Genomic DNA, 225,156 nt, shown 5'->3' on the forward strand with positions numbered 1-225,156 from the left:
GGACACGGAGGCGTTCGTGGCCGCCGACGCCACCCTGCACCTGGCCGTGGTCGCGGCCTCCCACAACGACGTGCTCACCGAGCTGTACGCCGACCTGAACGATCTGCTCCGCGACTACCTGCGGGGGGACGTGGGCCCTCGGCTGCGGCCGGAGGACTACATGGACCACGGCCGGCTCGTCGAGGCGATCCGGGCGGGCGACGCGGAGACGGCCTCGTCGGAGGCCGCCGGCCACGCGCTGAAGTGCCTGCGGGACCGGATCCGGGCGTCGGGGCACGGGGCCACGGCCTGAGGATCGGGGCATCGCCGCAACGGGACGACGGCCTGAGGATCCGGACCCATCTGACCGCTCGGGACGGTGTCCGCCGCCGCACGGGACGCGACGGGACGGGACGCGACGGGACCCCTCACGGCACCCGGTGGCTGACCCAGGCCCGGCCGACCTCTTTCCAGCACCGGTCCTCCAGCCGGACCGTCCGGCCCGGCTGCACCGCGACCGCCTCGGCGTCGGCGTCCACGTCCCACCAGCGGGCGCATTCGGTGTGCAGCTGGACGAGGTCCGTCGTGGGGTACGGGTTGTGGCAGTAGGCGACGACCCGGGAGCCTTCGACCGACGTACGGCACTCGGCGCCCGAGGGCTCCGGGGACGGCGCCGCGGGTGCGGCCGCCCCGCTCCCGGCCACCCGGCTCGCCGCGCTGACGGCGACCGGGGCGAGGAGACCGGCGACGGCCGTCGCCGTGGCCACCAGGGCCCAGGTCCGGCGACGTGTGGAGCGCACAGCGGTCTCCTCCCCACAGCCTGACCGAAAGTCCGGTTCCTCCATATTCTGCGGTGGGCCGGTCATCTTTTCGACCCGAGACACCGGGAGCCCCCTGACCAGCACTCCCTGTCCGGGCCCGGCCCCCGCTCCCGGACGCGCGACGGCCGCGTACCAGGACTCCTCGCGAGGAGCGGTACGCGGCCGTCGGCGGCGGGCCAAAGCGGCCCGCCGGGGCTCAGGCGCCCATCATGTGCACGCCACCGTCGACGTGGATGATCTCGCCGGTGGTCTTCGGGAAGAAGTCCGAGAGCAGCGCGACGATGCCGCGGCCGGCCGGCTCGGGGTCGGCCATGTCCCACGCCAGCGGCGAACGGTGGTTCCAGACGTCCGCGAGCTCGTCGAAGCCCGGGATGGACTTGGCGGCCATCGAGCGGAGCGGCCCGGCGGAGACCAGGTTGCAGCGCAGACCGTCCTTGCCCAGGTCGCGGGCGAGGTAGCGGGAGGTGGCCTCCAGCGCGGCCTTGGCGGGGCCCATCCAGTCGTACTGGGGCCAGGCGTACTGCGCGTCGAAGGTGAGGCCGACGATGGAACCGCCGTCGCTCATCAGCGGCTTGCAGGCCATGGCGAGCGACTTCAGCGAGAACGCCGAGACGTGCATGGCCGTGGCGACCGACTCGAACGGCGTGTTCAGGAAGTTGCCGCCGAGCGCGTCCTGCGGCGCGAAGCCGATGGAGTGGACGACGCCGTCCAGCGAGCCGAGCTCCTCGCGGACCAGCCCGGCGAGCCGGTCCAGGTGCTCGTCGTTGGTGACGTCCAGCTCGATGACCTTGGCGGGCTTGGGCAGCTTCTTCGCGATGCGCTCGGTGAGCGTCGGCCGGGGGAAGGCGGTGAGGATGACCTCGGCGCCCTGCTCCTGGGCCACCTTCGCGGCGTGGAAGGCGATGGACGACTCCATCAGCACACCTGTGACGAGGATGCGCTTGCCGTCGAGAATTCCGCTCATGGTGATCAGTGACCCATGCCCAATCCGCCGTCAACGGGAATGACGGCTCCAGTGATGTACGACGCGTCGTCGGACGCCAGGAAGCGCACCGCGGCGGCGATCTCGGCGGGCTGCGCGTAGCGGCCGAGCGGGACCTGCGACACGATGCCCTTGCGCTGCTCGTCGGTGAGCACCTGGGTCATGTCGGTGTCGACGAACCCGGGCGCGACGACGTTGAACGTGATGTTCCGCGAGCCGAGCTCACGGGCCAGCGACCGGGCGAAGCCGACCAGGCCCGCCTTGGACGCCGCGTAGTTGGCCTGTCCGGCCGACCCCAGCAGGCCGACGACGGAGGAGATCAGGACGACACGGCCCTTCTTGGCGCGCAGCATCGCGCGGTTGGCGCGCTTGACCACGCGGAAGGTGCCGGTGAGGTTGGTCTCCACGACGGACGTGAAGTCCTCCTCGGACATCCGCATCAGCAACTGGTCCTTGGTGATACCGGCGTTGGCCACCAGCACCTCGACGGGACCGTGCTTCTCCTCGATCTCCTTGTAGGCCTGCTCCACCTGTTCGGTGTCGGTGATGTCGCACCGGACCGCCAGGCAGCCCGCGTCGGTGAGCGCCTGGGGCGGCTCACCGGAGCGGTAGGTGATCGCGACCTTGTCGCCGTTGTCGGCGAAGGCGCGGGCGATGGCGAGGCCGATGCCCCGGTTTCCTCCGGTGACGAGAACCGAGCGGCTCAACGGATCACCCTTTCCTTGTCGGTCTGGTACCTCGAAAACCTATCGGTACCGCGCCGGGTGAGGGGACTCGGCCCCTGACAGCGCCTTCGGCACGGCACTGTCGGGTTCCTACAGCGATGCCCCCGGCGCGCCGCGGCGGGCGCGCGTCGTGTCCCCGGCCCGCGAACCGGTAGCCGCCCGGTGGGGCTTCCGCGCGTGATTCACTGCCAGGACCATCTCAGAAGGGGAGGCCCGCGTGGCCCACGAGGTAGATCAGTCGTTCCTGGCCCTGCCACTGCGCGCCCTCGCCGACGCGGCCCTGGCCCGCGCCCGCGCGCTCGGGGCGGCGCACGCCGACTTCCGGTTCGAGCGGGTGCGCGGCGCCACCTGGCGGTTGCGCGACGCCCGGCCCTCCGGGACGTCGGACACCACCGACCTGGGGTACGCGGTCCGCGTGGTGCACGGCGGGGCGTGGGGGTTCGCGTCCGGCGTGGACCTGACGATGGACGCGGCGGCGAAGGTCGCGTCGCAGGCCGTCGCCATGGCGAAGCTCTCGGCGAAGGTGATCGCCGCGGCCGGTTCCGACGAGTTCGTCGAGCTGGCGGACGAGCCGGTGCACGGGGAGCGGACCTGGGTGTCCGCGTACGAGGTCGATCCGTTCTCCGTACCCGACGAGGAGAAGGCCGGGCTGCTCGCCGAGTGGAGCGCGCGGCTGCTGGCGGCCGACGGGGTGGCTCACGTGGACGCCTCGCTCATGGCCGTCCACGAGAACAAGTTCTACGCGGACACGGCCGGCACCGTCACGACGCAGCAGCGGGTGCGGGTGCATCCGCAGCTGACGGCCGTGGCCGTGGACTCCGCGACCGGTGAGTTCGACTCGATGCGCACCATCGCGCCGCCGGCCGGGCGGGGCTGGGAGTACCTCACGGGCACCGGCTGGGACTGGGACGCCGAGCTGGAGGGCATGCCGGGACTGCTGGCCGAGAAGATGCGGGCGCCGAGCGTCGAGGCGGGCCGTTACGACCTGGTCGTCGACCCGTCCAACCTCTGGCTGACCATCCACGAGTCGATCGGCCACGCCACCGAGCTGGACCGGGCGCTGGGCTACGAGGCGGCGTACGCGGGAACCTCCTTCGCCACCTTCGACCAGCTGGGCACGCTGACGTACGGCTCCCCCGTGATGCACGTGACGGGGGACCGCACCGCCGAGCACGGCCTCGCGACCGTGGGGTACGACGACGAGGGCGTCGAGGCGCAGTCCTGGGACCTGGTCAAGGACGGCAAGCTGGTCGGCTACCAGACCGACCGCCGGATCGCGAAGCTGACGGGCCTGGGCCGGTCCAACGGGTGCGCGTACGCGGACTCCCCCGGCCATGTCCCCGTCCAGCGCATGGCGAACGTCTCCCTGCGGCCGGATCCGGGCGGGCTGTCCACCCAGGACCTGATCGGCGGGGTGGAGCGCGGGATCTACGTGGTCGGCGACCGCTCCTGGTCCATCGACATGCAGCGGTACAACTTCCAGTTCACCGGGCAGCGGTTCTTCCGCATCGAGAACGGCAGGCTGGCCGGCCAGCTGCGGGACGTGGCCTACCAGGCGACGACCACGGACTTCTGGGGCTCGATGGAGAAGGTCGGCGGCCCGCAGACCTACGTCCTGGGCGGCGCGTTCAACTGCGGCAAGGCCCAGCCGGGCCAGGTCGCCGCCGTCTCCCACGGCTGCCCCTCCGCCCTCTTCCGGGGTGTCAACATCCTCAACACCACGCAGGAGGCCGGGCGATGAAGCGGTGCGCGCTGTCCGGCCGGGGGTCCGGGGGTCGCCCCCCGGGCAAGCACAGTCTCAACACCACGCAGGAGGCCGGGCGATGAAGCGGTACACGCTGTCCGGCCGGGGGTCCGGGGGTCGCCCCCCGGGCAAACACAGTCTCGACACGACGCAGGAGGGCGGGCGATGAGCCGCGTCAGCAAGCCGCACGAGATCGTCGAGCGGACGCTCGACCTGTCCACCGCCGACGGCTGTGTGGTCATCGCGGAGGAGAACTCCTCCGCCAACCTGCGCTGGGCGGGCAACGCGCTGACCACGAACGGGGTGACGCGCGGCCGGACGCTGACCGTGATCGCCACCGTCGACGGCGCCCGGGGGACGGCGTCCGGTGTGGTGTCGCGTTCGGCGGTCACCCCGGACGACCTGGAACCCCTCGTACGGGCGGCCGAGGCCGCGGCCCGTGGCGCCGGACCCGCCGAGGACGCCCAGCCGCTCGTCTCCGGGGTACCCGCGTCCCCGGGATTCACGGACGCCCCGGCCGAGACCGGCTCCGAGGTCTTCGGGGACTTCGCCCCGGCCCTGGGCGACTCCTTCGCCCGTGCCCGCTCCGGCGGCCGCGAGTTGTACGGCTTCGCCCACCACGAGATGACCTCCACCTACCTGGGGACCTCGACGGGGCTGCGGCTGCGGCACGACCAGCCCAACGGCACGCTGGAGCTGAACGCCAAGTCCCCCGACCGCACCCGGTCCGCCTGGGCCGGGCGGGCCACCCGGGACTTCACGGACGTGGACCCCGCGGAGCTCGACGCGGAGCTCGCGCGACGGCTGCGCTGGGCCGAGCGCCGCGTCGAGCTCCCGGCCGGGCGGTACGAGACGCTGCTGCCGCCGACCGCGGTGGCCGACCTGCTGATCTACCAGTACTGGTCGGCCTCCGCCCGGGACGCCGCCGAGGGCCGTACGGTCTTCTCCCGGCCCGGGGGCGGGACCCGGATCGGCGAGAAGCTGTCCGAGCTGCCGCTGACCCTGCGCGGTGACCCGCACGAGCCGGGTCTGGAGTCCGCGCCCTTCGTGATCGCCCACTCCTCCGGCGACGACTCCTCCGTCTTCGACAACGGGCTGCCGCTGGAGCCGGTCCGGTGGATCGAGGACGGCCGGCTGGAGCGGCTCACCACGACCCGCCACTCGGCCGGGCTGACGGGCCTGCCGGTGGCCCCCACGGTGGACAACCTCGTCCTGGACGGCGGCGGTGAGCGGTCGCTGGAGGAGATGGTGGCCGCGACGACCGGGCGGGCCCTGCTGCTGACCTGCCTCTGGTACATCCGCGAGGTGGACCCGGCGTCGCTGCTGCTGACCGGGCTGACCCGGGACGGGGTGTACCTGGTGGAGGACGGCGAGGTCGTCGGCGAGGTGAACAACTTCCGGTTCAACGAGTCGCCGGTCGGCCTGCTGTCCCGGGCCTCGGAGGCGGGCCGTACGGAGCGGACGCTGCCGCGCGAGTGGGGCGACTACTTCACCCGGGCCGCCATGCCCGCGCTGCGCGTGCCCGACTTCCACATGAGCTCGGTCAGCCGGGGCGTGTGACCGACTTAGACTGACCGGGCACCCACTCACACCTTCGAGGAGAGAAAAGACCGTGACGGACATCGTCGACGAGCTGAAGTGGCGCGGGCTGTTCGCCCAGTCCACTGACGAGGACGCCCTGCGCAAGGCTCTCGCGGACGGCCCGGTCACGTTCTATTGCGGCTTCGACCCGACCGCGGCGAGCCTGCACGTCGGGCACCTGGTCCAGGTGCTCACCATGCGCCGGCTCCAGCTCGCGGGCCTCAGGCCGCTCGCCCTGGTCGGCGGGGCCACCGGCCAGATCGGTGACCCCCGGCCGACCGCCGAGCGCACGCTGAACGACCCGGCGACCATCGCCGCCTGGGTGGACCGGCTGCGCGGGCAGATCGAGCCCTTCCTCACCTTCGAGGGCCCGAACGCCGCGACGATGGTGAACAACCTGGACTGGACGGCGGGCCTGTCCGCGATCGAGTTCCTCCGGGACATCGGCAAGCACTTCCGGGTCAACAAGATGCTCACCAAGGACTCGGTGGCCCGCCGGCTGGAGTCCCAGGAGGGCATCAGCTACACCGAGTTCAGCTACCAGCTGCTCCAGGGCATGGACTTCCTGGAGCTGTACCGGCGGCACGGCTGCACCCTCCAGCAGGGCGGCAGCGACCAGTGGGGCAACCTCACGGCGGGCATCGACCTGATCCACCGCCTGGAGCCCGGTGCCGAGGTGCACGCGCTGGCGACGCCGCTGATGGTGAAGGCGGACGGCACCAAGTTCGGCAAGTCCGAGAGCGGGGCCGTCTGGCTGGACCCGGAGATGACCACCCCGTACGCGTTCTACCAGTTCTGGCTGAACGTGGACGACCGGGACATCTCGACGTACATGCGCATCCTCAGCTTCAAGAACCGCGAGGAACTGGAGGAGCTGGAGCAGCTCACCCAGGAGCGTCCGCAGGCCCGGTCCGCGCAGCGCGCGCTGGCCGAGGAGCTGACGACGCTGGTGCACGGCGGCGCCCAGTGCGCGGCGGTCATCGCGGCGTCCAAGGCGCTCTTCGGCCAGGGCGACCTGGCCGGGCTGGACGAGGCGACGCTGGGCGCGGCGCTCTCCGAGGTGCCGCACGCCCGGGTCACCGAGCTGGGCCCGGTGGTGGACCTCCTGGTGGAGGTCGGCCTGTCGGCCAGCAAGTCGGCCGCCCGCCGGACGGTCAAGGAGGGCGGGGCCTACGTGAACAACGCGAAGGTCACGGACGGCGAGACCGCGCCGGCCCGCGAGGAGCTGCTGCACGGGCGCTGGCTGGTCCTGCGCCGGGGCAAGAAGAACCTGGCGGCCGTCGAGCTCACGGCCGGCTGACCCACCCGCCCGGCTGACCCACCCGATCCCCCCGGCCGGCTGATCCCCCGGTTCACCCGACCCACCCGATCCCCGGCCTGCGGGGAACACGGCACACCGCACACGGCACCGCGGCCGGTCACGCCTCTCGCGTGACCGGCCGCGGTGTTCCGCGTCTCCCCACCGGCTCAGGTTCTCCGCCGGTCGCCCCGGTTGCCCCTGATCGACTGCCAGAGCATGTCGCCGACCCCGACGACCGCGATGGCGCCGATCAGCTGGAGCACGTGGCGCGTCCAGTCGACCCCGCTGGTGTGCCGTACGCCGAGCCAGCCGGCCACGGCGTTGCCGAGGATGCCGCCGAGGATGCCGAACACCACCGTCAGCCAGAGGGGGATGTTCTGCTTGCCCGGCAGGATCGCGCGTGCGATCACACCCAGCACCAGACCCACGATGATTGCCCACAGCCAGCCCATGTCGCCTCCTCGTGCGGCGCGGTGTTCGCGCGTTCGACCAGTCTCGGTCCGCAGGGGGTACGCCGCATGCCGGACGGGGCCGTACGGGGCGCGGCCGCGGGGACCCGGCCGGGCCCGGGCGCGCCCCGGTCCCGGACCGGGCGCATACCGGGCGTACCGTAGGGAGCGGCCCGGACCGGGGACGGTCGGTGGAGCGATCTGATGGTGGTACATGATGCGGGATCAGAGGGGCGCGGAGGTCTTCCGGATCACGGGCGCCCGGCAGTCACTCGCCGACGACGTGCGTGGCCGGCAGCGGCGTTACATCATCTCGATGTCGGTGCGGACGGTCTCCGTGGTGCTGGCCGCGGCGCTGTGGAACGTCGAGCGGCACGTGGCGGTGGTGGCGCTCGCCCTGGGCGTCCTGCTCCCGTACGTCGCGGTGGTCATCGCCAACGCGGGCCGCGAGAACGCCCCTTCGCTCCCCTCGACCTTCGTGCCGGCGCCGATGCGGCCGGCCGCCCTGGGCGCGGCTCCCGCGGCCGGACCGGCGGGGCCTGTCCCGGAATCCGGGACAGCGGGTACCGCCGGAGGTACGTCCCGCCCGGAATGAGTCCGTCCGGACCGTACCAGGGGCCGGAAAGCTCAAGAAAACCTCAGATCAATCGTCAGGTTCCTGTGCACCGCACCCCGGTGCCCGTGACATACTTCGTACGCGCTCCGCATCCCCCGTCGGAGCGATGGACCGACGCCGGGCAGCTCCCCCCGTGGCTGCCCGGCGTCGCCGTTTCCCCCGGCGGGGGTGCGGCGCGGAGCCCGTAGGGTTGACGGCGTGAACCTCCCCGATGTCTCCGCCGAGAGCGCCACCGGCGCACCCGTCTGCTCCGCGAAGGGGTGCCGCGCCGACGCGGTGTGGGTGCTCGCCTGGAACAACCCGAAGCTGCACACCCCGGAGCGCCGCAAGACCTGGCTGGCCTGCGAGGAGCACCGGGAGCACCTGTCCTCGTTCCTCGGGGTGCGCGGTTTCCTGAAGGACGTCGTGCCGCTGGAGCGGTGGGAGTCCTCAGCCACCGATCGCTGACATCGGGCGGTCGGGCTGGAGGAAGGCCGGGTCGTCGAGCCCGGAACCGGCCTTCTTGCCCCACATCGCGGTCTTCCAGATCCCGGCTATCTCCTCGTCGGAGGCGCCCGAGCGCAGGGCGCCGCGCAGGTCCGTCTCCTCCCGGGCGAACAGGCAGGTGCGGACCTGGCCGTCGGCGGTGAGCCGGGTGCGGTCGCAGGCCCGGCAGAAGGGCCGGGTCACGGAGGCGATGACGCCGACGCGGTGCGGTCCGCCGTCCACGTTCCAGCGCTCGGCGGGGGCCGATCCGCGCGCGTCCTCGTCCTCGGCGGTGAGGGTGAAGCGGGTGCGCAGCGAGGCGAGGATGTCGACGGCGGTGATCATCCCGTCGCGCTTCCAGCCGTGCTGGGCGTCGAGCGGCATCTGCTCGATGAAGCGGAGTTCGTAACCGTGGTCCACGGCCCAGGCGAGGAGGTCGGGGGCCTCGTCGTCGTTGAGTCCGGGCATGAGGACGGAGTTGACCTTGACGGGGGTGAGTCCCGCCTCGTGGGCGGCCGCCAGGCCGTCCAGCACGTCCTGGTGGCGGTCGCGGCGGGTGAGCGTGCGGAAGACGTCCGGGCGCAGGGTGTCCAGGGAGACGTTGACCCGGTCCAGGCCCGCCGCCTTCAGCGCGGCGGCGGTGCGCTTGAGCCCGATGCCGTTGGTGGTGAGGGAGGTCCTGGGGCGGGGCTCCAGGGCGGCGCACCGCTCGACGACGGAGACGAGACCGGGGCGCAACAGCGGCTCGCCGCCGGTGAAACGGACCTCGGTGACCCCGAGCCGGGTGACGGCCACGCGGACGAGCCGGACGATCTCCTCGTCGCTCAGCAGGTCCGGCTTGGCGAGCCACCGCAGGCCCTCCTCGGGCATGCAGTAGGTGCAGCGCAGATTGCACCGGTCGGTCAGTGATACGCGCAGGTCGGTGGCGACCCGGCCATAGGTGTCGATGAGCACGTGGCCCCCTCCCCCGGCTTGTCGGCGGTTACGGTCCGTCCTCATCGAGACTACGCGAGGGGTACGACATCGGGGCCGGCCGATTGCCACGAGACGGGACGGGGCCCTGTCGTAGGTCTCTACGACAGGGCCCCGGACCGTGGTGCCCGGCGGTGGGGTCAGTGGGCCCCGGTGCCGGTGAGGGACTTGACCTCCAGCTCGGCGTACTTGTCGGCGTCGGGCTCCTCCTTGGAGACGACGGAGCCGATCCAGCCGAGCAGGAAGCCCAGCGGGATGGAGATGAGGCCCGGGTTCTCCAGGGGGAACCAGGCGAAGTCGACGTCCGGGAACATCGAGCTGGCCTTGCCGGACACGACCGGGGAGAACAGCACGAGGAAGACGGACGAGGCGAGACCGCCGTAGATCGACCAGAGGGCGCCCTGGGTGGTGAAGCGCTTCCAGAAGAGGCTGTAGAGGATGGTCGGCAGGTTGGCGGACGCGGCGACGGCGAAGGCCAGGGCGACGAGGCCGGCGACGTTCAGGTCGCGGGCCATCGCGCCGAGGGCGATGGAGACGATGCCGATGGCCACGGTGGCCCAGCGGGCGGCGCGCATCTCCTCCTTCTCCGTGGCCTTCCCCCGGCGGATGACGTTGGCGTAGATGTCGTGGGCGAAGGAGGACGAGGAGGCGAGGGTGAGTCCCGCGACCACGGCGAGGATGGTGGCGAAGGCGACCGCCGAGATGACGGCGAGCAGGACGGCCCCGCCGGTGGTGCCGACCCCGCCGAGGTACTCCGCGAGCTGGGGTGCCGCCGCGTTGCCCGCCGGGTTCTTCGCCTTGATCTCGTCCGGTCCGATGAGTGCCGCGGCGCCGAAGCCGAGGGCGATCGTCATCAGGTAGAAGGCGCCGATGATGCCGATGGCCCAGTTGACGGACTTACGGGCGGCCTTGGCGGTCGGCACGGTGTAGAAGCGGATCAGGATGTGCGGCAGTCCGGCGGTGCCGAGGACCAGCGCGATGCCCAGGGAGATGAAGTCCAGCTTCGAGACGCCGGTGGCGCCGTACTTGAGGCCGGGCTCCAGGAAGGCCGCGCCGTGGCCGCTCTTCTCGGCGGCGGTGCCCAGCAGGTCGGAGACGTTGAAGTCGAACTTCCACAGCACCATGAAGGTCATCAGCAGGGCGCCCGCGATGAGCAGCACGGCCTTGACCATCTGCACCCAGGTGGTGCCCTTCATGCCGCCGATGGTGACGTAGAGGATCATCAGGACGCCGACCAGCGCCACGATGAGGATCTTGCCCGTGTCGCCGGTGATGCCGAGCAGCAGGGCGACGAGGACGCCCGCTCCGGCCATCTGGGCCAGCAGGTAGAAGATCGACACGACGATGGTGGAGACACCGGCGGCGGTACGGACGGGGCGCTGGCGCATCCGGTAGGCGAGGACGTCGCCCATGGTGTACCGGCCGGAGTTGCGCAGCGGCTCGGCGACGAGCAGCAGGGCCACCAGCCAGGCGACGAGGAAGCCGATGGAGTAGAGGAAGCCGTCGTATCCGAAGAGCGCGATGGCTCCGGCGATGCCGAGGAAGGACGCGGCGGACATGTAGTCGCCGGAGACGGCGAGGCCGTTCTGGAAGGCGGTGAACTGGCGGCCGCCGGCGTAGAAGTCGGAGGCGCTCTTGGTCTGCCGTCCGGCCCAGACGGTGATGGCCAGGGTCGCGGCGACGAACACGGCGAAGAGGGTGATGATCAGCGGCCGGTGCTCGGTCGTGGACGAGGCGGCGAGGATCACGGGGTGGGAGTGGGCTGCGGCGCTCATGCGTCGGCCTCCAGACGGGACTTGATGGCCTCCGCCTTGGGGTCGATCTTCGTCGCCGCGTGGCGCGAGTAGAACCAGGCGATGAGGAACGTGGTGGCGAACTGGGCGAGGCCGAAGACGAAGGCCACGTTGAAGTTGGCGACGACGGTGGTGCCCATGAAGTCGCCGGCGTAGCTGGACAGCAGGACGTACAGCAGGTACCAGGCGATGAAGCCGATGGTCAGGGGGAAGGCGAACGACCGGTGGGAGCGGCGCAGTTCGGCGAACTCCGCACTCTTCTGCGTCGCGACGAACGCCTCGGTCGTCGGTTGGGCGGGACTGTCGTCCGTACTGCCCGGGGGCGGCGGTGCATCGGTAGCCACGGATTCTCCTCGCGACGCGGGTGCGGTGTTCTCGGCGGTGGTTTTCATGCGGGGAGTCCTCTGCGCGTTGGGGGTGGGCGGTGACTCCCTGACAACGGCACGGAGGGCGCCGCGAAGCGGTTCACCACCCGTCCGTTCTTTTCGAACCCACGTACGGCGTAACCACCTCCCGGAGATCACACCTCGAACTCACTTGCCCGCATTCATTGATGCGCGGGCATGATCAGCGATAGCTTCACTGGTCATGTACAGACCCGGGCACACTCGTGTCCGGGTCCACGGGCACGGATGATGTGGAGAACCCATGGCTCATCTGGCATCCAGACGGACACGCGCACTCACGCTGCCCGTCGGGCTGGCGCTGACGGCCTCGCTCGCCTTCCTTCCGGGGACCGCCTCGGCCGCCGTGGCGGACGCGCCGACGGCGACGGTCCGGACGGACGGCCCGAAGCTGTCGTACGTGGTGAACACGCGCGGCGGCATCGGCACGGCGGCGCTGGTGAAGAAGGCGATAGCCAAGGCGGGCGGCACCGTCGTCACGTCGTACGACCGCATAGGCGTGATCGTCGTCCACTCGCAGAACCCGGACTTCGGGCGGGCGATACGCACGTCCTGGGCCGTGCAGTCCGCCGGGGCGACCCGTACCAACCCGATCGTCCCGCAGGCCACCACGGACATCGGGGTCGCGCAGCCCCTCACCGCCGAGCAGGCGAAGATCGCAGCCGCGGGCGCGAAGGCCGGCCAGGACGAGCTGGAGCCGCTCCAGTGGGACCTGCCCGCGATCAAGGCCGACAAGGCGCACCAGAAGTCGCTCGGCAGCAGTCGGGTGACGGTCGGTGTCATCGACACGGGCGTGGACGACACCCACCCGGACCTGGCGCCGAACTTCGACCGCGGCGCGTCGGTGAACTGCGTGTCCGGCGCCCCGGACACCACCGCGGGCGCCTGGCGTCCGGCGGCCGGTGAGAGCGACCACGGCACGCACGTCGCGGGCACCATCGCCGCGGCGAAGAACGGCACCGGCATCACCGGTGTCGCGCCCGGCGTGAAGGTGTCCGGCATCAAGGTGTCGAACCCGGACGGCTTCTTCTACACCGAGGCGGTCGTCTGCGGCTTCGTCTGGGCGGCGGAGCACGGCGTCGACGTGACCAACAACAGCTATTACACCGACCCGTGGATGTTCAACTGCAAGAACGACCCGGACCAGGGCGCCCTGGTCGAGGCCGTCAACCGGGCCACCCGCTACGCGGAGGGCAAGGGCGTCGTCAACGTCGCCGCGGCCGGCAACTCCCGCCTCGACCTCGCCCAGCGCTCGATCGAGGACGCGACCAGCCCCAACGACTCCACGACGGTGACCCGCACGATCAACCCGCGGCTCTGCCCCGACATCCCGAGCCTGCTGCCGGGCGTCGTGACGGTCTCGGCCACCGGCGCGAAGGGCCTCAAGGCCTCGTACTCCAACTACGGTCTGGGCGTCGTCGACGTGGCGGCCCCCGGCGGTGACTCCACCATCTACCAGGCTCCCGAGGCACCGGCCGACAACGGCCTGATCCTCTCGACGCTGCCGGGCGGGAAGTTCGGCTACAAGGCCGGTACGTCCATGGCGTCCCCGCACGTGGCGGGCGTCGCGGCGCTCATCAAGTCGACCCACCCGCACGCCTCGGCGGCGATGGTGAAGGCGCTGCTGACGCTCCAGGCGGACGCCACCGCCTGCGGCGCCCCGTACGACATCAACGGTGACGGCGTCATCGACGCCGTCTGCCAGGGCGGCAAGAGCTACAACGGCTTCTACGGAGCCGGTGTCGTGGACGCGCTGGACGCGGTCCGCAAGTAGGGACACGGCACACACCACAGGGGCCGGGGAGCACACCTTCCCGGCCCCTTCGCCGTCGCCGCGCCCCTCAGATCCGGACGCCGCCCGCGCGGTGCGCCGCCCCGCCCGTCCCGGTAGCGGTGTCCGGGCGCCCCAGCGCCCCCGTCGTGAGGAGGTACTGCGCCGCCAGATAGGTCAGCATGACCCAGAAGTCGTGGGCGGGCAGCGGCGGCCAGTCGGCGATGCCGGTGGCGATGAGCGCGTCGGAGAGCAGGAAGAGCGCCCCGCCCGCGGCGGCGTACCGGCCGAGGACGCCGGCCCGCCACGCCATGGTGGCCAGCAGCAGGCTGTAGCAGGCCAGCGGGGCGCGCAGCCCGCCCGGCAGGTCCGGCCACAGAAGGACGACGAAGACGGCGAGCGCCACCGCGTACCCGGCCCCCGCTCCTACCGACGCGCGGCCGCGCCCGAAGAGCGTGAGGTAGCAGACGTGGCCCGCGGCGAAGCAGCCCATCCCGGCCAGGAACGCGGCGTCCGCGCCCGGCATCAGCAGCACGTCCCCGCCCCAGCCGCACAGCAGCGCGGCGACGAGCGGCCGGGGTCCGCCGCGGGCCGCCGCGTAGGCGGCGAGGAGCGGCAGCAGCAGCGGCTTGGCGGCCAGATGGGCGGCGTGTGCCCCGGCGAGGAGGCCGGCCAGGTCCACCACGGCGACGGCGAGGAACGCGGCGAGCAGCGGCCGGACGAGGCGGGGCGCCCCGGGGAGCGCGCTCATCCGGCCCGCTCGGTGGCGGCGGGCGCCGGGGCGGCGGCGGCCGGTGCCGGGGCCGCGGCGGTACGGGCGGGCTGCCAGCCCGGTCCGCGGAAGACCCGCCCCGCCCGCTCGCTCCAGCTGCCGGCCGCCCGTACGTCGCGGGCGATGGCGGCGTACTCGTGGGTGGCGACCCGGAGCGGGTTGTAGGTGGTGATGTTCTTGGTGAGGCCGTAGACGGGCCGCTCGCCCTCGGCGGCGAAGGAGCCGAAGAGCCGGTCCCAGACGATGAGGATGCCGCCGAAGTTCCGGTCGAGGTAGCCGCCCTGCGAGGCGTGGTGCACCCGGTGGTGCGAGGGCGTGTTGAGGACGTACTCGAAGGGGCGGGGCAGCCTGCCGATCCGTTCGGTGTGCACCCAGAACTGGTAGACGAGGTTCGCCGAGGAACAGAAGGCGAGCGCCGCCGGATGGACACCGAGGGCGATCAGCGGAAGGTAGAACGGCCAGGTGGTCAGCGAGGTCCACGGCTGGCGGAGCGCCGTGGTGAGGTTGAAGTTCCGGCTGGAGTGGTGCACCACGTGGCAGGCCCAGAGGATCCGGATGACGTGGTGGCCCCGGTGCGACCAGTAGTAGAAGAAGTCCTGGGCGAACAGCATCAGCGGGACCGTCCACCACAGCACGGGGACGCGCAGCGGGGTCAGTTCGTACAGGGCGGTGTAGATCGCCACGACGGGTATCTTCCACAACAGGTCGAACACCAGGCTGCCCAGCCCCATGGTGACGCTGGTCGCGGCGTCCCTGGTCTCGTACCCGGCGGCCTCGTCGTCCGGGTGCAGCCGGTAGGACACCATTTCCAGGACGGTCAGCAGGACGAAGGCCGGGATGGACCACAGCACGACATCGGGCAGGTTCGGCTCCATGCGAGCACCGTAGAGCCGCCGGGCGGGCGGAGGATAGACGTTGTTACCCACAAGTATGTGAGACGCGGAGTCATCAGCGTTTGGTGGATTCCACCAAGAACGCCGCACCGCGGGATTCCTCCCGGGGACAGCACCGGGGAAGGAACCCGCGTTCCGGGTACGGAAGTTGCCCCCACCGGCTCCACCGTCCCACCGGCTCCGAGGGCCCCGCGCCCCGGCCGCCCTCAGGCCCCGGCCGCCCCCAGCAGCGCCCCCGCCGCGTACGTCACCGCCATGGCCACCGCTCCCCCGCCCATGTTCCGCAGCACCGCGCGCCCCACCGGCGCCGCGCCCAGCCGCGCGCTCCACCAGCCGGTGAAGGCCAGCGCCGCGAGCACCGAGGCCACCGTGACCACCAGCCGCAGCGAGGCCGGGGGCAGCACGATGGCCAGCAGCGGCAGCAGCGCGCCGACCGTGAACGCCAGGAAGCTGGCCCCCGCCGCGTGCCAGGGGTTGGTCAGCTCGTCGGGGTCGATGCCCAGCTCCACCTCCGCGTGGGCGCGCAGCGCGTCACGGGCGCTGAGCTGGACGGCGGCCTCACGGGCGACCCGGGCCGTCAGCCCCTTGCCCTCCAGCATCTGGGTCAGCTCGTCGAGTTCGGCCTCCGGTGTCTCCTCCAGCTCGCGCCTCTCCTGCGCCAGCGCCGCCCTCTCGGAGTCCCGCTGGGTGGAGACCGAGACGTACTCGCCGGCCGCCATCGACATGGAACCCGCGAGCAGCCCGGCCAGACCGGCCGTCAGGAGGGTGGCGCGGTCGCCGGTGGCCCCGGCGACGCCGACGACCAGCCCGGCGGTGGACACCACACCGTCGTTGGCGCCGAGGACCGCGGCCCGCAGCCAGTTGAGCCGGGTCCCCATGGCCCCCTCGTGGGGTTCCTCGTGCGTCCGCGTCTGGTCCACCCCGGGAGGGTCTCACCGCACGGGGCCCGGACGCGTCACGACCCGCCCTGCCGGCCCCGCGTCCAACGGCGCCCTGCTCCCTTCGGGTTCACCCGCGCGGGGCGCCCGGCTGGGGCGCTGTCAGTCGCGGCCCGTATTCTCTGTGACCATGCTCGACGACCGTCAGACCGCAGCGCCGTGGCCGACCGCCTACCCCCAGGGGTACGCGGTCGTCGACGTGGAGACCACCGGACTCGCCCGCGACGACCGGATAGTGTCCGCGGCGGTCTACCGTCTGGACGCGCTGGGCGACGTCGAGGACCACTGGTACACGCTGGTCAACCCCGAGCGGGACCCCGGCCCCGTCTGGATCCATGGGCTGACCAGCGACGCCCTGGAGGGGGCGCCGCTCTTCCCGGAGGTGGCCGCCCAGCTGTCCGAGCGGCTCGACGGCCGGGTGCTCGTCGCGCACAACGCCGCGTTCGACTGGTCGATGCTCGCCCGGGAGTACGCCCGCGCGGCGATCACCGCGCCGGTGCGGCAGCGGCTGTGCACGATCGCGCTCTCCAAGGAGCTGCGGCTCCCGCTGCCCAACCACAAGCTGGAGTCGCTCGCCGCGCACTTCGGTGTGGTGCAGCAGCGCGCGCACCACGCCCTGGACGACGCGCGGGTGCTGGCCGAGGCCTTCCGGCCGAGCCTGCACGCCGCCGCCCGGACCGGGGCGCGGCTGCCGCTGCTGGAGTGCCGGCCGCTGACGGAGTGGACGGACTCACCGGTCGCCCCGCGGGCCGGCTACCGGCCCTCGCGCGGCCAGGGCACCTGGCGTCCCTCCCGGAAGCGCCCGGCGTGCCCGTATCCGAACCCCGGCCGGTACGAGTCGGACAAGCCGCTCACCCAGGGCATGCGGGTGGCGTTCTCCGGGGACACCTCGGTCGACCGTGAACTCCTGGAGGACCGCGCCGTGGAGGCCGGTCTGCACGTGGCGACCAGCGTCTCCCGGCTGACCAGCCTGCTCGTCACCAACGACCCGGACGCGGCGACGTCGAAGACGGTGAAGGCGAAGTCGTTCGGCACGCCGATCCTGGAGGAGAGCGCCTTCACCCACCTGCTGAGGGACGTGGCGCCCGCACAGGGGGCCGCCGTGCCGCCCCCGTCACCGTCATCGGAGTGAACCGCCCGCGACTCGCCCGGTACCCGCTCGCACCCCGCCGCCCGGCGTCCCACCCTGTGGCGCATGGCACGTTGTGAGGTTTGCGGAAACGACTACGGGATGTCCTTCGAGGTGCACGCGCAGGGCGCAATCCACGTCTTCGACTGTTTCTCCTGCGCCATCCACCGCATGGCACCCATCTGCGAGCACTGCCGGGTGCAGGTCATCGGCCAGGGCGTCGAGGCCGACGGCCACTGGTACTGCGGCGGCCACTGCGCCCGGGCCGAGGGAAGGACGGGCATCGTGGACAAAGTGTGACGGTCCGGTCCCCCACGACAGGGACCCTCCGTGCCGCACCCCATGGCCCCGGCTGTACGGTCATGGGGTGTACCGCTTCCTGTTGACCCGGCAGTGGGTGATCCTCACCCTCATCGTCCTCGTCCTGATTCCCACGATGGTCGAACTGGGTTTCTGGCAGTTGCACCGCCATGAACACCGGGTCGCGCAGAACGCGCTGATCACGAAGAACCTGGAGGCCGCCCCGGCCCCCGTCTCCCGGCTGACCTCCCCCGGGCACACCGTCCCGCGCTCGGACTACTGGCGGGCGGTGACGGCCACCGGCACCTTCGACACCGAACACGAGGTCGTCGTACGCCGCCGCACCTCGCGGGACGACCGCATCGGCGTCCTGGTGCTGACCCCGCTGGACCTCAAGGGCGGCGGCACGGTCCTGGTCAACCGGGGCTGGGTCCCCGCCGCCGCGACCCAGGAGGCGTACCCCGACGTCCCGGCCCCGCCGCGCGGCGAGGTCACCGTCACCGGCCGGCTCAAGGCCGACGAGACGACGGGTGCCAGCGGCATCAAGGACCTGGCCGGCCTGCCGGACCGCCAGGTGATGCTCATCAACAGCGCCCAGCAGGCACACCTGCTCGGCCACCCCGTCCTCGGCGGGTACGTCGAGCTGACGGACCCCGTGCCGGCCGACGGCGGCCCCGAGCCGATCGAGGCCCCCGACGACGGCTCCATCGGCCCGCACATGGCCTACGCCGTCCAGTGGTGGCTCTTCGCCGCGGGCGTCCCGGTCGGCTGGGTGATCCTCCTGCGCCGCGAGAAGCGCGACCGCGAAGAGGCGGCGAAGCAGAGCGAGAACGCCGGGGAGCCCGAGCCCGCCACCGCCTGAATCCGCTTCACCCCCCTCCCGCCGCTTAGCGGGGCCGCGGTTCGGGAAGACGCCGATACGTGACACCACGCATCGAGGACTACGCGCTCATCGGCGATCTCCAGACCGGCGCCCTGGTCGGCCGGAACGGTTCGATCGACTGGCTGTGCCTGCCCCGCTTCGACTCCGGCGCCTGCTTCGCGGCGCTGCTGGGCGACGCGGACAACGGCCACTGGCGGATCGCGCCCCGGGGCACCGACAGCGCCGAGACCTGTACCCGGCGCGCCTACGTGGACGAGTCCCTGGTCCTGGAGACGTTCTGGGAGACCAGGACCGGCACGGTCAAGGTCACCGACTTCATGCCGCAGCGGGACAAGGCGCCCGACGTGATGCGGATCGTCGAAGGCGTCAGCGGCAGCGTGGACATGAGCTCCGTCCTGCGCCTGCGCTTCGACTTCGGCAGCGTGGTGCCGTGGATGCGCCGCTCCCACGGCCACCGGGTGGCCGTCGCGGGCCCCGACTCCGTCTGGCTGCGCAGCGAACCGCCCGTCAAGACCTGGGGCCAGCAGTTCAGCACATGCTCCTCCTTCACGGTGAAGGAGGGCGAGAGCGTGGCGTTCGTCCTCACCTGGCACGCCTCGCACTCCCCGCGGCCCAAGCTGATCGACCCGTACAGGGCGCTCGGGCACACCCTGGAGGACTGGGCGAAGTGGGCGGCCCGGTGCACGTACCAGGGCCCGCACCGGCGGGCCGTGATGCGCTCCCTGATCACCCTGAAGGCCCTCACCTACGCCCCCACCGGCGGCATCGTCGCGGCTCTGACCACGTCGCTGCCGGAGGAGATCGGCGGCGTACGCAACTGGGACTACCGCTACTGCTGGCTGCGGGACTCCACCCTCACCCTCGGCGCGATGATCTCGGCCGGCTATCTGGAGGAGGCCCGCCAGTGGCGCGACTGGCTGCTGCGCGCCGTCGCCGGCGACCCGGCCGACCTCCAGATCATGTACGGGCTGGCCGGCGAGCGCAGACTCCCCGAGACGGAGCTGCCGTGGCTCGACGGATACGAGCACTCCCGCCCCGTCCGCACCGGCAACGCCGCCGTGCAGCAGCGCCAGCTCGACGTGTACGGCGAGGTCATCGACTCGCTCAGGGTGGCCCGTGACGCCGGTCTCGACGACAAGCCGCACGCCTGGAACCTCCAGCTCAGTCTGCTCGGCTTCCTGGAGTCCGCGTGGCGCGAGCCGGACGAGGGGCTGTGGGAGATCCGCGGGGAGCACCGCCACTTCGTGCACTCCAAGGTGATGGCGTGGGTGGCCGCCGACCGGGCGGTACGCACCCTGGAGGAGAACCCGGGCCTGCCGGGCGACGCCGACCGGTGGCGCACGATGCGGGACGCGGTCCACGCGGAGGTCTGCGAGCGGGGCTACGACCCCGAGCGCAACACCTTCACCCAGTCCTACGGTTCACGGGAGCTGGACGCGGCGGCCCTGCTCATCGTGCGCACCGGATTCCTGCCGTGCGACGACCCCCGCGTCATCGGCACGGTCGACGCCGTGCGCGACGAACTGGGCGCGGACGGCCTGGTCCGCCGGTACAGCACCGAGGGGGGCTCCGTGGACGGCCTGCCCGGCGACGAGGGGGCGTTCGTCGTCTGCTCCTTCTGGCTGGTCGACGCGCTGCTGCGCACCGGCCGCAGACAGGAGGCGGAGAAGCTGTTCGAGAGGCTGCTCGGCCTGCGCAACGACGTGGGCCTGCTCGCGGAGGAGTACGACCCCGTGGCCGGACGCCAGCTGGGCAACTTCCCCCAGGCCTTCAGCCACATCGGGCTGGTGAACAGCGCGGTCGACCTGATGCTGGACGACGCGGCAGGATAGGGCCATGGATCTTGGACTGAAGGACCGTGTGTACATCGTCACCGGTGCCAGCCGGGGGCTGGGCAACGCCACCGCGGCCGCCCTCGCCGCGGACGGCGCGAAGGTGGTCGTCTCCGGCCGGGACGAGGAGGGCGTCACGGCCGCCGCCGCCGAACTGGGCGACGGCGTGGTCGGTGTCGCCGCCGACAACGCCGATCCGGCGGCCGCGCAGCGTCTGGTGGACACCGCGAAGGAACGCTTCGGCAGGCTGGACGGCATCCTCGTCAGCGTCGGCGGCCCGCCGCCCGGCCTGCTCGCCGACAACACGGACGACCAGTGGCAGTCCGCCTTCGAGTCGGTCTTCCTCGGTGCCGTCCGGCTGGCCCGTACGGCCGCCGCCGCGCTCGGCGAGGGCGGGGTCATCGGCTTCGTCCTGTCGGGGTCCGTGCACGAGCCGATCGCCGGACTGACGATCTCCAACGGTCTGCGCCCCGGGCTCGCCGGCTTCGCCAAGTCCCTCGCGGACGAGCTGGGCCCGGTCGGCATCCGGGTCGTCGGAGTCCTGCCGGCCCGCATCGACACGGACCGGGTGCGTGAGCTGGACTCCCTGTCCGGCGACGCGGAGGCGGCCCGCGCGGCCAACGAGGCGCTGATCCCGCTGCGCCGCTACGGCACTCCGGAGGAGTTCGGGAAGACCGCCGCGTTCCTGCTCTCGCCCGCCGCGTCCTATCTGACGGGCGTCATGGTGCCCGTCGACGGCGGCTACCGGCACGGTTTCTGACGCCCCGGCGGGGCACGTGCGGGGCGGGCGCCCTCAGGTCACGCGCTCCGCGCGGTGCTTGACCGCCTTGAGCCGTACCTCGGCCGGCAGTTCGTCCAGCCCGGCCGAGGTACGGGCGTGGGCCAGCGCCTCGTCGGAGAGCCCGCGCAGCACCTCCGCCGGGGCGCCGTGCGGTTCCATCCGCAGCCTGATCCGCGCCCGTGGCGCCGTACGCCGGCCGCTCAGCCTGACCTTGGTCTCGGACACCCCGTCCAGCCGGTCCGCCTCGTCGCCGAGCGCGTCCTCCAGGGCCCTGCCGCGCAGCACCGCGCCCTCACCGTCGCCGCTGTCGATCAGCACCTCGGACACGCGCGAGCGGCTCAGCTGTGCCAGCAGCCACCACAGGGCGATGAGCAGCAGGACCGCGAGGACGGCGATGACCACAGGCCACCACCAGCCGTCGCCGCGCCACCGGTAGCGGTCACTCCTGCTGAGCAGGACGTCGCTCTTGCCGTCGAAGGGCCACCAGGACGGGACGGACACCCCGAGCCCGGTGGCGAGGACGCCACCGCCGACGATCAGGAGGATCAGCCCGGCGAGGGCGAGCAGTACCCGGTTGGCCTTGCCGATCACGCGGCTCACCCCTTCTTCGGCCGGCGGACGTGGACGGACAGCCGGGGAGGCCGGGCCAGCCCCAGATCCTTGATGCCCGCGCCCACCACGGCATCCAGGTCGTCCCGGACCTCGTCGAGTTCACGGAAGTGCGAGACCGCCGACACCTTCGCCCGGCGGCGCCGCATCCTCACCCGTACGGACTGGACCCCGGCCACCTCCACGGCCCGGTCGCGCAGCACGAGCGCGGCGGCGTCCCGGTCGAGCGCGGCCCGTACCCCGGCGTGCCGGCGGCTCATCGGCAGCAGCGAGCGCAGCCCGGGGGTGAGGGCGAGGAACAGCAGCCACAGGCCGAGGGCGGCGGCCACCGCGGATCCGGTCAGCACCCATACGTCGTCGAGGTGACGGCTCGCCAGCTCGTCCGCGAACGTACGCCGCCACCACATGGCCGGCCGGCCCGCCCGTACCGACGCGATGTCGTAGAGCAGAAGGCCGGAGGCGCCGAGCAGCACCAGGGACGTCAGTACGGCGGGGAACCGCCGAGCGGACCGGAACCGGCCCGCGCGGCCGCCGGAGTGCTCCGGTTCCGGTGCGGGTGCCTCGGGGTCCGCTGTGAGGACGTCGCCGGGCCGCTGCTCCTCGCCGCCGGTGGTGGGCAGGCGCCGCGTGTCGTCCTGCGGGTCGTGGGGCTCGCTCATCGGATGTTCCCCTCCGCTCCGGTGCCCGCGTCCGCGGCGTGCAGCCGCTCGACCTGCACCGCCACTTCGGGTACGTCCATGCCCGCCAGCGTCTCCACCCGCTCGGTCACGCGCCGGCGCACCGCCCCGCAGCGGCGTCCGATGTCACCCGGATAGCCGAGTTCGAGGCTGACGCGTACCCGGGCGATGTCCCGGTGCACGGTGACCGTCGCCCGGGGCGGGGCGGCGTCACCGGGGGCCGCTCCGACCGCCTCCTTCGCCGCCTGGGCGGCGATCTTCGCGACGACGCGGTCGGCGATCCGGGTCTGGCCGCGGTCCGCCGGCGCGACCCGGTCGGTCGTCGCCGTCACCGCCGTCACCGTCGCCGGTCGCCGCGCTCGCGACTCCGGAAGAAGTCGCCGGGCTCCAGGTCGCCGTCCACGAAGCGGCCGGCGATGAAGCCGACCGCACCGAGTGCGGCGACCAGCAGGAACGCGCCGAACCCACCGAAGTACCCGGCGAAACCGAGCGCCATGCCGGCGATCATGCCGACTACAGCCATGTTCATCTGTGCTCCTCAACTGCCTCGCGGGGCGAGGCCTACTGGACGCGTGACTCGGACTCGTCCTCGTCGTCGTCCTCGTCGGGAAGCTTGACGTCGCTGACGGCGATGTTGACCTCGACGACCTCCAGGCCGGTCATGCGCTCGACGGCGGCGATGACGTTCTCCCGGACATCGCCCGCGACATCGGCGATCGCCACGCCGTACTCGACGACGATCTCCAGGTCGAGGGCCGCCTGCGACTCGCCGACCTCCGCCTTGACGCCCCGTGTCACGGACTTGCCGCCGCCCGGGACACGGTCGCGCATCGCGCCGAAGGTGCGGGAGATGCCACTGCCCATGGCGTGGACGCCGCCGACGTCGCGGGCCGCCATTCCGGCGATCTTCTCGACGACTCCGTCCGCGATGGTGGTGCGGCCCCGCCCCGCGGGGGCTCCTCCGCCTCGCTTGCTCAGGGAACTGGTGCTCCCCCTGCCGTCGTCCCCGCCGAACGAACTGCCGGGGCTGTCGGGCCGGTTCCGCTGTGGGCTCTCGCTCATCGCCACTCTTCCCTTCGGGGCGGGGTTGCACTTCTGCCGACCACGCTAAGTGCGCTTGCCGGATACCGCGCCGTGGATACGGCAGGCTGGGGGAATGACTACGGCTGACGGCCCGCACCGGGCCGACGGATGGACCACGGCGGTACGCCAGAAGCTCGGCCTGGGCAGACTGCTGCCGCTGGGCGGACCCGGTGACGGGGCCTGGATCGCCGAGCGCGCGGCCGCGGCGGTGCTGAAGCAGGCGGCGGTGGAGACGGGCGCGGTGCTGGGCCGGCTGAGGATCGCGCGGACCGGCGAGGACGACGCCCGTACGCCGGTGGTGCCGGGACCGCCCAGTGCCCTGCCGCCGGGACCGCTGCGGATCGAGGCCGGTTTCGCCTCCACGGCACGGCACCCGCTGCCCGCGACGGCCCACGCGCTGCGGGTGGCGCTGCTGACCGCGGCGGACACCCGGCTCGGACTGGTGGCCGAGGAGGTGGACCTGACGGTGACGGACCTGCTCGAAGAGGAACCCGTACGCACCCCGCCGGAGCCGGCCGGCGTCCGTACGGCCGAGCCGGAGGGCGCCGCCGGGGCGGCGGCGACCGGCGTGCCGGGGGTCGTGTCGCTGACCCGGATGCTGGGCGGCGCGGTGCACATGGACGCCGGCCATGTCCGGGTGGAGCTGGCGACGGCCGCCGGCCACCGGGCGCTCGACGTGGCACGGGAGGTGCGCCGGGCGGTGGCCGCCGCGGTGGAGGGCGCTCCCACCGTGGCCGTCCTGGTCACGGCGGTGCTGCCCCGGGACTGACCGCACCCGCCCGCGCCCGGCGGGGGCCCGGCGCCCGGTCGTCGAGGCGTCCGGTCGTCGGGTCAGTCGGAGAGGCCCGCCAGGTCGCGGAGCCGACGGCCCTGCGCGGCGCGTTCGGCGGCCCGCTGCTCCTCGTAGGTACGCGAGGCGGCGCCGGCGAGCAGGGCCTTGGTCTCCACCACGGCGTCGCGCGGGGCGGCCAGCAGGGCGGCGGCCAGGTCACGCGCCGCCGCGTCGAGCTGGTCGGCCGGGACCACCAGGTTGGCCAGGCCGGTGCGCTCGGCCTCCTCGGCGTGCACGAAGCGGCCGGTGGCGCAGATCTCCAGCGCGCGGGCGTATCCCACCAGGTGCGTCAGGCGGTGGGTGCCCGTGAGGTCGGGGACGAGCCCGAGGCTGGTCTCGCGCATGGCGAACTGCGCGTCCTCGGCGGCGATCCGCAGATCGCAGGCGAGGGCGAGCTGGAAGCCGGCGCCGATCGCGTGGCCCTGGACGGCCGCGATCGACACGAGGTCGTTGCGGCGCCACCAGGTGAACGCCTCCTGGTACGCGGCGATGGTCGCGTCGAGCTCCTCGTGGGTTCCCCGTGCCATGTCGAGGAAGGACGGCTCGCCGTCGAACCCCTCCGGGGTGAACGCCTGCCGGTCGAGGCCCGCCGAGAAGGACTTGCCCTCGGCGCGCAGCACGACCACCCGGACGCTGCCGGGCAGGGACCGTCCGGCCTCTGTCAACGCCCGCCACAGAGCGGGAGACTGAGCGTTGCGCTTGGCCGGGCCGTTGAGCGTCACCGTGGCCACCGCGTCGTCGACGGTGAGCCGTATGCCGTCCTTGTCGAGCACGGGTGCGTGCGAGGTCATGGGGCGCCTCCGGATCGGGTGCAGTCAGCACGTACTGGTAAGTGACTGAACAGTAACCACCCGGACGACCTGAGGGTCGGCCGGGTGGCCACCCGGTGTTCCGGCGAGCCGTCGGGGGCGGACCTCCACCCGCCCCGGACCGCGCCGTCAGGCCGAAGCGGCCTTCTTGCCCCGTGTCGCGCCGCCGCGTCCCCGCAGCGTGACTCCGGATTCGCTGAGCATCCGGTGGACGAATCCGTAGGAGCGGCCCGTTTCCTCGGCCAGCGCCCGGATGCTCGCACCGGAGTCGTACTTCTTCTTCAGGTCTGCCGCGAGCTTGTCACGCGCGGCGCCGGTCACCCGGCTGCCCTTCTTCAGAGTCTCGGCCACCCGTGCCTCCTCAAGGAAGTGCGCTCTGGACTCTCATGATCACCCCTCGCGAGCTTCCTGGCCACCCATTCGGCAAGGTCCGTACGTCCCGATTCCCGGCCCGGATTCCGGCCACCACAATCGGAATCCGGTGTTCCAGGGGGCGGCGGAGGGCCTTTTCACAGGCTGGGAAAAGAACCGCCAGGTCAGGGCCGTATGGGGGTGGTACACCAAAATGGGTGCGCCCGGCAGATATCTGCCGGGCGCTGCCGTCGGGTACGAGACGTCCTCATCCAGATGAGGGATCACCCGTCGGCCGAATGCTCCGTACGGCGTGGATCACCGGGCGTCGCGGGGCGTCCCCGCGACGGGTCAGGCCAGGGCGACCAGGTCGCGGTAGTCCGCGCCCCACAGGTCCTCGACGCCGTCCGGCAGCAGGATGATCCGCTCCGGCTGGAGCGCCTCGACCGCGCCCTCGTCGTGGGTGACGAGGACGACCGCGCCCTTGTAGGTGCGCAGGGCGCCGAGGATCTCCTCGCGGCTGGCCGGATCGAGGTTGTTGGTGGGCTCGTCGAGGAGCAGCACGTTGGCGGACGAGACGACCAGGGTGGCCAGGGCCAGCCGGGTCTTCTCGCCGCCCGAGAGCACTCCGGCGGGCTTGTCCACGTCGTCCCCGGAGAAGAGGAACGAACCGAGCGTCTTGCGGACCTCGACGAGGTCGAGGTCGGGCGCCGCCGAGCGCATGTTCTCCAGGACCGTGCGCTCCGGGTCGAGGGTCTCGTGCTCCTGCGCGTAGTAGCCGAGCTTGAGGCCGTGGCCCTCGATGACCTGGCCGGTGTCGGGCTTCTCGGCGCCGCCGAGGAGGCGCAGCAGGGTGGTCTTGCCCGCGCCGTTGAGGCCGAGGATGACGACGCGGGAGCCCTTGTCGATGGCCAGGTCCACGTCGGTGAAGATTTCGAGCGAGCCGTAGGACTTGGAGAGTCCCTCGGCCATCAGGGGCGTCTTGCCGCACGGGGAGGGCTCGGGGAAGCGCAGCTTGGCGACCTTGTCGGAGACCCGGACCGCCTCCAGCCCGGACAGCAGGCGCTCGGCCCGCTTGGCCATGTTCTGCGCGGCGACGGTCTTGGTGGCCTTGGCGCGCATCTTGTCGGCCTGCGAGTTGAGGGCCGCGGCCTTCTTCTCGGCGTTCTGGCGCTCGCGCTTGCGGCGCTTCTCGTCGGCCTCGCGCTGCTGCTGGTAGAGCTTCCAGCCCATGTTGTAGATGTCGATCTGGGAGCGGTTGGCGTCGAGGTAGAACACCTTGTTGACGACCGTCTCGACCAGTTCGACGTCGTGGGAGATGACGACGAAGCCGCCGCGGTAGTTCTTGAGGTAGTCGCGCAGCCAGACGATGGAGTCGGCGTCCAGGTGGTTGGTCGGCTCGTCCAGGAGCAGGGTGTCGGCGTCCGAGAAGAGGATCCGCGCCAGCTCCACGCGGCGGCGCTGACCGCCGGAGAGGGTGTGCAGCGGCTGGCCGAGCACCCGGTCGGGCAGGCTGAGCGCGGCGGCGATGGTGGAGGCCTCGGCCTCGGCGGCGTACCCGCCCTTGGTGAGGAACTCCGTCTCCAGGCGCTCGTACCGCTTCATCGCCTTCTCGCGGGTGGCGCCCTTGCCGTTCGCCATCCGCTCCTCGTTCTCCCGCATCTTGCGCAGGATCTCGTCGAGGCCGCGGGCGGAGAGGATGCGGTCGCGGGCCAGGACGTCGAGGTCGCCGGTGCGCGGGTCCTGCGGGAGGTAGCCGACCTCGCCGGAGCTCGTGATGGTCCCGCCGGCCGGGGTGCCCTCACCGGCCAGGCACTTGGTGAGCGTGGTCTTGCCCGCGCCGTTGCGGCCGACGAGACCGATGCGGTCGCCCTTGGCGATGCGGAAGGAGGCGGACTCGATGAGGATGCGGGCGCCGGCGCGCAGCTCGATGCCGGAAGCGGTGATCACGGAAAACTCCAGGGCGGTATGGACGGCGGACGGACGGTTACGGACTCACGACTCGACGCCGTCTAGTGCACTGGGAGAATTGCCATGGGGCCATTCTACCGGCGGTGTCCACCTGGTTTTCCGGGGTGTGCGCCCCGGGGTGGGCGGAGCGGCCGCCCGCGCCCGGGGGCCCGGCGCCGGGGTGTCAGGCGCCGCCGGTGTGCACCTGGAAGGCCGCCCGGCGGACGGCTTTGGCCAGGGCGGGGTCGGGGTGTGCGGCGGCCAGGGCGACCAGCACCTGCACGGTGCGTGGATGGCCGACCGCCCGTACCTCGTCCAGCAGCGCGGGGACCGTGCCCTGGACGGCGGAGTCGAGGTGGCGGACGAGGAGCCCGCTCTCGCCGTGGTCGGCGACGGCCGCGGCGGTGTCCACCCAGAGCCAGGTCGCCTCCTCCCGGCTGAGGACGTCCTGGGCGTCGTCGGGGTCGGCGCCCTCGTACTCGGCGAGCCAGAGCAGGGCGTACGGGCGCAGCGGGGCCTCGGTGACCACGGACCGGACCACGGGTTCGGCGGGGGCGCCGACGACGCGCAGCGCCTCGAAGGCGAGGCCGCGCAGCAGGGCGTCCTCGCCGCGCGCGACGGCCAGCAGTTCGGCCACGGCGCTGCCGACCGGGCGGGCGGCGAGCCAGGCGCGGTATTCGGCGCGGGCCGGTCCGGGGGTGAGCCGGGCGCAGCCGAGCAGCATGTCGGCGGCGGACTGCTCGATGTTGCCGGCGGGGCTCTGGGCGGCCACACAGATCTGTTCGAGCTTGACCCAGACCGCCCAGTTGCCGAGGGGGGTGAGGGTGGCGTGCCCGGCGCCGAGGGTGAGGGCGCCGACCGCGGCGAGTCCCTCCAGGGCCCAGTCGAGCAGCAGGGCGTTGAGGTCCGCCGAGGTCTCGGTGGCGGGGGCGGGCTCCTGGGGGCCGTAGGGCACCTCGCAGCGTTCCTCGTGGAGTTCCGCGACGCGCTGGGCGAGGAGGTCGAGGAGGGCGGGTACGGAGACGGGCCCCGCGGAGAGCTGGAGCAGGGAGAGGACCTGGGGGACGGCCTCGACGGCCTCGGCGACCGCGGTGGCCTCGATGCCCTCGGGCGAGGAGTGCACCAGGGACCAGGCGTCGAAGAGCGCCACCCAGCCGCGCAGCACGGCGGAGTCGTCGCGGTTCCAGGCACGCAGGCGCCAGCCGGGCCGCGCGGTGTCACCGTGCAGTTCGATCAGCCCGGCGAGCCTGGCCCGGTCCCAGCCTGCCCGCACCTGGGCCGGGGAGAGTTCCATGGCGGCCGCGGCCCGTTCCAGGGCGCGGTCGGCGAGCGGGACGGCGCCCGGACCCGCGCCGTCGGCCGCCCAGCGGGCGATGCGTACGGCGTCGGCCAGCACGGCCCTGGCCTGACGGGCCAGTTCGGCGGGTGCCGGGGTGCCCGCGGGCGGGCGGGGGGCCGGCCTGGCGCGCCGGGTGGTCACGGCCTTGCGGGCGGTGGCAAGGGGTCGCGGGCGGACAAGTCGCAGCCTGGAGTCGCGCGGGGTACGGGACGTCACGGGGAGCAGTCTTGCGTCTGACGGCCCGAAAGCCCAAACGGAAGCCCGGTCCCGGGGGCTCGGGGCGGTCCGCCGGGCTGTCGCCAACCGGTCCGATCCACCCCATCACCTCACATCAGGGGCGTGAGGAAACGCCGCAGGGTCTCTTCGTAGCCGGCCGGGTCGGCGTTCCACATCGCGCCATGCGGAGCCTGCGGTACGGCGTGCAGGGTGACCAGCTCGGGGCGGAGCGCGGCGAGTTCCCGGGAGGGACGCCAGGGCGCGAGGGTGTCGTCGGGTCCGTGGAAGATCAGGGTCGGCGTGTCCAGGGTCTCCGGCACGGAGGTGTCCAGGAGCGGGGCGCCGTGCAGGCCGGTCTGGCCCTGGGCGGCGCGGACCGCGAGGGGCAGCAGCGCGGTGGGGACACCGCGGGCGGAGGCCAGGGCGCGCAGGGTGACCCGCCAGTCCATGACCGGGGAGTCGAGGACGAGTCCGGCGATGCGGTCGCGCAGCGCGGAGTTGACGGCCGCGTGCAGGGCCATCGAGGCGCCGGTGGACCAGCCGTGCACGACGACCCGCTTCGCCCCGTACCGCACCGCGTGGCGGATGGCCGCGTCCAGGTCGCGCCATTCGGACTCGCCGAGGTGGGCGAGCCCGTCGGGTGACCGGGGGGCGCCCTCGTCGCCGCGGTAGGCGAGGTCCAGCACGGGGAGTTGCTGGGAGTGCAGGAAGTCCAGCACGTTCAACGGGTGTTCCCGGGTGGTGCCGAGGCCGTGCACGGTGATCACCCAGGTGTCGCGGTCGCCGGGGACGAACCAGGCGGGCAGGGCGCCCAGCTCGCCGGGGATCTCGACGTCCTCGTAGTCGAGGCCGAGGCCGCCGAGGGGGTCGCCGCTGTGCAGCTGCGGGGTGAGGCGGACCCGGGCGCCCGGTTCCAGGCTGCCGCGGGTGACCCGCTCCAGGCGGCGTACGACGGTGTCGGCGGAGCCGTCCGGTGCCCGGTCGAGGACGGGTCCGACGATGGCGTGGGTGTCGCGGCCCGCCAGCCCGTACGTGCCGGGGCGCAGGGCGGCGAAGGAGCGGGTCAGGGTGACCTGTCCGGCCGCGGTGGCGTGCACGGTGAGTCTGCGGTCGCCGGGGAAGGGGCGCGGGGAGCCTCCCGCGAGGGCGGCGTCGCTGGCGTAGCGGCCGGCCGCGACCGCTGCCGCGCCGACGCCGAGGATCGTGGTGACGGCCGCTGCCGTCGCTTTTGCCGGGCGCATCGCCCCAGTCTCGCGGGCCGGGGGCCGCGTTGCCAGCGGGCCGGGCCGTACGGTGCCCGGCCATCCGGGCGGCCCTGACTCAGCCGGGCTGGCCGTAGCCTTCGAGGGCGTCCTGGACGTCGCGCATCTGGTCCGGGGTGAGCAGGGACGGTTGGCGGCCGGGTACGGAACTGGCGGCGAGCCAGAGCCGGCACAGCCACTCCAGTTGGGCGGTGCGCTCGTAGGCCTGGTCGAGGGTGTCGCCGTAGGTGACGGTGCCGTGGTTGCGCAGGAGGCAGCCGGTGCGGTCGCGCAGGGCCTCCCGCATGTGCTCGGCGAGTTCCGGGGTGCCGTAGCGGGCGTAGGCGGCGGTACGGACGGAGCCTCCGAGCAGGGCGGCGGCGTAGTGCACCGGCGGGACCTCGGTGACCAGGGTGGAGACGGCGGTGGCGTGCACCGCGTGGGTGTGGACGACGGCGGCGGCCGGGGTGTCCCGGTACACGGCGAGGTGCAGGGGGAGTTCGCTGGTCGGGGCGAGGCGGCCGAGGACCTGCCGCCCGTCGAGGTCGACGCCCACCGCGTCCCCGGGCCCGAGCCGGTCGTAGGGGACTCCGCTGGGGGTGACGAGGACGACGGGGCCGACCCGGGCCGAGACGTTGCCCGAGGTGCCCACGACGAGCCCCTCCGCGGCGGTCCTGCGGGCCGTCGCGACCACTCCCCGCCATGCCTGTCCGATCGCGTCCTGCCCGTGGTCCGTCATGCGGGGATCGTAGCGAGGGCGTGAGGGAAGTCTCCCCAACGCCTTCGAACAGGACAAAAGCCCCGCGCCAAGGGTTCACCAAAACCGGGCAAAGGCCTGGCCGCACACCACCCCCGGAGGGCTCCGCCACCTCCCGGGGACCCAACCGGAACGTCCGCACGCGCTTGGGGTCACCACAGCGCCCTGCTCAGTTCATCTTCCGTTCACCCAGCTTGCCTACGTTCCAACTGCCAATGACGTCGAACGATTGCCTGGGTAAATGGAACACATCACCCTGCTGCTTGCGATTGTGGTCGTAACAGCTCTCGTGTTCGATTTCACGAACGGTTTCCATGACACCGCCAACGCGATGGCCACCACCATCTCGACCGGCGCCCTGAAGCCGAAGACCGCGGTGGCCATGTCCGCCGTTCTCAACCTGGTCGGCGCGTTCCTGTCCGTGGAGGTCGCCAAGACGATCTCCGGCGGGATCATCAACGAGAACGGCCTCAGAACCGAGGTCATCTTCGCGGCGCTCGTCGGCGCCATCCTGTGGAACCTGCTGACCTGGCTGGTCGGCCTCCCCTCCAGTTCCTCCCACGCACTCTTCGGCGGACTCATCGGCGCCGCGGTCATGTCGGCCGGCTGGTCCTCGATCAACGGCGGCACCGTCGTCACCAAGGTCCTGCTGCCCGCGATCGCCGCCCCGTTCGTCGCCGGTGTGGCCGCGCTGCTGGCCACGAAGCTGACGTACCGCATCAACCGGAAGATCACCGACGAGGCCCAGCTGAAGTCGACGGCCAAGGGCTACCGGGCCGGGCAGATCGCCTCGGCGGGCCTCGTCTCACTCGCCCACGGCACCAACGACGCGCAGAAGACGATGGGCATCATCACCCTGGCCCTGGTCACCGGTGGTGTCCTGGCCCCCGGCTCCAACCCGCCGGTCTGGGTCATCGCCTCCGCCGGTCTGGCCATCGCGATGGGTACGTACCTCGGTGGCTGGCGCATCATCCGCACCATGGGCAGCGGCCTCACCGACCTCAAGCCGCCGCAGGGCTTCGCCGCCCAGACCAGCGCGGCCACGGTCATCCTGGCCTCCTCGCACCTCGGCTTCTCCCTCTCCACCACCCAGTCCTGCTCCGGGGCCGTGATGGGCGCGGGTCTCGGCCGCCAGGGGGGTGTGGTCCGCTGGTCCACCGCCACCCGGATGTTCGTCGCCTGGGGTCTGACGCTGCCGGCCGCCGGTCTGGTCGGCGCGGGCGCGGAGTTCCTGACCAAGCAGGGCCCCTGGGGCGTCGCGGTGGTGGCCGTGCTGCTCGTCGCCGGGTCCGGCGCCATCTGGCTGCTGTCGCGCCGCAAGCCGGTCGACCACACCAACGTCACCGCGCCCGAGCCCGCGGGTGTCGTCACCACCGCCATCGCGGCCGTCAGCCCGCCGCCCGTGGGCGTGAACGTCCCGGAACTCAAGACCACCATCCCGGCCCCGGTCCCGGCGCCGGACGCTCCCGCAGACCCTCCGGCCCGGCCGGCCACGGTGTAAGGACGGATCCGTATGAACATCGACTGGGCGGCCCTCGCCTCCGTCTTCGGCGTCAGCCTCGTGGTCACCGTGGCGCTGGTCGGCCTCTTCAGCCTCGGCATCGTCGGCCTCGCCAAGCAGGCGTCCGCCACGACGGGCGGCTCCCCGGTGCGGGCCCGCGCCGGTGCGTACGCCTGTTTCGCGCTGTGCGCGGCGGCGGTCGGATACGGGATCTATCTGATCGTCGCCTGACCTCCCGTTCCTCCCCACCGGGCCGGACACGCACCCGCGTGTCCGGCCCGGTGTGCGTCTGCGCACACTGCGGCCTCGCAGGTCAGCGGCAGGTTGACGGCTGTTCGGGGGGCGTGGTGGACTGCCGGGGCCAAGTACGGCGGCAGCAGAGGAAGCCGGTGCGAATCCGGCGCGGTCCCGCCACTGTCACCGGGGAGCTGTCCCCCACACGGACGTCACGGCCCGCCGCGCGGGCTGGAAGGCCGGGGGAACAGCGGATCCGGGAGCCAGGAGACTCTCGTCGCCGGTCACGTCGAACCAGGGCGCGGACCCTGAGTGAGGACATCTGCCATGCCCGGCCGCCGTGCGTCGGACCCCGTACCCCCCGTGCCGTCCCCCCTCCGGGGCGCGACGGCCGGCTGATCCGTGCGAGCCGACCGCATCTTCGCGTACGGCGCCGCCGCCGGCCTGATCGGCGACCTGCTGCTCGGTGACCCCCGTCGGGGCCACCCGGTCGCCGCCTTCGGGCGCGCCGCGGCGGGCGTCGAGAACCGGCTGTGGCGCGATCACCGCGGCTGGGGCGCCCTGCACACGCTGGTCTGCGCCGGCGGCGCCACCGGTGCCGCCGCGCTGGCCGCCCGTGCCGTGCGCGACCGCCCCGCCGCGGCCGTGGCGCTGACCGCCGCCGCCACCTGGACCGTCGTCGGGGGCACCTCGCTGGGCCGGGAGGCCCGCGCCATCGGTGACGCCCTCGCCGCCGGTGACCTCGGCCTGGCCCGGGAGCGGCTGCCGCGTCTGTGCGGCCGGGACCCGCACGCGCTGGACGGGCCGGGCATCGCCCGCGCGGTGGTGGAGTCCGTCGCCGAGAACACCTCCGACGCGGTGGTGGGCGCCCTGGTGTGGGGCGCGCTGGGCGGCGCGCCGGGGCTGGTCGGGTTCCGCGCCGTGAACACCCTGGACGCCATGGTCGGCCACAGGTCGCCGCGTCACCGGCGCTACGGCTGGGCCTCCGCCCGGCTCGACGACCTGGCCGGCTGGCCCGGCGCCCGCCTCACCGCCGCGCTCGCGGTGGCCGCCGGGGGGCGCCCCCGGCAGGCGGTACGCGCCTGGCGGGCGGACGCGGACCGGCATCCGAGCCCCAACGCGGGCCCGGTGGAGGCCTCCTTCGCCGGTGCGCTCGGCGTACGGCTCGGCGGGACCCTGGCGTACAGCGGGCGGGTCGAGCACCGGCCCGTGCTGAACGGGGAGGCCGGGCGCGAGGTGCGCACCGGGGACATCGAACGCGCGGTGCGGCTGTCGCGCCGCGTGGGTGTGCTGGCCCTGGGCGTGTGCGTGGCCGGGCGGCTGGCCGTGGGACACGTGGTACGAGAGGTTCGAAGGGGGCGGGGATGAGCGGCGGACTGCTGGTCGCGGGGACGACCTCGGACGCGGGCAAGAGCGTCGTCACGGCCGGGATCTGCCGGTGGCTGGTGCGCCAGGGGGTGAAGACCGCCCCGTTCAAGGCGCAGAACATGTCGCTGAACTCCTTCGTCACGCGTGAGGGAGCGGAGATCGGCCGCGCCCAGGCGATGCAGGCGCAGGCCGCCCGGGTGGAGCCGACCGCGCTGATGAACCCGGTGCTGCTGAAGCCCGGCGGCGACCGGTCCAGCCAGGTCGTCCTGATGGGCAAACCGGTCGGCGAGATGAGTGCGCGCGGTTACCACGGGGGCCGCCAGGAGGCGCTGTTCGGGACCGTCGTGGACTGCCTGGAGCGGTTGCGGAGCCAGTACGACGCGGTGATCTGCGAGGGCGCGGGCTCGCCGGCGGAGATCAACCTGCGGCGCACCGACATCGTGAACATGGGCGTCGCGCGGGCCGCGGGCTTTCCCGTGCTGGTCGTCGGGGACATCGACCGGGGCGGGGTGTTCGCCTCGTTCTTCGGCACGACGGCCCTGCTGGGCGCCGAGGACCAGTCGTTGGTGGCGGGATACCTCGTCAACAAGTTCCGGGGCGACGTCTCGCTGCTGGAACCGGGGCTGGACATGCTGTACGGGCTCACCGGGCGGCGTACGTACGGGGTCCTGCCGTACACCCACGGGCTGGGCATCGACGAGGAGGACGGGCTGCGGGTGTCGATGCGCGGCACCGTACGCGAGTCGGTCGTGGCGCCCCCGCACGGTGAGGAGGTGCTGCGGGTCGCGGTGTGCGCGGTGCCGCTGATGTCGAACTTCACCGACGTGGACGCGCTGGCCGCCGAACCGGGTGTGGTGGTGCGGTTCGTGGACCGGGCCGAGGAACTGGCCGACGCGGACCTGGTGGTCGTGCCCGGCACCCGTGGCACGGTCAGGGCGCTGGCGTGGCTGCGGGAGCGGGGGCTGGCCGACGCGCTGCGGCGGCGGGCCGCCGAGGGGCGCCCGGTGCTGGGCGTCTGCGGCGGGTTCCAGGTCCTGGGCGAGTGGGTCGAGGACGAGGTGGAGTCCCGGGCGGGCCTGGTCGAGGGGCTCGGCCTGCTGCCGGTGCGGGTCCGCTTCGGCCGGGAGAAGGTGCTGGCCAGGCCGGTGGGTTCGGCGCTCGGTGAGGCGGTGGAGGGGTACGAGATCCACCACGGGGTCGCCGAGGTGCGCGGCGGTGAACCCTTCCTGGACGGATGCCGGGTCGGCTCGGTGTGGGGGACGCACTGGCACGGGTCCCTGGAGAGCGACGCGTTCCGGCGGGCGTTCCTGGGGGAAGTCGCGCGGGCGGCGGGGCGGCGGTTCAGGGCCGCCCCGGACACGAGTTTCGCGGCGCTGCGGGAGGAGCAGCTGGACCGGCTGGGGGACCTGGTCGAGGAGCACGCGGACACGGACGCGCTGTGGCGGCTGATCGAGGCGGGGCCGCCGAAGGGGCTGCCGTTCGTGCCGCCGGGGGCGCCGGCCGCGGGCGGGCCTGTCGCGGGCGGGCCGGCTGCCGGCATGCCTCTCGCGGACGTGCCTGTCGCGGACGTGGCTGTCTCCGCGGGCGGGAGTGGGACCGGGCCGCCCCGGGATCCGGGGGCCGGGAGTGATGTTTCTGTGAACGAGGAGGCCCTGTGAGTACGCCGTATCCCTTCACCGCCATCGTCGGGCAGGACGACCTGCGGCTCGGGCTGTTGCTCAACGCCGTCAGTCCCGCCGTGGGCGGGGTCCTCGTACGCGGGGAGAAGGGCACCGCCAAGTCCACGGCCGTACGGGCGCTCGCCGCGCTCATGCCGGAGGTCCCGGTCGTGTCCGGGTGCCGGTTCTCGTGCGATCCCTCGGCGCCCGATCCGGCGTGTCCGGACGGCCCCCACGAGACGGGGCCGGGCGTGTCCCGGCCCGCGCGGACCGTCGAGCTGCCCGTCGGCGCGTCGGAGGACCGGCTCGTGGGCGCGCTCGACATCGAACGGGCCCTCTCGGAGGGGGTGAAGGCCTTCGAGCCGGGCCTGCTGGCCGACGCCCACCGCGGGATCCTGTACGTGGACGAGGTCAACCTCCTCCACGACCATCTGGTGGACCTCCTGCTGGACGCGGCGGCCATGGGCGCCTCCTACGTCGAGCGCGAGGGCGTCTCCGTACGGCATGCGGCGCGGTTCCTGCTGGTCGGGACGATGAACCCCGAGGAGGGCGAGCTGCGGCCCCAGTTGCTGGACCGGTTCGGGCTGACCGTCGAGGTCGCGGCGTCCCGGGACACCGACCAGCGGGTGGAGGTCGTGCGGCGCAGGCTCGCGTACGACGACGATCCGGAGGGGTTCGCCGCCCGGTGGGCGCGCGAGGAGGCGGCGTTGCGGGAGCGGATCGCCGCCGCGCGTGTCCTGCTGCCGCGCGTGGTGCTGGGCGACGGCGTGTTGCGCCAGATCGCCGCGACCTGCGCGGCGTTCGAGGTCGACGGGATGCGGGCCGACATCGTCATGGCCCGTACCGCGACCGCGCTGGCCGCGTGGGCGGGGCGTGAGGAGGTCACCGCCGAGGACGTGCGGCAGGCCGCGCTCCTCGCCCTCCCCCACCGGCGCCGCCGCAATCCGTTCGACGCCCCCGGGCTGGACGAGGAGAAGCTCGACGACACTCTCAGGGAGGCCGGGGGCGACGCGGACGACGGGGACGGTGACGACGACGGGCCGGGCGGGGGCGGCGGAGGCGGCGGGGTGCCGCCGCAGAGCGGTGGTCCCGACGCGCCGGACCGGAGCGCGGGGGCGGGTGACGACACGCCCGCCGACACGCCGACCGACACGCCAGCCGGAAGCGACGGCTCCGGCTCCGAGCAGCGGCCCGCACCGGCCGGGGGAGCCGAACAGGCGCCCGTGGGGGCCTCGGAGCCCTTCCGGGCGAAGATGCTCAGCGTGCCCGGTCTCGGCGAGGGCGCGGCCGGGCGGCGCTCGCGGGCCCGTACCGAGCACGGGCGCACCACCGGGGCACGACGGCCCGAGGGCGCGCTGACGAAGCTGCACCTGGCGGCGACCGTCCAGGCCGCGGCACCGCACCAGCGGGCGCGCGGGCGGTCCGGGCGCGGGCTCGTCGTACGGCGTGACGATCTGCGGCAGGCCACGCGGGAGGGGCGTGAGGGCAACCTCGTGCTGTTCGTGGTGGACGCCTCCGGGTCGATGGCCGCCCGGCAGCGGATGGGCGCGGTCAAGGGAGCCGTGCTGTCGCTGCTACTGGACGCCTACCAGCGGCGGGACAAGGTGGGGCTGGTGACCTTCCGCGGCCAGGAGGCCGAGGTGGCTCTGCCGCCGACGTCGTCGGTGGACGCGGCGGCGGCGCGGCTGGAGTCGCTGCCGACCGGCGGGCGCACCCCGCTGGCCGCCGGGCTGCTGAAGGCGCACGACGTGCTGCGGGTGGAGCGGATGCGTGACCCGTCGCGGCGGCCGCTGCTCGTCGTGGTGACGGACGGCCGGGCGACCGGAGGCCCCGACCCGGTGGCCCTCGCGGCGCGGGCCGGCCGGCTGCACGCCGCCGAGGGCACCGCCTCGGTCGTCGTGGACTGCGAGACGGGCGTCGTACGCCTGGGTCTCGCCGCACAACTCGCCCGGGAGCTGGGAGGCAGCGCGGTCACGCTCGACGAACTGCGCGCCGACTCGATCGCCGGACTGGTCAAGGACGTCACCGCAGCGGGGAGGGCCGCGTAATGCCACAGGGACAGCCGGTATCGGTACCGGACGACGGACTGACGACACGTCAGCGGCGCAACCGCCCGCTGCTGTTCGTCCACACGGGCATCGGCAAGGGCAAGTCGACGGCCGCCTTCGGGCTCGCGCTGCGGGCCTGGAACCAGGGCTGGCCCATCGGGGTGTTCCAGTTCGTGAAGTCCGCCAAGTGGAAGGTCGGCGAGGAGAACGCCCTGAAGGTGCTCGGCGCGAGCGGCGAGGGCGGCACGGTCGACTGGCACAAGATGGGCGAGGGCTGGTCATGGGTCCAGCGCGGCCTGCACGGCGACAACTCCGACAACGAGGAGAAGGCGCGCGAGGGCTGGGAGCAGGTCAAGCGCGACCTGGCCGCCGAGACGTACAAGCTCTACGTGCTCGACGAGTTCGCCTACCCGATGCACTGGGGCTGGATCGACACCGACGAGGTGGTCGAGGTGATGCGGAACCGGCCCGGCACCCAGCACGTGGTGATCACCGGGCGCAACGCCCCCGAGAAGCTGATCGAGGCCGCCGACCTGGTGACGGACATGTCGAAGGTCAAGCACCCGATGGACGCCGGCCAGAAGGGCCAGAGGGGCATCGAGTGGTGAGTGTCCCCCGTCTGGTCGTCGCCGCGCCCGCCTCCAACAGCGGCAAGACCACCGTCGCCACCGGCCTGATGGCGGCGTTCGCGGAGCGCGGGCTCGCCGTGTCCCCGCACAAGGTGGGGCCCGACTACATCGATCCGGGCTACCACGCGCTGGCCACCGGCCGCCCGGGGCGCAATCTCGACGCGTACATGTGCGGGCCGGAGCTGATCGCGCCGTTGTTCGGGCACGGCTCCTCCGGGTGCGACCTGGCGGTCGTCGAGGGGGTGATGGGGCTGTACGACGGTGCCTCGGGGCAGGGCGAACTGGCCTCGACGGCGCATGTGTCGAAGCTGCTGCGGGCTCCGGTGGTGCTGGTGGTCGACGCCTCCTCGCAGTCGCGGTCGGTCGCGGCCCTGGTGCACGGTTTCGCCTCCTGGGACCCGGAGGTGCGGATCGGCGGGGTGATCCTCAACAAGGTCGCCTCCGACCGTCACGAGGCGCTGTTGCGCGAGGCGCTGGAGGCGACCGGACTGCCGGTGCTGGGCGTGCTGCGGCGGGCCGCCCAGGTGGCGACCCCGTCACGGCACCTGGGCCTGGTGCCGGTGGCCGAGCGGCGGGCCGACGCCGTCGGCGCGGTGGCGGCGATGGCGGAACGGGTACGCGCGGGCTGCGACCTGGACGCCCTGCTGGCGCTGGCCCGTACGGCTCCGGAGCTGCCGGGCCCGGTGTGGCGGCCGGAACCGTGCGCGGTGGAGGGGACCCGGCGGCCGGTGGTGGCCGTGGCGGGCGGGGCGGCGTTCACGTTCGCGTACGCCGAGCACGCCGAGCTGCTGACGGCGGCCGGTGCGGAGGTGGCCGTCTTCGATCCGCTGCGCGACGAGAAGCTGCCCGAGGGCACGGCGGGGCTCGTGATCGGCGGCGGCTTCCCGGAGGTGTTCGCCCCGGAGCTGTCGGCGAACGAGTCGCTGCGCGGGGCCGTCACCGAGCTGGCGGCGGCGGGCGCGCCGGTCGCCGCGGAGTGCGCGGGGCTGCTGTATCTGGCCCGTGAGCTGGACGGACGGCCGATGTGCGGGGTGCTGGACGCCTCGGCCCGGATGTCGGAGCGGCTGACGCTCGGCTACCGCTCGGCGGTGGCCGTCTCGGACAGCGTGCTGGCCGGGGCGGGCACCCGGATGCGGGGGCACGAGTTCCACCGGACGGTGCTGGAGCCCGGCGCCGGGGCCGTACCCGCGTGGGGGCTCCACCAGCCGGAGCGGCGGGTGGAGGGTTTTGTCCAGCGGGGTGTGCACGCGAGTTATGTGCATACGCACTGGGCGGCGGAGCCGGGGGTGGCCCGGCGGTTCGTGGAGCACTGCCGTCGGGGGGCGGTGTGAGCCGGGTCCGCGAGGCCTGGGGCCGGGGCGGATCAGACCGGGGTGGCTCGACGGTCCGGGGCGGCTCGGCGGTCGGGGGCGGCTCGGCGGTCGGGGGCGGCTCAGTCCGCGACGCCGACCACCAGCCAGATGAAGCCCACTCCGGCGACGGTGCACAGCAGGGTGGAGCGGGCCGGGTGGTCGTGGTGCGCCTCGGGCAGGATCTCGGCCGCGGCCAGGTAGAGGAGCGCCCCGCCGAAGAATCCGATGTAACAGCCGAGCAGTTCCTCCGGAAGGGTGAAGAAGAGTGTGGTGGCCGCCCCCGCGACCGGGGCGAGGGCGTCCGCGAACAGCATGAGGAGGGCCTTGCGGCGGGCGTTCCCGTAGAGGCTGGTGATCGTGTACGTGTTGAAGCCGTCGGCGAAGTCATGGGTGATGACGGCGAGCGCCACCGCGGCGCCCATCCCGCCGCCGATCTGGAACGCGGCGCCGAGTGCGACACCGTCCATCAGGCTGTGGCCCACCATCGCGGCCGCCGCCGTCAGCCCGACCTGCGGCACCCGCCCCTCGGCGGCCCCGTGTGCCGCCTGGCGGACCGCCAGGGAACGCTCAACGAGGTGCGCCGTCAGGAAGCCGCCCACGAACAGCAGCAGTGCCGCCGGTACGCCGAAGATGTCGTCGCCCGCCGCGTCCAGCGCCTCGGGCAGCAGGTCGAGGCCGACGACGCCCAGCATCAGCCCGCCGGCGAATCCGAGGACCAGGTGTCTGCGGTCGCTGACGCGCTGCGCGACCCAGCCGCCCGCCAGGGTCATCAGGAACGCGCCGAGCGCGACGAATACCGCCATGGGCCCTTGCTAGCGGATTGACCCCGCTCCGCGCACGTCAGGCCGTTTGTGGTCGTGTCCCGCGTCCCCGACCCCGTCTCTCCGCTCCTCGCTCCCGTCCCGCGTTCCCGTCCCGCCCCTGGAAGGACTCTCCATGACCCGTCATGCGCTCGTGGTCGGTGTCGGCGCCCGCCGGGGTGTGCCGGCCGAGGAGGTGGTGGGGCTGATCCTCACGACGCTGGGGGCGGCCGGGCTGCGGGGCGCGGACGTGGTCGCCCTGGCGACGCTCGACGTCCGGGCGGACGAGCCGGGGATCATCGGCGCCGCGACGCGTCTGGGGCTGCCGGTCCGGCCGTATCCGGCGGAGGTGCTGGCGCGGGTACGGGTGCCGAACCCGTCGCGGGCGGCGCGGGCCGCCGTGTCCACCGGTTCCGTGGCCGAGGCCGCGGCGCTGGCGGGAGCGGAGGCCGACGCGAGGGCTGGTGCGCGGGCCGGCGCGGGGGCGGAGGTGGGGGCGGAGAGAGGGGCAGGCGAGTGCGGGGCGGCGGATGGGGCGGGTGGCGGTGAACTGGTGGTCGCCAAGCGGAAGTCGGCGTCGGCGACCTGCGCGGTGGCCCGCCGGATTCCTTTCATCGGCACCCCGGCATCGACGGATGGCTCCGCGCCGTTCACCATGGCTGCCATGCTGCCCCCCACGAAGCACATCGACAGCGCCGGGCCCGATCTGCGGCACCACGGCGACGCTGAGGTACGCGGTCTGGATCTGACCGACCTGGCCGTGAACGTACGCACCAACACACCCCCCGACTGGCTGCGGGAGCGCATAGCCGCGTCGCTGGGCTCACTGGCCTCCTATCCGGACGGAGGCCCGGCACGGGCGGCCGTCGCCTCGCGGCACGGGCTGCCCGAGGAACGGGTCCTGCTGACGGCCGGTGCCGCCGAGGCGTTCGTCCTGATCGCGCGGGCCCTGCCGGCCCGGCGGCCGGTGGTGGTGCACCCGCAGTTCACCGAACCGGAAGCGGCACTGCGGGCCGCCGGTCACGAGGTGGGACGGGTACTGCTGCGCCCGGAGGACGGCTTCCGGCTGGACCCGGCGGCGGTACCCGACGACGCGGACCTGGTGGTGATCGGCAATCCGACCAACCCGACCTCCGTACTCCACCCGGCCGGTGTACTGGAGCGACTGACGCGCCCCGGGCGGACCCTGGTGGTCGACGAGGCGTTCATGGACGCCGTACCCGGGGAGCGCGAGGCCCTCTGCGCGCGTACGGACCTTCCCGGGCTGGTCGTGCTCCGGAGCCTGACGAAGACCTGGGGTCTGGCGGGGCTGCGGATCGGATACGTCCTGGCTGATCCGGCGACCGTCGCCACACTGGAGGGGGCGCAGCCGTTGTGGCCGGTGTCCTCCCCGGCCCTGGCGGCGGCGGAGGCGTGCATGGAGCCGCGTGCGCTGGTGGAGGCGGCGGACGCGGCGGACCGGGTCGCGGTGGACCGGTCCCATCTGCTGGCCGGACTGGCGGAGTTCGGCGAGGTACACGTGGTGGAACCGTCCGCCGGGCCGTTCGTCCTGCTGCGGACGGAGCGGGCGGACGAGGTCCGGGAGCGGCTGCGGGCACTGGGGTTCGCGGCCCGGCGCGGGGACACGTTTCCCGGACTGGGCGCCGAGTGGCTGCGGTTGGCGGTACGCGACCGGGCGACGACGAATCGTTTCCTCCAGGCGTTCGACCTGGCACTGCAGGGCTTGCCACGGAGAGCCGCCGCCGACTGAGGCGGGAGCGCTGCCCTTGCGCGAGAGCGGTGCTTGTGCGTGAGAGCGGTGGCCGTGAGCAAGAGCGGTGCTTGCGCGTGAGAGCAGTGGCCGTGGCGGAGAGCGGTGCTCTCGTGCGGGTGCGGCTGTCGTGCGCGGGAGCGGTGCTCGCGTGCGGGTGCGGCCGCCGTGCGCGGGAGCGGCGCCCGTGGGCGAGAGCAGTGCCCGTGGGCGAGAGCACTGCTCGCATGCGGATGCGGACCTCCTGCGTGAGAGCGGTGACCGCAGGCGAGAGCAGTGCTCACGTGTGGGGACGGCCCTCGTGCGCAAGAGCGGTGCTCACGCGGGAACGGAAGCCGAAGGCTGGAACGGCAGTGCTCAGGGGCCGGGCCCGATGCTCGCGTCTGTGCGCGTGCGCAGACGAGAGCAGTGCCCGCTTGTGTGAGCACTGCTCCCGTACGTGACCGGTGGTCTGGCGGGTGGGGCCTGGAGGGGCGTTCCCAGCGGGCCGGGCGGGGAGCAGTGCTCGTAAGCGTGAGCACTGCTCACTTCCCGTCCGCCGCCGTCCCCTTCCCCCGTTCCCGTATCTCAGCCCCTTGTCCGCGCCACACCCCCGTTCCCGCTACCCGTTCCTCCGTCCCCGTTCAGGACCCGCCCCTGACACCCCCGGTTCAGGGCCCCGCCCCTCCGTTCCCCGTCTCCCCCGTCCCCCGTTCCCGTTCCCGTTCCCGTTCAGGACGAGGCCCTGCCTCCCCCGGTTCAGGGCCTCGTCCCCCGTTCAGGACCGGCCCTGCCCCCCCCTGGTTCAGGGCCTCGCTCCCCGGCCTTCCCTCGCCCCCGTGCCGTGCGCCTCCGTCCCGGTCCCCCGTCAGGCTCGGCCTCCGGTCAGTTCTGCGTGGAGCGCCTGCGGGCGATGACCGTGGCTCCGGCGCCGGCGGCCAGCAGGACGGCCGCGCCTCCCGCGATGTACGGGGTGGAGGAGCTGGAGCCCGTCTCGGCGAGGTCGCCGGTTCCGGAGGCCTGGGCCTTGTCGGTGCCCGTCTGGGGCTTCACGTCGCTGATCCCCTCGCCCTTGCCCGAGCCGTCGCCGCCCGTGCCGCCCTCGTGGCCGGAGCCGTCGTCACCTCCGGTCGCACCGCCGTTCCCCGAACCACCGTTCTCGGAGCCGCCGTTACCCGAACCACCGTTCTCCGAACCGCCGTTGCCGGAACCGCCGTTCTCGGAACCGCCGTTCCCCGAGCCGCCGTTCTCCGAACCCCCGTTGCCCGAGCCCCCGTTGCCCGAGCCGCCGCCCTTCGGGGTCTCGCAGGTCGCCTCGGCCAGGGTGACCTCTCCCTCCACCTCGGCGACGTTGAGCTTCAGCGGGTTCACCGAGACCCGGAGCTGGAGCGCCGTCGCGGCGGCCGTGCGCGTGGTGGTGCTGGTCTTCGACAGGTCGAGGGTGACCGAGCCGACGCCCGGGACCTCGATGTTCGTCGTGCCGCCCGACGAGAGGCTGATCCGCTTGCCGAGCACCGAGACATGGCCCAGTACGTTCGACTCGGCGACCGGCTTCTTGCCCGTCTCGCACAGCGCCTTGGACGTGACCTCCTCGACCTCGATCAGGGAGAGCCTGGGCAGTCCGGGCACGTGCACCCGGGCCTTCACGAGGTTGGCGCGGCCCTCGGCCTTGTGCGCGTCCGCGGTGGCCTCCGCCGTGGCGACGTCCGCCTGGAGCACCTCGACCGGCTGGCCCTGGTCGACCCCGTCGAGCTTCACGCTGAGCGCGCTCTTCTCCGCGCTGGCCGGCGCGTGCACCTCGTTGAGCGTGACCTTGAGCGGTACGTCGACCGCCTTGTTCAGGAGCGAGACGTCCAGGCCGGTGCGCAGCACGACGGCGCTCGCCTTTCCGTGGGCGGTGTCCGGGGTCGCCGGGACGGTCGCGGTGGCGGCCTGCGCGGGGACGGCGACCAGCAGAGCGACGGGTGCGGCGGCGACCGCCAGGGCAGCCAGACGGAAGGTGTTGCTGTTCAAGATGGTGGAACCCCCACAAGAGACATGGAGCCACCGGCGCCGTCCAATGGGGGACATCGCGGGCGCCGGTGGCCTCGACTCCGTGAATCTTTACGCACGGAGGGTGAACTGACAGACACCTGGCGTCAGTTCACTCCAAAGGGGGGTTTCCGTGTACGTATTCGAATCTTTCGGCACGGGAGTTCCCCTCAGTCACCCGTTTCGCCGAGCGTGGACGGCGCGGAGCACGGATCGGCCCGTCCGCGTACGGATCGCGTACAGAAAGGTGTTCACCGTACGGAGAGGGCTCAACGAGCCGGGGACGCCCGAGGTCACCGCCGGTCAACATCGCGCCCACCCGCCCGCCGCACGGCGGACCCGGGCGGTCAGCCGACGACGCGGCCGTTGAGCACCACGCTGCGGGGCCCCGCCAGGACGCGTACGTCGGCGCGCGGGTCCTCGTCGTACACCACCAGGTCCGCCGGGGCCCCCTCCTCCAGCGCCGGGCGCCCCAGCCAGCTCCGTGCGCCCCAGGTCGTCGCGGAGAGCGCCTCCAGGGGCGGGATGCCCGCCTTCACCAGCTCGGCCACCTCGGCGGCCACCAGCCCGTGGGGCAGCGAGCCGCCCGCGTCGGTCCCGACGAAGACGGGGACGCCCGCGTCGTAGGCCGCCCGGACGGTGTCGTAGCGGCGCTCGTACAGCTGCCGCATATGGGCCGACCAGCGGGGGAACTTGGCCTCGCCGCCCGCCGCGAGGTCCGGGAAGGTGGCGATGTTGACCAGCGTCGGGACGATCGCCACACCGCGCTCCGCGAAGAGCGGGATCGTGTCCTCGGTGAGCCCGGTCGCGTGCTCGATACAGTCGATCCCCGCCTCCACCAGGTCGCGCAGGGCGGCCTCGGCGAAGCAGTGCGCGGTGACCCGCGCGCCGAGACGGTGCGCCTCGGCGATGGCGGCCTCGACCTCGCCGCGCGGCCAGCAGGCGGTCAGGTCCCCGGCGTCCCGGTCGATCCAGTCGCCCACGAGCTTCACCCAGCCGTCACCGCGCCGCGCCTCCCGGGCCACGTAGGCGACGAGGTCGCCGGGCTCGATCTCGTGGGCGTAGTTGCGGATGTACCGGCGGGTCCGGGCGATGTGCCGGCCCGCCCTGATGATCTTCGGCAGGTCCTCCCGGTCGTCCGTCCACCGGGTGTCGGACGGGGATCCGGCGTCCCTGACCAGGAGGGTCCCGGCCTCCCGCTCGGTGAGCGCCTGCTTCTCGGCGGTGGCCGCGTCCACCGGCCCGTGCCGGTCGAGGCCGACGTGGCAGTGCGCGTCGACGAGGCCGGGCAGCGCCCAGCCGGTGAGGACCGGCGCCGCGTCCCCGCCCGGCGGCCGCTCGTGGGTGATCCGGCCGTCCACGGCCCAGATCTCGTCCCTGACGTCGTCGGGGCCGAGCAGCACCCGCCCCGTGATCCGCAGTATCCGCGCCGCCTGGTGATCGCTCATGCACAGCACTGTACGAGGCACCGCGCCCGGGGCCGACGGGTGTGCTCGGTACGCTCGGACGCACGCGCTCCCGAGCGCGGACCGCCGACGGCACACCTGAAGAGAGCACCCCGTGACGCACCCCTTCCTCGACCTCCCGCCGCTCACCGCCGCCCACTTCGCGGCGATCGAGCGGAGGGTCGCCGGTCTCCTCGCCACCGAGCAGGACGTCGTCATCACCCAGGGCGAGGCGCTGCTGCCGCTGGAAGGCTGCGTCCGGGGTGGCGCCCGGCCCGGTTCGACCGCGCTGAACGTGGTGACCGGCCCGTACGGGCAGACCTTCGGCGACTGGCTGCGGGACTGCGGCGCCGAGGTGGTCGACCTGGTGGTGCCCTTCCACGCCGCGGTCACCGCCGAGCAGGTCGAGCGGGCGCTGGCCGCGCACCCGGAGATCGACTTCGTGTCGCTGGTGCACGCCGAGGCGGCGACCGGCAACACCAATCCGGTCGCGGAGATCGGCGAGGCGGTCCGGGCGCACGGCGCCCTCTTCATGCTGGACGCCGTCGCGTCGGTCGGCGCCGAGCCGCTGCTGCCGGACGCCTGGGGCGTGGACCTGTGTGTGATCGGCGCGCAGAAGGCGATGGGCGGCCCGGCGGGTGTCTCCGCGGTGTCGGTGAGCGAGCGGGCGTGGGAGCGGCTGGCGGACAACCCGCGGGCGCCGCGCCGCTCCTACCTCTCGCTGCTGGACTGGAAGTCCCGGTGGATCGACGCGGGCCGCACGGCGCTGCCGCACGCCCCGGCGCAGTTGGAGATGCTGGCGCTGGAGGCGTGCCTGGAGCGGATCGAGGCGGAGGGCCTGACCACGGTGACGGCCCGTCACGCCGCGGCGGCGGCGGCCACCCGGGCGGGGGCGGTGGCCCTCGGCGGCGGCCTGGAGCCGTACGTCCACGAGGCGCGGGACGCCGCGCCGGTCGCCACGACGCTGCGGGTGCCGGCCGGGACCGACGCCACCGCGCTCGTGCGGGGCGCGCTCGCCGTCGATCCGTCGCTGCCGCTGGTGGCCGGCGGCGGGGCGCTCGCCGCCGAGATGATCCGCGTCAACCACTACGGCGCGGACGCGACCCGGGACGCGGTGCTCTCCTCGCTGGCCGCCCTGGGGTCCGCGCTCACGGACGCGGGCCGGGCCACCGACCTGGACGCCGCCCGCGACGCGGTCGCGGAAGCCTGGCCGAACGACTGATCGGAATACGCCGGACGGTCCGGCTCATATATTCCAATTAATGCGGGGAGCTGCTTTATCGAGAGCAGCTCCCCGCATTCTTTTGCCCGCAATCCCCGGACCTAAACGCCACACTTTCGAGGGATGCCAGTTCTACGTAATCCGGACATGCGTCAGGAGAGTTACAACCCTGTGACCGACTCCACAGGGAGGGCGTTATGCACCATAAATTCCGGTCAAAGGGTGAGAAAACGCCGTCGATTTCGATGCGGCTCACGCCCGCGTGATAACACAGACGCCTCCGTCACCCAACCCCTCGCGGCGATGCAATTTCGATTTTTGCTGGGTAAATTCAATTCGCATGACCGCCGCACCAGCAGATTTTGCCCGTGCCCGAAGCGAATTCCTTACCATCGACGCCCCGCGAGTGGAGGACGGAGCCGCGATCTGGCGCATCGCCCGCGACTCCGAGGTCCTGGACCTCAACTCCTCGTACAGCTACCTGCTGTGGTGCCGTGACTTCGCGGCGACCTCCGTGGTCGCGCGCGACGAGAAGGGCGAGGCCATCGCCTTCGTGACGGGGTACATCCGGCCCGACCGGCCCGAGACGCTCGTCGTCTGGCAGGTCGCCGTGGACGAGGCCCACCGCGGGAACGGTCTGGCGGCGAAGCTGCTGGACGCGCTGACCGCACGGGTCGCGGCCGAGGGGGACCTGGTCTCCCTGGAGACGACCGTCACCCCGGACAACACCGCGTCCGACCGGCTGTTCACCTCCTACGCCGAGCGCCACGACGTGGGCCTGGAGCGCGAGGTGCTCTTCGACGGCGGGCTGTTCCCCGAGGGGACACACCTGCCGGAGGTGCTGTACCGCATCGGCCCGTTCCACGCGTAAGGGCCCCTCAGGTCCGCCCGTCCGGGCGGCCCCCGGACCGGACCCCGCCCCCGCCCGGGGCGCGCCCGGCCCCGCCCCGTCCGGAGCACACGCCCACCCGCCTCCCGTCACCCCCAACGCAGGAGACCCGCTGTGACCATCACCCCGCCCGCCCTGAGTGTCTTCGAGAGCCTCGAATCGGAAGTACGCAGCTACTGCCGCGGCTGGCCCGCCGTGTTCGACCGCGCGCAGGGCGCCCGGCTGACCGACGAGGACGGCCACTCGTACCTCGACTTCTTCGCCGGTGCCGGCTCGCTCAACTACGGCCACAACAACCCGGTGCTGAAACGCGCGCTGATCGACTACATCGAGCGTGACGGCATCACCCACGCCCTGGACATGGCCACGACCGCCAAACGCGCGTTCCTGGAGACGTTCGAGAACGTGATCCTGCGCCCGCGGGACCTGCCGTACAAGGTGATGTTCCCCGGCCCGACCGGCACGAACGCCGTCGAGTCCGCGCTGAAGCTCGCCCGCAAGGTCAAGGGCCGCGAGTCCGTCGTCTCCTTCACCAACGCCTTCCACGGCATGTCGCTGGGGTCGCTCGCCGTGACCGGCAACGCCTTCAAGCGCGCCGGCGCCGGCATCCCGCTGGTGCACGGCACCCCGATGCCGTTCGACAACTACTTCGACGGCACGGTCCCCGACTTCCTCTGGTTCGAACGGCTCCTGGAGGACCAGGGCTCCGGCCTGAACAAGCCCGCCGCGGTGATCGTGGAGACCGTGCAGGGCGAGGGCGGCATCAACGTGGCCCGCGCCGAGTGGCTGCGCGCGCTCCAGGACCTGTGCCACCGCCAGGACATGCTGCTGATCGTCGACGACATCCAGATGGGCTGCGGGCGTACCGGCGGCTTCTTCTCCTTCGAGGAGGCCGGCATCGTCCCGGACATCGTCACGCTGTCGAAGTCCATCAGCGGGTACGGCCTGCCGATGTCGCTCTGCCTCTTCAAGGGCGAGCTGGACATCTGGGAGCCCGGTGAGCACAACGGCACCTTCCGCGGCAACAACCCGGCGTTCGTCACCGCCGCCGCCGCGCTCGACGCCTACTGGGCGGACGGCCAGATGGAGAAGCAGACCCTGGCCCGCGGCGAGCAGGTGGAGCAGACGCTGCTGGCGATCTGCGGCGAGGACCCCAGCGCCCAGTTCCGCGGCCGCGGCCTGGTCTGGGGTCTGGAGTTCTCCGACCCGGCGCGCGCGTCCGCCGTCTGCGCCCGCGCCTTCGAACTGGGCCTGCTGCTGGAGACCTCGGGCCCGCAGAGCGAGGTCGTGAAGCTGCTGCCGCCGCTGACCATCACCCCCGAAGAGCTGGACGAGGGCCTGCGCACGCTGGCCCGCTGCGTCCGCGAGACCGTCTGACCCGGGCAGCGCCCGGGACGGGCACCGATTGAGCAGGACAGAAGAGAAAGGCACCATCCCACCGTGATCGTCCGATCGTTCAGTGACATCGAGAACACCGACCGGCACATCAGGTCCGCTTCCGGGACCTGGGAGAGCAAGCGCATCGTGCTCGCCAAGGAGAAGGTCGGCTTCTCGCTCCACGAGACCGTGCTGTACGCGGGCACGGAGACCTCCATGTGGTACGCCAACCACATCGAGGCGGTGCTCTGCACCGAGGGTGAGGCCGAGCTCACCAACGACGAGACCGGCGAGACGCACTGGATCTCGCCGGGAACGATGTACCTGCTGGACGGGCACGAGCACCACACGCTGCGGCCCAAGACCGACTTCCGCTGCGTCTGCGTCTTCAACCCTCCCGTCACCGGACGGGAGGACCATGACGAGAACGGTGTCTATCCGCTGCTGACCGAGGAGGGCTGAACCATGACCACCGAGGTGCGAACCGACCTCTACCCCACGCGCGGCGCCGCCGAGATGACCACTCCCCGCCAGGACCCGGTCATCTGGTCCGCGCCGGGCGCGCCCGGACCGATCTCCGCGAAGGACCTCCAGTCCTTCGAGCACGACGGCTTCCTCGCCGTCGAACAGCTCATCGCGCCGGAGGAGGTGGCCGGGTACCACGCCGAGCTGGACCGCCTCGTCGCCGATCCGGCGGTGCGCGCCGACGAGCGTTCGATCATCGAGCCGAAGTCCCAGAGCGTGCGGTCGGTCTTCGAGGTCCACAAGATCAGCGAGGTCTTCGCGCGGCTCGTCAGCGACGAGCGCGTGGTGGGCCGGGCCCGCCAGATCCTCGGCTCCGACGTGTACGTCCACCAGTCCCGGATCAACGTCAAGCCGGGCTTCGGGGCCTCGGGCTTCTACTGGCACTCGGACTTCGAGACCTGGCACGCCGAGGACGGCCTGCCGAACATGCGGACCGTGTCGGTCTCGATCGCGCTGACCGAGAACTTCGACACCAACGGCGGGCTGATGATCATGCCCGGCTCGCACAAGACGTTCCTCGGCTGCGCGGGTGAGACGCCGAAGGACAACTACAAGAAGTCGCTCCAGATGCAGGACGCCGGCACCCCGTCCGACGAGGCGCTGACGGCGATGGCCGACCGGCACGGCATCAAGCTCTTCACGGGCAAGCCCGGTTCGGGCACCTGGTTCGACTGCAACGCGATGCACGGTTCGGGGGACAACATCACCCCGTACGCGCGCAGCAACGTCTTCATCGTGTTCAACAGTGTGGAGAACACGGCCCAGGAGCCCTTCGCGGCTCCGATCCGCCGCCCGGAGTTCATCGGGGCGCGTGACTTCACACCGGTGAAGTAGGGCGTAGCACGACACGGGTCAGGGGCGGGACGCACCATGCGTCCCGCCCCTGACCTGTGCCGTACGCGGGGAGCCGACGGCCCGGCTCCCGGCGGTGGCCGGACGTCTCCTTCGCACCCGCGACTTCTCAGAGGACGAGACGCCATTTGACATTAGATAGCTTTATAGGTCCTATAGGGCATGCTTTGAGCATGGATTCACGCGGCGTGACCTCACGCGGCGCGATCACTTCCGTCTCCCTAGGTGAATGAGCCAGACCGTGACACACCCGGCCGTACCCCTCCCGCCGACCAGCGACCCCGGCCCCGCGGCGGACTGGGACGCCTGGCGCGCCGAACGCCGTCAGGCGCTCACCTCGCCGACCGGGAACCTGGCCCTCGTCGAGACCCGCTGGCTGCCCGCCGGGGAACGCCCCGACATCGAGGCGGCCCGCGCGGGACAGCCCGGCACCGTGACCGTGACCGCGCTGGAGCGGACCGACCTCGTCACCGGGGAACCCGAGCACGGGCTGCGGTTCTGGGACTCCGCGTCGCCGGCCCTCCGCCACTTCGAGGACACGGCCGCCTTCCCCTACGACCCGCGCTGGGTCCTGGAGGCGTCCCCCACACCGGCACCGGCCGACCGGCGCGTCCCCTTCGAGCACATCCGGGACAACGGCGGCACCCGCGACCTGGTGGTTCCCGAGGACATCGTGCTCACGCTGGACGGGCACACGTACACCCTCAGCGCCTTCGACGACGACGGCACCCTGCTGCTCGTCTTCGGCGACCCGACCAACGGCACCACCACCTACGGGGCCGGACGCTTCCTGTTCGTACGGCGGGCGGCACACGACGACCGCCGGGTCGTCCTCGACTTCAACCGCGCCTTCGTCCCGCCCTGCGGATTCTCCGATCAGTACAACTGTCCGATGCCGCCGCGGCAGAACCGTTTCCACCTGCCCGTCGAGGCAGGCGAGAAGCTTCCCCTCTTCCGCGACGGCTTCCCCGCCCAGCACTGATCGCTCCCCTCCTCTCCCCTCCCAGCGGCACGCATCCCAGCGGCACGAAGGCGCGCATCCCTCATGAACATCAAGAAGACCTCCCTGTACGGCACCGCCACCGCGGTCACCCTCACCCTGGCCCTCTCGGCGTGCGGCGGCACGGGCGGCGGCTCCGCCGCGGGCGGCACGTACGACAAGAACGCCACGGTGAACATCGGCTCCCTCTACGAGCCGCAGAACCTGGACAACACCGCGGGCGGCGGCCAGGGGGTCACCGAGGCCCTCAACGGCAACGTCTACGAGGGGCTGTTCAAGCTCACCGACGACGGCGAGGTCGAGCCGCTGCTCGCCCAGGAGCACACCGTCAGCGAGGACGGGCTCACCTACACCTTCACGCTGCGGGACGGGGTGACGTTCCACAGCGGCAAGAAGCTCACCAGCGAGGACGTCAAGTACAGCCTGGAGAAGGTGCTCGCGGACGACTCCCAGTCCGCCCGCAAGAGCAGCCTCGACGTGGTCAAGGACATCGCCACCCCCGACGCGCGGACCCTGGAGGTCACGCTCTCGAAGAGGTCGATCTCCTTCGTCTACAACCTCTCCTACGTCTGGGTCATCAACTCCGAGGCGAAGAACCTGAAGACGAGCGAGGACGGCACCGGGCCGTTCACGCTGAAGAAGTGGACGCGTGGCTCGGCCCTGAGCCTCGACCGGTTCGACGGCTACTGGGGCGACGCGGCCGCGAGCCGCCAGGTCGTCTTCCACTACTACAAGGACGCGACCGCGCTGAACAACGCGCTCCTCACCGACGCCGTGGACGTCGTCACGAGCGAGCAGTCCCCCGACGCCCTCGGCCAGTTCACCTCGAACGCGAAGTACAAGGTCAACGACGGCGACTCCACCACCAAGCTGCTGCTCGCCTTCAACGACAAGGCCAAGCCCTTCACCGACGTCAAGGTGCGCCAGGCCGTCTCCGCCGCGATCGACGACAAGAAGCTGCTGGAGTCCGTCTGGGACGGCTACGGCAAGGAGATCGGCTCGATGGTCCCGCCCACCGACCCGTGGTACGAGGACCTCACCCGGACCGACACCCACGACCCCGCGCGGGCCAAGAAGCTGCTGAAGGAGGCCGGTTACGCCGACGGCTTCAGCTTCACCCTCGACACCCCCAACTACGACCCGCACCCGACCGCCGCGACCTTCATCAAGTCGGAGCTGGCCAAGGTCGGCGTCACGGTGAAGATCAACACGATCACGCCGGACGAGTGGTACACGAAGGTCTACCAGAACCACGACTTCACGGCCACGCTCCAGGAGCACGTCAACGACCGCGACCTGGTCTGGTACGGCAACCCCGACTTCTACTGGGGCTACGACAACCCGCAGGTCACGCGCTGGGTCGAGCAGGCGGAGGCGGCCGCCACCGAGGCCGAGCAGACCGAGCTGCTGAAGAAGGTCAACCGCAAGACCGCCGAGGACGCGGCCAGCGAGTGGCTCTACCTCTACCCGCAGATCGTCGTCGCGAACACCAAGGTGTCCGGCTACCCGCTCAACGGCCTCAACTCCCAGTTCTTCGCGTACGACATCAAGAAGAAGAGCTGATGGCGCGGTACCTCCTGCGCCGCTTCGTCTTCCTCCTGGTGTCGCTGGCTCTCGCGAGCGTGGTGCTCTTCGCCCTGCTGCGCCTGCTGCCCGGCGACCCCGCCAACGCGCTCACCTCGGTGGGCGCGAGCCCCGAGCAGATCGCGGCGGCCCGGCACTCCATCGGTTCCGACAAGCCGCTGCCCGAGCAGTTCACCCACTGGCTCGGGCAGCTGGTGAGCGGGGACCTGGGGACGTCGTTCGTCAGCACGCTGCCGGTCGGCCCCGAGGTGGCCTCCCGGCTCGACCTGACGATCCCGCTGACCCTGGCCGCGTTCGTCCTCGCGGTCCTGATCGCGGTGCCGGCCGGATTCGTGGCCGCGTACAAACGGCGCACCTGGTACGGCGCTCTGCTCAGCGGCGTCTCGCAACTGGGCATCGCCGTACCGGTGTTCTGGCTGGGCATGATCCTCGTCGCCGTGTTCGCGCTGAACGCGGGCTGGCTGCCGGCCGGCGGCTTCCCCCCGGACGGCTGGGCGGTCCCCGGTGAGGCGGTCCGTTCGCTGGTCCTGCCCGTGGTGACCATCGCCCTGGTGATGAGCGCCTCGCTGATCCGGTACGTCCGCTCGGCGACCCTGGACGTGCTGGGCAGCGACTACCTGCGCACGGCACGGGCGCTGGGGTCCTCGTTCGGGCAGGCCATGTGGCGCCACGGGCTCCGCAACGCCTCGGTCCCGGTGGTCTCCGTCCTCGGTATCGAGCTGGCCTCCACCCTGCTCGGCGCGGTGGTGGTGGAGTCGGTGTTCGCCCTGCCCGGCCTCGGATCGATGCTCGTCACCGGGATCGCCCAGCACGACTACCCGGTCGTGCAGGGCGTGCTGTTCGTGTCCACCCTGGCCGTCCTACTCATCGGCTTCGCCGCCGACCTCGTGCAGCGGGTCATCGACCCACGGCTGCGCGACCGTCTCTCGGGAGGCACCCGATGACCGGACGGACCACCGAACGCACCACCGGACGTCCGGCCGAGCGGGCCACCGCACCGGCCACCGGACGCCGCCGCCCCGCGCGCTCGTACACCCTGCTCGCCGGGTGCGTGCTGACCGGCCTCATCGTGCTGCTCGCGCTCGTCTCGCTGGTGTGGTCCCCGTACGCGGCCGACGACACCTCCGGCGGACGGCTCGCCGGCCCCGGCTCCGGCCATCCGCTGGGCACCGACAAGCTCGGGCGCGATCTGTTCACCCAGGTGATGACCGGTGCGCGGATCGCCGTCGAGGCGGGCCTGGGCTCGGTGCTGATCGCCGCGGTCCTGGGCGTCCTGCTGGGGCTGCTCACCGCCTTCGCGCAGGGCTGGCTCGACGACACCCTCTCCGCGTTCCTCGACATCCTGATCGCCTTCCCGACGCTGCTGCTGGCGATGCTCATCGTCGCGGCGCACTCGGCCACGCTCGGCTCCGCCGTGCTGGCCATCGGACTCGCCCAGAGCGCGGTCGTGGCCCGGCTGACCCGGATCCTGGTCAAACGGGTCCTCACCCAGGACTACATCACCGCCGCGCGCACCTCCGGCACGTCCTGGCCGCGCACGGTGGCCCAGCACGTCCTCCCCAACATCTGGCCGACCCTCGTGGTCAACCTGGCCCTGCAGTTCGGTCTCGCCGTCCTGGCGGAGGCCGGTCTGTCCTACCTGGGCCTGGGCGTACCGCCGCCGAACGCCTCGTGGGGCGGCATGCTCCAGGAGGCGCAGGCCACCTTCACCACCGCGCCGGCCGGGGCGCTCGCCCCCGGCATCCTGCTGGTCATGCTGGTCGTGGGCGTGAACCTCATCGCGGACGGCCTGCGCGACACCCTCGACCCGACGACCCGGCGGCGGCGCACATGACCCTCCTCGAACTGAGCGGCCTCACCCTCCGCACCACGGACGGGACCACGCTCGTGGACGACCTGTCGCTGACGCTCGCGCGCGGCGAACGGCTGGGGCTCATCGGCGAATCGGGCTCCGGCAAGTCGCTGACCGCGCTGGCGGTCCTCGGCCTCCTGCCGGAAGGCATCACCGCCACCGGAAGCGTCGAACTGGCCGGGACGCAGATCGTCGGCGCGCGGGAGGACCGGCTCACGCGGATGCGCGGACGGGACGCCGCCGTCGTCTTCCAGGAACCGCTCACCGCCCTGGACCCGCTGATGCGGGCCGGCCGCCAGCTGGCCGAACCCCTGCGCAGACGGCACGGGCTCCGGGGCACCGCGCTGAAGCGGGCGGTCCTCGACGCGCTGGAACGGGTCCGGCTGGCGGAACCCGACCGCATCGCCCGGTCCTTCCCGCACGAGATCTCCGGCGGTCAGCGCCAGCGGGTCGCGCTCGCCATGGCACTGGCCTGCGAGCCGAAGCTCCTCATCGCGGACGAGCCGACCACGGCGCTCGACGTGTCCGTACAGGCCGAGATGCTCGACCTGATCGACACGCTCGTCCGGGAACGCGACATGGCCGTCGTCTTCGTCAGCCACGACCTCGCCGTCGTCGCCCGGATCGCCGACCGCGCGGTGGTCATGCGCCAGGGCCGTGCCGTGGAGGAGGGCGCCGTCCTCGACCTCGTCCGCTCACCCGCCCACGCCTACACCAGGGCGCTGGTGGGCAGTGCCCGGCGGCTGGAGTCCGCCCTGAACCTGGGAGACCCCCGATGACGCCTCCGCCGGTACTGGAACTGAGGGACGTGTCGCTGCACCACCGGGGCAGCGGCACCCCCGCCGTCCAGGACGTCTCCCTCACGGTCGAGACCGGCCGCAGTCTCGCCCTCGTCGGCGAGTCCGGCGCGGGCAAGACGACCCTGCTGCGGCTCCTGCTGGGCCTCGGCAGGCCGACCCGGGGAACGGTCGCCTTCGACGGCACCGAGCTCGCGCCGCGCGACCGCCGGCAGATGCGGACCTTCCGGCGCAGTGTGCAGTGCGTCTTCCAGGACCCGTACTCCTCGCTCGACCCCCGCAGGCGCGTCGGTGACATCGTCGCCGAGCCGTTGCGCTCCCTGGGCCTCGACTCGAAGGCCACCGCGGCCCCCAAGGTGGCCGAGGCCCTGGAGCGGGTGGGCCTTCCGGCGGACGCGGCACGGCGCTATCCGCACGAGTTCTCCGGCGGCCAGCGCCAGCGCGTCGCCATCGCCCGTGCGACGGTGTGCCATCCCCGGGTGCTCCTGGCCGACGAACCCGTCAGCGCGCTGGACGTCACCACGCGGGTGGCCGTGGTCGACCTGATCGCCGAGCTGAAGCGGGAGCGGGGACTGACCGTCGTCATGGTCTCCCACGACCTCTCGGTCGTGGCATCCCTGTGCGAACGCACCGCCGTACTGGAGGGCGGCCGCGTCGTCGAACAGGGGGACACGGCGCGGGTGCTGGGCGCCCCCGCGCACCCGTACACCCGCCGTCTCCTCGACGCCGTGCCGCGGCTGCCCGTCTGAGGCCGGGGGAAGGCGGCTTGGGGAAGGCGGCTCCGGGACGGCGGCGCCGGCGGGTGCGGGTGACAACTCGCTGGACCGCGCACCGGCCCGGCGGGGAGAGTGTCGCCATGACCTCCCTCGTACAGCACATCACCATCGACTGCGCCGACGCCTATGAACTGGCCCTCTTCTGGGCGGAGGTGCTCGGCTCGTCCGTGTCGGACGACGACGCGCCCGGCGATCCCGAGGCGCTCGTGGAGACCGGGCGGGCGGCACTGCTCTTCGTCACGGTGCCCGAGCCCAAGCGGGCCAAGAACCGGGTGCACCTGGACGTACGCCCCGAGGACCGCACCCGGGACGAGGAGGTCGAGCGGCTGCTCGGTCTGGGTGCCACCCTCGTCGCCGACCACCGCAAGCCGAACGGGCGGGGCTGGGCGACTCTGGCCGACCCCGAGGGCAACGAGTTCTGTGTGGAGGTCGGTGCCGCGGAACGCGCGGCGCTCACCGGTACGCGGCTGCCGGTCACCGCCGACGACGTGACGCTGGCGGTGCGGCTCGCGGCCGACACGCTCGCGGCGTCCCCGGCGGCCGACTGGCATGTCCCGGCGGGGTCGTTGACGTGGGACTGCTGGGAGACCATGGAGCACCTGAGCGACGACCTCTTCGCGTACGCCGTCCAGCTCGGCCCGCGCACACCCCCCACGGAGGCCGATGTGCCCTACCGCTGGGCCCCGGAGCGCGAGGGCGGCCCCTGGAACGCGGTCTTCGCGGACCCGGAGGCGGGACCCGCCGGGCTGCTCCAGACGCTGGAGGCGAGCGGTGCCCTCCTGGCCGCGATGGTGCGGACAGCCTCTCCCGCGCTGCGTTCCTTCCACTCGCACGGCGTCTCCGACCCGGAGGGCTTCGCCGCGATGGGGGTGGTGGAGACCCTCGTGCACACCCACGACGTCGCCGCCGGGCTCTCGCTCTCCTGGGCCCCGCCCACCGAGCTGTGCGACCGGGTGCTGGCCCGGCTCTTCCCGGACGCCCCGGACGACGCCGACCGGTGGGCCGTCCTGCTCTGGTCCACCGGCCGCGCGGATCTCCCGGGCCGTGAGCGGGTCACCTCGTGGAAGTGGCACGGGGCGCCGCTGGCCGGCTGAGCGGCGCGGGGGCCTCCCCGGACGTGCCGCGCCTCCAGCGCCTCAGCGCCTCAGCCGTCGAGCCGTACGACCCGGACGGCGCCCGCCGGCACGGTGAGCTCGTCCACCACGCCCTGGCCGGTGAGGAGTTCGGTGCCGGGCGCGTCGAGTCGTACGCCGGCCGGCGCGTCGGTGTGGTTGATCGCGAAGAGGTAGGTGCCGGTCTCCCCGGTGCGGCGTACGACCTCGACGTCGTGGGCGAGGCCGGTGCGCGGGGTCACGCCCGCGTCGGCCAGCGCCCGGCCCAGCACGGTGTCCAGGTCCGGGCCGCTCAGCCGCGTGGAGACGTACCAGGCGGTGCCCTCGCCGAGCCGGTTGCGGGTGATCGCGGGGCGTCCGGCGGGGAGGCCGTCGGCGTACGTCCAGAGGGTCTCGGCGCCGCGCGGGACCACCACGTCCGACCACACGTCACCGGTCAGATCGGGTCCTTCCGGCGCGCCCTCAGGGGTCGTCAGGCGGACCGTGTGGCCGTCCAGGAGCGGGGAGAACTCCTCGACGGTCAGGCCCAGGACGTCGCGCAGGGCGCCGGGGTAGGGGCCGGGATGCACCGCGTCGTCGGCGTCGACGATCCCGGAGAAGTACGAGACGACGAGGGTGCCGCCGCCTTCGACGTAGCGGCGCAGATTGCGGCCGGTCTCCTCGGTGGCGAGGTAGAGGGCGGGGACGACGACCAGGGGATAGGCGGACAGGTCGGCGTCGGGGTGGGCGAAGTCGACGGTGAGGTGGTGGTCGTAGAGCGCGGCGTAGAAGGTGTCGGCGCGCTCACGGGCGTCGTGGTCCTCGCTGGGGCGCCACTCCAGCCGCTGCGCCCACCAGGACTGCCAGTCCCACAGCATCGCCACGTCGGCGACGGTCCTGGTGCCCCGAATGCCCTCCAGCCGGCCGAGGTCGGCGCCCAGGGCGCTCACCTCGCGCCAGACCCGGGAGTCGGTGCCGGCCTGCGGCACCATCGCGGAGTGGAACTTCTCGGCGCCGCGCCGGGACTGCCGCCACTGGAAGAACATCGCTCCCTCGGAGCCGCGCGCCACATGGGCGAGGCTGTTGCGGGCCATCTCGCCCGGGAGCTTGGCCGGGTTGCGGGGCTGCCAGTTGACGCCTCCGGCGGAGTGCTCCAGCAGCAGCCAGGGCGCGCCGCCCGCGACCGAGCGGGTGAGGTCGGCCGCCATGGCGAGGTTGACGTGGGTGCGGCGCCCGTCGGTGATCAGGTAGTGGTCGTTGGTGACGAGATCGACCTCACGGCCCCAGGCCCAGTAGTCGACCGACTCACACTGGCTGAGCGCGGTCATGAAGTTGGTGGTGACGGGGACGCCGGGGGCGAGCCGGTGCAGGATGTCGCGTTCGGCCGTGAAGTTCTCGCGCATCGTGGCGTCGGCGAAGCGGGCGTAGTCCAGCCGCTGGGCCGGGTTGCCGACGGTGGGGGTGGCGCGGGGCGGCTGGATCTCGTCGAGGCCGTGGTAGCGCTGGCCCCAGAAGGCGGTGCCCCAGGCCTCGTTGACGGCCTCGACCGTGCCGTGCCGGGCGGCGAGCCAGCGGCGGAAGTGGGCGGCGCAGGTGTCGCAGTAGCAGGCGCTGACGGGGACGCCGTACTCGTTGTGCACGTGCCACATGGCGAGGGCCGGGTGCGTGCCGTACCGGCGGGCGAGCTGCTCGGTGATGCCGGCGGCGGCCTGACGGTAGGCGGGCGAGCTGTGGCAGATCGCGCCGCGTGAGCCGAAGGCGTACCGGACCCCGTCCGCGGTGAGCGGCAGGGCGTCGGGGTGGGCGCGGTAGAACCAGGCCGGCGGGGCGACGGTGGGGGTGCCGAGGTCGACGCGGACGCCGTTGACGTGGAGCAGGTCCAGCAGGCGGTCCAGCCAGCCGAAGTCGTAGCGGCCCGGTTCGGGTTCCAGCAGCGCCCAGGAGAAGATCCCGACGCTGACCATGGTCACACCCGCCTCCCGCATGAGGCGCACGTCCTCGTGCCAGACCTCCTCGGGCCACTGCTCGGGGTTGTAGTCGCCGCCGAAGGCCGGCCCTCGCAGGCCGAGCGGGGTGGGAGCGGGCTGTGGGTGCGGCATGGACGTCTCCTGGCTCGGGGGTCTGGGGGGGTCTCGGGGGTCGAGGGGATCTCGGGGTCTCGGGGGTCGAGGGGGGGTGGCTCGGGTGGCTGGAACGGCTCAGGGGCTGGCTCGGTGGGACGAAGTCTGGGAACGTGCACACAGCCACACGGCGACGCTGCGGTCCCGCCGCACACCGCCCCGTACCGGCTTGAGCCAACATAACCGCACAGCAACAACCATTGACAAGTGTCGGTTTCGTTTCTCTACTGTGAACGCTCACAGCGTCATTCCGGCCAGTGGGGCCGATGCGCTCGGCCGTCTCGTCAGGGGAGAAACCATGCAATACCGCACTGTCGCGGTGTCCACCGCCGCAGCTCTCGCCGCCTCCGCCCTGCTCTCGGGCTGCGGTTCGCCGGACGACGGGGGCGACGAGCCGGCCGCTTCCGGCCCCGCCTCGCTGACCTACTGGGCCTGGGCGCCCGGCCTGGACAAGGTCGCGGACATCTGGAACAAGGGCCCCGGCAAGGAGGCCGGCATCACGGTCACGGTGAAGAAGCAGGCGTCGGGCGACGACCTGGTCACCAAGATCATCACGGCGGCGAAGGCGCACAAGGCCCCCGACCTGGTCCAGGCCGAGTACCAGGCGCTCCCCACCCTGGTCTCCAACGACGTGCTCGCGGACATATCGAAGGAGGCGGGCGACGCGAAGGGGGAGTTCGCCGAGGGGGTCTGGCAGCAGACGACCCTGGGTTCCGACGCCCTGTACGCGCTGCCGCAGGACTCCGGCCCGCTGATGTTCTACTACCGCGAGGACCTCTTCGACGCGTACGGCCTGACGGTGCCCACCACGTGGGAGGAGTTCGCCGGCACCGCCCGCGCGCTGAAGAAGAAGGCCCCGGACAAGGACCTCACCACCTTCTCCGCCAACGACTCCGGCCTCTTCGCCGGGCTCGCCCAGCAGGCGGGCGCCCAGTGGTGGACCACGGACGGCGACCGGTGGAAGGTCGCGATCGACGACCCGGCCACCCGCAAGGTCGCCGACTTCTGGGGCGGCCTGGTCAAGGAGGGCGCCGTCGACAACCAGCCGATGTACACCCCCGCCTGGAACAAGGCGCTCGACACCGGCAAGCAGATCGCCTGGGTCAGCGCCGTGTGGGCGCCCGGCACCCTGACCACCGCGGCACCCGGCACGAAGGGCAAGTGGGCGATGGCCCCGCTCCCCCAGTGGACGGCCGGTGAGAACGCCACCGGCAGCTGGGGCGGGTCCTCCACCGCCGTCACCAACGACTCCAGGAACAAGAAGGCCGCCGCCACCTTCGCGAAGTGGCTGAACACCGACCCCGCCGCCCTCGCCGCCCTGGTGAAGGAGAGCGGTGTCTACCCCGCCGCGACGGCGGCGCAGACCGGCGGCGCCCTCTCGGCGGCCCCGGACTACTTCTCCAACCAGCCCGACTTCTACACCGAGGCCGCCAAGATCGCCCAGGGCACCGCCCCCGCCGCCTGGGGCCCGAACGTCAACGTCGCCTACTCCGCGTTCAAGGACGGCTTCGCCGCGGCGGCCAAGAACAAGTCGGACTTCGGCGCGGCGCTGAGCGCGATGCAGGACGCCACCGTCGCGGACCTGAAGAAGCAGGGCTTCGGGGTCTCGGAGTGACACGCGCACCCCGCAGGAGGCCGTACGGGGTCAAGAGCGCCCCGTACGCCTTCCTGGTCCCCGCCACCGTCCTCTTCCTGCTCTTCTTCGCGCTGCCCATCGGATACGCCGTCCACCTCAGCTTCCGCAGGACGCGGGTCAGCGGACTCGGCCTCGGCAAGGGGGCCCGCGAGGAGATCTGGGCGGGCCTGGCCAACTACACGGACGCCCTCTCCGACTCCGAACTGCTCCACGGGACGCTGCGGATCCTCGGCTACGGCCTGATCGTCGTCCCCGTGATGCTCGGGCTCGCCCTGCTGTTCGCGCTGCTCCTGGACACCGACCGGCTGCGGCTGCGCGGCTTCAGCAGGCTCGCGATCTTCCTTCCGTACGCCATCCCCGGTGTCGTCGCCGCGCTGATGTGGGGCTTCCTGTACCTGCCCGACGTCAGCCCCTTCCACTTCCTGCTCGACAAGGCGGGGCTGCCTCGGCCCGATCTGCTGGACGGCGGACCGCTGTACCTGGCGCTGGCGAACATCGCGGTCTGGGGCGGCACCGGCTTCAACATGATCGTCATCTACACCTCGCTGCGGGCGATCCCCGCCGAGATCTTCGAGGCGGCCCGGCTGGACGGCTGCTCGCAGCTCCAGATCGCCCTGCGGATCAAGATCCCGATGGTGGCGCCCTCGCTGGTGCTGACGTTCTTCTTCTCGGTCATCGCCACGCTCCAGGTGTTCAGCGAGCCGACCACCCTGAAGCCGCTCACCAACTCGCTGTCCACCACCTGGAGTCCGCTGATGAAGGTCTATCAGGACGCCTTCGTCAACAACGACATCCACGCGGCGGCGGCCCAGGCCGTGATCATCGCGCTGGCCACGCTCGCCCTGTCCTTCGGCTTCCTCAAGGCGGCCAACTCCCGTACGAAGCGGGGAGAGTCCCGATGAGCACTCCGTCCCTCGCGGCCGGCCGCCGCCGTTTCCCGCTGGTGCCCACCGCCGTCCTGCTGTGCGGTGCCGTCTACTGCCTGCTGCCGGTGGCCTGGGTCCTGGTCGCCTCGACCAAGTCCGGCGGCGAGCTGTTCTCCACCTTCACCTTCCTGCCCGGCTCCGGTTTCGCCGACAACGTCGCCGACCTCTCGGCGTACCGCGACGGCGTGTACTGGAGGTGGATGGCCAACTCCGCCTTCTACGCGGGGGTGGGCGCCCTGCTGTCCACGGCGGTGTCGGCCCTCTCCGGGTACGCGCTGGCCGTGTACCGCTTCCGCGGGAAGGAGACCGTCTTCAACATCCTGCTCGCCGGGGTGCTGATGCCTCCGGTGATCCTGGCCGTCCCGCAGTACCTGCTGCTGGCCAAGGCCGATCTGACCGACTCCTACCTCTCCGTGCTGCTTCCGGCGATCCTCTCCCCGTACGGCGTCTACCTGGCCCGGATCTACGCGTCGGCTGCCGTGCCCGCCGATGTGATCGAGGCCGGGCGGATGGACGGCGGCGGCGAGTGGCGGATCTTCCGCACCCTCGCGCTGCCGATGATGCTGCCGGGACTGGTGACGGTGTTCCTGTTCCAGTTCGTCGCGGTCTGGAACAACTTCCTGCTGCCGTACATCATGCTGGGCGACGACGAGAAGTTCCCGGTCACGCTGGGGCTGTACACGCTGCTCCAGCAGGGCGCCACCACCCCGGCGCTCTACACGCTGGTCATCACCGGCGCACTGCTGGCGATCATCCCGCTGATCGCCCTGTTCCTGGTGATCCAGCGGTTCTGGAGTCTCGACCTGCTCTCCGGCGCCGTAAAGTCCTGACAGCTCCTCACCAGGGCTCCCCTTGATGAAAGATCACGCACCATGAGCCGCACAGAACCCACCGGCGCGGGACGCCGCCGGCCGCCGACGATCCATGACGTCGCCCGGGAGGCCGGGGTCTCCCGGGGCACCGTCTCCCGGGTGCTCAACGGCGGTCACCACGTCAGTCCGGCCGCCCTCGACGCGGTCCGGTCCGCCATCCGCCGGACCGGGTACACCGTCAACCGGCACGCCCGGTCGCTGATCACCGGCCGCTCCGACTCCGTGGCGTTCCTGCTGACCGAGCCGCAGGAGCGGTTCTTCGAGGACCCCAACTTCAACGTGCTGCTGCGCGGTTGCACCACCGCGCTGGCCGCGCACGACATCCCGCTGCTGCTGATGATCGCCGGCACGGAGGCCGAACGCCGCCGGAACATGCGGTACATCGCCGGGCACGTGGACGGGGTGCTGCTGGTCTCCAGCCACTCCGGCGACCCGGTCGCGGCCCAGCTGCACGAGGCCGGTGTCCCGCTGGTGGCCTGCGGGAAGCCGCTCGGGCAGGGGTCGAAGGTCAGTTACGTCGCGGCGGACGACCTGGGCGGCGCCCGGGACATGGTCCGCTATCTGTACGAGTCCGGACGGCGCCGGATCGCCACGGTCAGCGGGCCGCTGGACACCCCGGGCGGTGTGGAACGGCTGGCCGGCTACCGGGCGACGCTCGCCGAGTGCGGGCTGCCCCACGACGAGGCGCTCGTCGTGCCGGGTGACTACAGCCGGGCGGGCGGGGAGGCGGCGGCCTCGCTGCTGCTGGAGCGGGCGCCGGACATCGACGCGGTGTTCGTCGGGTCCGACCTGATGGCGCAGGGGGTGCTGACGGCGCTGGAACGGGCGGGCCGGCGGGTGCCGCAGGACATCGCGGTCGGCGGCTTCGACGACTCCCCCGCCGCGCTGGCGGCCCGCCCCGAGCTGACGACGGTCCGCCAGCCGTGGGACCGGATCAGCGCGGAGATGGTACGAGTGCTGCTGGCGCAGATCGGCGGAGAGGACCCGGCCGCGGTGATCCTCCCCACCGAACTGGTGCGCCGGGACTCGGCGTAGGCGGCGCGGGGCCGGCCCGTCCTGCGGGGCCCGGCCCGTACGTCAGCGGGCGAGCACGTCCAGCGCGCGGTCGACGTCGGCCTCGGTGTTGTACACATGGAAGGCCGCGCGCAGGTTCCCGGCCCGGTTCGAGACCAGGACCCCGGCGTCGGCCAGTTCGGGCTCCCGGGCGCCGAGTCCGGGTACGGCGACGATCGCGGACGTACCGGGCACCGCCGGGTGGCCGAGGGCGCCGAGGCCCTCCCGGAAGCGGGCGGCGAGGCCGGTGGCGTGCTCGTACAGGGCGTCGACGCCGACCTCGGCCACCAGGGCGAGCGCGTGTTCCGCCCCGTGGTACGCGAGGAACGCCACCGGCTCGTCGTAGCGCCGGGCACCGGCGGCGAGCCGCCGTACCGGGCCGTAGGTGCTGTTCCACCGGTCCTCGGCGGACAGCCAGCCCGCGTGCAGGACCGGCAGGGTCTCCTGCGCCTCCTCGGTGACGGTCAGGAACGACGTACCACGGGGGCACATCAGGAATTTGAACGCGCCGGTGACGGTGTAGTCGTACGCCCCGGCGTCCAGCGGGAGCCAGCCCGCCGACTGGCTGGCGTCCAGGAGCGTGCGGGCCCCGTGCGCGGCGGCCGCCGCGCGTACCGCGTCCAGGTCGGCCACCCTGCCGTCGGAGGACTGGGCGGCCGAGAAGGCGACGAGCGCGGTCTCGGGGCGTACGGCCTCGGCCAGGCCGGCCAACGGCACATACCGCATCCGCAGGTCGCCGCGCACCGCGAAGGGGCTGACGACCGAGGAGAACTCGCCCTCCGGAGCCAGGACTTCGGCCCCGGCGGGCAGCGACGCAGCGACGAGGGCCACATGGACGGCGACCGAACCGCCGGTGGACACCCGGCCGGGATCCACCCCGGCGATCCGGGCGAACCCGGCCCTGGCCCGGTCCACCGCGTCGAAGCTGCCCGCCCCGCCACGGCTGCCCGTGGCGTTCCGCTCGGCCAGCGCCGTGACCGCCTCGACGGCTCTGCGGGGCAGCAGCCCACAACTGGCGGTGGCGAGGTACGCGGTGGCTCCACCCGAGGCGAACTCGGCGGCCCTGACCTGATCGAGCGAAGAGGTCTCCATGCGGCCCAGCCTGACCGTCGCCGGGTGGCGGCGTCAATCACGGGAAGCTGTGGCCCCGTCGCCGCGGAACGGGGGCCGCCGGAGACATGACGCCGACCAGATCCCTTTCCGGCGCGCCTCTTCCCGTGCCCGAGCGCCGGATGTCCGCGAATAACCGAGAATCACCCCGGACAGAGGCCCCTCCGGATCATCATGCTTGCGCTGTTGTGTCCGACGACGAGGGGAACAGCCATGGCCAGGCGACTGCGGGTACTCGGGAGCACGTCCGGAGTCGGCGACTGCCCGACGCTGTACGAGGATCTGGACACCGGGGAAGTGCTCGTACAAGGGGATGCGGTGACCGACCCCACGGACGTGGCGCAGCTCACACACGTCAAAGAGGGAGAAGCGTTCGTGGTCGTCCCCCGGGAGCTGCTGGCGAACTTCTCCCCGAAGGAGGTCACGCACGTGCCGGAGTTCGTTCCGCAGCAGAAGATCAACGAGTTCATCAACGACGGGTTCGAGCACACCGCGTGGAGGCTGGAGACCCGGAGCGGGTACGCGTCCGATCAAGCGATGCCGTCGTATCAGGAGTTCCTACGGACCGGGGACACCGCAGGGGAGGTCGGGCACCCGTGGTTCGCCAACGTGCGGCGCATGGTGGAAGGCGGCAAGCGGTTCGAGCGGGCACGGATCGTGGACGACCCGCCGACCACCGGTCAGCGGTACCTCCTCGCGTGCGCTCGGACGAACGTCGCGGCCGGTGAGGACATCCGCCACCTGTGGCGCGACGATGCCGAGCGCTACGGCGTGAACCTCTCGGACTTCTGGCTGTTCGACTCCCGCACCGTGGCGCGCTTCCATTTCGAAGGAGAGCGCACCATCGGCATGGAGCTGGTCACCGATCCGGCCGAAGTGCTCCGGGCCTGCCAGACCCGGGATGCCGCATGGCACCACGCGGTCCCGTACCGGGAGTTCACGGCTCAGGTACCGTCCGCTGGGTGAGTACGGACTTTCAGCAAGCCCGCGTCTCCCTCGGTGCGCGTCTGCGGGAGCTGCGTGCCGAGGGCGGGCTCACCGGCCGCGAACTGGCCGGTCGGCTTGCGTGGGGACAGTCCAAGGTCAGCAAGCTGGAGAACGGCAAGCAGACACCGACCGTCGCCGATCTCACGGCATGGGCCGAGGGAACCGGGAACCCGGGGGCGACAGGTGAGCTGGTCGGGCGCCTGCGAGGGCTGGAGACGCAGTACCGGTCCTGGCGGCGACAGCTGGCGGGCGGATATCGCGCCGTGCAGGACGCGCACCGGGCACAAGCTCAGAAGACGCGGTCCCGCCGCAGTTTCGATCCCTCGCTGATACCAGGCCTCTTGCAGACCGCGGATTACGCACGTTCCGTCCTGACCCGGTACTCCACGATCCATACCGCCCCCAGAGACATAGAAGCCGCCGTGCGGGCGCGCATGGGGCGACAGGACATCCTCATGGATCAGACCCGGTCGTTTCACTTCCTCGTCTGGGAGGGAGCCCTGCGGGCCCGTCCCTGCCGGCCCGCTGTGCTCTCAGCACAGCTCGACCGGATTGTCGGGCGGCTCGGTCCGGGAAACGTGAGGGTAGGAATCGTGCCGTTCGAAGCGGACATGAACCTACCGGCCGGTGTCGGGTTCTCCGTGCACGACGACAGCCTGGTGATCACCGAGACATGGCACGCGGAGATGTGGCTGGACGGTTCCGAGGACGTCGCACTGCACGTCCGGGCGTGGGAGGCACTGGAGAGGAACGCGCTCTACGGAGCCGGGGCCCATCGTGCGCTCATGCGGGCCAAGCAGACTGTGATCCCGCGAGAATAGCCGCGCATACGGCCGCCCCCTCTCCCCCTGACGTACCTAACGTTCTGGCACACGGAGCCAGATGCGAAGGGCGGGACGGTGAGCCACGACAGCGGGAACATCACCAGGGGCGGCGCGATGACGCCACGAGCCTCCCGGGACAGCGGAAGGACGTACGGCCCGCAGATCTTCGTGTCCTTCGACCCGCAGAACCCGCTTCCCGCCGACTCGGCCGAGCCGCACCGCGCCCGCCGGCAGCGCCGACGAGCTCGGCGAGCCGTCCATCGCGCACGAGGCGAACCCGGCACTTGACGTTCGTACGGGAGTTCTCAGAAGTAGCGGTGCCAGAGCGCGTCCAGTAACCGGCGACACCAAGAAGGGGTGCCCATGGAAACCACCGACCGTGCGCGGCTTGACGCGTATTTCGGCAAGGTCGCCGACAGGTTCACGCCGACCGAACGTCCGTCCTCGCTGCTGATCACTCATGTGCTGCCCGAACGGCCCGCGTTCGTCGGAGCCGTGGGCACGGTGTCGCGTCTGCGCGCCGTTCTGCCCAAACCCAAGTCCATCCACGCGAGCGCCCGCCGGGAGATCGAGCGGACCGTGGCATGCGACGTACTGTCCCGCGATACGTTCAGCGACCCCGATACCGCCGTGACCTACCTGGAGACCAGGGCAGCCGGCGAGCGTGTCGTTCTGCTCGACGTGGGCGGGTATTTCGCTCCCTGCCTGGAAGCCTTGTGTGAACGGTTCTCGGGGACCGTCCTCGGCGTGGTGGAGGACACCGAGAACGGACACAAGCGGTACGCCGAACGGGACAAGCTGCCGTGCCCCGTCGTGTCCGTGGCTCGCTCCCCCCTCAAAGACCCAGAAGACTTTCTGGTCGGACAGTCCGTCGTGTTCTCCGCCGAGGCGCTGTTACGGCAGCGCGGGGACATCCTGCACGGGCGCCCGGCACTCGTCCTCGGGTTCGGCAGACTCGGGTCCAGCATCGCCCGTCTGCTGCACGTCAAGGGCGTACGGGTCATCGTCTACGACATCGACCCCGTACGGCGCGCACAGGCCATGTCACGGGGATTCGAGGTAGCCCGCGACCGCGACCAGGCCATAGCCACGGCCGGACTCGTCCTGTGCGCCACAGGGGCCCTGTCGCTGCGCGGCGAGGACTTCCCGCAGCTCAAGAACGGGGCCTATGTAGCCAGCGTGACCAGCTCGGAGGACGAGTTGGAGTTGCGCGGACTGCCCTCGGGCTACATCCGTGACAGCGCCGGCACGCACGTGAGCCGCTACAGCACGACCGGGCACTACTTCTATCTGCTGAATGGCGGCGAGGCCGTCAACTTCGTCCACGGCGCGAGCGTTGGGCCGTTCATCTTCCTCGTTCAGGCCGAGATCCTCGCGGGTGCGGCCCTGCTGGCTCGCGGCGGGCTCGACTCCGCCATGTACGAGGTACCCACCGCCGACCGGGAAGCCATCGCGGCTACCTGGCTGCACTACTACAACAGGTGATCCGATGCCCATCGCGGCAGACCACATCCACATGACCCTGGCCGCGTACGCGGCCGCGTACCCCGAGGACAAGCACGCACTCGCCCCGCTGACCGAACTACTGGATCAGGGGGCCGACGTGACCAGCCGGAAGGAGTTCCGCGGACACGTCACCGCGGGCGCCGTTCTCGTCAACGACCGGGGCGAGGCTCTGTTCATTCATCACAACGCGCTCGGCGAGTGGCTGACTCCGGGCGGGCACCTCGAGCCGGAGGACACGAACCTGTTGGGCGCGGCACTACGCGAACTGGTCGAGGAAACGGGGGTGACGGTCAGCCTCGCCCCCGTCCAGCCCACGCCCGTACACATCGATGTGCACGCGATCCCCGCGAACGACAGCAAGGGCGAGGGCGCCCACTGGCACGCGGACTTCCGGTACGTCTTCCGCGCGACCGGAGACCAGGCCGTGACGCTCCAGAAGGAGGAAGTGAACGGCTACGCGTGGCGAGGCGTGGACACCATCACTGACAAGACGCTGCGGGCACGGGTCATCGCATCGCTCCGATAGCCCACCTCAGGTCTCGACGCGCACAGCTCTTCCCCTCTCCAGCTCTGCCGCACCGACGCGGAGAGAGCCTCCGCGACCGGGGGCTGCCGGATGTCGAGGCCGCCCCCACGGATTTTCACGCTCGGCCGCACTCCCGTCCGGTGTCCGGGCGCGGCGAGATTGCGTCGGGGCGCGGGCTAAGGGCTGTCCCGTAATCCGTGGTGGATCAGCGCGCGGCGTCAGATGCGGTGGATCGCAAGGCGGAGGGGCGTCCGCATACTGGATGTATTCGGGCGTTCCGACAACGCGGCGAGGTGCCGTAGCTGTCGTCGTGCGCCCGCCAGGGATTACGGGACAGCCCTCAGGTACCGTCGTTGCCATCGCGCAGGGAGTGAATCATGTTCCGCAGGATCAGGAGCGCGCCTGACTGCTCGGCCTCCGTCATACCGGCCAGCATTCTGATCTCGACGGACCGGACCGCCACGGTCGCCTCCGCCAGGCTCCGCCGGCCGCGAGGCGTCAGCCGCGCGGGGAGGGCCTTCCCTACGGGCGCCTCCGCGGGCCTGGTCACGTAGCCGTCCCGTTCCAGGGCCTGGAGCAGCACGTTCATCGACTGCCGGGTCACGAAGGCGCCACGCGCGAGCTCGGAGTTCGACAAGCCCGGCCGTTGCGCCAGCAGTTCCAGGCAGGAGTAGTGCGTCACGGTCATCCCGAGCGGCCGGAGCACCTCCTCCATGGCCAGCCGCAGGGCACTCGATGCCTCTTTCAGCAGGTAGCCCAGTGACTTGTCCAGGTCGATGCCCGCGCCTCTTTGACTCATGTCAGGATTCTGACATACCTTGATGCGTGTCAGAAAGCTGACACGAAGAGAAGGAGCATCACCATGCCCGCGACCGGTCCCGACTTCATCTCGCTCCAGGCGCGCGACCTCGACGTTTCGCAGGCGTTCTACGAGCGGTACCTCGGCCTTGTCCGCTCACCGGCCGGACCTCCGCACGCCGTCGTCTTCGAGACGCGGCCGATCGCGTTCGCACTGCGCGACGTCCTTCCCGGCACCGATCTCGCATCCGCCGCCCAGCCCGGCATCGGTGCCGCGATCTGGCTCCACGCCACAGACGTCCAGGCCATCCACGACGCTCTCGTCGCCGACGGTCACACCATCGTCTCCGCACCGGTTGACGGCCCCTTCGGCCGGACCTTCACCTTCGCCGACCCCGACGGCTACCAGATCACCCTCCACGACCGCGCCTGACACACCCCACGCCACCGGAGGGGCACCGGCCCCCGGGGACCGCGGTCGCGCCCGAGGCACGAGCAACCGGGCGCCGTTCACCGGCCCTTCGCACGCGAACGCGCCGACTCTCCCGACCAGGTCGCGGCCACCGGTGCGCGTACGGCCGCTTCCGGGGGTCAGGTGGTGAAGCCCGGCATCACCAGGCCGGATTCGTACGCGATCACCACCGCGTGGGTCCGGTTCTGCGCGCCGAGCTTGCTCAGGACGTTCCCGACGTGCGTCTTCACGGTCTCCAGGCTCACCGTGAGCGCCTGGGCGATCTCGGAGTTGGACCGGCCGGTGGCCATCATCCGCAGCACCACCTCCTCGCGCCCCGTCAAAGCCGCCTTCGGCAACGCCTTGGCGGAGCTCAGCGGGCGGGCGGTGACCATCCGGCGCAGAGCCGCCGGGAAGAGAATCGTCTCCCCCGCCGCCACGACCCGCACCGCTTCCGCGATCTGCCGGACCGGACGCCGTTTGAGCACGAACCCACTGGCCCCCGCGCTGAGCGCGGTGGTGACGTAGTCGTCGTTCTCGAAGGTGGTGATCACCACGACCTTCGGGGGGTCGAGTGACTCGGCGAGGAGCTGCCGGGTGGCCTCGATCCCGTTGCGGCGCGGCATGCGCACATCCATCAGGACCACGTCCGGCCGCAGCAGCCGTGCCTGTTCGACCGCCTCCACACCGTCGGCGGCCTCCCCGACGACCAAGATCTGCGGCTGTGCCGCGAGCAGTGTGCGCAGACCGCTCCGGGTCACCTCGTCGTCGTCCGCGATCAGGAGGGTGACCGGGGCGGTGGCAGGCCCGGCGGTGTCAGTCTCGGCAGCGACGGCCGAGTCCGGGCCGGTCATGCCGGCACCCGTACCGGCAGGCGGACCGCCAGCCGCCAGTGCTCCGCCCCGTGTGGGCCCGCCGCGAACTCACCGTGCAGCAGCCGTATGCGCTCGGCGAGGCCGGGCAGACCGTGCCCGGACGTCGGAAAGACGCCCCGGTCCACAGCTGCGCCCGTGTTCGTCCCGTGGCCGATCCGGTTGACCACGCTGAGCCGCAGCCCGTCCGGTGCGGCGGACAACTCGACCTGGATCGGACCGCCGCCCCCGTGCCGGAGCGCGTTGGTCAGCCCCTCCTGGAGGATCCGGTACGCCGCGCGGGACAGCGTGCCCTGCACCTGCGCCAGGTCACCGGTCAGGTCCGGCTCGATCCTGGCACCCGTGTGCCGCAAGCGGTCGAGCAGTTCGGGCAGGTCGGCCAGCGTACGGACCGGCGCCGTCTCCGCCTTCTCCTCACGCAGCACGCCCAGCACGTAGTCCAGGTCCTCCAGGGCGGCCCGGGTCGACTCCTCGATGCTGTGCAGGGCGGCTCGGGCCGCCACCGGGTCGGCGGCGAGCACCTCGCCCGCCACTGCCGCCTGGATCGTCGCCGCCGTCAGCGTGTGCCCTATCGAATCGTGCAACTCGTGGGCCAGCCGGTTGCGTTCGGCCAGACGCCGCTCCCGTTCGGCCGCCAGCGTGAGGCGCTCGGCGGCGGAAGGTCCCAGCAGCCGTGGCGCCAGCCACCGCAGAGCGCCCGACGTCGCCACGCACACGAGCACCGCCAGCAGCACGCAGACGGCCGCCGTCAGCCAACTCTGCCAGCCGCGCTCCGGCCGCAGCGTCCAGCCGAGCAGGGCGATCTCCGTGTCGCTGCCCGTCCAGTCCTCCGGCAGGGCCAGGCCCATGAGGAACAGCACGCTGCTCGCCAGCGTCCCCGCCCACCCGAGGGCCACGTGCAGCAGCAGCCAGGCAGGGGTCCGCAGGCGGTCGGCGCCGGACGGCACGGCATGATCCGGCGCGGCGGGGGCCGGACCGGCACCGGGTGGGCCCACAGGTAGGCGTACCGGCACCGGGTCCGGCAACGGCACCTTCAGCAGGCGGCGGGCGGACACGATCAGCACCCGCCGCACGGCGGGGACGAGGCCGATCCCGGCGATCAGGGCCGCCCAGACCAGCAGGGCCAGAGCGGCCCGCACTCCGTACGGCGCGGAACCCCACAGCAGAGCGGGGAGCACGGCGAGTGGCAGCAGCGGAGCGCTCGCCGTCGCGCCGAGGAAGGCGAACAGCGCGCCCGAATACGTGGAGCCGTGCGGGAACGGCCGGAATGCCCGGTTCATAGTCGGCAAGTATGGCGGGCCGGTGTGCAGAAGCCCTCCCCCGATCGGGGGAGGACTTTCCCACGCCTTCTCGCGATGCGCCCGCCTGCCCTCCACTTCCATGATCGTGTCCTGCCCAGTCGAAACGGGAGGACAGCGGATGAAGACACGAAGGACGGCGGCGGTGCCGCCGTACATGGCGACGGCCGAGGGGACGCCGGTGAGGCCGGCGTCGGAGCCACCCGCGGGACCCGTGGCCGGCACCCGGCCCCCGTCCGCCGGGAACGGTCCGGCCACGGCGGCCGTGGCGCTGGGCGCCACCGGCCTGTTCACCTCGGTCGTCCTCGTCGGCGGGCTGCTCGGCGCCGTCGGCGTGGTCCTGGGCGCTGTCGGCCTGAGGACGGCCGGGCGGACCGGAGCCGGCCGGGGCAAGGCCGTGACCGGCGTGCTGACGTCGGTCCTCGCGATCGTGGTGTCCGCGCTGTTCGCCCTCTTCCTGGCCTGGTACGCGAACAGGACGCAGGCCTGCTACCAGCCCGACAGCCTCCAGGAATACGCGCGGTGCGTCCGCCGGCACCTCGCCGTGAACTGAGCGGCGGCGAAGCCACGCCCCGTGCCCCGTCACCGATAGGAAAGTGCATCATCGTGCAATACACACGCAAGGCGCGCGACAGGCGCATGGCGTCCCTTCTGGCCGCCTGCACCGTGGCGGCCCTGGCCGCGACACCGACACCCGGGACGGCCTTCGCGGCCTCCGGGGCTCCCGCCGAGGACCCCCTGCGGCCGTACACCCAGCAGAAGCTCCACTGGCGGCACTGCGACCCGAAGACGCCTGCCACGTTCCAATGCGCGACGCTCAAGGTGCCGCTGGACTACGAAAACCCCGGCGGGAAGCGGCTCGACATCGCGGTGAACCGCTTGAAGGCGAGCGGTCCGGAGGAACGCCGTGGCGTGCTGCTGTTCAACCCCGGCGGCCCCGGTGCGCCGGGCCTGGACCTTCCCGTCGCCTTGGAGACGTACCTTCCCCAGGCGGTGAAGGAGCGCTACGACCTCATCGGGTTCGACCCGAGGGGCATCGGGCAGAGCTCTCCGCTCAGCTGCGGTCTGTCCTCCGGCGAACTGGACTTCGACCGCGCGTACCACGCCGAGACCTTCGCGAAGGACGTGCGGTGGGCACGCGACGTGGCCCGCAAGTGCGCGACTCAAGAGGGCGACAGGCTGCGGCACATCACCACCCGCGACACCGCACGCGACATGGACGTCATACGCGCCGCGCTGGGAGAGGAGAAGATCTCCTACTTCGGGGGCTCGTACGGCACCTATCTCGGAGCCGTTTACACGCAGATGTTTCCCCGGCGGGCCGACCGGTTCGTGCTGGACAGCGCGGTCGACCCCGTGCGGTACGGACGCGGCACCTTCCAGGACATGGCGGAGGGGACCGAACCCGCGTTCGTGCGGTGGAGCGAGTGGGCCGCCCGCCGGCACACGGTCTATCAGCTCGGCACGACCCCGGCCGAGGTCCGCAGGACCTTCTGGGACATCGTCGCCCGGGCGAACCGTGAACCCGTCGTCACCGCCGAGGGACTCCTCTCCGGTGACGACATCCGTTCCGCGCGCGACGTCTTCTTCCAGGAACAGAAGGCCGCCGCCTGGGTCGCCGAGCTGAAGAAGGCCGCCGAGGGGGACGAGCCCGTCACTCCGGCACCCGCCCCTGAACTCCCTCCGGAGAACGAGATCGCGGGCCTCTGGGCGGTCATGTGCGGTGACACCTCCGCCTCGTGGCCGCGCGACCCCGAGCAGTACCGGCGCGACGCCGTCCGCGACAAGGCCCGGTATCCGCTGTACGGCGACTTCGCGTCCACCATCAAGCCGTGTGCCTTCTGGAAGCCCGGCAGCGAGGGCCCGACCACCGTGAACAACGGCGTCAAGGCGCTGATACTGCAGAACGAGTGGGACCCGCAGACACCCCTGGCAGCCGCCCGGAAGATGCACCGGGCGCTGCGGGGCTCCCGGATGGTCACCGTCGCGGGCGGAGAGGGCCACGGCGTCTACGGCGCGGGGTCCTGCGCGGACGAGGTCGCCAACGCCTACCTGACCACGGGCCGGCTCCCGGCCACGGACCTGACCTGCCGGGCGCCCGGATGACCCGCCGACGCGGCGGGCCCCGCACGTGGTCCGCGGGCCCGCCGGTGGCCGCCACGGCGGACGGGAGCTACGCGCCCCGGCCGGGTGCGTCCGCCCCGGGCACCTCGCAGGAGCCGTCCGCGTCGCAGGCCGCCGCGTCGCCTCCCACCGGGATGAGCCCGGTCACCTGGCGGTCCTTCCACGCCTGTTCCAGGGCTTGGCCGAACACCTCGGAGGGCTGGCCGCCGGAGATGCCGTAGCGGCGGTCGAACACGAAGAACGGGACGGCGGTCGCGCCGAGTTCGGCCGCCTCGCGCTCGTCCGCCCGTACGTCGTCCGCGTACGCCCCGGGGTCGGCCAGCACCGTACGCGCCTCGTCGGCGTCCAGTCCCGCCTCCACGGCGAGACCGGCCAGCACGGTGTCGTCGAAGACCGACCGCTCCTCGGCAAAGTTCGCCCGGTAGAGGAGGCTCAGCAGCTCGTCCTGGCGCCCGCGCGCCTTGGCCAGGTGCAGCAGCCGGTGCATGTCGAAGGTGTTGCCGTGGTCGCGCCCCTCGGCGCGGTAACCGAGCCCTTCGGCCTGCGCGTTCGCCGCCACATTGGCCTCCATGGAGCGGGCCTCCTCGGGAGTGCGCCCGTACTTCTGGGCCAGCATGTCGATCACCTGCTCGGTGTCGCCCTTGGCACGCCCGGGGTCGAGCTCGAAGGAACGGTGGACCACCTCGACCTCTCCACGGTGGGCGAACCCGGCCAGGCCCTTCTCGAAGCGGGCCTTCCCGATGTAGCACCAGGGACAGGCGATGTCGCTCCAGATCTCGACGCGCATGACTCTTCTACTCTCCAGCTCTGCCGTACGGTGCGGAGGGAGCCTCCGCCGACGGGTGAACGTCCGGCGGGGGCGGGTGATTCCCGGGGCGAGCGCGTGCGCGTCGCGGTGCGCCCGGCCCGTGCGCCCTCCCCGTGGCGCACGGACCGGGCCGTCCGTGGTCGACCGCCCGACCGGGAGTACCCGCACGCCGTGACGGCGGGCCGTGCTTGGATGCCTGGCATGGACGACTCGACGCGTATATGGATCACCCCGGTCCCGCCGTTCGGCCCCGACGAGTCCGGGGTGGTCCTGGGCGTGGACCTGATGTCCGGGGATCCCGCCGAGCGGATGGCCGGCGTCTTGCTGAACCGGGGGCACGAGGGCCAGGAAGGGGTGTTCCATCTGCTGGCCTCGGACCTCTCGGCCCGTTACGCACGCCATGGCGAGAGGCTGACGGTCGATGTCACCGCCTCCCGGCAGGTGCTCGCCCACGATCTGGCGGACCACCCGGACGCGCTGGACCAGCACCTGGCCACCCTCCCCGGCCGGCCCGGCGACGACGACCGGGTCACGCTGATCCACCGCGAGATCGTGACCGGCTTCCGTCCCGCCGAGAGCGAGGACGGGAAGCAGCCGGTGCTCCTCGTCGAACACGAGGGCCCGACGACGCTCGCGGAGTTGTTCGCGCGGTTCGAGCGGGGTGAGTGCGGGTTCGCCGTCCTTCCCGCCGACTGAGCACGGCCGGCCGAGCACACCGGCCGACCGACGGCGGACGACGAACGGCTCGGCGGGCGGCTCACCGGACGGCCCACGGCGGGCGCACGAACGCCGGGCGGCCTTCTGAACCGGACCCGGGCCGTGTGCGACACGGCGTCCGGGTCTGCCGCACCGTGGTGCGCACCCCGTCGAGCGATCCCCGGATGATCTCCGCATGGCGCGGGGTCGATGTCAGCCCTCGTGACCCGCCGGGGTCACCGCCCACGTCATCGCTCGCGCGAGCTCGGGCCGGTCGAGGATCTCGGTGCTGTCGGCGAACTGGTCGACGGCGCCCGTCAGCGGCAGGGCGCGGACGGCCGGGTCGTCAACGCGGGCGAGCAGCGCCTCGGTGAAGCGTTCGGCGTGCAGCACCTGGAAGGGCCGACTGTGGTACGGGCGGGTCGTGGGGTCGACCGGGTCGGTGAGTCCGAGTGTGTTGTGGGCGACCGCCACGGTCTCGTAGGCGCGGGCCATGTGCTGCTCCCGGGCGTGCCGTCCGGTGGCGGCGAGGGCTGCGGTGAGTACCGGCGTGAGGTCGGCCGCCCAGGGTGTCCGGGCGAAGGCACTGCCCAACCACTTGTTGTACGGCGGGTATCGGCGGTACATGAGCAGGCAGAGCCGCATCAGATCGCGGGCCAGGCGGGCCGCGACGACCGCGGCTCCCAGATCGTCGCCCACCTCGCCGCACCGGCCGACGAACGCTTCTTCCTGGGAAACGCGCTGCCACTGGCAAGCAAGCAGGTGGAGCCAGAGGTCGTGGGGGTACCGGTCGAGCCGGGCGCGGGCCGGGGCGATCACGCCGAGCCCGTCGTGGAAGACCGCTCCACCGGTGACCTCGGCGAGCCGCTGGCTGGGTGTGCCCAGCCAGTCGGCCGTGGTCACCTCTCCCCCGCACGGATCGAAGCCCAGCCGCTCGGTGAACCAGGTCCCCGGATCCGTGACCTCGACGCGGTGGTGGACCGGCCCGTGGGTCTCCCGCATGACCCCGATTCCGCCGTCGTCGGTCCCGGCGAAGTGGGTCGGGTACCCGCAGAAGGTCTTCGGCAGGCGTTCGGCGAGCAGGACTTCGATCCCCGTACCGAGACGCGCGCGGTCGCGGGGGTGCAGGAAGACCGTCAGACGGGGGCCCCACTCGTGGTCGGCGGAGCGGGGGGTGTCGAACCCCAGCACCTCCGAACCGCTGCCGAGGCGACCGGCGGAGTACACGACCCCGGGGCAGGCATCCTCCAGCAGGGGCCGCACGGCGTCGAGGTGGAAGCGGCGGGACAGCTCCAGGCCGGGGATGAACGGCGGTGTGGTCATGCGCAGAGGATGCCGGACCGCCGGGGGCCGGGCGACAGCATTTCCCGCGCGGCGCCCGCCCGTGACGGCGCCCGCCCGTGGCGGAAGGGCAGGAAGCCCGTGTCCGCGGCCCCGCACCCGGGCGCGGAGGCCGCGGGCGCGGGAGTCGGCCGGTGCCCGCGCCCTCCGGTTGGCGAACCGGGGGGCGCGGGCGGCCATGGGCTGGGCGACAGACCGGCGCTTCCGTGGGCCGAAGGCGCCGGTCTCCGTCCTCAGCTGCCGTCGCGGAGGTCGGCCGGGCCGCCCGGCAGGAAGGAGATGTGGTCGAAGGAGACCTCGCAGCCCTCTCCGGTCGGTGACTGGACGAGGAACCCGGCGTACGCCGTGGCCCGCTCCGGGGCCGTGCCGAGGGTGAAGAAGCGGACGAAGGTCCACTTCTCGCCGTCCTGGGAGGCGTGGAAGGCGAACGCGTCGCCGGTGCGGCTGAGCCGCAGCCAAAGGCTGTCGCCGTCCACCACGAAGGAGTTGACGTCGTCCGACTGGCCGCGGGTGACGACCGTGCAGACGGTGGGGTGGGCCGGGGAGAGCTCCAGGCAGAGCTTCGCCCACTCCCGCTCCCCCACGTGCAGGTAGAGCACGCCCGCGTCGAAGGCGGCCTCGAAGCCCACCGTCACGCGGGCCGCGAGCCGGAAGTCGCCCTCCGGCAGGGCACCCAGCAGACGCGGTGCGTCCAAGGCGGATTCCAGGCTGTCGCCGCCCGGCGGGACGAAGCGGTCCTGCCGGGCCCCCGCTCGGCCGGTCAGCGTACCGTCCGCGTAGGACCAGTGCCCGTCCGGCCCGAACTCCTCAAGCGTGAAAGGGAGTTCGGGCAGCTCGCGGCTCACTTCAGCCGCCCGTCGACCCGGCGCGGCAGACCCAGCGGGTTGTCCTCGCGTAGTTCGGGGGGCAGCAGGGCCTCGGGGGTCGACTGGTAGCTGACCGGGCGCAGCCAGCGTTCGACGGCCGTGGCGCCGACGGAGGTGGAGGTGGAGGTGGTCGCCGGGTAGGGGCCGCCGTGGTGCTGGGCGGGGGCGACCGCCACACCGGTGGGCCAGCCGTTGACCAGGATCCGGCCGGCCAGCGGGGTGAGTTCCGCGAGCAGTCCGGCCGCGCTCCCGTCGGCCTCCTCGGTGGCGATCTGGAGGGTCGCGGTGAGGTTGCCGGGGAGCCGGGAGAGTACGGCGGTGATCTCGGCCTCGGAGTCGTAGCGGGCGACGACGGTGACCGGACCGAAGCACTCCTCCAGGAGGGCGTCGTGCGGTCCGGCCTCGGCGAGGCGCGAGGCGGGCACGGTGAGGAAGCCCGCGGAGACGGTGTGCTCGCCGCCCGCGCCGGGGGTGACGGGCGCGTCCACGTCGGGCAGGGCGGCGCGTTCGGTGACCCCCGCGACGAAGGCGTCCCGCATCCGGTGGTCGAGCATGACCCCGGAGCCGGTGCCGCTGACGGTCTCGGTGAGGGACTTCAGCAGCCGGTCGCCCGCCTCGCCGGAGGGGGCGAGGACGAAGCCGGGCTTGGTGCAGAACTGTCCGGACCCCATGGTCATGGAGCCGCCCAGTCCCGCGCCGATCTGCTCGCCGCGCTCGGCGGCGGCGGCCTCGGTGACGACGACCGGGTTGAGCGAGCCGAGTTCGCCGTGGAAGGGGATGGGCACCGGTCGGGCGGCCGCCGCGTCGAAGAGGGCGCGGCCGCCGCGGACGGAGCCGGTGAATCCGGCGGCGGCGACGAGTGGGTGCTTCACCAGCTCGACCCCGGCGTCGAAGCCGTGCACCACGCTCACGACGTCCTCGGGCAGACCGTGCCGGGCGGCCGCCCTGCGCAGGAGCGAGGCGCAGAGCTCGGAGGTGGCGGGGTGGTCGGGGTGCGCCTTGACGACGACCGGGCAGCCCGCGGCGAGCGCGCTGGCCGTGTCGCCGCCGGGCACCGAGAAGGCGAGTGGGAAGTTGCTGGCGGCGTAGACGGCGACGACGCCCAGCGGGATCTTGACGCGGCGCAGGTCCGGCCACGGCGGGGTCCTGGTGCCGTCCTCGTGGTCGATGTGGATGTCGAGGTAGGCGCCTTCCTCGACGACCTCCGCGAAGGCTCTCAACTGTGCGGCCGTGCGGGCGAGTTCACCGGTGAGGCGGGCGGGACCGAGAGCGGTCTCCGCGTCGGCGGCCTCGACGACGTGCTCCTCGGCCCCGGAGAGCAGCTCGGCCGCGGTACGCAGGAACGCGGCGCGCACGGTGCGGTCGGCCAGGGCGTCGCGGACGGCGTGCGCCGCCCGGACCGCGCGGTCGACCTCCTCCGCCGTGGCCTCCACCGCGACCTGCTCGCGCGGGTTCCCGGTTCGGGGGTCGACACTCCAGACTGGTGCTGCTGCCACCGTGTTTCCTTCCGGTCCACTGCCACACATCCAGGAGTTGTTCGGTATTCTGAACAGCGTTCCTGAACGTGAATACACCGGAACTCTATTTGCGGGCGTTCCGTGTTGGCAAGAAGTGACGGGAAGCCGCGGCGTTGCGCGGAGCCGTGGAAGCGGGTAACACGAGCAGGTCGTACGAGAAGCAGTCGGAAGGGGCACAGGACCATGGCGGTTGCCGAGGCCGGTGGGACACAGGTCAAGTCAGCGGTACGCACGGTGGAGCTCCTGGAGTACTTCGCGGGGCGTCCCGGCATGCACTCGCTGGCCGCCGTACAGGAGGCCGTCGGTTACCCCAAGTCCAGCCTCTACATGCTGCTGCGCACCCTGGTCGAGCTCGGCTGGGTGGAGACCGACGCGACGGGCACCCGGTACGGGATCGGGGTGCGGGCGCTGCTGGTCGGCACCTCCTACATCGACGGCGACGAGGTGGTCGCCGCCGCCCGCCCCACCCTGGACCGGCTCTCCGACGACACCACGGAGACCATCCACCTGGCCCGTCTGGACGGGACGAACGTGGTGTACCTGGCCACCCGGCAGTCCCAGCACTACCTGCGCCCCTTCACCCGGGTCGGCCGCCGGCTGCCCGCGCACTCCACCTCGCTCGGCAAGGCGCTGCTGGCCACCCACAGCGACGAGCAGGTCCGCGCGATGCTGCCGGAGACGCTGCCCGCGCTGACGGACCACACCCTGACCGACCGCGAGGAGCTCATCGAGGAGCTGCACGCCGTCCGCGAGCAGGGGTACGCGGTGGACCGCGAGGAGAACACCCTCGGTCTGCGCTGCTTCGGCGTCGCCATCCCCTACCGCACCCCGGCGCGCGACGCGATCAGCTGCTCGGTGCCGGTCGCCCGGCTCACGCCCGCGCACGAACAGATGGTCAAGGACGCCCTGTTCGACGCCCGTGACCGGCTCACCCTCGCGACCCGGAGGCTCTGATCCCGTGCACGTCACACTGCGCGAGGTGCGGGACGGCGACCTGCCCCTCTTCTTCTCCTTCATGAGCGACCCCGAGGCGACCCGGGTGGCGGCTTTCACCAGCGCCGATCCGGCCGACCGCGCCATGTTCAACGCCCACTGGCAGCGCATCCGGATGGCGGAGGCCATCGTCATGCGCACGGTGCTCGCGGACGGCGCGGTGGTGGGGAACGCCGGTGTCTACGGTCCGCCGGCCGAACGTGAGGTCACCTACTGGATCGACCGGGCGCACTGGGGCCGGGGCCTGGCGACCGCCGCGCTGCGGGCCCTGCTGGAGGCCGTACCGGAGCGGCCCCTGCACGCGCGGGCCGCGGCGGACAACGCGGGCTCGGTGCGGGTCCTCGAAAAGTGCGGGTTCACGGTGACCGGTACGGACCGGGGGTACGCCGAGGCGCGGGGCGAGGAGACCGACGAGCTGCTGTTCCGGCTGGACGGCCCGGCGTAGCCACGACCGCTCAGGCCTGGGCGTAAGGCACGACCGCTCCGGCCTGGGCACAGCCACGACCGTCGGCCCCGCGTGGGCGCGCGCCGTCACCCTGGGAAGATCCCGGGCCCGGAACGTGAGAAACCGGTGAGAAGGGCCACGAACGGGAACGTCCGGGGCACCCCCCTTCGTCCCACAGCGGGATGAACAAGACGATCAGGCGCGCCTCGGTCTTCTGCCTGCTGATGGTCCTCGCCCTGCTGGTGCGGGCGACCTGGGTGCAGGCGTACGAGGCACGGGCGCTCGCGGACGACGAACACAACCGGCGGCACACCATCGCGCGGTACGCGCAGCCGCTCGGAGACATCATCGTGGCCGGTTCCCCGGTCACCGGTTCGAAGGAGACACAGGGCGACGACCTGCGGTACAAGCGCACCTACACCCAGGGCGAGCTGTACGCCTCCGTCACCGGGTACAGCTCCCAGGCGTACGGGGCCACCCAGCTGGAGGGCATCTACGGCGATGCGCTCGACGGCACGGACGACCGGCTGGGCAGCCCCACGGACCTGCTGACCGGCGAGCGGGCGGACCCGGGTGCCGTGGTGACGACCATCGACCCGGACGTCCAGAAGGCGGCCGCCGAGGCGCTCGGCGACGACCGGGGCGCGGCGGTCGCGATGGACCCGGTGACCGGACGGATCCTGGGCATGGTCTCGTCCCCGTCGTACGACCCGTCCACGATCAGCGGGACGGCGGACGGCGACGCCTGGCGGAAGCTCCTCGACGCCGAGGACAAACCCCTGGTCAACCGGGCGCTGCGGCAGCCGCTCGCGCCGGGCTCCACGTTCAAGCTGGTGGTGGCGTCGGCGGCGCTGGAGGACGGCCTGTACGCGTCGGTGGACGAGCCGACGGACAGCCCCAGCCCCTACACGCTGCCGGGCACGACGACGGTCCTGTCCAACGAGAGCGCCTCGGCCCCCTGCGAGGACGCCACCCTGCGCACCGCGCTCCAGTACTCCTGCAACAACGTCTTCGCGAAGGCCGCGGCCGATCTCGGCCAGGACAAGGTGAAGGCGATGGCGGACGCGTTCGGCTTCGACACCGAGAAGCTGGACGTCCCGGTGCGGGCGTCGGAGAGCGTCTACCCCACCGGCATGGACGAGGCGCAGACCGCGCTGACCGGCATCGGCCAGTTCGAGGTGACCGCGACGCCGATGCAGATGGCGATGGTCTCGGCGGCCCTGGCCAACGGCGGCGAACTGGCGGCCCCGCACATGGTCTCGAAGGTGACGGACTCCGGCGGCACGGCCCTCCAGACGTACGAGGACGGTGACACCGAGCGGGTCGTCTCCAAGAGGACGGCCGAGCAGATGAGCAGCGCGATGGTCACGGTGGTGGAGGAGGGCACGGGCACCAACGCCCGCGTCCCCGGCGCCGAGGTCGGCGGCAAGACGGGCACCGCGCAGAACGGCGTGGACAACAGCAACACCCCGTACGCCTGGTTCACCTCGTACGCCAAGGACGCCTCGACCGGCAAGCAGGTGGCGGTGGCCGTGGTCGTCGAGGACTCCGGCGCGGCCCGCTCGGAGGTCAGCGGCAACGGCCTGGCGGCACCGATCGCCCAGAAGATGATGGCGGCGGCGCTGGGCCGGTGACGGGCGCGGTGGGCCGCGTGAGGACTCGTTCCGTCCCGGGGGCTTCACGTTTTCGGCGGGTTGCGCCTTACTGGGATACGCACCCGCGTCGAAGCGCTTCCGGGGTGCGCGTTGGTACCCTCCCGGCCGTGTGGACGGCCGGGGAGCGTACGCGACGGCGTTCGGAGCTCCTACCGCCGGCCCGTCCGGGCACGCGGGGATCCCGTGCAGAGAAGAGGTACCCGTGGGCACAGTCGTGGATGATGCCGCTGCCGCCGAGTTCCGCGCGTTCTTCGAGGCGCACTACGCCGAACTCGCCCGGCTGGCCCGTCTGCTGACCGGTGAGGCGGACGCGGCCGACGACCTGGCGGCCGACGCGCTGACGGCGCTCTGGCACCGCTGGGACCGGGTCCGGGGCGCCGACCACCCGGTGGCGTACGCGCGCGGGGTCGTCGCCAACCTGGCCCGTACGCGGATCCGCAGCGCGGTCCGGGAGCGCCGCAGGATCGCGCTGTTCTGGGCACCGCGCGGCGGCGGGGACGGGTACGCCGTGGAGGACCCGGACGTGTCGGCGGTGGTGGACGTCCAGGGGGCCCTGCGCCGGCTGCCGTTCCGCAAGCGGGCGTGCGTGGTGCTGCGGCACGCCTTCGACCTCTCGGAGCGGGACACCTCTCTGGTCCTGGGGATATCGGTCGGTACGGTGAAGAGTCAGACCTCGCGCGGAATGGCGGAGTTGCACAGGCTGCTGGGGCCCGAGGCGACCGCTGACCGGGCTGACCGGGCTGACCATGGAGATCCGGATCGCGCCGGACGGCGGGGTGGGCTCCACCGGGTCCTGGCGCTCCCCGCCCGAGGCGGACTTCACGGCGTCCGCCCGTGAGGAGGACGGCTTCCCGGTCGGCTTCCCGGTCTACCGGTGGACGCTGAAGCCGGGCCGGGACGACTACACGGCACGGGCCCTCACGGACGGCGAACGGGCCACGGCAGGCGGGGACTTCACGCCGAAGGGCTGATGCGGGACCCGGCGGAATCCGATCGGGGTTCCCGGCAACCCCCTCCCGGGCGGCGGCGACCAAGGAGCGCAGCACTCCCCCACCCACGAGGAACGGAACACCCGACATGAGGGTACGAGCCGCATCCCCGCACACCCACCACCACCGCTCCGGCCGCCGCCGTACGACCACCGCGCTGACGGTGGCGGCGGGACTCACCGCCGCCGCGCTGGCCGCCACCGTGACGGTCCAGCCGGCCGGTGCCGCCACCACCGCGATCCCCGCCTGGCCCTCGGCCACGGGCAGCCAGACCGTCTCCAAGACCATCGAGGTCTCGGGGACGTACGACGGGGGCCTGAAGCGCTTCACCGGCAGCGGTGATCTCGGCGACGGCGGCCAGGGCGAGGGCCAGGACCCGCTCTTCAAGCTGAAGGACGGGGCGACGATCAAGAACGTCATCCTGGGCTCGCCCGCCGCCGACGGCATCCACTGCTCCGGCAGCTGCACGATCCAGAACGTCTGGTGGGAGGACGTCGGCGAGGACGCCGCGTCCTTCAAGGGCACGTCCACGTCGTCCGTGTACACGGTGTCCGGCGGCGGCGCGAAGAAGGCCTCGGACAAGGTCTTCCAGTTCAACGGCGCGGGCAGGCTGGTCGTCACGAAGTTCCAGGTCGCCGACTTCGGCAAGCTGGTCCGCTCGTGCGGCAACTGCTCCAAGCAGTACAAGCGCGAGATCGTCGTGAACGACGTGGACGTGACGGCGCCGGGCAAGGCCCTGGTCGGTGTCAACACCAACTACGGGGACACGGCGTCGCTGCGCTCGGTGCGGATCCACGGCGACAGCGGCAAGAAGATCAAGCCGTGTGTGCGCTACACGGGCAACAGCACGGGCGCGGAACCGAAGGAGACGGGCAGCGGCCCGGACGGCACGTACTGCCAGTACACCGCCTCGGACCTCAGCTACGACTAGAGGCCCGGTCCGCCGCCCGGGGACCGCCGCCCGGGGCCTCGTCGAGGCTCCGGGCGGCGGGACGGACGGTGGCGTTCGACCCCGACCGTATATACAATCAAGGGAGTCCATCTATACGGGAGTGAACCATGTCCAAGCTTCTGCTCGAAGTCGACGACGAGGCTCTCGCCAAGGCGGCCGCGTTCCTGGGCACCAGCACCAAGAAGGAGACCGTCAACACGGCCCTGCGCGAGGTGATCGCGCGCCACAGCCGCGCCATAGCGCTCGCGGAGCTGCGCGACATGGGCGCGCGGGGTGAGTTCGACATGCTGCTGGACAAGCGGGACTACCGGCCGTGAGCGCGGTCGCGTATCTGGCGGACACGTCGGCGGCCGCACGGCTGCTCATCAGCGACAAGTTCGACGAACAGTGGGGTCCCGCGCTCGGCAGCGGGCTGATCGCCCTGTGCGACCTCACGGAGCTGGAGATCCTCTACTCCGCCCGTTCCGGCGCGGACCGCCTCGCCAAGCAGGAGCGTCTGCACCAGGTGTTCAACTGGGCGCCCATCCCTGAGGGTGCCTTCCGCAGGGCACGCGAGGTCCAGGAGGTCCTGACCGAGCACGGCGAGCATCGCTCGGCGGGGCCCGTCGATCTGATCGTGGCCGCGGTCGCGGAGTTGTCGGGGCTGACCCTCCTGCACTACGAGGCGGACTTCGAGACCGTCGCCCGCCGCACGGAGCTGCGGACCCGGTGGCTCGCCGAACCGGGAACCGCCTGACGGGCCGGCCGGGGCGGCGGTCCGGGGGCGGGGGCGGCTCGCCGCCACCGTCCACCCGACCGCCGCCGAACGGCGTCACCTCCCGTGGCTCACGCGTACGGGCGCCAGTCCCCCAGCCAGGCGGCCGGGGTGTGCGCGCGGGCCGTCGAGGGGCTGAGCTGGGGGCGGTCGGCGGGGACGGTGACGCGGGCGCCGGGGCCGGTGTTGTGGTACTCGGCGAAGCGCTGGTCCTGCCAAGGGTGGTCGGCGGACATGCTGGCGTACGGCGTGACCGCGTCGATGCCCGCGCCGAGGTGGCTGTCGCGGACCGTCAGCATCGGGTACGCGGTGGGGTCGGAGGACGGCACCCAGGGGCGGGCCAGCTTGTAGTGGGCGGCGGGGGCGGTGCTGGTGACGCGGGAGCGCAGGACCAGGAAGCCGTGCGGGTTGGCCCCGGCGGTGCTGGGCGCGAAGACGTAGCCGTACGGGGCCGAGGCCAGGTTGGTGCGGGTCAGGGTGCGGAAGTGGCAGCGGTCCCAGACGGCGGTGGCGCGGCCGAATACGAAGTCCACGTCGCCCTCCACGTAACAGTCGCGGTAGTACTGCCGGGCGAACGCGGTCAGGGAGAGGGAGTCGGCGTACAGGGTGTCCTGGTGGCCGAGGAAGCGGCAGCCGTGGAACGCCGAGCGGTCACCCTGGACCTTGATCGCGACGGCCTGGGTGCCGGTGTACTCGGGGTTGTCGGAGCGCAGCCAGTCGTTGGCGAAGGTCAGGTCGCGGGCGGTGAACCCGGCGGCCTGGACGGTGACGGTGGCCGATCCGCTGGTGCCCAGGGTGCCGGAGCCGTCCGGCTTGGGGGTGCCGGCCGCGTTGTCGTGGACGAGGACGGTGTCGCGGGCGTCGCCGCTCGCGCCGATGAGGGTGATCCCCGCCCGGTCGGCGGCCACCGAGAGGGTGCCGCGGTAGGTGCCGGGGGCGATCACCAGGGTGCGGCCGGTGCCGGTGGCGGCGTCGAGCGCGGACCGTACGTCGGTGTGGTCGCCCCTGCCGTACGGATCGACGTAGAGCGTGCCGGCGTCGAGGCGTCGGGAGGGTGAGCCGTGGCGGCCGAAGGGGCCCGGACGCGCGGGCCGGGCGTGGGCGGCGGGGGCACCGACGGCGAGGGCGGCGCCCACGCCCGCGAGCAGGGACAGGGCGCCGCGTCTGCTGGGCATGGAGGTCTCCTTGGAGGGAGGGAAGGGGGCCGGAGCGGCGCGTTCCGGGGTGGTGGAAGCGTGCGGTGCCGCTCCGGCCGGTATGGGGGGATGGGAAGGACGGGGCAGCTACGGGATCGGCTGCCGGGGGCGGGTCAGCCGATCAGCGTGCGGCCCGCGCCGGCCTTGAGGGCGACGACCAGCGGCACGACCAGCGGGTGGTCCACCGTGGTGCGCAGCTTCGGCTTCCAGCCGGCGCCCTCGGTGAGGTGCTCGGCGGGCACGCCCGCGTTGTGCACGGCGATCAGGTCGGTCTTGCGGCCGTTGACGTAGTTGTCCCCCGCCGTGAGGGAGGACTCGGACCACTTCTTGAGGATGGTGGCCTTGTCCACACCGGAGTTGAGGGTGAAGGCGTTGTGCTCGGCGACGAGCTGGGACTCCGCGCCGATGCCGTACGAGTAGCCGTAGGCACTGCCCTTGGTGGAGACGAAGTGGTTGTTGTACGAGTCCACCTGCCCGAAGCGGACGCGGGGCGCGCGCTCGTTGACGTCCTTGAAGAGGTTGTGGTGCAGGGTGACCCGGAGCTTGCCCCGGTCGTCGGCCCCGGCGCCGTCGCTGTTGCCGATGAGCATCGTCTTGTCGTGGTCCTTGAGGACGTTGTAGGAGACGGTGACCAGGTCGGCGCCGCGCACGATGTCGAAGAGGCCGTCGTGCTGCTGGAACAGCTCGTCGAAGTAGGAGGGCTGGTCGGCGTCGGGGCGGTCGCCGTCGCTGAAGGTGTTGTGGTCCACCCAGACGTGGTCGGAGCCGTAGACGACGAGGTTGTCGTACTCGGAGTTCCAGTGGCCGGTGTCCCCGTCGGTGGGGTCCCACTGGGGGAAGCAGTCGTAGGTGTCCTCGAAGGAGATGTTGCGGACGATGACGTTGGAGACGTTCTTCACCTGGAGGCTGGCGCCGATGACCGTCGCGTCCCTGCCGACGCCGACGATCGTGGTGTTGGACGGGACCTTGACGTTGACCGCGGCGGCCTGGACCTTCGCGGAGGCCACCCGGGCGTCCTCCAGCGGGCCGGAGGGGACCTCGTCCATGCCCCAGACCTCGGGGTCGTAGGCGGCGAGGTACTTCTCCAGGGTGTAGCCGTCCCGCTGGTACTCCTCGCAGCCGATCGGGTTGCCCGCGGCGTCGGCGTTGCCGTGGACGGTGCCGGCGATCCTGACGATCTTGGGCGCGTCACCGGCGTCCGCGAAGGCGGCGATCAGTTCGGCCCGGTTGGTGACGGTGTACACGTGGTCCGGGGTGGCGTTCGCACCCCCGGTGGTGGAGCCTTCGGCGGAGGCCCAGCCGTCACCCGCAGGCAGGACGGCGCGCTCGATGCCCTTGCCGGGGGCGGGGCGGGAGGTGGCCTGGGCGGGGACGCTCACCGCGAGGGCGAGCGAGGCGGTGCCCAGGACCACGGCGGTGGCACGGAGGTGGCGCATGCGTGCGGACATGGCGGTTCCTTAGCTGTCGTTCGGCGGGGATGGGTGGGACACAGGGGTGGAAAGGGTGGTGCGGTACGGGGCGCGCACCGGCCGCGGTGCGGGGCGTGCGCGCGGGGGCGGCGCGGTCAGGCCGGCCGCGGCCAGGTGATCAGGTGCTCGGGGACCGGCGCGTCGAGGCGGCGCACGTCGCGCGGGGCGAGCGCCCGCGCCTCCAGGAGCGCGCGGGCCGTCATCCTGGCCACCTCGACGGCGCCCGCGGGCCGGAAGTGGGTGTTGTCCTGCCTGCCGTCGGGGTAGTTGGGGGACTCGCCCGGCTCCAGCCAGTTGAAGAGGGGTTCGGTCCCGTCCGGGCCGAGCCGCTGCCAGCGGGCGAGGGAGAGCGCCTGGGCGTCGACGACCGGGACGCGCTCCTCGGCGGCCAAGGCGCGCATCGCCGCCGGGTACTGGCCGTGGGTGGGCCGGGCAGTGCCGTCGTCGGCGAACCGGCGGCGCTCCACCGGGGTGATCAGGACGGGGTGCGCCCGCCGTTCACGGGCGCCCTTCAGGTACAGCCGCAGGTACTCCTGGTAGGTGGTCCAGGGGTCGGTGCCGCGCGCCGGGTCCTCGGTCTTCTCGTCGTTGTGCCCGAACTGGATCAGGACGAGGTCGTCCGGGCGTACTCCGTCCAGCAGGGCGGTCAGCCTCCCCTCGTCCACGAAGCTCTTCGAACTGCGGCCGTTGACCGCGTGGTTGGCGACGTCGAGGTGCGGGCCGAGGAAGAACGGCAGGGCCATGCCCCAGCCGGTCTCGGGCGCGGCGTCGGCGTACTTCTGGGCGGCCGTCGAGTCGCCCGCGAGGTGCAGGGTGCGGGGCCGGTGCCCGCCTCCTCGGGGGCCGCCGCCTCCGTGGGCGAGCGCGGGTGTGGCGGTGAGGGCGAGGGGCAGCGCGAGGAGCGCGGCCGCCGTCTGTCTGCGCGTCAGTGACACAGGGAACTGCCTCTCTCGGAATCTCGCGACATCTCTGGAGGTCACACGGTGCGGTGGTGCGCGGGGAGGGAGAGAGGGACCGGCGGCGGGGCGCGACCCGGACCGCCGCCGGTCCCCCGGTCATCGGGGTGAGGGCCGTGGCGGGAGCGGGATCAGCCGTTGCCCCGCTCCCGCCACTCCTTGTTGGCCTCGTTGAGCTCCTTGGCCATCTTGTCCAGGAAGGCCTTGGCGGTGATCTTTCCGAGCATCACCTTCTGGAACTCCGGCTCGTTGTCGGCCTTGCTGATGTTGTTCCAGTCCGGCAGGTAGTAGGGCAGGTCCACGATGGTGGTGGAGCCGTCGGTGAGGGCCTTGGCGGCCAGTGAGGTGGACTCGGTCTGGTTGATCCACGGGTCCTTGGCGGCCTCGGTGTTGGCCGGGATGGCCCCCGCGGACTCGTTCCACTTGCTGTTCGACTCGTGCGAGGCGGCGAACTCGATGAACTTCCAGGCCGCGTCCTTGTTGTCGCCGGACCGGAAGAGGCCGAGCCCGTCCACGGGGTTGGAGACCTGGACGCGGGTGCCGCTCTCCCCGATGGGGGCGGGGATGCCGGCGAACTTGTCCGCGCCCAGGGCCTTGAGGTGGTCCTGCTGGGAGCCGAGGTTGTGGCTCAGCATGCCGATGGTGCCGGTGTCCCACTGGGCGACCATCTTGGTGAAGTCGTTGTTGACGTCGGCGGCGGGCGTCGTCTTCTTGAAGAGGGCGGCGTACTTCTCCAGCGCCTCGACGTTCTTCGGGTCGTTGAGCGTCGTCGTGTCGCCGTCCCAGAACGAGGTGATGCCGCTCTGGCCGTAGATCGCGTCGAGTGCCTGCGCGATGGAGCCGGCGCCGCCGCGGATGGTGTAGCCGAACTTGTTGTTCTTCGCGTCGGTGAGCTTCTCCGCGGCCTCGTAGAACTTCGGCCAGGTGCTGGGTGCCTCCAGCCCCGCGGCCTTGAACAGGTCGGTGCGGTACCACAGGACGCCGTTGTTGGCGGAGGTCGGGATGGAGTAGAGGTCGTCGCCCCGCCCGGCGGCGGCCGTGACGCTCTGCACCATGCCGTCGACCAGCTTGCCCTTGAGCGTGGAGTCCTCCAGCCGCTTGTTGAGCGGTTCGAGGGCCTCCTGCGACACCATGTTGGCGAGGTAGGCGGTGCCGACACCGCCGACGTCGGGCAGCCCGCCGCCCGCGATGGCCGTGTCGTACTTCGACTGGACGTCGGCGATCGGGATCGGGACGTACTTGACCTTGATGTCCGGGTACTTCTTCTCGAAGTCCTTGATGATCTCGGTCCAGACGGCGGTGCGCGGACCACCGTTGTTGTCCCAGAAGGTGATCTCGCCCTTGCCGCTGCCCTCGCCGCCGGAGCTGCTGCCGTCGTCACCGCACGCGGTCGCCGTCAGGGCGAGCACCGCCGTGAGGGACACCGCGGCCGCGGCACGCCCCCGCTGTGTCTTCGAGATGGTCATCGTCGGCTCTTCTCTCTCGGTACTGTCGGTGGAATCGCTGGTGTCGCAGGTGCTGTCGGGTACGTCCGTGCCGTGGGGGGCGGTCTGTGGGGTGTGCGCCGGGGGCGTCGGCACGCGAGGCTCAGGGGCCGGTGCGGAAGGCGGTGAAGTGGGCGGTTCCGGCGGGTCCGGTGCCCGTCGGCGCGGTGGCGAAGAGGCCCAGCAGGGCGCCCACCCAGCGCCACGGTGTGGCGGCGAAGACCTGGCCGGAGGGCCGGAAGCCGTCGCCGGTGTCCGCGTGGAAGCGGCAGCGGGCGCCCGCGGTGACCTCGACGCGCAGCCGCGCCGTGCCCGAGGGGGCCGCGCGGGGGTGCGCCGCGTCCCGTTCGTGTTCGGCGACGCCTTCGGCGTAGCGGTGGACGAGCAGGGGGGTGCCGTCCTCCGCCGCCTCCAGCCCGATCCAGCTGAAGGCGTCGCCCAGTACGGCCAGTCCGGCGGCGGCCCCGGGGACACCACCGCGCAGGGCGAGGTCCACCTCGACGGTGAACTCCTCGGCCGGCAGCCGCTGGACCAGGACGTTCGGCAGGACCCGCAGGTCGTGGGCGTACGCGGTGCGGACGCAGGTGAGCCGGAGCCCGTCGCCGGGGTGCGGGGCGGTCCAGCCGGGGCGGGGGTCGGCGGTCCACTGCCACTGCTTCCCGTACCGGCCGCCGGGGAAGTCGTCGTCGCAGGCGGGTGCCGTCACGGGCTGCTCGGGGGCGGCGGGCTTGCGGTGGACCGGGACCGGTTCGCCCGCGTCCCCGATGACCGGCCAGCCTCCCCCGCCCCCGGCTCCGTCCGGGCCGGAGCCGTCCCAGCGCATCGGCTGGAGGTGGACGACCCTGCCGTACGCGCCCTTGGACTGGAAGTGCAGGAACCAGTCCTCGCCCGCCGCGGTCCGCACCCAGGCGCCCTGGTGGGGGCCGTTGACGTCGGTGCGGCCCTGTTCCAGGACGACGCGTTCCTCGTACGGTCCGAAGAAGTCGCGGGAGCGGAAGGCGCCCTGCCAGCCGGTCTCCACTCCCCCGGCGGGGGCGAGGATCCAGAACCAGCCGTCGTGCCGGTGGAGTTTGGGTCCTTCGAGGGTGAACCAGCCGGGGAGGGTGTCCGCGTCGATCAGGGTGGTGCCCTCGTCGAGCAGGGTGCGGCCGTCGGGGCTCATCCGGTGGCCGGTCAGCCGGTTCTTGATGCCGGAGCGGGACTTGGCCCAGGCGTGGACCAGGTAGGCCTCGCCGGTCTCCTCGTCCCACAGGGGGCAGGCGTCGATGAGCCCCTTCCCGGCCTTGACCAGGTGCGGGGCGGTCCACGGACCCTCGATGCGCTCGGCGTTGACCTGCTGGACGCCGTGGTCGGGGTCGCCCCAGAAGATCCAGAAGCGTCCGGCGTGGTGGCGGATCGAGGGGGCCCAGACCCCGCGGTCGTGACGGGGTACGACGTGGTCGGAGGCGGGCTCCAGACGGTCCAGGGCATGGCCGGCCAGGGTCCAGTTGACCAGGTCGCGGGAGTGCAGCAGGGGCAGCCCGGGGAACCGGCCGAAGCTGGAGGCGGTGAGGTAGTGGTCCTCGCCGACCGTCACGACGTCGGGGTCGGACCAGTCGGCGTGCAGCACCGGGTTGCGGTAGGTGCCGTCGCCGAGGTCGGCGGTCCAGGGCAGGTTCATGCCGTGGCCACCTTGCGGGCGAGGGCGGCGGCGGTGTCCCGGTCGAGGCGGCCGTCGGCGACGACGGTCACGACCCGGCGTACGACGGTGGCCCCGGCGGGCACCGGGAGCCGCCGCTCGGCGGCGAGACTGGAGCCGACACCCGGGTACTCGGTGGTGCGTACGAACCACGGGTCGCGCCGGGTCTCCTCGGTGGCACCGGCGAAGACGAGCGTCCAGCCGTCGCCGGCCAGGGCCAGCCAGTCGGCCTGCCGCCCGTGCACCTCCTCCTCGCCGTCGTGGGTCGCGGTGAACACGGCGGGGGCGGCGGGCTCCTTGGGGGCCCGCCAGAAGAAGCCGCCGTATCCGGCGCCGGGGCGGCCGTTGGTGGCGGGGCTGCCGATCGACAGGTCGCGCTCGCCGCGGTTGGTCAGGGAGAAGGAGAGGTCCAGCGCCCAGGCGGTGTCGGTGAGCGCGACGACGGCGACCGTGCGGTGCTCGCGGAGCAGTTCGGCGCCGTCCGCCTCCCAGCCGAGCTCCTGGACGAAGCCGTCCGGGTCGCGGAGTTTCCAGCCGAGGTGGCGCTGCGTGCCGTGGTTGTCGAGTGCGGTGGGCCCCTGGTCGCGGACGTAGGTGCGGCCGCCCCAGAAGTTGTGTCCGGCGACGTCGGGGACGGCGACTCCGGCGCCGAGGTGGTGGAGGTGGTCGGCGGGGCGTTCCTCGGTGACGGGGAGACCCGCGAGGGTGGTGACGGGGTGGAGGTAGGGGCGGGGGCCCGGACCGGACGGGCAGGTGTAGCGGCCGACGGGCCGGCCGGCGCAGCTGAGGAGCGCGGTGCTGGTCATGGGGTGCTCACCTCGCTGGTACGCGCCCAGGGGGCGCCTAGTTCGGAGAAGAGGGTGAGGGTGTCGGCCCCGGCGGCGACGGTGGCGTCGATGCCGCGCACCACGCGCCGTACGCCGCCGCCGCTGTCGGCGGGCCGGGTGTACCACGCGTCCGGGGGCAGGACGGTGGGTTCGGGTGCGGTGCGCACGGCTTCGACGACCCGCATGAAGGCGCCGGTGCGTTCGGGGGGTACGAGCAGCGGTGTGCCGTGGACGAGGTGGCCGACGAGGTTCTCCAGGAGGTCGGTCCGCCCGTGCACCGCCTCCTCGGGGCCGTGTCCGGCGCGCTGGACGAGGACGCGGTCCTGCTTGTACCAGAAGGTGACCCGGCCGCGTTCGCCGTGCACGATCACGTACGGTTCGCCGGCCTGTTCGGCGCAGAGGGTGACGGCGGCGGTGACGGGCAGGCCGTCGGTGGCGGTGATCCGGACGCAGCTGGTGTCGTCCGCCTCGATGTCGTGGGCCCGGTACAGCTCGGTCTCGACGGACGCCACGTCCTGGTCCCGGTCCCGGTCGGCGAGGGCGAGGGCGGTGGCGACCGCGTGGGCCAGCGGGTTGGTCAGGACGCCGTCCACCACGTCCGTACCGCCGAGCCTGCGGCGGCCGGCCCAGGGCGCCCGCCGGTAGTAGGCGTCGTCGCGGACCCAGGCACCGGCGGCGCCGACGCCCCGCAGGGCGCCGAGGGCCCCGGAGCGGACGAGTTCCTTGATCGCGGGTACGGCGTGCGAGCCGAAGGACTGGAAGCCGACCTGGCAGGCGATGCCCGCCTCCCGTACCCCGTCGGCCATCCGGGCGTAGTCGGCCCAGGTGGCGGCGGGCGGTTTCTCCAGGAGGAGGTGGACACCGCGGGCCGCGGCGGTCAGGGCCAGGGCGGTGTGGGTGGGGATGGGGGTGCAGATGACGGCGGCGCGGGCCCCGGTGGCGTCCAGGAGGGCCCCGAAGTCGGCGGACTGCTCGGGCATCTCACCGGCGAAGGGGGCGAGTTCACCGTCGGTCAGCGGGTCCAGTTCGCAGACTCCGGCGAGCCGGACGAGGCCCTGGTGCTGGAGGCGGCGGATGTTGGCGAGGTGCCAGCGGCCGTGGCCCCGGGCGCCCGCGAGGACGACCGGCAGCGGTGGGGTGGCGGGTGCGGGCATGTCGGTCATCCCTTCACGGCGCCGGCGCTGAAGCCGGTGACGAGCCACTTCTGGATGAAGGCGAAGACGATCACCACGGGCACCGCGGCGATCACACCGCCCGCGGCCAGCGCGCCGAGGTCCACGCTGTCGGCGCCGATCAGGGTGTTGAGGCCGACCGGGATCGTCTGCTTGTCCTGTTCGCTGAGGAACATCAGGGCGAACAGGAAGTGGTTCCAGCTGTGTACGAAGGCGAAGGAGCCCACCGCGATCAGCCCGGGGCGCAGCAGCGGCAGCACGACCGCGCAGAACGCCCGGAAGCGGGAGCAGCCGTCGACCCAGGCGGCCTCCTCCAGGGTGACCGGGACGTTCTTGATGAAGCCGCTGATCAGGATGATCGAGAGGGGGAGCTGGAAGACGGTCTCCGCGATGACCACGCTCACCAGGGAGTTGATCAGCTGGAGGTTCTTGAAGATCTCGAAGAGCGGTACGAGCATCAGCGCGCCCGGGATGAACTGCGAGCAGAGCAGGGCCAGCATGAAGCCGCCCTTGATCCTGAAGTCGAAGCGGGCGAGCGCGTAGCCGCCGGCCAGGGCGACGAGGGTGGTGGCGATCAGCGTCGCGATGCCGACGATCATGCTGTTCTGGAAGAAGAGGCCGAAGCTGCGTTCGTTCCAGACCTTGGAGAAGTGGTCCCCGGTCATGGGCCAGGGCACCAGCGAGGTGGAGCCGGCGGGCCGTACGGCGAAGAGGAACATCCAGTAGAACGGGATGAGCGTGAAGATCAGGTAGATGCCGAGCGGCAGGTAGATCTGCCAGCGCGGTACGTCGTCGAAGGCGCGCTCGCGCCTGGTGCGGCGGGGGGTGGAGGGCGGCGGTGGGGTGGGGGGCGCCGTCTGTCCCGGGGCGCTGTTCTTCTCTGCGAGTGCGGCAGTCACTTGTGGTCGCCTCCGAACTTGCTCAGGCGCAGATAGACGATCGAGCAGAAGAGGAGGATCACGAAGGCGACGGTGGTGAGCGCGGAGGCGTATCCGAAGTCGTGGCCCTCGATGCCGGTGTTGGCGACGTAGAGCGGGAGGGTGGTGGTCTCGCCGGCCGGTCCGCCGCCGGTGAGGGTGTAGAGCAGGTCGACGTTGTTGAACTCCCAGACCCCGCGCAGCAGGGTGGCGAGGATGATCGCGTCCCGCAGGTGCGGGAGGGTGATGTGGAAGAACTGCCGCATCCGGCCCGCGCCGTCGACCGCGGCCGCCTCGTAGAGCTCCTTGGAGACGGACTGGAGGTCGGCGAGGATGAGGATGGCGAAGAAGGGGACGCCGCGCCAGAGTTCGGAGACGGTGGCCGCCCAGAACACGGTCCCGGTGTCGGAGAGCACCGAGGTGCCGTACTCACCGATGCCGGCGTCCGCGAGGTAGCGGCTGAAGCCGGTCGAGGAGTTGTAGAGCAGGATCCAGATGGTGCTGGTCAGGACGCCGGAGACGGCCCAGGGCGAGAAGACCATGGCCCGGGAGATGCCCCGGCCGACGAAGCTCTGGTTGACGATCAGGGCGAGCGCGAGGCCGAGCACCAGTTGCAGGCTGACCTGGGTGAAGACCCACTGGGCGCTGAAGCCGAGCGTGGACCAGAACTGGTCGTCCTCGGTGAAGATCCGCTTGAAGTTGTCGAGTCCGGCGAAGCCGTTCCGCCACGGCTTGGTGACGTTGTAGTTCTGGAGGCTGTAGTAGAAGACGCTGATCACCGGGTAGGCGATGAAGCCCAGCATCAGCAGGCCCGCGGGAGCGATCAGCAGATACGGCAGGCGGCGGGGGCTCGCCGAGCGGCGCCGGGGCGCCTTCTCCTTGGGCGGCGGTGTGGCCACGGCTGCGGATTGGGCCATGACGCGTCTCCGATCTCTGGGAAGTGCGGGGAGGTGCTGGTGTGCGGGAACTGCTGGGGGTGCCGTGCTCCTGGTGCGTGGTGCAAGCGCTTACCGCATGTCGTTCGGTATCCCGGACGCGGCGGCGCGCGGAATTCTGTCCGCCCGGGGTCAGCCCGCGTACGGGTCGGGCACGTCTCCGGACCGGGCCAGGAAGGTGAAGTCGCATCCCGTGTCGGCCTGGGTGATCTGGTCCTGGTAGAGGGCGCCGTAGCCGCGGCCGTAGCGGGCGGGCGGCTCGGTCCACGCGGCCTTGCGGGCCTCCAGTTCCTCGTCGGTGACGTCGAGGTGGAGCCGCCGCGCCTCGACGTCGAGGGTGATGAGGTCGCCGGTGCGGACCAGGGCGAGCGGTCCGCCGACGAAGGACTCGGGGGCGACGTGCAGCACACAGGCCCCGTAACTGGTGCCGCTCATCCGGGCGTCGGAGATCCGCACCATGTCCCGTACGCCCCGCTTCAGCAGGTAGTCCGGGATCGGCAGCATGCCGTACTCGGGCATGCCCGGCCCGCCCTTGGGGCCGGCGTTGCGCAGGACCAGCACATGGTCCGGGGTGAGGGCCAGGGCCGGGTCGTTGATGGTGCGCTGCATCTCCTGGTAGTCGTCGAAGACGACCGCGGGTCCGGTGTGGCGCAGCAGGTGGGGTTCGGCGGCGATGTGCTTGATGACGGCGCCGTCGGGGCAGAGGTTGCCGCGCAGCACCGCCACGCCGCCCTCCTCGGCCAGCGGGTCGTCCCGCTCCCGGATGACGTCGGCGTCGTGCACCAGCGCCCCGTCGAGCTGTTCGCGCATCGTGGTGTGCGCGACGGTGGGGCGGTCCAGGTGCAGGACGTCGGTGAGCCGTGCCAGGAATCCGGGCAGCCCGCCGGCGAAGTGGAAGTCCTCCATCAGGTACTTCCCGCCGGGGCGGAGGTTGGCGAGGACGGGGACGGTGCGGGCGATCCGGTCGAAGTCGTCCAGGGTGAGCTTCACCCCGGAGCGGCCGGCCATCGCGATGAGGTGGATGACGGCGTTGGTGGAGCCGCCGAGCGCCAGGACCGTGGCGACGGCGTCCTCGTAGGCCTCGGCGGTGAGGATCCGCGACAACGTCAGCTGCTGCCAGACCAGTTCGACGATCCGGAGGCCGGACCGCGCGGCCATCCGGTCGTGTCCGGAGTCGACGGCCGGGATGGAGGAGGCGCCGGGCACGGTGACGCCGAGGGCTTCGGCGGCGGCCGTCAGGGTGGAGGCGGTGCCCATCGTCATGCAGTGGCCCGGCGAGCGGGCGAGCCCGTTCTCCAGTTCGCCCATCTCGCAGTCGCCGATGAGTCCGGCCCGCTTGTCGTCCCAGTACTTCCACATGTCCGTGCCGGAGCCCAGGACCTCGTTGCGCCAGTGGCCGGGCAGCATCGGCCCGGCGGGCACGAAGACCGTCGGCAGGTCCACCGTGGCGGCGCCCATCAGCAGCGCGGGCGTCGACTTGTCGCAGCCGCCCAGCAGCACGGCCCCGTCGACCGGGTAGGAGCGCAGCAGCTCCTCGGTCTCCATGGCCAGCATGTTGCGGTAGAGCATGGGGGTCGGCTTCTGGAAGGTCTCCGAGAGGGTGGAGACCGGGAACTCCAGCGGGAATCCGCCCGCCTGCCAGACTCCCCGCTTGACGGCCTGGGCACGGTCGCGCAGGTGGACGTGGCAGGGGTTGATGTCGGACCAGGTGTTGAGGATCGCGATGACCGGCTTGCCCAGGTGCTCCTCGGGGAGGTAGCCGAGCTGGCGGGTCCTGGCCCGGTGGCTGAACGAGCGCAGCCCGTCCGTGCCGTACCACTGGTGGCTGCGCAGCTCCTCGGGGGCGATGCGGCGGCCCGTGCCCTCGGTCATATGGACCACCCGGCGACCTGCTCGGCGACCTCGGCGCGCTGCGCCTCGGGCAGCACCCGGCTCGGGGCGCGGACGTCTCGGCGGCACAGGCCGAGCGAGGCCAGGCCCTCCTTGACGACCGTCACGTTGTTGGCGGACTGCCGGTCGGCGCGCAGTTCCTCGAAGCGGCGGATCTGCTCCCAGACCTTCATGGCAGCCGGGTAGTCGCCGGCCCGCAGCGCCTCCAGCATGGCCATCGAGACCCCGGGGGCGACGTTGACCAGACCGGAGGTGAAGCCGGTGGCGCCGCCGGCGAAGTAGGAGGGGGCGTACAGCTCGGCGAGTCCAGCGACCCAGGTGAACCGCTCCAGGCCGGCGTCCCGGGCGAACGCGCCGAAGCGGGCGGCGTCCGGGACGGAGTACTTCGCGCCGATGACGTTGGGGCAGTGGTCGGCCAGCTCCGCGAGCCGGTCGCCGGTGAGCAGCGGGTTGCGGATGTAGGGGACGACGCCGAGTCCGGGGACGGCCTCGGCGATGGCCCGGTGGTAGTCGATCCAGCCGTCCTGCGAGACGTAGGGGTGCACCGGCTGGTGCACCATCACCATCTCGGCCCCGGCGTCCCGGGCGTGCTCGGCGGCGGCCACGGCGGTGGGCACGTCGTGCCCCACCCCCACCAGGACGGTGGCCCGGCCGGCGACCTCCTCGATGGTCAGCTCGGTGACGGTGCGCCGCTCGTCGGGGGTGAGCGCGTAGAACTCCCCGGTGTTGCCGTTGGGGGTGACGATGCGGACACCGCCGTCGAGGAGCCGGCGCAGCAGGGCGCGGTACACCGCGGTGTCGATGCTCCCGTCCTCGGCGAACGGGGTCACCGGGATCGCCACAACGTCTGCGAGGGCCGCCTTGAGCGGGGAGAGGTCCATGCGGACTGGCCTTTCGTCGAGGTGCTGGTGGTTCAGGTCCAGCGGGTGGTTCACGCCGTGTCACCCCCGTCTTCGTCGTCGGGGAACGCGCGGCGTACGAACGATGCGATGTGGTCGTGCAGAGCCCCGGCGGCGGCCTCCGCGTCGGCGCCGAGCGCGAGGGCGAGGATCTCCCGGTGCTCGGCCGCCTCGCGCTCCCAGGACGGGTTGGCCGACCAGGCGACGGTCGAGACGAGTGCGGCCTGGTCGCGGATCTCGTCGAGCATCCGGGCCAGCAGGGGGTTCCCGCAGGGCAGGTACAGCGCCCGGTGGAAGTCCCGGTTGGCCAGCGACCGGTCGGCCTTGTCGACCGCCGAGTCGGCCCGTTCCAGGGCTTCCTGGGCCGCTTCGAGGGAGGCCTCGCGGGTGATGGAACGGCGCAGCGCCTCCGGTTCCAGGAGGAGGCGGACGTCGTACACCTCGCGGGCCATGGCCGCGTCCACCAGCCGTACGGTGGCGCCCTTGTACTGGCTCATGACCACCAGCCCGGTGCCCGCGAGCGTCTTCAGTGCCTCGCGCACCGGCGTCTTCGACACCCCGAACCGCGCGGCGAGTTCGGTCTCGACGAGCGCCTGTCCCGGTCTCAGCTGCGCGGTGAGGATCGCGTGCTTGATCGCCTCCAGCACGTACTGGGTCCGGGAAGGGATCGGGGCGGGCGCAAAGGTCATGGGTGAAGGGCTCTCGCATCTCGCGTATCGCGTCTCATATATGACGTACGAAGTACGACGCGATGAAGCTAGAGCCGTCCTGAATGTTTCGTCAACGCTTCTGACAAAAGATGTTCGGATGACTTCGCCGGGGACCTCGATAGGTACGGCACCGGACCGCGCCTACGGCATCCGCCGGATGTCCGGAGGTGTCCTCAGTGGCCAGCATGTCCTGGAAGGCGCCCTCTTGAGGGGGTGCGCGGGGCGGCGGAGGCGGTCGTGCGGGTGCGGGAGGTGGCGGGCGACCGCACGGCGGTGCTCTGCCTGACGGGGGTGCTCGTCTCGGGGTTCGGCACGTCCGCGATGTGGCTCACCGCCGGGATCTGGATGAAGTCGCTGACCGGGTCGGACTCCCTGGCGGCGCTGACGGTGTTCGCCCTGTGGGCGCCGGTCCTGGCCGGTCCGGCGCTCGGGGCCCTCGCCGACCGGCTGCCGCGCGGGCCCCTGCTGGTCGGGGTGAACCTGCTGCTGGCGGGGCTGCTGGCGGCGCTCCCGCTGACGGGGCCCGCCCTGCGGGTGCCGGCCCTGTTCGCCGTGCTGTTCGTCTACGGGGCCGGGGGTGTCGTGCTGGACGCGGCGGAGGCGGCGGTCGTCGCCGGGGCGGTCGAGGACCGGTTGCTGGGCGACTTCAACGGGCTGCGGACGACGGTCAACGAGGGCGTGAAGCTGGTCGCCCCGGCAACCGGGGCCGCGCTGTTCGCCCGGTTCGGCGCGGGTCCGGTGCTGGTGCTGGACGCGCTGAGCTTCGTGCTGGCCGCGCTGGTCTTCGCCCGGCTGCGCGTCACCGCACCGGCCCCCGCGCCCTCCCGGCGGGGCGGTACGGCGGCGGGCCTGCGCCGGCTGCGCGAGTCCCCGGCGCTGCGGCCCCTGGTGTACGCGGGGGCGCTGACGATGCTGCTCGCGGGGCTCAACGGCGCGGCGGTGTACGCGGTCGTGGACGAGGTGCTGGCCCGCTCGCCCGCGTACGCCGGGGTGTTGTACGCGGCACAGGGCGCGGGTTCCGTCCTGGTCGGGACGACGGCCGGACCGCTGCTGCGGCGGCTGGGGGAACGGCGCTTCGCGGCGGCCGGGATCGCCGTGTTCGCGGCGGCGGTGGGCGTACGGGCACTGTCCGGCGGCAGCGGCGCGGTGGCCGTGGGGGCGAGCGTGGCGATCGGCGCCGGGCTGCCCTGTGTGCTGATCGCGGCGCTGACGGCGGTGCAGCGGGAGACACCGGACCGGGTGCTGGGCCGTACGGTCGCGGCGGCCCACACCCTGCTCATGGCGCCGAACGCGGTGGCCCTGGCGGTCGGCGCGGGGCTGCTCACGGCGGTGGACGTCCGGCCGCTGCTCGGGGCGGCGGCCGTGGCGGGACTGCTGGTCGCGGCCCGGCTGAACGGGCGGTGGCGGAACCGGAGGGCCGGGCAGGTGCCCGCCCGGCCGTCCGGTTCCCGGTGAGCGGCTCCGCCGCCGGGCTCAGGCGCGGCTCACCCGGCGACGCGGGCAAGGGCGCGCGCGACGGCGGCCAGGTCCGGCCCGGAGGCCAGGCCCGCGTGGTACAGGCGCAGTTCACCGGCGCCGAGCGAGCGGGCGTGCGCCGCGTCCCGTTCCAGGGTGGCGGGGCTGCCGCCCATGCCGGTGACCACACCGAAGTTGGCGGCCAGCACCCCGCCGCGCCCGGCGAACGGCCCGAGGACCGCCTCCCGTACGGCGTCGGCGCCGGTGCACGGCAGCACCACCCCGTCCGCCGTGGCGAGGATGTGCGCGGGGTCCACCCCGGCGTTGGCCCCGGTGCGGTACGAGGCGGGGTCGGCGTGCAGCAGGACCTGGAAGTCCGGGGCGGGTGCCGCGCCCCGCACGGCGGTGACGGCCTCCTCCTGGAGCCTGCGGGCCGCCTGGTCGCGCCACCGGCGGGTGGCGTCGGCCGTCTCCGCGCCGAGCAGTTCCCGTACACCGGACCAGCCCGAGGCGTCGGAGCCCCGCCCGGCCCAGACCGGTTCCAGGGCGCCGCGCACGGCCGCGGCCAGGTGCTCCGCGTCCAGGCCGGTCCCGGCGTACCCGGCACGGCAGCCGGGGCAGAAGCACAGGGACATCAGGTACTGGGCGGCGTCCCCGAGGCCGACCCCGGAGGTCTTGTCGTGGGCGTGCAGATGAGCGAAGCCGTACCAGCCGCAGGACTCCAGCTCGGTCCCCGAGGCCCCGGGGCGTACGGCGGCCTCGGCGGCCAGGTCCACCAGGTAGGCGCGCACGGCGTCCTGGGCAACGCAGGGCGCCCAGGGGTAACGGTCACCGTAGGCGTTGACCACCGAGGTCTCCGGATGCTCGGCGCCCAGCCGGGAGTTGTGCGCGAGCACCACCCAGGTGTGCACCTGAAGTCCGGCGGCAGCCAGCGCCCCGGCCGCCTCGGCGTACGGGTCGTCGCCGGGCATCCAGGTCTGGGGGTACGGGCGCAGCGCCCGGCCGTCCCAGCGCGCGGGGTCGGGCGGGTAGAGCACCGCGGCGTGCTCCGCGGTGACGATCCGGTGGCCGGGGTGACGTGGGGTCAGGGCGCGGGTGGAGTGGTAGGCGGAGGCCAGGGTGACCTGCTGGACGCCGAGGTCCACGAGGCGGGCGGCGGCGTCCGGGTCGCCGACGACGTCCCAGGGGTAGACGAAGGCGGAGGCTTTCACGCGCGCTCCCCCGTCCGGTGCTTCTCCAGCAGGGCGCGGCCCGTCGCGATGAGCGCGGCCAGCTCCTCGATGTGGGCGGCCGGGGGTTCGGTGAGCGGGGTGCGCACGGTGCCGACGTCCAGCCCGCCGAGCCGGACGCCTGCCTTGACCAGCGACACCGCGTAGCCGCGGCCCTTGGCCCGCAGTTCGACGAGCGGCCGGTAGAAGTGGTCCAGCAGCGCGTCGGTCAGCTCCGCCTCGCCAAAGGAGAGGGCCCGGTAGAACGCCAGGGCGATGTCCGGGGCGAAGGCGAAGACGGCGGAGGAGTAGAGCGTGACGCCGATGCCCCGGTAGGCGAGGCCGGTGAGTTCGGCGGTGGGCAGCCCGTTGAAGTACAGGAAGTCCGCGTCGGGCGCTCCGGTGCGCACGGCGCCGAGGACGCGCTGCATCAGGTCGAGGTCCCCGTAGCCGTCCTTGAGCCCGACGATGCCGGGGGTCCTCGCGAGGGCGAGCACGGTCTCGGGGGTGAAGACGGCGTTGTCCCGCTGGTAGACGATCGTCTCCAGCCGGGTGGCGGCGGCGAGCGCGGTGTAGTGGGCCAGCAGTCCCCGCTGGTCGGCCACCACGAGGTAGGGGGGCATGGCGAGCAGCCCGTCCGCGCCCGCCTCCTCGGCGAGCCGCGCGAACTGGACCGCGAGCGCGGTGCCGTAGCCGGCGCCCGCGACGACCGGCACCGCTCCCGCCGTCTCCTCGACCGCGGCGGCGACCACGAGCCGGAACTCCTGCGGGGTCAGCGCGTGGAACTCCCCGGTGCCGCAGCAGGCGAAGACGGCGGCGGCACCGGCGTCCACCCCGGCCCGGACATGGGCGCGGAAGGTCTTGAGGTCCACGCCGCCGTCCGGCCCGTAGGCGGTGACGGGGAAGAAGAGCGGCCCGGCGACGGCGGTGAGCCGGGCGGCGAGGGGGGCTGGGGTCACGGGCGCTCCCTGGACAGGGTCCTGCGTCAACGGTTCGATCGTGCACAAGTCTGATCAGTGTCCATACTCATGAACACGGTCACGCTAAGGCAGCCGTGCGGCGCCGGTCAAGACGGGGGAGACCGGGCCGGACGGGAAACAGCTCCGGCCGGGCCACACTTGACGCGATCCGCCGGGACTTCTTAGCTTGTCCACGCATGTGAATGTCAGCCACGCATCTGGCGCACCGCGCAGAGCCGTGTCATGTCCGCGTGCCCCGCGTACCGTGCATCCCGCACCCCGCCGCGCCCCCGGCCCACCACCGCCGTCCCCGCGTTCCGCGCCCCGTCCCTGCCCCCTGTCCCCGCCCCTGCCCCTGCCCCTCACCGAGGAGATCCGTATGCCCGCTCCCCGTACCGTCCTGCTCACCGGCGCCGCCGGCGGCCTCGGCACCCTGATGCGGGGACTGCTTCCCGCGTACGGCTACGAGTTGCGTCTCTTCGACCTCGCCCCCGTCGAGGGCGAACCGGACGCGGTCGTCGCCGACCTCCGCGACCGGGACGCCGTGCGCGAGGCGGTGCGCGGGGTCGACGCGATCATCCACCTCGCGGGCATCTCGCTGGAAGCCCCGTTCGACGCGATCCTGCGCGCCAACATCGAGGGCACGTACAACCTGTACGAGGCGGCGCGCGAGGAAGGGGTGGGGCGGATCGTATTCGCCTCCTCCAACCACGCCATCGGCTACACCCCCCGCCCCGAGGACGGCGATCCGCTGATCCCGGTCTCCACCCCGCACCGCCCCGACACCTTCTACGGCCTGTCCAAGGCCTTCGGCGAGGACCTGGCCCAGCTCTACTGGGACAAGCACGGGGTGGAGACCGTCTCCGTGCGCATCGGCTCCTGCTTCATGGAGCCGACCTCCGTGCGGATGCTCTCGGTGTGGATGAGCCCCGGCGACGGCGCGCGCCTCTTCCACGCGGCGCTGACCGCCGAGGACGTGGCGCACACGGTCGTCTACGGCTCCTCGGCCAACACCCGTCTGTGGTGGGACCTGACGTCGGCCCGCGCGCTGGGGTACGAACCCCAGGACGACTCCGAGCAGTACGCGGACGCCCTCGTCGCGGAGCAGGGGGAGCTGGACCCCGACAACCCCGACCACGCCCGCGTCGGCGGCCACTTCGTGACGAACCCGCCGCTCTGGCCGCACTGACCGGACCTGCCGCGCCCGCGCACGCCCCGGCGCCCGGCGTAATTCACGCGACGGGCCGGGCGGCCGGCGGGCACCATGTGCGGCATGCCGAAACCTTCCGGATTCACCTACGAGCGGCACGGCGACGCGAGCGTCACGATCACCCACCACGGCCGTCCCGCGACCACCCTGCGCGGCGCACGGGCGGAGAAGTTCCTGGCCGAGGCCGGCTCGGGCGACGCCCAGCTGGTGATGGCGCGCTGGACGGGCGCGTACAAGCACGGCAACGAGCGGACGGCCCGCGACCACCCGCGCAACCGGCCCCGGGGCCGGGCCTGACGGGCGCGCGCCGACCGGCCCCGCGGCCCGCCGGTGAGGGCGTGCGGCCGTACGGGTCACGCCCCGAAAGGTAAGGGAACGGCAAAGCCGGGTCGTTCGTTACCCCGGACATGACCGCAATGACCCCCGGCTCGAACATCCCTCTCTCCGCCGCCCGTGTGGCGGTGGACGTCGCCGCCCCGGTGCGGCTCGACGTATCGGGCCTGCTGCTCACCGCCGACGGCAAGGTGCGCTCCGACGACGACTTCATCTTCTACAACCAGCCCTCGGGCCCCGGCGTGACCTACCGCGCGGGCGGCGGCTCCGCGCCGGACGCGATCGTGGTGGACACCGCGGCCGTCCCGGCCGGCATCGAGAAGGTGGTCGTCACCGCGAGCCCCGACGCCGCAGGCCAGACCTTCCAGGGCATCGAGCCCACCGCCACCGTGCGCGACGCGGACGACGGCAGGGCGCTCGCCACGTTCACCCCGCCCCAGCTGGGCAGTGAGACGGCACTGCTGGTCATCGAGGTCTACCGGCGCAACGGCGCCTGGAAGGCCCGCGCCGTCGGCCAGGGATACGCGAACGGACTGGCGGGCATCGCCACGGACTTCGGTGTCTCGGTCGAGGAGCCGGCGCCCGCCGCCGCACCGGCCGCCCAGGCACCGGTGCCGCCCGCCCCGCCCGCGCCGCCCGCCCCGCCGACCGCCGCGCCCCTGGACCCGCGGATCGCCCCGCCCGTCCCCCCGGCCCCGCCCGCTTCCCCGGCGGCCGCCCCCGCCGCCGCCGGCCGTGTCAACCTCGACAAGGGCAGGGTCAGCCTCCAGAAGAACCAGACCGTGTCGCTGGTCAAGGGCGGCCGTCCGCTGCTCTCCCAGGTGAAGATGGGCCTGGGCTGGGAGCCCGCGTTCCGCGGCAAGGACATCGACCTGGACGCGTCGGTGATCGCCTACGGCCCCGACCGCGGCCACCTGGACAGCTGCTACTTCGGCAAGCTCTCCATCCTGAACGGCGCGATCAAGCACTCCGGCGACAACCTCACCGGTGAGGGCGCGGGCGACGACGAGGTGATCGTCGTCGACCTGGGCCGGATCCCGCCCGAGGCGACGGGCCTGGTCTTCACGGTCAACTCGTTCACCGGGCAGAAGTTCACCGAGGTCGCCAAGGCCTACTGCCGGCTGCTCGACGCGACCACCGGCGAGGAGCTGGTCCGCTTCGACCTGACGGGCGCGGAGCCGCAGACCGGCGTGATGATGGCCAAGCTGATCAAGCAGTTCTCCGGCGAGTGGGAGATGACCGCCATGGGCGAGTTCGTGAAGTCACGGACCGTCCGCGGCATGGTGAAGCCCGCCGCGAAGTCCCTGTAGCGGCCTGCCGGCACCCCGGCCGCCGGGGCACGACTGGCGGCCCCCGGAACATCTTCCGGGGGCCGAGGTCGCGTGCGCGGCGTCCCACCCGACCCATGGCACGGGCCGCGCCCCTGGGGGGCGTAGTTCGCGGGACCGTTCGTACGGACACGGCCTCGGCGGGACGGCGCCTCAGAGCTTGGTCAGCTTGGAGTACGGGCTCAGAATCCTCCCCTGGCGCCCCGAGAAGTCGATGAGCACTGCGTCGTTGTCGCCCTCGACGGCAAGGACTCGGCCGAGTCCGAACTGGTCGTGCGACACCCGGTCGCCCACATCGAAGCACTCGACCGGTGGGGCCGCCTGGGCCGGGCGGTTGAAGGGACTGGAAGGCAGGTGACGCCGGGATCCGGCTGACTGTTTCATTACCCTCAAGTATGCGCCCTGGGGGCGCCCGACGCCATGCCCGTCCCTTCCGGGGCGGCAGTCGTGCCGCATTCGTCACCGGCCCGGTCCACGGACGACCCTCGCCCCCGCCCGCCCCCGGCGCCGGTCGCGGCCCGCGACACCCCACCGGCAAGTCCCCCCGAAGGTGTGGCGGTTCCCCGCGTCCGGGAGCCGCACCCCCGCCACCCGGCACGGCCGACGTCGAGATCCGGCCAGGTGATCACGGGATGCCGGTTTGATGAATTGCAAAATTATGCAACTTCCTACATCCTGGGGGCCAGACCGTACCCCCGCTCGGGACGACGGTCCCGACCCCGTCGAGGAGGAGACCGCGTGGCCGTTCCGCTGTACCAGGCGAAGGCGGAGTTCTTCCGGATGCTCGGCCACCCCGTGCGCATCCGGGTCCTGGAGCTGCTCCAGGACGGGCCGATGCCCGTGCGGGACCTGCTGGCGGAGATCGAGATCGAGCCCGCCGCGCTGTCCCAGCAGCTCGCGGTGTTGCGCCGCTCGGGGATCGTCACCTCCGTCCGTGAGGGATCGACGGTCGTGTACGAGCTGGCCGGCGGGGACGTGGCCGAGCTGATGCGCGCGGCCCGGCGGATCCTGACCGAGATGCTGGCCGGGCGCAACGAGCTGCTGGCCGAGCTGCGGGAATCCGAGGTCTCCGGACAGTGAGCCATCTGCTGGCCGGGGCCGCCGCACGGGCGCGTTCCCTGCTGCCGACGCGCGCCGATCTGGCGATGACGCGCCGCGATCCCAAGCGGGACCTGCTGGCCGGGATCACCGTGGCGATCGTCGCCCTGCCGCTCGCCCTCGGGTTCGGCGTCTCCTCCGGGCTGGGCGCCGAGGCGGGGCTGGCCACCGCCGTCGTCGCGGGGGCGCTCGCGGCCGTCTTCGGCGGATCGAACCTCCAGGTCTCCGGCCCCACCGGTGCGATGACGGTGGTCCTGGTGCCGATCGTGGCCCGCCACGGCGCCGGCGGGGTCCTCATGGTCGGGCTGATGGCCGGGGTGATCCTGCTCGGCCTGGCCCTGGCGCGGGCGGGCCGCTACATGTCGTACATCCCCGCCTCGGTGGTGGAGGGCTTCACCCTCGGCATCGCCCTGGTGATCGGGCTCCAGCAGGTGCCCGACGCGCTGGGGGTGGCCAAGCCCGAGGGGGACAAGGTCCTGGTGGTGGCCTGGCGCGCGGTGGAGGCGTTCGCACGGGCACCGGACTGGACCGCCGTGGCGCTGGCCGGATCCGTGGCGGCGGTGATGCTGGCGGGCGCCAGGTGGCGGCCGACCGTGCCCTTCTCCATCCTCGCCGTGATCGCGGCCACCCTGGTCAACGGCCTCTGCCATCTGGACGCCACCCCGATCGGGGACCTTCCGGCGGGGCTGCCCGCCCCCTCGCTCGGCTTCGTCGACCCGTCCGCGCTGGGTACGCTGCTCGCCCCCGCCGTCGCGGTGGCGGCCCTGGCGGCCCTGGAGTCGCTGCTGTCCGCGCAGGTCGCCGACGGCATGACGGTGGGGCAGAAGCACGACCCGGACCGGGAGCTGTTCGGGCAGGGCCTCGCCAACATCGCCGCCCCCCTGTTCGGCGGTGTTCCGGCGACGGGGGCGATCGCCCGTACGGCGGTCAACGTCCGTACCGGCGCCTCCTCCCGGCTCGCCGCGCTGGTCCACGCCGCGATCCTCGCCGCCATCGTGTTCGCGGCGGCGCCGCTGGTCTCCAGGATTCCGCTGGCCGCGCTGGCGGGTGTCCTGATCGCCACCGCCGTACGGATGATCGAGTTCGGGGCCGTACGCGCCATGGCCAGGTCCACCGGCGCGGACGCCGTCGTCCTGGTCCTGACCGCCGTCGCCACGCTCGCGCTCGACCTGGTGTACGCGGTCGTCATCGGCCTGGTCGTCGCCGGGGCGCTCGCCCTGCGCGCGGTGGCCCGGCAGACCACCTTCAACCAGGTGGACCTCCGCCCCGACCTGCCGGGTGAGCACAGCGACGAGGAACACGCCCTGCTCGCCGAGCACATCGTCGCCTACCGCATCGACGGCCCCCTCTTCTTCGCCGCCGCGCACCGCTTCCTGCTGGAGCTGTCCGAGGTCGCCGACGTCCGGGTCGTGATCCTGCGCATGTCGCGGGTGACGACCATGGACGCCACCGGCGCCCTGGTGCTCAAGGACGTGGTCGAGAAGCTGAACCGGCGCGGTATCGCCGTGCTGGCCTCCGGGATCCGTCCCGGTCAGCGCCGGGTCCTGGACTCCACCGGCGCGCTCGGCCTGTCGCGGGCCGAGAACAGGGAGTACGCCACCACCCCCGAAGCGATCGCCGGGGCCCGCCGCCATCTCGAACACGCGGGCGTTCTGCGTCCCCCGTCACCCTCCCGGAAGGCCACCCGATGATCATCTCGCCCGCGCGCCCGAGGGCCCCCGAGCCGCCCACCGCCGGGGCCCGTCGTGAGCGCACCCGGCGCACCCGATGACGGCCCAGCTGGGAGCCCTGCCGCTCCGGCACGTCCTGACGCTCCCCACCATGGGTTCGGCCGTACGCCTGGCCCGCCGGACGACCGAGACGGTCCTCCTGGAATGGGGCATCCCCCGGCACCACCCGAGCATCGACCCGGCCCTGCTGATCCTGTCCGAGCTGGTCACCAACAGCGTCCGCCACGCGGCCGAGCTGTCCGAGTCGGTGACCGTGGTCTACGCGGCCGGGCCGGACACCTTCGCGTTCGCCGTCCACGACCGGCATCCCCACCTCCCCGCGCTGCACTCGGTGGAGACCCTGGGCGCGGGCGGCGGGCTCGCCACGGTCATGGAACTCACCCTCTCCCTGGGCGGCACCGCCGTCGTCCGCCCAGACGCCGACGGGCAGGGCAAGAGCGTCTGGGTCACTCTCCCGCTGTAGCCGGCCGGACGGGGCGGACGAACCCCGGCCCCGGCCCGTCGAGCCCCGCCCCGTCCGCCCCCGTCCGGTTTCCGTCCCGCGCGGTCCGCCCCGGGCCGGCCGCTCAGGCCTTCTGCCGCGACCGCGCCTTGAAGGCGGCCTTGCGGGCGTCCTTCGCCGTCTTGCGGTCGCGGTGCAGGCGGCCCATGGCCTCCAGCACCTCGGCCGTCGCCGGGTGGTCCACCCGCCAGGCCTCGTCGAAGAAGCCGGTGTGCTGGCCGCTGAGCCCTTCGACCAGCTCCTGGAGCTCGTCGATCTCCCCGTCGGCGTCCAACTGGGCCGCGATGGTGTCGACGGCGAGCCAGAAGATCATCGACTCCGGGGGCGCCGGCACGTCGGCCGCGCCGCGCTCCACGAGCCAGACCCGGGCCAGCCCGCCGAGTTCGGGGTCGTCCAGCACCGCGCGCACCGCGGGTTCCGCCTCGGGGCCCACCGAGGCGAGCGCCTGCTGGCAGTGCAGCCGCCGCAGCGGCGCGCCCCGGTCCGCCCCGCGCGCGGCGCTCAGCAGGTCGGCGGCGGCGGACGCCGCTTGGTCCGCGCCCCGGTGTCCGAGCCACAGCACGACCTCGGAACGGGCCGCGTCCTCCGGGTAGTAGGCGATGCCGTCGAGGAGTACGTCGGCGCCCTTGTCGGCGAGGTCACCGACCGCGGGGGCGTCGACTCCGGCCTCCAGCATCCGCTCCCGGACGCCGTAGAGGCCGAGGGGGGTCAGTCGCACCATGCCGTAGCGGGTGACGTCCTCGTCGTCCTGCTCGGAGCCGGGCTCCTCGTCGCCGGTCAGCAACGTCTCGTCCACCGGCCGGTATTCGACGATCCCGATGGGTTCGAGGACCCGGAACTGCTCGTCGAGCCGCATCATCGCCTCGGACACCTCCTCCAGGACGTCGTCGGTGGGCTCGTCCATGTCCTCCGGCACGACGACGGACGCGGCCAGCGCGGGCAGCGGCACGGGGCCCTCCTGCGGGCCGGCCTCGGAGACCGTCAGCAGGTAGAGGTTGCCGAGCACCCCGTCCAGGAACTCCGCCTCGGCCTCCGGGTCCCAGTCCAGGGCGTCGAAGTCCACGCTGCCGTCCTCGTTGACGAGATCGGCGAAGTCGTCGAAGGCCGGCGCGGTGGCGTCCGCGTGTACGGCGTCCAGGCCGTCGAGCCAGATCCCGAGGACGTCCTCGGGGGAACCCCCGGTCAGCAGGGCCAGGTTCTCGCCCGCGGTGACGGTGCCGCCGTCCTCGTCACCGTCACCGAGGCCGTCCTCGTCCTGCGGGTCCTGGACGTCGACCAGCCCGGTGTCGACCGCGAGGCGCCAGGCCTCGCTGGCGTACGCGGCGCCGTCCTCGTCCCCGGCGAGACCGAGGTGTTCGGCGGCCGCGGGGAGCTGCGACTCGGCGAGCTCGCCGCCGGCGCCGACCCGGGTGGCGGGGCCCGCCCAGCGGGCGAGGCGGGCGGCGCGGGCGAGCAGCGGAGCGGCCAGCGCGTCCCGTGCCAACTCGGCCTCGGTGTGCAGCCGCACCGGCGGCAGGGAGGGGCGCTCTGCGGACATCAGGGGTTCTCCTCGGGGCGGTACTCAGGGGTGAGCGGGGCGGCCCACGGCGGCGGGGAGGGCCCGTCGCTCACGGAGTCCGGTCGGGCCGCCGCCGCACCAGCGTAGACGCATTTCGTCCCGAGCCGCCCGGTTCTTGCCGGACCGGTGCCCTCCGGGGCGTTCGGGCACCGGAGACCGCTCCTGACCGGGTGTGCGCCGCCGGTTCCCGGGCGCCGGCCGCTCCTGGACCCGCGGGGCGCGGGGCGGCGTCGCGCACACCCGGGAGCCGGCCCGGGACCACGCGGAGCACCGCGTCGCGGACGGGTCCGCCCCGGGACGGCCGCGCTGTCGGTGGATGCTATTTTCGCCGGTACGCCGCCGGGCGGCGGGCCCGTGTCCGGCGTCTCCCGTACGCCAAAAACCGCAGCCGCAGGAGGCGCGACCCCGTGACCAGCCGTCTCGTCCTCGTCTCGCCCGCCACGAGCGCGGCACTGCGGCAGGCGCGCTTCGACGCCGACGGACCGGTCGACGCGGCCGGAGCGGTTCAGGCCCGTGCGGCGGCCGCCGCCCTGCCCCGGGCCGCCCGCGTCGCCGTGTCGCCCGGCGCGCGGTGCCACGGTACGGCCGCCGAACTCGGGCTGGGTGCCGGGGACTTCGCCGCGCCGGCCGCCCTGGACGTGGGCCGCTGGCGCGGGCGCACCCTCGACGAGGTCACCGCCGCCGAACCGGAGGCGGTGGGCCGCTGGCTCACCGACCCGGCCTCCGCGCCGCACGGCGGGGAGACGGTACGGGATCTGTGCGTACGGGTCGGCGCCTGGCTGGACACCGTAGGCCGGAGCGACGGCCGCACGCTCGCCGTGGTCGAACCGGAGGTCGTACGGGCAGCGGTCCTCCACGCGCTGGGGCTGCCCGCGACGGTCTTCTGGCGGCTGGACGTGCCGCCGCTGACCGCGACGGAGCTGAGCGGGCGGGCCGGTCGCTGGAACCTGCGGCTGGGGCGCCCGCTCGTGGGGCCGCCCGCGCCCCCGGCGGCCGGCTGACGACCGGCCACCGCCCACCGGCGGTCGGTGGTCTCCGCGCCGGACGGACGAGAAGCCCCTCGGTGGATCCGCGGGGGCCTCTCGTCCGGACGTACGCGTCGTCCCGGAGAACTCAGCGCGCGGCCGGGACCGCGCCTCCGGACCCGGACGGGACGGCCTTCGGACGGAGCAGCCGTTCGGCCAGTTCGCCGAGGAAGAGGCCGAGTGCGCCCCACAGCACGGTCTGGATGGCCAGTGCGGAGAGCCGGAACCGCCACAGCAGGGTGGCCGGGAAGTCGTCCGGCACCTCGTTGATCACCGGCAGGAACGCGTAGGCGAGCCCGACCGCGACGGCGAAGGCGGCCACGGCGGCGACGGTCGCGTACCAGGTGCCCAGCGCGGGGGCGAGCCGCTTGCCGAGGAGGATGGCGGCGATCGCGAGGAGCACGCTGAGCACCATCATCAGGAAGTACAGCGTGGTGCGCTTGCCGATGGTGTCGGGGTCACCGACCGCCGGCGGGTTGACCGGGTACTTCAGGTACGGCACGACGTACACGGCCAGCAGGGCGCAGCCGGACAGCAGCAGGGCGGTCGCCCGGGGGCCGAAGCGTCCGATGCGCCCGAGCGCGAAGCAGAAGGCGAGTGCGGCGATGCCGCCGAAGGCCACCCCGTAGACCAGGATGCCGGTGGCGAGTCCGGCCGTGGACTGGAGGGAGCGCGAGACGACTTCCTCCTCGTCGTGCCCGCCGGCGTCCGCGCCCGCGTCTCCGTGCGTGTGCGTGTGGGCGTGGGCTTCCTCCAGGCCGATGGCGCTGTCGACGTTCGGTTCCCCGAGGAAGTAGGCGACGACCAGGGCGAGCACCCCGGCGGCCAGGCCGGCGAGCATGCCGCGTACGAGGAGGTTTCTTACCGTTGCGGAGTTCATGATGTGCGGCGTCCCTCGCGTCAGTGGCAGGGGAAGCCGAGCAGGTGGCGGGCGTCGTGCACCCACTCGTGGACACCCGTGCCGCTGAACACGGAGGTGGCGCCCTGCTCGGCGCCGACGAAGTACAGAAGGATCAGCATCAGGATGCCGAAGAAGACCGCCCAGGGTGCTATCGCCTTCAGCGGCAGCGCGGCGGGAACGAATGGATCGGTGGCGGTCGGCTGAGCGACGTGCTGCGCCATGGCAAGGCCTCCTGAGGGAGTTCGCGTCCCGTATCGGTGGTGCACAGGGACGACGGCCACGGGTCTGACTCACGAGGCGCCCCGGGGGCCTCGTACACAGTGGCGCGACCGTACCGGATTCCCACCGGTTTCCGTCTCGCCGTCGTCATATCGGGATGACGGTACCGCGTGACGGGTGCATGGCCAAGACCGTGCCGTACGGCGTGATCTTCCTCTCCCGCCGGGCGCCCGGGGCCTCGCGTACGCCCTCGTCAGCGGCGGGTCGCCCGGCCGGGGCACCCGGATCAGGTGGCCGGCCGGTCGCGCCCGTGAGGCCGTCAGGTCCGACCGCCCGTCGCGCCCGTCACTCCGGAAGCGCGGTACGCCAGGCGGTGGTGTTCAACTCGTCCATCAGGCGCAGGTCGTGGCCCTCCAGCGGGAACACCCGCACGCCCGCGTCGGGGGCGGCGGCGATCTCCAGCGCGTCCCCCTCGATCAGGTCGCCGCCCTCCTGGGTGGACACCCAGGCGAGGATCGACCGGACCGTCCCGCCGGGCTTCAGCACGACCTGCTCCGGCCCCTGGTCCTGGCCGAACATCGACCCGCCCGGGTTCACCGGGACGGGGATCCGCCCGCCGTCCTCACCGAGGGCCCGGACGGCGGGGTAGCCGTCCACCCGGTAGGGCGCGGTGCCGCAGTTGGTGAGGGTGAGGACGACGGCGCGGTGGAACATCGCCGTCTGTACGGGGCCCATCGAGACGCTCACCCCGGAGGCGGGGCAGTCCCCGGCGGGCGCGGTGGTGGACGGGCCGCCCCGCGCGGGCGTGGTGTCCGGCGCGGCGGGCAGGGTGGGTGGCAGGGTCTCGGCCCGGACGCTGCCGGGCGGCCCGGACGCCCGCGCGGGGCTCTCCGAGGGACCGGGTTCACCCTCCCCCGCCGGGACGAGGAACCCGGCGCAGCCCGTGAGCGTGAGCGCGCCGGTCGCGCACAGGAGTGCCGTGATCGTGTTCCGTACCCGCATCGCCGTGTACCCCACCCCTGGAACGAACAGCCGCCGGACCTCTGGCACGCGCGGCCGTCACCCCGCTCAGCCGCTCGCCTGTTCGATCATGCCAGACGCGGTACCACCCGCCGGGCCCACTGTTCAGCGTCTCTTGCCCGTCACCCCAAGCAGATCTAAGTGGACCCGCGCGGTTCCGCCGCCGAGACTGCGGACATGACAGCGACAGCCCGGACCCCCGGGCCCTTCGGCCGCGCGCTCTGCGCCATGATCACACCGTTCACCCCCGCCGGTGACCTGGACCTGGAGGCCGCTCGCGGGCACGCCCGCCGGCTGGTCGCGGACGGCTGCGACGGGCTGGTGCTGAGCGGCACCACGGGCGAGTCGCCCACCACCACCGACGCGGAGAAGACCGCGCTGCTGCGGGCGGTCCGCGAGGCGGTCGGTGAGGGTGTCCCGCTCGTCGCCGGGGTGGGCAGCGCCGACACCCGGCACACGGTCCGCCTCGCCCAGGACGCCGAGGCGGCGGGCGCGGACGGCCTGCTGGTGGTGACCCCGTACTACAGCCGGCCCCCGCAGGCGGCGGTCGAGGCCCACGTCCTGCGGGTCGCGGAGGCCACCGGGGTCCCGCTCATGCTGTACGACATCCCCGGCCGCACCGGCACCCGGATCGAGCCGGACACGCTGCTGCGGCTGGCGGAACATCCGCGCGTCGTGGCGGTCAAGGACTGTTCCTACGACCTGTTCGCGGCGACGAAGGTGATGGCGCGGACCAGGCTGGCCTACTACTCGGGGTGCGAGGAGCTGAACCTCCCGCTGTACGCCCTGGGCGGCGCCGGGTATGTGAGCACGGTCGCCAATGTGGCGCCCCGTGCGATGCGCGCGGCGCTCGACGCGTTCGACGCCGGTGACACCGTGGAGGCGGCCCGTCTGAACGGGCTGACGAACCCTCTGGTGGAGGCGGTGATGGGCGCCGGTCTGCCGGGCACCGTCACGGTGAAGGCGCTGCTGGACATCGGCCCGGTCCGCGAACCGCTGCTGCCCGCCGACCGTGCGACGGTCGGCGGGCTGCGCCGGGTCTACGAGGAACTCCTCGCCGCTGAGGGTTAGTTGTGGCTGTGCAGGATGTCGTTGAGCCCGTCCCAGACCGCGTTGTTGGGGCGGGCCTCGACCGCGCCGGTCACCGAGTTGCGGCGGAAGAGGATGTTCGAGGCGCCGGAGAGCTCCCGGGCCTTGACGACCTGTCCGTCCGGCATGGTGACACGGGTGCCGGCCGTGACGTACAGCCCCGCCTCGACGACGCACTCGTCGCCGAGCGCGATCCCGATCCCGGCCTCGGCGCCGATCAGGCAGCGCTGCCCGATGACGATGCGCTCCTTGCCGCCGCCGGAGAGCGTGCCCATGGTGGAGGCGCCGCCGCCGATGTCGGAGCCGTCGCCGACGACGACACCCGCAGAGATCCGGCCCTCGACCATGGAGGTGCCGAGGGTGCCCGCGTTGAAGTTCACGAAGCCCTCGTGCATCACGGTGGTCCCGGCCGCCAGGTGCGCGCCGAGCCTGACCCGGTCGGCGTCCGCGATCCGTACACCCTTGGGCGCCACGTAGTCCGTCATCCGGGGGAACTTGTCCACCGAGGTGACCTGAAGGTGCAGCCCCTCGGCGCGGGCGTTGAGCCGGACCTTCTCCAGGTCCTCGACCGCGACGGGGCCCAGCGAGGTCCAGGCGACGTTGGCGAGGAAGCCGAAGATGCCGTCGAGGTTCTGGCCGTGCGGCTGGACCAGCCGGTGCGAGAGCAGGTGCAGCCGCAGGTAGGCGTCGTGCGCGTCGAGCGGCTTGTCGTCCAGCGAGGAGATGACCGTGGACACGGCGACGATCTCGACGCCCCGGCGCGCGTCCACCCCGAGGGCCTTCGCCGCGCCGGCCCCGAGCCGGTTCACCGCCTCCTCGGGGGACAGCCGCTGTGTCCCGGCCGGGCCGGGTTCGGCGGTCAGCTCGGGGGCGGGGAACCAGGTGTCGAGGACGGTGCCGTCACCGGCGATGGTGGCGAGGCCGGCGGCGACGGCGCCGGTGGTGCGGGCGGAGCCCTGGGAAGTCGTGTCGGTCATGCACGCAACCTAACCGTCCGGGGCCCGCTCAGGCGAACCGGTCTCGCCGTCCGAACCGGTGCCGCGCGGGTGTCGGGACCGGTGCCACCACCGGTGCCGCGCGGGTGTCCGGACCGGTGCCGCCCCGGCTCCCCGCCCCGGGCCACCGCCGGGTCACCGGCCCGCGCCCGCCCGCCCCCGCCGGCACCGGCCCCGCCCGTCACCGGGCGCCGGACCCGCGCACGATCCTCGCCAGCATCTCCCGGGCGTAGGCGGCGTCGAACTCGCCTCCGGTGAGCAGGACTTGAAGGCTGATGCCGTCCAGGAGGGCGACGAGCGCGCGTGCGGTCGCGGGGTCGGTGCGGCGGGCGAGCAGTTCGCCCACCCCGTCGGTCCACTCCGCCGCGACGGGGCGCAGGGCGGGGCGGCGCAGCGCGGCGAGGTACAGCTCGTACTCCAGCTCGATCGCCTGGCGTTCGCCCGTGAACCACTCCCCCAGCAGCCGGGTCAGCTCATCGGCCAGGTCCGTGCCGGGATCGTCCAGGCGCCCGCTCTCCCGCACGGCGCGGGCGAAGTTCTCGTTGCACCGGCGCAGGGCGGCGACGAGCAGTTCGTCGAGTGAGGCGAAGTGGTACGTCGTGGAGCCCAGGGGCACATCGGCCTCGGCCGCGACCGTGCGGTGGCTGAGCCCGTCGATGCCCCGGTCCGCGACGACGCGGAGGGCGGCCCCGATGATGCGGTCGCGCCGTCCGGGGTCGTACCGGCGGGCCATCAGTGCGCTCCGCCGAGGTTGAGCACCACCACGCCCGCGATGATCAGTGCGACGCCGAGCAGTTTGGCGGGGCCGGCCGACTCGCCCATCCACAGGATCCCGATGAGGGCGACGGCCGCGGTGCCCACTCCGGCCCAGATCGCGTAGGCCGTGCCGATGGACAGGGTCTTGAGGGTCTGGGCCAGCAGCGCGAACGCCAGGACGTAGCCCACGACCGTGACGAGGGAGGGCCACAGCCGGGAGAAGCCCTCGCTGTACTTCATGGCCGTCGTCGCGGTCACCTCTGCCGCGATCGCCGCGGCCAGCAGTCCGTATCCCATGGGTACGAGCGTACACATCGTTGTGTACGACCGTACACAAGGTCGGGACGCTACGGTGTCCCGACCGGTCGTACCGGATGACGAACACACAAGAACCGAGCGACGGAGAAGCAGTGGCGCAGGACGCGGGGTGGGGTGGCGGCGCGTACGGGGGCGGGCCGTACGGCGGAGGTCCGTACGGGGGGCCGCCGGGTTGGGGCGGCTGGGTGCCCCCGCCGCGACCGGGGGTGATACCGCTCGCCCCGCTGAGGCTGGGCGACCTGCTCGCCGGGGCCTTCTCGACGATGGGCCGGTACGCCAAGCAGGTGTTCGGGCTGGCCGGCGCCCTGTACGGGGGCGCGGCGGCGGTGATGGCCCTGGCGGTCGCCGTCGCCTACTCCTCGGTGGGGGACAGCCTGGAGCGGCTGATCGCGCTCCGCTACGACGAGGAGCCCGCGACCAGCGACATCACCGCCCTGATCGCCGCCGGGAGCGCCCTCGGCCTGCTCGGGGGCGTCCTGATGCTGGTCGTCTCGGGTCTGATGTACGCCGCGGTCCCCGCGGTGGTGCAGGAGGCCGTGCTGGGCAGGGCCATATCCTTCGGCGCGGTGTGGCGACGGGCCTGGGGCGCGCTCCTCCCGGTCATGGGCGCGCTGTTCCTCACGGCACTCGTCATGATGGTCCCCGTGGTGCTGCTCCTGGTCTCCTTCCTCGGGGCCGCCGTCCTCGCCATCAGCTATGACGGCGGAGCCGGGAGCGGCACGGTCGCCGCGATCGGCGTCCTGGGGGCCCTGGCCACGGCACCGCTGGCGGTCTGGCTCTGGATCAAGTTCTCGCTGGCACCGGCCGTCGTGGTCTTCGAACGCGGCGGGCCCGTGACCGCCCTGCGCCGCTCCTCGCAGCTGGTGCGCGGCGACTGGTGGCGGATCTTCGGCATCACGCTGCTCGTCTACGCGATGGCCGGAGTGGCGGGGTACGTCGTCCAGCTGCCGTTCATGATCCTCGGCGTGTTCCCCGGCGTGATCGGCGGCGCCTCACTGGACAGCGACCCGAGCCCCGCCGCCGTCCTGGCCATGGCGGGCGGCTACGTCGTCGCGATGACGCTCGGCCAGTTGGTGAGCCAGATCGTCTCGACCACGTTCCCCCAGCTGGTCACCGCCCTGCTCTACGTGGACCGGCGGATGCGCACGGAGAACCTGGGCCCGGTCCTCGCCGAGGCGGCCGGCATGCCCTACGCGCAGGCGGCCCCGCCGTACGGGGACCCCCGGTGGGGCGACGGGCCTCCCCCGCCGTACGGCCCCTACGGCGGCGCGCACCGGTAGCCGGGGCGCCCGGCCCCGGCCCGCCAGCCTGCCCACCGGCCCCGGCCCACCGGCTCAGTCCACCAGCGAGTTCTTCGGGCTGAGCACACAGAACTCGTTGCCCTCGGGGTCCGCCAGCACCACCCAGGTCACGCTCGGGTCCTGTCCCACGTCCACCCGGCGCGCGCCCAGCCCGATGATGCGCTCGACCTCGGCGTCCCGGTCGTCCGGCGCCAGATCGATGTGCAGCCGGTTCTTGACCGTCTTCCGCTCGGGCACGGGGAGGAAGCACATCCCGGGCATGGCGGACGGGCCGGCGCCGATGACGATCTCCTCCTCGTCCTCGAACAGCACCTTCCAGTCCAGCACCGCACACCAGAAGCGGGCCAGCAGGGGCAGGTCGTGGGCATCGACGGCGAGGTGGTAAAAGCGGACGGCCATGCCCGCCAGTGTGCCTGGCGGGCATGGCCGTCGGTGGTCACGCAACGGATCTGGCCGAAACCGGATCCGCGTGGCTCAGACGCGGATCAGACGTTGAAGCCCAGGGCGCGAAGCTGCTCGCGGCCGTCGTCGGTGATCTTGTCCGGGCCCCACGGCGGCATCCAGACCCAGTTGATCCGCAGCTCGTTGACGATCCCGTCGGTCGCGGACTTCGCCTGGTCCTCGATGACATCGGTCAGCGGACAGGCCGCAGACGTCAGGGTCATGTCGAGGGTGGCGATGTTCGCGTCATCGACGTGGATGCCGTAGATCAGGCCCAGGTTGACGACGTCGATGCCCAGCTCGGGGTCCACCACGTCGTACAGCGCCTCGCGGACCTCCTCCTCGGAGGCCGGCTTGGTGGTCATTGCTTCCGGCGTACCGTTCTCGCTCATGCCGTCTTCCCTTCGGACAGCGCCTGCGCCGTCGCGTCCTTCCACGCCATCCAGCTCAGCAGCGCGCACTTGACCCGTGCCGGGTACTTGGAGACACCGGCGAACGCGACCGCGTCCTCCAGCAGGTCCTCCATCGTGTCGTCCGGCTCCAGCTGACCCTTGGACTGCATCAGTTCCAGGAACGCCTCCTGGATCCGGCGCGCCTGGTCCAGCTCCTTGCCGACCAACAACTCGTTGAGCACGGACGCGCTGGCCTGGCTGATGGAGCAGCCCTGCCCGTCGTAGCTGACGTCGGCGATGGTCTCGCCGTCGTACTTCACGCGGAGCGTGATCTCGTCGCCGCACGTCGGGTTGACGTGGTGCACCTCGGCGTCGCCCTCCCGCAGGCCACGCCCGTGGGGGTGCTTGTAGTGGTCCAGGATCACTTCCTGGTACATGGAGTCAAGCTTCACCAGTCAACCCTCAGCCGCATCGCCAGTTATCCGAAAAAGTTCCGCACGTGCTCCAGGCCGTCCACCAGGGCGTCGACCTCGGCGGGCGTGGAGTACAGATAGAACGACGCTCGCGTCGTCGCAGGAATTCCGTACCGCAGGCAGACCGGCCGCGCGCAGTGGTGGCCGACCCGCACGGCGATGCCCAGCTCGTCGAGCACCTGCCCCACGTCGTGGGGGTGGATGTCACCGAGCGTGAAGGAGATCGTCGCACCGCGGTCCTCGGCCGTCGCCGGACCGATGATGCGCAGGTCCGGCACCTCCAGCAGGCGCTTCACCGCGTACGCGGTGATCGCCTCCTCATGGCGGTGGATGTTCTCCATGCCGATGGCCGAGAGGTAGTCCACGGCCGCGCCGAGGCCGACGGCCTGGGCGATCGGGGGCGTACCGGCCTCGAACTTGTGCGGAGCGGGGGCGTACGTCGAGGAGTGCATCGACACGGTCTCGATCATCTCCCCGCCGCCGAGGAACGGCGGCAGGTCCTCCAGGAGTTCCTGCCGGCCCCACAGGACGCCGATGCCGGTCGGGCCGACCATCTTGTGCCCGGTGAAGGCCACGAAGTCGGCCTGGAGCGCCTGCACGTCCAGCACCATGTGCGGGGCGGCCTGCGAGGCGTCCACGCAGACCAGCGCGCCGACCTGCTGGGCACGCCGGATGATCTTCTCGACCGGGTTGATCGTGCCCATGATGTTCGAGACCAGCGTGAGCGTGACGATCTTCGTCTTCTCGTTGATGACCTCGTCCAGGTCGGACAGGTCGAGCCGGCCGTCGTCCGTGATGCCGAACCACTTCAGCTTCGCGCCCGTGCGCTGCGAGAGCAGCTGCCACGGCACGATGTTGGAGTGGTGCTCCATCTCGGTGGTGACGATCTCGGTGTCGCTGTCCACCCGGTAGGGCTCGTCGGCCCAGCCGAGCATGTTGGCCACGAGGTTCAGCGACTCCGAGGCGTTCTTGGTGAAGATCACCTCGTTGCGGCTGGGCGCGTTGATGAAGGCCGCGACCTTGTCACGGGCCCCCTCGTACAGCGCGGTGGCCTCCTCCGCGATCGTGTACACACCGCGGTGGACGTTGGCGTTGTGGCGCTCGTAGTACTGGTTGACCGCGTCGAGGACCTGGCGCGGCTTCTGCGAGGTCGCCGCGCTGTCCAGGTACACGATCTTCTTGCCGTCGTGGACCGTGCGGTCCAGGATCGGGAAGTCCTTGCGGATCGCCTCGGTGTCGAGGAGGCCGGAGAGCCCCTGTCGGGCGTCAGTCACGCGGAAGCGCCGCCCTTCACGTAGGCCTCGTAGCCCTCGTTCTCCAGCTTGTCGGCGAGTTCGGCGCCGCCGGACTCGGCGATCCGGCCGTTGGCGAAGACGTGCACGAAGTCGGGCTTGATGTAGCGGAGGATCCGCGTGTAGTGCGTGATCAGCAGGGTGCCGACCTCGCCGGACTCACGGACCCGGTTGACGCCCTCGGAGACGACGCGCAGGGCGTCGACGTCCAGGCCGGAGTCGGTCTCGTCGAGGATGGCGACCTTCGGCTTGAGGAGCTCCAGCTGGAGGATCTCGTGGCGCTTCTTCTCACCGCCGGAGAAGCCCTCGTTGACGTTGCGCTCGGCGAAGGCCGGGTCCATCTGGAGCCCCGCCATCGCCTCCTTGACCTCCTTGACCCACGTACGCAGCTTGGGCGCCTCGCCGCGGACGGCGGTGGCGGACGTGCGCAGGAAGTTGGAGACCGAGACGCCGGGGATCTCGATCGGGTACTGCATGGCGAGGAACAGACCGGCGCGGGCCCGCTCGTCGACGGACATCTCCAGGATGTCCTCGCCGTCCAGGGTCACCGTGCCACTCGTGATCGTGTACTTGGGGTGACCGGCGATCGAGTAGGCGAGGGTGGACTTGCCGGACCCGTTCGGGCCCATGATGGCGTGGGTCTCGCCCTGCTTCACAGTCAGGTCGACGCCCTTGAGGATCTCCTTCGTGGCGTTGTCGGCCTCGACGGAGACGTGCAGGTCGCGGATTTCAAGCGTTGCCATGGGTGACTCAGGACTCCTGGGTGACGGAGACGAGCACATCGTCCCCTTCGATCTTTACGGGGTATACGGGGACGGGACGCGTCGCGGGAAGGCCGGACGGCTTGCCGGTGCGGAGGTCGAAGCTCGATCCGTGCAGCCAGCACTCGATCGAGCAGTCCTCCACCTCGCCCTCCGACAGCGAGACGTTCGCGTGCGAGCAGATGTCGTTGATCGCGAACACCTCGCCCTCGGTGCGGACGACGGAGACCGGCGTGCCGTCGAGTTCCACCCGCTTGGGGGTGTCCTCCTCCAGCTCGCTCAGCGCACAGGCGCGGACGAAGGCCATCTCAGACCGACGCCTTCAGCTCGTCCTCGATCTTGTCGAGGAGCCGGGCCTCGACGTCGGGCAGGCCGATCTGCTGGACCAGCTCGGCGAAGAAGCCGCGCACGACGAGCCGGCGGGCCTCCTCCTCCGGGATACCGCGGGACTGGAGGTAGAACAGCTGCTCGTCCTCGAAGCGGCCGGTCGCCGAGGCGTGGCCGGCGCCGACGATCTCACCGGTCTCGATCTCCAGGTTGGGTACGGAGTCGACCCGGGCGCCGTCGGTGAGGACGAGGTTGCGGTTCATCTCGTAGGTGTCGGTGCCCTCGGCGGCGGCCTGGATGAGGACGTCACCGATCCACACGGCGTGGGCGCCGTCACCCTGCAACGCGCCCTTGTAGGCCACGTTGGACTTGCAGTGCGGGGTGTTGTGGTCGACCAGGAGGCGGTGCTCCTGGTGCTGGCCCTTGTCGGTGAAGTACAGCCCGAAGAGCTCGGCCTCGCCGCCGGGGCCCGCGTAGGCGACCCGGGGGTGGAGGCGGACCAGGTCGCCGCCGAAGGTGACGACGACGGACTTGAAGGAGGCGTCCCGGCCGACCAGCGCGTTGTGCTGGCCGACGTGGACGGCCTTCTCGTCCCAGTCCTGGACGGAGACCACGGTCAGCTTCGCCCCGTCGCCGAGGACGAAGTCGATGTTGGCGGCGAGCACCGCGTCACCGGTGTGGTCGATGACGACGACGGCCTCGGCGAAGGCGCCCAGCTCGACGAGCTGGTGGCCGTAGGCGGTACCGCCCTCGCCGTGCACACCGATCCGGACCGGTTCGGTGAGGACGGCCTCCTTGGCGACGGTGACGACCGAGGCCCGCTCGAAGGACGCGTACGCCTGGGCGGCGACCCGGTCCACCGGGGTGCCCCCCTTGCGCAGGCGCGCGTCGTCGCGGCCGACGGTCTCGACCGTGACCCCCTCGGGCGCCTCGACGACGACCTTGACGCCGTCACCGGTGGCGACGGCGGTGCCGTCGTGGAGCCCGCGCAGCCGTTCCAGCGGGGTGAAGCGCCACTCCTCCTCGCGGCCGTGCGGGACCGGGAAGTCCGCGACGTCGTAGGACGGGGGCGCGCTCATGCGCGTGGCGACGGTCGACTCGGCGGCCACCGCGATGGAACCGGCGGTGGTCGACCCGGCCGGCGGGGTTCCCCCCACTCGGGCGGCGCCGAGAGTGGGGGCGTTCTGGGCCTCAGCCATGGCTGTCGTGGTGCTCGCTTTCTCAGTCAAGAACTCTTCGGGGCGCGTTCGGCGGGCGTGTCAGCCGACCGAGCCTTCCATCTGCAGTTCGATCAGCCGGTTGAGCTCCAGTGCGTACTCCATGGGCAGCTCCTTGGCGATCGGCTCGACGAATCCGCGCACGATCATCGCCATGGCCTCGAACTCGGTGAGTCCGCGGCTCATGAGGTAGAAGAGCTGGTCCTCCGACACCTTGGAGACCGTGGCCTCGTGGCCCATCGACACGTCGTCCTCGCGGACGTCGACGTACGGGTAGGTGTCGGAGCGGGAGATGGTGTCCACGAGCAGCGCGTCGCACAGCACGTTGGACTTGGCACCGGGGGCGCCCTCGCCGATCTCGATCAGGCCGCGGTAGGAGGTGCGGCCGCCGCCTCGCGCCACCGACTTGGAGACGATGTTGGAGGAGGTGTTCGGGGCCATGTGGACCATCTTGGCGCCGGCGTCCTGGTGCTGGCCCTCGCCCGCGAAGGCGATGGACAGGGTCTCGCCCTTGGCGTGCTCGCCCATCAGGTAGACGGCCGGGTACTTCATGGTGACCTTGGAGCCGATGTTGCCGTCGACCCACTCCATGGTCGCGCCCTCGTAGGCCACGGCGCGCTTGGTGACCAGGTTGTAGACGTTGTTCGACCAGTTCTGGATCGTCGTGTAGCGGCAGCGGCCGCCCTTCTTCACGATGATCTCGACGACCGCGGAGTGCAGCGAGTCCGAGGAGTAGATCGGCGCGGTGCAGCCCTCGACGTAGTGGACGTAGGCGTCCTCGTCGACGATGATCAGCGTCCGCTCGAACTGGCCCATGTTCTCCGTGTTGATGCGGAAGTAGGCCTGGAGCGGGATGTCCACGTGGACACCCTTGGGGACGTAGATGAAGGAACCGCCGGACCAGACGGCCGAGTTCAGCGAGGCGAACTTGTTGTCACCGACGGGGATGACGGTGCCGAAGTACTCCTTGAAGAGCTCGGGGTGCTCCTTCAGCGCGGTGTCGGTGTCGAGGAAGATGACGCCCTGCTCCTCCAGGTCCTCGCGGATCTGGTGGTAGACGACCTCCGACTCGTACTGCGCGGCGACACCGGCGACCAGGCGCTGCTTCTCCGCCTCCGGGATGCCGAGCTTGTCGTAGGTGTTCTTGATGTCCTCGGGCAGGTCCTCCCAGGACTCCGCCTGCTTCTCCGTGGACCGCACGAAGTACTTGATGTTGTCGAAGTCGATGCCCGACAGGTCCGAGCCCCAGTTGGGCATCGGCTTCTTGTCGAAGAGCTTCAGGCCCTTGAGGCGGAGCTTCAGCATCCACTCCGGCTCGTTCTTCTTCTCCGAGATGTCGCGGACGACAGCCTCGGACAGGCCGCGCTTGGCCGCCGCGCCTGCCGCGTCGGAGTCGGCCCAGCCGAATTCGTACGTGCCCAGGCCTTCGAGCTCAGGGTGGGCAGTCTCCGTGGGGAGCGTCATGCGGGGTTCCTCCCGGCCGTGCTTGCGGATGCTGAATGGGTGTTCTGTGCGGACTGTGCCGCCGTGGGGCCGCCTCGCGGGACGAACGTCGTGCACACGCCGTCGCCGTGGGCGAGGGTGGCCAGACGCTGCACATGGGTCCCGAGCAGGCTGGAGAAGAACTCCGTCTCCGCCTCACACAGCTGCGGGAACTGCTCGGCGACGTGCGCGACCGGGCAGTGGTGCTGGCACAGCTGCTCGCCCTGCTGCGGGGCCGGCGCGCTGCGCGCCGTGGCAGCGTACCCGTCGGCGGACAGGGCCTTGGCGAGCGCCCGGGTCCGGTCCTCGGGGGCGGCCGCCTCGACCACGGGGCGGTACGCCTCGGCCTGGGCCGCCATACGGGCGCGGGCGAAGGCGACCAGCGCCTCGTCCCCGCCGGATTCGGCGATCCAGCGCAGCGCGTCGGCGGCGAGCTTGTCGTAGGACTGGTCGAAGGCGTCGCGCCCGCAGTCCGTCAGGGCGAACACCTTGGCCGGACGGCCCCGGGTCCGCGCCCCGTACACGCGCTGCTCACGGGCCTCGACGACGCCGTCGGTGACGAGGGCGTCCAGATGGCGGCGCACGGCCGCCTGGGTGAGACCGACGTGCTTGGCCAGCGCCGTCACGGTGGACGGGCCGTGGTCCAGGATGGACCGCGCGACGCGGTTGCGCGTGGAGCGCTCACCGGTCGCGAGTTCCTCCTGCGGAGCCTCGCCCGTGTATTTCACAACGCCATTGTTGCGTAATTCCTGCGGGAGTGACAAGCCGCGTCCGGACACGGCGCGGTGCCGTTCATCACTTAGGCGAACCTAAGTTGACCTGCGGAAACTTCGGTCCCCCCACACCTTCGCAGGTGGCGGGCGCGCGGACGGCCACGGCCCCGGCCAACCCTCCGCACGGGCCGGAGCCCTCCCCCGCCTAGACTTGCGCGCCATGAGCAGCGAGCCCGTCGTACAGGCCAGGGGCCTGGTGAAGCGGTACGGAGACAAGACCGCGGTGGACGGCCTGGACCTGGCGGTCGCGGCGGGCGCGGTCACCGCGGTCCTCGGCCCCAACGGCGCCGGCAAGACCACCACCGTGGAGATCTGCGAGGGATACCGCCGTCCGGACGCCGGGACGGTGCGGGTCCTCGGACTGGACCCGGTGGCCGACGCGGCCGCGCTCCGCCCGCGCGTCGGCGTGATGCTCCAGTCGGGTGGCGTCTACTCCGGCGCGCGCGCCGTGGAGATGCTGACCCACATGGCGAAGCTGCACGCCCATCCGCTGGACGTCGGGGCCCTCGTGGAGCGCCTCGGCCTCGGCGGCTGCGGACGCACCACCTACCGCAGGCTCTCCGGCGGCCAGCAGCAGCGCCTGGCGCTGGCCATGGCCGTCGTGGGACGCCCCGAGCTGGTCTTCCTGGACGAGCCGACGGCGGGCCTGGACCCGCAGGCGCGCCGGTCCACCTGGGACCTGATCCGCGAGCTGCGCGCGGACGGGGTCTCGACCGTCCTGACCACCCACTTCATGGACGAGGCCGAGGAGCTCGCCGACGACGTCGCCGTCATCGACGCGGGCCGGGTCGTCGCCCAGGGCAGCCCCGAGCAGCTGTGCCGCGGCGGCGCCGAGAACACCCTGCGCTTCACCGGCCGCCCCGGCCTGGACCTCGGCTCGCTGGTCAAGGCCCTGCCCGACGGCACCCGGGTCGCCGAGATCACCACCGGCGCCTACCGCGTCACCGGGACCATCGACCCCGGACTGCTGGCCACCGTCACCTCCTGGTGCGCCCAGCACGGTGTGATGCCCGAGGGCATCGCGGTCGAGCGGCACACCCTGGAGGACGTCTTCCTCGAACTGACCGGCAAGGAGCTGCGCGCATGAGCGCCGGTACGTACACCCCGCGCCCCGGCGCCGCCCCGCTGCCCCGGATGATCGCCGCGCAGACCGCGCTGGAGACGCGGATGCTGCTGCGCAACGGCGAGCAACTGCTGCTGACGGTGGTCATCCCGGCCCTGCTGCTGGTGCTGTTCAGCGCGGTGGACGTCGTGGACACCGGCGCGGGCGAACCGGTGGACTTCCTGACGCCGGGCGTCCTCGCCCTCGCCGTGATGTCCACCGCCTTCACCGGCCAGGCCATCGCGACCGGCTTCGAGCGCCGGTACGGGGTGCTGAAGCGGCTGGGCGCGTCGCCGCTGCCGCGCTGGGCGCTGATGACGGCGAAGACCTTCGCCGTCCTGGTCACCGAGGTCCTCCAGATCGTCCTGCTCACGGTGATCGCCTTCGCGCTCGGCTGGTCGCCGGAGGGGAATCCGTTCGCCGTGCTGCTGCTCCTGGTGCTGGGTACGGCGGCCTTCTCCGGGCTCGGGCTGCTGATGGCGGGGACCCTCAGGGCGGAGGCCACGCTGGCGGCGGCCAACCTCGTCTTCCTGCTGCTGCTGGTCGGCGGCGGGGTGATCGTGCCGCTGGAGAAGTTCCCGGACGCGGCGCAGTCGGTGCTGGGCCTGCTGCCCATCGCCGCGCTCTCCGACGGGCTGCGGGACGTGCTCCAGCACGGTGCCCCGACGCCCTGGGGCGACCTGGGGATCCTGGCCGTGTGGGCGGCCGCGGGCCTGGGCGCGGCGGCCAGGTTCTTCCGCTGGGAGTGAGCCCGGACCCGGGTGCCAGGCAGGCGCTTCGGGACGACTCGTCCCCCTCGTGAAAGCTTGCACAAGCTGCCGCTTACCATGGTGCCCGTGCCCCAGCTGACCCGAGCCGAAGTCGCTCAAGCCGCGCGGAACCCGCTGCTCTTCGTCGCCGACCGGTGGACCCCTTCCTCCCGGACCGTCCGCCGTGCCGTGCTGTCGGCGGTCGTGATGGCCGTGGCCATCGTCGTGACCGGCGGCGCGGTGCGCCTGACCGGTTCCGGCCTCGGCTGCCCCACCTGGCCCAAGTGCACCGACGAGAGCCTGACGACGACCAGTGCGATGGGTCTGCACGGTGTCATCGAGTTCGGCAACCGGATGCTGACGTACGTGCTGTGCGCGGCGGTCGGCTGGGCGATCGTCGCGGCCCGTGCGGCCAAGCCCTGGCGGCGCGGGGTGACCCGGATCGGCTGGGCCCAGTTCTGGGTCGTCATGGGCAACGCGGTCCTCGGCGGCATCGTCGTCCTGGTGGGCCTGAACCCGTACACCGTGGCGGCGCACTTCCTGCTGTCCACGGCGCTGATCACCCTGGCCGTGCTGATGTACCACCGGCTCGGCGAGGGCGACGACGCCCCCAAGCCCCTGGTCGGCAAGGCGGTCTCGCAGCTGACCTGGCTGCTCGTGGTGGCCGCCGGCCTGCTCGTCGCGGTCGGCACGGTCGTGACCGGTGCGGGCCGGCACGCGGGCGACTCCAGCGACGTGCACCGCATCCCGCTCGACTGGAAGCTGATCAGCCAGCTGCACGCGGACCTGGCCTGGATCGTGGTGGCCCTGTCCGTGGCGCTCTGGTTCGTGCTGAAGGCCGTGGACGCCCCGGCCGTGCCGAGGCGCCGCGCCGGTCAGCTCTTCCTGGTCCTGATGGCCCAGGGCGTCATCGGCTACGTCCAGTACTTCCTGGACACCCCGGAGATCCTGGTGGGCCTGCACATGCTGGGCTCGTGCCTGGTGTGGATCGCGGTCGTACGGGTACTGCTGGCCCAGCGGGAACGCCCGGCGGACACCGCCGGGGTGCCCGCCCCGGCCGAACCCCGGCAGGAGCACGCGCCCGCGGTCTGACGCCCCCTGCCCGGTACACACGAGAGCCTCCGTCACCACGCCCCTGAAGGCGGATGACGGAGGCTCTTCTCGTGCGTACCGGGGTCCGTGTGCGCGGGAACCGCGAGTACGGGTCCGTGTCCGCGGGGATCCGGGAGGGGGCGGGCCCGGCTCAGCCGTTCGACGGTCCGCCGACCTGGATCCCGGCCATCCGCGACCACTCGTACGGGCCGGTGCGGACCTTCGCGGCGAAGTCGCCGTCGAACGCCTCGTGCATCGTGATGCCCGCCTTCCGTGTGGCGCTCTCGGCCACCGCGTACGAGGGGGCCACCAGGTCGCCCCAGCCGCCGTCCGCGCCGACCAGGACAATGCGGGTGCCCGCCTGGCCGAGGTAGGCGAGCTGCCCCTCGGCACCGCCGTGCGCCGTGGCGAAGGCGCCGATCTCCCGGGCGAGCTTGCCGGCCTTGCGCTCCGCGCGGGCCGCCCGCCTGCCGTCGTCCGTCTGCTGGGTCTGAGCCGTCTCTGCCATGGACAGGATGCTACCGGCGGGTAGCCCGCATGACGACGGGCGGGGGACGTGGCCTGGGCCACGGCCCCCGCCCGGTCGGCGGAGCGGACGCGTGCGGCTACCTCAGGAAGGGGTCCACCGCGACGGCGACGAAGAGCAGCGAGACATAGCTGATGGACCAGTGGAACAGCCGCATCTCCTTCAGCTTGCCGCCGGTCACCCCGGCCTTCGCGCGGCCCTGGAGGCCGTGCGCCTCCCAGAGCCAGTAGCCGCCGGCCAGCACGGCCACCGTCGTGTAGAACCAGCCGGTGTACCCCAGCGGGGTCAGCAGCAGCGAGACGACGACCATCACCCAGCTGTAGGCGACGATCTGGCGGGCCACCACCTGGTTGGAGGCGATGACGGGCAGCATCGGGACGCCGACCCGGGCGTAGTCGTCCTTCACCTTCATCGACAGCGGCCAGTAGTGGGGCGGCGTCCAGAAGAAGATGACCGCGAAAAGAATGACCGCGGCCCAGGACACCGAATTCGTCACGGCCGACCACCCGATGAGCACGGGCATGCAGCCGGCGATTCCGCCCCAGACGATGTTCTGCGCGGTCCGGCGCTTCAGCAGCATCGTGTAGACGACGACGTAGAACAGAAGTGCGCCGAGCGCGAGGGCGGCCGAGAGCCAGTTGACGAGCAGTCCGAACCAGACCGTGGAAATCACCCCGAGGGCGATTCCGAACGCCAGGCACTCGCGCGGGGAGACCATCCCCGTGACGAGCGGCCGCTGCGACGTACGGTCCATCAGCGCGTCGATGTCCCGGTCGATATACATGTTGAGCGCATTGGCTCCGCCCGCGGAGAGATATCCGCCGACGGTGGTCACGAGTACGAGCCACAGATCGGGTACGCCCTGAGCGGCGAGGAACATCACCGGAACGGTGGTGATCAGCAGCAGCTCGATGATGCGCGGCTTGGTAAGCGCCACGAATGCCTTGATGCGGGCCCCGAACGGGCGTTGGCCCCCTGGGCTCGGAGTCAAGGCGACCCCTGCGGGTCGGGACTCGACGGCCGTCACGCACACCCCTGACAGAGAAATCCCAGCAAGCTCCGGGCATTGGACCCGGTGAAGACTTGCGCGAACCAGACCACTGTAGACGTTGGGCATACGCCGCTCTTCGCGGGGGTGGGGTCGTGTTGGGGTGGCGCAGAAGTGAACGCCGGTGCTCATACGGGAGGCGAAGTCCGCAGGTCGCCCGCAGTGTGGAAAGGGCAGAAGTAGGGCGTTGAGTCGGGGGTAGGCTCGGCTTTGCCCGGTGCGGTAACCAGTCACCGGTTTACGACAGTGGAGAGGAGCCCTGACTCAGGGTGAGCACCAAGCCGACCACCACAGACCTCCAGTGGACCGAATTGGACCAGCGGGCCGTGGACACCGTCCGCGTCCTCGCCGCGGACGCCGTACAGAAAGTCGGAAACGGCCACCCGGGTACGGCGATGAGCCTGGCTCCTGCCGCGTACACCCTCTTCCAGAAGGTGATGCGCCATGACCCGGCGGACGCGGACTGGACCGGCCGCGACCGGTTCGTACTCTCCGCGGGCCACTCCAGCCTGACGCTGTACATCCAGCTCTACCTGGCCGGGTACGGCCTGGAGCTGGACGACCTCAAGGCCTTCCGCACCTGGGGTTCCAAGACACCGGGCCACCCGGAGTACGGCCACACCACCGGGGTCGAGACGACGACCGGGCCGCTGGGCCAGGGTGTCGCCAACGCCGTGGGCATGGCAATGGCCGCCCGTTACGAGCGCGGCCTGTTCGACCCGGAGGCGGCCCCCGGCACCTCCCCGTTCGACCACACGATCTGGGTCGTCGCCGGTGACGGCTGCCTCCAGGAGGGCATCTCCGCCGAGGCGTCCTCGCTGGCCGGCCACCAGAAGCTCGGCAACCTCGTGCTGCTGTGGGATGACAACCACATCTCGATCGAGGGCGACACGGAGACCGCGGTCTCCGAGGACACCCTGAAGCGGTACGAGTCCTACGGCTGGCACGTCCAGCGGGTGGACCAGCTGCCCAGCGGCGACCTCGACCCCGAGGCCCTGTACCGGGCCCTCCTCGCGGCCAGGGCCGAGACGGAGCGCCCGTCCTTCATCGCGGCCCGCTCGATCATCGCCTGGCCCGCCCCGAACGCGCAGAACACCGAGGCCTCGCACGGCTCGGCCCTCGGCGACGAGGAGATCGCGGCGACCAAGCGGGTGCTCGGCTTCGACCCGGAGAAGACCTTCGAGGTCTCCGACGAGGTCATCGGGCACACCCGTCAGGCGCTCGACCGCGGCCGCGAGGCCAGGGCCGAGTGGGAGAAGTCCTTCGCCGCCTGGCGCACCGGCAACCCGGAGCGCGCCGCCGACTTCGACCGGATCGCCGCGGGCGAGCTGCCGGCCGGCTGGGAGGAGAAGCTCCCGGTCTTCGAGGAGGGCCAGGGCGTCGCCACGCGCGCGGCCTCCGGCAAGGTGCTCCAGGCGCTCGGCGGGGTCATCCCCGAGCTGTGGGGCGGCTCCGCCGACCTCGCGGGCTCCAACAACACCACCATCGACAAGACGTCGTCCTTCCTCCCGGCGGGCAACCCGCTGCCCGAGGCGGACCCGTACGGCCGCACGATCCACTTCGGCATCCGCGAGCACGCCATGGCCGCGGCCATGAACGGCATCGCGCTGCACGGCAACACCCGGATCTACGGCGGCACCTTCCTGGTGTTCTCCGACTACATGCGCAACGCCGTGCGGCTCTCCGCGCTGATGCACCTGCCGGTGACGTACGTCTGGACGCACGACTCGATCGGCCTCGGCGAGGACGGCCCGACCCACCAGCCGGTCGAGCACCTCGCCTCGCTGCGCGCGATCCCGGGCCTGAACGTGGTGCGCCCGGCCGACGCCAACGAGACGGCGATCGCCTGGCGCGAGATCCTGCGCCGGTACACCAAGGTGTTCGGCAAGGGCGCCCCGCACGGTCTGGCGCTGACCCGCCAGGGCGTCCCGACCTACGCGTCGAACGACGACGCCGCCAAGGGCGGGTACGTGCTCTTCGAGGCCGAGGGCGGCACGCCCGAGGTCGTGCTGATCGGCACGGGCTCCGAGGTCCACCTCGCCGTCGAGGCGCGGGACGAGCTCCAGGCGGCCGGTGTACCCACCCGTGTGGTCTCGATGCCGTGTGTCGAGTGGTTCGAGGAGCAGGACCAGGCGTACAAGGACAGCGTGCTGCCGCCGTCGGTGAGGGCGCGGGTCGCCGTGGAGGCCGGCATCGGTCTGACGTGGTACCGGTACGTGGGAGACGCGGGCCGGATCGTCTCGCTGGAGCACTTCGGTGCCTCGGCCGACGCCAAGGTCCTCTTCCGCGAGTTCGGCTTCACCGCCGGGCACGTGGCCGCCGCGGCCCGGGAATCTCTCGCGGCCGCGCAGCGCTGACGCCGATATACGACTAGTAGGAGATGCAATTCTCATGACAGACGCACTCAAGCGCCTCTCCGACGAGGGCGTGGCGATCTGGCTGGACGACCTCTCGCGCAAGCGGATCACCTCCGGCAACCTCGCGGAGCTGATCGACCAGAGCCACGTCGTGGGTGTCACGACCAACCCGTCGATCTTCCAGAAGGCGATCTCCGCGGGCGACGGGTACGAGCAGCAGCTCGCCGACCTCTCCGCGCGCGAGGTGACCGTCGAGGAAGCGGTCCGCATGATCACGACGGCCGACGTCCGTGACGCGGCCGACATCCTGCGCCCCGTCTTCGACGCCACCGGCGGTCAGGACGGCCGGGTGTCCATCGAGGTGGACCCGCGCCTGGCGCACAACACCACGGCCACGGTGGCCGAGGCGAAGCAGCTGGCGTGGCTGGTCGACCGGCCGAACACGCTCATCAAGATCCCGGCGACGAAGGCCGGCCTGCCGGCCATCACCGAGACCATCGGCCGGGGCATCAGCGTCAACGTGACCCTGATCTTCTCGCTGGAGCGCTACCGCGAGGTCATGGACGCCTACCTGGCGGGCCTGGAGAAGGCGAAGGCCACGGGCCTGGACCTCTCCAAGATCCACTCGGTGGCCTCGTTCTTCGTGTCCCGGGTGGACACCGAGATCGACAAGCGGCTGGACGCCGTCGGCGGCGACGAGGCGAAGGCCGCCAAGGGCAAGTCCGCCCTGGCCAACGCCCGCCTGGCCTACGAGGCGTACGAGGAGGTCTTCGCCGGTGAGCGCTGGGCCGCCCTCGACAAGGCGCACGCCAACCGGCAGCGTCCGCTGTGGGCCTCCACCGGTGTGAAGGACCCGTCCCTCAAGGACACCCTGTACGTGGACGACCTGGTCGCCCCGAACACGGTGAACACCATGCCGGAGGCGACGCTGGAGGCCGTGGCCGACCACGGTGAGATCAGCGGCAACACGGTCGCCGGGCGCTACGACCAGGCGCGTGCCGACCTCGCCGCGATCAAGAAGCTCGGCGTCGACTACGACGACGTCGTCCAGGTGCTGGAGGACGAGGGCGTCGAGAAGTTCGCGACGTCCTGGAACGACCTGCTCACGTCGACCGAGGCCGAGCTCAAGCGCCTCGCACCTTCGAAGGGCTGACCACCTTGTCTGGTGTTCCCGGAGCCAACCCGCTCCGTGACGCCCAGGACCGACGGCTCCCGCGTATCGCGGGGCCGTCGGGTCTGGTGATTTTCGGCGTCACGGGCGATTTGTCCCGTAAAAAGCTGATGCCCGCTGTCTACGACCTGGCCAATCGCGGCCTGCTGCCACCGGGCTTCTCGCTCATCGGCTTCGCGCGCCGCGACTGGGAGGACGAGGACTTCGCGCAGGTCGTCCACGACGCCGTCAAGGAGCACGCCCGCACACCGTTCCGCGAGGAGGTCTGGCAGCAGTTGAGCCAGGGCATGCGGTTCGTGCCGGGCAACTTCGACGACGACGTGGCGTTCGAGACCCTCAGGGCCACGATCGAGGAGCTCGACAAGGCACAGGGCACGGGCGGCAACTTCGCCTTCTACCTGTCCGTACCGCCGAAGTTCTTCCCCAAGGTCGTCCAGCAGCTCAAGAAGCACGGGCTGGCCGACCAGAAGGACGGCGCCTGGCGGCGGGCCGTCATCGAGAAGCCGTTCGGCCACGACCTGCACAGCGCGCAGGAGCTCAACCACCTCGTGCACGACGTGTTCCCGCCGAACGAGGTCTTCCGCATCGACCACTACCTCGGCAAGGAGACGGTCCAGAACATCCTGGCGCTGCGCTTCGCCAACACGATGTGGGAGCCGATCTGGAACAGGTCGTACGTCGACCACGTCCAGATCACCATGGCCGAGGACATCGGCATCGGCGGCCGCGCCGGCTACTACGACGGCATCGGCGCCGCCCGTGACGTCATCCAGAACCACCTGCTCCAGCTGCTGGCTCTGACGGCGATGGAGGAGCCCGGCTCCTTCCACCCGAAGGCCCTGGTCGCGGAGAAGCTGAAGGTGCTCACCGCGGTGGAGCTGCCCGACGACCTGGGCAAGCACACGGTCCGCGGCCAGTACACGCACGCGTGGCAGGGCGGCCAGGAGGTGCCCGGCTACCTGGAGGAAGACGGGATCGACCCCAAGTCGAAGACCGACACCTTCGCCGCGATCAAGCTGACGATCAACAACCGCCGCTGGGCGGGCGTGCCGTTCTACCTGCGGACCGGCAAGCGGCTCGGCCGCCGGGTCACGGAGATCGCGGTCGTCTTCAAGCGCGCCCCCTATCTGCCCTTCGAGTCCGGCGCCACGGAGGAGCTGGGCGGCAACGCCCTGGTCATCCGGGTGCAGCCGGACGAGGGCGTCACGGTCCGGTTCGGCTCCAAGGTTCCCGGCACCTCCATGGAGGTGCGGGACGTGACGATGGACTTCGCGTACGGCGAGTCCTTCACGGAGTCCAGCCCCGAGGCGTACGAGCGGCTCATCCTCGATGTGCTGCTCGGCGACGCCAACCTGTTCCCGCGCCACCAGGAGGTGGAGCTCTCCTGGAACATCCTCGACCCGATCGAGGAGTACTGGGACAGGCACGGCAAGCCCGCCCAGTACCCGGCCGGCACCTGGGGACCGGCCGAGGCCGACGAGATGCTCGCACGCGACGGACGGAGCTGGCGCCGGCCATGAAGATCGATCTCACGGAAACCACGTCCAGCAAGATCAACCAGGCGATGGTCTCGGCGCGCCGTTCCATCGGCTCGCCGGCCGTCGGCATGGTGCTCACCCTCGTCATCGTGACCGACGAGGAGAACGCCTACGACGCGCTCAAGGCGGCGAGCGACTCCTCGCGCGAGCACCCCTCGCGGATCATCGCGGTGATCAAGCGGGTCAGCCGTTCGCCGCGCGCCCGGCGCGACGCGCGTCTCGACGCCGAGATCCGGGTCGGTTCCGACGCGGGCTCGGGCGAGACGATCGTGCTCCGCCTGCACGGCGAGCTGGCCAACCACGCCCAGTCGGTCGTCCTGCCGCTGCTGCTGCCGGACGCGCCGGTGGTGGTGTGGTGGCCGGAGGACGCCCCCGCGGACCCCGCGAAGGACCCGCTGGGCGCGCTCGCGCAGCGCCGTATCACCGACACCTACTCGGCCGAGCACCCGCTCGACGAGCTGGCGGTGCGCGCGGCGACCTACCGGCCGGGCGACACCGACCTGGCCTGGACCCGCATCACGCCGTGGCGCTCGATGCTGGCGGCCGCGCTCGACCAGCAGCCCGCCGAGGTCGTCTCGGCCACGGTCGAGGGCGAGTCCGACAACCCGAGCTGCGAGCTGCTGGCCATGTGGCTCGCGGACCGTCTGGGGGTGCCGGTGGAGCGCACCCTGTCCGGCGGTCCCGGTCTGACGGCGGTCCGGATGGAGACCAAGGACGGTGCCATCGTCCTGGACCGGGCCAACGGCTCGCTGGCCACGCTCTGCATGGTGGGCCAGCCCGACCGCTCGGTGGCGCTGAAGCGCCGGGAGACGGCGGAGCTGCTCGCGGAGGAGCTGCGCCGGCTGGACCCGGACAACGTCTACGCCTCCACGGTCAAGTTCGGGGTGGAACGCCTCGGCGGCCCCACGGAGGCCTCGGCCGTGGGCTCCGGGCAGAAGAGCAAGGCACCGGCGGGCGCCGCGGCCCCGGCCGCGAAGAAGGCCGCGGCCAAGAAGGCGGCGTCGAAGTGAGCGTTCCGCAGCTCGTCGTGCACCGCGACAAGGAGCTGATGGCCCAGGCCGCCGCGGCCCGGCTGATCACGAGGATCGTGGACGCCCAGTCCGCGCGCGGTTCCGCCTCGGTGGTCCTGACGGGCGGACGCAACGGCAACGGCCTGCTGGCCGCGCTCGCCGCCTCACCGGCCCGGGACGCGATCGACTGGTCGCGGCTCGACCTGTGGTGGGGCGACGAGCGGTTCCTGCCCGAGGGCGACCCGGAGCGCAACGTCACGCAGGCCCGCGCGGCCCTGCTGGACGCGGTGGCACCGGATCCGTCCCGGATCCACGCCATGCCCGCCTCGGACGGTGTGTACGGCGACGACGCGGACGCGGCCGCCGCCGGGTACGCGGCCGAGCTGGCGGCGGCGGCCGGCGGGGACGGGGCGGTGCCCTCGTTCGACGTCCTGATGCTGGGCGTCGGCCCGGACACCCATGTCGCCTCGCTCTTCCCGGAGCTGCCGGCGGTACGGGAGACCGAGCGGACCGTCGTCGGGGTGCGCGACGCCCCGAAGCCGCCACCCACCCGCGTCTCGCTCACGCTTCCGGCCATCCGGACGGCGCGCGAGGTGTGGCTGCTCGCCGCGGGCGAGGACAAGGCGGAGGCGGCCGAGACCGCGCTGTCCGGTGCCGGGGAGATCCAGGCCCCGGCGGCGGGGGCGTACGGCCGTGACCGCACGCTCTGGCTGCTGGACGCCGCTGCGGCCTCCCGGCTGCCGCGGGCGCTGTATCCGCCGGCGTCGGCGTAGGCACCACGGACGGGGCCCGGTCCGCTCTTCGACGAGCGGACCGGGCCCCGTCGCGTTGCCGTATACGGAGCGGACCGGACGGTCTTGACCGGCCCCCCGGACCGGGCTACGCCGTCGGCGTACCGGCGCCGGTCCGGTCCGGGTGTGCGCCGGCACCGGGTGCCGGACCGCGCTCCAGGAACGGCTCCAGCAGCCCCGGTACGGCCTCGGCGGCGAAGAGCAGCCCCTCGCCCGCGTCGGCGTCCCGGGCGGTGTAGGCGCCCGCCCCCGCGGCCGTGGTGGCGGTGACGCTCACGAGGCCCGCCCGGCGCTGGAACCAGGACTGCCGCACCGTCCAGCCGATCACGCCCGCCCGCTGGAGGGCGGCCGTCGAGCGCCGCAGGGTCCCGGAGCGGGTCACCAGGTATCCGCCGCTGAGCGTGTGTCCCAGCGACCGGTACGCGTCCAGCGCCAGCGCCACGCCGACCGGGACGGCCACCACCGCCCAGCCGAGCGCCGTCCACAGCAGGACGGGCGTGAGCCGGGCTCCGAGGAGCGCCAGGAGCAGCGCGGGGGCCAGGGCCGCGGCGAGCGCGCGGCGGAGCCGCCGGCCACGGGCGGCCGGGGGGTGCGGGGTGAGCGGGGCGCCGGTCGGCGCGACGGGCTCGCGCAGCACCTCGGCGGCGATCGCGTCGGCGAAGGCGCGGGGGGTGGCGGGCAGCAGGGTGTCGTGGTCGGCGCCCTGGCCCTCCTCGTCCTTGGCGAGGCCGGTGGTGACGGCGTCCACCCGGGCGGCGCCGGCCAGCCGTACGCCGAGGGGCTCCACCAGGTCCACCCCGCGCAGCCGCCTCTCCTCCACGGACAGCGAGCGGGAGGTCAGAAGTCCGCGCCGGACCCGCAGGGTGCCGCCGGGTTCGCGTTCGAGGCGGTAGTTCCACCACATCTCGGCCCACAGCCCGAGCGCCCCGACGACCCCGGCGGCCAGGGCCGCCGCCACCAGGACGAGGACCGTCCAGAGCGGCGGGGTGTCCCGGAACCGGTCCGCGACCCAGCCGATCACCTGGCCCTGCGCCCCGGCCCACTCGCTGACCTGCAGCACACCGCCGACCGCCGCGCCGCCGAGCGCGGGGGCGAGGAAGGAGACCGGTGCGTAGCGGATCCAGCGGGGGTCGAGCGTGGCCAGGTCGCCCTCGCGGTGCGTGCCGGGGGCCGTGGTGGTGAGGCGTGCCAGGAGTTCGTGGCGCAGCCGCTCCCCCTCGGCCCGGTCGACGGGGTCGAGTTCGAGCGTGGACTCGCCGCCGGTCTGCTCCCCGGTGCCGATGCGGACCGTGACCAGTCCGAGCATCCGCAGCAGCGGGTGGGCGGTGAGGTCCACGCTGCGGATCCGCTCGCGGGCCAGTGAGCGACGTTTGACCAGCAGGAGCCCGGTGCGCAGTTCGACGTGTTCGTCACCGACGCGGTAGCGGGTGCGGCGCAGGCGCACGTAGTCACCGGCGGTGGCGCAGCCGACCAGGACGACGGCTCCGGCCAGGGTCCAGCCGACGGCCGCCGCGTACCCGAGGCGCCCGGCCAGTCCGGCCACCACCGGCACGGCGGCGCCCACCGCGACCCCCGTCGTGACGAGCGCGGTGACCAGGACCGTACGCCGGTGGATCCGCCGCCACGGAGGTCCGGCCCGGTCCGCGGCGGTGCTCATGTGGCGTCCCCGGGCGTGGCCTGGGTGATCCGGGTGAGCCGTTCCACGAGGTCGGCGGCCGTCTCGTGGTCCAGGCCCTCGATCCGCACGGCGCCTTTGGCGGAGGCGGTGGTGACGGTGACCGTCGCCAGCCCGAAGAGCTGTTCCAGCGGCCCGCGCACGGTGTCCACGGTCTGGATGCGGGACATCGGCGCGATCCGCCACTCCCGCTGGAAGATTCCGGTCCGTACGTAGACCGCGTCCTCGGTGACCTCCCAGCGGTGGGCGCGGAACCACCAGAGGGGGAGGAGGACGGCGGTCAGCAGCCCGAGCGCGGCGAGCACCGCGGCGGACGCCGTCAGCCAGGTCCTGGCGGGCGCGACGAGCGCGCCCAGGACGGCCAGGACGGCCACCGGGGCCGCCGCCACCAGCAGGCACCGGGCCCGCCACCAGCCGACGGCCCGCCGGGCCGGTGCGTTGCGCGGCGGCCGCAGCCGTACCGCCCCCTCCCCCGTTTCCATCGGTCAGCGTCCGCGCAGGCTGCGATAGGTCTCCACGAGGTGGGAGGTGGAGCTGTCCAGGTTCTCCCCGCCGGTGCCCTCCGTCAGGACCGGTTCGATCTTCTTGGCGAGGACCTTGCCGAGTTCGACGCCCCACTGGTCGAAGGAGTCGATGTTCCAGACGGCGCCCTGGACGAAGACCTTGTGCTCGTACAGCGCGATGAGCTGGCCGAGCACGGACGGGGTGAGCCGGTCGGCGAGGATGGTGGTCGTCGGGTGGTTGCCCCGGAACGTCTTGTGGGGCACCAGTTCCTCGGGGACGCCCTCGGCCCGTACCTCGTCGGGGGTCTTGCCGAAGGCGAGCGCCTGGGTCTGCGCGAAGAAGTTGGCCATCAGCAGGTCGTGCTGGGCGATGAGGCCGGGCAGCAGGTCGTGGACCGGGGACGCGAAGCCGATGAAGTCGGCCGGGACGGTCTTGGTGCCCTGGTGGATCAGCTGGTAGTAGGCGTGCTGGCCGTTGGTGCCGGGGGTGCCCCAGACGACCGGGCCGGTCTGCCACTCGACCGGTGCGCCGTCGCGGTCCACGGACTTGCCGTTGGACTCCATGTCCAACTGCTGGAGGTACGCGGTGAACTTGGACAGGTAGTGGCTGTAGGGCAGCACCGCGTGCGACTGGGCGTCGAAGAACTGGCCGTACCAGATGCCCAGGAGGCCCAGCAGCAGCGGGACGTTCTCCTCGGCGGGGGCGGTACGGAAGTGCTCGTCCACGAGGTGGAAGCCGTCCAGCATCTCCCGGAACCGCTCCGGGCCGATGGCGATCATCAGCGAGAGGCCGATCGCCGAGTCGTAGGAGTAGCGTCCGCCGACCCAGTCCCAGAACTCGAACATGTTGGCCGTGTCGATACCGAAGTCCGCGACCTTCTCCGCGTTGGTCGACAGGGCCACGAAGTGCCGGGCGACGGCTTCCTGACCGGCCTTCAGTTCGGTGAGGAGCCAGTCGCGGGCGGAGGTGGCGTTGGTGATGGTCTCGATCGTCGTGAAGGTCTTGGACGCGACGACGAACAGCGTCTCGGCCGGGTCCAGGTCGCGCACGGCCTCGTGCAGGTCGGCGCCGTCGACGTTGGAGACGAAGCGGACGGTCAGCGAGCGGTCCGTGAAGGAGCGCAGCACCTCGTAGGCCATGGCGGGGCCGAGGTCGGAGCCGCCGATGCCGATGTTCACGATGTTCTTGATCGGCCGGCCGGTGTGGCCGGTCCACCCGCCCGCCCGGACGCGCTCGGAGAAGGCGGCCATCTTGTCGAGGACGGCGTGCACGGCCGGTACCACGTTCTCGCCGTCCACCTCGATCACGGCGTCCCGGGGGGCGCGGAGCGCGGTGTGCAGTACGGCGCGGTCCTCGGTGGTGTTGATCTTCTCGCCGCGGAACATGGCGTCCCGCAGTCCGGCGACGCCGGTGGCGTCGGCGAGACCGCGCAGCAGGCGCAGGGTCTCGTCGGTGACCAGGTGCTTGGAGTAGTCGACGTGGAGGTCGCCGACCGTGAGGGTGTACGCGCTCCCGCGCTCCGGCGCGTCCGCGAACAGCTGCCGCAGATGTGTCCGCCCGAACGCCTCGCGGTGCTCGGCGAGAGCCTCCCACTCGGGCGTCTGGTTGAGCTTGGTTCGGCCTTGTGCGTTCATCCGGGAATTCGCCCACTTCTTCTCGTACCTGCAACATGCCCCGCTGCCCCTCCAACCTAATTGATCAGAGGGGTGCGGCGGGGCGATCACGGGGCCGGTGGGCGGCATACCGCTTCCGGCCGGCCACCCGAGGGGTAACCGGCCGGTGAAGAGGAGGAGCTGGGGTGTGTTTCGAAAGTGGCGCCGTCCGCCCGGAGGGCGGGGCCCGCGGCGTCCGGTGCGTGCGATCGCAAGGCGGAGGATCGCCCTCGTACTGGACGTACTGGGGCGACTCCGACAACGCGGCGAGCGTGCGTGCCGGGCGTCGCGGGCCAGGCGGGACTTTCGAAACCCGCCCTAGATCTCGCCGCGCAGTTTGGCGAGGGCCTCGGCGAGGATCGCCTCGCCGTCCGCGTCGCTGCGCCGCTCGCGCACGTACGCCAGGTGCGTCTTGTACGGCTCGGTGCGCGGGGGGTCCGGGGGGTTGTCCTGGTCCTGTCCGGCCGGGAATCCGCAGCGCGGGCAGTCCCAGGTCTCCGGCACCTGCGCGTCATGGGCGAAGCTGGGCTGGGTCTCGTGCCCGTTCGAGCACCAGAAGGAGATGCGGAGGCGGGGCGCTGACTCGCCCCGCTCGGCCTCCCCCATCGGCCCGGCTCCGACCCGGCTTCCCCGGATCGCGTTGCCACTTGCCACGGTCGTAACTCCCTGCGTGATGGTGCTCGAGGTTGCCCCAGTCTACGTAAGGCCCAACGCGCGTCCAGTGAAAGGAGTTACACCGTTACCGGGAATCGTGGACGCCCGGTCAGTCCAGCTTGATGAGCAGACCGAGGACGACGATGCACGCGAACCAGAGCAGGCCGATCACGACGGTGATGCGGTCGAGGTTCCGCTCGGCGACGGAGGAGCCACCCACGGAGGACTGCATTCCGCCACCGAACATGTCGGAGAGGCCGCCGCCCTTGCCCTTGTGCATCAGCACCAGCAGCATCAGCAGCAGGCTGAAGACGATCAGGGCGATCTCGAACGCCAAAATCACGGCTGGCTCCTACTTTCCGGAATTCTCGGGACTGCGACTACGAACAGCGGGGGCCGGGGGTATGACCCCCCTGGCCCCCGCAAGGGTACGACGGATCGGCGTCAGGGCATACTCACTGGTCGCGGAAGCGGACGATCTTGACGAACTCGTCGGCGTCCAGTGCGGCGCCCCCGATCAGCGCGCCGTCCACATCGGGCTGCGCCATGATGGCGGCCACGTTGCCGGACTTCACCGAGCCGCCGTACTGGATGCGGACGGCGTCCGCGAGCTCCTGGGAGTACAGCTCCGCGAGCCGGCCGCGGATCGCGCCGCAGACCTCCTGGGCGTCCTCGGGGGTGGCGACCTCGCCGGTACCGATGGCCCAGACCGGCTCGTAGGCGATCACGACGGACTCGGCCTGCTCGGCCGGGACGTCCTCGAGGCCGCCGTCGAGCTGCGCGAGGGTGTGGGCGACCTGGTCACCGGCCTTGCGGACGTCCAGTCCCTCACCGACGCAGAGGATCGGGGTCAGCCCGTGCCGGTAGGCCGCCTTGACCTTGGCGTTGCAGATCTCGTCGGTCTCGCCGTGGTACTGGCGGCGCTCGCTGTGCCCCACGGCGACGTAGGTGCACTTCAGCTTGGCGAGCATCGGGCCGGAGATCTCACCGGTGTACGCGCCGGAGTCGTGGGCCGAGACGTCCTGGGCGCCGTACTTGATCTTCAGCTTGTCGCCGTCGACCAGGGTCTGCACGGTGCGCAGGTCGGTGAAGGGCGGCAGGACGGCGACCTCGACGGCCTCGTAGTCCTTGTCGGCCAGGGCGAAGGCGAGCTTCTGTACGTGGGCGATGGCCTCGAGGTGGTTGAGGTTCATCTTCCAGTTGCCCGCCATCAGCGGGGTGCGGGTGGTCATGAAAGGTCAGTCCTCCAGTGCGGCGAGGCCGGGAAGCGTCTTGCCCTCGAGGTATTCGAGGCTGGCGCCGCCACCGGTCGAGATGTGTCCGAACGCGTTCTCGTCGAAGCCCAGGATGCGGACGGCGGCCGCGGAGTCCCCGCCGCCGACCACGCTGAAGGCCTCGGATCCGGCGAGCGCCTGGGCGACCGCCCTGGTGCCCCCGGCGTAGTCGGGGTGCTCGAAGACACCCATCGGGCCGTTCCAGAAGACGGTGGCCGCGTCGGCGAGCTTCGACGCGTACAGGGCGCAGGTCTCGGGGCCGATGTCCAGGCCCTCCTGGTCGGCCGGGATGGCGTCGGCGGCGACCGTGGCGGGGTGGGCCGGGGCCTTGGTCTTCAGGTCCGGGAACTCTCCGGCGACCAGGACGTCGACGGGGAGGACGAACTCCACACCGAGCTCCTCGGCCCGCTTGAGGTATCCCTGGACGGCGGGGACCTGGTCCTCCTGGAGCAGCGAGATGCCGACCTCGTGGCCCTGGGCCTTGAGGAAGGTGTACGCCATGCCGCCGCCGATCAGGATCCGGTCGGCCTTCTCCAGCAGGTGGTCGATGACCCCGAGCTTGTCGGACACCTTGGCGCCGCCGAGAACCACGGCGTAGGGGCGCGCGACGTCCTCGGTCAGCTTCTTCAGGACGCCGACCTCGGTGGCGATCAGATAGCCGGCCGCGTGCGGCAGGCGGGCCGGGAGGTCGTACACCGAGGCGTGCTTGCGGTGGACGGCGCCGAAGCCGTCCCCGACGTAGACGTCCGCGAGCTGGGCGAGCTGGTCGGCGAAGGCCCCGCGTTCGGCGTCGTCCTTGGAGGTCTCACCGGCGTTGAAGCGCAGGTTCTCGACGACGGCGACCTGGCCGTCGGTGAGGGCGGCGACGGTGGCGCGGGCCGACTCGCCGACGGTGTCGGTGGCGAACGCGACGTCGGCGCCGAGCAGTTCACCGAGACGGGCGGCGGCGGGGGCGAGCGAGAAGGCCGGGTCCGGGGCGCCCTTGGGGCGGCCGAGGTGCGAGGCGACGACGACCCGTGCGCCGGCTTCGGCGAGCCGGGCGACCGTCGGCACGACGGCGCGGATGCGGCCGTCGTCGGTGATCGTGGTGCCGTCCAGCGGCACGTTGAGGTCGGCACGGACGAATACCCGCTTGCCCGCGACCCCTTCGGCGAGAAGTTCGTCGATCGTCTTCATCTGTTGCGGTAACTCCTTGGAAGGACGGAAGCATGCAAGGGGCTCGGGCGGCGCCTCATCGCGCCGCCCGAGCCCGTTGCTCACATCGAGATGCCTGCCGATCCTAGGATCAGAGCTGGCCGCCGACGAAGACGGTCAGGTCGACGAGGCGGTTGGAGTAGCCCCACTCGTTGTCGTACCAGCCGAGGATCTTCACCGAGTTCCCCTCCTGGACCATGGTCAGGGAGGAGTCGAAGGTGCAGGAGGACGGGTCGCCCACGATGTCCGAGGACACGATCGGGTCCTCGGTGTAGGTGAGGAAGCCCTTGAGGTCGCCGTCGTCGGCGGCCTTCTTGAACGCGGCGTTGACCTCGTCCTTGGTGACCTCACGCTGCAGCGTCACGACCAGGTCGGTGGCGGAGCCCGTGGGGACCGGCACGCGCATCGCGATGCCGTCGAGCTTGCCCTTGAGCTGCGGCAGGACCAGAGCGGTCGCCTTGGCGGCACCGGTCGTGGTCGGGATGATGTTCTCGGCGGCGGCGCGGGCGCGGCGCAGGTCCGAGTGCGGGAAGTCCAGGATGCGCTGGTCGTTCGTGTACGCGTGGACCGTCGTCATCAGACCCTTGACGATGCCGAAGTTCTCGTCGAGGACCTTGGCCATCGGCGCCACACAGTTGGTGGTGCAGGAGGCGTTGGAGATGACGTGGTGGTTGGCCGCGTCGTACTTGTCCTGGTTGACGCCCATCACGATGGTGATGTCCTCGTCCTTGGCCGGAGCCGAGATGAGAACCTTCTTGGCGCCACCGGTGATGTGCTTCTCGGCGTCGGCCTTCTTGGTGAAGATGCCGGTCGACTCGATGACGACGTCGACACCCAGCTCACCCCAGGGGATGTCGGCCGGGTTGCGCTCGGAGAGCACCTTGATGGTGTGGCCGTCGACGGTGATGGTGTCGGCGGTGTGGCTGACCTCTGCCTTGAGACGACCCAGGATGGTGTCGTACTTCAGCAGGTGGGCCGTGGTCGCGGTGTCACCCAGGTCGTTGACAGCCACGATCTCGATGTCCGCACCCTGCTCCAGCAGCGCACGGAAGTAGTTGCGACCGATGCGGCCAAAGCCGTTGATGCCTACGCGGATCGTCACGAACCGATCTCCTCGTCAGGTACGCCGGTATGAGATACCGGCGAGTTTTATAGGGATGTCCCCGACCGCCTCCGACCCTACCTCTCCGAAGGCTTTTGGGTGACATCGAGCGGGCCGGTGCGAAGGGGGATATCCGTACTCCCGGGTAGAGGCACGGATACTCCGGTCCCGCCTACCCCGGGAGACGACCATCGAACACCGCGTGGTCACCGAGCGTCAACACCCTCCGGAGCAGGGCCCCTTGTCACGGAACGGCAGGGCAGGCCCGACTCCGATCCTCTGATCACCTGAAGTAACTGACGCCCGATCAGTTCCGGAGATCCGCGAACACGCCCCGGCCGGAAAACGCCTCCCGCGAACATGCCTGACGCACACCGACGATGACCCGGCGACATCCTTCCGCTCAATTGTGCGGAGCGGCACTCAATCGATGGAAATACCGTCCCCGGCACACTTTCGGGTGCCGGTGACGGCGAACTGCGGATCGCCGTCCGCTCGATTGGGCGCGGCGTCCCTCAGCCGATACGGAATGAGCCCGCGCGCCGATTTCGAAATCGGCCCGGCGGTGCGGGAGCGGGAATGTCCGGGGCCCGCACTCCGCCCCGAAGACCCGCCCCCGCATTCCGGCCACGCCCGGACGTCTTTTCGGCTTGCCGGAGTTCCGGTTCGGGTCCGGGGCCGGGTCCGGGTGTGGGCCCGGGCCAGGACCGGCCCCGGGCAGGGGGAAGCCCCGGGCCCGCCCCGGTGAGGTGCCGGAGGGGCCCCGGGGCGTCGGCACGGCCCGCTCTCAGCCGACCAGACCGTCGGCCATCTCCTCGCTGAGGGTCGACTCCGTGCCCGGGATGCCGAGGTCCTGGGCCCGCTTGTCGGCCATCGCCAGCAGGCGCCTGATCCGGCCCGCGACCGCGTCCTTGGTCAGCGGCGGGTCGGCGAGCGCGCCCAGCTCCTCCAGGGACGCCTGCTTGTGCTCCATGCGCAGCCGGCCGGCGGCGGCCAGGTGCTCGGGGACCTCCTCGCCCAGGATCTCCAGGGCGCGCCCCACCCGTGCCCCCGCGGCCACCGCGGCCCGTGCGGAACGGCGGAGGTTGGCGTCGTCGAAGTTGGCGAGGCGGTTGGCCGTGGCCCGGACCTCGCGCCGCATCCGGCGCTCCTCCCAGGCGAGCACCGACTCGTGGGCGCCCAGCCGCGTCAGCAGCGCGCCGATCGCGTCACCGTCACGGACGACGACACGGTCCACCCCGCGCACCTCGCGGGCCTTGGCCGCGATGGAGAGCCTCCGGGCGGCACCGACCAGGGCCAGGGCCGCCTCCGGGCCGGGGCAGGTCACCTCCAGGGAGGAGGAGCGGCCGGGCTCGGTGAGCGAGCCGTGGGCCAGGAAGGCCCCGCGCCAGGCGGCCTCCGCGTCGCAGGTGGCCCCCGAGACCACCTGCGGCGGCAGCCCCCGGATGGGGCGGCCGCGGCCGTCCACCAGGCCGGTCTGGCGGGCCAGCTGATCGCCGCCGGCCACCACGCGTACGACGTAGCGGGAACCGCGGCGCAGTCCGCTGGGGGCCATCACGATCAGCTCCGAGCTGTGCCCGAAGATCTCCAGGATGTCCCGCTTGAGCCGACGGGCCGCCATCGCGGTGTCCAGCTCCGCCTCGATCACAATCCGGCCGCTCACCAGGTGCAGCCCGCCCGCGAACCGAAGAATCGCCGAGACCTCTGCTTTTCTGCAGCAGGTCCGGGTCACGGGAAGCCGAGAGACTTCGTCCTTCACCGCTGGCGTCATCGCCATGGGCCGATCCTTCCATGCATCCGAAAAATACGGTCGTACGCGGCGGCCAACAGCTCCGGATCGTGAATCGGAACGCCGTCGGGTGAGGCCACAGGGGCCAGCTCGACCGCTGCTCCGAGCCGCTCGGCGGCATCGGCGAGGGACTCGCGGTCGGGCACGCCGGCCTCGTCGGCCAGCACCACGTCCATGGCGAGTTTAGGGGCGTGTCGTCCCAAAACCTCCAAATGACGCTGCGGTGAGAAGCCTTCGGTTTCACCGGGTTGCGGCGCGAGGTTCAGCGAGAGGACCTTGCGGGCCTTCGTGGAGACCAGGGCGTCCAGGAGTTCGGGGACCAGGAGGTGCGGGATCACCGAGGAGAACCAGGACCCGGGGCCGAGCACGACCCAGTCGGCGTCCAGGACCGCCGCGACCGCTTCGGGCACGGCCGGCGGGTCGGCCGGGACGACGTGGACGGACTGCACCTCGCCGGGGGTGAGCGCCACCGTCGCCTGCCCCCGCACGGTGGCTATGTCGTCGGGGCGGTCGGGGTGGTGGCCGCGTACGAGTGCCTGGAGCTCCAGGGGTACGGCGGACATGGGCAGGACCCTGCCGTGGGCGCCGAGCAGCTTGCCCACCAGGTCGAGGGCCTGGACGTGGTCGCCCAGCTGCTCCCAGAGGGCGACGATGAGCAGGTTGCCCACCGCGTGCTCGTGCAGGTCGCCCTTGGACTCGAAGCGGTGCTGGATCACCTGGGCCCAGGTCTGGCCCCACTCGTCGTCCCCGCAGAGCGCGGCCAGCGCTTTGCGCAGGTCGCCGGGGGGCAGCACGCCGAGCTCCTCGCGGAGCCGGCCCGACGAGCCGCCGTCGTCGGCCACCGTGACCACGGCGGTGAGGTCGCCGGTGATCCGGCGCAGCGCCGTGAGCGACGCCGACAGGCCCATGCCTCCGCCGAGGGCGACGACCTTGGGCTGTGCGCCGCGTTTGCGGCCGGAGAGGGCGGCGGTGGCCCTGCTCAGCCGGTGCCGCCGCAGCGGGCGTCTGGTCACTCGCGCCCCATGTCCCGGTGGACGAGGACGGTCTCGATGCCTTCAGTCGCCAGCCGTGCGGACAGCTTCTCCGACATGGCCACGGAGCGGTGCTTGCCGCCCGTGCAGCCCACGGCGATCGTCACGTAGCGCTTGCCCTCACGGCGGTAGCCCGCGGCGATCAGCTGGAGCAGCTCGGTGTACTGGTTGAGGAACTCCTTGGCGCCCGGCTGGTCGAAGACGTAGTCGGACACCTCCTCGTTGAGCCCGGTGTAGGGGCGCAGCTCGGGGACCCAGTGCGGGTTGGGCAGGAAGCGGCAGTCCACGACGAGGTCGGCGTCGACGGGCAGGCCGTACTTGAAGCCGAACGACATCACCGTGGCCCGCAGCTCGGGCTCCTCGTCGCCGGCGAACTGGGCGTCCATCTTGGCCCGCAGTTCGTGCACGTTGAGGCTGGAGGTGTCGATGACCAGGTCGGCGTCGCCGCGCAGCTCGCGCAGCAGGTCGCGCTCGGCGGCGATGCCGTCCACGATGCGGCCGTCGCCCTGGAGGGGGTGCGGGCGGCGGACCGATTCGAAACGGCGTACGAGGGCGTCGTCGGAGGACTCCAGGAAGACGATCCGCCGGGTGACGTGCTTGGCCTCCAGGTCCGCCAGGGACTCCCGGAGGTTGTCGAAGAAGCGGCGGCCGCGTACGTCGACGACGACGGCGATCCGGGCGACGTTGCCCTGGGAGCGGGCGCCGAGCTCGACCATGGTGGGGATCAGGGCGGGCGGCAGGTTGTCCACGACGAACCAGCCGAGGTCCTCCAGGCACTTGGCCGCCGTACTGCGTCCCGCGCCCGACATACCGGAGATGATCACCAGCTCCGGGATGGCCGGCGCGGCGCTCTCGCCCTTCTCCTTGGCGCTTCCCGTACTCACGTGTGCGGCTCCGTCTGCTCGGTCGGTGCGGTCGGTGCGGTCGCGCGCCTGTTCGTCACCATGGTCGTGCGTGTGCTCGGTCATGACGTACTGCCCCCGTCGTCCTCATCGATGATCTCTCCTGTGGCCGTGTTGACGGCCGGTGCGGATGGTGCGGCCCCGGCGAGGGCGACGGCCACGGATTCCGCCGTCCGGCGGCCTATCCCGGGGACCTCGCAGATCTCGTCGATCGTCGCCTGTCGCAGCTTCCTGACGGAGCCGAAGTGCTTGATCAGCGCCTGCTTGCGGGTCTCGCCCAGCCCGGCGACGTCGTCCAGGGGGCTGCTGCGGATGCGCTTGGCCCGCTTGGCGCGCTGGTAGGTGATGGCGAACCGGTGGGCCTCGTCACGGATCCGCTGGAGGAGGTACAGGCCCTCGCTGGAGCGGGGCAGGACGACGGGGTCGTCCTCGTCCGGCAGCCAGACCTCCTCCAGGCGCTTGGCGAGGCCGCACACGGCGATGTCGTCGATGCCCAGCTCGTCCAGGGCGCGTTTGGCTGCGGCCACCTGGGGCTGCCCGCCGTCGACGACCACGAGCTGCGGCGGATAGGCGAAGCGCTTGGGCCGGCCCTCGTCGTCGCGGGACTCGTCCTCACGGGGCCCGTCCTCGGGGGAACCGCCGCCGGAGTGGGACGGCGAGGCCGCCGGAGGGGCGTCCGGGGCCGGTACGGGGCCCGTGACCGCCGGGGAGCGGATCTCCTCCCACTCCCCCGTCCGCTCCTTCTCCTGGAGGTAGCGCTTGAAGCGGCGCCCGATGACCTCGTGCATCGACCGCACGTCGTCCTGGCCCTCGAAGCCCTTGATCTGGAAGCGGCGGTACTCGCTCTTGCGTGCGAGGCCGTCCTCGAAGACCACCATGGACGCCACGACGTCGTCGCCCTGGAGGTGCGAGATGTCGAAGCACTCGACGCGCAGCGGCGCGGAGCCCAGCCCGAGGGCCTCGGCGATCTCCTCCAGCGCGCGGGAGCGGGTCGTGAGGTCGGAGGCGCGCTTGGTCTTGTGCAGCGCCAGCGCCTGCTGGGCGTTGCGCTGGACCGTGCCCATCAGGTCCTTCTTGTCGCCCCGCTGCGGGACGCGCAGGCTCACCTGGGAGCCGCGGCGGCCCGCGAGCCACTGGGAGACGGCCTCGGGGACGTCGGGGAGCGCCGGGACGAGCACCTCCTTGGGCACGGAGTCACCGGTCTCCTCGCCGTAGAGCTGCTGGAGCGCGTGCCCGACGAGGCCCGCCGTGTCGACGGCCTCCACCTTGTCGGTGACCCAGCCGCGCTGGCCGCGCACCCGGCCGCCCCGGACGTGGAAGATCTGGACGGCGGCCTCCAGCTCGTCCTCCGCCACGGCGATCAGGTCGGCGTCGGTGGCGTCCGCGAGGACGACCGCGCTCTTCTCCATGGCGCGCCGGAGCGCCTCCGCGTCGTCGCGCAGGCGCGCCGCCCGCTCGTACTCCATGTCCTCGGCCGCCCGGGTCATGTCCTTCTCCAGGCGGCGGATGTACGTGCCCGTGCGGCCGGCCATGAAGTCGCAGAAGTCCTCGGCCAGGTCGCGGTGCTCCTGGGGGGTGACCCGTCCGACGCAGGGGGCCGAGCACTTGCCGATGTATCCCAGGAGACAGGGGCGGCCGCTGCGGGCCGCGTTCTTGAAGACACCGGCGGAGCAGGTACGCACGGGGAAGACCCGCAGCATCAGGTCGACCGTCTCACGGATGGCCCAGGCGTGGCCGTACGGGCCGAAGTAGCGCACGCCCTTCTTCTTGGCGCCGCGCATGACCTGGACGCGCGGGAACTCCTCGTTCAGGGTGACCGCGAGGTAGGGGTAGCTCTTGTCGTCGCGGTACTTGACGTTGAACCGGGGGTCGTACTCCTTGATCCAGGAGTACTCCAGTTGCAGCGCCTCGACCTCGGTGGAGACGACGGTCCACTCGACGGAGGCCGCCGTGGTGACCATGGTGCGGGTACGCGGGTGCAGGCCGGCCAGGTCCTGGAAGTAGTTGGCCAGGCGCTGGCGCAGGTTCTTCGCCTTCCCGACGTAGATCACCCGGCGGTACTCGTCACGGAACTTGTAGACCCCCGGGGAGTCGGGGATCTGTCCCGGCTTGGGGCGGTAGCTGGAGGGGTCTGCCATGTCTTACACCCTACTTGCGGGCAGTGACACAGCGGCATCCCGTGAGGGAGCCGACGGCCCGGTGCGAGCGGGTCAGGCGTCGGGGCCCGCCACGAGCCTGCCGCCCTCGACCTTCACCGGGACGGCGGGCAGCGGTACGGTCGCCGGGCCGTGCAGGGCCTCGCCCGTCGTCATGTCGAACCGGCTCCCGTGGCAGGGGCAGTTGCCCTCGTTGCCCTCGACCTTGTCCAGGACGCAGCCCGCGTGGGTGCACTGAGCGCTGAATGCCTTGTACTGGCCCTTCGCCGGGCAGCTCACGACGAGCCGCTGCTCCCGGTAGAGCTTCGCCCCGCCGACCGGCACCGCGTCCGGGGACCCGAGCTCCACGGGCGCGGTGGGCGTCGGGTTCTTGGCGTGGCCGAGCTTGGAGTCGGTCGAGCAGGCGGCCGCTCCCAGCCCGGCGGCACCGGCGAGAGCGGCGCCCTTCAGTACGGTACGGCGGGCGGCGGGCAGGCCGGACATGGCTCTCCACTGGTCGGCGGGACGGAGGCCGGGACGGCGTCGGGAGCGCCGGTGCCACGGGGACCGGGCACAGCCGCACCCGGAGGCGTCGGCGACAGACCTGACGATACCGGCGGGAACCGCCGCCCCTCCCACCGGCCTTGCCCGGCGGGGGCTGGGGGCGGGAGATGACCGGGGCCTCGCGGCGCGGGGCGGGCCTGACAGCGGGCACGGGCCTGCCGGCGGGACGGGCCCGACAAGGGGCACGGGCCTGCCGCCGCCGGAAACCGCCGGAGGCGGCCCCCCACCGAGGGGGCCGCCTCCGGAGCGTGCCTGGGCGGGCGGCTCAGGCCTTGCGGGCCCGGGTGGCCTTCTTCGCGGCCGGGGGGTCACCGGCCGCCTTCTTCGTCCGGGCCGTGGCCGGCTTACGGGCCGGTGCCGCCTTGGCCGCGACCGTCTTGGCCGCGACCGTCTTCCTGGCCGCCGCCTTCCGGGCCGGCTTACGGGCGGACGGCGCCGTGGCACCACCGGTCCGGTCCGCGCCCAGGACGTCCTGGAGGAACTTCCCGGTGTGGCTGGCCGGCACCGAGGCGATCTCCTCCGGGGTGCCCTCGGCGACGACCAGACCGCCGCCGTTGCCCCCCTCGGGGCCCATGTCCACGACCCAGTCGGCGGTCTTGACGACGTCGAGGTTGTGCTCGATGACGATCACCGTGTTGCCCTTGTCCACCAGGCCCGAGAGCACCGTGATGAGCTTGCTGATGTCCTCGAAGTGCAGACCGGTCGTCGGCTCGTCCAGGACGTAGACCGTGCGCCCCGTGGAGCGCTTCTGCAGCTCGCTCGCCAGCTTCACCCGCTGCGCCTCACCGCCGGAGAGCGTCGGCGCGGACTGGCCGAGCCTGACGTATCCGAGGCCCACCTCGTTGAGCGTGCGCAGGTGGCGGGCGATCGTCGGAACGGCCTCGAAGAAGTCCAGGCCCTCCTCGATCGGCATGTCCAGCACCTCGGCGATGGACTTGCCCTTGTAGTGGACCTCCAGCGTCTCCCGGTTGTAGCGCGCTCCGTGGCAGACCTCGCACGGGACGTACACATCGGGCAGGAAGTTCATCTCGATCTTGATCGTGCCGTCGCCGGAGCAGTTCTCGCAGCGGCCGCCCTTGACGTTGAAGGAGAAGCGGCCCGGCATGTAACCGCGCACCTTCGCCTCCATGGTCTCCGCGAACAGCTTGCGGACGTGGTCGAAGACCCCGGTGTAGGTGGCCGGGTTGGACCTCGGCGTACGGCCGATCGGCGACTGGTCGACGTGGACGACCTTGTCGACCAGGTCGTCCCCGTCGACCCGGGTGTGCCGTCCGGGGACCGACTTGGCGCCGTTGAGCTCGCGCGCCAGGTGGGTGTAGAGGATGTCGTTGACCAGGGTCGACTTGCCCGAGCCCGAGACACCGGTGACGGCCGTGAGGACGCCGAGCGGGAACGAGACGTCGATGTCCTGGAGGTTGTTCTCCCGGGCGCCGTGCACCGTGAGCAGCCGCTTCGGGTCGACCGGGCGCCGGATGCCGGGCACGGGGATGGACCGCTTGCCGGCGAGGTACTGGCCGGTGAGGGACTCCTCGTTGGCCAGCAGTTCCTTGAGCGAACCGGAGTGGACGACCTTGCCGCCGTGCTCGCCGGCGCCGGGGCCGATGTCCACGACCCAGTCGGCGACCTTGATGGTGTCCTCGTCGTGCTCCACGACGATGAGCGTGTTGCCCATGTCCCGGAGCCGCACCAGGGTCTCGATCAGCCGGTGGTTGTCGCGCTGGTGGAGGCCGATGGACGGCTCGTCCAGCACGTAGAGCACGCCGACGAGTCCGGAGCCGATCTGGGTGGCGAGCCGGATGCGCTGGGCCTCGCCGCCGGACAGGGTGCCGGCCGCGCGGTTCAGCGAGAGGTAGTCGAGACCGACGTCCATGAGGAACCGCAGCCGCTCGTTGACCTCCTTGAGGACCCGCTCGGCGATCTTCTTGTCGCGGGCGTTCAACGTGAGCCGGCCCAGGAACTCGGCGCACTCGCTGATCGACATCGCGGCCACGTCGGCGATGGACTTCTCCATCACGGTGACCGCGAGCACGATCGGCTTGAGCCGGGTGCCCTCGCAGGACGGGCAGGGCACCTCGCGCATGTACCCCTCGAAGCGCTCCCTGCTGGAGTCGCTCTCGGCCTCGGAGTGGCGCCGCTTGACGAACTGGACGGCGCCCTCGAAGGACGGGGTGGTGTAGGCGCGCTCGCGTCCGTACCGGTTGCGGTAGCGGACCTCGGTCTGGATCTTGTGGCCGTACAGCAGGGCCTTCTTCGCGCGCTGGGGCAGCCCGGCCCACGGGATGTCCGTACGGAATCCGAGGGCGTCGGCGAGCGCGCTGATCTGGCGCCCGAAGTACTCCTTGGTGTGTCCGTGCGACCAGGGGTGGATCGCCCCCTCGTCGAGGGACTTCTCCTCGTCCGGGACGACCAGCTCGGGATCGACCTCCATGCGCGTGCCGATGCCGGTGCACTCGGGGCAGGCGCCGAAGGGCGAGTTGAAGGAGAAGGAGCGGGGCTCCAGCTCCTCGAAGGACAGGTCGTCGTACGGGCAGTAGAGGTGCTCGGAGTACATCCGCTCACGCTCGGGGTCGTCGTCCGGCAGATCGACGAAGTCCAGCACGACCATGCCGCCGGACAGGCCCAGCGCGGTCTCGACCGAGTCGGTCAGACGGCGCTTGGCGCTGTCCTTCACCGTGAGGCGGTCGACGACCACCTCGATGGTGTGCTTCTCCTGCTTCTTCAGCTTGGGCGGCTCGGACAGCTGGATCGTGGCGCCGTCCACCCGGGCCCGGCTGAACCCCTTGGTCTGGAGGTCGGCGAAGAGGTCGACGAACTCGCCCTTGCGCTCGCGCACCAGCGGGGAGAGCACCTGGAACCGGCTGCCCTCGGGCAGCTGGAGCACCTTGTCCACAATGGCCTGCGGCGACTGGCGGGAGATGGGCCGGCCGCACTCGGGGCAGTGCGGCTTGCCGATCCGGGCAAACAGCAGCCGGAGGTAGTCGTAGACCTCGGTGATGGTGCCGACCGTCGAGCGCGGGTTGCGCGAGGTCGACTTCTGGTCGATGGAGACGGCGGGCGACAGACCTTCGATGAAGTCCACGTCCGGCTTGTCCATCTGGCCGAGGAACTGCCGGGCGTACGAGGAGAGGGACTCCACGTAACGCCGCTGGCCCTCGGCGAAGATCGTGTCGAACGCGAGAGAGGACTTGCCCGATCCGGAGAGCCCGGTGAAGACGATGAGGGAGTCACGGGGGAGATCGAGCGAGACGTTCCTCAGATTGTGCTCGCGCGCGCCACGGACGATGAGACGGTCGGCCACGCCGGTCCGCACCTTTCTTCGAGAGAAACGGGGAACTGAGCCCCTGCCCCAGGTTATGGGCGGCGCCACAGCGGTGTAGGAAGCTTTCGACTTCGAGCGTATAGCACGCGCATTCGATTTACGGCCGGCCGCAGACACCTTCACCCGATCGAGTGCCGGGGGCTACGCTCGGGCCATGACCGATCATGCGCACGACCTGGAAGCTGTACGTGAAGCGACCGATCGGCTGCTCGGAGCCACGGGCACATGGGACGACGCCACGCTCGGCGGACCGTCACGTCTGCCGGGCTGGAGCCGTGGCCATGTGCTCGCCCACCTGTCACGTAACGCCGACGCGATCGTAAATGTTCTCCGTGGGCACCCGATGTACGCGAGCAGCGAAACCCGGGACGCGGACATCGAGAGGGACGCCTCCCGGCCGCTGGACGCGCAGGTCGCCGACCTGCGCGAAAGCTCCGCCGGCTTCCTGGCGGCGGCCGAGGTGCCCGCGGACTGGTCCCGGACGGTCACCCTGCGCAACGGTGTGACGGATCAGGCACGGCGGATCCCCTTCCGGCGCCTCGCCGAGGTCGAGCTGCACCACGTGGACCTGGGAACCGGCTACGAGCTGGAGGACCTGCCGGAGGAGTTCGTGTCCCGGGAGAACGACTTCCTGGCGGAGCGCTTCGCCGGACACCCCGCGGTGGTCGCCACGACCGCCGTGTCCGAGGACGGCCGGATCTGGACCACGGGCGGGGGCGCCGAGGGCGATCCGGTCGTCGTGCGGGGCACGGCCACCGAGATCCTGGGGTGGCTCTGCGGACGCCGCGACGGCTCGGGGCTCACCGTGGAAGGCGGCCTCCTTCCCACGCTTCCGCCGCTATAGGGTGCGGCGTATGACGTACAGCGGAGCGGTCAGGGTCGGCGGGCCCGCGGATGTGCACGAGCTGACAGATCTCATGATCTCCAAGGTCGCCGTCGGACAGATGAACAACAACGCCTATCTGCTGCGCTGCCGCGCCACCGGCGAGCAGTTGCTGATCGACGCGGCCGCCGAGGCCGGGACGCTGCTGCGGCTGATCGGCGCGGACGGCATCGCCTCCGTGGTCACCACGCACCGGCACGGCGACCACTGGCAGGCGCTGGACGAGGTGGTGGCGGCCACCGGGGCGCGCACCCTCGCCGGGCGGTACGACGCCGAGGGCATCCCGGTCCCGACGGACGTCCTCGTGGACGACGGTGACACGGTCCGGGTGGGCGAGATCGCGCTGACCGCCCGCCATCTGACCGGGCACACCCCCGGCTCCATCACCCTGGTCTACGACGACCCGCACGGCGCCCCGCACCTCTTCACCGGCGACTGCCTCTTCCCGGGCGGCGTGGGCAACACCTGGCAGGACCCGGCGGCCTTCGCGAGCCTGCTCCACGACGTGGAGACCAAGCTCTTCGCCCCTCTGCCGGACGAGACCTGGGTCTACCCCGGCCACGGCCACGACACCACGCTGGGCGCCGAGCGTCCCCACCTCGCGGAGTGGCGCGCACGGGGCTGGTGAACGGCGTACGGCGGCCGGGTGCCCTGGGGCCCCGGCCGCCATGCCGTGTCCGCACCGCCTCGCGGCGGCCGACCGCTACTTCTCGGCGCCGGCGTTCTCGTGCTTCTCGCCGGCCGCCTCCAGGGCCTCGGCGTCCGCCGCCTCCCGCTTCTTGTTGGCGATCAGGCTGGTGATCGTGGTGACCACCAGGACGCCGCAGATGACGGAGAGGGAGAACGGGATGGAGATCTCGGGCACGTGCACCCCGGACTCGTGCAGCGCGTGCAGCACCAGCTTGACGCCGATGAATCCGAGGATCACCGAGAGCCCGTAGCTGAGGTGCACCAGCTTCTTCAGCAGACCGCCGATCAGGAAGTACAGCTGCCGCAGGCCCATCAGGGCGAAGGCGTTGGCGGTGAAGACGATGTACGGGTCCTGGGTCAGTCCGAAGATCGCCGGGATGGAGTCGAGCGCGAAGAGCACATCGGTGGTGCCGATGGCGAGCATGACCACCATGAGCGGGGTCAGGACGCGCTTGCCGTTGGCGCGGATGAAGAGCTTGGTGCCGTGGTACCGGTCGGCGACACCGAAGCGGCGCTCGATCGTCTTGAGGAGGCGGTTCTCCTCGAACTCCTCGTCCTCCTCGTCGGCCCGCGCCTCCTGGATCAGCTTCCAGGCGGTGTAGATCAGGAACGCGCCGAAGAGGTAGAAGACCCACGAGAAGTTGGCGATGACCGCCGCGCCGGCCGCGATGAATCCCGCCCGCAGCACCAGGGCGATCAGCACGCCGACCAGCAGAACCCGCTGCTGGAGGTGGGAGGGCACCGAGAACTTCGCCATGATCAGGACGAAGACGAAGAGGTTGTCGACACTGAGCGACTTCTCGGTGATGAAGCCGGCGAAGAACTCGCCGGACGGCTGACTCCCCCCGAAGACCAGGAGTCCGAGCCCGAAGAGCACGGCCAGCGCGATCCAGACGACCGTCCAGATACCGGCTTCCTTGGTCGACACGTCATGGGGTTTGCGCCCGATGAAGAAGTCGACGGAGATGAGGGCGACCAGACCGAGAATGGTCAGCACCCAGAGGGTCCATGAAACGTCCACTGCGCCTCCGGCAGTTCGCTACGGGCTATAGATCAGCGTCGTCGCTGCCGGAGGTCTCCTCCACCCGGGGGCGCGGGCCGCGCGCCGGGCCGGCGCCCCGGGACCGGTCACAGTCCGTATTGACGGGAACGCCGCGATCGGGAGTACTCCCCTCCGCCTGAAGAACAGTACAGGAAACACCAAGAGAAGGTAAAGAGTCGGGCAAAGACTCATCAAAATGGCTGGTCGGAGGGTTACTACGGCCAGGCGGACCGCTCAGCGAGGGTCCGCCCGGCGAGCGGCGGCCACCAGGGCGAGCACCTGTTCCAGGACGCGGCTCCCCTCCGGCACCCGGCACGGCTCGTACGTCCAGGCGTGGCCCACCCACGGATCGACGAGGTGGTCGTCGGCGACCGGGGTGACGCGCAGCAGGGACCGCCACAGCGGGTCGAGGACGGGACCGTAGTCGCGGGCGTCCTCGCGGTCGGCCACCATCAGCAGGTGCACGCCCACCGCGGGGCCCTCGTCGGCGAGGTAGCGCAGCTGGGTGACCGCCCGGTCGTCGAAGCCGTGGGGGAAGTCGTTGACGATCAGCAGGTGTTCGCCCGTGTCCAGGTCCGGCGGCAGCGAGTCGGCGGCGCCTGCCCGCACGGCCATCTGCACCAGGTCGACGCGCCGGGTGAGGTGGGCGAGGACCGCGCTCACACCCCCGGCACCGGAGGCGGGCGGCGCCGCCAGGACACCGGCGTCGGTCAGCGGGGCGAGGGCGCCCGCGGCGGCGCCCGCGGGGTCGATGACGTGCACGGAGAACTCGTTCGCCGGGTAGACGGCCAGCAGCCGCGCGGCCAGGGTGACGGCGCTGTCCATGGCCAGGCGGCGCAGCCGGTCCCCGCCCGTCGCCGCGGCCGCCTCGGAGGCCGTGCGCCCGCTGTCGATCCAGACGCCGCGCTCCAGGGGCAGCCGGACCAGCAGCGGGATGCGCAGGTCCGTCCGCTCGGGGAGGTGCAGTTCGCCCAGGCGCAGGGCCATGGGGAGCTCCATCGGCACGCGGTAGCCGTGCCAGACGGGGTTGTCCCAGCCCGCGTAGGGGGCGGGGAGCGCGGGCTCGACCACGGCCGACTCGGCGGCGAGCTGTGCCAGGTCGCGGTCCAGGGCCTCGCGCGCCCGCGCGGTGAGGTCCTGGCACTTGTCCCTGGCCCGCTCGCGTGCCAGGTCACCGGCGCCGCCCATGCGGTGGCGCGGATCGGACAGGGCCCGGTCGAGCTCCTGCTCCATCCGGGACTCGGCGAAGTCGACGGCGCTGCGGTACGCGGCGACGGCGCGCGCCAGATCCTCGAACATGCCCCAGATCTGGTTGTACAGGCGTTCGTCCATGGACCAGCCGGTGGCGTCACCGGCCACGGGCGGCGCGGGCTGTCCCGGGGCGGCGGACGGGGCCGTGGGGGGCGGCGGGGGCGGGGCGGAGGTCTGTCGGCGGGGGTGCGCGTAGTCGATCGGCCCCCCGCCCGCGGCTCCCGGGGCGGCGTTGCCGGCCCCCGCGGCGCCCGGGGCCGCCGCGCCCGTGGTGCCACCCGGGGCCGGGGCCGTGGTGGGGCCGCCCAGCGGCTCGGAGCCGGGCCTCGGCGGGGCCGGGTCGGCGGGCGCCGGGGCGGGGCCCGCGGGGTGGCGCACGCGCTCGCCGTCCGGGGTGCGGGGCGGCGGAGGCGCGACGGAGCGGGCGAGCCCCGAGGCGACGGCGTCCTGTATCGACGCGGCCAGCTCCGCCGCCCGGTCGAGTCCCTGGTCGGCGAGCATTCCGGCGAGCCCGGCGGCGTACCCCTGGCCGACCGCGCGGACCTTCCAGGCGCCCTGGCGGCGGTAGAGCTCCAGGGCGGCCACGGCCGACTCGGTGTCCAGGCCGATGAGCGTGAAGGTGGCGATCTCCGTACCGTCGAGACCGGTGACCGCGACGAACGGCGCGGCGACCGCGCCGAACCTGGCGGGGTGGCCGGCCCCGGTGGGCAGCGCCAGGAGCACGGTGACCCGGTGGACCGCGCCGGGCAGGGCGTCGAGGTCCACGGCGAGCCGGTGATCGGCGGCGGCCTGCCGCGAGACCTCCAGGCCGGGCAGCCGTGGCGAGCCCGGATGGGCGACCCACTCGGTGCCCCGGACCGTGCCGTGCTCGTCGCCGAGGGTGGCCCCGGCCACCACCGGGGAGCCCGCGGACACCCTGATCTCCAGACGGGTCTGGGGCAAGGTGTGGTTCTGCCCCCGGACCAGCTCGGCCGTCATCGCCCTGTCCCCTCGACGTTCGCGTGGTGCCCTGCCATGGGCGCAGCTCCCGGCGGCGGGTGCCTCCGGGAGCTGCTCGTGCTGGTGGTGGGCGGGGCGGTGCCCCGCCCCGTCGTCCTACGGGCGCACGCTTACAGGTGCGGCAGGATCGACGGCATCAGGTCCTGGAAGGTCCGGCCGTTGGCCGGGTTGCCCAGGGCGGTCATCTGCCAGCCGTTGCCCACGCGGTGGACCTTGGCCATGATCTGGGCCGTGTACTGGCCGCCGCCGTCCAGCGTGTAGCGGGCCAGCTCCTGGCCGTTGGTCTCGTCGACGATGCGGCAGAAGGCGTTCTGCACCTCCTGGAACGTCTGGCCGGTGAAGGAGTTCACCGTGAAGACGATCTGGTCGATGTGGACCGGCACCCGCTGGAGGTCGACCAGGATCGCCTCGTCGTCGCCGCCGGAGCCGGCACCGCCGACCAGGTTGTCACCGGTGTGCTTGACCGAGCCGTCGTCGCTGGTCAGGTGGCGGAAGAACACGACGTCCACGGGCTGCTTGTCGGCGAACAGCACCGCCGAGGCGTCCAGGTCGATCTCCCGCGTGCGCGATCCGAACAGACCGCGGCGCGGGGCCGCCTGCCATCCGAGCCCCATCCGTACCGCGGTCAGGGTCCCCCCGTCGCTCTTCTGCAGGCTGATGGCCTGGCCCTTGGTCATGTTGACCGTCACGCGCTGTCCCCTCTCCGCTGCCCCGCACCCATCGGTGTGCGGTTTCCCCGCACCCTACGCAGTCCACGGAGGCGAACAGCAGGGATAGGCCGTTTTTGTGTCGGTCCTGCAACACTGCGGGCCCCACCGGGACGCCGCGGCCCCCCGCCCGGGACACCGCGGGCCCACCGGGACATCGCAAGGCCCGCCGGGACACCGCGGCCCCACCGGTCAGGCCAGCCCCGCTTCCCTCATCTGCCGCAGCTCCTTCTTCAGCTCACCCACCTCGTCACGCAGCCGCGCGGCCACCTCGAACTGGAGATCGGCGGCGGCGGCGCGCATCCGGTCGGTCATCTCCTCGATGATCCCCGCCAGCTCGGCGGCCGGCCGGTCGGTGGCCACCACCGCCTTCCCCTTGCCCTTGCCCTTGCCCTTGCCACGGGGCGCGTCGGCGGCGTCGGCGGTGACCTTCCCGCCGAGCGCGGGGACGGGCGTCTTGGCGCCCTTCGTCTGGCGGTAGCCGGTGCCGAGCAGTTGTTCGGTGTCGACCTCCTCGCGGGCGATGGACGCGACGATGTCGTTGATCTTCTTGCGGAGCGGCTGGGGATCGACCCCGCGTTCGGTGTTGTACGCGATCTGCTTCTCGCGGCGCCGGTTGGTCTCGTCGATGGCCTGGGCCATCGCCGGGGTGATCTGGTCCGCGTACATGTGGACCTGGCCCGAGACGTTGCGCGCCGCGCGCCCGATGGTCTGGATCAGCGAGGTGCCGGACCGCAGGAAGCCCTGCTTGTCCGCGTCGAGGATGGCGACCAGGGACACCTCGGGCAGGTCGAGGCCCTCACGGAGCAGGTTGATGCCGACCAGGACGTCGTACTCGCCGGAGCGCAGCTCGCGCAGCAGCTCGATGCGGCGCAGCGTGTCGACGTCGCTGTGCAGGTAGCGGACCTGGATGCCCAGCTCCAGGAAGTAGTCGGTGAGGTCCTCGGCCATCTTCTTGGTGAGGGTGGTGACCAGGACGCGTTCGTCCTTCTCGGCGCGCTCGCGGATCTCGTGCACCAGGTCGTCGATCTGGCCCTCGGTGGGCTTGACGACGACCTCGGGGTCGACGAGCCCGGTGGGACGGATGATCTGCTCCACGAAGCCGTCGCCCCGGGACATCTCGTACGTGCCGGGGGTGGCGGAGAGGTAGACCGTCTGGTCGATCCGCTTCAGGAACTCCTCCCACTTCAGCGGGCGGTTGTCCAGGGCGGAGGGCAGCCGGAAGCCGTGGTCGACCAGGGTCCGCTTACGGGAGGCGTCGCCCTCGTACATCGCGCCGATCTGGGGCACGGTGACGTGCGACTCGTCCAGGACCAGGAGGAAGTCCTCGGGGAAGTAGTCCAGGAGGGTGTTGGGCGCGGTGCCCGGGGACCGGTCGTCGAAGTGCATCGAGTAGTTCTCGACGCCGGAGCAGGTGCCGATCTGCCGGAGCATCTCGATGTCGTACGTCGTGCGCATCCGCAGCCGCTGGGCCTCCAGCATCTTGCCCTGCTTCTCCAGCTCGGCGAGGCGCTGCTCCAGCTCCCGCTCGATGCCGCCGATCGCCTTCTCCATGCGCTCGGGGCCCGCGATGTAGTGGCTGGCGGGGAAGACGTGGAGCGCGGGGTCCTCGCTGATGACCTCGCCGGTGAGCGGGTGGAGGGTGGAGAGGGCCTCGATCTCGTCACCGAACATCTCGATGCGGACCGCGAGCTCCTCGTAGACCGGGAAGATCTCGATGGTGTCCCCGCGCACCCGGAAGGTGCCACGGGTGAACGCCAGGTCGTTGCGCGTGTACTGGATCTCGACGAAGCGGCGCAGCAACTGGTCGCGGTCGATCTCGTCGCCGACCTTGAGCTGGACCATGCGGTCCACGTACTCCTGCGGGGTACCGAGGCCGTAGATGCAGGAGACGGACGCGACGACCACCACGTCACGCCGGGTGAGCAGGGAGTTCGTCGCGGAGTGGCGCAGCCGCTCGACCTCCTCGTTGATCGAGGAATCCTTCTCGATGTAGGTGTCCGACTGCGGGACGTACGCCTCGGGCTGGTAGTAGTCGTAGTACGAGACGAAGTACTCGACGGCGTTGTTCGGGAGGAGCTCGCGGAACTCGTTGGCCAGCTGGGCGGCGAGCGTCTTGTTCGGCGCCATCACCAGGGTGGGGCGCTGGAGCTTCTCGATCATCCAGGCGGTCGTCGCCGACTTCCCGGTGCCGGTCGCGCCGAGCAGGACGACGTCCTTCTCCCCGGCGCGGACGCGCCGCTCCAGCTCGGCGATGGCCGCGGGCTGGTCACCGCTGGGCTGATAGGGACTGACGACCTCGAAGGGCGCCACCGAACGTTCGATCTGAGAGACAGGCCGCATGCTCACCACGGTACGACCCCCCACTGACAACGGCGTCGGATCAGTGGTTCCGCGGCGGCCGGTACCCCCCGTGGGAGGCGGTCTCGTAGGGTCCGCGCCGCCCCTGGACGGGGGCCGGGGAGGCGGGCCGGACAGCGCCCGGGGGAACGCCGCCCCCGTTCCGGTCCCCCGGGGCGTCCGGGTGGCGCCCGCCCGTGACCACCAGCGGGTCGATGACCACCACGACACCGGCGAGCAGCAGGAAGCAGCACGGTCCGACGAGCATGGGCAGCAGCAGGGAGGACGGGGTCTCACCGGTCGCCGCGACGGCGGCGCGCTCCACGTGCACGTGGAGCGCGGCCATCCCCGTGTAGTGCATCCCGCTGACCGCGGCGCTCATGACCAGGCTCGCCCCGAGACCGGCCAGGAAACCGCGGACGGAGACGGCCGCCCACAGCGCCGCGGTCGCCGCGACGACGGCGATGACGACGGAGAGCGCGACGGTGAGCGTGTCGTAGGCGAACTGCCCTTCGAAGAGGACCCCGGCCATGCCCAGGTAGTGCATGGACGCCATTCCGAGACCGGTGAGGGTACCGCCCGTGACCAGGGCCATCCGTGTGGCGCCCCGGTAGCCGACGACGAAGATGCCGAGACCGGCCATCACCACCGCCACGCCGAGTCCGGCGAAGGTGAGCACCCGGTCATAGCCGACGGGGGTCTCCTGGACGGTGAAGCCGAGCATGGCGACGAAGTGCATCGTCCAGATGCCGGAGCCCAGGGAGGTGGCGCCCAGGGAGAGCCAGCCCGCACGGGCGGGTCCCCGCGCGCGCAGGGACCGCACGGTGCAGCTCAGACCGAGTGCCGCGCCGAGGCAGGCCATCAGGAACGCCACGACGGGTGTCACGAGGCCGTAGCTGAAGCCGTCGACTGTGCCCTGCATGCTGGTACGCCCTTCGCGGAGGCCCGGGTTCGGGGGTGACCCTAAAGGGCGAGGCCCGGCAAGCAAACGTAAGAACGGCATTTTATCCGTCCGCGCACCGCCCGCCGAGCCGGTACCCGACATTCCGTTCACATGACGGCCATCAGCGGCCCGCCCTGTGTTGGGGGGCGCGTGCGACTCTCGGCGGGACCGCGAAACCGATGCGAGGAGTAGCCGTGCCCGTACGCTCCGCAACCACCTCCGGCGCCGTCGCCGTCCTGCTCGGCGGCTGTGTCCTGCTGCCCGCGGCCCAGGCGCCGACGGCGGTCGCGCACCACAGTCCGGTGATCCACGCCCACCGGGGCGCGTCCGCGTACGCCCCGGAGAACACCCTCGCCGCCGTGGACGCGGCCGACGCCCTGGGCATCGCCTGGGTGGAGAACGACGTGCAGCTCACCAAGGACGGTGTGCTCGTCGTCCTGCACGACACCACCCTGGCCAGGACCACCGACGCCGAGCAGGTCTTCCCGGGCCGCGCGCCCTGGGCGGTCAAGGACTTCACCGCGGCGGAGATCGCCCGGCTGGACGCGGGCGGCTGGTTCGACGCGCGGTACGCCGGTGCCCGGGTACCGACCCTGAAGCAGTATCTGGACCGTGTCGAGCGCAACCACCAGAAGCTCCTCCTGGAGATCAAGAGCCCGGAGGTCTACCCCGGGATCGAGAAGGAGATCCTGCGGGTGCTGGGCCGGGAAGGATGGCTGGACCGCGAGCACGTCGCGCACCGGCTGGTCGTCCAGAGCTTCGGTGCAGAGAGTGTGAAGGTTGTCCACGAGCGGCGTCCGGACGTCGTCACGGGCTTCCTGGGCACCCCCGCGGTGGCCGATCTGCCGTCCTACGCGGCGTTCACGGACCAGATCAACCCGGCCTGGACGACGATCGACGCCGACTACGTGGCCGCGGTGCGACGGGTGAAGGGCGCCCACGGCAAACGCCTCCGGGTGAACACCTGGACGGTCAACGACGCGGCGAAGGCGGCCGAGGTCGCCGGCTTCGGGGTGGACGGCATCATCTCCAACAACCCCGACGTCGTCCGGGACGCCACCCGCTGAGGAAGCCGTCCGCGTCGGTGCTCCTGTCGATGTCAGTGCCGGGCCGTACGGTGCTCGCATGGAGAACGACGAGCGGGGCGGCGACAAGCGGAGCGTGGAGTGGACCGTCGTGGGCAGCGACATCGGGCCGCTGCTGCTCGCGGCGACCGAGGCGGGCCTGGTGACCGTGGTCTTCCACGCCCGTCCCGCGGTCCGGGACGGCGCGCTGGCCCGGCTCCGGACGCGGCTGGGCGCCGAGCCCGTGCGGGCACCGGACTCGGCGCGGCTCGCGGAGCCGGTGCGCCAGCTCGACGCGTACTTCGCGGGCGGGCTGCGGGAGTTCAGGCTGGACCTCGACTGGTCACTGACCGCCGGGTTCAACCGCGAGGTGCTGAGCGAGCTGGCGTCCGGCGTCCCGTACGGCACGGTCGTCGGCTACGGCGACCTGGCCGGCCGGGTGGGGCAGCCCGGGGCCGCGCAGGCGGTGGGCGCCGCCATGGGCGCCAACCCGCTGCCGGTGGTGGTGCCGTGCCACCGGGTGGTGGAGAGCGGTGGGGGCCTCGGCGGCTTCGGGGGCGGGCTGGAGACGAAGCGGCGGTTGCTGGCGCTCGAAGGGATACTCCCGCAGCCCCTCTTCTGACCGCCGCCCGCCGGCCGTGGGCCCGGTCAGGACCCGTCCACGCGGACCGGCCCGCCGGTGCTCACGCCCCGGTCCCGGTCCACGCGGGATGGCGCGGGTCGTCGGCCCGTACCGTCACGTCCGCGCGTTCGGCGGGCGCCACCTCGTCCTCGTACCGCGCGTAGGCCGGCAGCGTCCACCGTTCGCCTTCCTCGGTACGGCGTCGCAACGCCTGCGGCGACAGGCTCAGATGGACCCCGAGGTCGAACGGGAACCACTGCCCGAGCAGCAGCGGGCCGTGCAGGATCAGCACTCCGCCGTCGGGCAGCGACCGGTAGGGGCTGCGGGTGGCCCGGTCGGTGGCGGGGTCCCAGAGGTCGGGCAGCACCCGCCCGCTGCCGCCCGGCTCCAGCGGCCGGAACACCTCGCGCCACAGCGCGCCGGTGTCGAACCAGCCGTCGGCGTACGCGTCGGGGTCCTCCTTGCCGTACTCGAAGCGCAGACTCGCCGGGCGGAGGAAACCCCAGGTGGACACGGTGAGCACGGGCCGGCCCCGGGTCCGCAGCGCCTCGGCGAGCCGCTCGGCCGGTGCGTCCGGGCGGGCGGCCGTGGCCCCGTCGACGCCGATCCTGAGCCGGGTTCCGCCGTCCGCCGGTTCCAGGGCGTCGGCGCGGTCGGCCAGGGCGTCGGCCAGTCGTTCCCAGGTGATCGGTTCGAAGCGCACGCCTCCATCATCACCCGGGGTGCGCACCGCACGTCCGCCGACGCCTCGCGCCCCGGGCGGGGGCAGCCACTCCCCCGTCCGGAGCCCGGACCCGGGCGCGTCAGCGGGAGTCCTCCCGCTGACGCAGCAGCCTGGTGATCTGCCGGACGAGTTCCTCGTCGCTCGCGGAGGCCGCGCCCTTGCCGGACACGAGGTCGTCGAGCCGTGCGGCGGTCCGGTGGTCGTAGGCGCGCTCTTCCTCCTGCCCGGGGACGTGGTCGTACTCCTCCCGCGCGCGGAATCCGACGGTCAGGTCGACGGCCTTCGCGATGAGCCAGGTCAGGATGAAGGAGAACGCGATCACGGAGACGATCGCCACGAACTGTTTGCCCAGCAGGGCCCAGCCGCCGCCCTCGAAGAGGCCCTTCTGTCCGCTGATCCGCGCGGTGGCGAAGAGGCCGACCATGATCAGCCCGATGAATCCGCCGACGCCGTGCACCCCGACCACGTCGAGGGTGTCGTCCACGCCGAAGCGGTACTTGAGGGTGATCGCGAAGGCGCTGACCGCGCCGACGACCAGCCCGGTGACGACCGCGCCGAGCGTGTCGATCTCGCCGCAGGCGGGGGTGATGGCCACCATGCCCGCGACGGCGGACGAGACGACGCCCACGGTGGTGACGCTGCCGGTGCGCCACTTCTCCACCAGGGGCCAGGTCACCATGGCGCCCGCGGCGCCCAGTTGGGTGTTGATGAACGCGGCGGCCGCCGTGCCCTGGTCGGTCAGCGCGGAGCCGGAGTTGAAGCCGAACCAGCCGAACCAGAGGAGTGCCGCGCCGACCACGACGAGCGGGATGTTGTTCGGCCGCTCCTCCCGGCGGGCGAAGTCGCGCGGGGCGCGCAGCACGAGCGCCACGGCCAGACCGGCGACCCCGGAGTTCAGCTCCACCGGCAGACCGCCCGCGAAGTCGAGCGCGCCGAGGTGCTTGACGATCCAGCCGTCCTGGTCGAAGACCCAGTGGGCGAGCGGGACGTAGACGATCAGCAGCCACAGGACGACGAAGACCAGCCAGCCCCTCATCGTGGCCCGGTCGGCGATCGAGCCGCTGATCAGGGCGACGGTGATGATCGCGAACCCCATCTGGAACGTGCTGTAGACGTAGGTGGGGATGTGGCCGGTCAGCGTGGTGAGCCCGATGTCGTGCATGAAGGCGTGGTCGAGGTTGCCGATGACCCCCGCGCCGCCCACGTCCGGGCCGAACGCCAGCGTGTAGCCGATCGCCCACCACACCAGCGTCCCGAAGGCGAGCGCGGCGAAGCTCATCTTGATCATCATCAGGACGTGCTTGGTCCGCACCATGCCGCCGTAGAAGAACGCCAGTCCCGGCGTCATCAGCAGCACCATGGCGGTGGCGGCGAGCAGCCAGGCCGTGTCGCCGGAGTCGTACGCCGGGGGCATCGGCGCGGGGGCGGTGTTCATCGGCGGGGTACCTCGCTGGGGGGCTCGACGGGACGGGGGGACGGGGGCGTCACGGCTTGCGCACCGCGGGCGCCGGGCATCCGGTGAGGAGCCGGTGTACGGAGTTCCAGGCGGCGGTGTGCGCGGCGGCGACCCGGACGGGACTGTCGTCCAGGAGCCGCAGCCAGGCGCCGCACTCCCGGGGCAGCACGCTCACCCCGTACGTGACGCCGTGGCCGGCCACCGCCTCGTGCAGGGTGTCGGCGATCTCGGTGGCCGGGGCCCGGTCGCTGACGGCGAAGAGTGAGCAGACGTGGTCGTGTCCGGCGAAGACCGCCGGGCCGGTCACGCTGTCGCCGGGCATCCCCGTGTCCGCGCCCAGCCGCAGGGTGTCGACGGCCAGGAGCGTGCCGTCGGGCCGGCTGACGCGGAGGTCGGTCGCGAGCACCCGGTAGTCGTGGCGCTCGCCCCGGGCGAGCCGTCCGGCGGTCACGGTGTCGCCCAGCACGACCGTGGCGCCGGGAGCGACCGTGACCTCGGTGTCCTGGTAGAACCGGGCGTCCGCGAAGGGGATCACGGGGTCCGGGAGGTACTCGACGTACGCGCCCTCGTCCACCGTCAGACGGACGCGCTGGCTGGCGTAGTCGTGCTCCATCCGGAACACCTTGGTGGCGGCCTGGGTGGTCAGGTGCACCTGGGTGCCGGGGCCGCACCGGAAGTCCATCCGGTAGCGGTCGGCCTGGGCGACGCCGGCACCGGTGGCCATCAGGCAGACATAGGTCATGCCGGGCATGGCCGGGTCGGTCCACAGCGGCCGGATGAGCTGGAGCGGTGACTTCTGGTAGCGCTCCACGAGCTCGGTGCGCCCACCCCGCACGGCGAAGGCCAGATCGAGTACGCCGACCTTGGCCGCCGAGCCGGCAGCGAGCGTGTCCGGCACGGACGCCAGCGCCGCCACCTCGGGCGGCAGCCGTACGACGCTGTAGTACCCGGGGTCGAGCCGGTCGGGCCTGGTGCCCGTCGGGGTGGGCGGCACGTCAGATCAGCACCTTGCGGCGCGACTCCAGGAAGCTCGCCACCTCGTCGACTCCCACCCCGGTGAGGCAGTCGGTCAGGACGACCGGGCGGTTCTCGCGGACCCGGTGGGCGTCGGACTCCATGATGCCGAGGTCGGTACGGACGTACTTGGCGATGTCGATCTTGTTGATGACGAGCAGTTCCGACTCGGTGATGCCGGGCCCCCGCTTGCGCGGCATCTTCTCGCCCTCCGCCGTGTCCAGGACGAACACGAAGACGTCGACGAGGGCGGGGCTGAACGTCAGCGTGAGGTTGTCGCCGCCGGACTCGTAGAAGAGGGTGTCCGTGTCGGGGAAGAGCTCCAGCATCTCGGCCCCGGCCGCGAGGTTCATCGTCGGGTCGTCGCGTACGGCGGTGTGCGGACAGGCGCCCGTCTCGACACCGACGACGCGCTGCGGTTCCAGCACACCGTCCAGGGTGCGGCGGATGTGCTGGGCGTCCTCCTGGGTGTAGATGTCGTTGGTGATGACGGACGGGCGGCGGCCGCGCTGGATCATCATCGGCACCAGCGCCTCGATGAGGGCGGTCTTGCCGGATCCGACCGGTCCGCCGATGCCGATGCGCAGTACGTTGTCGTCCATGGTGCTCCCTGGCTGGTGGTGGGGTGGATACGAGGTCAACGGGTGGGCCGACGGGTGGGCCCGCGGTGTTTCAGCTGGCGAAGAGCCGGGCCTCCGCCCGCTCGTGACGGCCCGACATGATGTCGGAGGCGAAGACGGTGGCGCCGACGTCGGCGAGTTCCCGCCGCAGCGCCGCCTCGACGGTCCTCTCGATGACGGGCGTCATGGCGTGCAGCATGGTCTGGGCCCGGCGGTGGTCGGTCAGCCGCAGGCGCAGGGCCGCCCCCGCGAAGCTGGCGCAGAACGCGAACAGGTCGGAGGCGACGGCCTGGCGGACCGGCACACCGGTGGCGGCGTAGACGATCCCGGCCGCCACCGCCTGGGTCCCGGGTACCTCACGGCGTACGACGCGGGCGAAGTACGCGCCGATCTCCGGCCGGTCGTAGACCTCGGCGGCGAGGTCGAGGAGCTGCCTGCCGGTGCGGGTGGCGGCCCGGCGCATCTCCTGCCCGAGCTTGGTGGCGAACAGGTGCTCGTCGACGGCCGCCACGGTTTCCGGCCGCCCCGCCCGGGTGGCGCGGTGGGCGAGGGCGAGCGCGGTGGCGTCGGCCGGGCCGACACCGTGCAGCAGCAGGGACTCCAGCAGGCCGGGCAGGCTGCCGGAGTCGACCGCGCCCGCCTGCGCGAAGCCCTCCAGGCTGTGGGACAGGGTGTAGAAGCCGCTCGGGAAGGCCGAGTCGGTCAGCTGGAGGCTGACCAGCAGCTGACCGAGGGGCGGCTCCCCGGCCCCAGGCCCGGAGCCCGCCCCGGACCCCGCCCCGACCCGGGGGCCGGGGCCGGGGCCCGTGGTGTCGCACTCTTCCTGGTACATCGCGCCTAGACCAGGAAGTACAGGTGGTTGAGGGGGAGTTCCTGGGCCGGGTCGATGGTGGCGACCTTGCCGTTGAGCGTGACCTTGAACGTCTCCGGGTCGACCATGATGTCCGGCAGCGCGCTGTTGCGGACCATGTTGTGCTTGCCGATGGTCCGGGTGCGGCGCACCGGCAGGACCGTGCGTTCCAGGCCGAGTTCGGCCGGGACGCCCGCCGCGATGCCCGCCTGCGACATGAACGTGACGTGGGTGGCCTGCTGCGCCTTGCCGTACTGCCCGAACATCGGACGGTAGATCACCGGCTGCGGGGTGGGGAGCGAGGCGTTGGGGTCGCCCATCTGCGCCCAGGAGATGATGCCGCCCTTGATGACCATCTTGGGCTTGGCGCCGAAGGAGTGGATGGGCCAGAGCACGATGTCGGCGAGCTTGCCCTTCTCGATCGAGCCCACGTGGTCCGCGATGCCGGTGGCGATGGCGGGGTTGATGGTCACCTTGGCGAGGTAGCGCAGGACCCGCTGGTTGTCGTTGCGCTCGGAGTCGCCCTCCAGCACCCCGAGCTTGTCCTTGCAGTGGTGGGCGGTCTGGAAGCAACGGGTGACGGACTCCCCGACCCGGCCCATGGCCTGCGAGTCGGAGGAGAACATGCTGATCACACCGAGGTCGTGCAGCACGGTCTCTGCGGCGATGGTCTCGGCGCGGACGCGGCTGTCGGCGAAGGAGACGTCCTCGGGGATGTCGTGGCTGAGGTGGTGGCAGACCATGACCATGTCCAGCAGCTCGTCCACCGAGTTCTTGGTGTACGGGAGCGTCGGGTTGGTCGAGGAGGGCAGGATGTTCGGCTCGCCGGTCACCCGCAGGATGTCGGGGGCGTGGCCGCCGCCCGCGCCCTCGCTGTGGAAGGTGTGGATGGTGCGGCCGTCGATCGCGGAGCGGGTGTCCTCGAAGAACCCGCTCTCGTTGAGGCTGTCGGTGTGGATGGCGACCTGCACGTCGTGCGCGTCGGCGACGTTCAGGGCGTTGTCGATCACGGCGGGGGTCGCGCCCCAGTCCTCGTGGACCTTCAGGGCACAGGCGCCGGCGACGACCTGCTCGTTGAGGGCCTCCGGCAGGCTGCCGTTGCCCTTGCCCATGATCCCGAGGTTGACCGGGACGCTCTCCGCGGCCTGGAGGAGCCGGGCGATGTTGTACGGGCCCGGCGTGCAGGTGGTGCCGTTGCTGCCGTCGGACGGGCCGGTGCCACCGCCGATGAGGGTGGTGATGCCGTTGGTGAGGGCCTGTTCGGCCTGCTGGGGCGCGATGAGGTGGACGTGGCTGTCGATGGCGCCCGCCGTGGCGATCAGGTGCTCGCCCGCGATGGCCTCGGTACCGGGGCCGATGATGAGGCCGGCGTCGACCCGGTCCTGGGTCTGCGGGTTGCCCGACTTGCCGATCCCGGCGATGAAGCCGTCCTTGATGCCGATGTCGCACTTCACGACACCGACGACGGGGTCGATGACCACCACGTTGGTGATGACGGTGTCGAGGGCCCCCTGGGCGGCGGTGGCCTGCGGGTCGGACGCCATGCCGTCGCGCATGGTCTTGCCGCCGCCGTAGAGGACCTCGTCCCCGTACTGTCCCTCGCTGTAGTCCTTCTCGACCTCGACGACGAGGTTGGTGTCGCCGAGATGGAAGCGGTCACCGACCGTCGGACCGAACATGTCGGTGTACTGCTTGCGCGGCAGGATGGGCATCAGCGCGAACCCTTCTTCTGCTTGGAGTCCTTCGACTTGGCGTCCTTCTGCTTGCCCGCTCTGTCCGGGCTCTCGCCGGCGGTGTCCCCCGCACCGGCGAAGCCCCGCTCGATCGCCTTGCGGACGGCCTCGACCTTGGCCGGGTGCGAGACGAGGCTGCCGTTGAGCAGGCCGCTGAACCCGACGAGGCGTCCGGTGCCCGCGTACTCGCAGAGCTCGACCTCGCGTGTCCCGCCGGGTTCGACGCGTACGGAGGTGCCGGCGGCGATGTTGAGGTGCATGCCCAGCGCCTTCTGCCGGTCGAACGACAGCGCTGAGTTGACCTCGAAGAAGTGGTAGTGGGAGCCGACCTGGATGGCCCGGTCACCGGTGTTCTCGACGGTGAGCCGGACGGTCCGGCGGCCTGCGTTGATCTCGATCGATCCCTCGCCGTACAAGTACTTCTGACGGAAAGTCATGCGGTGCTCCTGGTGACGTGGTCCGCGCCGTGGACATGCGGGTGCGGATGCGGGTGCGAGTGCGTCGGTCCGTGGCTGTGACCACCGTGGGTGTGGTCGTGTCCCTCGCCCGGCGGGTGGGTGTGGGAGTGGCCGTGGTCGTCGGCGGCGGTCAGCCCGGCGGCGATGCCGTCGTCCCCTCGCCCGGTCCAGCGCCGCCGGGCGTCGGCCACCCGCTCGGCGAGGATCCGGGCCAGCGCCGCGCGGGAGAGGAGGGGGCCGGCGGACGCGACCTCGATGCCCGGGGAGCCGGGCACCTCGGGAAGGGGGAACCCGGCGGGCAGCGACGTCACCCGGGACGCGCCGAGCAGCCCGCAGCGCCGTACCCCTTCGGCGGGATCGGGGGCGCCCCCGGTGAACGCGACCTCGACCGGCGGCCGGTCCGCGTAGCCGTGGACCAGCCGGGCGATCCGGTACAGCTCGGCGTCGTCGAACAGCCCGCCGGCCGGGGCCGTGACGAGCAGCGCCGAGGTCCGCGCCGTGCGGTTCGCCGCCGCCCTCAGCCAGCCGATCAGATGCTGGGCCGTGCCGAACGGCTCGGCCAGCAGCGTCCCGGAGGTCTGTACGGCGGGCAGCGCGCGCAGGGTGCGGGCGGTGTCCGCGACGAGCTCCGGGTCCCTGCCCAGGGTCATCGGGACGACGCACGCCCACTCGCCCGAGCGCTTCACCCGGGCCAGGGCGCGGATCAGTTCACGTCCGCCGGGGACGACGAGGACGTCCGGGCCGGCGAGTTCGCCCAGCGCCTCGCCGTCTCCGGCCTCGTGGCCGCGGACGGCCACCACGCGGCAGCGGTCGGCCACGGCTCAGCCGCCGACGGGGTCGTGGCAGGAGACCAGTTTGGTGCCGTCCATGAAGGACGCCTCGACCTGGAGCAGTCCGAGCATCTCCCGTACACCCGGCATGGTGTCCTTCTCGGAGACGATGTGGCGGCCGAGCTCCATGCAGTCGGCGACGCTCTTGCCGTCCCGCGCGGCCTCCAGGATCGCCTCGGTGATCAGCGCGACGGACTCGCTGTAGTTGAGCTTGAGCCCACGCCCCTGGCGTTTGCGGGCCAGGTCGGCCACCACGTACACCAGCAGCTTGTCGATCTCGCGGGGGGCGAGGTTCATCGTCGGTACCTTCCTCAGGATGTCGTCGGGTCGTCGGAGGTGCGGTCGGGGACCGGCGGGTCAGCCGGTCCGGCGCAGACGCGAGAACAGGGGCACGGCGGCCATGAGCGTCCAGGTCGTGAGGATGAAGGGCCAGGTGAAGGTGTGGCCCCCGAAGGGTTTGAACAGGGAGGTCAGTGAGGCCGTGAGACCGGTGGTGGCGGCGGCGCCGACGAGGGCGTACACGCCGTTCCAGACGGTGGGCGTGAGGAAGACCGCGCCGATGGCGATGGCGACCAGGACGGCGTTGTACCCGTAGATGCCCGCGGCGATCTGCGCCGTCGGGGCGCCGAGGGCCCAGGCGGCCACGATGCCCACGATGCTGCCCCCGGCGGCGAACAGGCCGACCCGTACTCCCGCGCAGGCCAGCCCGACGAGCATGATGAGGCCGACGTACCACTCCTCCACCAGGAAGATCTGCGACACGTTGGTGAAGAAGCCGTGCCACAGGTCGTGCCAGGACATGCCGGTGTCACCGGAGGTGGGGTTGACCTGCTTGGGGGCGCCGTGCCAGATCCGTTCGAAGGAGGGGGCTCCGATCACCATGACGCCCGAGACCAGGCAGAACGGCGCGGTGAGCGCGGTCAGGCCGTACGGGCTGAGCAGGGTCGTCAGGGTCGCGGTGAGCAGGGTGGCCATGATCGCCCCGACGACGGCGAGCACGTAGGTGGCGGGGTGGTGGCCGAGGAAGACGACCAGGGCGATGCCGGTGAGGCACCCGCAGTACCCCTGGAGGCCGAGGGCGATGTTCGACCGGTTCACCCCCAGCGCGTAGGCGGTGGCCGTGGAGACCACGGTGCCCAGCGTGGCGAAGAGGCCGACGCGCCAGCCGGCGCTCCACAGCGCGGCGAGGATGAACAGACCGGTCCAGATGAGGGGCTGGAGATCGACCTGCCCCACTCCTCGCACCGAGGCCAGCAGGAAGCCGGAAGGTTCTCTCTTCTGCAGCTTTTCGAGGATGGCCGGTTCGGCGACGGGCACGGGTGACTCCAGCCTTCGGTGAGCACCGGGCCTATGGCCGGCACCCTCACGGGGACCTATGTCGGTGTTTCGGACGTCAGCCCAAGAAGATTGCACTTCACGGGCTTTCGCCCTGTTTTGCTGCGCCATTCAGGCCTCACGGTTCGCCGGGGCCGCGCCCTCCACGAATCGGCTCATTCAGCCCAATACGGTGACGCCATGCTCCAGAAGATGGCTTTGCACACCCATACGCACCCGGATCACCATCCCGGCGTCCAGCGTTCCGTCGTGGCCGCCGTCGCGGTCGGCGGAGCCCTCGGAGCCTGTGCCCGCTACGGCGCCGAGCGGCTGTGGCCCACCGGCGGAACGCACTTTCCCTGGACGATCCTGCTGGTCAACACGGTGGGGTGCTTTCTGATGGGGGTCCTGATGGTGACCCTCAAGCTGCGCTTCCCCGACGCCCCCCGGCTCATCAGCCCGATGCTGGGCACCGGGGTGCTCGGCGGGTTCACGTCGTTCTCGCACTACACGGACGGGGTGCGCCGGCTGTTCGAGGCGGGCCGGCCCGGCTACGCGACCGGCAATCTGCTGCTGACGGTGGTGACGTGCCTGGCGGGGGTGTCCGCGGGCGCCGTGCTGACCCACGTGGTGCTCCGCGGCGGCTACCGCGTACAGGGCGGTACGCGATGACCTGGCTGCTCGTGATCGCGGGGGCGCTCGTCGGGGCGCCGGTGCGCTATCTCCTCGGTGTGGACGCCAAGTACCGTCTCGGCGGCTCCTTCCCGTGGGGCACGCTCGCGGCCAACGCCGCCGCCTGCCTGGTGCTGGGGTTCGTCGCCCGGGGAGCCGTGGACGGGGGGCTGGGGTCGCACGTCCACCTGCTGCTGGCCGCCGGGTTCTGCGGCGCCCTGTCGACCTGGTCGACCTTCTCCTACGAACTCCTGACGCTCACCTCCGCCCGCCGGCTCGCGGTGGCGGCGGGCTACCTGGTGCTCAGCGTCGCAGGAGGCGTCGGGCTCTCGTTCGCCGGGGCGGCGGTGGCGGACGTGGTGTTCTGACCGGTCCGGCCGCGGCGACCGGAGAAATCCGGCTGCCGCGCACCGAGGCCCTGCCGCATGATGCTCCGTATGGATCTCGCATACGCCCGCCGGTTCGCGGCCCGTTGGCAGGACGACTGGAACTCCCACGACCTGGACCGCGTCCTGGCCCACTACGCCGAGGACGTGACCTTCAGTTCGCCGATGATCGCCCGGCTGACCGGCGACGGGGCCGGGACGCTGCACGGCAAGGCGGCGCTGCGCGCCTACTGGTCCACCGGGCTGGAGAAGATCCCCGACCTGGAGTTCGAGGTGATCGACGTCCGGGCGGGCGTCGACGCGCTGGTGATCGACTACCGCAACCAGATCGGCGGCCGGGTGTACGAGGTGCTGACATTCCGGGACGGGCTGATCGTCTCCGGCTTCGGCGCGTACGGCGAGACGCCCGCCGTCTGACGGGCGCCCCTGGTGGTCCGGGACCGGCGCGGGGCCGGTTTCGCGCGGGGGTCCGGGAGCGGGCGGGTCGTGGCAGCGGGCGTGCGGGTCAGGGCCTCACCTCGCCACGGAACAGTCCACCGCCTCGGCGTCCTCGGAGAGTTCGCTGCCCTCGGGGAGCAGGTAGGTCACCCACAGCACCACGGGTTCGCTGCCCAGGTTGCGCCCGACGTGCCGGTGGTCCGTCCCGGCCGGTTCTATGAAGGTCGTACCGGCGGGTGACACCTCGACCGAGCAGTCGTCGAGGGTCCGGGTCAGCGTCCCGGCCTTGACGACGGCGATCAGCTGCCCGCGGTGGGTGTGCCAGCCGGTCGAGCCGCCGGGCCGCACGGTGATCTCCCGGACGGTCACGTCCGTACGGCCCTTGGGTGTCCTCACCTTCAGCTTGCCCTGGGACGTGCCCTCGGCGACGACGGTGGCGCTCACACCGCTGCCCGGTGTCGCGACGGCCGCCGCCGGCACCAGGCCGAGGGCCGCCGCGCAGACAGCCACGGGCAGGAGGCGGCGCGCCGTCCTCCACCGCCCCCGGCCCGTCTCCCGCTTCGCTCCCGGACCGTTCGCCCATACCATCGCGCCGAACCTCATGGACAACTCCCTCACCGCTCGCACCGCGTGAACGGCCATACGCTACGCGTGAGTTGAGCGGAGGTCACCAGGGAGCGGCTACCCGAGGCCCCGGATCTCGTCGGCCAGGGCGCTCTCTCCGCGCACCTCGATCCGGCCGTCCGCGACGGCCTTGGCCAGGGTGCTCTCGCCGCGCCCCAGGGCCAGGCAGACGTCCGCGCCGAGGACGAGGCGGACGTCGGCGTCCACGGCCGGACCGTAGCCGTACACCTCCGCACCGGGGAGGCCCTTCCCCACGCGGAGGTGGAACTCCCCTTCGTCCAGGCGTACTTCCACGGTCCCGGAGCAGGTGAGCCGCTCCATGGCGCGCAGCAGGGGCAGGGCGAACCAGTGGGCGCGCACCGCGTCGGTGGGACGGCGTTCGGCGAGGGCGGGGGCGCCCCAGCGGGCGAGCGCGGTGAGGACGGGCAGGAGGCCCCGGCCGTGCTCGGTGAGTTCGTAGACCGAGGCGGCGGCGGGCGGGGGCAGCCTGCGGCGTACGGCCAGGCCGCCCTGCTCCATGTCCTTGAGCCGGGAGGCCAGCACATCCGTGCTGACGCCGGGCAGGTCGGCGTGGAGATCGGTGTAGCGGCGGGGGCCCGCCAGCAGTTCACGGACGATCAGCAGCGTCCACCGGTCCCCCACGGAGTCGAGGGCTCGGGCGGTGGCGCAGAACTGGTCGTAACTCCGGCGGCGGGCAGGGCGTGTCGCTGGCTGCGGCTGACGTGGCATGCGACGCAGTCTAGACATGTTGTTGGACTTTCCAAGCCCGAGCTTGGTAAAACCAAGTATCGCAATTCGGGTTGGGGAGGCACGCATGGAGTTCCGGCAGTCCAGCAAGCTCGACGAGGTCTGTTATGAGATCCGGGGCCCGGTCATCGAACAGGCCAACGCGCTGGAGGAGGCGGGCCACAGCGTGCTGCGCCTCAACACGGGCAATCCGGCGCTCTTCGGCTTCGAGGCCCCCGAGGAGATCGTCCAGGACATGATCCGGATGCTTCCCCAGGCGCACGGCTACACCGATTCGCGCGGCATCCTGTCCGCCCGCCGCGCGGTGGCGCAGCGCTACCAGGCGATGGGGCTGACCGAGGCCGGGGTGGACGACGTCTTCCTGGGCAACGGGGTCTCCGAGCTGATCTCCATGGCCGTGCAGGCGCTCCTGGAGGACGGCGACGAGGTCCTGATCCCGAGCCCCGACTATCCGCTGTGGACCGCCGTGACCACGCTCGCGGGCGGCAAGGCCGTGCACTACACCTGCGACGAGGGCGCGGACTGGAATCCGGACCTCGCGGACATGGCGTCGAAGATCACCGACCGCACCCGGGCCGTGGTCATCATCAACCCGAACAACCCGACCGGCGCCGTCTACCCCCGGGAGGTCCTCGACGGGATCCTCGACCTGGCGCGCCGTCACGGGCTGATGGTCTTCGCGGACGAGATCTACGACCAGATCCTCTACGACGACGCCGAGCACCACCCGGTGTCGGTGCTGGCGCCGGATCTGCTCTGCCTGACCTTCAGCGGGCTGTCCAAGACGTACCGCGTGGCCGGATTCCGTTCCGGGTGGATGGTGGTGTCGGGGCCGCGGCAGCACGCCCGCGGCTATCTGGAGGGGCTGACCACGCTGGCCTCGATGCGGCTGTGCCCCAACGCGCCCGCCCAGTACGCGATCCAGGCCGCGCTCGGCGGCCGCCAGTCGATCCGGGAGCTCGTCGCCCCGGGAGGCAGGCTGCGTGAGCAGCGTGACCGGGCCTGGGAGCGGCTGAACGAGATTCCCGGGGTGTCGTGCGTGAAGCCGAAGGGCGCGCTGTACGCGTTCCCGCGCATCGACCCGCAGGTGCACGCCATCGTGGACGACGAACGGTTCGTCCTGGACCTGTTGCTGCGGGAGAAGATCCAGGTGGTGCAGGGCACCGGCTTCAACTGGGCGCGCCCGGACCACTTCCGGATCCTGACCCTGCCCCACGCCGACGATCTCGACGCGGCGATCAGCCGTATCGGCCGCTTCCTGAACGGGTACCGCCAGTGATCTGCGTGACCTGCCACGTCCCCGTCGGCACCCAGTTCGCCACGCCGGAGCTGGTGGGCGCGATCGTGGAGGGCGGTCTCGATCCCGCCGAGGATCCCGGCTGGGCGGACTCCGGCGCGGCCTCACCGGCGGAGTACGCCCGCTGGGCGGGTCATCTGTGCGGGATGACCTGCCTGCGCATGGCGCTCGGCGCCGGGGCACCGCCCCTGTTCGCCCTGCGGGACGGGGCGTTGGCGTACGGCGCGTACACCGAGGACCCCGACGGGGCGATCAGGGGGCTCGTCTACGCGCCGTTCGCCCGGTACGCGAGCGAGGCGCACGGGCTCGACGCGGTCGTGCACCGGGAGCTGTCCCCCACCGGGCTGCTCGGCCTGCTGGACGCGGGGCGGAGCGTCATGGCCTCGGTGCACTACGGGATCCGCCGTCCGGAGCGGCCGGCTGCCGGCCGGGGCGGGCATCTGGTGCTGGTGACGTCCCGTACGGCGAACGGGGAGGGGGTGCACTTCCACAACCCCTCGGGGACGACGGCGGACACCCGGGCGGCGGAGCTGCCGTGGGCGGTGTTCGAGCCCTTCTTCGCGGGCCGGGGGGTGTCACTGCCGGGCGCGCCCGCCGACCGCCCCGCGGGGGTGTGACGGCCGTACGGGGCGACCGTTTTCCCGGCAGGCGGGGGCGTCCGCCCTGTCTCAGCGCCGGCTGATCCTGCGGGCCGCGATGTGCACCCCGGCCGCGACGACCGGGAAGAGCAGTGCCCCGGTGGCGGCCGACCGGCCCCCGCGCACGGGGACCCCGGAGGACGCCAGGCGCCGCAGCGCGTGGACCGTGTACGGGATGACGACGAGGGGGGCGGTGACGGCACCGGGGGTGTAGCCGCGGTAGGCCGCGGACTGCGCCAGGTGGACCATCCCGTGCACCCCGAATCCCAGCACGCAGGTCTGGAAGAACGGGCTGCGGCCCCCGGTACGGGCACCGGCCGCCGACGCCGCGGCGACCACCCCGCCCATCAGGCCGACAGCGGTGTTCACCTCCCGCTGCCGCCGCCAGACGCCCTCCGGCACCTTCGGGAAGCGTGCCCGGAGCCGGGGCCGGGCCTCGGCGGCCCACCGGGCCATCGTGGCCAGCTCCTCCGCGTCGTGCACCGCCCAGGCGGCGAACAGCCCCCAGGTCACCGCACCGGACAACACCTTTCCGGCCATCCCCGCCCCCTCGTGCCGCCCACGCCACATATGCAACGCAACGTTGCGTCGCATACGCACTGTAGGACGCTGTGCCAGGATGCACAACGCCACGTCGCGTCGCTTTTCCGGAGCCCTGGAGCCGTCATGACCACCCCGACCCCGGTCTCTCCCCCGCCGTCGCCCCCACCTGCCTCCCGGCGCCCCGGCACCGGTCCCCGCGCCGCCGGGGCGATCCAGGAGGCGGCGCTGCGCCTGCTCGCCGAGCGCGGATACACCGGCCTCACCATCGAGGCCGTCGCCCGGCGGGCGGGCGTGAACAAGACGACGATCTACCGGTGGTGGCCCTCGAAGCCCGCCCTGCTGCGGGCGGCCCTGCTGGACGGCGCGCTGCTCGACGTCGAGGTCCCCGACACGGGCTCGCTGCGCGGCGACCTGGTCGCGCTGACCGACCAGGTCGTCGGACTGCTCACCGGGCCGGGCACGGAGTCCGTCGTCCGCGCGATGACCTCGGGAAGCGGTGCGCCCGACGACGAACTGGCGCTGCTCGCACGGGACTTCTTCGCCGACCGGTTCTCGCGCGAGCAACCCGTCTTCAGCCGCGCGGCCGGACGCGGTGAGCTGCGTCCGGGCGTGGACCCCATGCTGCTGCTGGACCTGATGGCCGGCGCGGTCTGGGTGCGGGCCGTGCTCCGCCGCGCACCGTTGCCGGCGGGCTTCGCGGCGGAGGTGGTCGACGCCGTCCTGCCCGCATTCGCTACTGTTCCGCCGCCGGACACAAACGTCTGACGGCCGGGGCGGGGACCGCCCGGCGGCAGCGAACAGGGGGACAGCCGACATGCGTGCGCCGATACGTCGTTTCACCGCCACCGGGCCAGGTGACCAGGTCTTCACGGTGAACATCGAACGGGACTTCCGGTACGAGCCGTACCGCGACTTCGTCGTCTGCGCGCACTGCGGCTGGTCGCCCCCGCTGCTCACGATGCGGCGGCTCGACGCCATGGCCTGGGAACACCTGGCCTCCGCGCACGGCGCCGAGCGGGGGATGTCCCAGCAGGAGGACGAGTCGTTCCGCAAGGCCCGCCGGGTGGTGCTGCCGCTGTGCGCGGTGCTGGTCGTCGTGCTGCTGGTGTACTTCCAGAAGTGAGGGAGCGCGGGAGCGGGACCCGCGGCCGGTTCGGGCCGGTGCGGATCAGCCGCGCAGCGCGGTGAGCGCGCCCACGGGGTCGGTGTCCGGCGTGGCGCGGGGCCACCAGTCGTCCTGGCCCGGGTCGGATTCGTATCCGTACCAGCGGCCGTCGTGGCCGAAGCGGAGCTGGAGGGTGCCGCTGGGGTCGGTGAGGCGGTTGCGCCCGGGCTGGTAGCGGGGGAAGCCCGCCGCCGCGAGGGCGGGCCGGGCCCGGTCGAACGGTCCGGCCGGCGGGTCCCAGGCGTTCTCCAGGACCTCCAGTCCCTGGGCGCCGCCCTGCCGCCAGGCGGCGACGGCACGGGCCAGGTCGGTGGTGTTGCGGCCGGTGGCGAAGGCGAGCTCACGGTAGAGCGCCCGGGTGGTGGCGGTGAGCCCGGCGGTGGGGCGGGACGCGGCGATGCGCACGGCGTCCTGCCATGTGCCGAGTCCGGCGAGCGGGTCCGCGCCCGTGGTCAGGAGGGCGTGGGCGCGGGCCGCCGCGTCGGTGGCGAGGTGGTCGAGTCCGAGCGGGTCACGGGCGCCGGGCAGCTCCGGGTAGGCCGGTGGCGCGCCGGGGTGCGGGGGCACGGGCAGCGGCGCGGGGAGCGGGGGCAGGTACCGGTCGGCGAGGGCCTCCTCGGCCGCCACCGACGGTACGGCGGGAGCGGCGGGCCGCTCGCGGGCGGAGTGCTCGGCGTTGCGGCGGCCGAGTTCGTCGAGGAGTTCGCGCTCCCCCCTGCCGCGCATCAGCAGCAGCACGAACGGGTCGCTGTCCAGCAGCCGTGCCGTCTGGAAGCAGAGCGCCGCCACGTGCTTGCAGGGCCATCCACGGTCCGGGCAGGAGCAGTCGGGGTCCAGGTCGCCGGCGGCGGGCAGCAGCCGGATGCCGGTCTCCCCCGCCGTGTCGACCAGGGAGTGCGGCATCTCCTTGTCCAGCAGCGCCGACAGATGTCCGGGCCGTGCCGCGACGGCGTCCAGGAACGTGTCCCAGTCGGACGCCGTGAACGTACGCAGCCGCAGTTCCGCGCGGTAGGGGCGGGGGCGGCTGCCGTGGACGTAGGCGATGACCCGGCCGGGGGTCACGGTGACGGCCGCGACATGGCCGCCGTCGGCGTACACACGGCCACGGGCGAGACGGCCCTCGTCCATCGACAGGGCCTCCAGGGCGTCCACCCAGGCCCGTCCCCACCAGCTGTCCGCGAAGGGCGCGTGGGCGTCCGGCGTCCGGGCGGGCACCGCGTCGAAGGTACGCCGCAGATCGTCGGGGCCGGGGCGGGCCGCGGGGCTCATGACGTCCTCCGCAGCGAGACGAGGTCGGCCAGGTCGCGGTCGCTGAGCTCGGTGAGCGCGGCCTCGCCGGAGCCCAGCACGGCGTCGGCGAGGGCCCGCTTGGACGCGAGCAGCTCACCGATCCGGTCCTCGACGGTGCCTTCGGCGATCAGCCGGTGGACCTGCACGGGCTGGGTCTGGCCGATGCGGTACGCCCGGTCGGTGGCCTGCTCCTCGACCGCCGGGTTCCACCAGCGGTCGTAGTGGATCACATGGGCGGCACGGGTGAGGTTGAGTCCGGTGCCCGCCGCCTTGAGGGAGAGGAGGAAGACGGGGACCTCGGCGGACTGGAAGCGGTCCACCATGCGTTCCCGTTCGGCCACCGGGGTGCCGCCGTGCAGCAGTTGGGAGGGCACGGCGCGGGAGGCGAGGTGGGCGGCGAGCAGCCGGGCCATCGAGACGTACTGGGTGAAGATCAGGACGGAGCTGTCCTCGGCGAGGATCGTGTCGAGGAGTTCGTCGAGGAGGGCGAGCTTCCCGGAGCGCCCGGCGAGCCGTGTGGGCTCCTCCTTCAGGTACTGCGCGGGGTGGTTGCAGATCTGCTTGAGCGAACCGAGCAGCTTCATGATCAGACCGCGGCGGGCGATGCCCTCGGACTGCTCGATGAAGGCCATCGTCTCGCGCACGGCGGCCTCGTAGAGGGTGGCCTGTTCCCGGGTGAGGAAGACCGGGTGGTCGGTCTCGGTCTTCGGCGGCAGCTCGGGGGCGATGCCCGGGTCGGACTTCTTGCGGCGTAGCAGGAAGGGGCGCACCAGCCGGGAGAGCCGCTCCACCGCCTCGTCGTTGCCCAGACCGGCGGCGGTGCCGGTGTTCTCCACGATCCGGGCGTGCCGGGCCCGGAACGCCTTGAGGGGTCCGAGCAGTCCGGGGGTGGTCCAGTCGAGCAGGGCCCAGAGCTCGGAGAGGTTGTTCTCGACGGGCGTGCCGGTCAGCGCGACCCGGGCGGGTGCCGGGATGGTGCGCAGTGCCCGCGCCGTGGAGGAGTGCGGGTTCTTGACGTGCTGCGCCTCGTCGGCGACGACCAGCCCCCAGGTGTGCGCGGCGAGTTGTCCGGCGCTGGAGCGCATCGTGCCGTACGTCGTGAGGACGAAGCCGGGTCCGGTGCCGGACAGGTCCCGGTCGGTGCCGTGGAAGCGGCGTACGGGGACGCCGGGGGCGAAACGGTTGATCTCGCGGTGCCAGTTGCCGAGGAGGGAGGCGGGACAGACGACCAGGGTGGGCGCGGTGTGCGCGCGGTGCAGATGGAGGGCGATGACGGTGATGGTCTTGCCCAGTCCCATGTCGTCGGCCAGGCAGCCCCCGAGGCCGAGCGAGGTCATCCGGTCCAGCCAGGCCAGGCCGCGCAGTTGGTAGTCGCGGAGCGTGGCGTCGAGGCCGGGCGGCGGCGGAAGGGTGGCGTCCTCGTCGAGGACGCGGGCGCGCAGCACCGCGAGCGCGCCCTCGGGGACGGCGTCCACCTGCTCGCCGTCGACCTCGGCGCTGCCGGTGAGCGCGACGGCGAGCGCGTCGACCGGGTCCAGCAGCCCGAGCTCCCGCTTGCGCGCCTTGCGTACGAGCGCGGGGTCCACGACGACCCACTGGTCACGCAGGCGCACGATCGGCCGGTGGGCCTCGGCCAGGGTGTCCATCTCGGCCTCGGTGAGCCGGTCCTCCCCCAGTGAGAGCTGCCAGTCGAACGCGAAGAGCTGTTCGGCGTCGAAGAACGAGGTGCCGTCGGTCGCCGAGCCGGGCGCCGGGCGGACGACCGCGGCGGCGGTGAGCGAGCGGGCCAGCTCCCGGGGCCAGTGCACGGTGACGCCGGCCGCGGCGAGCCTCGGTCCGGCGTCCGCGATCAGCTCGTACAGCTCGTCCTCGGTGAGAGCGAGGACGTCGGGGACGGGCTGTTCCAGGAGACGCTCCAGCGGGGGCCAGACGCGGGCGGCCCGGCGCAGGGCGAGCACCGCGTCGATCCGGGCCCTCGGCCCGAAAGGCTCCCCCGCCCGGCCGTCCCACAGGGCGGCCGCGTCGGTGACGTACGTCGGATCGGCCAGGCTGTGCACCTGGGTGACAGCCGCGGCCGCGTGACGCGTGGCCGCCGGGTCCTTGCGCGTGTCCCGCTCCCGCCCGGCACGTTCGGCGCCAGGCGTGTCCCCGTCCCGTGCACGGCCCTCGGTCCCGGCGCCGTGCGTGTCCCGGTCCTGTTCGCCGTCCCCGGGGTCCTTCCCGGAGCCGCCCGAGCTGTCGAAGAGCTCGTACGCCGAGAGGTCGAGCCGGAGCGAGACCCGCACGCCCGCGTCGAGCCCCGAGGCCACCTCGACGGCCCAGGCGCGGGCCCCGGACATGTCCTGCGCCTCACGGGCGGCGAACGGCGCTCCCATCGCGGGGGCGGCGGCCGGGGTGCGCGGCAGGGTGTCGGCGACCGCGTCGAGGAAGGAGCCGATCAGGGCCCGTGGCTCGGGCAGCCGCAGGGGGGTGCCGTCCAGGGGGACCGCATGGCCCTCCGACGGCATCGCGGCGGCGACCGCCCGGAGGTGGGCGATGTCCTCCGCGTCACGCGGCCCGGCGCGCCAGGCGTCGTGGTCCTCCGCCGTGATCCCGGGGAGCAGCCTGCCGCGGGCCACCAGGGTGAGGGCGTGCAGGGCCGCCGCGCCCCACGCGCGGGTGGCGGGGTGGGCGGACGCCCGGTGCCGGGCCTCCGCGAGCAGGGGGAGGGCGTCGGTCACGGAGACCAGCAGGGCGGGGACCGTCCGGCGCCGGGCTCCGTCCGCGCCGTGGCGGGTGACCACGGTCAGTTCGGTGACGGAGGGCTCCCGCGCGCCCGTGCCGGGCGGCGCGCCGCCGGTGAACGGCTCGGCCGCGAACGGGCCGCCGTCCGCGCCGGTGAAGTCGGCCCCGCCCTCGGGGTCCCAGAAGGCGATCCGGCCGTCCCGGGGCAGCGCGGCGGGGAGGAAGACCGCGGCGCACCGCAGCAGCCGGTCGGCCGCCTCGCCCCGCATCCGCCGCACCGCGCCCACCGCCCCTCCCACCTGGATCCCGTCCGTGTTCTCTCTGTGTTCTCCCTGTCCCGGCGAGTCTAGGCGGGGGGTCTGACAGGCCTCCGCCCCGCCCGTGTTCTGCGGGCGGGGCGGGGGCGGGGGCCGGGACGGGGGGCCGGGACGGGTGGCCGGGACGTCAGGTCTACGTACGGTCCGGTCCGTCCCGCCCGTCCGGCCCGTCCGTCGTCCGGTCCCCTCCGCGTACCGGTCCCGGCTCGGGGTCGGGGCCGTCCGGCTCGTACGAGGGGATGGTGTCGGGTTCGAACGGCGGCACCGCGTCGGGGTCGAACGGCGGAATGCCCTCCGGCTCACGCTCCGGCACGACCGGTTCGGAGCCGGCCGGGCCCGGCTCGCCGGGGGCCGGTCCGGCGGGACCGGGGGCCGACTGGTCAGGGGCCGACGGATCCGGTACGAGCGGGCCGGTCAGGAGCGGATCGGGCGCGAGCGGATCCGAGGACGGCGTATCCGTCGTACCCGAGGTGAGCGGGTCCGGGGCGCCGGGCTCCGCGGGCGCCCCGCCGGGTGACGGGGGCGTGGGTCCCTGGCCCTGCGGCGATCCCTGCGGCATCTGCGCGCGTTCCAGGAAGCGGAGCAGCTCGACCGGGAACGGCAGCACCAGGGTGGAGTTCTTCTCGGCCGCGACGGCGACCATCGTCTGCAACAGCCGCAGTTGCAGCGCCGCGGGCTGCCTGGACATCTGCTGGGCCGCCTCGGACAGCTTCTTCGACGCCTGGAGCTCCGCGTCGGCGTTGATGACCCTCGCGCGGCGCTCCCGGTCGGCCTCGGCCTGCCGGGCCATGGAGCGCTTCATGGTCTCGGGCAGCGACACGTCCTTGATCTCCACCCGGTCGATCTGCACACCCCAGCCGACGGCGGGGCTGTCGATCATCAGCTCCAGGCCCTCGTTGAGCTTCTCCCGGTTCGAGAGCAGGTCGTCGAGGTCGCTCTTGCCGATGATCGACCGCAGGGACGTCTGCGCCATCTGGGAGACGGCGAACTGGTAGTCCTCCACCTGGATCACGGCGCTCGCCGCGTCCACCACCTTGAAGTAGATGACCGCGTCCACCCGGACCGTCACGTTGTCCCGGGTGATGCCGTCCTGGGCGGGGACCGGCATCGTCACGATCTGCATGTTCACCTTGTGCAGCCGGTCCACCATCGGAATGATCATGGTGAACCCCGGATCGCGCACCCGGTCGTGCAGGCGGCCGAGCCGGAGCACCACTCCTCGTTCGTACTGTTTGACCACCCGGGCGGCGGCCAGTCCGTACACCACCACGGCCGCGATCACCACCACGACTGCGATCACCAGTTCCTGGACCATCACGGCCCCCTGATCCCGGGCGCCTCGCGGGCACCCATTCACATTGGCGTCATTTCGGCTGTTACCACGGTATGCCCGGCATGCGCATCCGTCGAACCACTGTCCGGGTGCCGTGGAGCCCGGCCGGACGCGCACCGGATGCCGGGGCCGGGGGGAGGGGGCAGGGTGGCCAGCGCCAGCACGTCTCTGTGACGTACCGATGAGCCGGACGAGCAGACGAGGACCCGCCCATGTCCGTCACCGCGACCGCCACCGTTTCCCGCCGCCGGCGCCGTACCGGATCCGTTGCCGGCGCGGTCCTGCTCATCCTCGCCCTCGCGGGCTGTTCCGGACTCGGGCGCACCGCGGTGGGGCCGGTCACCTACACCACGGAACGCGACCAGGTGGTGAGCACGAACAGCCCGTCCGTGAAGGGCTGCCACCGGATGGCGGAGGCGGGCGCGCAGGAGGTCGTCAACGGCACGCTGATCGACATGATCCTCTACACCACCCCCGACTGCACCGGTGGCGGGACCATCTACGTGCCCACGACCGTCACCGACGTGAAGGCGCCGCCCAGCCCGCCGTGGCTCAGTTACCGGTTCGTCCACTGACCGGTCCGGGCCCTGCCGCCCGCCCGGCGCGGCGGCACGGCCCGCCGCGGGGTCCGCTCCCCGCGCTTCCGTTTCCGTACGGCACGGGGCGGGGCCATGATGGACAGGAGGCGATGCCGATGCGTACCGGAAATGAACCGTCCACCGCCCGCAGTCCCCTGCGGATGCGACTCTGGCTGAGTATCTGGGGTACGGCCTGGGCCACGTTCGGGCTGATCGCCTTCCTGGTGGCGGAGCGTCCTGGCTGGGCGGCGGCCTGCGGGGTGCTCCTGCTGATCACGGTCACCGACTTCTTCCTGGTCATCCGCCGTATGCGCCAGGGCCCGCGCTACCAGCCGGGCCGGGACGTGCCGCCGTACGACCCCGAGGACCCGGCTCCGCCGCACGAGGGCGAAGACCACCCGCACGATGCCGAAGGCCGGCCGCGCGGTCCGGGGGACGAGGACGACGGGCCGCCTTCCGGGGGGCGCGGGCGGTAGTGCGCCCACCCGCGCGCGTACCCCCAGGTCAGGGGCGGTCGTCGAAGCGGGCCGCGCGGAGGTGTTCCGGCTTGGGGTCCAGCGCGGCGGCCAGCCGGAAGTGCCGGGTCGCCCGCTCGGGGCGGCCCGCGCGCTCGAAGGTGCGGGCCAGCGCGAAGTGCGCGAAGGCGTTGTCCGGCTCGCGCTCCAGGACCAGCTCGAATTCGAGTTCGGCCGGGCGGAGCTGTGCGGCGGCGAAGAAGGCACGGGCCCGCAGCAGCCGGGCCGCCGTGTTCTCCGGGTGAGCCGCGATCACCGAGTCCAGCAGCTTGACCGCGCCGCGCGGGTCCCTGGCGGCGAGCAGTTGCTCCGCCGCCCGGAAGTCGATGACATGTGTCTGCGGATCGTTCTCGGGCACGACCTGTCCTTCCCCTCGCCTGTCCGCCCGACAACGCCCGGCCCGAACCAGATATTCCGGGAATCGGTCCGGGCGTCGCGAGCGCGGCGGGCTCTTCGGCGGGGCCTCTCGGTGACCGGTGGGGCTCTCGGTGACCGGCGGCGGGGGTCTTCGGTGGACGGCGCGTGCCGGGTCTCCTACCGGGTGGCGCGCGCGGTCAGGTCCGCCCAGATCCGGCGGACCTGGGGTTCCAGGTCGTCCAGCGGGCCGTCGTTGTCGACGACGAGATCCGCGACGGCGAGACGCTGCTCGCGGGTGGCCTGCGCGGCCATGCGGGCTCGGGCGTCCCGCTCCGTCATGCCGCGCAGCCGTACCAGCCGGTCGAGCTGGGTCCCGGGGGCGGCGTCCACCACCACGACCAGGTCGTAGAGCGGGGCGAGGCCGTTCTCCGCGAGGAGCGGGACGTCGTGGACGACGATCGCGTCCGGTCCGGCGGCCCGTTCCAGCTCGGCCGAACGCGCCGCGACCAGCGGGTGCACCAGGGCGTTGAGCGCGGCCAGGCGGTCGGGGTCCGCGAACACGATCGCGCCCAGGGCCGGCCGGTCCAAGGTGCCGTCCGCCGCGAGGATGCCCGGACCGAAGGTCTCCACGACCGACGCGAGGCCCGGCGTCCCGGGTTCGACGACCTCGCGCGCGATCCGGTCGGCGTCGACCAGCACGGCTCCGCAGCGCACGAGCAGCCGGGACACTTCACTCTTGCCGGCACCGATCCCACCGGTCAGGCCCACTTTCAGCATGCGGTGAGCCTAACGGCCCGAGGAGACACCCTGTCAGGAGTCGCCCTCCCGTTCCGCGAGAAAGCGTTCGAATTCGCGGCCGATCTCGTCCGCGGACGGCAGATCGACCGGTTCCGCGACGAGGTTGCCCCGGCTCTCGGAGCCCGCGACCGCGTCGTACTGGTGCTCCAGCCCTTCGACGAGCGCGACCAGTTCCTCGTCGCCCTGGCCGATCTGCCGCTCGATCTCCGTCTGGGTCCGGTGCGCCTCGGTACGCAGGGTGTGGGCCACGCTCGGCAGGACCAGGCCGGTCGCCGCCGTGATCGCTTCGAGCGCGGTGAGGGCGGCGTCCGGATAGGCGGACCGGGCGACGTAGTGCGGCACATGGGCCGCCACGCCGAGCACGTCGTGGCCGGCCTCCATCAGCCGGTACTCGACGAGCGCCTCGGCCGAGCCGGGGACCTGTGCCTCCTCGAACGGGCTGCGGTGTCCGGCCACCAGGTCGGTGCGGTTGCCGTGCGGGGTGATGCCGACGGGGCGGGTGTGCGGGACGCCCATCGGGATGCCGTGGAAGTTGACCGCGAGGCGGACACCGAGGCGCTCGACGATCTGCTCGACGGCCTTGGCGAACCGCTCCCACTCCACGTCGGGCTCGGGCCCGGACAGCAGCAGGAACGGCGCCCCCGTGACGTCCTGGACGACCTTGACGTCCAGGGTCGGCGTCTCGAAGGCGGTCCAGCGGTCGCGGCGGAAGGTGAGCAGGGGGCGGCGCGCGCGGTAGTCCACGAGCCGGTCGTGGTCGAAGCGGGCCACGACCTGGTGCGGCAGGGATTCCAGCAGGCCGTCGACGATCTGTTCGCCGGTCTCACCCGCGTCGATGTATCCGTCGAAGTGGTAGAGCATGACCAGGCCGGCCGACTCCTGGGCGAGCGCCATGTCGACGACGGCCAGGCCCTCGGGCTCCCATTCGTACAAACTCTGCGGATCAGGCACGGTTACCGCTCCTCCTTGTGTTCCCCGACAAGAACACACCGCTCGCCCCCGGCATTCCCGGCCGTACCCGGGTTACGCACCGTCAGGTGCACGGCGGCGCCGGGCCCTCCTCGGCCGTCGCGCGGCACGCCCGCCGCCACGTGGACCGGTCTACTGCGGTCCGGGACGGTTCAGACCGGCCGGAACCGAGCAGGCGCTAGGGATGGACTCCTTTCCGCGAACCCCGATCACACCGTCCGGGCCCACGGGCCGGGACCGGTCCACCACGACCACCCGAGGGGGCCGCCGGCCGGGCCGGTACGTCCTGGCCTCGGTCGCGGCCGTCTCGGTCGCCCTCGTGACGGCGGGCTGCCAGGGCGGTACCACCTCGGCCGAACCGGCGGGCGCGAGCCGGTCCGTGTCCGCCGGTGCCGCGTCCGACACGCCGAGCCCGTCCGACGGCTTCCCCACCACGGCCGGCTCCCCCACCGCTTCGCCGCCCGCCGCCCCGTCGGACCCCTCCGCGTCGGAGTCCGCCGCTCCGGCCGGCCCGCACCGGTGCGCGGCCGACGAACTGACGATGAGCCTGAAACAGGCCGACTCGGGCGCGGGCCAGGTCTACTACCGGCTCACCCTCGTGAACACGTCCGACGGGGCCTGCGCGCTGCACGGCTTCCCCGGGGTCTCCCTCATCAAGCGGGACGGCGGGGTGATCGGCGCTCCGGCCGAGCGCGAGGGCCCCGCGCTGCCGCAGAAGGTCATCCAGCCCGGCAAGACGGCGGAGGTCACCCTGCACACCGCCAACCAGGGGGTCAGCGACTCCCCCTGCTGGGACCGGCCCGACTACCTCAAGGTCTACCCGCCCGGCTCCAAGGACGCCCTGACCCTGCGCACGGCCCAGCCCCAGATCTGCGCCGACCGCTTCACGACGACGGCGATCGGCTGACGGGCGGGCGCGGCGGGCGGGCGCGCACCGGCCCACCGCCCGTGTCGGCTCGGGCGGGGAGAAGCCGTCCGGCCGGGGCGGACCCCGCTCCTGCCGGACGACTCGGCACCGTCCGCCCCGGCGCGGCTCGGGTCGGCTCGGTCCGACACCGCTCGGGACAGGTCCGACGGCGCGGGATCCGCCTCGGGCCGACCCGAACAGGCCTGGCCCGCACGGCACCTCACGGCGGATCAGGACGAGTACGGGACGGCGCGGAGCCACTGCGGTCGTCCGACGCCGAAGGCCGCCTCGCCGTGGCCCGCGTCGGTGCCCCGCTCGCGCATCGTCCGGAGTCCTTGCCCCGGACCCCTCCTAGGCAATGGTCCAGACCTTGACATGCCCACAACCCCGCCCTACCGTCACCGAGCAGCCGATTCAGAGCCTCGCTCCCGGTTCAGGTACGCGAACCACCTCCCGGGCCTCCGGCACCCCTCCGACGGGAAGGCACCCCCCATGCGCACCCGCACCCCGCTCCTCGCCCTGCTGACCGCGGCGCTGGCCGCCGGTGTTCTGCCCCTGGCCTCCGCCGGCGGTGCCCAGGCGGCCACGGTCACCGAGGTCTCCACCGCGGCCCAGCTCAAGGCGGCGCTCGCCGCCGTGGCGCCCGGCGACACGATCCGGCTCGCCGACGGCACGTACACCGGCAACTTCAAGGCGACGGTCCCGGCGACGGCCTCCGCCCGGATCACCCTCACCGGTTCCGAGCGGGCGGTGCTGACGGCGGGCGGCGGCTACGGGCTGCATCTGAACGGCGCGTCCCACTGGACCGTGTACGGCGTCACCGTCACGGGGGGCCAGAAGGGCATCGTGGCCGACGCGGCGACCGGGGTCGTCATCGACTCGGTGACCGTCCACGACCTGGACATGGAGGGCGTCCACTTCCGCACGTCGAGCCGGGACGGCGTCATCCGGAACTCCCGGATCTACGACACCGGGCACGACGGGCGCGGTATGGGTGAGGGCGTGTACGTCGGCTCGGCGGGCACTCTGACCGACCGGAGCGACAACGTGCGGATCCTGGACAACGTCATCGGACCGGGCGTGGGCGGCGAGAACGTCGACATCAAGGAAGGCACCACCGGCACCCGGGTCATCGGCAACACCTTCGACGGCGGCGGGCTGACGGGCGCCAACTACGACGATTCCTGGGTCGATGTGAAGGGGAACGACGTGCTGGTGGAGAACAACCGGGGCGTACGCACCACGAACAACGGCTACGAGACGCACACCCAGCAGAGCGGCTGGGGCTGCGGCACGGTCTTCCGGGGCAACGTCTCGGACCTGACCGGGGCGACGGGCGACAAGCGGCTCGCCGTCAACGTCACCAATCTGAGCGCGAGTTGCCCCACCACCGTGTACAGCAGCAACACGGTCACCGGCGGCAACGGGCTGACGAACATCGCCGTGACGCCCTGAGCCGTCCGCTTCCGCCCTGACGTGCGCGGAGGAGGCCCCCCGCCCCGCCCCGGGACATACGTGAGGCCCGCCCCCCGACAGGGGAGGCGGGCCTCACGTCTTACTGCTCTACCGCAGCCGATCGGCTACCGGGACCGGAGCGTCAGCTCTGGCCGCCGGCCAGCTTCTCGCGCAGGGCGGCGAGGGCCTCGTCCGACGCCAGGGCGCCGGAGTTGTCCGCCGACTCCGAGGAGTAGGAGCCGCCACCGCTGCCGCCGGAGGCAGCCGGGGCGTTGCCGGCCGGGGCGGCAGCGCCCTCGGCGGCAGCGGCCTCGTCGGCCTCGCGGGACTTGATGACCTGGGCCTGGTGCTGCTCGAAGCGCTGCTGCGCCTCGGCGTACTGGGTCTCCCAGACCTCGCGCTGAGCCTCGAAGCCCTCGAGCCAGTCGTTGGTCTCGGGGTCGAAGCCCTCGGGGTAGATGTAGTTGCCCTGGTCGTCGTACGACGCGGCCATGCCGTACAGGGTCGGGTCGAACTCGACCGACGCCGGGTCCCCGCCGAACGCCTCGTTGGCCTGCTTCAGCGAGAGGCTGATGCGACGGCGCTCGAGGTCGATGTCGATGACCTTGACGAAGATCTCGTCGTTGACCTGGACGACCTGCTCCGGGATCTCCACGTGGCGCTCGGCCAGCTCGGAGATGTGGACCAGACCCTCGATGCCCTCGTCGACGCGCACGAACGCACCGAAGGGAACGAGCTTGGTGACCTTACCGGGAACGACCTGCCCGATCTGGTGCGTCCGGGCGAACTGCTGCCACGGGTCTTCCTGCGTCGCCTTGAGCGACAGGGAGACACGCTCGCGGTCCATGTCCACGTCGAGGACCTCGACGGTGACTTCCTGGCCGACCTCGACAACCTCGGAGGGGTGGTCGATGTGCTTCCACGACAGCTCGGAGACGTGGACGAGACCGTCGACGCCACCCAGGTCCACGAAGGCACCGAAGTTGACGATCGAGGAGACGACGCCGGAGCGGACCTGACCCTTCTGCAGGGTGGTGAGGAACGTCTGACGCACCTCGGACTGGGTCTGCTCGAGCCAGGCACGGCGGGACAGGACCACGTTGTTGCGGTTCTTGTCCAGCTCGATGATCTTGGCTTCGAGCTCCTTGCCCACGTAGGGCTGGAGGTCGCGCACACGACGCATCTCGACGAGCGACGCCGGGAGGAAGCCACGGAGGCCGATGTCGAGGATGAGACCACCCTTGACGACCTCGATGACGGTGCCGGTGACGATGCCGTCCTCTTCCTTGATCTTCTCGATGGTGCCCCAGGCACGCTCGTACTGAGCGCGCTTCTTCGAGAGGATCAGGCGGCCTTCCTTGTCCTCCTTCTGGAGAACCAGGGCCTCGATCTCGTCACCGACCTTGACGACCTCGTTGGGGTCGACGTCGTGCTTGATCGAGAGCTCGCGGCTCGGGATGACACCTTCGGTCTTGTAACCGATGTCGAGGAGAACCTCGTCCCGGTCAACCTTGACGATGACACCGTCAACGATGTCGCCGTCGTTGAAGTACTTGATCGTCTCGTCGATCGCCGCGAGGAACGCGTCCGCGTCGCCGATGTCGTTGACCGCAACCTGCGGAGTGGTGGCGGTGGTCTCGGTGCTGCTCGTCATGTGGGAAAGGGCTCCGGTACGGACAGAGAGTCGTAGGTACTGCTACGCCGAAAGCCCGTATCGCCTCTGCAGAAGCCGGACAGCCTGGAAAGCACCCGACCGATGATCCGGAAGGAGCCTCGACAACCGAGGGGACATGCAACAGACGCGAGCGCGGCCTGCTAGGTCTGAGGCGCGCAGGCTCGCAGCGCAACTTGTAGCATACGGGGGCAGCCGGACAGGGTCAATGCGCGAAGGCGCACACCCGGGGCACAACGCCCCAATCCCGGCACAACTCACGTTCACCGAGGCCACATCGGCCGCGGCGGCGTGTCGCGGGCGCGCGGGGGCGTCCCGTACGGCCCCGTGCGGGCACCGCCCGCACGGACGGTGAAGGCAAACTACAACGACGGGCACGATGAGCCAAGAGATCCACGGGTGGGAACCTGAAGCGACGCGCCGGGAGGCCGGTGACGCCGAGAGCAGCCGGGCGAACCGGGGCTGGTGGGACAGGAACGCCGACGAGTACCAGAGCGACCACGGGGCGTTCCTCGGGGACGACCGGTTCGTCTGGGGCCCGGAGGGACTGGACGAGGCGGAGGCCGCCCTGCTGGGACCCGCCGCCGGCCTGAAGGGCCGGGACGTCCTGGAGATCGGGGCGGGCGCCGCCCAGTGCTCCCGCTGGCTGGCCGCCCAGGGCGCCCGGCCCGTCGCCCTCGACCTCTCCCACCGCCAGCTCCAGCACGCGCTGCGGATCGGCGGCGGTGTGCCGCTGGTGGAGGCCGACGCGGGGCGGCTGCCGTTCCGGGACGGTGCCTTCGACCTCGCCTGCTCCGCCTACGGCGCGGTGCCGTTCGTCGCCGACCCCGTCCAGGTCTTCCGCGAGGTGCACCGGGTGCTGCGCCCCGGGGGACGCTGGGTGTTCTCCGTGACGCACCCGGTCCGCTGGGCGTTCCCCGACGAACCCGGCCCGGAAGGACTCTCCGTCGCCGCCTCCTACTTCGACCGCGTGCCGTACGTGGAACAGGACGAGGAGGGGAACGCCGTGTACGTCGAGCACCACCGGACGCTCGGCGACCGGGTGCGGGACGTGGTGGCGGGCGGCTTCCGGCTGCTGGACCTGGTGGAGCCGGAGTGGCCGGCCTGGAACCACCAGGAGTGGGGCGGCTGGTCCCCGCTGCGCGGCAACCTCATCCCCGGCACCGCGGTCTTCGTCTGTGAGCGGGACCGCCGCACCTGGTGACGGAGGGACCCGTGCGCGTACGGGACCGCGCGTACGAGACTGGGGGCGTGATCCGTACCGACGCCCTGGACCAGTTGCCCGTGCGCACCGCCGTGCCCGCCCTTCGGCGGGCGCTCGGTGACCACGGTGCCGCGGTGCTCTGCGCACCCCCCGGCACCGGCAAGACGACCCTCGTGCCGCTGGTGCTCGCCGGACTGACCGGTGGAGGGCCGGCGCGCCGGGTGGTGGTGGCCGAGCCCCGGCGGATCGCGGCCCGCGCGGCGGCCCGGCGGATGGCGTGGCTGCTCGGGGAGAGCACCGGTGAGCGGGTCGGCTTCACGGTGCGCGGTGAGCGCCGGGTGGGCCCCGGCACGGTGGTGGAGGTGGTGACCACCGGGGTGCTCCTCCAGCGCCTCCAGCGCGATCAGGAACTGGCCGGCGTCGACGTGGTGGTCATCGACGAGTGCCATGAACGCCATCTGGACGCGGACACGGTCGCCGCGTTCCTCCTGGACGTGCGGGAGACCGTCCGGCCCGAACTGCGTCTGGTCGCCGCGTCGGCGACGACGGACGCGGAGGGCTGGGCGCGGCTGCTGGGCGACGCCCCGGTGGTCGAGGCTCCCGGTGTGTCCCATCCGGTGGAGGTGGTGTGGGCCCCGCCGCCGTCTCCCGTACGGCCGCCGCACGGGATGCGGGTCGATCCGGCGCTGCTGGCGCACGTGGCCGCCGTGGTGCGCCGGGCGCTCGTGGAGCGGGACGGTGACGTGCTCTGCTTCCTGCCGGGCGTCGGGGAGATCGGCCGGGTGGCCGGGCAGCTCACGGGTGTGGACGCCGAGGTGCTCCAGGTCCACGGGCGGGCCCCGGCGGCGGTGCAGGACGCGGTGCTGGCCGGGTCAGGGGGCGGGCGGCGGGTGGTGCTGGCGACGTCCGTGGCGGAGTCGTCGCTGACGGTGCCGGGGGTGCGCGTCGTCGTGGACTCGGGGCTGGCGCGGGAGCCGCGGGTGGACCACGCGCGGGGGTTGAGCGCGCTGACGACGGTACGGGCGTCGCAGGCGGCGGGCCGCCAGCGGGCGGGCCGGGCCGGGCGTGAGGCGCCGGGCGTGGTGTACCGCTGCTGGGAGCGGGCGGAGGACAGCCGGCTGGCCCGCTTCCCGTCGCCGGAGATCAAGGTGGCCGATCTGGCGGCGTTCGCGTTGCAGGCGGCCTGCTGGGGCGACCCGGACGCCTCGGGCTTGTCCCTGCTGGACCCGCCGCCCGCCGGGGCGATGGGCGCGGCCCGGGAGGTGCTGGAGGCGATCGGCGCGGTGGACGCGGCGGGCCGGGTGACGTCCCGTGGCGTGCGCATGTCCCGGCTGGGCCTGCACCCCCGGCTGGCCCGCGCGCTGCTCGACGGGGCGGCCCAGGTGGGCGGGCGCCGGGCCGCCGAGGTGGTGGCGCTGCTCGGCGAGGAGCCGCCGCGGGAGTACGGGGACGACCTGGCGGCCGCCCTGCGCGCGGCCCGGCGGGGCGGGGACGGGTACGCGGCGCGCTGGCGGCAGGAGGTGCGGCGGCTGTCGGCCGCCCTGGAGGGGGCGTCGCGTTCCGGGGCGCCTTCCGGGGGTGGGACGGCCGGGGCGCCTTCCGGGGGTGGGACGGCCGGGGTGCCTTCCGGGGGTGGGGCGGCCGGGGTGTCGGACGACGTGGCTGTCGGACTGGTGGCGGCGCTGGCGTTCCCGGAGCGGGTGGCGCGGGCCCGTGGGCAGGGGGCGTTCCTCATGGCGTCGGGCACCGGCGCCGAGCCGCGCGAGGGCTCGGGGCTGCGCGGCGCGCCGTGGCTGGCGGTCGCGGTGGCCGACCGGCCCGCGCACGCGGTGTCCGCGCGGGTGCGGCTCGCGGCGGTCGTCGACGAGGACACGGCCCGGCTGGCCGCCGGGCATCTGCGGTCCGCGGGTGAGGAGGTGGGCTGGGCGGACGGCGACGTGGTGGCGCGTGCGGTGGAGCGGCTGGGGGCGATCGAGCTGTCGGTGCGCGCCCTGCGGCAGCCCGCCCCGGACCTGGTGCGGGAGGCCCTGCTGGAGGGGCTGCGGACCGAGGGGCTCGGGCTGCTGCGGTGGAGCCGGGACGCCGAGCAGCTGCGGCTGCGGCTCGCGTTCCTGCACCGGGTGCGGGGGGCACCGTGGCCGGACGTGTCCGACGGGGCGCTGCTCGCGTGCGCCGGCGTGTGGCTGGAGCCGGCGCTGTCGCGGGCCCGGCGCCGCGCGGATCTGGCGCGGATCGACGCGGGCCAGGCGCTCCGCGTCCTGCTGCCGTGGGCGTCGGGCGAGGCGGCCCGGCTGGACGAACTGGCTCCGGAGCGGATCGAGGTGCCCAGCGGGTCCCGGGTCCGGGTGGAGTACGGCGGTGAGCAGCCCGTCCTCGCCGTGAAGGTGCAGGAGTTGTTCGGGCTGCGGGAGACGCCCCGGGTGGCCGGGGTTCCCGTACTGGTGCATCTGCTGTCCCCCGCCGGGCGGCCCGCCGCGGTGACGGCGGACCTGGCGTCGTTCTGGCGGGAGGGCTACCGGGCGGTGCGGGCCGAGCTGCGCGGCCGCTACCCGAAGCATCCGTGGCCCGAGGACCCGGCGTCCATGGAGGCGACCCGTCTCACCTCGGCGCGGCTCCGCGGCCGGTAGCGCCGCCGTACGGCCCGTACATCCCGGCACGGCCGGACCGCCGTGGTGTGCGCGCGGCGGCCCCCGGCCGAGCGTACCTGGCCGGGGGCCGCCGTGGGCCCGGTGCGGGTCAGGCGGCGGGCGGTGCCGTGACCGTGAGTTCGACGGTGAGGGTCACGCCGCTGTCCGTGGTGAGGCGCAGCGTGTAGGTGCCCTCGGTGTCGTCGGCGTGGACGGCCGGGAGTTCCAGGACGCCGTCGTCGCCGGTCCTGAGGCCGGTGAGCGTACGGAGCACCTCGCCGTCCGCTCCCTTGAAGTACGGGCCCTCGTCGTTCTCGGTGGGTGTGGCGCCGTCGGTGACCAGGGTGGCGGTGACGGCGGTGCCCGCGAGGCCCTCGCCCTTGTACGTCGCCCTGACCTCGACCGGGGCGAACGTGGCGCCCGGGGCGGCGGTCAGCGCCTCGTCGCCGGTGCGGGTGAGCGCGTCCGCCTGACGGGCGGTGACCTGGGCGGCGAAGGTGAGGGTACGCGGACGCGGGGTGCCGGCCACGGCCGTCACCGTGAACGCGCCCGTCTTCTCACCGGCCGTCAGGACCGGTGCGGTGGCGATGCCGTCGGCCCCGGTGGGGACGGTGACGGTGCTCGCGCCGCCCGCGAACCGGGCGTCGGTGCCGCCGGTCAGGGTGAAGGTGATCTCGGCCTCGGCGAGCGGGGCGCCCAGGGTGTCCCTGGCCTTGACCGCGACCCGTCCGGCGAACGCCTCGCCGGCCGTCGCGGTGAGGGCGGGGGTGCCGGCGTTCTCGATGCTGCCGAGCGTCCGGGGCGGTTTCGGTGTGGTGGGCGGTGTCGTCGGCTCGGTGGGCTTCGACGGTTCGGGCGTGGGGCTCGTGCCGCCGCCCGGCTTCGACGGGGTGGGGGTCGGAGTGGGCTTCGGCTTCGGCTTCGTGCCGGTGGAGCCGCTCGGCGACGGGGTGGGGGTCGGGGTCGGGGTCGGCGACGGGGAGGAGCCGGCGCCGGTGCCGGAGGGCAGGACACCGGTGCCGTCGGGCACCTCGTGCGTACCGCGGTTGTAGAAGTCGAACCAGGAGCGCACCGTCCGCAGGTACTCCTGCGAGTGGTTGTAGCTCAGCACCGCCCGGTCGAGGTCCGCGGCCACCGCCAGGTCGCGCCCGCCCGCGCAGAGGTAGCGCCCGGCGGCCAGCGCCGCGTCGTAGATGTTGTTGGGGTCCTTGCGCCCGTCGCCGTTGCCGTCCTGGCCCCACACCTCCCAGGTCGACGGGATGAACTGCATGGGGCCGACCGCGCGGTCGTGGGTCGCGTCGCCGTCGTACGCACCGCCGTCGGTGTCCTTGATCAGCGCGAAGCCCTGGCCGTCGAGGACGGGGCCGAGGATCGGGGAGAACGTCGTGCCGTTGGCGTCGACCTTGCCGCCGCGCGCCTGGCCCGACTCGACCTTGCCGATCGCGGCGAGCAGTTGCCACGGCAGGCGGCAGGCGGCGTCGGTGCGGCCGACCTCCCGCTCCGCCTTCTTGTACGCGTCCAGGACGGTCGCGGGTATGCCCGCCTCGGTGGTTCCGGTCGCCGGGAGGTCCACGGAGGTGCCGGGCTTGTCGGGGGTGACGAGCGGCGGAAGGTCGGTGTGGTAGGGCGAGTTGCCGGTGGCTCCGCCGTCGCCGGGGTCCGTGTCGGTGCCGGCCGCCGCCGGGTCACCGCCCGCGCTGTCCTGGGACGTGGCCGCGGGGGCCTGGGAGGCGGCGAGGGCCGCCACCGCGACCGCGACGACGGCGGTGCTGGTGGCCCCCCTGCGCAGCCTGCGGCCGAATTGCGCTGCCATGTGTTCTGGTCCCTCCCCGTCGACGCCTGTCCGCGCTCCCCGGCGCGAGGACTCTGGCGACCCTACGACACCATGGAGCGCCCGGACACCGGCACATGACCGCCTCTTACGGTTTTTTCACGTTCGCGTCAGCGCGTGTGCCGAGTCCGTTCACCGGGGTTGCGGCGGCGGTCGGCGAGGGCTCACGGGGGGCTCGCAGGGGGGCTCACGCATACTTGCGCCGTGCCGTTCACACTCAGCCATGCCGCAGCCGTCCTGCCCGGGATCCGCCGTTCCGGCGCGGGCCGCGGCCCGCTCGTCGCCTCGGCGCTCGTGGCGGGCTCGTTCGCACCGGATCTCACCTACTACGCGGACACCGTGATCCCCGGGGCGATGGAGTTCGGCGCGGTGACCCACGCCGCGTGGGGGGTGGTCACGGTGGACGTCCTCGTCACCGGCGCCCTGGTGGCCCTCTGGCTGATGCTGCGCGAACCGCTGGTGGCGCTGCTGCCCGCGCGGTGGCGCGGACGGGTGCACGCGTTCCTGCGGGGGCGCCGCCGGGAGCCGGGGCCCTTGACGGCGGCGGAGGCCGGGTGGTTCGTGCTCTCCGCGGTCATCGGCTCGGCCACCCATGTGGTGTGGGACGCGTTCACCCATCACGACCGGTGGGGCACGGAGTTGGTACCGGTCCTCGGCCGGAGCGTCGGCGGCCACCCGGTGTTCCAGCTCGTCCAGTACGGCAGTTCGGCGGTGGCCCTGGGGGCGCTGGCCCACTTCGTGTACAGGGGGCTGCGGCACGCCGGGCCGGTCGCGGCACCGCCGTCCGTGCCGGTGCTCGGCCGGGCCGGACGCCGGTGGGCCCTCGGGCTGCTCGGGCTGTGTGTCCTGCTGGGCACGGTCCACCGCTGTGCCCGCTGGTACGCCTACTTCGGGCGGGTGGACACCCCGCTGGACATCATCCCGACCGCCTGCTTCGGCGCCGGGGCGGGACTCGGAGCCGGTCTGCTGCTGTACGGGGCGTGGACGCGGCTGCGCGGGCGGCGTACCCCCGGCGCACCGGACGGGCCGCGCACCGGCCACCAGGCCCAGGCCGACCGGGGCGCGGGGGCCTGACCCCGCCGGGCCCCGGACCGTGGGCCCGACGCGCGGCCGCCGGCGCCCGGCGGTGGACCGGTGCCCGGCGCGAGGCCGCCCGGCGCGGCCTCGCCCGGCGCCCCGTGCTCAGTGCGCCGCCGACTCCCAGTCCCGGCCGACGCCGACCGAGACGTCCAGCGGCGCACGCAACTCGACCGCACCGGACATCTCGTGGCGCAGGATCTCCTCGACCCGCTCCCGCTCGCCGGCGGCGATCTCCAGGACGATTTCGTCATGGACCTGGAGCAGCATCCGGGACGTCAGCCGCGCCTCCCTGAGCGCCCGGTCCACGTGCAGCATCGCGACCTTCACGATGTCGGCGGCCGTCCCCTGGATCGGGGCGTTCAGCGCCATCCGCTCGGCGGCCTCACGGCGCTGGCGGTTGTCGCTGTTCAGGTCCGGGAGGTAGCGGCGGCGGCCGAGGATCGTCTCGGTGTATCCGGTGGCCCTGGCCTCCTCCACGACCCGGTGGAGGTAGTCGCGCACCCCGCCGAACCGCTCGAAGTAGGTGTCCATCAGGGCGCGGGCCTCACCGGCCTCGATGTTCAGCTGCTGGGAGAGCCCGAACGCGGACAGCCCGTACGCCAGTCCGTAGGACATGGCCTTGATCTTGCGGCGCATCTCGGCGTCGACCGCCGTCTTCCCGACACCGAACACCTGCGAGGCGACCGTCGTGTGCAGGTCCTCGCCCGAGGTGAAGGCCTCGATCAGGCCGGCGTCCTCGGACAGGTGCGCCATCACCCGCAGCTCGATCTGGCTGTAGTCGGCGGTCATCAGCGACTCGAAGCCCTCGCCGACCACGAAGCCCCGGCGGATGGCCCGGCCCTCGTCCGTACGCACCGGGATGTTCTGGAGGTTGGGGTCGGTGGAGGAGAGCCGGCCCGTCGCGGCGACCGTCTGGTTGAACGTGGTGTGGATCCGGCCGTCCTCGCCGATCGTCTTGATCAGCCCCTCGACCGTCACCCGCAGCTTCGCCTGCTCACGGTGGCGCAGCATGATCACCGGCAGCTCGTGCTCGGTCCGCTCCGCGAGCCACGCCAGCGCGTCCGCGTCGGTGGTGTACCCGGTCTTCGTCTTCTTGGTCTTCGGCAGCGCCAGCTCACCGAAGAGGACCTCCTGGAGCTGCTTGGGCGAGCCGAGGTTGAACTCCCGGCCCACCGCGGCGTGCGCCTCCTTGACCGCCTGGAGCACGGCACCGGCGAACTGCTGCTCCATGGACTCCAGGTGGTCCCGGTCGGCGGCGATGCCGTGCCGCTCCAGCCGGGCCAGCAGGATCGAGGTGGGCAGCTCCATGTCGTGCAGCAGACCGGTGGCGCCGACCTCCTCCAGCCGGACCGTGAACGCCTCACCGAGATCGAGCACGGCACGGGCCTGCGCCATCAGCGCGTCGGCCTCGGCACGGTCGTCCGCGCCGAAGGCGAGCTGGCCGTCGGCCGAGGGGGCAGGGGCGAGCTCGCGGCCGAGGTACTCCACGGCCAGCGCGTCCAGGGCGAAGGAGCGGCGGCCCGGCTTCACGAGGTAGGCGGCGAGCGCGGTGTCCATGGACACGCCCTCCAGCCGCCAGCCCTGCTCGGGGAAGACCCGCAGGGCGTTCTTCGCGTTGTGCATGACCTTGGGCCGCGCCGGGTCCGCGATCCAGGTGGCGAGCGCCCGCTCGTCGGCCTCGTCCAGCTCGGCCGGGTCCAGCCAGGCGGCGGGCCCGTCCGCGGTGGCGAGCGCGATCTCGGTGACCGAGCCGGCGCCCAGCGACCAGGTGTCCACGGTCATCACACCGAGCGGCTGGTGGCCGTGCTCCTCCAGCCACGGGGCGACCTCGCCCGCCCCCAGCACCGCGCCGTCGAGCTCGACACCGGCCGCGGGCTCCGGGGGCCCCGCCTCCTCGGCACCGGGATCCACCGCCAGCAGCCGCTCGCGCAGGCTCGGATTACGGATCTCCAGTATGTCCAGGATGCCCGTGACCGCCGAACGGTCGTACGGCGCGCGCTCCAGCTCCTGCGGGGCCTTCGGCAGCTCCACGTCCCGGACCATCTCGGTCAGCACCCGGTTCATCTTCACCGCGTCCAGGTGGTCGCGGAAATTCTGCCCGGCCTTGCCCTTGACCTCCTCGGCGCGCTCGACCAGCTCCGCGAACGAACCGAACTGGTTGATCCACTTCGCGGCCGTCTTCTCACCGACCCCGGGGATCCCCGGCAGGTTGTCCGACGGGTCGCCGCGCAGCGCCGCGAAGTCCGGGTACTGGCCGGGGGTGAGCCCGTACTTCTCCTGGACCTTCTCCGGGGTGAAGCGCGTCAGCTCCGAGACGCCCTTCGTCGGGTACAGCACCGTCACGTCGTCCGTGATCAGCTGGAAGGAGTCCCGGTCACCGGTGACGATCAGCACCTCGAAGCCCGCCGCCTCGGCCTGCGTGGCCAGCGTCGCGATGACGTCGTCCGCCTCGAAGCCCTCGATCGCGAACCGGTCCGCGCGCATCGCGTCCAGCAGCTCGCCGATCAGCTCGACCTGCCCCTTGAACTCGTCGGGGGTCTTGGAGCGGTTCGCCTTGTACTCGGGGAACTCCGTCGCGCGCCACGTCTTACGGGACACGTCGAACGCCACCGCGAAGTGGGTCGGCGCCTCGTCGCGCAGGGTGTTCGCCAGCATCGACATGAAGCCGTACACGGCGTTCGTCGGCTGCCCCGTCGCCGTCGTGAAATTCTCCGCGGGCAGGGCGAAGAACGCCCGGTACGCCAGGGAGTGCCCGTCCATGAGGAGCAGGCGCGGTCGGTTGTCTGCCGTCTTCTTCGATGCCGTCTCAGCCACGCCCCCGATCCTGCCACGGACCACTGACAATCCGGACCGGCCGCCGCCCGGCCCGCCCCTCCTACCACACGCCCCCGCACAGCCGTGCCGTCCCCCCCGTTCCCGGAGGTCCGCCCGCCGCCGTCCCATGACAGGATCGAGGGTCAGCGAAGCGACGACGCAAAGGGGAGCACCATGGCCACCAAGCCCCCGACCGGTGACCCGGTCCAGGACGCACCGCGGGTCGAGGCGGCCCAGCACTCCGCGGCGGGTCTGCCCGCCGTCGCCCAGTCCCTGCGCATCGCCCAGCAGCAGATGGGGATACGCCGGAGCGCGCGGACCCTCCTCAAGGTCAACCAGAAGAACGGCTTCGACTGCCCCGGCTGCGCCTGGCCCGAGGGCGACAAGCGGCACATCGCCGAGTTCTGCGAGAACGGCGCCAAGGCCGTCGCCGAGGAGGCGACCCTGCGCCGCGTCACCCTCGATTTCTTCGCCGCCCACCCGGTCGCCGACCTGGCCGAACGCAGCGGCTACTGGCTCGGCCAGCAGGGACGCATCACGCAACCTGTGTATCTGCCCGAGGGCGCCGACCGGTACGAGGCCGTGACCTGGGAACGCGCCTTCGAGATCATCGCCGAGGAGCTCACCGCCCTCGACTCCCCCGACGAGGCGCTCTTCTACACCTCGGGCCGCACCAGCAACGAGGCCGCCTTCCTCTTCCAGCTCTTCGCCCGCGAGTTCGGCACCAACAACCTCCCCGACTGCTCCAACATGTGCCACGAGTCGTCGGGCTCCGCCCTGACCGAGACCATCGGCGTCGGCAAGGGCAGCGTCAGCCTGGAGGACCTCCACCAGGCCGACCTGATCATCGTCGCCGGCCAGAACCCCGGCACCAACCACCCCCGCATGCTCTCCGCCCTGGAACAGGCCAAGAAGGCCGGAGCGAAGATCATCTCCGTCAACCCGCTGCCCGAAGCCGGCCTCGAACGGTTCAAGAACCCCCAGACCCCCTCCGGCATGCTCAGGGGCGCGGCCCTCACCGACCTCTTCCTGCAGATCCGCATCGGCGGCGACCAGGCGCTCTTCCGGCTGCTGAACAAGCTGATCCTCCAGACCGAGGGAGCCGTCGACACCGCCTTCGTCGAGGAGCACACCCACGGCTACGAGGAGTTCGTCCGGGCCGCCCGCGAAGCCGACTGGGACGAGACCCTCACCGCGACCGGACTGGACCGCCCCGCCATCGAGCGGGCCCTCGCCATGGTCCTCGCCTCACGGCGCACCATCGTCTGCTGGGCCATGGGCCTCACCCAGCACAAGCACTCCGTCCCCACCATCCGCGAGATCGTCAACTTCCTCCTGCTGCGCGGCGACATCGGCCGCCCCGGCGCCGGGGTGTGCCCCGTCCGCGGACACTCCAACGTCCAGGGCGACCGCACCATGGGCATCTTCGAGCGCCCCTCCGACTCCTTCCTCGACGCCCTCGACAAGGAATTCGGCATCACCTCGCCGCGCCACCACGGCTACGACGTCGTGCGTTCGATCCGGGCCCTGCGCGACGGCGACGCCAAGGTGTTCTTCGCCATGGGCGGGAACTTCGTCGCGGCCACCCCCGACACGGCCGTCACCGAGGCCGCCGTACGCAAGGCGCGCCTCACCGTCCACGTCTCGACCAAGCTCAACCGCTCGCACGCCGTCACCGGCACCCGCGCCCTGATCCTGCCCACCCTCGGCCGCACCGACAAGGACGTCCAGGACGGGCGCAAGCAGGTCGTCAGCGTCGAGGACTCCATGGGGATGGTCCACGCCTCCCGCGGCAACCTCACCCCCGCGAGCCCCCACCTGCTCTCCGAACCCGCCATCGTCGCCCGGCTCGCCCGCGCCGTCCTCGGACCCTCCTCCGCCACCCCCTGGGAGGAGTTCGAGAAGGACTACGCGGCCGTCCGCGACCGCATCTCCCGCGTCGTGCCCGGCTTCGAGGACTTCAACGCACGCCTCGCCGCCCCCGGCGGCTTCGCCCTCCCCCACGGCCCCCGCGACGAACGCCGCTTCCCCACCGCCACCGGCAAGGCCAACTTCACCGCCGCCCCCGTCGAGTACCCGCGCCTCCCCGAGGGCCGCCTGCTCCTGCAGACCCTGCGCTCCCACGACCAGTACAACACCACCGTCTACGGCCTCGACGACCGTTACCGCGGCATCAAGGACGGCCGCCGCGTCGTCCTCGTCAACCCCGACGACGCGGCGGCCCTCGGCCTCGCCGACGGCGCCTACACCGACCTCGTCGGCGAATGGCGCGACGGCGTCGAACGCCGCGCCCCCGGTTTCCGCGTCGTCCACTACCCCACCGCACGCGGCTGCGCCGCCGCCTACTACCCCGAGACCAACGTGCTCGTCCCGCTCGACTCGACCGCCGACACCAGCAACACCCCGGCCAGCAAGTCGGTCGTCATCCGCTTCGAACAGCCCTGATCCGCCCCGCGCCGCACTGCCCTAAGCGTCCGCTCAGCCGTCTGATAGGAACAGTGCGCACGGCCCCGCCGTGCGCACAGCGAGGACCCACCGCAGACGATCGGAGCCGCACCCCATGGGCGAGAACACCGCACCCGCCTTCCCCCAGGAGATCATCGACGAGTACGCCGCGCTCGGAGTCGACCTGCCCGCCCTCTTCTCCGCCGGCCACCTCGGCGAGCGCATGGGCGTCCGCATCACCGAGGCGTCCGCCGACCGCGTCGTCGGCACCATGCCCGTCGAGGGCAACACCCAGCCCTACGGACTCCTGCACGGCGGCGCCTCCGCCGTCCTCGCCGAGACCCTCGGCTCCGTCGGCTCCATGCTCCACGGCGGCGCCACCAAGCTCGCCGTCGGCGTCGACCTCAACTGCACCCACCACCGGGGCGTCCGCGCCGGCCTCGTCACCGGCGTCGCCACCCCCGTACACCGCGGCCGCACCACCGCCACGTACGAGATCGTCCTCACCGACGAGGACGGCAAGCGGGTCTGCACCGCCCGGCTCACCTGCCTCCTGCGCGACGCGCCCCGGCCCGCCGCAGGCTGAACACCCCTTCGTCCACACCCCTCCGCCCGGCCCGGAACGCACCGCATTCCGGACCGGGCGGAGCCATATCCGAAGCGTCAGGGGCGAGTTGACGCCTACTCACGGTCAACACCCTTGACCGCCACTCCCGTTCCATGCGCCACTTCAGCAGCCATGCCACCCGCCACCCACCGGCGCGCACACCCCACGGATGTAACACTGCGTAACAACTGCGCAATACACCGAAGAGGGCACCCGCACCCCGGAACCGACCCCCGGCCGGCACCCGCGCCCCTTGCGCCCCGATTCGTGCGACAGCACCAAGATCACCTCAAGCCCCTTAGCAGAGCTGGGTGTTCTCACATCGCGGTCACTTCGGCGCCAGGGAAAAAATCGCACATGTCCACACTGCGACCACCGAGCGTTCCCCATGGCATAACAAGACAGTCACATCATTTGCGGACCCGTCCCGCACCCCCGCACCTGCGCTTAGAGTCACGGCCAGTCACCGCGCCGCCGGGCGCGTCTGCTGCACGGACCTGTATCGACCAGTAGGCCCCGGCGATCGTCACGGCACCTCAGCAGAGGGGGCCGCGCCAGGGAAAGGACCTTTCGTGCGACACCGTTCTTTGCTCATACTCACCGCAGTCCTCACCACCGGAGCTCTCACTCTCACCGCCTGCGGATCGCGCGACGACGACAAGGGCGGCAGCGGCGGCGACAGCGGCAACCAGACCGTCGTCATCGGCCTCGACGCGCCCCTGACCGGCGACCTCTCCGCGCTCGGCCTCGGCATCAAGAACTCCGCCGACCTCGCCGTCAAGATCGCCAACAAGGACAAGACCGTCCCCGGCGTCACCTTCCAGCTCAAGGCCCTCGACGACCAGGCCCAGCCCTCCGTCGGCCAGCAGAACGCCACCCAGTTCATCCAGGACAAGAAGGTCCTCGGCGTCGTCGGCCCCCTGAACTCCGGCGTCTCCCAGTCGATGCAGAAGCCGCTCAACGACGCCAGCCTCACCCAGGTCTCCCCCGCCAACACCGGCACCGAGCTGACCCAGGGCAACAACTGGAAGACCGGCGACAAGCAGCGCCCCTTCAAGACCTACTTCCGCACCGCCACCACCGACGCCATCCAGGGCGCGTTCGCCGCGAACTACCTCTACAAGAACGCGAACATCAAGGACGTCTACCTCATCGACGACCAGAAGCCCTACGGCGCCGGCCTCGCCGCCTCCTTCAAGACGACGTTCACCGAACTCGGCGGCAAGATCGTCGGCACCGACCACGTCAACCCCGACGACCGCGACTTCAACTCCGTCGTCACCAAGGTCAAGGGCTCCGGCGCCAAGGCCGTCTACTACGGCGGCGAGTACCCCGCCGGCGCACCCCTGAGCCAGCAGCTCAAGGACAGCGTCAAGATCCCCCTCATGGGCGGCGACGGCATGTACAGCGCCGACTTCATCAGCCTCAACAAGAAGGCCGAAGGCGACATCGCCACCTCCGTCGGCAAGCCCGTCGAAGAGCTCGAATCGGCCAAGAAGTTCATCGCCGACTACAAGACCGCCGGATACAAGGACGCCTACGAGGCCTACGGCGGCGGCACCTACGACGCCACCTGGTCCATCATCGAGGCCGTCAAGGCCGTCGTCGCCGACAACGACGGCAAGCTCCCCGACGACGCCCGCACCAAGGTGCTCGACGCCATGAGCAAGGTCCAGTTCGAAGGCGTCACCGGCCCTGTCTCGTTCGACGAGTACGGCGACACCACCAACACCATGATGACCGCCTACCAGGTCACCTCCGGCAAGTGGACCTCCAAGCTCAGCGAGGCCGTCAAGTAACACCGCCCAGGCCACCACACCCGGGCTGCAGCACACCCACAGCACACAGACCGCGCGGGAGCGCTACGAGCACTCCCGCGCGGTGCCATATCCGAACCACTCCACGGAGGCCCTGCGGTGAACGAACTGCCGCAACAGCTGGCCAATGGACTCATCCTCGGCGCGATGTACGGTCTCATCGCGATCGGTTACACGATGGTCTACGGAATCATCCAGCTCATCAACTTCGCACACGGCGAGATCTTCATGATCGGAGGCTTCGGAGCCCTCACCGTCTACCTCGGGCTTCCGTCCGGATTCTCCCTCCTCGCCGCGATACCCCTCATGATCGCCGGCGGAGTCGTCTGCTCCGTCGCCATCAGCGTCGCCGCCGAACGCTTCGCCTACCGCCCACTGCGCGGCGGACCACGCCTCGCCCCCCTCATCACCGCCATCGGCCTCTCCCTCGCACTCCAGCAGGCCGTATGGATGTGGTACCCCAACGCCACCAAGGACCGCTCCTTCCCGCAGTTCAAGGGCGAGGCGATCGACATCTTCGGCGCCAGCATCCAGCGCGGCGACCTCTTCGTCATCATCGCGGCCCCCGTGTGCATGCTCGCCCTCGGCCTCTTCGTCTCCAAGACCCGGGCCGGCCGCGGCATGCAGGCGACCTCCCAGGACCCCGACACCGCCAAGCTCATGGGCATCAACACCGACCGCGTCATCGTCATGGCCTTCGCCATCGGTGCCGCGTTCGCCGCCGTCGCCGCCGTCGCCTACGGGCTCAAGAACGGCCAGATCGGCTTCCGCATGGGCTTCATCATGGGCCTCAAGGCCTTCACCGCCGCCGTGCTCGGCGGCATCGGCAACATCTACGGCGCCATGCTCGGCGGAGTCGTCCTCGGCGTCGCCGAAGCCCTCGCCACCGGCTACATGAGCGACGTACCCGGCATGGAACTCTTCGGCGGCGGAGCCTGGAAGGACGTCTGGGCCTTCGTGCTCCTCATCCTCGTCCTCCTCATACGCCCCCAGGGCTTGCTGGGCGAACAAGTCGCGGACAGGGCGTGATGACCATGACCAGCCACACGCACGGAGCCACGCCCGTCATCCCCCTCCCCGCCACGGCCGCCCGCGCGGTCACCACGGCCGGAGCCGCCCTCACCGTCGTCTCCACCTTCCTCGCCTGGACGTGGACCTCCGAATTCCCCGGCGACCTGACCGTCAACGGATACCCCGGAGGCCTCCAGGTCCTCACCCTCGTCAGCGGAGCCCTCACCCTGCTGTACGCCCTCGCCGGCTACGGCATACGCGGGCTCGGCTGGCTCAACCCGACGCGCAGCCACAACTCCACGTTCTTCCTGGCCCTCGGCACCCTCGCCACCACCTGGTACGCGGTCATCTCGATCACCGCCGAACTCGGCGGCGTCGTCAACCTCGAACCCGGCGGCTACCTCGCCGCCGCCGCCACCCTGATCACCTTCCTCGGCGCACTCGGCCTGCCCCTCGACCGCAAGCCCGCCGAAGAACTGCCCCGGTGGAACTGGTTCCTCGCCGTCATCGTCGGCCTCCTCCCCTACCTCTTCTGGAGGCACATCCGCCTCGCGGGCGCCGACGGCCGGCCGCCCCGCGCCAAGGCACTCCCCTCCTGGGCCGAGATCCTCGTCATCGCCGTCTCCTTCGGCGTGGGCCTCCACGTCTTCACCTACGGCATCGACACCGAGTACGCCGAACTCTTCATCGGCTTCCTCGTCGCCGTCGGCTTCGGCTTCGCCGCGCTGACCCGGGCCGGACTCATCGCCCGCATCACCGCCCTCACCACCAAGCACCGCAACGTCACGCTCGTCGCCGCGCTCGTCGCCGCCTTCTGCTTCCCCTTCACCCAGCAGAACGAGCAGTACGCCCTCATCGGCGCGAACATCCTCATCTTCGCGACCGTCGCCCTCGGCCTCAACGTCGTCGTCGGCCTCGCCGGCCTCCTCGACCTCGGATACGTCGCCTTCCTCGGCGTCGGCGCCTACGCCGCCGCCCTCGTCTCCGGCTCCCCCATGTCCCCCATCGGCGTCCAGTTCCCCTTCTGGGCCGCCGTCCTCACCGGAGCCGCCGCCTCGCTCGTCTTCGGCGTCGTCATCGGGGCACCCACACTCCGCCTCCGCGGCGACTACCTCGCCATCGTCACCCTCGGATTCGGAGAAATCTTCCGCCTCACCGTCAACGCCCTCAACGGCGTCAGCGGCCCCGACCTCACCAACGGCTCCCAGGGCATCCCCAGCATCCCCGACCTCGAACTCTTCGGATTCGACCTCGGAATCAGCCACGACGTCGGCGGCTTCACCCTCGGCAGGTCCGCCAACTACTACCTGCTGATGCTCGTCTTCACCGCCGTCGTCGTCCTCGTCTTCCGACGCTCCGGGGAATCCCGCATCGGCCGCGCCTGGGTCGCCATCCGCGAGGACGAGACCGCCGCCACGGCCATGGGCATCAACGCCTTCCGGCTCAAGCTGCTCGCCTTCGCCCTCGGCGCCACCCTCGCCGGGCTCGCCGGGACCGTACAGGCACACGTCTCCTACACGGTCACCCCCGAGCAGTACCAGTTCGCCGGATCGGTACCGCCCAACTCCGCGTTCCTCCTCGCCGCCGTCATCCTCGGCGGCATGGGAACCCTCAGCGGACCCCTCGTCGGCGCCGCGCTGCTCTACCTCATCCCGGCCAAGCTCCAGTTCATGCAGGACTACCAGCTCTTCCTCTTCGGCCTCGCGCTCATCCTCCTGATGCGCTTCCGCCCCGAAGGCCTCGTCGCCGACCGCAGGAAGCAGCTCGAATTCCACGAGACCGGCCAGCTCGACGTACCACCGGACACACCACTCACCGACCAGGCCGCCGGCACCACGAAGGCGGGGGCGTGACCACCATGACCGCGACAGCCGCACCCACCACCGGCACCACCGTCCTCGACGCAGGCGGCGTCACCATGCGCTTCGGCGGCCTCACCGCCGTACGGAGCGTGGACCTCACCGTCGACGCCGGCGAGATCGTCGGCCTCATCGGGCCCAACGGCGCCGGCAAGACCACCTTCTTCAACTGCCTCACCGGCCTCTACGTCCCCACCGAGGGCACCGTCCGCTACAAGGGCACCGTCCTGCCGCCCAAACCGCACCTCGTCACCCAGGCAGGCATCGCCCGCACCTTCCAGAACATCCGCCTCTTCGCCAACATGACCGTCCTGGAGAACGTCCTCGTCGGACGCCACACCAGGACCAAGGAAGGCCTCTGGTCGGCCCTCCTGCGCCTCCCCGGCTACCACAAGGCCGAGAACGCCAGCCGCGAACGCGCCATGGAGCTCCTGGAGTTCATCGGCCTCGCCGACAAGGCCGAACACCTCGCGCGCAACCTCCCCTACGGAGACCAGCGCAAGCTGGAGATCGCCCGCGCCCTCGCCAGCGACCCCGGACTCCTCCTCCTGGACGAGCCCACCGCGGGCATGAACCCCCAGGAGACCCGGGTCACCGAAGAACTCATCTTCGCCATCCGGGACCAGGGCATCGCCGTACTCGTCATCGAGCACGACATGCGCTTCATCTTCAACCTCTGCGACCGCGTCGCCTGCCTCGTCCAGGGCGAGAAGCTCGTCGAGGGCACCGCCTCCGTCGTCCAGAGCGACGAACGCGTCATCGCCGCCTACCTCGGCACCCCCTTCGAAGGCGCCCCCGGCGCCGACGAGGTCGCCGAGGTCGAGGCGGCCGAGGCCGACGCCGCCGCCGCGGACCGGACACCCGCGGAACCGGCACCGGCACCAGCCGCACCGGCCGGACCCGCGTCCGCCGACCCGGCACCCCCCGAGGCGGGCGCCCCCCGCACCGGCACCCCCCGCACCGAAGAGGAAGAAGAGGAGGACAACCGATGACCGCGCTGCTAGAGGTCGAGGACCTCCGCGTCGCCTACGGCAAGATCGAAGCCGTCAAGGGCATCTCCTTCAGCGTCGAAGCCGGCCAGGTCGTCACCCTCATCGGCACCAACGGCGCCGGCAAGACCACCACCCTGCGCACCCTGTCCGGACTGCTCAAGCCCGCCGGCGGCCGCATCACCTTCGACGGACAGCCGCTCAACGGCATACCCGCCCACAAGATCGTCTCCCTGGGCCTCGCCCACTCCCCCGAGGGACGCCACATCTTCCCCCGGCTGACGATCACCGAGAACCTCCTCCTCGGCGCCTACCTCCGCAGCGACAAGGCCGGCATCGAGAAGGACGTCCAGCGCGCCTACGACCTCTTCCCCATCCTCGGGGAACGCCGGAAGCAGGCGGCGGGCACCCTCTCCGGCGGCGAGCAGCAGATGCTCGCCATGGGACGCGCCCTCATGTCCCAGCCCAAGCTGCTCATGCTGGACGAGCCCTCCATGGGCCTCTCGCCGATCATGATGCAGAAGATCATGGAGACCATCGTCGAGCTCAAGGCGGCGGGCACCACGATCCTGCTGGTCGAACAGAACGCCCAGGCGGCGCTCTCGCTGGCGGACCAGGGCCATGTCATGGAGGTCGGCAAGGTCGTCCTCTCCGGCACCGGCTCGGACCTCCTGCACGACGAGTCCGTCCGCAAGGCCTACCTCGGCGAGGACTGACACCCCCGCTTCACGGCGAAGGCCCGCACCCCGGTTCGTCGGGGTGCGGGCCTTCGCCGTACGCCTGTACGGGCCGCACAGGCCCGGTGTACGGGTACGGAAGGGCTACTCGGCGGCCTTCTTCTTCTCCTCGGCGTCCTCGATCAGCGCCTCGGCGAGCTGCTGCATCGACATCCGGCGGTCCATCGACGTCTTCTGGATCCACCGGAACGCGGCCGGCTCGGAGAGCCCGTAGTCCGTCTGCAGGATGCTCTTCGCCCGGTCCACCAGCTTCCGGGTCTCCAGCCGCTGGGCCAGGTCCGCGACCTCGCTCTCCAGCGCACGCAGCTCCGCGAACCGGGACACGGCCATCTCGATCGCCGGCACCACGTCGCTCTTGCTGAACGGCTTGACCAGGTACGCCATCGCCCCGGCGTCCCGGGCCCGCTCCACCAGGTCGCGCTGCGAGAACGCGGTGAGCATCAGGACGGGGGCGATGGACTCCTCCGCGATCTTCTCGGCGGCGGAGATCCCGTCCAGGACCGGCATCTTCACATCGAGGATGACCAGGTCCGGCTTGTGCTCGCGGGCCAGCTCGACGGCCCGCTGCCCGTCCCCGGCCTCGCCGACGACCGAGTAGCCCTCTTCCTCCAGCATCTCCTTGAGGTCGAGGCGGATGAGCGCCTCGTCCTCGGCGATGACGACGCGGGTCGTCAGCGGCGGGACGTGCGACTGGGCGTCGTCGGCGGCGTCTTCGGGCTGGGGCGACTCGGGGGTGGTCACGGGGGCTCCTTGTTCCAGGGCAGGTACAGCTCCCACGAGCCTACCTAGCTACGATAAGGTGGCACTACGCAGGGCAGTCGACGCCCTTCCTTTCTAAGGCCCCAGTACTCCAACTGGTTAGAGAGGCCGCTCTCAAACAGCGGACAGTGTGGGTTCGAATCCCACCTGGGGCACTTTTCCTTCGATTCCAAGGCAGCAAGAGGAATCGAAGAACTTCACTTGATCAGGTAATCACCGGTCATTCCCCGCCCGCGCCAGGACGCTTCGGACGAAGCTCGGACCCGTGTACGACGTGGGAACCCGCAAGCAGGCGCTGGCCCTGGTCTCACAGGGCCGCAGTCTCAACTCCGTGAGCAGGCAGACCGGCGTGTCGCGGGCCGCCATCCGCTCCTGGCGGACGCGTCTCGAACCCCTCTCCCTCCGGAGCAAGCCGTGCCCCCGCTGCTCCGAGACCCCACGGGATCCTGACGATCCCCCCGCCTACGCGTATCTGCTCGGCCTCTACCTCGGGGACGGCTGCATCAGCCCGGCCCCGCGCGGCGTCTACTTCCTGCGCGTCGCCTGCTCCGACGCGTGGCCGGGTCTGATCGACGCCTGTGCCGAGGCGATGCGGAGCGCGCGTCCGGACAACAAGGTGTTCCGCGTCCCACGGCAGGGCTGCCAGAACGTCACCTGCCACAGCAAGCACTGGCCCTGCCTCTTCCCCCAGCACGGCCCCGGCAAGAAGCACGAGCGCGAGATCGCCCTTGAGCCTTGGCAGCAGCGGATCGTGGACGCCCACCCGTGGGATTTCGTCAGAGGGCTCATCCACTCCGACGGATGCCGGATCACCAACTGGACCACGCGCATCATCGGCGGTGAGCGCAAGCGCTACGAGTACCCCCGGTACTTCTTCACCAACAAGTCCGACGACATCCGGGCGCTGTTCACCGACACCCTCGACCGGCTGGGAGTCGAGTGGACCCACTGCACCCGCGCCGGGAAGCCGTACAACATCTCCGTGGCCCGACGGGCGTCCGTCGCCCTCATGGACGCGCACGTCGGGCCGAAGTACTGACGGCCCTCACTTCGGGCTGTCGTCCTCGCCGATGTGGTGCACCCGGACCAGGTTCGTCGTGCCGGCGACCCCGGGCGGCGAGCCCGCGGTGATGACGACCACGTCGCCCTTGCGGCACCGGCCGATGCGCAGCAGTTCCTCGTCCACCTGCGCCACCATCGCGTCCGTCGATTCCACGTGCGGCCCCAGGAACGTCTCCACGCCCCAGGTGAGGTTCAGCTGCGCGCGGGTGGCCTCGTCAGGGGTGAAGGCGAGGAGCGGGATCGGGGAGCGGTAGCGGGAGAGGCGCTTGACCGTGTCGCCGCTCTGGGTGAAGGCGACCAGGGCCTTGGCGCCGAGGAAGTCGCCCATCTCCGCCGCCGCGCGCGCGACCGCGCCGCCCTGGGTGCGGGGCTTGTTGCGGTCGGTGAGGGGCGGGAGGCCCTTGGCGAGGATGTCCTCCTCGGCGGCCTCGACGATGCGGGCCATGGTGGCGACGGTCTCGACGGGGTACGTGCCGACGCTGGTCTCGCCGGAGAGCATCACCGCGTCCGTGCCGTCGATGACCGCGTTGGCGACGTCGGAGGCCTCGGCGCGGGTGGGCCGGGAGTTGTCGATCATCGAGTCGAGCATCTGGGTGGCGACGATGACCGGTTTGGCGTTGCGCTTGGCCAGTGTGACGGCGCGTTTCTGGACGATCGGGACCTGTTCCAGGGGCATTTCGACGCCGAGGTCGCCGCGGGCGACCATGAGGCCGTCGAAGGCCGCGACGATGTCGGCGATGTTGTCGACGGCCTGGGGCTTCTCGATCTTGGCGATGACGGGGAGACGGCGGTGCTCCTCGTCCATGACGCGGTGGACGTCGTGGATGTCGCGTCCGGTGCGGACGAAGGACAGGGCGATCATGTCGGCGCCGGTGCGCAGCGCCCAGCGGAGGTCGTCGATGTCCTTGGCGGAGAGCGCGGGGACGGAGACGGCGACGCCCGGGAGGTTGAGTCCCTTGTGGTCGGAGACCATGCCGCCCTCGATGACGACGGTGTGGACGCGGGGTCCGTCCACGCCGGTGACTTCGAGGGTGACGCGTCCGTCGTCGACGAGGATGTGTTCGCCCGCGCTGACGTCGGCGGCGAGGCCGTCGTAGGTGGTGGAGCAGATGTGGCGGTCGCCTTCCACGGGTTCGACGGTGATGGTGAAGTCGTCGCCGCGTTCAAGGAGTACGGGGCCTTCGGCGAAGCGGCCGAGGCGGATCTTCGGGCCTTGGAGGTCGGCGAGGATTCCCACGCCGCGGCCGGTCTCTTGGGCTGCTTTGCGTACGTGGCGGTAGCGCTCTTCGTGTTCGGCGTAGCTGCCGTGGCTGAGATTGAGGCGGGCCATGTCCATTCCCGCTTCGACCAGTGCCTTGATCTGCTCGTACGTGTCGGTCGCGGGGCCCAGGGTACAAACGATTTTCGCTCGGCGCATGGTTCGAGCGTAGACCTTACCTATGGGTAGGTATGTGGGTCCGTATGACAGCCCAACGTCCTTTCGATGAAGGGTTGTTGACAACTGTTGAAGTGTGCGGCGTGTCGCTCCGATGAGCGGCCGGTGCGGCGGGCGGGGCTGGTGGTCATCAGATCGCAACCTGCGCGGGGTGTTGCGGGTGTGGGTGGCTGAGCCAGAATCTACGCGCGTTGTTCGATCGGATGAGGAGTGAAGGATGCCGCTGAACCGTAGGACTTTTCTGGGCAGTTCGGCCGCCGCGGGTGCGGGTGCGGCGCTGGCGGGCGGGGTGGCCGCGGGTCCGGCGGTGGCGGCCGGTCACAAGGGGCCGGGGCATGGCCGCCCGTCGAAGCGGTACTCGTTCACCGTGATGGGGACGACGGATCTGCACGGGAACGTCTTCAACTGGGACTATTTCACGGACGGCGAATTCGATGACGCCGACCACAACGATGTGGGCCTGGCGAAGATCTCGACGCTGGTGAATCGTGTCCGCAAGGAGCGGGGCCGGCACAACACGCTGCTGATCGACGCGGGTGACACGATCCAGGGCACGCAGCTTTCGTATTACTACGCGAAGATCGATCCGATCACGGCGAGGCGTGGTCCGGTGCATCCGATGGCGCGGGCGATGAACAAGATCGGTTACGACGCGGCGGCGCTCGGGAACCACGAGTTCAATTACGGGATCCCGGTGCTGCGGAAGTTCGAGGAGCAGTGTGATTTCCCGCTGCTGGGGGCGAACGCGCTGGACGCCAGGACGCTGCGGCCGGCATTCGCCCCGTATGTGATCAAGCGGGTGCGGACGCCGTACGGGCGTGATGTGCGGGTGGCTGTCCTGGGGTTGACGAACCCGGGGATCGCGATCTGGGACAAGGCGAACGTGGGCGGGAAGATGGTGTTCCCGGGCCTGGAGGAGCAGGCGGCGAAGTGGGTGCCGAAGCTCCGTTCGATGGGTGCGGACGTGGTGATCGTGTCGGCGCATTCGGGTTCGTCGGGGACGTCGTCGTACGGGGACCAGCTGCCGTACGTGGAGAACGCCGCGGGTCTGGTGGCGGAGCAGGTCCCGGGGATCGACGCGATTCTGGTGGGTCACGCGCACGCGGAGATCCCGGAGTACGTGGTGACGAACAAGAAGACGGGGAAGCCGGTCGTTCTGTCGGAGCCGCTGAAGTGGGGGCAGCGGCTGACGCTGTTCGACTTCGATCTGGTGTGGGAGAAGGGGCGCTGGGTGGTCGAGAAGGTGGGGGCCCAGGTGCTGAACTCGAACACGGTCGAGGAGGACCGGGCGGTCACGTCGTTGCTCGCGGGTGAGCACCGGAAGGTCGTGGCGTATGTGAACCAGGTGATCGGTACGTCGGTGGCGGCGATGTCGACGGCCGAGGCGCCGTGGAAGGACGAGCCGGTCATCGACCTGATCAACCTGGTGCAGGCGGAGACGGTGCGGGAGGCGCTGGCGGGCGGGGAGTACGCGGGTCTTCCGGTGCTGTCGCAGGCGGCGTGCTTCTCGCGTACGGCGTCGATTCCGGCCGGCGAGGTGACGATCAAGGACGCGGCGGGGCTGTATCCGTTCGAGAACACCCTGGAGGCACGGTTGCTGACGGGTGCTCAGCTGAAGGACTACCTGGAGTACTCGGCGCGGTATTACGTGCGCACGGCCGCGGGGGCTCCGGTGGACACGTCGAAGCTGACGAACGCGGAGGACATTCCGGATTACAACTACGACGTGGTGTCGGGTGTGTCGTACGACATCGACATCGCGCAGCCGGTGGGTTCGCGGATCGTGGGGCTGTCGTTCGAGGGGGCGCCGCTGGATCCGGCGGCGGAGTTCGTGTTCGCGGTGAACAACTACCGGGCGAGCGGTGGGGGCAATTTCCCGCACGTTCCGGGTGCCAAGCAGTTGTGGGCGGATTCGGACGAGATCCGGAACACGATCATCGGGTGGGTGCAGGCGAAGGGTTCGGTGGATCCGGCGGAGTTCGCGTCGGTGGACTGGCGCCTGACGCGGGAGGGTGTGCCGGTGTTCTGAGCCGGGCCCCCCGGTTCCGGGGCCGGGGCCGGTGTTCTGGGCCGGGCCCTGGGGTTCCTGGCCGGCGGTTCCGGGGCCGGGGCCGGTGTGCTGAGCCCCGGCCCCGGCCCCGGCCCCGGCCCGCGGTCCGGCCGTGGTTCCAGTGAGGTGTGTGACGGCCCGTCGGTTCTTCCGGCGGGCCGTTCGGCGTGTCCGGGCGCCGGCACGGTGGCGGCCGTCTCCTGCGGGGGCGGTCGCCACCGTGCTGCCGGGGCGTGTCCGGGCCGGGCGCCCCGGTCGTACGGCGGTGAGGGGCGGCGGGGTGCCGTGGCTGTCGTCGTGCGCCCGCCGGGGGTGACGGGACAGCAGCCCCTGGGTGGCCGGTTGTCAGCCGTGGGCTTCAGACATGGCTGGTGCCGTGCGGCCGGGGTGCGGGGGTGTGGGAGGTGCGGTCCTGCTGGCCGGGGATGCGCGGCGTGGGGTGGGGGGTGAGGCCGAAGGTGGTGAAGGCGGTGCGCTGTGGGAGGGGGTAGGGGCGGGTGCCGGTGAGGTTGTTGAGGATGGTGGCGCTGCGCCAGGCGGCGAGGCCGAGGTCGGGGGCGCCGACTCCGTGGGTGTGGCGTTCGGCGTTCTGGACGTAGATGTTGCCGGTGATGGCGGGGTCGAGGTCGAGGCGGAAGTCGGTGTCGATGCGGGGGCGTCCTCGGCTGTCGCGGCGGAGGTGGGGGGCGATGCCGGTGAGGAGGGTGTCGAGGGGGCGTTCGCGGTAGCCGGTGGCGAGGACGACGGCGTCGGTGGTGAGGCGGGTGCGGGTGTCCTGCTGGGTGTGTTCGAGGTGGAGTTCGATGCGGCCGGCGGGGCCGTGGGGGCGGGTCGCGGTGCGGACGGTGACGCCGGGGGTGAGGGTGGCGTCGGGCCAGCCGCCGTGGAGGGTGCGGCGGTAGAGCTCGTCGTGGATGGCGGTGATGGTGTCGGTGTCGATGCCCTTGTGGAGTTGCCACTGCTGGGGGACGAGGGCGTCGCGTACGTGTTCGGGGAGTGCGTGGAAGTAGTGGGTGTAGTCGGGGGTGAAGTGTTCGAGGCCGAGCTTCGAGTACTCCATGGGTGCGAAGGCCTGGGTGCGGGCGAGCCAGTGGATCTTCTCGGCGCCGTGGGGGCGGGCGCGCAGGAGGTCGAGGAAGATCTCGGCGCCCGACTGGCCGGAGCCGATGACGGTGATGTGGTCGGCGCGCAGGAGGGTGTCGCGGTGGTGGAGGTAGTCGGCGGAGTGGATGACGGGGGTGTCGGGTGCCGTGGCGAGGGGGCGCAGGGGTTCGGGGACGAAGGGTTCGGTGCCGACGCCGAGGGCGATGTGGCGGGTGTGGGTGCGGCCGGTGGTCTCGGTGTCGCCGTCGGGGGTGAGGCGGGTGTAGTCGACGTCGAAGTGGGAGTGGCCGGGGTTCCAGCGGAGGGTGTCGACGCGGTGGTGGAAGTGGGTGGTGGGGAGTTGTTCGCTGACCCATCGGCAGTAGGCGTCGTATTCGGCCCGGTGGATGTGGAATTGCTCGGCGAAGTAGAAGGGGTAGATGCGGTCGTGGGTGCGGAGGTAGTTGAGGAAGGTCCAGGGGCTGGTGGGGTCGGCGAGGGTGGTGAGGTCGGCGAGGAAGGGGACTTGGAGGGTGGCGCCGTCGATGAGGAGGCCGGGGTGCCAGTGGAAGGCGGGGCGTTGTTCGTAGAAGGCGGTGGTGAGGGGCCGGCCGGGGATGTTGTGGGCGAGGGCGGCGAGGGAGAGGTTGAAGGGGCCGAGCCCGATGCCGATGAGGTCGTGGGGCCGGTTGCCGTCGGGGGTGGTCCGGTCGGTCATCGGGGGGTGCTGCCTTCCGTGGTGGCGCCGTGGTGGGCGTGGGTGACGAGGGCGAGGAGGTGCTGGAGGTCGTCGGGGGTGGCGTGGGGGTTGAGGAGGGTGGCCTTGAGCCAGAGTTCGCCGTCGATGTGGGCGCGGCCGAGTACGGCCTGGCCTTGGGTGAGGAGGGTGCGGCGGATGGTGGCGACGGTGGTGTCGTCGGCGTGGGTGGGGCGGAAGAGGACGGTGCTGATGGTGGGGCGGTCGTGGAGTTGGAGGCCGGGGTCGCGGTCGATGAGGTCGGCGAGGTGGTGGGCGGCGGCGACGGTGCGGTCGATGAGGTCGGCGAGTCCGTCGCGGCCGAGTGCCTGGAGGGTGACGGCGATCTTGAGGGCGTCGGGGCGGCGGGTGGTGCGCAGTGAGCGGCCGAGGAGGTCGGGGAGGCCGGCGTCGGTGTCGTCGTCGGCGTTGAGGTAGGGCGCTTGGTGGTGGAGGGGGTGGAGGTCGTGGTGGTGGGGGACGGCGAGGATGCCGGCGGACGCGGGTTGCCAGCCGAGTTTGTGCAGGTCGAGGGTGACGCTGTGGGCGCGGTGGAGGCCGTCGAGGAGGGGGCGGTGGGTGGGGCTGAAGAGGAGGGGGCCGCCGTAGGCGGCGTCGATGTGGAGGTCGGCGTCGTGGGCGGTGGTGAGGTCGGCGATGTGGTCGAGGGGGTCGATGCGTCCGGTGTCGGTGGTGCCGGCGGTGGCGGTGACGAGGAGGGGGCCGGTGAGGGTGGTGAGGGCGTCGTGGAGGGCGGTGGGGTCCATGGTGCCGCGGGGGGCGGGGATGACGACGGGCCGGGGCAGTCCGAGGATCCAGGTGGCGCGGGTGACGCTGTGGTGGGCGTTGGCGGCGCAGATGGTCTGTACGGGGCCGTGGCGTTCGCGGGCGAGGAGGAGGGCGAGTTGGTTGGCTTCGGTGCCGCCGGTGGTGACGAGGGCGTCGGGCCGGGGGGCGTGGGGGTAGATCTCGGCGGCGAGTGTGGTGGTGAGGGTGGCTTCGAGGGTGGAGGCGGCGGGGGCCTGGTCCCAGGAGTCCATGGAGGGGTTGAGGGCGGAGGCGGCGAGGTCGGCGGCCGCGGCGAGGGCGAGGGGTGGGGTGTGGAGGTGGGCGGCGCAGTGGGGGTGTGCGGGGTCGGCGGCGCCTTCGGCGAGTGCGGTGACGAGGGTGCGCAGGGCGTGGTGGGGGCCGGTTCCCTGGTCGGGGATGAGGGGGCCGGTGGTGGCGCGGGTGTGGTGGGTGACGGTGTCGGGGCCGCCGGCGGGGAGGGGGCCGCCGCGGCGGACGGCGCCGTCGTGGAGGGCGGCGAGGACGGTGTCGAGGAGGGGGCGCAGGTGGGCTGGGCCTGCGGTTCCTCCGGCGAGGGGCGGGGTGGGCATGGGTGATGGGGTCCTTCGGGTCGGTCGGGTTTCGTGTGGGGCGGCCGAAGAGCCCAACGAGCGGAACCCGAAAGGGGTATTGGCGTTCGGTGTCGGTGGGGAGCGGGCGGGTTGCGTTATCAGTGTGCGCTCTTCGTACGGCCGTGCCCGGTCTCCCCCGGTGGTCGGGGAGGCCGGGCACGGTGCGGGTCGGTGGCGGCGGGTGGGCGGGTGTGGTCAGTGGGCCCGGCGTACGGCGAGGGCGCGGCGCAGGTCGTCGAGTTGGTCGGTGAGTTTGCGGTGCAGCGCGGGGGTGAGTGAGGGGTCGTCGAGTGCGGTGGTGCCGGTGGTGAGGTGGTCGTCGTCGACGGCGTGGGCGGGGAAGGCGTGGCGTCCGGCGGCTTCGGCGATGGCGGGGCCGCGGCGGGTGGCGAGGGCGGTGGCGTCGGGGTAGTAGCGGTGGACGTAGTCGTGGGTGAGTGCGGCCTGTTCGGGTTGCCAGAAGCCCTGGGCGGTGGCGGCGAAGAGGTAGTTGGACAGGGTGTCGTCGTGGAAGAGGGCGTTCCAGGCGGTGGCTTTGGCTTCGGGGGTGGGCAGGGCGGCGCGGCAGCGGGCGGCGCCTTCCTGTCCGGTGGCGCTGGGGTCGGCGGTGAGTTCGCGGGCGAGGGTGGTCTCGTCGGTGGCGCCGAGGACGGCGAGGCGGGTGAGGACGCGCCAGCGGAGTTCGGGGTCGAGTTCGGGTCCGCCGGGGACGGTGCCGTCGGTGAGCCACTCCTGGAGGGTGTCGGGTTGGGTGGCGGCGTCGATGAAGTGGCGTACGGCGGTGAGGCGGAGGCCGGGGTCGGTGCCGGTGGGCGGGGTGCCGTGGGGGCCGGGTTCCCAGTCCTCTGCGGTGAGGCCTTCGGTGCGGCGCAGGAGGTCGCGGCAGAGGTCGGTGAGGGTGGCGAGGGCGGTGGGGCGTGCGTCGGGGGTGAGGTAGCGGTCGGCGATGTGGGTGGCGGCGAAGGTGAGGACGCCCTGGACGAGGGCGAGGTCGGTTTCGTGGGGCAGGTGGGTGCGGGCGGCGGTGAGGTAGGCGGTGGGGTGGAGGTGGCCGTCGCGGACCATGTCGCGGGCGGCGTTCCAGAGGACGGCGCGGGTGAGGGGTTCGGGGATGCCGCTGAGGTGGGTGAGGGCGGTGTTCCAGGAGTCGGGGTCGAGGCGGATCTTGGCGTAGGTGAGGTCGCCGTCGTTGAGGACGACGAGGTCGGGGCGGTGTCCGGGGCGGGTGGTGGGGGCGGGGTTCTGGGGGATGTCGAGTTCGAAGCGTTCGCGGGGGACGAGGCGGCCGGTGCCGGAGTGGGTGTCGAGGGCGTGGTCGTAGGTGCCGACGGCGATGCGGTGGGGGCGGTCGCCGGTGCGGTCGACGGTGAGGTTCCAGTGGTGGCCGGTGGTTTCGGTGCGGGCGGTGAGGGTGTCGGTGCCGGTGGTGCGCAGCCAGTCGGCGGCCCAGGTGTGGACGTCGCGGTCGGTGGCGGTGGCGAGGTTGTCGAGGAGGTCGGCGAGGGTGGCGTTGGCGAACTTGTGCCGGGTGAAGTGGGTGTTGATGCCGGCGAGAAAGTCCTTCTCGCCGAGCCAGGTGACAAGTTGGCGCAGGGCCGAGGCGCCCTTGGCGTAGGAGATGCCGTCGAAGTTGAGGAGGGCCGACGCGGTGTCGGGTACGGCGTCGGGGGCGACGGGGTGGGTGGAGGGGCGCTGGTCGGCGTCGTAGCCCCAGCTCTTGCGGGAGATGCCGAAGTCGGTCCAGGTGCCGGTGAAGCGGGTGGCTTCGGTGAGGGTCTGGTAGCCCATGTACTCGGCGAAGGACTCGTTGAGCCAGATGTCGTCCCACCAGGTGAGGGTGACGAGGTCGCCGAACCACATGTGGGCCATCTCGTGGGCGATGGTCACGGCGCGGGTCTGGCGTTCGGTGTCGGTGACGGCGGAGCGGTAGACGTATTCGTCGCGGAAGGTGACGAGTCCGGGGTTCTCCATGGCGCCGGCGTTGAATTCGGGGACGAACGCCTGGTCGTAGGAGTCGAAGGGGTAGGGCTCGTCGAATTTCTCGTGGTAGCGGTCGTAGAGGGCGCGGGTGAGGGTGAGGATCTCGTCGGCGTCGGCGTCGAGGTGGGGGGCCAGGGAGCGGCGGCAGTGGATGCCGAAGGGGATGCCGGCGTGGTGGGTGGTGACCGAGTGCCAGGGTCCGGCGGCGACGGCGACGAGGTAGGTGGACAGGGGTGGGGTGGTGGCGAGGGTCCAGCGGCCTTCGCCGGTGTGTGCGGCGGTGCTGTTGCCGAGGACGGTCCAGTCGTGGGGTGCGGTGACGGTGACGTCGAAGGTGGCTTTGAGGTCGGGCTGGTCGAAGGCGGCGAAGACGCGTTGGACGTCGTCGAGGAAGAGCTGGGTGTAGACGTAGGTCTCGCCGTCGGCGGGGTCGGTGAAGCGGTGCATGCCTTCGCCGGTGTGTGAGTAGCGCAGGGTGGCGTCGGCGGTGAGTTCGTGGGTGCCGGGGGCGAGGCCGTGGAGGGGGTAGCGGTTGCCGTCGAGGAGCCGGGGGTCGAGGGGCTGTCCGTCGAGGGTGAGCGCGTGCAGGGTTTCCGGCTTGATCTCGACGAAGGTGTCACCGGTGGTGCGGGCGGTGAACCGGATGGTGGTCCGGGAGTCGAAGGTGTCGTCGCCGGTGGTGAGGTCGAGGTCGACGGTGTACCGGTGTACGTCGATGAGTTGGGCACGGGTCTGCGCTTCTTCGCGCGTCAGTACGGACATGGGCCCATGCTGCCGTACGGGTGCGGGGGCGTGCGGGAGGTTCTCGCAGGGCTGACCGGCGGGGTGGTGGGTGGGCTCCGGGTGGCCGGTGTGGTGGGTTTCGGGTGGCCGGTATGGCGGGTTTCGTGAAGGCCTTCCACGGTTGCGGACCGTCCGATTTTTGTTGATCTTGAGGCCGAATTCCCTCGACATTGCCCTGATTTACTCAATTACGTGGCCTTTTTCTACAGCGAGATTTGGCCATTTGAGAGGGCGACCTTAGAGTCACCGGTCACACGCTTTCTTCACACGACCCGCACGCCGAGGGGGCGACCGGCTCATGCAGGGCACGATCGATGGATTCAACTACGGTGCGGTCACTCCGGTGGTGGCCTATGTGATGGCCTGCCTGGGCGGGGCGCTCGGGCTGCGCTGCACCATCCGGTCCCTGCGCACCAACAGCAGGTGGAAGCCGGGATGGCTGGCGATGGGGGCCGCGTCCATCGGTTCGGGGATCTGGACGATGCACTTCGTCGCCATGATGGGGTTCCACGTGCAGGAGACACCGGTCACCTA

Annotated in this window: 210 protein-coding genes, 1 tRNA gene and 2 riboswitches (2 of these 213 running past the window's edge); of the genes, 99 read left to right on the forward strand and 112 right to left on the reverse strand. The window is 72.1% G+C overall.

Going from position 1 to position 225,156, the window contains the following annotated elements; translation table 11 throughout:
• On the forward strand, positions 1 to 292 hold the 3' end of the coding sequence (locus B9S64_RS05770) for a FadR/GntR family transcriptional regulator (RefSeq protein WP_103490435.1). The gene continues 410 nt to the left of window position 1, outside the view; only the last 292 of its 702 coding nucleotides appear in the window; the start codon falls outside the window, past its left edge; the stop codon is at positions 290 to 292.
• Positions 293 to 407: 115 nt separating this feature from the next.
• Here B9S64_RS05770 and B9S64_RS05775 read toward each other — a convergent pair whose 3' ends face one another.
• The 3 genes from B9S64_RS05775 to fabG all read right to left on the reverse strand — a co-directional run bounded on the left by B9S64_RS05775 (position 408) and on the right by fabG (position 2,489).
• Positions 408 to 779 (reverse strand): hypothetical protein, encoded by a 372-nt coding sequence (locus B9S64_RS05775; protein WP_103490434.1) that lies wholly within the window; start codon positions 777 to 779, stop codon positions 408 to 410.
• 217 nt (positions 780 to 996) lie between these two features.
• Entirely contained in the window at positions 997 to 1,764 is a 768-nt protein-coding gene (gene fabI, locus B9S64_RS05780) for an enoyl-ACP reductase FabI (protein WP_028440446.1), read from the reverse strand.
• Between the two features lie 5 nt (positions 1,765 to 1,769).
• Positions 1,770 to 2,489 carry a 3-oxoacyl-[acyl-carrier-protein] reductase gene (gene fabG / locus B9S64_RS05785; RefSeq protein WP_028440445.1) on the reverse strand — a complete coding sequence of 240 codons (720 nt, stop codon included), beginning with the start codon at positions 2,487 to 2,489 and terminating at the stop codon, positions 1,770 to 1,772.
• Between the two features lie 235 nt (positions 2,490 to 2,724).
• Here fabG and B9S64_RS05790 point away from each other — a divergent pair, with 235 nt between their 5' ends.
• The 3 genes from B9S64_RS05790 to tyrS all read left to right on the forward strand — a co-directional run bounded on the left by B9S64_RS05790 (position 2,725) and on the right by tyrS (position 7,132).
• A complete protein-coding gene (locus tag B9S64_RS05790) occupies positions 2,725 to 4,248 on the forward strand; it encodes a TldD/PmbA family protein (RefSeq protein ID WP_093531235.1) in 1,524 nt (507 codons plus the stop codon).
• 168 nt (positions 4,249 to 4,416) lie between these two features.
• Positions 4,417 to 5,811, forward strand: a complete 1,395-nt coding sequence (locus B9S64_RS05795; RefSeq protein WP_103490433.1) for a metallopeptidase TldD-related protein — start codon at positions 4,417 to 4,419, stop codon at positions 5,809 to 5,811.
• Between the two features lie 52 nt (positions 5,812 to 5,863).
• Entirely contained in the window at positions 5,864 to 7,132 is a 1,269-nt protein-coding gene (gene tyrS, locus B9S64_RS05800) for a tyrosine--tRNA ligase (RefSeq protein WP_103490432.1), read from the forward strand.
• Positions 7,133 to 7,299: 167 nt separating this feature from the next.
• On the opposite strand, the gene B9S64_RS05805 is transcribed toward tyrS, so the two are convergent.
• A complete protein-coding gene (locus B9S64_RS05805; RefSeq protein WP_103490431.1) occupies positions 7,300 to 7,584 on the reverse strand; it encodes a GlsB/YeaQ/YmgE family stress response membrane protein in 285 nt (94 codons plus the stop codon).
• A gap of 214 nt (positions 7,585 to 7,798) precedes the next feature.
• Between B9S64_RS05805 and B9S64_RS05810 the strand changes: the two genes are divergently transcribed.
• Positions 7,799 to 8,176: a DUF3099 domain-containing protein gene (locus B9S64_RS05810; protein WP_103490449.1), complete on the forward strand. Its 378-nt coding sequence runs from the start codon at positions 7,799 to 7,801 to the stop codon at positions 8,174 to 8,176.
• Between the two features lie 219 nt (positions 8,177 to 8,395).
• Positions 8,396 to 8,644 (forward strand): hypothetical protein, encoded by a 249-nt coding sequence (locus B9S64_RS05815; RefSeq protein WP_103490430.1) that lies wholly within the window; start codon positions 8,396 to 8,398, stop codon positions 8,642 to 8,644.
• Here B9S64_RS05815 and moaA read toward each other — a convergent pair.
• The 3 genes from moaA to B9S64_RS05830 all read right to left on the reverse strand — a co-directional run bounded on the left by moaA (position 8,627) and on the right by B9S64_RS05830 (position 11,771).
• Positions 8,627 to 9,616: a GTP 3',8-cyclase MoaA gene (gene moaA, locus B9S64_RS05820; RefSeq protein ID WP_219818772.1), complete on the reverse strand. Its 990-nt coding sequence runs from the start codon at positions 9,614 to 9,616 to the stop codon at positions 8,627 to 8,629. The two genes, B9S64_RS05815 and moaA, sit on opposite strands and share 18 nt — an antisense overlap.
• Before the next feature lie 158 nt (positions 9,617 to 9,774).
• Positions 9,775 to 11,409 carry a cation acetate symporter gene (locus B9S64_RS05825; protein ID WP_103490428.1) on the reverse strand — a complete coding sequence of 545 codons (1,635 nt, stop codon included), beginning with the start codon at positions 11,407 to 11,409 and terminating at the stop codon, positions 9,775 to 9,777.
• Complete coding sequence (locus B9S64_RS05830) at positions 11,406 to 11,771, reverse strand: DUF485 domain-containing protein (RefSeq protein WP_103490427.1); 366 nt, start codon at positions 11,769 to 11,771, stop codon at positions 11,406 to 11,408. The genes B9S64_RS05825 and B9S64_RS05830 overlap by 4 nt, the downstream gene beginning before the upstream one ends.
• 304 nt (positions 11,772 to 12,075) lie before the next feature.
• Here B9S64_RS05830 and B9S64_RS05835 point away from each other — a divergent pair, with 304 nt between their 5' ends.
• Positions 12,076 to 13,605, forward strand: coding sequence for a S8 family serine peptidase (locus B9S64_RS05835; RefSeq protein ID WP_103490426.1), 1,530 nt, complete (start codon positions 12,076 to 12,078; stop codon positions 13,603 to 13,605).
• Between the two features lie 67 nt (positions 13,606 to 13,672).
• On the opposite strand, the gene B9S64_RS05840 is transcribed toward B9S64_RS05835, so the two are convergent.
• The 3 genes from B9S64_RS05840 to B9S64_RS05850 all read right to left on the reverse strand — a co-directional run bounded on the left by B9S64_RS05840 (position 13,673) and on the right by B9S64_RS05850 (position 16,145).
• Positions 13,673 to 14,353: a lysoplasmalogenase gene (locus B9S64_RS05840; protein WP_109491980.1), complete on the reverse strand. Its 681-nt coding sequence runs from the start codon at positions 14,351 to 14,353 to the stop codon at positions 13,673 to 13,675.
• Positions 14,350 to 15,249, reverse strand: a complete 900-nt coding sequence (locus B9S64_RS05845) for a sterol desaturase family protein (RefSeq protein ID WP_109491981.1) — start codon at positions 15,247 to 15,249, stop codon at positions 14,350 to 14,352. The genes B9S64_RS05840 and B9S64_RS05845 overlap by 4 nt, the downstream gene beginning before the upstream one ends.
• 224 nt (positions 15,250 to 15,473) lie before the next feature.
• Positions 15,474 to 16,145 carry a VIT family protein gene (locus tag B9S64_RS05850; RefSeq protein WP_181012171.1) on the reverse strand — a complete coding sequence of 224 codons (672 nt, stop codon included), beginning with the start codon at positions 16,143 to 16,145 and terminating at the stop codon, positions 15,474 to 15,476.
• Positions 16,146 to 16,329: 184 nt separating this feature from the next.
• Here B9S64_RS05850 and B9S64_RS05855 point away from each other — a divergent pair, with 184 nt between their 5' ends.
• The 5 genes from B9S64_RS05855 to B9S64_RS05875 all read left to right on the forward strand — a co-directional run bounded on the left by B9S64_RS05855 (position 16,330) and on the right by B9S64_RS05875 (position 21,109).
• The gene (locus tag B9S64_RS05855; protein WP_103489509.1) at positions 16,330 to 17,337 is read left to right on the forward strand and encodes a DEDDh family exonuclease; all 1,008 of its coding nucleotides are present in this window, start codon (positions 16,330 to 16,332) and stop codon (positions 17,335 to 17,337) included.
• 63 nt (positions 17,338 to 17,400) lie between these two features.
• Complete coding sequence (locus tag B9S64_RS05860) at positions 17,401 to 17,634, forward strand: hypothetical protein (protein WP_103489510.1); 234 nt, start codon at positions 17,401 to 17,403, stop codon at positions 17,632 to 17,634.
• A 67-nt stretch (positions 17,635 to 17,701) separates the two neighbouring features.
• Entirely contained in the window at positions 17,702 to 18,496 is a 795-nt protein-coding gene (locus tag B9S64_RS05865; protein WP_103489511.1) for an SURF1 family protein, read from the forward strand.
• A 59-nt stretch (positions 18,497 to 18,555) separates the two neighbouring features.
• Positions 18,556 to 20,349: a glycoside hydrolase family 15 protein gene (locus B9S64_RS05870; protein ID WP_103489512.1), complete on the forward strand. Its 1,794-nt coding sequence runs from the start codon at positions 18,556 to 18,558 to the stop codon at positions 20,347 to 20,349.
• A 4-nt stretch (positions 20,350 to 20,353) separates the two neighbouring features.
• On the forward strand, positions 20,354 to 21,109 hold the full coding sequence (locus tag B9S64_RS05875; RefSeq protein ID WP_103489513.1) for an SDR family oxidoreductase: 756 nt from the start codon (positions 20,354 to 20,356) through the stop codon (positions 21,107 to 21,109).
• 33 nt (positions 21,110 to 21,142) lie between these two features.
• Here the strand turns inward: B9S64_RS05875 and amaP are convergent, their stop codons facing one another.
• From amaP to B9S64_RS05900, 5 genes are read right to left on the reverse strand one after another with little or no spacing between them, the layout of a single operon-like run.
• Positions 21,143 to 21,721, reverse strand: coding sequence for an alkaline shock response membrane anchor protein AmaP (gene amaP, locus B9S64_RS05880; protein WP_103489518.1), 579 nt, complete (start codon positions 21,719 to 21,721; stop codon positions 21,143 to 21,145).
• A gap of 5 nt (positions 21,722 to 21,726) precedes the next feature.
• Positions 21,727 to 22,398: a DUF6286 domain-containing protein gene (locus B9S64_RS05885; RefSeq protein WP_103489514.1), complete on the reverse strand. Its 672-nt coding sequence runs from the start codon at positions 22,396 to 22,398 to the stop codon at positions 21,727 to 21,729.
• Positions 22,395 to 22,748, reverse strand: coding sequence for an Asp23/Gls24 family envelope stress response protein (locus tag B9S64_RS05890; RefSeq protein ID WP_103489519.1), 354 nt, complete (start codon positions 22,746 to 22,748; stop codon positions 22,395 to 22,397). The genes B9S64_RS05885 and B9S64_RS05890 overlap by 4 nt, the downstream gene beginning before the upstream one ends.
• A gap of 5 nt (positions 22,749 to 22,753) precedes the next feature.
• The gene (locus tag B9S64_RS05895; protein WP_103489515.1) at positions 22,754 to 22,945 is read right to left on the reverse strand and encodes a hypothetical protein; all 192 of its coding nucleotides are present in this window, start codon (positions 22,943 to 22,945) and stop codon (positions 22,754 to 22,756) included.
• Positions 22,946 to 22,977: 32 nt separating this feature from the next.
• Positions 22,978 to 23,478: an Asp23/Gls24 family envelope stress response protein gene (locus tag B9S64_RS05900; protein WP_103489516.1), complete on the reverse strand. Its 501-nt coding sequence runs from the start codon at positions 23,476 to 23,478 to the stop codon at positions 22,978 to 22,980.
• 94 nt (positions 23,479 to 23,572) lie between these two features.
• On the opposite strand from B9S64_RS05900, the gene B9S64_RS05905 reads away from it, so the two are divergent.
• The gene (locus B9S64_RS05905; RefSeq protein ID WP_103505042.1) at positions 23,573 to 24,268 is read left to right on the forward strand and encodes a hypothetical protein; all 696 of its coding nucleotides are present in this window, start codon (positions 23,573 to 23,575) and stop codon (positions 24,266 to 24,268) included.
• Between the two features lie 62 nt (positions 24,269 to 24,330).
• On the opposite strand, the gene B9S64_RS05910 is transcribed toward B9S64_RS05905, so the two are convergent.
• From B9S64_RS05910 to B9S64_RS05935, 6 genes are all read right to left on the reverse strand, one after another.
• Positions 24,331 to 25,122: an enoyl-CoA hydratase/isomerase family protein gene (locus tag B9S64_RS05910; protein ID WP_103489123.1), complete on the reverse strand. Its 792-nt coding sequence runs from the start codon at positions 25,120 to 25,122 to the stop codon at positions 24,331 to 24,333.
• 147 nt (positions 25,123 to 25,269) lie between these two features.
• Entirely contained in the window at positions 25,270 to 25,491 is a 222-nt protein-coding gene (locus B9S64_RS05915) for a helix-turn-helix domain-containing protein (RefSeq protein ID WP_006123601.1), read from the reverse strand.
• 351 nt (positions 25,492 to 25,842) lie between these two features.
• Positions 25,843 to 27,441, reverse strand: coding sequence for a ribosomal protection-like ABC-F family protein (gene abc-f / locus B9S64_RS05920; protein ID WP_103489122.1), 1,599 nt, complete (start codon positions 27,439 to 27,441; stop codon positions 25,843 to 25,845).
• 184 nt (positions 27,442 to 27,625) lie between these two features.
• The gene (locus B9S64_RS05925; RefSeq protein ID WP_103489121.1) at positions 27,626 to 28,921 is read right to left on the reverse strand and encodes a hypothetical protein; all 1,296 of its coding nucleotides are present in this window, start codon (positions 28,919 to 28,921) and stop codon (positions 27,626 to 27,628) included.
• Positions 28,922 to 29,106: 185 nt separating this feature from the next.
• Positions 29,107 to 30,237, reverse strand: a complete 1,131-nt coding sequence (locus tag B9S64_RS05930) for an alpha/beta hydrolase (protein ID WP_103489120.1) — start codon at positions 30,235 to 30,237, stop codon at positions 29,107 to 29,109.
• A gap of 79 nt (positions 30,238 to 30,316) precedes the next feature.
• The gene (locus B9S64_RS05935; RefSeq protein WP_103489119.1) at positions 30,317 to 30,976 is read right to left on the reverse strand and encodes a class II aldolase/adducin family protein; all 660 of its coding nucleotides are present in this window, start codon (positions 30,974 to 30,976) and stop codon (positions 30,317 to 30,319) included.
• 259 nt (positions 30,977 to 31,235) lie between these two features.
• Here B9S64_RS05935 and B9S64_RS05940 point away from each other — a divergent pair, with 259 nt between their 5' ends.
• The 7 genes from B9S64_RS05940 to B9S64_RS05970 all read left to right on the forward strand — a co-directional run bounded on the left by B9S64_RS05940 (position 31,236) and on the right by B9S64_RS05970 (position 39,763).
• The gene (locus B9S64_RS05940) at positions 31,236 to 32,495 is read left to right on the forward strand and encodes an inorganic phosphate transporter (protein WP_103489118.1); all 1,260 of its coding nucleotides are present in this window, start codon (positions 31,236 to 31,238) and stop codon (positions 32,493 to 32,495) included.
• Positions 32,496 to 32,507: 12 nt separating this feature from the next.
• On the forward strand, positions 32,508 to 32,726 hold the full coding sequence (locus tag B9S64_RS05945; protein WP_103489117.1) for a hypothetical protein: 219 nt from the start codon (positions 32,508 to 32,510) through the stop codon (positions 32,724 to 32,726).
• Between the two features lie 147 nt (positions 32,727 to 32,873).
• A riboswitch (cobalamin riboswitch) is annotated at positions 32,874 to 33,003 on the forward strand.
• A 128-nt stretch (positions 33,004 to 33,131) separates the two neighbouring features.
• On the forward strand, positions 33,132 to 34,097 hold the full coding sequence (locus tag B9S64_RS05950; protein ID WP_109491982.1) for a cobalamin biosynthesis protein: 966 nt from the start codon (positions 33,132 to 33,134) through the stop codon (positions 34,095 to 34,097).
• Positions 34,094 to 35,755, forward strand: a complete 1,662-nt coding sequence (locus B9S64_RS05955; RefSeq protein WP_103489774.1) for a cobyric acid synthase — start codon at positions 34,094 to 34,096, stop codon at positions 35,753 to 35,755. Before B9S64_RS05950 ends, B9S64_RS05955 begins: the two co-directional genes overlap by 4 nt.
• On the forward strand, positions 35,752 to 37,803 hold the full coding sequence (locus tag B9S64_RS05960; RefSeq protein WP_109491983.1) for a putative cobaltochelatase: 2,052 nt from the start codon (positions 35,752 to 35,754) through the stop codon (positions 37,801 to 37,803). Before B9S64_RS05955 ends, B9S64_RS05960 begins: the two co-directional genes overlap by 4 nt.
• Positions 37,803 to 38,411 (forward strand): cob(I)yrinic acid a,c-diamide adenosyltransferase, encoded by a 609-nt coding sequence (gene cobO / locus B9S64_RS05965; protein WP_103489728.1) that lies wholly within the window; start codon positions 37,803 to 37,805, stop codon positions 38,409 to 38,411. Before B9S64_RS05960 ends, cobO begins: the two co-directional genes overlap by 1 nt.
• Positions 38,405 to 39,763 carry a cobyrinate a,c-diamide synthase gene (locus B9S64_RS05970; RefSeq protein ID WP_103489729.1) on the forward strand — a complete coding sequence of 453 codons (1,359 nt, stop codon included), beginning with the start codon at positions 38,405 to 38,407 and terminating at the stop codon, positions 39,761 to 39,763. Before cobO ends, B9S64_RS05970 begins: the two co-directional genes overlap by 7 nt.
• 101 nt (positions 39,764 to 39,864) lie before the next feature.
• Here B9S64_RS05970 and B9S64_RS05975 read toward each other — a convergent pair whose 3' ends face one another.
• The gene (locus B9S64_RS05975) at positions 39,865 to 40,587 is read right to left on the reverse strand and encodes a ZIP family metal transporter (protein ID WP_103489730.1); all 723 of its coding nucleotides are present in this window, start codon (positions 40,585 to 40,587) and stop codon (positions 39,865 to 39,867) included.
• 133 nt (positions 40,588 to 40,720) lie between these two features.
• On the opposite strand from B9S64_RS05975, the gene cobC reads away from it, so the two are divergent.
• Positions 40,721 to 42,334, forward strand: coding sequence for an Rv2231c family pyridoxal phosphate-dependent protein CobC (cobC, locus tag B9S64_RS05980; RefSeq protein WP_103489731.1), 1,614 nt, complete (start codon positions 40,721 to 40,723; stop codon positions 42,332 to 42,334).
• A gap of 864 nt (positions 42,335 to 43,198) precedes the next feature.
• On the opposite strand, the gene B9S64_RS05985 is transcribed toward cobC, so the two are convergent.
• A complete protein-coding gene (locus B9S64_RS05985) occupies positions 43,199 to 44,326 on the reverse strand; it encodes an SCO1860 family LAETG-anchored protein (RefSeq protein ID WP_103489732.1) in 1,128 nt (375 codons plus the stop codon).
• A 365-nt stretch (positions 44,327 to 44,691) separates the two neighbouring features.
• Positions 44,692 to 45,768: an amidohydrolase family protein gene (locus B9S64_RS05990; RefSeq protein WP_103489733.1), complete on the reverse strand. Its 1,077-nt coding sequence runs from the start codon at positions 45,766 to 45,768 to the stop codon at positions 44,692 to 44,694.
• Between the two features lie 136 nt (positions 45,769 to 45,904).
• Between B9S64_RS05990 and B9S64_RS05995 the strand changes: the two genes are divergently transcribed.
• The 12 genes from B9S64_RS05995 (at position 45,905) to B9S64_RS06050 (ending at position 57,757) form a co-directional block, all read left to right on the forward strand.
• Positions 45,905 to 47,011, forward strand: coding sequence for an alanine--glyoxylate aminotransferase family protein (locus B9S64_RS05995; RefSeq protein ID WP_109491984.1), 1,107 nt, complete (start codon positions 45,905 to 45,907; stop codon positions 47,009 to 47,011).
• Between the two features lie 340 nt (positions 47,012 to 47,351).
• Positions 47,352 to 47,882 (forward strand): diaminobutyrate acetyltransferase, encoded by a 531-nt coding sequence (gene ectA / locus B9S64_RS06000; protein WP_203631367.1) that lies wholly within the window; start codon positions 47,352 to 47,354, stop codon positions 47,880 to 47,882.
• Between the two features lie 132 nt (positions 47,883 to 48,014).
• Entirely contained in the window at positions 48,015 to 49,277 is a 1,263-nt protein-coding gene (gene ectB, locus B9S64_RS06005) for a diaminobutyrate--2-oxoglutarate transaminase (protein ID WP_103490302.1), read from the forward strand.
• Positions 49,278 to 49,340: 63 nt separating this feature from the next.
• Complete coding sequence (locus B9S64_RS06010; protein ID WP_028440400.1) at positions 49,341 to 49,739, forward strand: ectoine synthase; 399 nt, start codon at positions 49,341 to 49,343, stop codon at positions 49,737 to 49,739.
• A 3-nt stretch (positions 49,740 to 49,742) separates the two neighbouring features.
• Positions 49,743 to 50,636, forward strand: a complete 894-nt coding sequence (gene thpD, locus B9S64_RS06015) for an ectoine hydroxylase (RefSeq protein WP_028440399.1) — start codon at positions 49,743 to 49,745, stop codon at positions 50,634 to 50,636.
• Positions 50,637 to 50,883: 247 nt separating this feature from the next.
• Positions 50,884 to 51,636 (forward strand): DUF1684 domain-containing protein, encoded by a 753-nt coding sequence (locus tag B9S64_RS06020; protein ID WP_103490303.1) that lies wholly within the window; start codon positions 50,884 to 50,886, stop codon positions 51,634 to 51,636.
• Positions 51,637 to 51,699: 63 nt separating this feature from the next.
• Positions 51,700 to 53,217, forward strand: coding sequence for an ABC transporter substrate-binding protein (locus B9S64_RS06025; protein ID WP_103490304.1), 1,518 nt, complete (start codon positions 51,700 to 51,702; stop codon positions 53,215 to 53,217).
• On the forward strand, positions 53,217 to 54,182 hold the full coding sequence (locus B9S64_RS06030) for an ABC transporter permease (RefSeq protein ID WP_103490305.1): 966 nt from the start codon (positions 53,217 to 53,219) through the stop codon (positions 54,180 to 54,182). The genes B9S64_RS06025 and B9S64_RS06030 overlap by 1 nt, the downstream gene beginning before the upstream one ends.
• On the forward strand, positions 54,179 to 55,072 hold the full coding sequence (locus B9S64_RS06035) for an ABC transporter permease (RefSeq protein WP_103490306.1): 894 nt from the start codon (positions 54,179 to 54,181) through the stop codon (positions 55,070 to 55,072). Before B9S64_RS06030 ends, B9S64_RS06035 begins: the two co-directional genes overlap by 4 nt.
• Positions 55,069 to 55,869, forward strand: coding sequence for an ABC transporter ATP-binding protein (locus tag B9S64_RS06040; protein ID WP_103490307.1), 801 nt, complete (start codon positions 55,069 to 55,071; stop codon positions 55,867 to 55,869). Before B9S64_RS06035 ends, B9S64_RS06040 begins: the two co-directional genes overlap by 4 nt.
• Complete coding sequence (locus tag B9S64_RS06045; RefSeq protein ID WP_103490308.1) at positions 55,866 to 56,636, forward strand: ABC transporter ATP-binding protein; 771 nt, start codon at positions 55,866 to 55,868, stop codon at positions 56,634 to 56,636. Before B9S64_RS06040 ends, B9S64_RS06045 begins: the two co-directional genes overlap by 4 nt.
• A gap of 107 nt (positions 56,637 to 56,743) precedes the next feature.
• Positions 56,744 to 57,757, forward strand: a complete 1,014-nt coding sequence (locus tag B9S64_RS06050; RefSeq protein ID WP_103490309.1) for a VOC family protein — start codon at positions 56,744 to 56,746, stop codon at positions 57,755 to 57,757.
• 50 nt (positions 57,758 to 57,807) lie between these two features.
• Here the strand turns inward: B9S64_RS06050 and B9S64_RS06055 are convergent, their stop codons facing one another.
• Positions 57,808 to 59,853 (reverse strand): beta-galactosidase, encoded by a 2,046-nt coding sequence (locus B9S64_RS06055; RefSeq protein WP_103490310.1) that lies wholly within the window; start codon positions 59,851 to 59,853, stop codon positions 57,808 to 57,810.
• Positions 59,854 to 60,172: 319 nt separating this feature from the next.
• Between B9S64_RS06055 and B9S64_RS06060 the strand changes: the two genes are divergently transcribed.
• Genes B9S64_RS06060 through B9S64_RS06075 form a run of 4 tightly spaced genes read left to right on the forward strand, consistent with a single transcriptional unit; the run spans position 60,173 to position 64,343 of the window.
• Positions 60,173 to 61,489, forward strand: coding sequence for an extracellular solute-binding protein (locus B9S64_RS06060; RefSeq protein ID WP_103490311.1), 1,317 nt, complete (start codon positions 60,173 to 60,175; stop codon positions 61,487 to 61,489).
• A complete protein-coding gene (locus B9S64_RS06065) occupies positions 61,486 to 62,412 on the forward strand; it encodes a carbohydrate ABC transporter permease (RefSeq protein WP_103490312.1) in 927 nt (308 codons plus the stop codon). Before B9S64_RS06060 ends, B9S64_RS06065 begins: the two co-directional genes overlap by 4 nt.
• Positions 62,409 to 63,266, forward strand: coding sequence for a carbohydrate ABC transporter permease (locus B9S64_RS06070; protein WP_103490313.1), 858 nt, complete (start codon positions 62,409 to 62,411; stop codon positions 63,264 to 63,266). The genes B9S64_RS06065 and B9S64_RS06070 overlap by 4 nt, the downstream gene beginning before the upstream one ends.
• Positions 63,267 to 63,308: 42 nt before the next feature.
• Entirely contained in the window at positions 63,309 to 64,343 is a 1,035-nt protein-coding gene (locus tag B9S64_RS06075; RefSeq protein ID WP_103490314.1) for a LacI family DNA-binding transcriptional regulator, read from the forward strand.
• A 42-nt stretch (positions 64,344 to 64,385) separates the two neighbouring features.
• On the opposite strand, the gene B9S64_RS06080 is transcribed toward B9S64_RS06075, so the two are convergent.
• Positions 64,386 to 65,453 (reverse strand): aminotransferase class V-fold PLP-dependent enzyme, encoded by a 1,068-nt coding sequence (locus tag B9S64_RS06080; protein ID WP_103490315.1) that lies wholly within the window; start codon positions 65,451 to 65,453, stop codon positions 64,386 to 64,388.
• Positions 65,454 to 65,684: 231 nt separating this feature from the next.
• On the opposite strand from B9S64_RS06080, the gene B9S64_RS06085 reads away from it, so the two are divergent.
• The 4 genes from B9S64_RS06085 (at position 65,685) to B9S64_RS06100 (ending at position 69,314) form a co-directional block, all read left to right on the forward strand.
• Positions 65,685 to 66,437 (forward strand): DUF6879 family protein, encoded by a 753-nt coding sequence (locus B9S64_RS06085; RefSeq protein WP_028440386.1) that lies wholly within the window; start codon positions 65,685 to 65,687, stop codon positions 66,435 to 66,437.
• The gene (locus tag B9S64_RS06090) at positions 66,434 to 67,279 is read left to right on the forward strand and encodes a helix-turn-helix transcriptional regulator (protein WP_103490316.1); all 846 of its coding nucleotides are present in this window, start codon (positions 66,434 to 66,436) and stop codon (positions 67,277 to 67,279) included. Before B9S64_RS06085 ends, B9S64_RS06090 begins: the two co-directional genes overlap by 4 nt.
• A gap of 366 nt (positions 67,280 to 67,645) precedes the next feature.
• Entirely contained in the window at positions 67,646 to 68,767 is a 1,122-nt protein-coding gene (locus tag B9S64_RS06095) for an adenosylhomocysteinase (RefSeq protein ID WP_103490317.1), read from the forward strand.
• Positions 68,768 to 68,771: 4 nt separating this feature from the next.
• Positions 68,772 to 69,314 (forward strand): NUDIX hydrolase, encoded by a 543-nt coding sequence (locus B9S64_RS06100; RefSeq protein WP_103490318.1) that lies wholly within the window; start codon positions 68,772 to 68,774, stop codon positions 69,312 to 69,314.
• Between the two features lie 340 nt (positions 69,315 to 69,654).
• Here B9S64_RS06100 and B9S64_RS06105 read toward each other — a convergent pair whose 3' ends face one another.
• Positions 69,655 to 70,113 carry a MarR family winged helix-turn-helix transcriptional regulator gene (locus tag B9S64_RS06105; protein WP_103490319.1) on the reverse strand — a complete coding sequence of 153 codons (459 nt, stop codon included), beginning with the start codon at positions 70,111 to 70,113 and terminating at the stop codon, positions 69,655 to 69,657.
• Positions 70,114 to 70,176: 63 nt separating this feature from the next.
• Between B9S64_RS06105 and B9S64_RS06110 the strand changes: the two genes are divergently transcribed.
• Positions 70,177 to 70,545, forward strand: a complete 369-nt coding sequence (locus B9S64_RS06110) for a VOC family protein (RefSeq protein WP_103490320.1) — start codon at positions 70,177 to 70,179, stop codon at positions 70,543 to 70,545.
• Between the two features lie 158 nt (positions 70,546 to 70,703).
• Here the strand turns inward: B9S64_RS06110 and B9S64_RS06115 are convergent, their stop codons facing one another.
• Together B9S64_RS06115 and B9S64_RS06120 are read right to left on the reverse strand one after the other, a co-directional pair.
• Entirely contained in the window at positions 70,704 to 71,417 is a 714-nt protein-coding gene (locus B9S64_RS06115; RefSeq protein ID WP_103490321.1) for a response regulator transcription factor, read from the reverse strand.
• Positions 71,414 to 72,715 (reverse strand): sensor histidine kinase, encoded by a 1,302-nt coding sequence (locus B9S64_RS06120; RefSeq protein ID WP_103490322.1) that lies wholly within the window; start codon positions 72,713 to 72,715, stop codon positions 71,414 to 71,416. Before B9S64_RS06120 ends, B9S64_RS06115 begins: the two co-directional genes overlap by 4 nt.
• A gap of 139 nt (positions 72,716 to 72,854) precedes the next feature.
• Between B9S64_RS06120 and B9S64_RS06125 the strand changes: the two genes are divergently transcribed.
• On the forward strand, positions 72,855 to 73,286 hold the full coding sequence (locus tag B9S64_RS06125) for a DUF4190 domain-containing protein (protein WP_228866931.1): 432 nt from the start codon (positions 72,855 to 72,857) through the stop codon (positions 73,284 to 73,286).
• A gap of 86 nt (positions 73,287 to 73,372) precedes the next feature.
• Complete coding sequence (locus B9S64_RS06130) at positions 73,373 to 74,839, forward strand: alpha/beta hydrolase (protein WP_103490336.1); 1,467 nt, start codon at positions 73,373 to 73,375, stop codon at positions 74,837 to 74,839.
• Between the two features lie 67 nt (positions 74,840 to 74,906).
• Here B9S64_RS06130 and B9S64_RS06135 read toward each other — a convergent pair whose 3' ends face one another.
• On the reverse strand, positions 74,907 to 75,644 hold the full coding sequence (locus B9S64_RS06135; RefSeq protein WP_103490323.1) for a DsbA family oxidoreductase: 738 nt from the start codon (positions 75,642 to 75,644) through the stop codon (positions 74,907 to 74,909).
• 222 nt (positions 75,645 to 75,866) lie between these two features.
• On the opposite strand from B9S64_RS06135, the gene B9S64_RS34345 reads away from it, so the two are divergent.
• Positions 75,867 to 76,361: a hypothetical protein gene (locus tag B9S64_RS34345; RefSeq protein ID WP_103490324.1), complete on the forward strand. Its 495-nt coding sequence runs from the start codon at positions 75,867 to 75,869 to the stop codon at positions 76,359 to 76,361.
• A gap of 213 nt (positions 76,362 to 76,574) precedes the next feature.
• Here the strand turns inward: B9S64_RS34345 and B9S64_RS06145 are convergent, their stop codons facing one another.
• The 3 genes from B9S64_RS06145 to B9S64_RS06155 form a co-directional block, all read right to left on the reverse strand.
• Positions 76,575 to 77,684 (reverse strand): DUF4037 domain-containing protein, encoded by a 1,110-nt coding sequence (locus B9S64_RS06145; protein ID WP_103490325.1) that lies wholly within the window; start codon positions 77,682 to 77,684, stop codon positions 76,575 to 76,577.
• Between the two features lie 251 nt (positions 77,685 to 77,935).
• Entirely contained in the window at positions 77,936 to 78,547 is a 612-nt protein-coding gene (locus B9S64_RS06150) for a DUF1349 domain-containing protein (protein ID WP_103490326.1), read from the reverse strand.
• Complete coding sequence (locus B9S64_RS06155; protein WP_103490327.1) at positions 78,544 to 80,064, reverse strand: aldehyde dehydrogenase (NADP(+)); 1,521 nt, start codon at positions 80,062 to 80,064, stop codon at positions 78,544 to 78,546. The genes B9S64_RS06150 and B9S64_RS06155 overlap by 4 nt, the downstream gene beginning before the upstream one ends.
• 204 nt (positions 80,065 to 80,268) lie before the next feature.
• On the opposite strand from B9S64_RS06155, the gene B9S64_RS06160 reads away from it, so the two are divergent.
• The 7 genes from B9S64_RS06160 (at position 80,269) to B9S64_RS06195 (ending at position 85,855) form a co-directional block, all read left to right on the forward strand.
• Positions 80,269 to 81,039, forward strand: a complete 771-nt coding sequence (locus tag B9S64_RS06160; protein WP_103490328.1) for an IclR family transcriptional regulator — start codon at positions 80,269 to 80,271, stop codon at positions 81,037 to 81,039.
• 4 nt (positions 81,040 to 81,043) lie between these two features.
• Positions 81,044 to 81,523: a GNAT family N-acetyltransferase gene (locus B9S64_RS06165; RefSeq protein ID WP_103490329.1), complete on the forward strand. Its 480-nt coding sequence runs from the start codon at positions 81,044 to 81,046 to the stop codon at positions 81,521 to 81,523.
• A gap of 182 nt (positions 81,524 to 81,705) precedes the next feature.
• Positions 81,706 to 83,157 carry a penicillin-binding protein 2 gene (locus B9S64_RS06170; protein WP_103490330.1) on the forward strand — a complete coding sequence of 484 codons (1,452 nt, stop codon included), beginning with the start codon at positions 81,706 to 81,708 and terminating at the stop codon, positions 83,155 to 83,157.
• Positions 83,158 to 83,380: 223 nt separating this feature from the next.
• Entirely contained in the window at positions 83,381 to 84,016 is a 636-nt protein-coding gene (locus tag B9S64_RS06175; RefSeq protein WP_258037783.1) for a SigE family RNA polymerase sigma factor, read from the forward strand.
• A gap of 239 nt (positions 84,017 to 84,255) precedes the next feature.
• On the forward strand, positions 84,256 to 85,098 hold the full coding sequence (locus B9S64_RS06185) for a pectate lyase (protein WP_103490331.1): 843 nt from the start codon (positions 84,256 to 84,258) through the stop codon (positions 85,096 to 85,098).
• Positions 85,099 to 85,226: 128 nt separating this feature from the next.
• A complete protein-coding gene (locus tag B9S64_RS06190; protein ID WP_028440367.1) occupies positions 85,227 to 85,436 on the forward strand; it encodes a type II toxin-antitoxin system VapB family antitoxin in 210 nt (69 codons plus the stop codon).
• Positions 85,433 to 85,855: a PIN domain nuclease gene (locus B9S64_RS06195; RefSeq protein ID WP_103490332.1), complete on the forward strand. Its 423-nt coding sequence runs from the start codon at positions 85,433 to 85,435 to the stop codon at positions 85,853 to 85,855. The genes B9S64_RS06190 and B9S64_RS06195 overlap by 4 nt, the downstream gene beginning before the upstream one ends.
• Before the next feature lie 89 nt (positions 85,856 to 85,944).
• On the opposite strand, the gene B9S64_RS06200 is transcribed toward B9S64_RS06195, so the two are convergent.
• The 12 genes from B9S64_RS06200 to B9S64_RS06255 form a co-directional block, all read right to left on the reverse strand.
• Positions 85,945 to 87,048 carry a pectinesterase family protein gene (locus tag B9S64_RS06200; RefSeq protein WP_103490333.1) on the reverse strand — a complete coding sequence of 368 codons (1,104 nt, stop codon included), beginning with the start codon at positions 87,046 to 87,048 and terminating at the stop codon, positions 85,945 to 85,947.
• A 134-nt stretch (positions 87,049 to 87,182) separates the two neighbouring features.
• Entirely contained in the window at positions 87,183 to 88,517 is a 1,335-nt protein-coding gene (locus B9S64_RS06205) for a polysaccharide lyase family 1 protein (protein ID WP_103490334.1), read from the reverse strand.
• A gap of 116 nt (positions 88,518 to 88,633) precedes the next feature.
• On the reverse strand, positions 88,634 to 89,473 hold the full coding sequence (locus B9S64_RS06210; protein WP_109491985.1) for a rhamnogalacturonan acetylesterase: 840 nt from the start codon (positions 89,471 to 89,473) through the stop codon (positions 88,634 to 88,636).
• 152 nt (positions 89,474 to 89,625) lie between these two features.
• On the reverse strand, positions 89,626 to 90,960 hold the full coding sequence (locus B9S64_RS06215) for a sugar ABC transporter substrate-binding protein (protein ID WP_109491986.1): 1,335 nt from the start codon (positions 90,958 to 90,960) through the stop codon (positions 89,626 to 89,628).
• Positions 90,961 to 91,081: 121 nt separating this feature from the next.
• Complete coding sequence (locus B9S64_RS06220) at positions 91,082 to 92,638, reverse strand: glycoside hydrolase 43 family protein (protein WP_103491356.1); 1,557 nt, start codon at positions 92,636 to 92,638, stop codon at positions 91,082 to 91,084.
• Positions 92,635 to 93,462 carry a PmoA family protein gene (locus B9S64_RS06225; protein WP_103491355.1) on the reverse strand — a complete coding sequence of 276 codons (828 nt, stop codon included), beginning with the start codon at positions 93,460 to 93,462 and terminating at the stop codon, positions 92,635 to 92,637. The genes B9S64_RS06220 and B9S64_RS06225 overlap by 4 nt, the downstream gene beginning before the upstream one ends.
• A complete protein-coding gene (locus B9S64_RS06230) occupies positions 93,459 to 94,646 on the reverse strand; it encodes a Gfo/Idh/MocA family protein (RefSeq protein ID WP_103491354.1) in 1,188 nt (395 codons plus the stop codon). Before B9S64_RS06230 ends, B9S64_RS06225 begins: the two co-directional genes overlap by 4 nt.
• The gene (locus B9S64_RS06235) at positions 94,643 to 95,554 is read right to left on the reverse strand and encodes a carbohydrate ABC transporter permease (protein WP_103505182.1); all 912 of its coding nucleotides are present in this window, start codon (positions 95,552 to 95,554) and stop codon (positions 94,643 to 94,645) included. The genes B9S64_RS06230 and B9S64_RS06235 overlap by 4 nt, the downstream gene beginning before the upstream one ends.
• Positions 95,551 to 96,489, reverse strand: a complete 939-nt coding sequence (locus tag B9S64_RS06240) for a carbohydrate ABC transporter permease (RefSeq protein WP_103491353.1) — start codon at positions 96,487 to 96,489, stop codon at positions 95,551 to 95,553. Before B9S64_RS06240 ends, B9S64_RS06235 begins: the two co-directional genes overlap by 4 nt.
• Positions 96,490 to 96,639: 150 nt before the next feature.
• On the reverse strand, positions 96,640 to 98,379 hold the full coding sequence (gene araD, locus B9S64_RS06245; protein WP_103491352.1) for an L-arabinonate dehydratase: 1,740 nt from the start codon (positions 98,377 to 98,379) through the stop codon (positions 96,640 to 96,642).
• The gene (locus B9S64_RS06250) at positions 98,376 to 99,278 is read right to left on the reverse strand and encodes a dihydrodipicolinate synthase family protein (RefSeq protein WP_103491359.1); all 903 of its coding nucleotides are present in this window, start codon (positions 99,276 to 99,278) and stop codon (positions 98,376 to 98,378) included. Before B9S64_RS06250 ends, araD begins: the two co-directional genes overlap by 4 nt.
• Positions 99,279 to 99,328: 50 nt before the next feature.
• On the reverse strand, positions 99,329 to 99,985 hold the full coding sequence (locus B9S64_RS06255) for a GntR family transcriptional regulator (RefSeq protein WP_103491351.1): 657 nt from the start codon (positions 99,983 to 99,985) through the stop codon (positions 99,329 to 99,331).
• 258 nt (positions 99,986 to 100,243) lie between these two features.
• On the opposite strand from B9S64_RS06255, the gene B9S64_RS06260 reads away from it, so the two are divergent.
• Complete coding sequence (locus tag B9S64_RS06260; RefSeq protein ID WP_258317520.1) at positions 100,244 to 101,461, forward strand: MFS transporter; 1,218 nt, start codon at positions 100,244 to 100,246, stop codon at positions 101,459 to 101,461.
• 29 nt (positions 101,462 to 101,490) lie between these two features.
• Here the strand turns inward: B9S64_RS06260 and B9S64_RS06265 are convergent, their stop codons facing one another.
• Complete coding sequence (locus tag B9S64_RS06265; protein ID WP_103505181.1) at positions 101,491 to 102,672, reverse strand: hypothetical protein; 1,182 nt, start codon at positions 102,670 to 102,672, stop codon at positions 101,491 to 101,493.
• Positions 102,669 to 103,628 (reverse strand): 5-dehydro-4-deoxyglucarate dehydratase, encoded by a 960-nt coding sequence (locus B9S64_RS06270; protein WP_103489487.1) that lies wholly within the window; start codon positions 103,626 to 103,628, stop codon positions 102,669 to 102,671. The genes B9S64_RS06265 and B9S64_RS06270 overlap by 4 nt, the downstream gene beginning before the upstream one ends.
• Before the next feature lie 379 nt (positions 103,629 to 104,007).
• Here B9S64_RS06270 and B9S64_RS06275 point away from each other — a divergent pair, with 379 nt between their 5' ends.
• The 3 genes from B9S64_RS06275 to B9S64_RS06285 all read left to right on the forward strand — a co-directional run bounded on the left by B9S64_RS06275 (position 104,008) and on the right by B9S64_RS06285 (position 106,481).
• Positions 104,008 to 104,817: an NAD(P)-dependent oxidoreductase gene (locus B9S64_RS06275; RefSeq protein ID WP_103489488.1), complete on the forward strand. Its 810-nt coding sequence runs from the start codon at positions 104,008 to 104,010 to the stop codon at positions 104,815 to 104,817.
• A gap of 84 nt (positions 104,818 to 104,901) precedes the next feature.
• Entirely contained in the window at positions 104,902 to 105,135 is a 234-nt protein-coding gene (locus B9S64_RS06280) for a hypothetical protein (protein ID WP_103489489.1), read from the forward strand.
• A gap of 110 nt (positions 105,136 to 105,245) precedes the next feature.
• The gene (locus B9S64_RS06285) at positions 105,246 to 106,481 is read left to right on the forward strand and encodes a TerD family protein (protein WP_181387620.1); all 1,236 of its coding nucleotides are present in this window, start codon (positions 105,246 to 105,248) and stop codon (positions 106,479 to 106,481) included.
• A gap of 171 nt (positions 106,482 to 106,652) precedes the next feature.
• On the opposite strand, the gene B9S64_RS34125 is transcribed toward B9S64_RS06285, so the two are convergent.
• Positions 106,653 to 106,883, reverse strand: a complete 231-nt coding sequence (locus tag B9S64_RS34125; protein WP_014156926.1) for a hypothetical protein — start codon at positions 106,881 to 106,883, stop codon at positions 106,653 to 106,655.
• A 354-nt stretch (positions 106,884 to 107,237) separates the two neighbouring features.
• Between B9S64_RS34125 and B9S64_RS06290 the strand changes: the two genes are divergently transcribed.
• From B9S64_RS06290 to B9S64_RS06300, 3 genes are all read left to right on the forward strand, one after another.
• The gene (locus B9S64_RS06290; protein ID WP_103488724.1) at positions 107,238 to 107,579 is read left to right on the forward strand and encodes a metalloregulator ArsR/SmtB family transcription factor; all 342 of its coding nucleotides are present in this window, start codon (positions 107,238 to 107,240) and stop codon (positions 107,577 to 107,579) included.
• 65 nt (positions 107,580 to 107,644) lie between these two features.
• Positions 107,645 to 109,288: a SulP family inorganic anion transporter gene (locus B9S64_RS06295; RefSeq protein ID WP_103488726.1), complete on the forward strand. Its 1,644-nt coding sequence runs from the start codon at positions 107,645 to 107,647 to the stop codon at positions 109,286 to 109,288.
• Positions 109,289 to 109,364: 76 nt separating this feature from the next.
• Positions 109,365 to 109,790 carry an anti-sigma regulatory factor gene (locus B9S64_RS06300; RefSeq protein ID WP_103488725.1) on the forward strand — a complete coding sequence of 142 codons (426 nt, stop codon included), beginning with the start codon at positions 109,365 to 109,367 and terminating at the stop codon, positions 109,788 to 109,790.
• Positions 109,791 to 109,893: 103 nt separating this feature from the next.
• Here the strand turns inward: B9S64_RS06300 and B9S64_RS06305 are convergent, their stop codons facing one another.
• Positions 109,894 to 111,366: a hypothetical protein gene (locus B9S64_RS06305; RefSeq protein ID WP_109491988.1), complete on the reverse strand. Its 1,473-nt coding sequence runs from the start codon at positions 111,364 to 111,366 to the stop codon at positions 109,894 to 109,896.
• A 428-nt stretch (positions 111,367 to 111,794) separates the two neighbouring features.
• Here B9S64_RS06305 and B9S64_RS06310 point away from each other — a divergent pair, with 428 nt between their 5' ends.
• On the forward strand, positions 111,795 to 112,388 hold the full coding sequence (locus tag B9S64_RS06310) for a histidine phosphatase family protein (protein WP_109491989.1): 594 nt from the start codon (positions 111,795 to 111,797) through the stop codon (positions 112,386 to 112,388).
• Positions 112,389 to 112,500: 112 nt separating this feature from the next.
• On the opposite strand, the gene B9S64_RS06315 is transcribed toward B9S64_RS06310, so the two are convergent.
• The 3 genes from B9S64_RS06315 to B9S64_RS06325 all read right to left on the reverse strand — a co-directional run bounded on the left by B9S64_RS06315 (position 112,501) and on the right by B9S64_RS06325 (position 114,534).
• Positions 112,501 to 113,292: a CbtA family protein gene (locus B9S64_RS06315; protein ID WP_103488651.1), complete on the reverse strand. Its 792-nt coding sequence runs from the start codon at positions 113,290 to 113,292 to the stop codon at positions 112,501 to 112,503.
• A 20-nt stretch (positions 113,293 to 113,312) separates the two neighbouring features.
• Positions 113,313 to 113,534, reverse strand: coding sequence for a CbtB-domain containing protein (locus B9S64_RS06320; protein ID WP_028440342.1), 222 nt, complete (start codon positions 113,532 to 113,534; stop codon positions 113,313 to 113,315).
• A 36-nt stretch (positions 113,535 to 113,570) separates the two neighbouring features.
• A riboswitch (cobalamin riboswitch) is annotated at positions 113,571 to 113,718 on the reverse strand.
• A gap of 159 nt (positions 113,719 to 113,877) precedes the next feature.
• On the reverse strand, positions 113,878 to 114,534 hold the full coding sequence (locus tag B9S64_RS06325) for a DUF4232 domain-containing protein (RefSeq protein ID WP_103488650.1): 657 nt from the start codon (positions 114,532 to 114,534) through the stop codon (positions 113,878 to 113,880).
• A gap of 195 nt (positions 114,535 to 114,729) precedes the next feature.
• Here B9S64_RS06325 and dapA point away from each other — a divergent pair, with 195 nt between their 5' ends.
• Positions 114,730 to 115,623 (forward strand): 4-hydroxy-tetrahydrodipicolinate synthase, encoded by an 894-nt coding sequence (gene dapA / locus B9S64_RS06330; protein WP_103488649.1) that lies wholly within the window; start codon positions 114,730 to 114,732, stop codon positions 115,621 to 115,623.
• Here the strand turns inward: dapA and dapD are convergent.
• The 3 genes from dapD to B9S64_RS06345 form a co-directional block, all read right to left on the reverse strand.
• A complete protein-coding gene (gene dapD, locus B9S64_RS06335) occupies positions 115,620 to 116,618 on the reverse strand; it encodes a 2,3,4,5-tetrahydropyridine-2,6-dicarboxylate N-succinyltransferase (RefSeq protein WP_103488648.1) in 999 nt (332 codons plus the stop codon). The genes dapA and dapD overlap by 4 nt on opposite strands.
• A gap of 199 nt (positions 116,619 to 116,817) precedes the next feature.
• Positions 116,818 to 117,369: a TetR/AcrR family transcriptional regulator gene (locus B9S64_RS06340; protein WP_103489334.1), complete on the reverse strand. Its 552-nt coding sequence runs from the start codon at positions 117,367 to 117,369 to the stop codon at positions 116,818 to 116,820.
• Positions 117,369 to 117,689 (reverse strand): multidrug efflux SMR transporter, encoded by a 321-nt coding sequence (locus tag B9S64_RS06345; protein ID WP_103489333.1) that lies wholly within the window; start codon positions 117,687 to 117,689, stop codon positions 117,369 to 117,371. Before B9S64_RS06345 ends, B9S64_RS06340 begins: the two co-directional genes overlap by 1 nt.
• A 206-nt stretch (positions 117,690 to 117,895) precedes the next feature.
• Here B9S64_RS06345 and B9S64_RS06350 point away from each other — a divergent pair, with 206 nt between their 5' ends.
• Positions 117,896 to 118,990 (forward strand): hypothetical protein, encoded by a 1,095-nt coding sequence (locus tag B9S64_RS06350; protein WP_258037719.1) that lies wholly within the window; start codon positions 117,896 to 117,898, stop codon positions 118,988 to 118,990.
• 54 nt (positions 118,991 to 119,044) lie between these two features.
• Here B9S64_RS06350 and B9S64_RS06355 read toward each other — a convergent pair whose 3' ends face one another.
• The 9 genes from B9S64_RS06355 to B9S64_RS06395 form a co-directional block, all read right to left on the reverse strand.
• Positions 119,045 to 119,410: a VOC family protein gene (locus tag B9S64_RS06355; protein WP_103489332.1), complete on the reverse strand. Its 366-nt coding sequence runs from the start codon at positions 119,408 to 119,410 to the stop codon at positions 119,045 to 119,047.
• Between the two features lie 86 nt (positions 119,411 to 119,496).
• Positions 119,497 to 119,844: a metal-sulfur cluster assembly factor gene (locus B9S64_RS06360; RefSeq protein WP_028440334.1), complete on the reverse strand. Its 348-nt coding sequence runs from the start codon at positions 119,842 to 119,844 to the stop codon at positions 119,497 to 119,499.
• Positions 119,841 to 120,296, reverse strand: a complete 456-nt coding sequence (gene sufU, locus B9S64_RS06365; protein ID WP_308460741.1) for a Fe-S cluster assembly sulfur transfer protein SufU — start codon at positions 120,294 to 120,296, stop codon at positions 119,841 to 119,843. Before sufU ends, B9S64_RS06360 begins: the two co-directional genes overlap by 4 nt.
• A 26-nt stretch (positions 120,297 to 120,322) precedes the next feature.
• Positions 120,323 to 121,591, reverse strand: a complete 1,269-nt coding sequence (locus B9S64_RS06370; protein WP_103489331.1) for a cysteine desulfurase — start codon at positions 121,589 to 121,591, stop codon at positions 120,323 to 120,325.
• On the reverse strand, positions 121,588 to 122,352 hold the full coding sequence (sufC, locus tag B9S64_RS06375; protein WP_103489330.1) for a Fe-S cluster assembly ATPase SufC: 765 nt from the start codon (positions 122,350 to 122,352) through the stop codon (positions 121,588 to 121,590). Before sufC ends, B9S64_RS06370 begins: the two co-directional genes overlap by 4 nt.
• A 7-nt stretch (positions 122,353 to 122,359) precedes the next feature.
• Entirely contained in the window at positions 122,360 to 122,677 is a 318-nt protein-coding gene (locus B9S64_RS06380) for a bifunctional 3-phenylpropionate/cinnamic acid dioxygenase ferredoxin subunit (protein ID WP_037876151.1), read from the reverse strand.
• A 1-nt stretch (position 122,678) separates the two neighbouring features.
• The gene (gene sufD / locus B9S64_RS06385) at positions 122,679 to 123,896 is read right to left on the reverse strand and encodes a Fe-S cluster assembly protein SufD (RefSeq protein WP_203631774.1); all 1,218 of its coding nucleotides are present in this window, start codon (positions 123,894 to 123,896) and stop codon (positions 122,679 to 122,681) included.
• 60 nt (positions 123,897 to 123,956) lie between these two features.
• Positions 123,957 to 125,378, reverse strand: a complete 1,422-nt coding sequence (gene sufB, locus B9S64_RS06390; RefSeq protein ID WP_073747835.1) for a Fe-S cluster assembly protein SufB — start codon at positions 125,376 to 125,378, stop codon at positions 123,957 to 123,959.
• Complete coding sequence (locus B9S64_RS06395) at positions 125,375 to 126,124, reverse strand: metalloregulator ArsR/SmtB family transcription factor (protein ID WP_103489329.1); 750 nt, start codon at positions 126,122 to 126,124, stop codon at positions 125,375 to 125,377. Before B9S64_RS06395 ends, sufB begins: the two co-directional genes overlap by 4 nt.
• Positions 126,125 to 126,329: 205 nt before the next feature.
• Here B9S64_RS06395 and B9S64_RS06400 point away from each other — a divergent pair, with 205 nt between their 5' ends.
• From B9S64_RS06400 to B9S64_RS06410, 3 genes are all read left to right on the forward strand, one after another.
• Entirely contained in the window at positions 126,330 to 127,256 is a 927-nt protein-coding gene (locus B9S64_RS06400) for an ABC transporter ATP-binding protein (RefSeq protein ID WP_103489328.1), read from the forward strand.
• Positions 127,253 to 128,020 (forward strand): ABC transporter permease, encoded by a 768-nt coding sequence (locus tag B9S64_RS06405; protein ID WP_103489327.1) that lies wholly within the window; start codon positions 127,253 to 127,255, stop codon positions 128,018 to 128,020. Before B9S64_RS06400 ends, B9S64_RS06405 begins: the two co-directional genes overlap by 4 nt.
• 78 nt (positions 128,021 to 128,098) lie before the next feature.
• Positions 128,099 to 129,112: a heme A synthase gene (locus tag B9S64_RS06410; RefSeq protein ID WP_103489326.1), complete on the forward strand. Its 1,014-nt coding sequence runs from the start codon at positions 128,099 to 128,101 to the stop codon at positions 129,110 to 129,112.
• A 151-nt stretch (positions 129,113 to 129,263) separates the two neighbouring features.
• Here B9S64_RS06410 and B9S64_RS06415 read toward each other — a convergent pair whose 3' ends face one another.
• A complete protein-coding gene (locus B9S64_RS06415) occupies positions 129,264 to 129,620 on the reverse strand; it encodes a hypothetical protein (RefSeq protein ID WP_103489325.1) in 357 nt (118 codons plus the stop codon).
• 97 nt (positions 129,621 to 129,717) lie between these two features.
• Positions 129,718 to 130,671 (reverse strand): heme o synthase, encoded by a 954-nt coding sequence (locus B9S64_RS06420; protein ID WP_164344975.1) that lies wholly within the window; start codon positions 130,669 to 130,671, stop codon positions 129,718 to 129,720.
• Between the two features lie 284 nt (positions 130,672 to 130,955).
• Here B9S64_RS06420 and tkt point away from each other — a divergent pair, with 284 nt between their 5' ends.
• The 5 genes from tkt to pgl are packed head-to-tail and all read left to right on the forward strand — an operon-like array spanning position 130,956 to position 137,535.
• Positions 130,956 to 133,043: a transketolase gene (tkt, locus tag B9S64_RS06425; RefSeq protein ID WP_103489324.1), complete on the forward strand. Its 2,088-nt coding sequence runs from the start codon at positions 130,956 to 130,958 to the stop codon at positions 133,041 to 133,043.
• A 34-nt stretch (positions 133,044 to 133,077) separates the two neighbouring features.
• A complete protein-coding gene (tal, locus tag B9S64_RS06430; protein WP_103489323.1) occupies positions 133,078 to 134,196 on the forward strand; it encodes a transaldolase in 1,119 nt (372 codons plus the stop codon).
• A gap of 5 nt (positions 134,197 to 134,201) precedes the next feature.
• On the forward strand, positions 134,202 to 135,734 hold the full coding sequence (gene zwf / locus B9S64_RS06435) for a glucose-6-phosphate dehydrogenase (RefSeq protein ID WP_103489322.1): 1,533 nt from the start codon (positions 134,202 to 134,204) through the stop codon (positions 135,732 to 135,734).
• The gene (gene opcA, locus B9S64_RS06440) at positions 135,731 to 136,762 is read left to right on the forward strand and encodes a glucose-6-phosphate dehydrogenase assembly protein OpcA (protein ID WP_028440318.1); all 1,032 of its coding nucleotides are present in this window, start codon (positions 135,731 to 135,733) and stop codon (positions 136,760 to 136,762) included. The genes zwf and opcA overlap by 4 nt, the downstream gene beginning before the upstream one ends.
• The gene (gene pgl / locus B9S64_RS06445; RefSeq protein ID WP_103489321.1) at positions 136,759 to 137,535 is read left to right on the forward strand and encodes a 6-phosphogluconolactonase; all 777 of its coding nucleotides are present in this window, start codon (positions 136,759 to 136,761) and stop codon (positions 137,533 to 137,535) included. Before opcA ends, pgl begins: the two co-directional genes overlap by 4 nt.
• A gap of 106 nt (positions 137,536 to 137,641) precedes the next feature.
• Here pgl and B9S64_RS06450 read toward each other — a convergent pair whose 3' ends face one another.
• From B9S64_RS06450 to uvrA, 14 genes are all read right to left on the reverse strand, one after another.
• On the reverse strand, positions 137,642 to 139,210 hold the full coding sequence (locus B9S64_RS06450) for a PH domain-containing protein (protein ID WP_109491990.1): 1,569 nt from the start codon (positions 139,208 to 139,210) through the stop codon (positions 137,642 to 137,644).
• Positions 139,207 to 139,710 carry a PH domain-containing protein gene (locus tag B9S64_RS06455; protein WP_103490360.1) on the reverse strand — a complete coding sequence of 168 codons (504 nt, stop codon included), beginning with the start codon at positions 139,708 to 139,710 and terminating at the stop codon, positions 139,207 to 139,209. Before B9S64_RS06455 ends, B9S64_RS06450 begins: the two co-directional genes overlap by 4 nt.
• A 3-nt stretch (positions 139,711 to 139,713) precedes the next feature.
• Entirely contained in the window at positions 139,714 to 141,366 is a 1,653-nt protein-coding gene (gene pgi, locus B9S64_RS06460; RefSeq protein ID WP_103490361.1) for a glucose-6-phosphate isomerase, read from the reverse strand.
• A 336-nt stretch (positions 141,367 to 141,702) separates the two neighbouring features.
• On the reverse strand, positions 141,703 to 141,990 hold the full coding sequence (locus B9S64_RS06470) for an RNA polymerase-binding protein RbpA (RefSeq protein ID WP_028440314.1): 288 nt from the start codon (positions 141,988 to 141,990) through the stop codon (positions 141,703 to 141,705).
• Positions 141,991 to 142,147: 157 nt separating this feature from the next.
• The gene (gene secG / locus B9S64_RS06475; protein WP_028440313.1) at positions 142,148 to 142,381 is read right to left on the reverse strand and encodes a preprotein translocase subunit SecG; all 234 of its coding nucleotides are present in this window, start codon (positions 142,379 to 142,381) and stop codon (positions 142,148 to 142,150) included.
• Positions 142,382 to 142,493: 112 nt separating this feature from the next.
• On the reverse strand, positions 142,494 to 143,270 hold the full coding sequence (tpiA, locus tag B9S64_RS06480) for a triose-phosphate isomerase (protein WP_103490362.1): 777 nt from the start codon (positions 143,268 to 143,270) through the stop codon (positions 142,494 to 142,496).
• A gap of 6 nt (positions 143,271 to 143,276) precedes the next feature.
• On the reverse strand, positions 143,277 to 144,488 hold the full coding sequence (locus B9S64_RS06485) for a phosphoglycerate kinase (RefSeq protein ID WP_103490363.1): 1,212 nt from the start codon (positions 144,486 to 144,488) through the stop codon (positions 143,277 to 143,279).
• 109 nt (positions 144,489 to 144,597) lie between these two features.
• Positions 144,598 to 145,608, reverse strand: coding sequence for a type I glyceraldehyde-3-phosphate dehydrogenase (gene gap / locus B9S64_RS06490; RefSeq protein ID WP_103490364.1), 1,011 nt, complete (start codon positions 145,606 to 145,608; stop codon positions 144,598 to 144,600).
• Between the two features lie 787 nt (positions 145,609 to 146,395).
• Complete coding sequence (gene whiA, locus B9S64_RS06495) at positions 146,396 to 147,385, reverse strand: DNA-binding protein WhiA (protein ID WP_028440309.1); 990 nt, start codon at positions 147,383 to 147,385, stop codon at positions 146,396 to 146,398.
• Positions 147,376 to 148,410, reverse strand: a complete 1,035-nt coding sequence (gene yvcK / locus B9S64_RS06500; RefSeq protein ID WP_103490365.1) for a uridine diphosphate-N-acetylglucosamine-binding protein YvcK — start codon at positions 148,408 to 148,410, stop codon at positions 147,376 to 147,378. Before yvcK ends, whiA begins: the two co-directional genes overlap by 10 nt.
• Positions 148,407 to 149,396, reverse strand: a complete 990-nt coding sequence (gene rapZ, locus B9S64_RS06505; RefSeq protein ID WP_103490366.1) for an RNase adapter RapZ — start codon at positions 149,394 to 149,396, stop codon at positions 148,407 to 148,409. Before rapZ ends, yvcK begins: the two co-directional genes overlap by 4 nt.
• On the reverse strand, positions 149,393 to 151,468 hold the full coding sequence (gene uvrC, locus B9S64_RS06510) for an excinuclease ABC subunit UvrC (protein ID WP_103490367.1): 2,076 nt from the start codon (positions 151,466 to 151,468) through the stop codon (positions 149,393 to 149,395). Before uvrC ends, rapZ begins: the two co-directional genes overlap by 4 nt.
• A gap of 72 nt (positions 151,469 to 151,540) precedes the next feature.
• Positions 151,541 to 151,969: a Rieske (2Fe-2S) protein gene (locus tag B9S64_RS06515; RefSeq protein WP_103490368.1), complete on the reverse strand. Its 429-nt coding sequence runs from the start codon at positions 151,967 to 151,969 to the stop codon at positions 151,541 to 151,543.
• 325 nt (positions 151,970 to 152,294) lie between these two features.
• The gene (gene uvrA / locus B9S64_RS06520) at positions 152,295 to 155,327 is read right to left on the reverse strand and encodes an excinuclease ABC subunit UvrA (RefSeq protein WP_103490370.1); all 3,033 of its coding nucleotides are present in this window, start codon (positions 155,325 to 155,327) and stop codon (positions 152,295 to 152,297) included.
• Between the two features lie 175 nt (positions 155,328 to 155,502).
• On the opposite strand from uvrA, the gene B9S64_RS06525 reads away from it, so the two are divergent.
• On the forward strand, positions 155,503 to 156,192 hold the full coding sequence (locus B9S64_RS06525; protein WP_103490369.1) for a maleylpyruvate isomerase family mycothiol-dependent enzyme: 690 nt from the start codon (positions 155,503 to 155,505) through the stop codon (positions 156,190 to 156,192).
• Between the two features lie 10 nt (positions 156,193 to 156,202).
• On the forward strand, positions 156,203 to 156,859 hold the full coding sequence (locus B9S64_RS06530; protein WP_103490371.1) for an MBL fold metallo-hydrolase: 657 nt from the start codon (positions 156,203 to 156,205) through the stop codon (positions 156,857 to 156,859).
• Between the two features lie 75 nt (positions 156,860 to 156,934).
• Here B9S64_RS06530 and B9S64_RS06535 read toward each other — a convergent pair whose 3' ends face one another.
• The 5 genes from B9S64_RS06535 to B9S64_RS06555 all read right to left on the reverse strand — a co-directional run bounded on the left by B9S64_RS06535 (position 156,935) and on the right by B9S64_RS06555 (position 164,182).
• Positions 156,935 to 157,942: a TerC family protein gene (locus B9S64_RS06535; protein WP_093526786.1), complete on the reverse strand. Its 1,008-nt coding sequence runs from the start codon at positions 157,940 to 157,942 to the stop codon at positions 156,935 to 156,937.
• Between the two features lie 255 nt (positions 157,943 to 158,197).
• On the reverse strand, positions 158,198 to 160,192 hold the full coding sequence (locus tag B9S64_RS06540; protein WP_109491991.1) for a TerD family protein: 1,995 nt from the start codon (positions 160,190 to 160,192) through the stop codon (positions 158,198 to 158,200).
• Between the two features lie 131 nt (positions 160,193 to 160,323).
• On the reverse strand, positions 160,324 to 160,902 hold the full coding sequence (locus B9S64_RS06545) for a TerD family protein (protein WP_028440299.1): 579 nt from the start codon (positions 160,900 to 160,902) through the stop codon (positions 160,324 to 160,326).
• A 210-nt stretch (positions 160,903 to 161,112) separates the two neighbouring features.
• The gene (gene uvrB, locus B9S64_RS06550) at positions 161,113 to 163,263 is read right to left on the reverse strand and encodes an excinuclease ABC subunit UvrB (protein ID WP_103489165.1); all 2,151 of its coding nucleotides are present in this window, start codon (positions 163,261 to 163,263) and stop codon (positions 161,113 to 161,115) included.
• A gap of 40 nt (positions 163,264 to 163,303) precedes the next feature.
• Positions 163,304 to 164,182: an MHYT domain-containing protein gene (locus tag B9S64_RS06555; protein WP_103489166.1), complete on the reverse strand. Its 879-nt coding sequence runs from the start codon at positions 164,180 to 164,182 to the stop codon at positions 163,304 to 163,306.
• Positions 164,183 to 164,397: 215 nt separating this feature from the next.
• On the opposite strand from B9S64_RS06555, the gene B9S64_RS06560 reads away from it, so the two are divergent.
• Together B9S64_RS06560 and B9S64_RS06565 are read left to right on the forward strand one after the other, a co-directional pair.
• Positions 164,398 to 165,270 (forward strand): glycerophosphodiester phosphodiesterase family protein, encoded by an 873-nt coding sequence (locus B9S64_RS06560; protein WP_103489167.1) that lies wholly within the window; start codon positions 164,398 to 164,400, stop codon positions 165,268 to 165,270.
• 58 nt (positions 165,271 to 165,328) lie between these two features.
• A complete protein-coding gene (locus B9S64_RS06565) occupies positions 165,329 to 165,889 on the forward strand; it encodes a methylated-DNA--[protein]-cysteine S-methyltransferase (RefSeq protein ID WP_103489168.1) in 561 nt (186 codons plus the stop codon).
• A 61-nt stretch (positions 165,890 to 165,950) separates the two neighbouring features.
• On the opposite strand, the gene B9S64_RS06570 is transcribed toward B9S64_RS06565, so the two are convergent.
• The 10 genes from B9S64_RS06570 to B9S64_RS06615 form a co-directional block, all read right to left on the reverse strand.
• Entirely contained in the window at positions 165,951 to 166,592 is a 642-nt protein-coding gene (locus B9S64_RS06570; RefSeq protein ID WP_103489169.1) for a uridine kinase, read from the reverse strand.
• Positions 166,593 to 166,692: 100 nt separating this feature from the next.
• Entirely contained in the window at positions 166,693 to 168,048 is a 1,356-nt protein-coding gene (locus B9S64_RS06575) for an ammonium transporter (RefSeq protein ID WP_103489170.1), read from the reverse strand.
• A 49-nt stretch (positions 168,049 to 168,097) separates the two neighbouring features.
• The gene (locus tag B9S64_RS06580; protein ID WP_103489171.1) at positions 168,098 to 169,063 is read right to left on the reverse strand and encodes an urease accessory protein UreD; all 966 of its coding nucleotides are present in this window, start codon (positions 169,061 to 169,063) and stop codon (positions 168,098 to 168,100) included.
• A gap of 1 nt (position 169,064) precedes the next feature.
• Positions 169,065 to 169,685 (reverse strand): urease accessory protein UreG, encoded by a 621-nt coding sequence (gene ureG / locus B9S64_RS06585; RefSeq protein WP_103489172.1) that lies wholly within the window; start codon positions 169,683 to 169,685, stop codon positions 169,065 to 169,067.
• Between the two features lie 70 nt (positions 169,686 to 169,755).
• Positions 169,756 to 170,535, reverse strand: a complete 780-nt coding sequence (locus B9S64_RS06590; protein WP_093527590.1) for an urease accessory protein UreF — start codon at positions 170,533 to 170,535, stop codon at positions 169,756 to 169,758.
• A 5-nt stretch (positions 170,536 to 170,540) separates the two neighbouring features.
• Entirely contained in the window at positions 170,541 to 172,265 is a 1,725-nt protein-coding gene (gene ureC / locus B9S64_RS06595) for an urease subunit alpha (RefSeq protein WP_093527592.1), read from the reverse strand.
• Positions 172,265 to 172,723, reverse strand: coding sequence for an urease subunit beta (locus tag B9S64_RS06600; protein ID WP_037876197.1), 459 nt, complete (start codon positions 172,721 to 172,723; stop codon positions 172,265 to 172,267). Before B9S64_RS06600 ends, ureC begins: the two co-directional genes overlap by 1 nt.
• Positions 172,720 to 173,562, reverse strand: coding sequence for a cobalamin biosynthesis protein CbiX (locus tag B9S64_RS06605; protein WP_103489173.1), 843 nt, complete (start codon positions 173,560 to 173,562; stop codon positions 172,720 to 172,722). The genes B9S64_RS06600 and B9S64_RS06605 overlap by 4 nt, the downstream gene beginning before the upstream one ends.
• Before the next feature lie 3 nt (positions 173,563 to 173,565).
• Positions 173,566 to 173,871 carry an urease subunit gamma gene (locus tag B9S64_RS06610; protein WP_028440286.1) on the reverse strand — a complete coding sequence of 102 codons (306 nt, stop codon included), beginning with the start codon at positions 173,869 to 173,871 and terminating at the stop codon, positions 173,566 to 173,568.
• A gap of 60 nt (positions 173,872 to 173,931) precedes the next feature.
• On the reverse strand, positions 173,932 to 174,891 hold the full coding sequence (locus B9S64_RS06615; protein WP_103489174.1) for an urea transporter: 960 nt from the start codon (positions 174,889 to 174,891) through the stop codon (positions 173,932 to 173,934).
• Between the two features lie 198 nt (positions 174,892 to 175,089).
• On the opposite strand from B9S64_RS06615, the gene B9S64_RS06620 reads away from it, so the two are divergent.
• From B9S64_RS06620 to B9S64_RS06630, 3 genes are all read left to right on the forward strand, one after another.
• Entirely contained in the window at positions 175,090 to 175,560 is a 471-nt protein-coding gene (locus B9S64_RS06620; protein ID WP_103489175.1) for a CrcB family protein, read from the forward strand.
• A complete protein-coding gene (locus tag B9S64_RS06625; RefSeq protein WP_103489176.1) occupies positions 175,557 to 175,928 on the forward strand; it encodes a CrcB family protein in 372 nt (123 codons plus the stop codon). The genes B9S64_RS06620 and B9S64_RS06625 overlap by 4 nt, the downstream gene beginning before the upstream one ends.
• A gap of 69 nt (positions 175,929 to 175,997) precedes the next feature.
• Positions 175,998 to 176,363, forward strand: a complete 366-nt coding sequence (locus B9S64_RS06630) for a nuclear transport factor 2 family protein (protein WP_103489183.1) — start codon at positions 175,998 to 176,000, stop codon at positions 176,361 to 176,363.
• A 96-nt stretch (positions 176,364 to 176,459) separates the two neighbouring features.
• On the opposite strand, the gene B9S64_RS06635 is transcribed toward B9S64_RS06630, so the two are convergent.
• Positions 176,460 to 176,987: a cupin domain-containing protein gene (locus tag B9S64_RS06635; RefSeq protein WP_103489177.1), complete on the reverse strand. Its 528-nt coding sequence runs from the start codon at positions 176,985 to 176,987 to the stop codon at positions 176,460 to 176,462.
• Positions 176,988 to 177,065: 78 nt separating this feature from the next.
• On the reverse strand, positions 177,066 to 177,737 hold the full coding sequence (locus B9S64_RS06640; RefSeq protein WP_258037709.1) for a helix-turn-helix domain-containing protein: 672 nt from the start codon (positions 177,735 to 177,737) through the stop codon (positions 177,066 to 177,068).
• 85 nt (positions 177,738 to 177,822) lie between these two features.
• Between B9S64_RS06640 and B9S64_RS06645 the strand changes: the two genes are divergently transcribed.
• Together B9S64_RS06645 and B9S64_RS06650 are read left to right on the forward strand one after the other, a co-directional pair.
• Positions 177,823 to 179,034 (forward strand): pyridoxal phosphate-dependent aminotransferase, encoded by a 1,212-nt coding sequence (locus B9S64_RS06645; RefSeq protein ID WP_103489179.1) that lies wholly within the window; start codon positions 177,823 to 177,825, stop codon positions 179,032 to 179,034.
• 5 nt (positions 179,035 to 179,039) lie between these two features.
• Positions 179,040 to 179,669, forward strand: a complete 630-nt coding sequence (locus tag B9S64_RS06650) for a peptidase (protein WP_181012143.1) — start codon at positions 179,040 to 179,042, stop codon at positions 179,667 to 179,669.
• Positions 179,670 to 179,720: 51 nt separating this feature from the next.
• Here the strand turns inward: B9S64_RS06650 and B9S64_RS06655 are convergent, their stop codons facing one another.
• Positions 179,721 to 180,230 carry an HXXEE domain-containing protein gene (locus B9S64_RS06655; RefSeq protein ID WP_258037711.1) on the reverse strand — a complete coding sequence of 170 codons (510 nt, stop codon included), beginning with the start codon at positions 180,228 to 180,230 and terminating at the stop codon, positions 179,721 to 179,723.
• 126 nt (positions 180,231 to 180,356) lie between these two features.
• On the opposite strand from B9S64_RS06655, the gene B9S64_RS06660 reads away from it, so the two are divergent.
• Both B9S64_RS06660 and B9S64_RS06665 read left to right on the forward strand, forming a co-directional pair.
• Positions 180,357 to 180,998 (forward strand): TetR/AcrR family transcriptional regulator, encoded by a 642-nt coding sequence (locus tag B9S64_RS06660; RefSeq protein ID WP_103489181.1) that lies wholly within the window; start codon positions 180,357 to 180,359, stop codon positions 180,996 to 180,998.
• Between the two features lie 49 nt (positions 180,999 to 181,047).
• Complete coding sequence (locus B9S64_RS06665) at positions 181,048 to 181,356, forward strand: hypothetical protein (RefSeq protein ID WP_103489182.1); 309 nt, start codon at positions 181,048 to 181,050, stop codon at positions 181,354 to 181,356.
• Positions 181,357 to 181,401: 45 nt separating this feature from the next.
• On the opposite strand, the gene B9S64_RS06670 is transcribed toward B9S64_RS06665, so the two are convergent.
• The 3 genes from B9S64_RS06670 to B9S64_RS06680 all read right to left on the reverse strand — a co-directional run bounded on the left by B9S64_RS06670 (position 181,402) and on the right by B9S64_RS06680 (position 187,044).
• A complete protein-coding gene (locus tag B9S64_RS06670; protein WP_103504991.1) occupies positions 181,402 to 182,667 on the reverse strand; it encodes an SWIM zinc finger family protein in 1,266 nt (421 codons plus the stop codon).
• The gene (locus tag B9S64_RS06675) at positions 182,664 to 185,681 is read right to left on the reverse strand and encodes a DEAD/DEAH box helicase (RefSeq protein WP_109492211.1); all 3,018 of its coding nucleotides are present in this window, start codon (positions 185,679 to 185,681) and stop codon (positions 182,664 to 182,666) included. Before B9S64_RS06675 ends, B9S64_RS06670 begins: the two co-directional genes overlap by 4 nt.
• Positions 185,682 to 185,862: 181 nt before the next feature.
• Entirely contained in the window at positions 185,863 to 187,044 is a 1,182-nt protein-coding gene (locus B9S64_RS06680) for a slipin family protein (RefSeq protein ID WP_103489750.1), read from the reverse strand.
• Positions 187,045 to 187,274: 230 nt separating this feature from the next.
• Between B9S64_RS06680 and B9S64_RS06685 the strand changes: the two genes are divergently transcribed.
• The gene (locus B9S64_RS06685) at positions 187,275 to 187,637 is read left to right on the forward strand and encodes a hypothetical protein (protein ID WP_103489749.1); all 363 of its coding nucleotides are present in this window, start codon (positions 187,275 to 187,277) and stop codon (positions 187,635 to 187,637) included.
• Positions 187,638 to 187,756: 119 nt separating this feature from the next.
• Positions 187,757 to 188,116: a DUF6343 family protein gene (locus B9S64_RS06690; protein ID WP_181012184.1), complete on the forward strand. Its 360-nt coding sequence runs from the start codon at positions 187,757 to 187,759 to the stop codon at positions 188,114 to 188,116.
• Between the two features lie 28 nt (positions 188,117 to 188,144).
• Here the strand turns inward: B9S64_RS06690 and B9S64_RS06695 are convergent, their stop codons facing one another.
• The 3 genes from B9S64_RS06695 to B9S64_RS06705 form a co-directional block, all read right to left on the reverse strand.
• Positions 188,145 to 188,513, reverse strand: coding sequence for a tetratricopeptide repeat protein (locus tag B9S64_RS06695; RefSeq protein ID WP_037876219.1), 369 nt, complete (start codon positions 188,511 to 188,513; stop codon positions 188,145 to 188,147).
• Between the two features lie 176 nt (positions 188,514 to 188,689).
• The gene (gene coaE / locus B9S64_RS06700; RefSeq protein ID WP_103489747.1) at positions 188,690 to 189,289 is read right to left on the reverse strand and encodes a dephospho-CoA kinase; all 600 of its coding nucleotides are present in this window, start codon (positions 189,287 to 189,289) and stop codon (positions 188,690 to 188,692) included.
• A gap of 33 nt (positions 189,290 to 189,322) precedes the next feature.
• Positions 189,323 to 190,261: a PAC2 family protein gene (locus B9S64_RS06705; RefSeq protein WP_103489746.1), complete on the reverse strand. Its 939-nt coding sequence runs from the start codon at positions 190,259 to 190,261 to the stop codon at positions 189,323 to 189,325.
• Positions 190,262 to 190,463: 202 nt separating this feature from the next.
• Between B9S64_RS06705 and B9S64_RS06710 the strand changes: the two genes are divergently transcribed.
• Both B9S64_RS06710 and B9S64_RS06715 read left to right on the forward strand, forming a co-directional pair.
• The gene (locus tag B9S64_RS06710; protein WP_103489745.1) at positions 190,464 to 191,186 is read left to right on the forward strand and encodes a DUF4232 domain-containing protein; all 723 of its coding nucleotides are present in this window, start codon (positions 190,464 to 190,466) and stop codon (positions 191,184 to 191,186) included.
• A gap of 492 nt (positions 191,187 to 191,678) precedes the next feature.
• On the forward strand, positions 191,679 to 192,641 hold the full coding sequence (locus B9S64_RS06715) for a right-handed parallel beta-helix repeat-containing protein (protein WP_103489744.1): 963 nt from the start codon (positions 191,679 to 191,681) through the stop codon (positions 192,639 to 192,641).
• Between the two features lie 142 nt (positions 192,642 to 192,783).
• Here B9S64_RS06715 and rpsA read toward each other — a convergent pair whose 3' ends face one another.
• Positions 192,784 to 194,295, reverse strand: a complete 1,512-nt coding sequence (gene rpsA / locus B9S64_RS06720) for a 30S ribosomal protein S1 (protein WP_018104558.1) — start codon at positions 194,293 to 194,295, stop codon at positions 192,784 to 192,786.
• 397 nt (positions 194,296 to 194,692) lie between these two features.
• Between rpsA and B9S64_RS06725 the strand changes: the two genes are divergently transcribed.
• Entirely contained in the window at positions 194,693 to 195,517 is an 825-nt protein-coding gene (locus B9S64_RS06725; RefSeq protein ID WP_103489743.1) for a class I SAM-dependent methyltransferase, read from the forward strand.
• A gap of 47 nt (positions 195,518 to 195,564) precedes the next feature.
• The gene (hrpB, locus tag B9S64_RS06730) at positions 195,565 to 198,144 is read left to right on the forward strand and encodes an ATP-dependent helicase HrpB (RefSeq protein ID WP_109492212.1); all 2,580 of its coding nucleotides are present in this window, start codon (positions 195,565 to 195,567) and stop codon (positions 198,142 to 198,144) included.
• A gap of 109 nt (positions 198,145 to 198,253) precedes the next feature.
• Here the strand turns inward: hrpB and B9S64_RS06735 are convergent, their stop codons facing one another.
• On the reverse strand, positions 198,254 to 199,957 hold the full coding sequence (locus B9S64_RS06735) for a lytic murein transglycosylase (RefSeq protein ID WP_103488666.1): 1,704 nt from the start codon (positions 199,955 to 199,957) through the stop codon (positions 198,254 to 198,256).
• A 222-nt stretch (positions 199,958 to 200,179) separates the two neighbouring features.
• Here B9S64_RS06735 and B9S64_RS06740 point away from each other — a divergent pair, with 222 nt between their 5' ends.
• Entirely contained in the window at positions 200,180 to 201,049 is an 870-nt protein-coding gene (locus B9S64_RS06740) for a DUF4184 family protein (protein ID WP_109491992.1), read from the forward strand.
• Between the two features lie 108 nt (positions 201,050 to 201,157).
• Here B9S64_RS06740 and polA read toward each other — a convergent pair whose 3' ends face one another.
• Positions 201,158 to 203,869: a DNA polymerase I gene (gene polA / locus B9S64_RS06745; RefSeq protein WP_109492213.1), complete on the reverse strand. Its 2,712-nt coding sequence runs from the start codon at positions 203,867 to 203,869 to the stop codon at positions 201,158 to 201,160.
• A 174-nt stretch (positions 203,870 to 204,043) separates the two neighbouring features.
• On the opposite strand from polA, the gene B9S64_RS06750 reads away from it, so the two are divergent.
• From B9S64_RS06750 to B9S64_RS06780, 7 genes are all read left to right on the forward strand, one after another.
• Positions 204,044 to 206,314: an FdhF/YdeP family oxidoreductase gene (locus B9S64_RS06750; RefSeq protein ID WP_103488794.1), complete on the forward strand. Its 2,271-nt coding sequence runs from the start codon at positions 204,044 to 204,046 to the stop codon at positions 206,312 to 206,314.
• A gap of 115 nt (positions 206,315 to 206,429) precedes the next feature.
• A complete protein-coding gene (locus B9S64_RS06755) occupies positions 206,430 to 206,900 on the forward strand; it encodes a PaaI family thioesterase (protein ID WP_103488793.1) in 471 nt (156 codons plus the stop codon).
• A gap of 608 nt (positions 206,901 to 207,508) precedes the next feature.
• Positions 207,509 to 208,720: a branched-chain amino acid ABC transporter substrate-binding protein gene (locus tag B9S64_RS06760; protein WP_030631658.1), complete on the forward strand. Its 1,212-nt coding sequence runs from the start codon at positions 207,509 to 207,511 to the stop codon at positions 208,718 to 208,720.
• A gap of 117 nt (positions 208,721 to 208,837) precedes the next feature.
• A complete protein-coding gene (locus B9S64_RS06765) occupies positions 208,838 to 209,767 on the forward strand; it encodes a branched-chain amino acid ABC transporter permease (protein ID WP_103488792.1) in 930 nt (309 codons plus the stop codon).
• A gap of 5 nt (positions 209,768 to 209,772) precedes the next feature.
• On the forward strand, positions 209,773 to 211,602 hold the full coding sequence (locus B9S64_RS06770; protein WP_103488795.1) for a branched-chain amino acid ABC transporter permease: 1,830 nt from the start codon (positions 209,773 to 209,775) through the stop codon (positions 211,600 to 211,602).
• Between the two features lie 5 nt (positions 211,603 to 211,607).
• Positions 211,608 to 212,600, forward strand: coding sequence for an ABC transporter ATP-binding protein (locus B9S64_RS06775; protein ID WP_258037684.1), 993 nt, complete (start codon positions 211,608 to 211,610; stop codon positions 212,598 to 212,600).
• The gene (locus tag B9S64_RS06780; RefSeq protein WP_028440255.1) at positions 212,597 to 213,313 is read left to right on the forward strand and encodes an ABC transporter ATP-binding protein; all 717 of its coding nucleotides are present in this window, start codon (positions 212,597 to 212,599) and stop codon (positions 213,311 to 213,313) included. Before B9S64_RS06775 ends, B9S64_RS06780 begins: the two co-directional genes overlap by 4 nt.
• 105 nt (positions 213,314 to 213,418) lie before the next feature.
• On the opposite strand, the gene B9S64_RS06785 is transcribed toward B9S64_RS06780, so the two are convergent.
• Complete coding sequence (locus tag B9S64_RS06785; protein WP_103488790.1) at positions 213,419 to 214,075, reverse strand: ANTAR domain-containing response regulator; 657 nt, start codon at positions 214,073 to 214,075, stop codon at positions 213,419 to 213,421.
• 98 nt (positions 214,076 to 214,173) lie between these two features.
• Here B9S64_RS06785 and B9S64_RS06790 point away from each other — a divergent pair.
• Positions 214,174 to 214,248: transfer RNA gene (locus B9S64_RS06790), tRNA-Leu, on the forward strand.
• A gap of 110 nt (positions 214,249 to 214,358) precedes the next feature.
• A complete protein-coding gene (locus B9S64_RS06795) occupies positions 214,359 to 215,132 on the forward strand; it encodes a helix-turn-helix domain-containing protein (RefSeq protein WP_103488789.1) in 774 nt (257 codons plus the stop codon).
• Between the two features lie 6 nt (positions 215,133 to 215,138).
• On the opposite strand, the gene pyk is transcribed toward B9S64_RS06795, so the two are convergent.
• Positions 215,139 to 216,572, reverse strand: a complete 1,434-nt coding sequence (gene pyk / locus B9S64_RS06800; RefSeq protein WP_103488788.1) for a pyruvate kinase — start codon at positions 216,570 to 216,572, stop codon at positions 215,139 to 215,141.
• A gap of 235 nt (positions 216,573 to 216,807) precedes the next feature.
• On the opposite strand from pyk, the gene B9S64_RS06805 reads away from it, so the two are divergent.
• Complete coding sequence (locus tag B9S64_RS06805; protein ID WP_103488787.1) at positions 216,808 to 218,619, forward strand: bifunctional UDP-sugar hydrolase/5'-nucleotidase; 1,812 nt, start codon at positions 216,808 to 216,810, stop codon at positions 218,617 to 218,619.
• 379 nt (positions 218,620 to 218,998) lie between these two features.
• Here B9S64_RS06805 and B9S64_RS06810 read toward each other — a convergent pair whose 3' ends face one another.
• The 3 genes from B9S64_RS06810 to pepN all read right to left on the reverse strand — a co-directional run bounded on the left by B9S64_RS06810 (position 218,999) and on the right by pepN (position 224,601).
• On the reverse strand, positions 218,999 to 220,441 hold the full coding sequence (locus B9S64_RS06810) for a lysine N(6)-hydroxylase/L-ornithine N(5)-oxygenase family protein (RefSeq protein ID WP_103488786.1): 1,443 nt from the start codon (positions 220,439 to 220,441) through the stop codon (positions 218,999 to 219,001).
• Entirely contained in the window at positions 220,438 to 221,838 is a 1,401-nt protein-coding gene (locus B9S64_RS06815) for an aminotransferase class V-fold PLP-dependent enzyme (protein ID WP_103488785.1), read from the reverse strand. The genes B9S64_RS06810 and B9S64_RS06815 overlap by 4 nt, the downstream gene beginning before the upstream one ends.
• A 216-nt stretch (positions 221,839 to 222,054) precedes the next feature.
• Positions 222,055 to 224,601 carry an aminopeptidase N gene (gene pepN / locus B9S64_RS06820; RefSeq protein ID WP_103488784.1) on the reverse strand — a complete coding sequence of 849 codons (2,547 nt, stop codon included), beginning with the start codon at positions 224,599 to 224,601 and terminating at the stop codon, positions 222,055 to 222,057.
• 319 nt (positions 224,602 to 224,920) lie between these two features.
• Here pepN and B9S64_RS06825 point away from each other — a divergent pair, with 319 nt between their 5' ends.
• Positions 224,921 to 225,156 carry the start of an MHYT domain-containing protein gene (locus B9S64_RS06825; RefSeq protein ID WP_103488783.1) on the forward strand. Its footprint extends 661 nt past the window's final position, so only the first 236 of its 897 coding nucleotides appear in the window; the start codon lies at positions 224,921 to 224,923; its stop codon lies beyond the right edge, outside the window.

The organism is Streptomyces sp. SM18 (genome assembly GCF_002910775.2).
Taxonomy (GTDB): Bacteria; Actinomycetota; Actinomycetes; order Streptomycetales; family Streptomycetaceae; genus Streptomyces; species Streptomyces halstedii.

Excerpts from the sequence above, each read along its gene's own strand:
- fabI (WP_028440446.1), bottom strand. The coding sequence starts at position 1,764 with ATGAGCGGAATTCTCGACGGCAAGCGCATCCTCGTCACAGGTGTGCTG.
- B9S64_RS05795 (WP_103490433.1), top strand. The coding sequence starts at position 4,417 with ATGAGCCGCGTCAGCAAGCCGCACGAGATCGTCGAGCGGACGCTCGAC.
- B9S64_RS05805 (WP_103490431.1), bottom strand. The coding sequence starts at position 7,584 with ATGGGCTGGCTGTGGGCAATCATCGTGGGTCTGGTGCTGGGTGTGATC.
- B9S64_RS05810 (WP_103490449.1), top strand. The coding sequence starts at position 7,799 with ATGCGGGATCAGAGGGGCGCGGAGGTCTTCCGGATCACGGGCGCCCGG.
- B9S64_RS05825 (WP_103490428.1), bottom strand. The coding sequence starts at position 11,409 with ATGAGCGCCGCAGCCCACTCCCACCCCGTGATCCTCGCCGCCTCGTCC.
- B9S64_RS05835 (WP_103490426.1), top strand. The coding sequence starts at position 12,076 with ATGGCTCATCTGGCATCCAGACGGACACGCGCACTCACGCTGCCCGTC.
- B9S64_RS05840 (WP_109491980.1), bottom strand. The coding sequence starts at position 14,353 with ATGAGCGCGCTCCCCGGGGCGCCCCGCCTCGTCCGGCCGCTGCTCGCC.
- B9S64_RS05845 (WP_109491981.1), bottom strand. The coding sequence starts at position 15,249 with ATGGAGCCGAACCTGCCCGATGTCGTGCTGTGGTCCATCCCGGCCTTC.
- B9S64_RS05850 (WP_181012171.1), bottom strand. The coding sequence starts at position 16,145 with ATGGGGACCCGGCTCAACTGGCTGCGGGCCGCGGTCCTCGGCGCCAAC.
- B9S64_RS05860 (WP_103489510.1), top strand. The coding sequence starts at position 17,401 with ATGGCACGTTGTGAGGTTTGCGGAAACGACTACGGGATGTCCTTCGAG.
- B9S64_RS05875 (WP_103489513.1), top strand. The coding sequence starts at position 20,354 with ATGGATCTTGGACTGAAGGACCGTGTGTACATCGTCACCGGTGCCAGC.
- B9S64_RS05885 (WP_103489514.1), bottom strand. The coding sequence starts at position 22,398 with ATGAGCGAGCCCCACGACCCGCAGGACGACACGCGGCGCCTGCCCACC.
- B9S64_RS05895 (WP_103489515.1), bottom strand. The coding sequence starts at position 22,945 with ATGAACATGGCTGTAGTCGGCATGATCGCCGGCATGGCGCTCGGTTTC.
- B9S64_RS05900 (WP_103489516.1), bottom strand. The coding sequence starts at position 23,478 with ATGAGCGAGAGCCCACAGCGGAACCGGCCCGACAGCCCCGGCAGTTCG.
- B9S64_RS05905 (WP_103505042.1), top strand. The coding sequence starts at position 23,573 with ATGACTACGGCTGACGGCCCGCACCGGGCCGACGGATGGACCACGGCG.
- B9S64_RS05910 (WP_103489123.1), bottom strand. The coding sequence starts at position 25,122 with ATGACCTCGCACGCACCCGTGCTCGACAAGGACGGCATACGGCTCACC.
- B9S64_RS05930 (WP_103489120.1), bottom strand. The coding sequence starts at position 30,237 with ATGCGCCCGGCAAAAGCGACGGCAGCGGCCGTCACCACGATCCTCGGC.
- B9S64_RS05935 (WP_103489119.1), bottom strand. The coding sequence starts at position 30,976 with ATGACGGACCACGGGCAGGACGCGATCGGACAGGCATGGCGGGGAGTG.
- B9S64_RS05940 (WP_103489118.1), top strand. The coding sequence starts at position 31,236 with ATGGAACACATCACCCTGCTGCTTGCGATTGTGGTCGTAACAGCTCTC.
- B9S64_RS05945 (WP_103489117.1), top strand. The coding sequence starts at position 32,508 with ATGAACATCGACTGGGCGGCCCTCGCCTCCGTCTTCGGCGTCAGCCTC.
- B9S64_RS05955 (WP_103489774.1), top strand. The coding sequence starts at position 34,094 with ATGAGCGGCGGACTGCTGGTCGCGGGGACGACCTCGGACGCGGGCAAG.
- cobO (WP_103489728.1), top strand. The coding sequence starts at position 37,803 with ATGCCACAGGGACAGCCGGTATCGGTACCGGACGACGGACTGACGACA.
- B9S64_RS05975 (WP_103489730.1), bottom strand. The coding sequence starts at position 40,587 with ATGGCGGTATTCGTCGCGCTCGGCGCGTTCCTGATGACCCTGGCGGGC.
- cobC (WP_103489731.1), top strand. The coding sequence starts at position 40,721 with ATGACCCGTCATGCGCTCGTGGTCGGTGTCGGCGCCCGCCGGGGTGTG.
- ectA (WP_203631367.1), top strand. The coding sequence starts at position 47,352 with ATGACCGCCGCACCAGCAGATTTTGCCCGTGCCCGAAGCGAATTCCTT.
- thpD (WP_028440399.1), top strand. The coding sequence starts at position 49,743 with ATGACCACCGAGGTGCGAACCGACCTCTACCCCACGCGCGGCGCCGCC.
- B9S64_RS06020 (WP_103490303.1), top strand. The coding sequence starts at position 50,884 with ATGAGCCAGACCGTGACACACCCGGCCGTACCCCTCCCGCCGACCAGC.
- B9S64_RS06025 (WP_103490304.1), top strand. The coding sequence starts at position 51,700 with ATGAACATCAAGAAGACCTCCCTGTACGGCACCGCCACCGCGGTCACC.
- B9S64_RS06030 (WP_103490305.1), top strand. The coding sequence starts at position 53,217 with ATGGCGCGGTACCTCCTGCGCCGCTTCGTCTTCCTCCTGGTGTCGCTG.
- B9S64_RS06035 (WP_103490306.1), top strand. The coding sequence starts at position 54,179 with ATGACCGGACGGACCACCGAACGCACCACCGGACGTCCGGCCGAGCGG.
- B9S64_RS06040 (WP_103490307.1), top strand. The coding sequence starts at position 55,069 with ATGACCCTCCTCGAACTGAGCGGCCTCACCCTCCGCACCACGGACGGG.
- B9S64_RS06045 (WP_103490308.1), top strand. The coding sequence starts at position 55,866 with ATGACGCCTCCGCCGGTACTGGAACTGAGGGACGTGTCGCTGCACCAC.
- B9S64_RS06050 (WP_103490309.1), top strand. The coding sequence starts at position 56,744 with ATGACCTCCCTCGTACAGCACATCACCATCGACTGCGCCGACGCCTAT.
- B9S64_RS06055 (WP_103490310.1), bottom strand. The coding sequence starts at position 59,853 with ATGCCGCACCCACAGCCCGCTCCCACCCCGCTCGGCCTGCGAGGGCCG.
- B9S64_RS06060 (WP_103490311.1), top strand. The coding sequence starts at position 60,173 with ATGCAATACCGCACTGTCGCGGTGTCCACCGCCGCAGCTCTCGCCGCC.
- B9S64_RS06070 (WP_103490313.1), top strand. The coding sequence starts at position 62,409 with ATGAGCACTCCGTCCCTCGCGGCCGGCCGCCGCCGTTTCCCGCTGGTG.
- B9S64_RS06075 (WP_103490314.1), top strand. The coding sequence starts at position 63,309 with ATGAGCCGCACAGAACCCACCGGCGCGGGACGCCGCCGGCCGCCGACG.
- B9S64_RS06080 (WP_103490315.1), bottom strand. The coding sequence starts at position 65,453 with ATGGAGACCTCTTCGCTCGATCAGGTCAGGGCCGCCGAGTTCGCCTCG.
- B9S64_RS06085 (WP_028440386.1), top strand. The coding sequence starts at position 65,685 with ATGGCCAGGCGACTGCGGGTACTCGGGAGCACGTCCGGAGTCGGCGAC.
- B9S64_RS06095 (WP_103490317.1), top strand. The coding sequence starts at position 67,646 with ATGGAAACCACCGACCGTGCGCGGCTTGACGCGTATTTCGGCAAGGTC.
- B9S64_RS06100 (WP_103490318.1), top strand. The coding sequence starts at position 68,772 with ATGCCCATCGCGGCAGACCACATCCACATGACCCTGGCCGCGTACGCG.
- B9S64_RS06105 (WP_103490319.1), bottom strand. The coding sequence starts at position 70,113 with ATGAGTCAAAGAGGCGCGGGCATCGACCTGGACAAGTCACTGGGCTAC.
- B9S64_RS06110 (WP_103490320.1), top strand. The coding sequence starts at position 70,177 with ATGCCCGCGACCGGTCCCGACTTCATCTCGCTCCAGGCGCGCGACCTC.
- B9S64_RS06115 (WP_103490321.1), bottom strand. The coding sequence starts at position 71,417 with ATGACCGGCCCGGACTCGGCCGTCGCTGCCGAGACTGACACCGCCGGG.
- B9S64_RS06120 (WP_103490322.1), bottom strand. The coding sequence starts at position 72,715 with ATGAACCGGGCATTCCGGCCGTTCCCGCACGGCTCCACGTATTCGGGC.
- B9S64_RS06125 (WP_228866931.1), top strand. The coding sequence starts at position 72,855 with ATGAAGACACGAAGGACGGCGGCGGTGCCGCCGTACATGGCGACGGCC.
- B9S64_RS06130 (WP_103490336.1), top strand. The coding sequence starts at position 73,373 with ATGGCGTCCCTTCTGGCCGCCTGCACCGTGGCGGCCCTGGCCGCGACA.
- B9S64_RS06135 (WP_103490323.1), bottom strand. The coding sequence starts at position 75,644 with ATGCGCGTCGAGATCTGGAGCGACATCGCCTGTCCCTGGTGCTACATC.
- B9S64_RS34345 (WP_103490324.1), top strand. The coding sequence starts at position 75,867 with ATGGACGACTCGACGCGTATATGGATCACCCCGGTCCCGCCGTTCGGC.
- B9S64_RS06145 (WP_103490325.1), bottom strand. The coding sequence starts at position 77,684 with ATGACCACACCGCCGTTCATCCCCGGCCTGGAGCTGTCCCGCCGCTTC.
- B9S64_RS06160 (WP_103490328.1), top strand. The coding sequence starts at position 80,269 with ATGGCGGTTGCCGAGGCCGGTGGGACACAGGTCAAGTCAGCGGTACGC.
- B9S64_RS06170 (WP_103490330.1), top strand. The coding sequence starts at position 81,706 with ATGAACAAGACGATCAGGCGCGCCTCGGTCTTCTGCCTGCTGATGGTC.
- B9S64_RS06185 (WP_103490331.1), top strand. The coding sequence starts at position 84,256 with ATGAGGGTACGAGCCGCATCCCCGCACACCCACCACCACCGCTCCGGC.
- B9S64_RS06190 (WP_028440367.1), top strand. The coding sequence starts at position 85,227 with ATGTCCAAGCTTCTGCTCGAAGTCGACGACGAGGCTCTCGCCAAGGCG.
- B9S64_RS06200 (WP_103490333.1), bottom strand. The coding sequence starts at position 87,048 with ATGCCCAGCAGACGCGGCGCCCTGTCCCTGCTCGCGGGCGTGGGCGCC.
- B9S64_RS06205 (WP_103490334.1), bottom strand. The coding sequence starts at position 88,517 with ATGTCCGCACGCATGCGCCACCTCCGTGCCACCGCCGTGGTCCTGGGC.
- B9S64_RS06215 (WP_109491986.1), bottom strand. The coding sequence starts at position 90,960 with ATGACCATCTCGAAGACACAGCGGGGGCGTGCCGCGGCCGCGGTGTCC.
- B9S64_RS06220 (WP_103491356.1), bottom strand. The coding sequence starts at position 92,638 with ATGAACCTGCCCTGGACCGCCGACCTCGGCGACGGCACCTACCGCAAC.
- B9S64_RS06225 (WP_103491355.1), bottom strand. The coding sequence starts at position 93,462 with ATGACCAGCACCGCGCTCCTCAGCTGCGCCGGCCGGCCCGTCGGCCGC.
- B9S64_RS06230 (WP_103491354.1), bottom strand. The coding sequence starts at position 94,646 with ATGACCGACATGCCCGCACCCGCCACCCCACCGCTGCCGGTCGTCCTC.
- B9S64_RS06240 (WP_103491353.1), bottom strand. The coding sequence starts at position 96,489 with ATGGCCCAATCCGCAGCCGTGGCCACACCGCCGCCCAAGGAGAAGGCG.
- araD (WP_103491352.1), bottom strand. The coding sequence starts at position 98,379 with ATGACCGAGGGCACGGGCCGCCGCATCGCCCCCGAGGAGCTGCGCAGC.
- B9S64_RS06250 (WP_103491359.1), bottom strand. The coding sequence starts at position 99,278 with ATGGACCTCTCCCCGCTCAAGGCGGCCCTCGCAGACGTTGTGGCGATC.
- B9S64_RS06255 (WP_103491351.1), bottom strand. The coding sequence starts at position 99,985 with ATGACCTTTGCGCCCGCCCCGATCCCTTCCCGGACCCAGTACGTGCTG.
- B9S64_RS06275 (WP_103489488.1), top strand. The coding sequence starts at position 104,008 with ATGCCCGCTCCCCGTACCGTCCTGCTCACCGGCGCCGCCGGCGGCCTC.
- B9S64_RS06280 (WP_103489489.1), top strand. The coding sequence starts at position 104,902 with ATGCCGAAACCTTCCGGATTCACCTACGAGCGGCACGGCGACGCGAGC.
- B9S64_RS06285 (WP_181387620.1), top strand. The coding sequence starts at position 105,246 with ATGACCGCAATGACCCCCGGCTCGAACATCCCTCTCTCCGCCGCCCGT.
- B9S64_RS34125 (WP_014156926.1), bottom strand. The coding sequence starts at position 106,883 with ATGAAACAGTCAGCCGGATCCCGGCGTCACCTGCCTTCCAGTCCCTTC.
- B9S64_RS06295 (WP_103488726.1), top strand. The coding sequence starts at position 107,645 with ATGACGCGCCGCGATCCCAAGCGGGACCTGCTGGCCGGGATCACCGTG.
- B9S64_RS06300 (WP_103488725.1), top strand. The coding sequence starts at position 109,365 with ATGACGGCCCAGCTGGGAGCCCTGCCGCTCCGGCACGTCCTGACGCTC.
- B9S64_RS06305 (WP_109491988.1), bottom strand. The coding sequence starts at position 111,366 with ATGTCCGCAGAGCGCCCCTCCCTGCCGCCGGTGCGGCTGCACACCGAG.
- B9S64_RS06315 (WP_103488651.1), bottom strand. The coding sequence starts at position 113,292 with ATGAACTCCGCAACGGTAAGAAACCTCCTCGTACGCGGCATGCTCGCC.
- B9S64_RS06320 (WP_028440342.1), bottom strand. The coding sequence starts at position 113,534 with ATGGCGCAGCACGTCGCTCAGCCGACCGCCACCGATCCATTCGTTCCC.
- B9S64_RS06325 (WP_103488650.1), bottom strand. The coding sequence starts at position 114,534 with ATGCGGGTACGGAACACGATCACGGCACTCCTGTGCGCGACCGGCGCG.
- dapA (WP_103488649.1), top strand. The coding sequence starts at position 114,730 with ATGACAGCGACAGCCCGGACCCCCGGGCCCTTCGGCCGCGCGCTCTGC.
- dapD (WP_103488648.1), bottom strand. The coding sequence starts at position 116,618 with ATGACCGACACGACTTCCCAGGGCTCCGCCCGCACCACCGGCGCCGTC.
- B9S64_RS06340 (WP_103489334.1), bottom strand. The coding sequence starts at position 117,369 with ATGGCCCGCCGGTACGACCCCGGACGGCGCGACCGCATCATCGGGGCC.
- B9S64_RS06345 (WP_103489333.1), bottom strand. The coding sequence starts at position 117,689 with ATGGGATACGGACTGCTGGCCGCGGCGATCGCGGCAGAGGTGACCGCG.
- B9S64_RS06355 (WP_103489332.1), bottom strand. The coding sequence starts at position 119,410 with ATGGCCGTCCGCTTTTACCACCTCGCCGTCGATGCCCACGACCTGCCC.
- B9S64_RS06360 (WP_028440334.1), bottom strand. The coding sequence starts at position 119,844 with ATGAGCGAGAACGGTACGCCGGAAGCAATGACCACCAAGCCGGCCTCC.
- sufC (WP_103489330.1), bottom strand. The coding sequence starts at position 122,352 with ATGGCAACGCTTGAAATCCGCGACCTGCACGTCTCCGTCGAGGCCGAC.
- B9S64_RS06380 (WP_037876151.1), bottom strand. The coding sequence starts at position 122,677 with ATGGCCTTCGTCCGCGCCTGTGCGCTGAGCGAGCTGGAGGAGGACACC.
- sufD (WP_203631774.1), bottom strand. The coding sequence starts at position 123,896 with ATGGCTGAGGCCCAGAACGCCCCCACTCTCGGCGCCGCCCGAGTGGGG.
- sufB (WP_073747835.1), bottom strand. The coding sequence starts at position 125,378 with ATGACGCTCCCCACGGAGACTGCCCACCCTGAGCTCGAAGGCCTGGGC.
- B9S64_RS06400 (WP_103489328.1), top strand. The coding sequence starts at position 126,330 with ATGAGCAGCGAGCCCGTCGTACAGGCCAGGGGCCTGGTGAAGCGGTAC.
- B9S64_RS06405 (WP_103489327.1), top strand. The coding sequence starts at position 127,253 with ATGAGCGCCGGTACGTACACCCCGCGCCCCGGCGCCGCCCCGCTGCCC.
- B9S64_RS06410 (WP_103489326.1), top strand. The coding sequence starts at position 128,099 with ATGGTGCCCGTGCCCCAGCTGACCCGAGCCGAAGTCGCTCAAGCCGCG.
- B9S64_RS06415 (WP_103489325.1), bottom strand. The coding sequence starts at position 129,620 with ATGGCAGAGACGGCTCAGACCCAGCAGACGGACGACGGCAGGCGGGCG.
- tal (WP_103489323.1), top strand. The coding sequence starts at position 133,078 with ATGACAGACGCACTCAAGCGCCTCTCCGACGAGGGCGTGGCGATCTGG.
- opcA (WP_028440318.1), top strand. The coding sequence starts at position 135,731 with ATGAAGATCGATCTCACGGAAACCACGTCCAGCAAGATCAACCAGGCG.
- B9S64_RS06450 (WP_109491990.1), bottom strand. The coding sequence starts at position 139,210 with ATGAGCACCGCCGCGGACCGGGCCGGACCTCCGTGGCGGCGGATCCAC.
- B9S64_RS06455 (WP_103490360.1), bottom strand. The coding sequence starts at position 139,710 with ATGGAAACGGGGGAGGGGGCGGTACGGCTGCGGCCGCCGCGCAACGCA.
- pgi (WP_103490361.1), bottom strand. The coding sequence starts at position 141,366 with ATGAACGCACAAGGCCGAACCAAGCTCAACCAGACGCCCGAGTGGGAG.
- B9S64_RS06470 (WP_028440314.1), bottom strand. The coding sequence starts at position 141,990 with ATGGGGGAGGCCGAGCGGGGCGAGTCAGCGCCCCGCCTCCGCATCTCC.
- tpiA (WP_103490362.1), bottom strand. The coding sequence starts at position 143,270 with ATGACCACCCGCACCCCGCTGATGGCGGGCAACTGGAAGATGAACCTC.
- B9S64_RS06485 (WP_103490363.1), bottom strand. The coding sequence starts at position 144,488 with ATGAAGACGATCGACGAACTTCTCGCCGAAGGGGTCGCGGGCAAGCGG.
- whiA (WP_028440309.1), bottom strand. The coding sequence starts at position 147,385 with ATGGCGATGACGCCAGCGGTGAAGGACGAAGTCTCTCGGCTTCCCGTG.
- rapZ (WP_103490366.1), bottom strand. The coding sequence starts at position 149,396 with ATGACCGAGCACACGCACGACCATGGTGACGAACAGGCGCGCGACCGC.
- uvrC (WP_103490367.1), bottom strand. The coding sequence starts at position 151,468 with ATGGCAGACCCCTCCAGCTACCGCCCCAAGCCGGGACAGATCCCCGAC.
- B9S64_RS06515 (WP_103490368.1), bottom strand. The coding sequence starts at position 151,969 with ATGTCCGGCCTGCCCGCCGCCCGCCGTACCGTACTGAAGGGCGCCGCT.
- B9S64_RS06525 (WP_103490369.1), top strand. The coding sequence starts at position 155,503 with ATGACCGATCATGCGCACGACCTGGAAGCTGTACGTGAAGCGACCGAT.
- B9S64_RS06530 (WP_103490371.1), top strand. The coding sequence starts at position 156,203 with ATGACGTACAGCGGAGCGGTCAGGGTCGGCGGGCCCGCGGATGTGCAC.
- B9S64_RS06540 (WP_109491991.1), bottom strand. The coding sequence starts at position 160,192 with ATGACGGCCGAGCTGGTCCGGGGGCAGAACCACACCTTGCCCCAGACC.
- uvrB (WP_103489165.1), bottom strand. The coding sequence starts at position 163,263 with ATGCGGCCTGTCTCTCAGATCGAACGTTCGGTGGCGCCCTTCGAGGTC.
- B9S64_RS06555 (WP_103489166.1), bottom strand. The coding sequence starts at position 164,182 with ATGCAGGGCACAGTCGACGGCTTCAGCTACGGCCTCGTGACACCCGTC.
- B9S64_RS06565 (WP_103489168.1), top strand. The coding sequence starts at position 165,329 with ATGGAGAACGACGAGCGGGGCGGCGACAAGCGGAGCGTGGAGTGGACC.
- B9S64_RS06575 (WP_103489170.1), bottom strand. The coding sequence starts at position 168,048 with ATGAACACCGCCCCCGCGCCGATGCCCCCGGCGTACGACTCCGGCGAC.
- ureG (WP_103489172.1), bottom strand. The coding sequence starts at position 169,685 with ATGGACGACAACGTACTGCGCATCGGCATCGGCGGACCGGTCGGATCC.
- B9S64_RS06590 (WP_093527590.1), bottom strand. The coding sequence starts at position 170,535 with ATGTACCAGGAAGAGTGCGACACCACGGGCCCCGGCCCCGGCCCCCGG.
- ureC (WP_093527592.1), bottom strand. The coding sequence starts at position 172,265 with ATGCCCATCCTGCCGCGCAAGCAGTACACCGACATGTTCGGTCCGACG.
- B9S64_RS06600 (WP_037876197.1), bottom strand. The coding sequence starts at position 172,723 with ATGACTTTCCGTCAGAAGTACTTGTACGGCGAGGGATCGATCGAGATC.
- B9S64_RS06610 (WP_028440286.1), bottom strand. The coding sequence starts at position 173,871 with ATGAACCTCGCCCCCCGCGAGATCGACAAGCTGCTGGTGTACGTGGTG.
- B9S64_RS06620 (WP_103489175.1), top strand. The coding sequence starts at position 175,090 with ATGCTCCAGAAGATGGCTTTGCACACCCATACGCACCCGGATCACCAT.
- B9S64_RS06625 (WP_103489176.1), top strand. The coding sequence starts at position 175,557 with ATGACCTGGCTGCTCGTGATCGCGGGGGCGCTCGTCGGGGCGCCGGTG.
- B9S64_RS06630 (WP_103489183.1), top strand. The coding sequence starts at position 175,998 with ATGGATCTCGCATACGCCCGCCGGTTCGCGGCCCGTTGGCAGGACGAC.
- B9S64_RS06635 (WP_103489177.1), bottom strand. The coding sequence starts at position 176,987 with ATGAGGTTCGGCGCGATGGTATGGGCGAACGGTCCGGGAGCGAAGCGG.
- B9S64_RS06640 (WP_258037709.1), bottom strand. The coding sequence starts at position 177,737 with ATGCCACGTCAGCCGCAGCCAGCGACACGCCCTGCCCGCCGCCGGAGT.
- B9S64_RS06645 (WP_103489179.1), top strand. The coding sequence starts at position 177,823 with ATGGAGTTCCGGCAGTCCAGCAAGCTCGACGAGGTCTGTTATGAGATC.
- B9S64_RS06655 (WP_258037711.1), bottom strand. The coding sequence starts at position 180,230 with ATGGCCGGAAAGGTGTTGTCCGGTGCGGTGACCTGGGGGCTGTTCGCC.
- B9S64_RS06660 (WP_103489181.1), top strand. The coding sequence starts at position 180,357 with ATGACCACCCCGACCCCGGTCTCTCCCCCGCCGTCGCCCCCACCTGCC.
- B9S64_RS06665 (WP_103489182.1), top strand. The coding sequence starts at position 181,048 with ATGCGTGCGCCGATACGTCGTTTCACCGCCACCGGGCCAGGTGACCAG.
- B9S64_RS06670 (WP_103504991.1), bottom strand. The coding sequence starts at position 182,667 with ATGAGCCCCGCGGCCCGCCCCGGCCCCGACGATCTGCGGCGTACCTTC.
- B9S64_RS06675 (WP_109492211.1), bottom strand. The coding sequence starts at position 185,681 with ATGCGGGGCGAGGCGGCCGACCGGCTGCTGCGGTGCGCCGCGGTCTTC.
- B9S64_RS06680 (WP_103489750.1), bottom strand. The coding sequence starts at position 187,044 with ATGGTCCAGGAACTGGTGATCGCAGTCGTGGTGGTGATCGCGGCCGTG.
- B9S64_RS06685 (WP_103489749.1), top strand. The coding sequence starts at position 187,275 with ATGTCCGTCACCGCGACCGCCACCGTTTCCCGCCGCCGGCGCCGTACC.
- B9S64_RS06690 (WP_181012184.1), top strand. The coding sequence starts at position 187,757 with ATGCGTACCGGAAATGAACCGTCCACCGCCCGCAGTCCCCTGCGGATG.
- coaE (WP_103489747.1), bottom strand. The coding sequence starts at position 189,289 with ATGCTGAAAGTGGGCCTGACCGGTGGGATCGGTGCCGGCAAGAGTGAA.
- B9S64_RS06710 (WP_103489745.1), top strand. The coding sequence starts at position 190,464 with ATGGACTCCTTTCCGCGAACCCCGATCACACCGTCCGGGCCCACGGGC.
- B9S64_RS06715 (WP_103489744.1), top strand. The coding sequence starts at position 191,679 with ATGCGCACCCGCACCCCGCTCCTCGCCCTGCTGACCGCGGCGCTGGCC.
- rpsA (WP_018104558.1), bottom strand. The coding sequence starts at position 194,295 with ATGACGAGCAGCACCGAGACCACCGCCACCACTCCGCAGGTTGCGGTC.
- B9S64_RS06725 (WP_103489743.1), top strand. The coding sequence starts at position 194,693 with ATGAGCCAAGAGATCCACGGGTGGGAACCTGAAGCGACGCGCCGGGAG.
- B9S64_RS06735 (WP_103488666.1), bottom strand. The coding sequence starts at position 199,957 with ATGGCAGCGCAATTCGGCCGCAGGCTGCGCAGGGGGGCCACCAGCACC.
- B9S64_RS06750 (WP_103488794.1), top strand. The coding sequence starts at position 204,044 with ATGGCCACCAAGCCCCCGACCGGTGACCCGGTCCAGGACGCACCGCGG.
- B9S64_RS06755 (WP_103488793.1), top strand. The coding sequence starts at position 206,430 with ATGGGCGAGAACACCGCACCCGCCTTCCCCCAGGAGATCATCGACGAG.
- B9S64_RS06770 (WP_103488795.1), top strand. The coding sequence starts at position 209,773 with ATGACCAGCCACACGCACGGAGCCACGCCCGTCATCCCCCTCCCCGCC.
- B9S64_RS06775 (WP_258037684.1), top strand. The coding sequence starts at position 211,608 with ATGACCGCGACAGCCGCACCCACCACCGGCACCACCGTCCTCGACGCA.
- B9S64_RS06780 (WP_028440255.1), top strand. The coding sequence starts at position 212,597 with ATGACCGCGCTGCTAGAGGTCGAGGACCTCCGCGTCGCCTACGGCAAG.
- pyk (WP_103488788.1), bottom strand. The coding sequence starts at position 216,572 with ATGCGCCGAGCGAAAATCGTTTGTACCCTGGGCCCCGCGACCGACACG.
- B9S64_RS06805 (WP_103488787.1), top strand. The coding sequence starts at position 216,808 with ATGCCGCTGAACCGTAGGACTTTTCTGGGCAGTTCGGCCGCCGCGGGT.
- B9S64_RS06810 (WP_103488786.1), bottom strand. The coding sequence starts at position 220,441 with ATGACCGACCGGACCACCCCCGACGGCAACCGGCCCCACGACCTCATC.
- B9S64_RS06815 (WP_103488785.1), bottom strand. The coding sequence starts at position 221,838 with ATGCCCACCCCGCCCCTCGCCGGAGGAACCGCAGGCCCAGCCCACCTG.
- pepN (WP_103488784.1), bottom strand. The coding sequence starts at position 224,601 with ATGTCCGTACTGACGCGCGAAGAAGCGCAGACCCGTGCCCAACTCATC.